Below are 224691 nucleotides of genomic sequence, written 5' to 3' on the forward strand. Positions count from 1 at the left end.
CGGTCCGGTGACGATCCCCGATCCTTCAGGAATGACGACGTTGCATGTGGAAACGGCGAGCGAAATGCTTGAGGCCGTCACGTCGCAGCTCCCTACGGATATCGCCGTGATGGTCGCGGCCGTTGCCGATTGGCGCGTGGTGACCTCGGCGGACCAGAAGATCAAGAAGCAGCCGGGCGAAGCGCCGGCGGCGCTGCAGCTGACGGAAAACCCGGATATCCTGAAGACGATCGGCCACCACGCCCAGCGGCCGCAACTGGTCGTCGGTTTTGCGGCCGAGACGCAGAATGTCGAGGCCTACGGCCGCGCCAAGCTTGAGCGGAAAGGCGCCGACATGATCGTCGCCAACGACGTTTCGCCGGAAACCGGCGTGATGGGCGGCAACCGCAACCGGGTGAAGATCATCTCCGCCCAGGGCATCGACGAATGGCCGGATCTTTCCAAGGAAGAGGTGGCCGAACGGCTGGCTGCGCTGATCGCCTCCAAGCTTTCGGGCTGAAACGGGAGCCGGGAACAATGAGCCTGTTCACGAAAAAGGGTTTCGATGCCTTTGTGAAGAAATTGCCGGGGACATCCTTCGTCGATCAGTGGGGTTCCCATGTCGCCAAGGTGGGCGACAAGGTGTTCACCCTTCTCGGCGAGGGAGGCGAGGCACGCGTCGTCGTGAAATGCACCGAGGAAAGCTTCGAGATCCTGACGGCACTCGACGGGATCGGCCAGGCACCCTATTTCGCCAAACGCAAATGGGTGGAGATCCGCGCCGGTTCACCGCTTTCGGAAGACGAAGTCGCACATTATCTGACCCGCTCCTACGAACTGGTCGCGGCAGGGCTGACGAAAAAGCTGCGGCTGGAGCTCGGGATCGTACTTCCCGGCAAATAACGATCGAGGACCGTGAGCGGTCAAGCGGCTTCGGCCAGAAGCCTGGGCTGAAACAGCGACGCCTGCATGCCATCCGGGCAAACGCGCACGGCGCTGCCATCCGGAATTTCCACCCAGGTATCAGCTTCGTCGTTCAACGGCTCGGATACGAGGCAATAACCGCTCTTGGCACCGGCGCTGCCGCCCATCGGGGCTGCGTAGAGGGTCGGCGGTTTGTGGTCGGTCGCGTAGCGGACGGCGTAAAGCTGCTGGCCGTTGGAGAAACAGGCGGTGAATCGTACCAGAGCCTCGCCGGATTTTTTCATCGACAGCGACTCGACCATGGCGATCGCCTTTTCCATCGCACCGAGCGGATCGGCATCGAGCCCGAACTGCAGGGCCAGAAGAAAGATCATTTCACTGTCGGTCGTGCCGGTGCGCGCGGCAAACAGGTCGTCCGACAACAGGCTTTCCATCGGGCGGCGGATACGATCGAAGTTCGCAATCTGGCCGTTATGCATGAAGGACCAGTGACCGTGAACGAAGGGATGACAGTTGTCGCGTCGGGTTGCCCCCGATGTTGCCGCACGGACATGGGCTAGAAAAAGCGACGAGCGGATCTGGCGGGCGAGACTTCTCAGGTTGCAGTCCGACCAGGCGGGCAGGACATCCCGGTAGCGGCCGGGTTCTGGCCTTTCACCATACCAGGCGATGCCAAAACCATCTCCATTGGTCGCCGTCTTGGCGCGGGTTGCACAATGGGATTGCTCGATGAGGGAATGCGCCGGCGATGAAACAAGCTCTTCCAGATAAAGCGGTTCGCCTCGATAGGCAGCCCAGCGGCACATAGGTTTTGTCACTCCGAAGGATACCGCGGCCAATCGCGGCGTATTAAGAGGAGGGTCGAGTTATTCGCCTAATGAAAAGTTAAGCTAACAGTATTCGTGACGGAATTGCGACGGCCAAGACTTCACGTTTTGCAACGCATATTAAAACTGTGGTGCGTCGGCCACTGTCTGAACCGTGACCGGACTCGATCGCAGAGACTGCCCCATTTGCGGCCATTCCGTGGCGATGAGGGTTGCCTAAGCCCGATGCTGGCCTAGATAAAGAGCTATGTCGCAGCAAGCAAAGTCACGTGAAGCCCAGCTCACTTCTGGTCTCACGCCACCCGGAACAGCGGTTTCGGACCTTCTCAGGGATCTCGATCGCTGGGCACTGTTTCTCGATATCGACGGCACGCTGATCGATCTGGCTGACACTCCCGACGGGATCGTCGTGCCTGCGGACCTGCCGGCCAATCTCGATGCGGTGTCGAAAAAGCTCGGCGGCGCATTGGCGCTGGTTACCGGCCGTGCCCTGCCCTATGCCGACAGACTGTTTCAACCCTACCAGTTTCCGATCGCAGGTCTGCATGGTGCAGAGCGGCGCATGTCCGATGGCGCGATCGATTGCGTGACGTCAACGCCGGAATTCGAACTGCTGAAGGCGGGTCTTTTCAGCGACACCGCCGGTTGGGACGGCGTGCTGATCGAGGACAAGGGCGCGGCTGTCGGTGCGCATTACCGGCAGGCGCCGGAGCGGCAGACTGATCTGGAAGCGCTGATGGAACGTGCGGCGGCAGATGCCGGCAGCGATTTCACATTGCAGCGTGGCAAGATGGTGATCGAAATTCGCCCGGCGCGCGCCAGCAAGGGCGAAGCCTTGCGCAGCTTTCTCGACGAACCACCATTTGCCGGCCGATTGCCGGTCGCGATCGGCGATGACCTGACCGACGAAGCCATGTTCAAGACCGCCAATGCGCTTGGCGGTCTCTCTATCCGGATCGGTGAAGCAACCCTGCCTGATGGCAACGCCACGCAGGCGACGATGCTGCTCTCTTCCGCAGCCGAGCTTCGCGACATTCTGGCCGGTTTCGCGCGATAATGCGTCGGCCGCCTATATTCATAGTTAGAAGGAATTTGCCTTGAGCCGCCTTGTGGTCGTTTCAAACCGTGTCACCGTTCCGAAAAAAGCAGGCGATGCGCCTGCCGGAGGCCTGGCCGTCGCCCTGCAGGCAGCGCTTGAAGAGCGCGGCGGCATCTGGATGGGATGGTCGGGAAATTCCAGCGGCGACCGCGAACCGGAAAAGATGGATATCCGCGAACATGGCAACATCACCTATGCGCTGACGGATCTCACCGATACCGATGTCGAGGAATATTACCACGGCTTTGCCAATCGGGTGCTCTGGCCGATCTGCCATTACCGGCTGGACCTGGCGGAATATGGCCGCAAGGAAATGGCGGGCTATTTCCGCGTCAACCGGTTTTTCGCCCACAAGCTGGCGCCTCTTTTGAAAGAGGACGATATCATCTGGGTGCATGACTATCACCTGATCCCGCTTGCGGCCGAGCTCCGACAGATGGGCTTCAAGAACAAGATCGGCTTCTTCCTGCACATCCCCTGGCCGCCGGCGGACGTGCTGTTTGCCATGCCGGTGCACGAACAGATCATGCGCGGGCTTTCGCAATACGATCTCGTCGGCTTCCATACCGATTTCGACCTCGACAATTTCGGCGGCGGACTGGTGCGCGAAGGTATCGGCGAGCGGCTGGAGGGCGGCAAGAAATTCTCGACCTATGGCCGAACCTTCAAGGGCGGGGCTTATCCGATCTCGATCGAAACCGAAGCTTTTTCCAAGTATGCGGTGAAGGCCTCGCGCAACGTGATGGTGAAGAAGGCGCGGCAGAGCATCGAGGGCCGCGCACTGATCATAGGCGTCGATCGGCTGGACTATTCCAAGGGCATCACCCAGCGTATCGACGCTTTCGAGCAGTTTATTAGGCTCAACCCCGCCTACCAAAACCAGGTGACGTATCTGCAGGTCACCCCGAAATCCCGTTCGGAAGTGCCGGAATACGAACAGATGCAGCGCACGGTCGCCGAACAGGCGGGGCGCGTGAACGGCGCTCTGGGTCAGGTGGACTGGACACCGATCCGTTACGTCAACCGTTCAATCGCCAGACCGCTTCTGGCGGGGCTCTACCGGTTGGCGAAGATAGGTCTGGTGACGCCATTGCGCGACGGCATGAACCTCGTTGCCAAGGAATATGTGGCGGCGCAGGATCCGGAAGATCCGGGCGTGTTGGTTCTCTCCCGCTTTGCCGGTGCAGCGCGAGAACTGAGCGGTGCACTGCTCGTCAATCCCTATGATATCGAGGGCACAGCGCATGCAATTGCGCGCGGGCTCACCATGTCACTGGATGAGCGCAAGCAGCGTTGGGAGAAGATGATGGACCACCTTCTCGAATACGACATCAATCGCTGGTGCGACGATTTCCTCAGGGATCTCACGGCGGAATAAAGCAGGAATCGACGTTGACATGTGTCGCGGTGCGTATTTTTCTAAACACGACAAAAGATCATAATTTGAGGGAATATTATGAAAATCAGTGCACGTAACCGTTTCAAAGGCAAGGTTATCGAGGTCACGAAGGGTGCGACCACGGCACATGTCCGTATCGATCTGGGCAATGGCCTGATCGTCACCTCATCGATCACCAACGAGGCCGTGGACGAACTTGCGTTGGCCGTCGGCGCCGACGCCTATGCTGTGATCAAGGCCTCGGACGTGATGGTCGCGACCGATTGACCCATTCGGTGAGGCGGACGATGCTCCGCCCATCCGAAAATTTTCTGCTCTGATGCATAAACCTTGAGTTTATAGTCCCGTTGAGCGGCTCGACTTGCCCGGTTTGGCGCGAAAGGCAAAAACTGCTTGGATCACATGATTGCTCTTCAAGCCTTTCCGCCATTCTTCGAAACACGAAACAGAAGCCTTCTGGCAATGTGATTCACGGCAGCAGGTTCGCATCCGTGTCGAAATCACCCTTTTGCGGCGGCGCGATCGGATTGAACAGGCTACGATCCGGCTTGACGTCCAGAAGCGGCGTGCCATCGAGACAATCGAGACCGCGCACCAGCAGCACGTTGCCTTCAATACCCTCGAGTTTGACGATCGAAGTCCCTATCGGGTTCGGCCGCACGGGCGAGCGCAGAGAAAATGTACCGTGTACCTTACCGTTGCTGGCAGGACTCTGCAGCACGAGATCCCTGCGGGACTGATGCAGCCAGTAGAGAATTTCGAGCCGTTCGAAGACCTCGGCACCTTTCAGCGCCGATACCCACGGCTCGTAGATTTCGATACGGCAGACCGGACCATCATGGCGGCCCTGTCGCGGCGTCTCCATGCGCGAAGTCCACGGCGTTGAAATAATACCTATGAAAACAAGGCCGGCATCGGTCGGTTCAGGCGGTATTACGCGCACCTCGTTTTGACGGATTTCGTTCTCACGAACCATTCTTCATCTCCTGACGGAAATTCAATCGACATAGTTATCTGGATATATCGCTTGGCCGCAAAGCGCCATAAAGTTGCGGCTCGGTTGGAATTTTGGCCACTTCCATTCAGCCAGCCACAGGGATAATGCTCTGAAATGTTCCAGCTAGAGCAAGCGGCCACATTCGAGCAGCTAATCAAGAAAAGCCGTTTTCTGGCGATCGCGCTCCCGGTTGCGACCGAGGAGGAAGCGAAGGCAGCAGTTGCCGCGCACGCTCAGTCTGGCGCCAATCACAATTGCTGGGCATGGCGGATCGGAGCGACCTATCGCTTTTCCGATGACGGCGAGCCGAGCGGTACGGCGGGCAAGCCGATCCTTGCCGCAATCGACGGACAATCCCTGGACAAGGCAGTGGTGATCGTAACCCGCTGGTTCGGCGGCATATTGCTCGGCAGCGGCGGCCTCGTGCGTGCCTATGGCGGCACGGCTGCGGCCTGTATCAAGGCAGCAGCGCTCGTGGAGGTGAAGCCTTCGGTGCAGGGCAAGCTTAGCCTCGACTTTGCAGATCTCGCCCGCGTCAAGGCAAGGCTGCAATCCGTGACCGACCTGTCAATTGCGGAAGAGCATTTCAACGAGACCGGCGCCGACATCCTGCTTCGGGTGCCGGAGGCCGAGACGGAAACAGTTTCCCGTCTGGTTTCCGATCTGACCAGCGGACGTGCCGAACTGAAGCTCGATTAGTAAAGGCTGATATTACGCCGCCTTGGCGACGTGATATTCCTTAATCGCAACCATCTTGATCGCCGGATAACGTTCCGATTCATAACGCAGCGAAAACGCATCCTGCGCCAGGAAAACCGGATCACCGTCGAGATCGCGGGCGATATCGCCACGCTTGACGGTGAGGAATTTATCCATTTCCGCCGGCTGGTCCGAAGAGATCCAGCGGCAAACGGAAAAACGCGACATTTCGAACGAGACCGGCAGCGTATATTCCGCCGACAGCCGCTCCTTCAGGACGTCGAGCTGCAGCGCTCCGACCACGCCGACGATAGCCGGTGAGCCGTCTTCCGGCGAAAACAACTGTACGACGCCCTCTTCCGCCATCTGCTGCAGGGCTTCCTTCAGCTTTTTCGCCTTCATCGCATCTTCCAGCCGCACGCGGCGGAGGATTTCAGGCGAGAAGTTCGGCACGCCCTGGAAGACCAGATTTTCACCCTCGGTCAGCGTATCGCCGATCCTGAGCGTTCCGTGGTTCGGAATGCCGACGACATCGCCGGCGAAGGCCGTATCGGCGATGTGGCGCTGTGAAGCGAAGAAGAATTGCGGCGCGGTGAGGCCAAGCTGCTTGCCGGTGCGGGCCAGCCGCGCCTTCATGCCACGCTCCAGCTTGCCGGAGCAGATGCGGGCAAAGGCGATGCGGTCTCGGTGGTTCGGATCCATGTTCGCCTGAATCTTGAAGACGAAGGCCGTCATCTTTTCCTCAGCGGCATGCACCGTGCGGATATCGGCCACCTGATCGCGCGGTGGAGGCGCAAAGTCGGCCAGAGCGTTGATCAGATCGCGCACTCCGAAATTGCGCAGCGCCGAGCCGAAGAAGACCGGCGTCATATGTCCTTCGAGGAAGGCCTGCCTGTCGAAGGGACGGCAAGCCTCTCTGGCCAGTTCCACTTCTTCGACGAAGGCTGCGCGTTCGTTTTCCGGCAGGCGATCGGCCACGGCCTGAGGGCCGTTGACGACCACCGCCTCCTCGCTGTCTGGACCACGCACCTTGTTTGTGGCCAGCTGATAAGACCCGCAAAAACTCTTGGATCGGCCGATCGGCCAGGTGATCGGGGCGGTATCCAGCGCCAGCTTTTCCTCGACCTCATCGAGAATTTCGAAAATGTCGCGGCTTTCGCGGTCCATCTTATTGATGAAGGTGATGATCGGGATGTCGCGCATGCGGCAGACTTCGAACAGCTTCAGCGTCCGCGGCTCGATACCCTTGGCGGCATCTATGACCATGATGGCGGCATCGACCGCCGTCAGCGTACGGTAGGTATCGTCAGCAAAGTCTTCGTGACCGGGCGTATCGAGGATGTTGAAGACCTTGTCGGCATATTCGAAGGTCATCACCGAGGTGACGACCGAGATGCCGCGCTCACGCTCGATCTTCATCCAGTCGGACCGCGTCTGGATGCGATCCTTCTTCGCCTTGACCTCGCCGGCAAGCTGGATGGCGCCGCCGAACAGAAGCAGTTTTTCAGTCAGCGTCGTTTTGCCCGCGTCCGGGTGGGCGATGATCGCAAATGTACGGCGGCGGGAAACCGCTTCTGCCAGTGTTTCGGCCATGTCAGCAACAATCCTTCGAGTTGCCGCGTATCTAGCGACTTAGTGGATAAGTTTCAATTCGTGTTTGACCTCGACGGCCGCCACCGGGCTAATGGAGCGATGAACGTTAACACCCCTTCTTCACCCACGCTCAATCTTCTCCGCCTGCCGAATGGCGATGGACTGGATCTCCCGACCTATGAAACCACCGGTGCGGCCGGCATGGATCTTCGCGCGGCGGTGGCCGAGGCCGAGCCCATGACGCTTGCACCGGGAAAACGGGCACTGGTGCCAACCGGCTTCATTTTCGAGATCCCGGCGGGTTATGAGGCGCAGATCCGTCCCCGCTCCGGCCTCGCCTTCAAGAACGGTATCACCTGCCTCAACACGCCCGGCACGATCGACAGCGATTACCGCGGCGAAGTCAAGGTTCTGCTCGTCAATCTCGGCGACGAGGATTTCACCATTACCCGCGGCATGCGCATCGCCCAGATGGTCGTGGCACCGGTGACGCAGTTGAGCGTGGCTGAAATCACCGAGACAAGCTCGACCCAGCGCGGTGCCGGCGGATTTGGTTCGACCGGCGTCTGAGGCGCTTGATGCAGGAGCGTGACGCTCCTCAGCTTTGATAGCTATCAATAACCTCTCCCATGCAGCATGGCATTGCGCCGAAACCTGCATCGGGAGCAGGATATTTCGCGTATTTTTGACGTGATAAGACAAAATCGGCCTCGCCTGTTGCTCCATCGAACACTATTTTTCGTTCAACCTTTCAAGTGGAGAAACGACAATGTCGGTGAACAAGCCGGGCCGCGGCCGTATCTATTCCTCGATCACCGAAACGATCGGTGACACGCCGCTCGTCCGGCTGGACAAGCTGGCAAAAGAAAAGGGCGTGAAGGCCACCATCCTCGCCAAGCTCGAATTTTTCAATCCGATTTCGTCGGTCAAGGACCGTATCGGGGTGGCCATGATCGAAAGCCTGGAAGCACAGGGCAAGATCACACCCGGCAAAACCACGCTCATCGAACCCACCTCGGGCAACACCGGAATCGCGCTCGCCTTTGCCGCTGCCGCAAAAGGTTACAAGCTGATCCTGACCATGCCGGAAACCATGTCGGTCGAGCGCCGCAAGATGCTGGCACTGCTCGGCGCCGAACTCGTTCTGACCGAAGGCCCGAAGGGCATGAAAGGCGCGATCGCCAAGGCAGAAGAGCTTGCCGCCACGCTTCCCGATGCGATCATTCCGCAGCAGTTCGAAAACCCTGCCAATCCGGAAATCCACCGTAAGACCACAGCCGAGGAAATCTGGAACGATACCGATGGCAAAGTCGATATTTTCGTTGCCGGCATCGGCACAGGCGGAACGATCACCGGCGTCGGCCAGGTGCTCAAGAGCCGCAATCCGGACGTGAAGGTCATCGCCGTCGAGCCGAAGGAATCTCCGGTTCTTTCGGGCGGCGAACCCGGTCCCCACAAGATCCAGGGCATCGGCGCCGGTTTTGCGCCAAAGGTTCTCGATACGGAAATCTATGACGAGATCGTCACGGTCGCCAGCAGCGACGCCTTGGAAACCGCGCGCCACGTGGCGCAGCTGGAAGGCGTGCCGGTGGGCATCTCGTCCGGTGCAGCTCTGAAGGCGGCAATTGAAGTCGGTAGCCGGCCGGAAAATGCCGGCAAGACCATTGTCGTGATCATCCCCTCCTTCGCGGAACGTTATCTCTCCACCGCTCTATTCGACGGACTGGGCGGCTAAAAGCCAGTCACGCCGCCGCGATGGCCAGCCGCTCGCTGGCCATGCGGTAGGAAATCGCTTCGGCAAGGTGAAGTCGGCCGACCGTCGGCTTGCCGTCGAGATCAGCCAATGTGCGCGCCACCTTCAGGACACGGTGATAGCCGCGAGCGGAGAATTTCAGTTTCTCCGCCGCATCCCGCAGCAATTGCAGACCGGATGCATCAGGCTCGGCAACTTTTTCGATCAGTGACGTCGAGCAACGCGCATTGGTGAGCGGCCCCGACAGACCCGCGGCCAGATAGCGATCCTGTTGTAGTTCCCTCGCTGCATGAACCCGTTTCGCCACGTCGGCGCTGCTTTCCGCAGCCGCCGGACGGATGAGATCCGATGCCGAAACCGCCGGCACATCGATGCGGATATCGATACGATCCATCAGCGGCGCGGAAATGCGTCCCTGATAATCGGCGGCGCAACGGGGACCACGGGCGCATGAATGGCCGGGCTCCCCCGCCATGCCGCAACGGCAGGGGTTCATCGCAGCGACGAGCTGCATGCTCGCCGGATAGGAAACGCGATGGTTGGCCCGGGCGATGACGCATTCACCGGTTTCCAAAGGCTGGCGCAGCGCGTCCAGCACCTGCGGCGAAAATTCCGGAAACTCGTCGAGAAACAGAACGCCGTGATGAGCAAGCGATGCCTCACCCGGCTTTGCCCTGAGCCCTCCGCCGATCAGCGCTGCCATGGTCGCCGAATGATGCGGGGTGCGATAGGGCCGCCGGTCCGACAGCTTGCCGCCCGACAATTGCCCGGCGATCGAATGGATCATCGAGACTTCCAGAAGTTCGGCTGCCGATAGCGGCGGGAGGATGGAGGGCAGTCTCGCCGCCAGCATGGATTTTCCAGAACCTGGCGGTCCGACAAAAAGCAGGTTATGGCCGCCGGCCGCTGCGACCTCCAAAGCTCGCTTGGCGCTTTCCTGGCCCTTGATCTCTGCCAGATCCGGCAGGTTTGCGGGAAGCGCGCGGATCGCCGGCTGCGGCCTCGATATGACCTGCGTTCCGCGAAAATGGTTGGCAAGCGCGATCAGGCTACGCGGCGCAAGGATATCAACATCCGGTCCAGCCCAGGCGGCTTCCGGGCCGCTGTCAGCCGGGCAGATCAGGCCCTTGCCGAGCGCATTGGCACTGATTGCCGCCGGAAGCGCGCCGGCAACCGCCGCAAGCGTACCATCCAAATTCAGCTCGCCGATTACCACATGATCGGCAATGGCATCGCCCGGAATGGCGCCGAGTGCTGCCATCAGGCCAAGTGCGATGGCAAGGTCGAAATGGGAGCCTTCCTTGGGAAGATCCGCCGGAGCGAGATTGATCGTCACCTTTTTGGGCGGCATGGCAAGCCCGGAGGCATGCAGTGCCGCCTGGACCCGCTCGCGGCTTTCTGCAACCGCCTTGTCCGGCAGGCCGACGATATGAACACCCATCTTGCCCGGCCCGACCATGACTTGAACATCGACAGGCACGCCCTCTATGCCCTGGAATGCAATGGTACTGACGCGTGAAACCATGCCATTCGCTCCCCGATACACGTCCGGAACGACGGCCCTACCCTGTGGCCCACCCTTCGCACCAGCACAACCATAAGCTGACACGCTACAGAATTTTAAACAAGAACAAAAATCGAACATTCAAACAAAAAAGGACACCCGATCGGATGTCCTTTTACTCGCACACGAATGAGAAAGATCAGTTCTTCGCTTCGATCGCGTCCCACATCAGGCTCGCGACATCGGCACCGCCGAATTTTTTCACTTCGCGGATGCCGGTCGGCGAAGTGACGTTGATTTCGGTCATATAGTCACCGATGACATCGATGCCGACGAAGATGAAGCCGCGTTCGCGCAGCGCCGGCCCGATCCGTGCGCAGATTTCCCTTTCGCGCGTCGTCAGTTCGGTCGGCTCGGCACGGCCGCCGACATGCATGTTGGAGCGGCTGTCGGTTTCCGCCGGCACGCGGTTGATCGCTCCGACCGGCTCGCCATCGACGAGAAGGATGCGCTTGTCCCCCTTGCGGACCTCTTTCAGATAGCCTTGAGCGATATAGGGCTCGCCGCGGTACATCTGGCCGAACATTTCCAGAAGCGAAGTGAAGTTGCGGTCGTCGCGAGCCGAATGGAAGACGCCGGCGCCGCCATTGCCATAAAGCGGCTTCAGGATGATATCGCCCAACTCCTGACGGAAAGCGGCGATTTCGGCCGGATCACGCGAGATCAGTGTCGGCGGCATCAGATCGGCGAATTCCGTGACGAAGATCTTTTCAGGCGAATTCCGTACCCACGCCGGATCGTTGACGACGAGCGTCTTCGGGTGGATGCGTTCCAGCAAATGGGTCGAGGTGATGTAGCCCATGTCGAAGGGCGGATCCTGGCGCAGAAGCACGACGTCCATCTGCGAAAGATCCACGCGTTGCTTCTCTCCGAGCGTAAAATGATCGCCCTTGATGTCGCGGACCTGCAGTGGTTCGACGGCGGCAAAGATCTTGCCGTCGCGCATGGTCAGGCGATCGGGCGTATAATGGAAAAGCTCGTAGCCGCGCGATTGGGCCTCCAAGGTCATTGCGAAGGTGGAATCGCCAGCAATGTTGATGGTGGAGATGTGGTCCATCTGGATTGCGACCTTGCGAACATGCGCCATGAGTTCTGTCCCCGAAAAATGTGCCGCCTATTTGGGCTTGCCTGATTTAGGATGGCAGTGGCCCGAAAGCAATGCGGCCGGGAACAATCCCGGCCGCACATTGTCAATACGCTTCTGACCCTTCGTTTCAGCCGACCGGCTCAGCCACAGCAGCGACCGCCTTGGCAGGCGCACGCGCATCCAGGCGCTTGCCAGTCTCGGCATCGAAGAAATGCAGTTTGGAGGGGTCGATCGTGATCCGCATACCATCGGTGATTTCGGCTTCGCCAGACAGTGCGATCGTCACGGCTTGATCGCCGACAACACCGTGGGCAAGGCGCTGAGAACCGAGTTCCTCGACATATTCGACGGTAAAAGGCATGCCCTCGTCACCCGAAACAACGCGCAGATCCTCGGCGCGCAGGCCGACTGTGACCGCGCCGGAAGTCGGCGCGTAACCGTTGAGCGAAATCAGCGAGGGGCCGATCGCCAGCTTGTCGCCTTGAAGCTCAGCCTTCATGAGGTTCATGGCCGGAGAGCCGATGAAGCTCGCGACGAAGGTCGAGGCCGGGGTGTGATAGACATCCAGCGGCGAACCGACCTGCTCGATCTGTCCGCCGCTCAACACGACGAGGCGGTCAGCAAGCGTCATCGCTTCGAGCTGGTCGTGGGTGACGTAGATCGAGGTCGTGCCGAGACGGCGCTGCAGGCGCTTGATCTCGCCACGCATGGAAACGCGCAGCTTGGCGTCGAGGTTCGACAACGGCTCGTCGAAGAGGAAGGCGGCCGGCTTGCGGACGATGGCGCGGCCCATGGCGACGCGCTGACGCTGACCGCCGGACAATGCACGCGGCTTGCGGTCGAGATACTGGGTGATTTCCAACATGCGGGCCGCTTCATTGACGCGCGCGTCGATTTCCGCCCTCGGCGTCTTGCGGTTCTTCAGACCGTATTCGAGATTCTGGCGCACCGTCATATGCGGGTAGAGCGCATAATTCTGGAACACCATGGCGATGTCGCGGTCGGCCGGCTCCACCTCGTTGACCACGCGGTCTCCGATCTTCACGGTGCCTTCAGAAATCGCCTCAAGCCCTGCGACCATGCGCAGAAGCGTGGACTTGCCGCAGCCGGAGGGGCCGACGAGGACGATGAACTCGCCGTCCTTAATGTCGAGGTTGATGTCGGAGACGGCGCGCACGCCGCCGGTATAAATCTTGCCAACGCTGCTGATGTCGATCGCGGCCATTTTTGTCGTTCCTTACTTGTCGCTTTCGGTCAGGCCCTTGATGAACCAGCTCTGGAAAATCACCACTATTGCCACGGGCGGGAGCATGGCGAGAACCGCCAGCGCAAATGCCTCGTTGTAATCAGGGATGTTCGAGCCGACCCAGACCTGCAGGATGGATTTGATGCCGCGCATCAGGGTGAAGAAGCTTTCGTCGGTCGTCATCATCATCGGCCAGAGATACTGGTTCCAGCCATAAACAAACATGATGATGAAGATCGCCGCGATCATGGTGCGCGAGATTGGCACCAGGATGTCGATGAAGAACTTGAACGGGCCTGCACCATCGATGCGGGCAGCTTCCAGCAGTTCCTCCGGCACGGACTTGAAGAACTGGCGGAAATAGAAGGTTCCGGTGGCAGAGGCCAAAAGCGGCACGATCAGGCCCGTATAGGTGTTCAGCAGACCGAGATCCGACATGACCTGATAGGAGGGCATGATGCGCACTTCGAGCGGCAGAAGCAGGGTGGTGAAGATCACCCAGAAGGAAAGTGTCGCCATGGGAAAGCGGAAATAGACGATGGCATAAGCTGCCATCATCGACAGCACGATCTTGCCGACCGCAAAGCCGATGCCGAGGATCAGCGAGTTCATCACCATGCGGGCGCCGGTAATATCGCCGGTGAAGCCACCCTTTTGCGTCAGCACCTTTTCGTAGGTGGCGATGAAATTGTCACCCCAGGCAAGCGACAGACCATTGCTGTGAATGTCTGCCGCCGTGTGGGTGGAGGTCATGAAGGCGACCACGACCGGCATGCAGAGAAACAGCGAGCCGAGGATCAGGATGAGGTGATCGGAAAACTTTGCGCGATACATCGTCTTATCCTCTCAATTGTAGTGGACGCGCCGCTCGATGAAGCGGAACTGGAAGATGGTGAGGACGAAGACGACGATCATCAGAATGACGGACTGGGCCGACGAGCCGCCGATATCATTGCCACGGAAGCCATCGGCATAGACCTTGTAGACCAGCGTGACCGGGTTGTTTGCCGGCTTGTCCTTGACCATCACGTCGATGATGCCGAACGTGTCGAACAGCGCGTAGGTGACGTTGATGGTCAAAAGGAAGAAGGCCGTCGGCGCCAGAAGCGGCAGGATGACGGTCCAGAAACGGCGCAAGCCCGAGCGGCAATCGATCATCGCCGCCTCGCGGACCGAGACCGGCACGTTCTGCAGGCCGGACAGGAAGAAGATGAAATTGTACGGGATCTGCTTCCAGACGGCGACCACGGTCATGGCGAAGGCGGTGTCGTAATAGTTCAGGCCGACCTGCATATGCCAGCCGAAGAAAGACATCATCTTGACGAAGGGGCCGACATGCTGGTCGAAGATCATCATGCCGATCAGGCCCGAGACGGGCGCGGCAATGGCGTAGATGGCGATCAGCAGCGTCTTGTAGGTCGAGGCGCCGCGGATGATGCGATCGGCCTTGACGGCGAGCAGCAGTCCTATCGAGAGCGACAGGAAGGTGACGAGCAGTGTGAAGACGGCCGTGAACAGCGCAATCGACTGGTATTCGGAGCTGAAGATCACATCGGTGTAATTGCTCAAGCCGACGAAGGTCGAGCCGAAGCCGAACGGGTCCTCGATATAGAAGGACGAGCTCAGTGCCTGGACCGAGGGCCAGTAGAAAAAGATGATGATCACCGCGAGTTGCGGGAACAGAAACAGATAGGGAAGTACGGGCGAAGTGAACTGCACACGCTTCATCTCTTCCGCGGCAGCAGGCTTTTTGCGCGCTTTATTCCCGAAACCAAGGCGGGACAGGAAACCACCGGCTTGCGGCTGTAACGTCGTATAGGCCACGCGTTCTCCCCTTTCTTTCAAATTACAAAAGAGCCCGCCTGCCCCTTTGATAGGGCAGACGGACCATGATGGGAGGTTGTTATCAGCCAGCGGTCTTGGCGAAACGGGCGAGGAGGTCGTTGCCTTCCTTCTCGATGGTTTCGAAGGCCTTCTGTACGGTCGTTTCACCCGAGAAGATCTTGTTGTATTCGCGTTCCATCACGGAGCGGATCTGCGGGTAGAAGCCGAGGCGGTAACCCTTGGACCATTCGCCCGACGGCAGCATCAGCTGCTTGATGCCGACTTCGGCAACCGGGGACTTCTCATAGTAGCCTTCCTTCTTGGCCAGCTCGTAAGCAGCCTTGGTGATGGCAACATAACCGGTAGCCTGATGGTAGAACTTCTGGATTTCCGGCGAGGTCAGGAACTGGAAGAAGTCGGCAACGCACTTGTTTTCGGCTTCCGGCTTGCCGGCCATTGCAAAGAGTGCTGCACCACCGATGAAGGTGTTGGTACCGGCGCCCTTGATGCTCGACCAGTAAGGCAGGAAGTCAGCCGAGAACGGCATGGTAGCGGTCTTCTGCAGGCCGCCGAACGAACCGGAAGAACCGATCCACATGGCAACCTTGCCTTCTTCGAAAGGCTTCTGGTTGTCGTTCCAGCTGGCGCCGTAGAAGCGGTAATAACCGGCATCCGACCAGGCCTTCAGCTTTTCGAACATCATGACAAGGTTCTTGTCTGTGAGGTTCATCTTGGTGTCGGCAACGCTGTCGTAACCGTTGTTGTTGGTGGCGAACTGGATGTTCTGGCGCGAGAAGAAGTTCTCGGTGAACTGCCAGGTCAGCTGCGAAGCGGTCATCGCGATGTAACCGGCTTCCTTCAGCTTCGGAGCAACGGCTTCGAACTCTTCCCAGGTCTTGGGAACAGCAACGCCGGCCTTTTCGAAAGCCTGCGGGTTGACGTACATGATCGGAGCCGAAGAGTTGAACGGCATGCCGATGAACTTGCCCTTCGAGTCGGCGTAGAAATAACGAACGCCTTCGATGAACGCTTCGCGGTCGAACTTGTAACCTGCGTTGTTGATCAGGTCTTCGGCCGGAACGGTTGCGCCCTTGGCGTTGATGATGGTTGCTGCACCAGCATCGAATACCTGCAGGATGTTCGGCTGTTCGCCCGAACGGAAGGCCGCGATGCCGGTTGCCAGAGCTTCCTCGTAGGTGCCCTTGGAGATCGGTGTCAGAGCGCAAGCCGTCTGCGAGGCGTTGAACTTCTGCGACACTTCGTTGATGACTTCACCGTTGCGGCCGCCCATGCCGTGCCACCAGGTGATGTTCGTTGCTGCAAGCGAGGATGTTGCAGACATTGCAACTGCCATCGCGGCCATCGAAAGCTTCTTAATCATGGTTTCGTCCTCTCCGCCTTGGTTGGATCGAGGATCGAAATAGGGCTTGCCCGTGACAGGCTCTTAACAGTTCTGTTTCAGATTTGTGACGTTTGCACAGCTTTGCAAAAACTTCACAACACCGTCAAAAAGCATCCGGGAAATGGCGGGGCAGCCGCCAGGGAAGAACGGCGATAATGTCGTATCGACAGGATAGACGATGCGTATCACGGGGGCGCGACAGCCAGATATCGCTCGCGGACCTGATCCGTCTTTGCGTCTCATAACCCACAGCGTCGATGGCAGCACCTTCGCTGGCCCTCGCCTTGACCTCGACAAACAAGACAAGTGTCTTCTTGCGGGCGACGATATCGATCTCGCCCAGTTTGGTGCGATAGCGGAATGCCAGGATCCGGTAGCCCTTGAGCAGGAGAAAGAGGGCCGCGAGATATTCGGAGACGTGGCCACGGCGCTCGGCGCGCTGGCGTCTCTGCCGCTTATCCCCGGCTCCTCGGACCATCAGCCCCCATCCTTGCACTTCATGGCGACGAGACGCTGGTAGAGATCCCTTTTCGACAGCCCCGTCAGACGCGCCGCCTCGGCCGCAGCCTTTGCCGCAGGCATGGTGGATGACAGCTCCTCCAGCAAGATATCTACGTCGACTGCCGCCGGCACGTCGTCATAAGCGGGCGGACCGACGAGCAGCACGATCTCGCCTTTGACATTGCGTCCATCGAAAGCTTCCGCAAGCTCTCCAAGCGAAGCGCGGCTGATCTCCTCGAAGGCCTTTGTCAGTTCACGCCCGACACAGGCCGCGCGGCCAGGCCCCAGAACGTCGGCAGCGGACACAAGCGTTGCCGCAATTCGATGCGGAGACTCGAAGAATATCAATGTCGCCGGAATTTTCGACAATTCCGCCAACCGGTCGCGCCGTCCTTTCTCCTTGGTCGGCAGAAACCCTGCAAACAGGAAGGCATCGTTCGGAAGGCCGGAGGCGACCAGCGCCGCAAGCGGCGCCGAGGCGCCGGGGATGGGCACGACCTTGTGGCCGGCTTCGATTACCAGTTGCCCGAGCCTGTAACCCGGATCGGACACGAGCGGCGTACCGGCGTCGGAAACCAGCGCCACGGACTTGCCCTCTTCCAAGGCCGCCAGCAGTCTCGGCCCCATCTGGTCGGCATTATATTCATGATAGGCATAGGGTTTGTTGGCAATGCCGTAGCGATCGAGAAGCACGCGGGTAACGCGCGTATCCTCGCAGGCCAGCACGTCCGCACCCGACAGGGTTTCCAGCGCGCGCAGCGTGATATCGCCGAGATTGCCGATCGGCGTCGCAACGAGATAAAGTGCCGGCTCGAGCGGGCGCGAGGGCACGAAAGTATTGGCGACACGATAGCCGCGGGTCGCTTCAGCAGGTCCAGCCACGAGCTTCGCAATTCAGTTGGATGATCATAAGCCCTTTATGGTCAAGGCGATGGCAGGCCGCAAGCGGCAGTGCGCCAAGTTTTCTGTGTGCAGGCCTGCCGCGAGTGCCGAAATGAAGCAGACACCCCGCTTATCCTCTTGCCTTCAAAGGTCGATCTCTGCCATTTTGCGCCTCCACATCGTCCGGCTTATGAAAGCCGAAGAATATCAGGCGCCCCACCTTACGGGACGCCCATGTCGAAAGCGGTTGAGTCCATGCGTATTACTCTCGAGCGGTCCAATCTTCTGAAATCGTTGAGCCACGTGCATCGCGTGGTCGAGCGCCGCAACACAATCCCGATCCTCTCCAACGTCCTGATGCGCGCTTCCGAAGCGAGCGTCGAACTGAAGGCGACGGACCTCGATCTGGAAATCACCGAATCCGTGCCGGCGATGGTCGAGCAGGCTGGCGCCACCACGGTTCCCGCCCATCTTCTCTACGAAATCGTCCGCAAGCTGCCAGACGGTTCGGAAGTCCTGCTTGCCACCAATCCGGATGGCGGCTCGATGACGGTTCAGTCCGGACGCTCGAAATTTTCGCTGCAATGCCTGCCGGAAACCGATTTCCCGGATCTGACTGCCGGCTCGTTCAGCCATACGTTCAAGCTGAAGGCAACCGATCTGAAGATGCTGATCGATCGCACCCAGTTTGCGATCTCGACGGAAGAGACCCGCTATTACCTGAACGGTATCTTTTTCCATACGATCGAGGCCGGCGGCGACCTGAAGCTGCGCGCCGTTGCCACCGACGGACACCGCCTTGCCCGCGCCGATGTGCAGGCTCCTTCCGGTTCGGAAGGCATGCCGGGCATCATCATTCCCCGCAAGACCGTGGGCGAGTTGCAGAAGCTGGTAGACAATCCGGAAGCGCAGGTGACCGTCGAAGTTTCCGACGCGAAGATCCGCCTGACGATTGCCGACATCATCATGACGTCGAAGCTGATCGACGGCACATTTCCGGACTACCAGCGCGTTATTCCGACCGGTAACGACAAGGAAATGCGGGTCGATTGCCAGTCCTTCACCAAGGCTGTCGATCGCGTCTCGACCATTTCGTCGGAACGTGGCCGCGCGGTGAAGCTGGCGCTGACCGGAGGCCAGCTGATGCTGACAGTCAATAATCCGGATTCAGGCAGTGCGACCGAAGAAGTCGCAGTCGGATACGACAACGACCCGATGGAAATCGGCTTCAATGCAAAATACCTTCTCGACATCACGGCCCAGCTTTCCGGTGACGACGCCATCTTCATGCTGGCCGATGCGGGTTCCCCGACACTGGTCAGAGATACGGCCGGAGACGATGCTCTCTATGTATTGATGCCAATGCGCGTTTAGCCAAAAAGGCGGCCGGAAATTCCGAGCCGCCTTTTTTGTGCCATTATCTGCTTGCGACATTTTTGCTTGCTTTTGCGTCGCCGAAGCCCAGATTGCCTGAAGAGCAGGAGAGGAAGAATTGATGGAATTGCGCCTGAAGGAACGGCTCGGCCGGAAATTTGACGAGGAAATCCGTTTCTTCAAGGGCTGGATCGACGGACCGAAACAGGTCGGCGCGATCATTCCAACCTCCTCCGTTACCGCCAAACGGATGGCGAGCGTCATAGATACCGCCTCCGGGCTGCCGGTGCTTGAGCTCGGTCCCGGCACCGGCGTCATCACCAAGGCTATCCTGAAAGCGGGAACCGCGCCGCAGGATCTGGTGTCGATCGAATATTCGACGGATTTCTACCAGCACCTGACTCAGACGTTCCACGGCGTCAACTTCATCAACGGTGACGCCTTCGATCTCGGCCGCACGCTCGGTGCTTTCAAGGACAGCAAATTCGACAGCGTCATTTCCGCGATTCCAATGCTGAGCTTTCCGATGGAACGGCGCATCGCACTTCTGGAAGACCTGCTCGACCGCATGCCCGCCGGACGTCCGGTGATGCAGATCACCTATGGCCCGGTCTCCCCGATCATCGCCAATCCGGATCGCTACAAGATCAAGCATTATGATTTTGTCGTGCGGAACATCCCGCCGGCACAGCTCTGGACCTATACCCGGGGCTAGAGCGGTTTCGCGCAATTCCGGACGCAAAACCGGTTCCCACTTTTGCTGGAATTGCTCTGGTTCACACGCGCGTCAATCGTCCGATGTAAGCGGGATCGATTTCGACCCGCTGTGGAGCTGTGACACGACATGACCTTCGGCCTTTACATCACCCATCCGCAAGTGCGCATCGACCCTGACGTACCGGTGCCACGCTGGGGCCTGTCGGAGATCGGCCGGCAACGCACCGAAAAGGCTGCATTGCTGCCTTGGGTGCAACAGCTCGGCCGCATCATTGCGAGCGACGAGACCAAGGCGATCGAGACGGCCGAAATCCTGGCCGCGTCTGCCGACGTCTCGTTGATGATTGCCCCGGACACGCATGAAAACGACCGCTCGGCCACCGGCTTTCTCGCACCACCGGAATTCGAGGCCGCAGCCGACTGGTTCTTCGCCAACCCAATCGAAAGCTTCAAGGGCTGGGAAACGGCCAAGGATGCGCAGGCCCGCGTCGTTTCGGCTGTAGACCGCATTCTTTCCGATCACAATCCGGATATGCCAATCGCCTTTATCGGACATGGTGGCGTCGGCACATTATTGAAATGCCACCTGCGGCAGATCCCGATCTCCAGAAGCCAGGATCAACCGGGCGGCGGCGGAAATCTCTTCTGCTTCTCCCTTGCGGATCGTGTCGTCTCGTGCGACTGGACCGCAATGGAAACATGGCAAGGGGATTGAACAACATGCAAGCGCGTGACCGGCTGATCGTAGGCCTCGACATCCCGACCATTTCCGAAGCCGAAAAGATGGTCGCCGCGCTCGGCGACACCGTCTCCTTCTACAAGATCGGTTACCAGCTGGTGTTTGCCGGCGGGCTGGAATTTGCCCGCGATCTGGCAAAGGACGGCAAGAAGATCTTCCTCGACATGAAGCTGCTCGACATCGACAACACGGTGGCGAAGGGCGTCGAGAACATTGCCAAAATGGGCATGACCATGCTGACCCTGCATGCCTATCCGAAGGCGATGCGGGCCGCCGTCGAAGCGGCCAGAGGCTCGGATCTCTGCCTGCTCGGCGTGACTGTCCTGACCTCGATGGATGCGGCCGATGTGACGGAAGCCGGTTATGCGCAGTCGCCCGAAGAACTCGTCCGTACCCGTGCGGCACAGGCCCGCGCCGCCGGAATGGGCGGCATCGTCTGCTCGGCCGAAGAATCCGCCGCTGTGCGCGAAATCGTCGGCGCCGACATGGCGATCGTTACCCCCGGCATTCGCCCGAAAGGCGCCGACGCTGGCGACCAGAAGCGTGTCGTAACACCATTCGACGCGCTGAAAGCCGGCTCGACGCATCTCGTCGTCGGCCGTCCGATCGTCAAGGCTGACGATCCGAAGGCGGCCGCGGAGGCAATCCTTGCCGAAATGCGCGAGGCTCTCTGGCCCGCCAACGACGCCTGACAGTACACCGATCTAGCGATTATTGGCGACACGGTTACGGGCGCCTTCATCGACAATCAGGCCCGGGTTTCCGCCCGGGAGACGGTTGTCGGTGACCGTATTGTTATTGGCTCCGTCGTTGTGATCCAGCCCGCCAAGCAGCATCTTGGGCTGGACCAGGCAATAGCTGTTGAACATGCTGAGCCCCTGCCGGCTGCCGATCCACACGGCCGGGCGCGCAACCGGCATCTGATACTGGAATGTATTGCCGCGGATGAGATTGCCCTGTGGCGACTGATGGCGGAACGTGCCGCCCTCGCCGCAATTGCGGTAGAGATAGACACCACCGCTGAGCGGATTGACGAAGGTGTTGTTTTCGATACGATTATCAGCCGAGCCATCGATCGCGATGACCTCCCGCCATTCGGGGCGAGCAGCAAACGTATTGCCGACAAGCACGTTTCCTGCCGATTCCGCATCGAGATAAACGACCGTCGAACTTGCCTTGCCGGTAAAGCTGGAGTTTTGCAGCGTGACTTTTGTGACGCCCGGCGCGAGATAGAGCGGCACTCCGACGCTGCCGGAAAATGTGAGATTGTCGAGCAGGATACCGGTTGGCGCAGCGGCCTGCGCTCGCTGCGTATGCCCGTCCCGGTTCGAGGAGGCCTTCACTTCCTTCGCCTGGCCGTTATTGCCAAGCCCCTGGATGCGCAGATCGCCCTTGATCTGGCAGTTGCGGATGGTGATGTCGGTCGGCACATCCCATTTGCCGTCGCTTCCCCTGCGCGACTGGATCAGCACCGTCCTCGCCTTCGTTCCGCTGCCGTCGATCATTGCACCGTTGCAATCGAAAACCACGCCGGACGCACGACTGCCCGAAAAAGAGATGCGCTGGGTGATTCTGTCTCCCTTGTTCAGGGTGACGTCACAGCGGATATCGACCGGCTTTGCATCCTTCTGGGCCGGCGCGCGCAGTGCGTCCATGACGTTTGCCGGGCAGGCGTCGGCCCGCGCATCAGATGAGACGGGAAGGATTGGCGAGCCAGCCGCCAGAATTACTCCCGCGATGACAGGGAATGCGTATCGCACCATATTGACTTGCCTCCTGATTCGCCCGATTTCGAATAAGCCTAAACGGGAGAGGAGGATATTTCATGACCAAGGGATATTGGATCGCGCGGATGGATGTGCACGATTCCGAGCGCTACAAGGATTATGTGGCGGCGGCAAAACCGGCATTCGAGAAATACGGCGCCCATTTTCTGGCTCGCGGTGGCATCACCGAAGAGCTCGAAGGCACGGCGCGCCATCGCAATGTGGTGATTGAGTTCCCCTCGATGCAGGCCGCCATCGATTGCTACAACTCGGCGGAATACCAGATCGCAGCAAAAATCCGGCAGGATGTTGCCGATGGCGAAATGGTGGTGGTCGAAGGGATCTGAGATCTCCAGAGGCTTGCGACATCTACGGCCTGCAAGCCTCTTCCACCGCGTTGAGGATTCAGCTAAAGACCAATGAGTAAAAGACAGATTTCGGGGCAGACCATGACCGTGAACAATCTTCCGCCGCTTGTTACCGTTTTCGGAGGATCGGGTTTCGTAGGTCGTCATGTCGTCCGCACGCTCGTCAAACGCGGTTATCGCGTCCGCGTCGCAGTGCGTCGCCCCGATCTCGCAGGCTTCCTGCTTCCGGCCGGATATGTCGGACAAATCTCACTGGTTCAGGCCAATCTTCGCTACCGTCAGTCGATCGACCGCGCCGTCGAAGGTGCTGCGCATGTGATCAACTGCGTCGGCATTCTGTTCGAGAGCGGCCGCAATACATTCGATTCCATCCAGGACGCCGGTGCACGTGCGGTCGCCGAGGCTGCAGCCAAGGCTGGCGCGAAGTTCACCCATATCTCGGCGATCGGCGCCGACGTCAATTCCGGTTCTTCCTACGCCCGCAGCAAGGGCCGTGCCGAAGCCAACATCCTGTCTCTCATTCCCGATGCGGTCATCCTGCGTCCGTCGATCGTTTTCGGACCGGAAGACAGTTTCTTCAACAAGTTCGCCGCAATGGCTCGCCGGCTTCCGGCCCTGCCGCTGATCGGCGGCGGCAAGACCAAGCTGCAGCCCGTTTATGTGGAAGACTTGGCAGAAGTGGTCGGCCGGTCGGTCGATGGCACGCTCAAGCCCGGCACGATCTATGAACTCGGCGGCGCCGAAATCATGACCTTCCGCGACTGTCTCGAGACCGTGCTGCGCGTGACCAACCGTGACCGCGCGCTGATTTCGCTGCCTTTCGGTATCGCTTCGATGATCGGCAGCATCGCCTCGCTGATCCCGTTCGTGCAGCCGCCGGTCACGGCCGACCAAGTGGAGATGCTGAAGAGCGACAACGTCGTATCGGAAACCGCCGTCAAGGAAGGCCGCACGCTTTGCGGCCTGGGCATCCACCCAGTTGTCCCGGGATCAATCCTGGCGTCCTACCTCGTCCACTTCCGTCCGCAGGGCCAGTTTACCGGCAGCGGCAAGGCGGCCTGAGCTTCTCTTTTGTCATTTTTCTTCAAGCATGCTTGCGGTGCTTGCCCGTCGGGCAGGCAATCCTAAAGCCCTGGAATTGTGCAGATTGAAGCCTGTCGATGTGGCATAAAGTCCTCACACGTCAATGAGTGTGCGTTAACCGCAGGTTTAGCAAAAACCTATATTGAATTTGGAAGCGGTGACCAATAGATCGGTCGCACGAAATAAGTTCACTGCAATATCATCTTTTGAAAGGCGTCTTTCATGGGCAAGCCTATCGCCCTTTTCTTTGCATGCGCGGCACTTGTCATTCTCGCGGGCTCGTTCATGGCGCCCCAGACCGCCGCAAGCGGCAAAGAGGGTTGCGCTCCGGCATACGGCGTCGATCCCTGCGCCACGGCATCCATTCCGCGTTAAGCGACTAAAGAGCGGCCAACAGCCGCTCTTTCCATGAGGGGACAGGCGCATCCATCGCTGCCTTGCGCGAGATCGTTACAGCGCATCCCAGATGGTTGGGGAAAACCCGATCAAGATGCCCCGTAATCAGGGCCGTGACACTCAGATGCAATCGTTATTAATTCTTTGCTGACGAAATGCAGGCAGTTTGCAACGTGTTCGCGAATTTATGACGCTTGCTTGTTTTGGCCCTATCAAGTCCATATAGCTGACCTATGTCAGGCGGGCACGATATCAGCCATGCCACCCACACCCCTTACACGATAGCCGAAGCTCAAATCCCGATGCCCACCCTTTACCATCACCCCATGTCGTCTGCCTCTCGATTTGTCCGCCTGATCCTGGCGGAATACGGATTTCAGGCGGATCTGGTCGAGGAACAGCCCTGGGAGAAGCGCCGGGAGTTCCTGAGCCTCAACCCGGCAGCGACGCTTCCCGTTTATGTCGACGACAGCATGCGCGTGTTGTGCGGCGCTTCGGTGCTGATGGAGTTTCTCGACGAAACCCATGGCGTGCTGAAACGCGAGCGCCGGCTTCTGGCGGAAGATCCGTGGCATCGCGCGGAAATCCGCCGCCTGACGGAATGGTTTCTGCTGAAGATGGAGCAGGACGTGACCCGGCCGCTCACCCGCGAACGAGTCTACAAGCTGCAGATGACTGCGGCTCAGGGCGGTGGCGCACCGGACAGCAAGGCGCTGCGCACCTCGCGCGCCAATATCCGCCAGCATATGAAATATCTCTCCTGGCTTGCAGGATCGCGACAGTGGCTTGCCGGCGAGCGGCTGAGCTATGCGGATCTTGCCGCCGCCGCCTCGATATCCGTCCTCGACTATCTCGGTGAAATCGAATGGTCGGAATTCCCCATCGCCAAGGACTGGTACCAGCGGCTGAAGTCGCGGCCATCCTTCCGCCCGATGCTTGCCGAGCGCATTCGTGGCCTGACTCCGGTCTCCCATTATGCGGACCTCGATTTCTAGCGCCGAAACCACCGGAGACGACAAGGCGCTTCGGCGGCGGGAGAAGCTGACTGCGTTCATTCGCCAGGAAGCGACCGCTCAGGGCTTCGACCTCTGTCGCATCACCTTGCCGACAAGCATTCCGCGCGCACCGGAACGGCTCTCTACATTCCTCGAAGACAGCCATCACGGCACGATGGACTGGATGGCGGAAACAAAAGAACGCCGCGCCGACCCCACGACGCTTTGGAGCGAGGTGCGGTCGATCGTGATGTTCGGGCTGAATTACGGCCCCGAGGAAGATCCCCGCTATCTTCTGTCGATGAAGGATAAAGCGGCGATCTCGGTCTATGCGCGCAATCGCGACTATCACGACATCATCAAGGGACGGCTGAAAGAGATCGCCACCCGGTTTGCGGCCCGCGCCGGCGAAGACGTGAAAGTGTTCGTCGATACAGCGCCGGTGATGGAGAAGCCACTGGCGGAAGCCGCCGGGCTTGGCTGGCAGGGCAAACATACCAATCTCGTCAGCCGCAGCCATGGCTCATGGCTGTTTCTCGGCAGTCTGTTCACCACTGCGGAACTTACGATCGACGGTGCGGAAAAAGATCATTGCGGTTCCTGCCGCGCCTGTCTCGACGCCTGCCCGACCGCCGCTTTCCCTGCCCCTTACCGGCTGGATGCGCGACGCTGCATTTCCTATCTGACGATCGAGCACAAGGGATCGATCGATGCGGGATTGCGCCCACTGATCGGCAATCGCATCTATGGCTGCGACGATTGCCTTGCCGCCTGTCCGTGGAACAAGTTCGCCGCCAGTTCCTCGGAGATGAAGCTGCAGGCACGCGAGGATCTGAAGGAACCGTCAATCGCATTTCTGCTGACGCTGGACGATCCGACATTCCGCAGCTTCTTCAGCGGTTCGCCAGTCAAGCGCATCGGGCGCGACCGTTTTGTCCGTAACGTTCTGATCGCCGCCGGCAATTCGGGTGATCCGCAATTCATCCCCCAATGCCGGCAGCTCGCCGACGATGCGTCACCAACGGTCCGTGGCATGGCCGTGTGGACCTTGAGGCGACTGATGGACGATGACGCGTTTGCCGCATTCGCTCGGCCACGCGTTCCCGATAATGATCCCGAGGTGCGCCGGGAATGGCAGATGGCAGGAGTGGATTGATGACGGTGATGATCTTCGGATGCGGTTTTTCGGGCAAGGCGATTGCAAAGGCCTTTGCGGCAAAGGGCTATTCCGTTGCCGGCACCGTCCGCACGGCCGAAGGTGCCGAAGCACTATCGTCACATAATATAGAGCCATTCATCTTCGACGGCAGCGGGTTCAGCGTGGAATTGCTGGCGGCGCTGAAAGATGTCACCCATCTCGTCCAGTCGATCCCGCCGGGCAAGGACCATGATCCGCTGCTGAAACTCGTCTCCGGCCGGCTCGCCACGCTTTGCCCGAAGCTGAAATGGATCGGCTATCTGTCCACCGTCGGTGTCTATGGCGATCACGGTGGCGGCTGGGTGACGGAAGAGACGCCGGGAAGCCCGATCCTCGGCCGATCGATCGAGCGGGTCGACACGGAAGAGGCCTGGGCCGCGGAAGGTCGAGGTGCAGGCGTGGCGGTTGCAGCGTTGCGTCTCTCCGGCATCTACGGGCCGGGGCGCAACGCCTTCGTCAATCTCGACCGCGGCACCGCGCGCCGTATCATAAAGAAGGATCAGGTGTTCAACCGGATCCGCGTCGAGGATATCGGCGATGCGACCCTGTTCCTCGCGGAACGCAATCTTGTTGGCATATATAATGTCACCGACAATGAGCCCTGCCCGCCCCAGGACGTGATCGTCGAGGCTGCCCGACTGATGGGCATCGAGCCGCCGCCGGAAGTGGATTTCGACACTGCTGACATGTCGCCGATGGCACGCTCTTTTTATGGGGCCAACAAGCGTGTCTCGAATGAAAAAATCCGCGCGCTAGGCTTCAAATTCACCTTCCCCAACTACCGGATTTCGCTTTCCCAAATGTGGTCGACGGATACCTGGCGGTGATATTTTCTTCATCCTCAAACGGTTGAAATATCCATCCTGAGGCTCTTCTCAGGTTAATATTTCTTAAGTCTTACGGCAAAGCGCCACAAAATCTGTCCAATTTGGGCAGAAAACACCCTGCGACAACAAATTTTTTTCATGCATTTTCGTGATCAGAGTTAATCGTCGACTCTTGCAGAAACGTGGTTTCTCTTAATGACTGATTCATAAGGTTTTATTCCAACATCTATTAGCCGGCTCGTTAAAAACATCGATAGCAATGTAATCACGAATGTTACGACCATTAACATTCCGTGATATCAAATCCCACGTTTTCGCCATTTTTCGCCTCGCCTTAGCCAATTGCACGCAACGTGCAGGGACTAAACGACGGGGACGACCGACTTGAAAATAGTTCGACGCCTAACTGCCGCCACGGCCGCCATTGCTGCTTTTGCACTACTCGGCCAGGCGCAGGCGAATGCTGCGCCCGGATGCGGACACGCTTCCTGGTATGCTCTGACTTCCAAGACCGCATCCGGTGAACGGATGAATGCGGCCAAACTCACCGCCGCGCATCGCTCGCTGCCTTTCGGCACCAAGGTGCTTGTGACCAACAAGCGCAACGGCAAAAGCGTGATCGTGCGCATCAATGATCGTGGCCCGTTCATTCGTGGCCGGGTTATCGATGTGTCCAAGGCTGCGGCCCAGAACATCGGCATGGTTTCATCCGGCACCGCACAGGTCTGTTATCAGATCGTTGCCAACGACCAGAAGGTTGCAGGCAAGGGCTTGAAGGTCGACGGCTGAGACCGGACACGGTCTTTGCAACCAGGGACAGGCCTTGCCACTGCAGGCCTCCCCCTTGCCCTTCTACCCGATCGCGGTTACGACCGGCTCCATACGGGTTCATCCGATACGGAGTTAAGACATGCGACTGGGCGGCCGAGTAACCGGAGCTATCGAAGTTCTGGCTGATATCGAAGCACGCAAACGCCCGGTGGCGGATGCATTGAAAGACTGGGGCCTCGCCCATCGTTTCGCCGGCTCCGGCGACCGGGCAGCCATCGGCAATATCGTCTACGACGCATTGCGCATGCGGCTTTCCCACGCCTGGCTTATGGACGACGACAGCCCGACGGCGCTGGCCTATGCCGTGCTCCTGCGCCAGTGGGGTTTTTCGAAAGACGCGCTGGACGCCGATTTCGCCGAAGACAAATTCGCCCCCCCGGCCCTTACCGACGCCAATATCTCCGCATTTTCCAGCCGCAAGCTCGATGACGCGCCGCTGCATGTTCAGGGTGACATCCCGGATTGGGTGCAACCGTCGTTCGAAGCCAATTTCGGCGACGGCTGGCTGAAAGAGGCAAAGGCACTTGCCGGCCGCCCGACGCTGGACCTGCGCGCCAATACGCTGAAAGCCAATCGCGACAAGGTGGTGAAGGCGTTGGAACGTTCCGGCGCAAAGGCTGCCGCGATCGCCCGCAACGGTATTCGCATCGCAGCCGGCGAAGGCGCTTCGCGCCTGCCGAACGTCACCGCCGAGCTTTCCTTCCAGAAAGGCTGGTTCGAGGTTCAGGACGAAGGCTCGCAGATCGTCGCCGATCTGGTGCAGCCGGGCGAACACGACCAGGTGCTGGATTATTGCGCCGGCGGTGGCGGCAAGACGCTCGCCATGTCGGCCGCGATGAACAACAAGGGGCAGGTCCATGCCTATGACGCCGACCGCAAGCGCCTGGCACCGATCGTCGAGCGTCTGCGCCGTGCGGGCACGCGTAACGTCCAGGTTCATGACGACCCACGCCAGCTCGAGACGCTGAAAGAAAAGCTCGATGCCGTTCTCGTCGATGCGCCCTGCACCGGCACCGGCACATGGCGCCGCCGCCCGGACACGAAATGGCGGCTGACGCAGAAGAACCTCGACGAACGGATCGCTCAGCAGCAGGACGCGCTCAGCGAGGCTGCCCGCTTCGTCAAGCCGGGCGGATCGCTGCTTTACGTCACCTGTTCGGTGCTGCCGGAAGAGAATGATCGTCAGGTCGAGCGCTTCTGCGCCGACAATCCGGCCTTCTCGATCACCCCGGTATCCGATGATTGGGCGAAAATCTTCGGTTCGGGCGTTGCACGACCGCGCGCCACGGATGCAGGCACAATAACGCTGACGCCCGCAAGTACCGATACGGACGGCTTCTTTTTCTGCCGCATGCAACGCAAGGTTTGACTTTCATCAAGTCCAAGGCGAAATCGCAACCATAACTTCAAAACGTTCTAAACTAGAAAGTTTGACACCACTTTTAATTCGCGCCAAGAACTCTCTTTGGCGACGTCGTGGGATCGGCGCCGCAAAGGAGAGGGACATGACCCGCAAAACCTTGCTCGGCGCCGCTATGGTGCTTTTTGCCGCATCGACGGTGTTCACGTCGCTGCCGGCTCGTGCAGAAACTACGCCGGCTGCCGTGCTAAAGCACTATGCCGAATTGGCGCAGGCGAAATATTCGGACTCGCTATCGACGGCGCAGGCTCTCGACAAGGCAATCGACGCCTTGATCGCCAAGCCCAGCGAAGCGACGCTGAAGGCGGCCAAGGCGGCCTGGATCGCCGCTCGCGTGCCTTACCAGCAGTCGGAAGTCTATCGTTTCGGCAATCCGATCGTCGACGAGTGGGAAGGCAAGGTGAACGCCTGGCCGCTCGACGAGGGCCTGATCGATTATGTCGATCCGTCCTATGGCACCGAGAGCGATGAAAACGCGCTTTACACCGCCAACGTGATCGCCAACCCCAAGCTCAAGATCAATGGCGAAGAGGTCGATTTTACCGAGATCACGCCGGAGAAGATCCGCGGCCTGCACGAGGCGGGCGAGATCGAGGCCAATGTCGCGACCGGTTATCACGCGATCGAATTCCTGCTCTGGGGCCAGGATCTGAACGGCACCGGAGCCGGGGCCGGCAACCGCACCTATACCGATTACGACAAGGCGAACTGCACCGGTGGCAATTGCGATCGACGCGCCGCCTACCTGAAGGCCGCATCGACGCTTCTGGTCGCCGACCTGAAAGACATGGTAACGGCCTGGGCTCCGGATGGCGAAGCGACGAAAAACGTCGAAGCCGACGGCAATGCCGGGCTGACCGCGATCCTGACCGGCATGGGCTCACTCTCTTATGGCGAGCTTGCCGGCGAGCGCATGAAGCTCGGCCTGTTGCTGCACGATCCGGAAGAAGAGCATGATTGCTTCTCCGACAACACTTATGCCTCGCATCTCAACGACGCGATCGGCATCAAGTCCGCCTATACGGGCCAATACACCCGTGTCGACGGCACCAAGATGACCGGTCCCTCGCTTTCCGATCTCGTTGCCGCCAAGAACAAGGCGCTCGACAAGGAAATCAAGGGTAAGCTCGACGCGACGCTCGCCGCGATGAACGTCATGAAGGACCGGGCCCAGAAGGTCGAGGCCTATGACCAGATGATCGGCGAGAACAACACCAAGGGCAACGCCGTCGTCCAGAAGGCTATCGATGGCCTGATCGACCAGACCAAGAGCATCGAACGCGTCATCGCGTCGCTGGATCTTGGCAAGATCGAGCTTGAAGGCTCAGACAGCCTCGATAATCCTGACGCCGTATTTAAATAATCGAAGAAAAGGCGGGTCTCACCTTCGGGTGGGGCCCGATCATTCATGGGCGCATTCAGAGCCTTCCCATACTTGCTGCCTCTGCTTTCCGGCGCACTCGTTCTGGTGCCGCTGATTGCGACCGGCAGCGACAGCCAATTGCCCAAAGCACGGACCGACCTCAATCCGAAGGATCTGAAGCGGGTCACGAGCGTGACGAAGCCGACCGCGGATTTTTCCAAGGCCGAGCAATTCGAGACCATGTCCGGCGGTGCGGCGACGACGAAGGCAATCGTCAATGGCGATGCGTTTTCACATTTTTCGCCCAATATCACCTTTGAGGAGGAGCAGGATTTCAAGCTTGGGAACGCGCTATTCACCAAGCTGTGGGTATCTGCCCCCTCCTCCACCCAGGCTTCCGACGGGCTCGGGCCGCTGTTCAATGCACGCGCCTGCCAGAGCTGTCATCTGAAGGATGGTCGCGGCCATCCACCCGAAGGTTCCGCAGACTCAACCTCGATGTTCCTTCGTCTGGCGCGGCCTGCCCGCACCGACGAGGAACGCGAGGCGATTGCCGATTTCCGAAAGATCAATTTTCCTGACGCGGTTTATGGCGAACAGTTTCAGGACCTCGCCGTTCCGGGCCTTCAATCCGAAGGCAAGATGCAGATTGCCTACGAGGATGTTCCGGTCACACTGGGAGACGGCGAGGTGGTCAGCCTGCGCAAGCCGACCTATTCCGTCACCAATCTCGGATACGGTCCGCTGGAAGGCGACGTGACGCTGTCGCCCCGCATCGCACCACCGATGATCGGCATGGGGCTGATCCAGGCGATCCACGAGGCCGATATTCTGGCGAAGGCGGATCCCGACGACAAGGATGGCGACGGCATATCCGGCAAGGCGGCGCTGGTGCGTGATCACCGCAGCGGCGAGGTGAAGCTCGGCCGTTTCGGCTTCAAGGCACAGAATGCCTCGGTCCGCGAGCAGTCCTCGGGTGCCTTTGCCGGAGACATCGGCATATCGACGCCCGACGATCCCTTTTCGCACGGCGACTGCACGAAGGCGCAAGATGACTGTCTCGCCATGCCGACAGGCGTTCAGGAACGGCTGGGGCCGGTCGAGGCACCCGATCCGGTGCTGCCGCTCGTCACTTTCTATTCGGAAAACCTGGCCGTGCCGGCCCGCCGGAATATCGACGACCCGATCGTGCTGAAGGGCAAGGAGATGTTCTACTCGGCCGGCTGCACCGCCTGCCACACGCCGAAATTCGTTACCCGCCGCGATGCCGGCAACAAGGCGCATGCCTTCCAGCTGATCTGGCCCTATTCCGATTTTCTGTTGCATGACATGGGCGAAGGTCTGGCCGATGGCCAGCAGGTGGGCGTGGCCAACGGGCAGGAATGGCGCACCCAGCCTCTGTGGGGCGTCGGGCTGACCAAAACCGTCAACAATCACACATTCTTCCTGCATGACGGGCGTGCCCGCAATCTGACCGAAGCGATCCTCTGGCATGGTGGCGAGGCGGAAGCCGCGCGCGGCGCATTTGCAGCCATGCAGAAACAGGATCGCACGGCCCTTCTCACCTTTTTGGAGTCGCTCTGATGCGCAAGACCGTTGCCGCCAGCCTGATCGCACTGCTTCCCGCAGCATTCGCTCCTGCCGCCTTTGCGCAGGAGGCCGATGTGGCCCCGGCTGTCGAACTACCCGCAGCAACCGTGACGAAGGTGATGGCGGCCGCCGTCGACGGTTTCATCCGTCCGGGTTACGACGCGTTCCAGACATCCGCCGAAGAGATGACGGCGACGATGAAGACGCTTTGCGCGGCGCCCTCACCGGCCAATTACGATGTGGCGAAGACCGGCTTCGGCAAACTCGCCACCAGTTGGGCGCATATCGAAATCGTACGCACAGGCCCGGTGATCGAGCAGAACCGTTTCGAGCGCATATTGTTTTATCCCGACCGCAAGAGTACGGGACTGAAACAGGTGCAGGCGGCTCTCTCCAAATCCGACGAGACGGCAACCGATGCCAAAACGCTTGCCACCAAGAGTGTCGCGACGCAGGGTTTGGGCGCGCTGGAATATCTTCTGTTCGGCACGGGCTCAGATACGCTTAGCTCCGGAAATGACTTCCGTTGCCGTTACGGGGCAGCCGTTGCCGAAAACGTCGGGAATGTTGCGGCAGAAATCGCAGGCATTTGGGAAGCGCCGGACGGCATTCAGAAAGCCTGGGAGCAGCCCGGCGCCGACAACCCCATCTTCCGCACCGGCGGCGAGGCGATCACCGGCCTGCTCGGCATTCTCGTGCATGGCGCGGAAGCGGTGCGCGACCAGCGGATCGAGACTTTTTACAAGGGCGCGGACAAGGCAAAATTTCCCAAACAGGCACTGTTCTGGCGTTCGCGAAACACCTGGCCGATGGTCAAGGCCAATCTCGACGGGCTGTCGGAACTGTTGACGACATCCGGCATGGTCGAACTGCTGCCGGAAAAGGACCGGGGGATCGTGGCCGCGACTCAAGAGAAGCTGAAGGCGATGTCCGCATTGGCGGGTGACGTGAAGCCGGATCTCGAAAAGGCGGTGGAGGACGCGGGCGAGCGCAAGAAGCTCGACACGCTGCTGGCCGACGGCAAGGACGTGATCGCCAAGCTCAACGACGGATATGGCGGGGCGATCGGCCTCTCCTCCGGCTTCTCCTTCGCCGACGGAGACTGAGATGGCCTGGAACGGCGAGATCATCGGCCGTCGGGCGTTTCTGAAAGCTACCGGCATTGGTTTTGCGGCCACCCTCTCGCCCGGGTCGCTGCATGCGCTGGAGCGGGCCGATGCGGTCTATGCCTCCGGTTATCGCGCACCGGACGGGTCGTTCGGCATTGCCACGGTTTCCGAAGGCGGCGAGATCATCGACCGGGTGGCCCTGCCCGCCCGTGCGCATGGCATGGCCTTCAGTTCCGCCAGCGGCCGCGCCGTCGCCTTTGCCCGCAGGCCGGGCACGTTCGCGATGGTATTCGATCCGTCGCGACAGGCGGAGCCAATCGTCATAACCGCGCCGGAAGGCCGGCATTTCTATGGGCACGGGCATTTTTCGCCGGATGGCACAGTGCTTTATGCCAGCGAGAACGATTTCGACGGCAATCGCGGCATGATCGGGCTTTACGACGGCCGGTACGGCTTCCGGCGGATCGGCGAATTCGACGCCCACGGCATCGGCACCCACGACATGACCGTCTCGGATGACGGCACTATGCTCGTGATTGCCAATGGCGGCATCGAGACCCATCCGGATTTCGGCCGCACCAAGCTCAATATCGACCGCATGGAACCGTCGCTGGTGGTGCTGGACGTAAAAAATGGCGCGCTGATCCAGAAGCACAGGATGCCCTCGTCTCTCAGCCAGCTTTCGACCCGGCATCTGGACATAACCGAGAGCGGTCGCATCTGGTTTGCCTGTCAGTGGGAAGGGGCTCGCAACGAAAACCCGCCGCTGGCTGGCTGGTTCTCGAAGGGCGAAGATATCGCGCTGCTTTCGCTGCCGGATGAAACAACCGCGCGGCTTGCCAACTATGTCGGCGCAATTGCCGTCAACCGCCGCCAAAACATCGTCGGCCTCACCTCGCCGATCAACGGTGCCTCTGTCACCCTAGATGCAAAAACGGGTCTCGTGCTTTCGGAAGATACCATACGGGAGGCAGCCGGCGTTGCGCCGGCTGCGCATGGCATAGCCGTGTCTTCCTATGACGGCCATTTCAACCAGACCCGCAGCGACGTGGCCTGGGATCAGCACATCATCCGAATAAAATGATCTTTACTCAGGTTGCGGCAGCCCTAGATCACTCGCCATGCGTAAAATACTGACGTTTGCTTTCTTCATTTTCGCCTGCGTTGCCATAGGTGCGCTCAGCAGTTATGCGAATACTCCGGGCGAATGGTACCAGTCGCTGCAAAAGCCGTTCTTCAATCCGCCCGACTGGATTTTCGCACCCGTCTGGGCGGGGCTTTACGTGATGATCGGGGTTGCGCTTTCCACGACATGGTTTGATGAAAACAATACGGCCCGGCTGGTGGTTTTCGCCATACAGGGTTTTCTCAACGTCATCTGGTCGCCGGCCTTTTTCGGGCTCCAGAGCCCGCTTCTCGGCCTCGTCATCATAGTGCCGATGCTGGCCTTCATCCTTCTGTTCATCATCATGAGTTGGCGGCCCAACCGGCAAGCGGCGCTGCTTTTCGTGCCCTACGCACTCTGGGTCGCATTTGCCACGGCGCTCAACCTGTCGATCGTCATCCTGAATTGACAAAAGTCATTTTGTCACGCTTGCCCATAACCTCTCCACATGCCAATTTCCGCCTTCGGACAAGGGCAGACCATGAAGATTACCGATCCAGGCGACTTTCACGAACGCATCCGGCGCAGTTTCCGGAACCAGAACGCCATGGGAATGCTCGGGGCCGAATTGACGCGCATCCAGCAGGGCATGGTGGAGATCGAGCTCCCCTTCGATCCGAAGCTCACCCAGCAGCACGGTTTTCTGCATGGCGGTGTGATTTCCGCGCCGCTTGAAACAGCCTGTACCTATGCCGCTTATACGGCGATCGCACCCGACGTCTCGCTTCTGACGATCGAGTTCAAGGTCAATCTGCTCTCCCCCGGCCGCGGCGAACGTTTCCTTTTCCGCGGTGAAGTCACCAAGCCGGGCTCGACGATCATCGTCGCGGACGGTCGCGCCTATGCGATCAGTGACGGGCCGGCAAAACTGATCGCCTCGATGACCGCATCGATGATGGTGATCCGCGACCGGCTGGACGTCGTCGAATGAGTTTCAAGTTGAAGCGGATCGGACAGCACGCGGTGCTGTTCGTAATGGCGGTGGACGCCGAATATGGCCCTCACCTCAAATCCCGCATCAAACCGCTGATGACCGGCGTCGGGCCTGTCGAGGCTGCGATCGTGCTCTCCCACACGCTGACCAGGCTGCAGGGCGCAAATGAGCTTCCCGATCTGATCGTCTCCCTTGGCTCGGCCGGATCGCGCATGCTCGAACAAACCGAGGTCTATCAGGCCTCCTCTGTCGCCTATCGCGATATGGACGCTTCTCCGCTCGGCTTCGAGAAAGGCCGTACGCCTTTCCTCGACCATCCGGCGATCATACCGCTGCCGCTCAAAATCCCCGGCGTTCCCGAGGCGTCGCTTTCCACCGGCGGCAACATTGTCTCCGGCTCCGCCTATGATCTGATCGCAGCCGACATGGTCGATATGGAGACTTTCGCGGTGATGCGCTGCTGCCAGCTTTTCGATATTCCGCTGATCGGCCTTCGCGGCATTTCCGACGGCAAGGCCGAGCTGAAACACGTCGATAACTGGACCAAATATCTGCACGTGATCGACGAGAGGCTGGCGCAGGTGGTCGAAAGACTCGAAAACGCCCTTGAAAGCGGCGATTTGGTGTTGTGAGCTGTTGCGGAAATCGCAACATTTCTCTAAATGCTCGCCATGACCCAGATAGCTCATCCCGACAGCATCCTCATCATCGATTTCGGCAGCCAGGTGACGCAGCTGATTGCGCGCCGCATCCGCGAAGCGGGTGTCTATTGCGAAATCCATCCCTTCCAGAACGCTTCTGAAGCCTTCGACAGGCTCGCCCCCAAGGGCGTGATCTTCTCCGGCGGCCCGGCCTCGGTCACGACCGAAGGCAGCCCACGTGCGCCGCAGGCGGTGTTCGACAGCGGCGTGCCGATCCTAGGGATCTGCTACGGCCAGCAGACGCTCTGCACCCAGCTCGGCGGTGTCGTCGAAGGCGGCCATGCTGCCGAATTCGGCCGCGCCGACGTGGAGGTCAAAAAATCGAGCCCGCTGTTCGACGGTTTCTGGGAACAGGGCGGACGTTATCCCGTCTGGATGAGCCATGGCGACCGCGTCACGCAGTTGCCGGACGGTTTCGAAGTCATTGCGACGTCGGAAAACGCTCCGTTCGCCATCGCAGCCGACGAAAGCCGTCACTACTACACGACGATGTTCCACCCGGAAGTGGTGCACACGCCGGATGGCGCCAAGCTGCTCTCCAACTTCGTGCACAAGATCGTCGGCCTGAAGTCGGATTGGACCATGGCTGCCTACCGCGCGGAGATGATCCGCAAGATCAAGGATCAGGTCGGTTCTGAACGCGTCATCTGCGGCCTTTCGGGCGGTGTCGATAGTTCCGTTGCGGCGGTTCTGATCCATGAGGCGATCGGCGACCAGCTGACCTGCATCTATGTCGATCACGGCCTGATGCGTCAGGGCGAGACCGAACAGGTCGTCGGCATGTTCCGCGATCATTACAACATCCCGCTCGTCCATGTGGATGCTGCCGACCTGTTCCTCGGACAGCTCGAAGGCGTTACCGACCCGGAAGTGAAGCGCAAGACGATCGGCCGGCTGTTCATCGAAGTGTTCGAGGCGGAAGCTGCCAAGATCGCAGCCGACGGCAAGGGCTCGCCGCGCTTCCTCGCACAGGGCACGCTCTACCCGGACGTGATCGAAAGCGTCTCCTTCTCCGGCGGTCCTTCCGTCACGATCAAGAGCCACCACAATGTCGGCGGTCTTCCCGAGCGGATGAACATGCAGCTCGTCGAGCCGCTGCGCGAACTGTTCAAGGACGAAGTCCGCGCACTTGGCCGCGAGCTCGGCCTGCCGGAAAGCTTTATCGGCCGCCACCCGTTCCCGGGTCCGGGCCTCGCGATCCGCTGCCCCGGCGGCGTGACCCGCGAAAAGCTCGATATCCTGCGCAAGGCGGATGCGATCTACCTCGATGAAATCCGCAAGGCCGGTCTTTACGACACGATCTGGCAGGCCTTTGCCGTGTTACTGCCGGTGCAGACCGTCGGCGTCATGGGTGATTACCGTACCTATGATTTCGTCTGCGCGCTTCGCGCCGTGACCTCGGTCGACGGCATGACGGCGGATTTCTATCCCTACGACATGAACTTCCTCGGCCGTGCGGCAACCCGCATCATCAACGAAGTGCGCGGCATCAACCGCGTCGTCTACGACGTGACCTCGAAGCCGCCCGGCACGATCGAATGGGAATAAGAGACTGATGAGACTGTCGGTGCGCTTTTACGATAGGCGCGCCGACACTGTCTTGCTGTCAGGATCTTCACATTTCAGACGAAATTTTAGGGAATTGGATGCTGAGGCTAGCTTGGCCTGTCAGAGATTCCGAAAGAGAAATACCGTTCAGCTAACTATCAGCTTCGGGATCTAAGGTTGCGGTTCAACCTCATCTGTGGACGGATAGGGCAGACAGATAATCGAGCCGCCTCCACGGTACCTTTCATCACCTTAGGATTTTCTCCCAAGTTCCGGATCCCCTACCATGCTCCAACGCCTATATGACTGGACGATGGCGCTCAGTGCCCGCAAATCCGCGGAAATCTGGCTTGCCGTTATCGCGTTTGTCGAAAGCTCTGTCTTTCTCGTGCCCGCCGACGTGCTTTTCCTGCCGATGGCTCTGGCCCGGCCGGAACGCGCCTGGCGCTACGCGCTGGTCGCCACGATCTTTTCAGTTCTCGGCGGTATTGCGGGCTGGTGGATCGGCTCGTTTGCCTTCGATGCTATCGCCGTTCCGATCCTGGATTTCTGGGGTAAGCTCGACACGTTCAACGAACTGAAATCGGGCATAACCTTCGAGACGATCCTGCTGATGCTGGTAACCTCGGGTTTCGCGCATCTGCCGCCGATCAAGGTGGTGACGATCCTCTCGGGCGCCGTGCATGTGAATATCTGGCTGTTTATCGTCGCGGCGCTGATCACACGCGGGGCCCGCTTTTTCCTGCTGGCATGGCTGTTGCGACGTTACGGCGAGAGTATTCGCCACTTCATCGAGAAGCAGCTCGGAAAGATCGCCATGATCGGTGCAGTCGTGTTGATCGCCCTTTTTGCAGGCTACAAGCTTCTATTGGCGCACTGACCGCGCACCCGCGCTCAAAACCCCAGCGATTGCTGCGCCGGCTCGGGCGGCGTCAGGCGTACGCCTTCAAGCTCGAGCATGCGCTGCTTCGAACCCGATCCGCCGGGTGCCGAGAAGCCGCCGATCTTGCCGCCGGCAGCCAAAACCCGATGGCAGGGAATGATCAGTGCTACCGGGTTCTTCGCCATGGCCTGCCCGACATCGCGGGCCACTTCCGGGCCCAAGCCCAGTTCCCTGGCGATCGTGCCGTATGTGGTCGTGTGACCCCAGCCGATGCGGCGGGCCGCCGCATAGATGCTTCTGAACACGTCGTCCTGACCTGCAAGATCTAGGCGAATATCGGAAAAATCGATCCGTTCGCCGGCAAAATACCGTCTTACCAGCGCGATCGTATTCTCGATCTCGGCAGGCGGATGCGATTTGTGCGCATCGGTTATCCGGCGCTGGAGAAGCTTTTCAGTAGATAGTTCACTGCCGGTTGGTAGCTGGAAACGGGTGATCCCGACGTCATTCCAGGCAATGCCGCAGAAGCCGCTTGCGGTTTCGAAGACCGTATAGCGATGTCCAGCCATGATCTCACCTCAGTTTACGTGATTTCTGTTGCAGAATCGCCTTTTGTGGACAGGCAATCAACCCGTTTCTTGCGCGGGACGTTCGGCAGAGCATAACTCAGCTGATATTCCTATGTTCACTTTTTGTTCTTTATTGTCAATTCAATCACGCTATACTGGCTCAACCGCATGATCCCGCACTAACGAAGAATGGGAGGTGCAGAGTTGCTGTACGGCCAGTCCTCGATGCCACTGACAGGAAATGCCCCTAAGGAAAGCGGTTTACGGAACCCACGCTCCGCGCTTTCGCGACGAAGCAAGCTCTTCTTCGTGCTAAAACCTCCGCCATCGATGAGCGAGGAGATTTACGAGACGGCTTGCAAACACGCGCATGGCCGTACCAACCGCCAGCCTCACCCGGCAGACTTGCTGCATGTGAGCCTGCTTTTGGTGGACGAATTCGACAAACCACCCTACGAACTCAAGCCCCGGATAGAGGCTGCAGTCGGATCGATTTCGGCGCGCCCGCTGAAGGTTAGGCTCGACGGGTGTGATCTTTATGGAGGTGAGCGGCATCTGGCGCTGACGGGCGGCGGCAACAGCGTCGACATTCAAGCTTTCGCGCGAATGCTCCACCGCGCGCTGACCAAGCATAACCTGCCGAGGCAGGCCTTTAGACTACCCTCGCCTCACGTCACCATCATCTATGGCTACGGGCGCAGGGAACTTCTGATTGTCGGAAAACCGTATGTCTGGCTGGCCAGCGAATTCGCGCTTGTCTAAAGCCACAATGGCGACCGGCGCCACGAAGAATTCGGGTCCTGGCGTTTCGATGCCAAAGCCCCGCCATATCCCAAACCACCAACCCAGTTAAGTCTTTTAACTGAGCCAATGGTCTGAAGCGGCTGATGCCTCGCTCTCACAATTCAGGCCGCCATTTTACATGACGGCCCGCGGGAGACGAGAAAAATTCCGGGTAATCAGCCGATGCGGTCGAAGGCGCGCGGGTCGATGCCGAGAATGGTCAAGTCGCTGTTCTTCGGACGGCGATGGTTTTCAACGGCAGCCGAAGCAGAAACTGCAGCGCCGAAAATTGCGAAGGCGCGACCAAGACGGCTACCACGGTTTTTGTTCTGGGCGGACATGACATCTACTCCTTTTCTGATGCCTAATATATGCGCTCAAGACCCTTGCTGCACAACGCATACGCGCACAGGTCAGCCATGCAGACTTGGCATGCCGCTATTTGATCTGCCTCATTGGCTTGCATTCCCCGACGTGCTCTTGTTATCGCTTCGCTGACCAAACTGGTTCGCCCGGGCTGGGCAAACGAGATAAAGGACGGCGAAATGGCGACCATCATCTACGGCATCAAGAACTGCGACACGATGAAGAAGGCGCGGACCTGGCTGGACCAGCGCGGCGTGAGCTATGCATTCCATGACTACAAGGCCTCGGGCATCGATCGTGGTCATCTGCAAGCATGGGTCGAGAAAGCCGGATGGGAAACGGTGCTGAACCGCGCCGGCACGACCTTCAAGAAACTCGACGAGGCCGATCGTCAGACTATCGATCAGGCAAAGGCGATCGAGCTGATGCTGGCGCAGCCATCGATGATCAAACGGCCTGTGCTGGAAGCGGATGGAAAGCTGCTGATCGGCTTCAAGCCGGAAATCTACGAAGACGCTTTCCGGGACGCTTGAACATGTCGAAAACCACCCGCGCGACACAAACCCTCGATCGGCTGAAAATAACCTTCACCACCGTTACCTACGAATACGATCCCAATGCGGACCGGATCGGGCTTCAGGCGGCAGAAGCGATCGGCGAAGAACCGCGAAAGGTTCTCAAGACATTGATGGCCGAGGTCGATGGCAAGCCGGTTTGCGTCGTGGTCCCGTCCGATCATGAAGTCTCGATGAAAAAGCTCGCCTCGGCCTTTGGCGGAAAATCGGCGCATATGATGAAGCCGGCCGATGCCGAGCGGGCGACGGGATACCATGTCGGCGGCATCAGCCCGCTCGGCCAGAAGAAGCTGGTGCCGACGGCGATCGAAATCACTGCGCTCGAAGAACCCTATATCTTCATCAATGGCGGCCAGCGCGGGCTGCAGATACGCCTCGCGCCCAAGGATGCGAAAGACGCACTGAAGGCGATTGCCGCACCGCTGATTGCCTGAGAACTTGCCGCAAAGACTTCAATTTTGCCCCAAAGCTCTCTAAGTCTTGCCTGACAGGAAAACTCGAGAGGCTGTGCCATGACCATCGTCCCCAACTTCCAGACCGCCATAGACCCCAAGAAGCTGGAGAAGCTTGCCGAAGTCGCGGTGAAGGTGGGGCTGGGGCTCGAAAAGGGGCAGGACCTCGTCATCACGGCGCCTGTGGCGGCGCTGCCTCTGGTGCGGTTCATCACCAAACATGCCTATATGGCGGGTGCCGGCATCGTCTCGGCCTTCTATTCCGACGAGGAAACGACGCTGGCGCGTTATCAGCATGCGCCCGACGCCAGCTTCGACAAGGCCGCCGGCTGGCTATACGAGGGCATGGCCAAGGCCTATGAGAATGGTGCTGCTCGGCTTGCTATCGCCGGCGACAATCCGATGCTGCTGTCCGAACAGGATCCGTCGAAAGTTGCGCGCGCCAACAAGGCGAATTCCATGGCCTACAAGCCGGCGCTGGAAAAGATCGCCAATTTCGACATCAACTGGAACATCGTCTCTTACCCAAACCCCTCCTGGGCCAAACAGGTCTTTCCTGATCTGCCGGAAGAGGCGGCCGTCGCAAAGCTGGCCGAAGCGATCTTCGCCGCCTCGCGTGTCGATGTGGCAGATCCGATCGCGGCATGGGCTGAACACAACGCCAATCTGAAGAAGCGTTCGACCTGGCTGAACGGCGAGCGTTTTTCGGCCCTGCATTTTACCGGCCCAGGCACGGATCTTTCCGTCGGGCTGGCAGATGGCCATGAATGGCATGGCGGTGCCTCAAAGGCCAAGAACGGCATTATCTGCAACCCCAACATCCCGACAGAAGAAGTGTTCACCACGCCGCATGCGCTGAAGGTTGAGGGGCATGTGTCGAGCACCAAGCCGCTTTCGCATCAGGGCACGCTGATCGACGATATCCAGGTGCGGTTCGAAGGTGGCCGCATCGTCGAGGCGAAGGCTTCCAGGGGCGAAGAGGTGCTGAACAAGGTGCTGGATACCGACGAGGGCGCACGCCGGCTCGGCGAAGTGGCGCTGGTGCCGCATTCGTCACCGATCTCGGCAAGCGGCATCCTGTTCTACAACACGCTGTTCGACGAAAACGCCTCGTGTCACATCGCGCTCGGCCAGTGCTATTCGAAATGCTTCCTCGACGGCGCTTCGCTTTCGCCCGAACAGATCAAGGCACAGGGCGGCAATTCTTCGCTGATCCATATCGACTGGATGATCGGCTCCAACAAGGTCGATATCGACGGCATCAAGCCGGATGGTTCGAAAGTGCCGGTGATGCGCACGGGCGAGTGGGCCTGATTTGGATTGGCGCAATTCCGGACGCAAAACCGGTTTCCACTTTTGCTGGAATTGCGCGCCCCTTTCTCAGATATCCAGATCGACCCAGATCGCGGCATGATCCGATGCCGCGTGTTCGGGGCTGGTGACCTGCGGATAAGTCTCCCAGCGCTTCGGCCGTGATCCCGGCCACGCGCCTTTGCGAAATACCCCGCCGCGCGTGACCTTTCCAAAAAGCTTGGGTGACAGAAGCAGATAGTCGATCTTGTTGCCTTCGTTGCCGAGCCCGAAAGTGCCGGGAAACCCGCCATCATCGAATTGCGGGTGTCTGAAGGCGTCCTTGAGCGAGCTTTCGATCAGCGGCTTCAGAGGCTCGCTGTCCGGTGTGTCGTTGAGATCTCCGATGACGGCAACATAATCGATCCCGTCCGCGAGCAGCGCCTCGCAGATCTCCTTTACCCGTACCGCCTGCGCGCGGCGGCGCGCATTGGAAGACTGTGCGCTGCCGAAACCCTTGCTCTTGAAATGATTGACCAGCACGACGAGCGTCGAGCCCTTTGGCGTGGCGATATAATATTCCGGGCAGTCGCGGGAAAAGATCACGTCGCCGCCAGCGGTGCGATCATCCACATGGCTGCGCATCATGCCGATCGAAAAGTTCTCGCGGGTCATGATGCCGACGTCTATCCCACGGTCGTCATTGCCGTCGATGACCATAACCTGGCGATAGGGGGTGCCGCCGACCGCCGGCAGAAGTAATGAATTGAAGGCCGAGAGAACCGGACGACTTTCCGCCTCGACGACGCCCAGAACGTCTGCCTCCAGATCGCTCATGACACGGGCCGTGTTGCGCATGGCCTCCTCGTCGACCGGTTCCTCGCGCAATTCGAGCGAACCGACCCAATCAGCCCGCCCATTCGCAATGACGATGACGCCACCATCCGTCGGGCGCTTCAAGAGCTTGCCCCGGTTTCGACGAAGGATGACGAACGGGCCGGTGTCGCTTTTTTCCATGCCGAGCTTGACGACGAGTTCGGCCATGCGCCGTTTGTCGGCATCGCTATAGATGATCTGGCCCAGCAGCCGGTTCAATTCCGCGAATTGCTCCAGCACCTCTCGTCCTTCGCTCCAGGTATCGAGATTCATCGCCTTAGCGCGATCGAAAAGGTTTTCGACGTTGAATGCAGCCAATCTCATCCGCCCCTCCCGCGTTTGGATGGGAATATTACAACTTATATGTTGCATATCCATGTCGCGACGACGCGCGGCAAGCGCGGCGCAAGCTTGTTCATCAAACATTCGCAAATCATCACGACGGAAGCGGATAAGAACAGGCCAAGAAACATGGCTTCTCTCCGTGGTGTTCATGGAAACCGGAGGGTTGTGAATGCCAGTGATTACATTTGCGAATACGAAGGGCGGCGCAGGCAAGACCACGATGGCGCTTGTCACGGCGGGGGAGTTGGCCAGGAAGGGTTTTCGCGTCGCCATGCTCGATGCCGATCCGCAGCAGTGGGTCTCCCGCTGGATGACGCGGATGGCCAAGACGTCGAAATTCTCGATCGTCGCCGATATCGATGCCGACAATATCGAACAGAACATCAAGGACCTGAAGAAGCGCAACGACTATGTCGTGGTGGATCTACCCGGCGGCGTCACGCCACTGCTCGCCAAGGGTCTCGGCCTGTCCGATCATGTCTTCGTACCGGTCCAGGGCTGCGCACTGGATGCGGCTGGCGGCGCGCAGGTGCTCGACATCCTGAAGAAGCTGCAAAGCGAGTGCGGTATTCACATCGCGCATTCCGTAGCGCTTACCCGCGTCAGCTCGATCATCACCACACGGGCGCTGCTTGCCGTCAAGGGTATGCTGGCGCAACAGGGCGTCCATGTTCTGGCGACGCCACTGATCGAACGCGCCGCCTATCGCGACATGTTCGATGCCGGCACGCTGATCGATGCGCTCGATCCGGAAGCCGTCAGCAATCTTGCCAAGGCTCAGGACAATGCACGACTGCTGGTCGAAGAGATCACCCAGCTTGTCCCCGTCCCGGTCAAGGTTCCGAAAGCAGCCAAAACCAGCGCAAAAACGCCGGCACCCCGCAAGACGACGGCCGCCAAGAAGGCTGCCTGATCCCATCTACACCGGCTGGAATTCACTCCTTCCAGCCAACCATTTCAGAAAAGACTGCCCTGCTTCGGCGGCACGGATGTCACGTCGGGCTTCGGCGCCTTTCGCTTCGGCGGAATTGCTGCCGGAGCCGCCTGTCCGGGATCTGTCGATTCTCCGGCAATCGCCGAGATGCGACCATCGGCGAACTCGATCGAAATCGCGCTGCCTTCCGCAACATTTGCGGCGCGCGTCAATGGGCGATCTTCGCCATCTCTCACCACCGCATAACCGCGCTTCAGCACGTTCTTGTATGACAGCGACTGCAGAACGCGATCCTGCCCCGCCAGCGCCGCGCGGCCGCGCGACAGCGTGTGACTGACCGCCGTATCGGCATGCCGTATCAAGGACGCGAGGTTCTGTCGTTCTCGCTGCAGATGCGCTTCGAGCCGGGCCGGCAAAGATTTCAGCGATGCATCGAGACGCGCGATCCGTCCCTTTTCGCTCAGGATCTGCCGCTCCACGCAGCGATCTGCCCGCAACAGGCGGTCTGCAAGGATTTGTCGTTGCTGCACGAGCCTGCCGGTCAGGAGTTCGAACCGCAGACCCGAGGCGGCGCGCTCGAAGGTGCGGCGCTTGGCGATCGTCGTGCGTTCCAGACCGCGACCGAGACCCGCCGCCGCCTCGTCGAAACGGCGGCGTGGAAGCGCCAGCAACTGATCGAGCGAGGGAAGCGCGCGCACCAGCGCACGCAGCGACTGCCGCCGGTGATCCATCTGCCGCGATGCACTGCCACGCAGACGCGCGGAAAGGTTTGCCAGCTGGGCATCGAGATCGGCTTTCACCGGCACCGCCATTTCCGCGGCTCCCGTTGGCGTCGGCGCACGCACGTCCGCTGCATGATCGATCAGCGTCCAGTCGGTCTCGTGGCCGACGGCGGAAATCAGCGGAATGGTGCTTTCGGCTGCCGCCCGCACGACGATTTCGTCGTTAAAACTCCAGAGATCCTCGAGGCTGCCGCCGCCACGGGCGACGATCAGCACATCCGGCCGTGGCATCGGATCACTGGGACCAACCGCATTGAAGCCACGGATCGCGGCTGCAACCTCTTCCCCTGACCCTTCGCCCTGAACCTTCACCGGCCAGACTACGACATGGACGGGAAAACGGTCGGTGATGCGATGCAGGATATCGCGGATGACAGCCCCCGTTGGAGACGTAACGACACCGATGACACGCGGCATATAGGGCAGCGGCCGCTTGCGCTCCCGGTCGAAAAGGCCTTCGGCCGCAAGCTTGCGGCGGCGCTCTTCCAGAAGCGCCATCAGCGCACCGGCGCCTGCAGGTTCCAGGTTCTCGATGACGATCTGGTATTTGGACGACCCGGGGAAGGTGGTGACCTTGCCGGTCGCGATCACTTCCATCCCCTCTTCGGGGCGGAACTTCAGTTTGGAAAACGTGCCTTTCCAGACCACGGCATCGATACGCGACCTGTCGTCCTTGAGGCTGAAATAAGCGTGACCCGACGAATGCGGCCCGCGATAGCCGGAAATCTCGCCCCTCACCCGCACATGGTCAAAGGCGTTTTCGACGGTCCGTTTGATCGAGCCGGAAAGCTCCGACACCGAAAATTCCGTCAGATTGCTGGATGCGTCGGGTGCAAACGTGCTGCTCATGCTCCCGTTCTAACCGATCGGCAGGAGGATTTCACCCGCCGACGCGCGGATTGATGTGGACGAGATAAGGAGCGCCATCGATCATTTTGCGCCATTTTCATCCCCGCAGCCTGGAGCTGTGAGAAAATCCACGCAGATCAACCAGGAGAACTCATAATGCCCGACCCTTTTGCCAATACCCAGCCCTCCCTTTCGAGCCCCGCATCCGCCGGAATGGCCGTCACTCCGAGCGATACCACCGCCTTGTCCGTTTCCAGCCGTGCGATTTACATCGGCAGCGGCGGCACATTGGCGATCCGGATGATATCCGGTGATGACCTCACATTCATCGGCGTGCCTTCCGGCAGTTTCCTGCCGATCCGGGTCAGCCAGGTCCACGCTACGGGCACGACAGCGAGCGCAATCGTCGCATTGTTCTAATATGCGAACCGGACAATAATGGAACCCGGCCAATGCTTCGGCGTTTGGTCCTAAGTGGAGGAGAGGACTTAGGTCCGGAAACACCCGACCTAAGTCTTAACAGTGTTCGGAAAATCGTAGCTAAAAAACTGACCCGCCGTTAGGCATGATGCGAAAGCATTTTTTAGAGGGTAGTAAGATATACGATCTCCAACACCAAGGAAGGAGATCGGCCGTGTTATTCCTGACGGCAACAACCATTGGCCTCTTGGCCGGCATGACACGCAACCTCGCGTCGATAATCGCGGCTGCATTGCTTATTCCCCTGGTCTTTCTTGTTGCAGCCGTCTTCGGCGCCACAAGCATGCTCGGATTGCTTATCGCTATTCTTGGTTTCAACTTTGGCCTCGTCAACCTTATCGTTGCCGCCGCCTTCATCGAGACGTTCCGTCACGCCTGAATCATTTCGGGCCAGCTTCGTTAACGACGAAAAGCTGGAATTTTCCGTTCGAGCGGACCGGCGACAGATAGACCGGGACTTCGCCTCTCGCCAGTGAAGCGTAGAGACCCTCACGATTTAGCTCGATCAGGTTTTCGGTCTGCGGATCGTTTTTGCAGAATGCAACAGCCGTCACGCCTGACTGCTTGAGAAGTCCGAAGGCATCTGCCGAGCTTGCCATTCCGATGTGAAGCTCCGCCAGCATGCCTGCCTGATTGCGATGGTAGGGCGCAGTCAGGACCCGATGCCGGGTGAACCTCAATATACCTGCGCCCCGGTTTGACGGAGCGGCAATCGTTCCCGCCGGCAGGCTGTGAAGTGCCGCCATATCTTCCGCATCGCCGCATGAATCCTCTTCATTTGCATTTTCCATCGACAGCACATTCATGCTGGCGGATGCTATGCCCTGTTTCCACACGACTCCGGCCAGCCCCCAGACGACGGGAACGGATGCGAGCGTTACCGCGACAAATCCGAGATTGATCAGAAGACTCTTGGGATTTTCACGCGCCTTCATCTGAAGATCGGCAATCAGCAGCGCGAGCGGCGGGATGCTGAGGAGGTTGGCGAACAGGCTGCCGCGAATCTGGACCAGAGACACTGCCCAGGTCACGGCGATCAGCACCAGAAACAGGAGATGCAGTCCGCGCTCATTACCGCGCCAGATTTGAATGAGGCAAACGAAGATAGAGACCAGCCCGACGGCGTAAAAACCCGCAATGGTTTCCGGAAACTGCTTCATCTGCGCGGTAATCGATTGCGCTTCCGTCACATGGTTCAGCCATAGGTCCACCAGCATCGGATCGAGATTGGCGAGCGGACTGCCAAGGCATTGCGGCGCGATGATCATGGCGGCAGCGCCGAGACCTGCACCGAGCACGACGGACGCAGCAATCCTGACACTCATCGTGATGCGCGCGGGAAGGCAGGCAAGCGCGAAAAGCCCAACACCACCCAGTGCGGAGAGCGAATAGAAACCGAGCGAGAGGTTGTCGCAAGTGACGGCGGTGTAGGCGCTCGGCGGAACCGTGCCGAAAAATGCAGCAGAGATTGCCAGCGCCAATGACAGACCAAAAGCGCGCGCGCCGGAAGCAGAGGCCGCTCCCTGCCAGATCCAGCGCGCGCCGACGCAGAGGCAGACTGCGGCAACGAAAGGTACGGTTTCGGCTCCGATAGCAATTGCCAAAGCTGCGGCAATGCCGGCTGCGGCGTGGCCCAGCGCGCCCCCGCGGCGATCCGCAAGAAGCGCTGCGATCCAGATCGCCAGAACCAGCTGGACATTATGATGATCGAGCGCACCGGGACGGAATTTCACGCAGGTGAAAGCAAAGATCGCACCGAGGCCGAGCGCGATATGCATTGCCCGTGCGCCGTCGACCTGCTCCCCCATACGCCGGCCTGCAAACCCGAAGGCGAGCAGAAGCGGACCGATGAGCAGAAGCGGCCAGACACTTGCCGCCACGCCTTCCGCCATCTCCGCAGGCATGAACAGAGAGAACAGTTTTATCAGCCCGGCAATCGGCGCGTCGATGAAACGGGACCAGTGCATCAAAGTCCCGCCGGAAAGTCCAAGGCGGTATTGCATCAGGTCGAACCAGCCCTGCCCGCCGAGCCAGTCGCGTATTTCGACAAGCCGCATGACATCGTCGTTATCGGGGCCGATCAGGTCTTTGGCCTTGGGTAGAGAGATGAGCGCGATGGCGCCTGCGGTGACCAGCCAATAAAGCATGGCGGCAGGAAAAAGCCGGGACAGAACGGAACCGGCAGCAGGTGCAGCATCCTGCCGGGAGATCTTATCCGTCATCGTGTTCATCATTCACACTTGTTTTGAGCGCTTAAGGAAGTGCCGCAACCTAAACTTAACCTTCCCAAGAAATAGTAAAGCAGACAGGGCAGACCTTATCTGCACTGGATTTTCCACGTACAGAGTGAAAATCATGAGTGATACTTCTGCCGGCGCTTTGAACGGCTCCGCTTCCGCCATCCAGACAGGTTCCATCGCCGGCGATCTGTCGGTTGCGGTGTTGATCCCCTGCTATAACGAGGCATCGACGATCGGCGCCGTAGTGCAAGAATTCCGCGAGGCGCTGCCCGGTGCGCGCGTCTATGTCTATGACAACAATTCCACCGACGGCACGGCGCTGAAAGCGATGCTGGCCGGTGCCGAGGTGATGCGCGAACGCCGCCAGGGCAAGGGTCATGTGGTGCGCCGCATGTTTGCCGATATCGAGGCCGACATCTACATCATGGCCGATGGCGACGGCACCTATTCGCCGAAGGATGCCGAGGAACTGATCCGCATTCTGCTTACCGAACGGGCGGACATGGTTGTCGGCACCCGCCGCGGCGTGCATGACGATGCGGGCCGCCAGGGCCATGCCGCCGGCAACCGGCTGTTCAACATCCTCTACCGCGCCATCTTCGGCCGGGATTTCACCGATATCTTTTCCGGCTACCGCGCCTTTTCCCGCCGTTTCGTCAAAAGTTTCCCGGCTGTTTCGGGCGGCTTCGAGATCGAGACGGAAATGTCGGTCCATGGATCGCGGCTGAAACTGCCGGTCACCGAGATCGAACTGGATTACGGCCGGCGCCCTGAGGGCTCGCATTCCAAGCTCTCGACATATCGCGATGGCGGAAAAATCCTCTGGATGTTCGCCATGCTGATGAAGGAAACACGACCCTTCGCGTTTTTCAGCGCTATCAGCATGGCGTTCATGGCAACGAGCCTGATTTTCATGACGCCCGTGCTGATCTCCTATTTCCAGACAGGCCTTGTCGAGCGTATGCCGACCTGGGTCTTTTCGCTGGTGCTGATGGTCCTGTCGTCTCTGATGTTCACCGCCGGCCTGATCCTCGATTCCGTCTCGCGGGCACGGGCCGAACAATTGCGCATCCACTACATGAGCCTGCCGCTGCAGACCCGGACCACGGCGTCCGCAACGAGCGCCGCCACCCTGGAGGCTGGCGCTAATCGGCTTAACAAGAGCGCGGCATGAAGCGGATTTTCTGGTTCCTGTTCGCCGGCGGCATCGGTTTTCTGATCGATGTCGGCGTCAACCATCTGCTTTTGACCTATACGCCGGTCGGGCCGTTTCTCTCCCGCATCCCGGCGATCATGGCGGCGATGAGCTTCACCTGGTTCATCAATCGAAACCGTACCTTCGAACCCTCACCGCATTCGCTTGCGGTGGAAGGGCTTCGATACTGGACGGTCGGGATCACCTCGTCGCTGATCAACTACGCGATCTATTCCGCCCTGATCGCCCGCGCACCGATCCAGCCGGCGGTCGCGATCGTCTTCGCGTCCGCGGCTGCAACGGTCTACAGCTTCTTCGGTTATTCCCGCTTCGTCTTCCGCCACAAGACCTAGATCAGACGGTCTCCCATCCATCGTGCTCACCGGCACGGTAGACGGCATCGATGAAGCGCTGGTTTTTGACCGAGCTTTCCAGTGTCACGATCTGCCCCTCTTTACCGTCCACGGCACGCGCGAAGGCTTCGATCTGCTTGCGATACTGGCGGCTGTCGGGGAAACGGAAGATCTGCGAGACATTGTGCTTCTGGTTGGTGAGCTCGACTTCCTCGGCGCCGTAACGATCGGCGTTGAACGGCGATTTCAGCTCAATAAAACCTTCGGTGCCGTGGAAGACCATGATCTGCCGGTTCGCCATCTGGGTGGCGATGTAGAAGCTGAGTTCGAAACTGCCGAAATCGGCCTTCACGCTCGCATAGATGTCGGTGCCGAAATCAGGATCACGGCGCACCACCGCCTGGACCCGCTGCGGCTCCTGATCGGTCGCAAACCGGGTTGCGATCGTCGGGTAGACGCCGATATCCGGCAGGGCGCCGCCGCCGAGTTCGGGAATGTTGCGCATATTGCCGGCGTCGCGGTTGAAATAGCTGAAAGCGCCCTGGACGTGCTTCAGCTCGCCGATTGCGCCGTCCTTCAGAAGCTCCCGCACCTTCAGCCAGACCGGCGCGTAAGTGACCATGAAAGCTTCCGATACGACCACCTTGTTGCGGTCGCGGGCCTCAATCAGCGCATCCAGCTCTGACGCCTTCAGCGCCAGCGGCTTTTCGACGAGAACATGCTTGCCGGCGTTGGCCGCCTTGATCGACCATTCGACATGCTGGCTGGTCGGCAATGGAATATAGACGGCGTCGATCACGTCCGAGGACAGCATTTCCTCATAGGAGCCGAAGGCACGCGGTGCGCCAAACCGGTCGGCCAGCGCCCGTGCCTTTGTCACATCGCGGCTTGCAACTGCCGTGATGACCGCATTTTCGGCATCCTGGATCGCCGGCATCACGGCATCTTTTGCAATCTTGGCCGTCGACAGAATTCCGAAACGCAGCATGACACTCTCCCTTTGCATTTGTTCCCGCAAGCTTAGGGTGGTCATCGGGCGGGTTCAATGCGCGCTTTTGGCTTTCTTGAAAAATGAACCTCAAGCACAAATTAATCGATTGCGGCCCTCCCGTTTGCGGGTCTAACCTTCGCCCTCCCGCCACAGACGATCTCAAAATCAGAATATCTGGAGAATTCCCATGGAGTTGCGCAAACTCGGCCGGACCGGTCTTTCCATTTCCCCTGTCGTATTCGGCGGCAATGTGTTCGGCTGGACGGCCGACGAAAACACCTCCTTCGACCTGCTCGACCGCTTCTTCGAAGCCGGCTTCAACACGATCGACACCGCCGACGTCTATTCGAAGTGGATCGACGGCCATATCGGCGGCGAAAGCGAGACGGTGATCGGCAAATGGCTGAAACGTGGCACTGTTGCCCGCGACAAGGCGATCATCGTTACCAAGGTCGGCCATCCCTCGATGGATGACAGGAAGCTCAAGGCCGGCTGGATCGTCGAGGCCGTCGAGAACTCGCTGAAGCGCCTGCAGACCGATTATATCGACCTCTACCTGTCGCATTTCCCGGATGACGACACACCGCATGAAGAAACGCTCGGCGCCTATGCGAAGCTGAAGGAACAGGGCAAGATCCGCGCCATCGGCTGCTCCAACTACAGCGCCGAACAGTTGAAAGCCTCGCTGGAGGCCGCCGCGAAAAACGGTCTGCCGCGTTACGACGTGCTGCAGCCGGAATATAATCTCTACACCCGTGAAAAATTCGAAGGCCCGCTTGCCGATCTCTGCATCGCCGAGGATATCGGCGTGATCAGCTATTACGCGCTCGCCGCCGGCTTCCTGACCGGCAAATATCGCAGGCCGGAAGATGCTACGGGCAGCGCCCGCGGTTACCGCATTCCGGATTACCTCAACGACAAGGGCACAAAGGTGCTTGCCGCACTCGATCAGGTCGCAGCGGAAACCGGCGAGAGCCTTGCCACGATCGCAATCGCCTGGGTCGCAGCCCGGCCCGGCATCACTGCACCGATCGCCAGCGCCACCAGCCTGAAGCAGCTTGATGCGATCATCGCGGCCGGCAAGCTTAAGCTGACCGACCCCCAGATGAAGCTGCTCAACGACGCCGCTTGAGGAAACTGGCTAACATCATCGTGACCGGTGAAGCGGTGTGAACAGCGCATCGCTTCTCCTAGATCAAAAGGAGCCGGCGCTCGTCGGCTTCTTCCTGCAATAGACATTGGAGACTATCATGGATCTGCGCGTACTTGGCCGGACAGGCCTTTCCATTTCGCCCGTCGTTTTCGGCGGTAACGTCTTCGGATGGACGGCAGACGAGAAAACCTCCTTCGATCTGCTCGACAAATTCTTCGATGCCGGTTTCGACACGATCGATACCGCCGATTGTTATTCCGGCTGGGTTCCTGGCAATGTCGGCGGTGAATCCGAAACGATCATCGGCAAATGGCTGAAACAATCCGGCCGCAGCAGAGACAAGTCCGTCGTCATCACCAAGGTCGGCTCGACACCACAGGGCAGCGCCATGGAAAAGGGCCTCGCCGGCGCACGTGTCGTCGATGCGGTCGAAAGCTCGCTGAAGCGCCTGCAGACCGACTATATCGACCTTTATCTCTCCCATTGGCCTGACCCGCAGACGCCGCACGAGGAAACGCTGGCCGCTTTCGCCAAGCTGAAGGAACAGGGCAAGATACGCGCCATCGGCTGCTCGAATTTCGATGTAGGCCAGCTTAAGGCATCACTCGAAGCCGCCGACAAGGCCGGCCTGCCGCGTTATGACGTGCTGGAGCCGGAATATAATCTCTATGACCGCTCAGGCTTCGACGGGCCGCTGGCGGAACTCTGCAATGCGCAGGATATCGGCGTGATCACCTATTTCAGCCTCGCGTCCGGCTTCCTTACCGGCAAATACAAGAGCAAGGCGGAAGCCGAGGCCAACAAGAACCGTGGCGGCATGGTGGCAAAATATTTCGACGACCGCGGGATCCGCATTCTCGCGGCCATCGACGAGGTTGCGGCAGAAACCCATTCGCAGCCTGCCTCCGTGGCACTCGCGTGGATTTCCCAGCGGCCCGGCGTAACGGCGCCAATCGCCAGCGCCACCAGCGCCCGTCAGCTCGAGACACTGATTGCCGCGGGCAATCTCAAGCTCACCACCAACCAGATGGCGCTGCTCAACGACGCCAGCGCCTGAGCAACAATAGGGCGGGCCGCCAAGCGGTCCGTTCTTCGCTTTCAAAGATCGGAGATTTCCATGCAGACGCGCAAACTCGGAAAAGACCTCACCGTTTCCGCCATCGGCCTCGGTTGCATGGGGATGAGCCATGCCTATGGCGGCCAGGACGAGGCGACTTCGATCAGGACGTTGCAGCGTGCCGTCGAGATCGGCGTCACCTTCTTCGATACGGCCGAGGTCTACGGCCCCTTCGTCAACGAGGAACTGGTCGGCAAGGCGCTGAAGCCTTTTCGCGATCAAGTCGTCATAGCCACCAAGTTCGGCTTCAGGATCGATCCGACAAAGACCGATTCCGCTGCCATGTCCGGTCTCGACAGCCGGCCGGAACATGTGCGCGAGGTGGCGGAAGCGTCGCTGAAACGGCTCGGCGTCGATGTCATCGACCTGTTCTACCAGCACCGCGTCGATCCCGAGGTACCGATCGAGGATACGGTCGGCGCCATGGCGGAGCTGGTGAAGCAAGGCAAGGTGAAGGCGCTCGGTCTTTCCGAAGCCAGTGCCGATATCATCCGCCGGGCGCATGCCGTGCATCCGATCTCTGCACTGCAGAGCGAATATTCGCTCTGGACCCGCGATCCGGAGGGCGACATCCTCGACACATGCCGGAAGCTCGGTATTGGTTTCGTGCCGTTCAGCCCACTCGGCCGCGGGTTTCTGACCGGTAAGATCAAGAGCACGTCCGACTTCGGCGAAAGCGACCTTCGCGCCAAGATGCCGCGTTTCGAAGCCGACAATATGGCGGCCAATCTAGCGCTGGTAAAACTGGTCGAAGAGATGGCGGCACAGAAAGGCGTGACGGCAGCACAGCTGGCACTGGCCTGGGTTCTCGCCAAGGGCGATTTCATCGTGCCCATTCCGGGCGCGCGAAAGATCCCCAACATGGAGCAGAATGCGGCCGCCGCGGACGTGACGCTAACCGCTGACGAGGTGAGCAAACTCGACGACATGCTGTCGCCGGACAAGATTGCCGGCGCACGTTATGGCGCTGGTGCGGCATGGACGCCGAAACGCTGACCCATTGCAACGCGACGTTGCTCCCGCTTCCGGCTTTGCTATAGTCGGGGCGGGAGGATTTCAGCGATGTCGGAAGAACAATCAGTCGAAGCCGTCGTGCATCTCTATGTCGATGGCATGGCGCTTGCCCATGCAGGCGCGCTCAGAAAAGCCTTTCATCCCAACGCCTCGATCATCGGCAATTACGACGGCAAGGTCGAGTGGCTGTCACTCAACGAGTTCATCGATGCGGTGGCCTCGGAAGGCCCGACGGTCGCCGGCTCGCAGCCGCTTATCCAGATCGAGGCGATCGACGTGACCGGCGATGCCGCGACGGTAAAGGTGGTCGACGAGTTCGCCGGAATGCGGTTTTCCGACTATCTCTCCCTGCTGAAGGTCGAGGGTCGATGGCTGATCGTCAACAAGGTCTACCACCTGCATTCGTGATCGGCGCCTGCAGTCGTGGAACCCCCTCATACCATTCGGAATGGTTGCCTTCATGGTTGGCCATGCCCGGCTTCGTCAGGACACCGCGCGGCGCGACATAACTCATGATCCGCCGCACGGGTCGTTCGTGCCACTGGATGTTGAAGGCCCATAGTTTTGGGAAGAAGCACAGGGAGGCATAAGGCAGCTGGTCGTGGATCCACCAGGCAAGACGCTGCCAGTCTCCTTCGTGACCGTAATTGTCGACCAGCCATGGCACGACGATACAGGCGGTTGCGCCCATGCAGCCATCGGCATCGCGCATATCCCATATATGGTCTGCGGCGGTGTGTTCGTTGGTCGAGCAGTTGAGATTGTTGCTGTTGCCGAATTCGTTGACCTGTCGCGACCGATAACCCGAGCGGACATGCAGCCGGCCGAATATTGCCTGCAGCGGCTCTAGCAATTCCTCGCAGAGATGCCTTCCAGCCTCGATCGCGAGATCTAGATCATCCGGGATATTCGGGATGCGGTAAAAATCGGCGATCTCGGAATGGAGGAAATCGCGGAAGAAGAAGTTCTTCGACAAACGAACGCGACCGAGATCTTCAAGGGTTTTCATTGAATTCGGCTTACGCATTCGCGTCCTCCTCTATCGCAGCGCTCAATTCTTGCCAGCCGGCGAACGCCCTCTCAAGTCCCCCATTCCTGTGCTCGTCACAGGAATCCAGCCAGCCCAAGTCCTTGGGCTGAATAGACTCTTTCGCCGCGCAGACGCGCGTCGGCTGGATCCCTGTGACGAGCACAGGGATGAGGGAGGAGATGTTACCACCAAACAAAAAAGCCTGCCCCGTGAGGAGCAGGCTAATGTTGTAAGCAAGGTTACGCCACCCGAAATCAGGCGCGAAGAACACCGCCCGTGGTCTTTTCGACATTGGCGACGATCTTGCCTGTCAGTGCTTCGAAATCCTCGTCCGTCAGGGTCTTGTCGACCGGCTGGATCAGCACTTCGATGGCGATCGACTTCTTGCCCTCGCCGAGCGAAGCGCCTTCGAAGACGTCGAAGACATTGACGCCGGTGATCAGCTTGCGGTCGGCGGTTGTCGCCGCCTTGACGATCGCGCCGGCCTCGACCTCGGAGCCGACGACGAAGGCGAAGTCGCGCTTGACCACCTGGAATGGCGAAAGCTCGAGGCCCGGCTTGGTGCGGGTCGCCTTCTTCTTCGGTTCCGGCATGGCGTCGAGATAAACTTCGAAACCGCACAGGGCGCCGGAGACATCGAGGGCGCCGAGCGTCTTCGGGTGAAACTCACCGAAATACCCGAGAATGACCTTGGGACCCATCTTGATCGTGCCGGAGCGGCCCGGGTGATACCAGGCGGGACCGCCCTGCTCGATCTGCACATTGCCCATGGGCAGGCCGCAGGCTTCGAGGACGGAAAGTGCATCCGCCTTGGCGTCATAGACGTCGACCGGCTTGCCGCCGCCCTTCGTCGCATTCGACCACATGCGGCCTGCGCCATTGATCGAGGCCGTACCGCGACGGATACCACCGGCCACGCGGCGCTGACCTTCCGGCGTGTCGGTTTCATAGGTACCGGACACTTCGAAGATCGCAACGTCGCCAAAACCCTTGTCGGCATTGCGCTGGGCAGCCGTCAGCAGGCCCGGCAGAAGCGACGGGCGCATGTCGGACATGTCGGCAGCGATCGGGTTTGCGAGCTTCAGAGAAGCCGCACCGCCGCCGAACAGCTTTGCCTGATCTTCCGGAATGAAGGACCAGGTGACGGCTTCCAGCATGTCGCGCGAAGCAAGCGCCCGCTTGGCCGTGCGGGTGCGGATCTGCAAGGTCGTCAGGATGCGGCCGTTGACGGAAGACAGCTTTTCGATCGGCTCCGGTTTGATCTGGTCGACGCCATGGATGCGCATGACCTCTTCGACGAGATCGGCCTTGCCATCCACGTCGGGGCGCCAGGACGGAACCTTGACGGAAACCTTTTCACTTGAACCTTCGACGGTGAAACCGAGGCGGGTGAGGATTTCGCGGCTTTCTTCGGTCGAGACGTCAAGTCCGGTCAGCCGCTTCACTTCCGAGAAGGGGAAGTCGACGGTTTTGACTTCGTAGCCCTTGTAACCGACGACCTTTTCCCTGGCCGGCGTGCCACCGCAAAGATCCAGCACCAGCTGCGTCGTGCGATCAAGGCCCGGAACCATATATTCCGGATCGATGCCGCGCTCGAAGCGGTACCGCGCATCGGTGATGATGCCGAGCGTACGGCCGGATTTGGCGATGTTGATCGGGTCCCACAGGGCGCTCTCGATCAGCACGTCAACCGTGTTTTCATCGCAGCCAGAATGTTCGCCGCCCATGATGCCGCCGATGGACTCGACGCCGTTGTCGTCAGCGATGACGACGTTGTTGGGGCCGAGCTTGTATTCGCGGGTATCGAGCGCCAGAACCGTCTCGCCTTCGTTCGCACGGCGGACGACGAGATCGCCCTTCACCTTGGCAGCGTCGAAGACATGCATCGGGCGACCCTGGTCGAAGGTCATGTAGTTGGTGATGTCGACCAGCGCGTTGATCGGGCGAAGGCCGATCGCCTTGAGACGCGTCTGCATCCAGGCCGGGCTCGGGCCGTTTTTCACGCCGCGCACGAGGCGCAGGCCGAAACCGGGGCAGAGCTTTTCGTCGTCGAGATCGATCGTCAGGCCGATCGAGGTCTCGCCTTCGAGTTTTAGCGCGGGCGCGGCCGGTGCCTTCAGCGTGCCGAGGCCGGAGGCGGCGAGATCGCGGGCGATGCCGTAGATCGAGGTGCAGTCCGGACGGTTCGGCGTCAGGTTGATCTCAATGATCGGATCGTCGAGGCCGGCGTAGGTTGCGAAGGATGTGCCGACCGGCGCATTTTCGGGCAGGTCGATAATGCCGTTATGCTCGTCCGACATGTTGAGTTCCTTTTCGGAACACATCATGCCGTGGCTTTCGACGCCGCGGATCTTGCCGATGGCAAGCGTCACGTCGAGGCCGGGAACATAGTCGCCCGGACGGGCCAGCGCGCCGACGAGGCCGGCGCGTGCATTCGGTGCGCCACAGACGATCTGCAGCGGCTTGCCGCCATTCACGTCAGGACCGGCATCGACAGAGAGAACCTTGAGACGATCGGCTTCCGGGTGCTTTTCGGCCGACAGGATTTTCGCGATGACAAAGGGCTTGTAGGCCGCCTTGTCATCGACATCCTCGACCTCGAGGCCGATCGCCGTCAGGCGCTCGCAGATCTGGTCGAGAGTGGCGTCGGTCTCAAGATGATCCTTGAGCCAGGAAAGTGTGAATTTCATTGTCCTATCCCTCCCTTACTGGCTCAAACCGCCGAAAAGCGTCGGCATGTCGAGCGGGCGGAAACCGTAATGGTTCATCCAGCGAACATCGGCGTTGAAGAAGTCGCGCAGGTCCGGCATGCCGTATTTCAGCATGGCGATGCGGTCCAGCCCCATGCCCCAGGCAAAGCCCTGGTATTCGTCAGGATCGAGACCGCCGGAACGCAGCACGTTCGGGTGGACCATGCCGCAGCCGAGGATTTCCATCCAGTCGGTGCCTTCGCCGAATTTTACGATCGGGCCGGAGCGGTCGCACTGGATGTCGACTTCGAAGGACGGTTCCGTGAACGGGAAAAACGACGGACGGAAGCGCATCGTCACCGACGGCACTTCGAAGAAGGTCTTGCAGAATTCTTCCAGAATCCAGCGCATGTTGCCGACATGGGACTTTTTGTCGATGACGAGACCTTCGACCTGATGGAACATCGGCGAATGGGTGGCGTCAGAATCCTGGCGATAGGTCTTGCCCGGAATGACAATGCGGATCGGCGGGTCCTGCGCCTCCATGGTGCGGATCTGGACCGGCGAGGTGTGGGTGCGCAGAACCTTACGCTCGCCCTTTTCATCCGGCTGGAAGAAGAACGTGTCGTGCATTTCGCGAGCCGGGTGACCCTCGGGGAAATTCAGCGCAGTGAAATTGTAATAGTCGGTCTCGACATCCGGGCCTTCGGCGATGGAAAAACCCATGTCGGCGAAAACGGCGGTGATCTCGTCGATGATCTGGCTGATCGGGTGGATACGTCCACGCTCTGCCGGAGACGAGCGGACCGGCAGCGACACATCGAGCGTCTCAGCCTTCAGGCGCGCGTCGATCGCTGCGTCCTTGAGCACGGTCTTGCGCTCGGTGATCGCCTCGGTGATCTCGTTCTTCAGCGCGTTGATTGCCGCGCCGCGGGTCTGGCGCTCTTCCGGCGTCATCAAGCCCAGCGTTTTCAGGAGTTCGGAGACGGACCCCTTCTTGCCGAGAGCCGAGACGCGCACAGCCTCGATTGCCGCTTCGTCTCCTGTGCCGGCGATCTCAGCCAGCAGCGCGCTCTTCAATGTTTCGAGTTCGGTCATCTTTTCCTGCTTTGCGGCTACTTCAGCCGTTGAACATCGTTGTCAGATAGGTGGTAGCCAGGATGAATTGCCGCAAATCTCTACCCATGTGAATTCGGCCAATCAACCGGGCAAGCCATAAAAAGCGGCCCATGGAATGCGTGAGTTTGCGCAGTTCGCCGATCGCGGCCTGCGGTGCGGCGGCAACCCATGCGCCATAGGCTAAATCTTGAGTCTTCCTTCGATCGGCTGCCCTGTCGCTCAACTGCAGAAAGAACAGCCAGAGATCGCGGGCCTGCGCGGTTTCCATCGGCATGACAGCCTCGGGCTCCTCCTCGAAATCGATGAAGCCAAGCCGTTCATTCTTGATGAACATATCGCGTGGATACGGTCGTCCGTGACAGAGGCCGACCGCATGAAGCCGTCCAAGCTCGCCACAGCAGTATACGAGAAGCTGATCATGCGCCGCCGGGTCAGTCGGGCGAAGAGATCGCAACTGCCCATGCACGGTCGGGGCGATATCGCTCAGAACGATTGCGCGACCGGAAGAGTAAATGACCGAGGCAGTAGGCACCCCTGCCTGCGAAAACTTTGCAATCCGGCGGAGGTCGCGCTCCACCATTCCCTCTGCCGTCTGGGCAGGGGAAGCCCGCATGAAGGGAAGCCGCAACAGGCGCGCTGTTGCATTCTGAACGGCAACGATCATGCGCCGGCCCTTGTCGCCATGGCGCTTGATCCACACGGTGCCGCAAGTGAGCGACACCGACTGCACGCGTGCGGCATCGGAAACCAGGGCAGCCAGCAAGGTGGCTACGTCTTCCGATGGCAGCTGTGGTCCATTTTTCATGTCAACGACATCATTCGGCACCATGGCGCTCCTGAATACCGTGATTGATCCGCTCCCGCAGGACGCGAAACATAGAAAACAAAAGACCCGCGCCAGCAGAGCCGCGCGGGTCTTTTACTAAAGTAGAGACGTGCGCCGGCTTACTTGACCGCGCTTTCGAACTCGTTCTTCGTGCCGGCGTCCTTGAGATAGGCCAGAGCCTTCTTGGAAGCTTCGACGAGAGCGCCGAAGGTTGCCGGCTCATGGATTGCCATGTCGGACAGAACCTTGCGGTCAACTTCGATGCCAGCCTTGTTGAGGCCGTCGATGAAGCGGCCGTAGGTCAGGCCGGATTCGCGGACGGCAGCGTTGATACGCTGGATCCACAGAGCGCGAAAGTTGCGCTTCTTGACGCGACGGTCGCGGGTTGCAAACTGACGCGAACGGTCAACAGCAGCCTTTGCGGCGCGGATGGTATTCTTGCGGCGGCCGTAGAAGCCCTTGGCTGCCTTGAGTGTCTTGGTGTGCTTGGCGCGGGAAGTTACGCCACGTTTTACGCGTGCCATGTCATGATCTCCTTAAACGTTTCCAGATAACCGATCAGTCTCAGAGACCGTTGGGCAGGTAGTTCTTGATAACCTTCTTGCCATCAGGCTCAGCGAGGATCATCGTACCGCGTGCATCGCGGATGAACTTGTTGGAACGCTTGATCATGCCGTGGCGCTTGCCGGCGGCAGCTGCAACGACCTTGCCGGTGGCGGTGATCTTGAACCGCTTCTTGGCAGACGATTTCGTCTTCATCTTGGGCATTTTGCTACTCCATGTATCTTGTATCGAAGCCGACTGATGAGGTCAGCTTCAAGCATTTAGAACGGCCACGGCATGCCCTGCCGGACCGTTCGGACGCGCGCTTATAACCGCAGTCGGTCAAAAGCGCAATGGGGGAAGTCCTCCTCAGAAACCGGCGCTAAACCGGCATGCCCGCCGCCATATGGCTTCCTCGAGGCGGGAGAGTACGGCGCTTATCTCGGCGCCAGCACCATCATCATCTGGCGACCTTCAAGCTTCGGCTCAGCCTCAACCTTGGCGATTTCCAGCGTATCTTCCTTGACCTGCAGCAGAAGCTTCATGCCGAGTTCCTGGTGAGCCATTTCGCGGCCGCGGAACTTCAGCGTCACTTTTACCTTGTCGCCTTCTTCGAAGAAGCGGTTCATGGCCTTCATCTTCACGTCATAATCATGCGTGTCGATGTTCGGGCGCATCTTGATTTCTTTGACTTCGACGACCTTCTGCTTCTTGCGCGCTTCAGCCGCCTTCTTCTGGTTCGCGTATTTCAGCTTGCCGAGGTCGAGGATCTTGCACACCGGCGGATCATTGTTCGGCGAGATTTCTACGAGGTCCAGTCCCGCTTCCTCGGCCATCCGAAGAGCCTCGTCAGTGTTCACTGTACCGAGATTCGTGCCTTCGGCGTCGATAAGCTGGACCTTGGGAATGCGAATTTCCCGATTGGAGCGCGGGCCTTCCTTTACGGGGGCATCGGCTTTGAATGGTCTGCGAATGGTCGTATTCTCCTAGATCGTTTTCGGGCACAGGCAACGACGAAATTCGCGCGCGGCCGGGAGCCGAGCGGAATGTCGTGATTACCCGATGGATGTCAATAGCATGGCGGCGCGAAAAAATCACCTCCTGACAACCGGTTTAAATCTGTTTTATAGCTGCCGTCATTCGCAGGAGTAAGACTATGGGCAAGATTACCGCCACCGGAACCGCCAGTATTACCGTTGGAACGGGAGCAGATGCCCGCGAGATCGCGATCATCACCCGTGCCGCAGCGAAGGGACCGGACAGGCCGGCACTTATATGGCTCGGCGGTTATCGCTCCGACATGACAGGCACAAAGGCGGTGGTGCTCGACGCGCTGGCGGAACGGCTTGGCTCGGCATACATCCGCTTCGACTATTCCGGCCACGGCGCGTCAGGCGGCGAATTCCGCGACGGCACTATCTCGCGCTGGCTTGAAGAAACGATCGCGGTAATCGATGCCACGACACCGAAGAGCGTCATCCTCGTCGGCTCGTCGATGGGCGGATGGATTGCGCTGCGGCTGGTTCAGGAGCTTGGAAAACGAGCGGCAGGTCCGAAAATTGCCGGCCTGGTACTGATCGCGCCTGCGCCGGATTTCACCAGCGAATTGATAGAACCCGAACTGACAGACAAAGAACGACAGTCATTGGCAGAGCGCGGCTATTTCGAGGAACACTCCGAATACAGCCCGGAGCCGAATATCTACACGCGCGCCCTGATGGAAGACGGAAAGGACAACAGGGTCCTTTCCGGGATCATCGAAACAGGCTGCCCGGTTCATATTCTGCAGGGAATGGCAGATCCCGATGTACCTTACAGCCACGCGCTGAAACTGATGGAATTCCTGCCCTCCGACGACGTCGTCCTGACGCTGATCCGCGACGGAGACCACAGGCTGTCACGCCCGCAGGACCTGGAAAAAATGGAAGCGGCGGTGGCCAGCTTATTAATCGATGATGAAAAATTGGGCTGAGACACAAAAGCCGCAGTCTTAACCATATTCGTAAAGAGCTCCACCTTAACAAAAGCTGAACAATTGACTCTGGACCCCATACGCTCTTAACTTTTTGTTAGGAATTTAAGGGACGGGTCAATGAATTTAGCCCTGAAGATGCGGCATGTAGCCGTAATCCTCGCGACTGTGCTTGCATCTGCGGGCGTTGCAATACCGGCGCCGCAGCCTTCGATGGTAATGGTAACGGGTGCGGTAACGTCGCAACCGATCGGCCATTACGAATTCTGCCAGCGCCTGCCGGCCGAGTGCAATGTCAAAAGCCGCTCCGCACCGGCTGCACGGATGGATGATCATGCCTGGAACGTCGTTCGCGACGTCAACAGCGCGGTCAACGCCCGTTACATTGCCCGCACGGACCTGGATGCCTACGGTGTCGAGGAATACTGGACATACCCGACAGTATTTGCCGATTGCGAAGACTACGCCCTGCAGAAACGCAAAGAACTGGCGCAGCTCGGTTTCGCGCTTTCCGATCTGCTGATCACCGTCGTGCGCAAGCCGGATGGCGAAGGCCATGCCGTGCTGACCCTGCGCACCACCGATGGCGATTTCATCCTCGATAATCTCGACAGCGACGTTCTCGCCTGGAACCAGGCGCCTTACACATTCCTGAAGCGTCAGGCGACCTTCAATACCGGACGCTGGGTGACAATCGAGAACGGCCGCGACCTACTCGTCGGCGCGCTTCGCTAACATAAGTCGTTAAGCATATAACCCGCTCTGCTTGCAGTAGCGGGTTGTTCTCTCTACTCTTTCGAGAATCGGAAAGCTGCCCGCCCTGCTTCTCAAAGCGGCGCGGATCTTTCTGCGATGGAGAGGCCTGTAGTGCGTAACGATCGATTGACCGGCCTGATACGCCCCCACGGGTCCGCTCGCCCAACTTTGCCGCTGTGGCTCGCAGGTGTGCTCACCGCGGTCGTTCTGGGCTTCGGCGCCCTCACCGTCTATGAAAACTACAACAATGCGCTTCGCGAGGGCGAAGCACGTGCAGTCTCATCCGCACATGTTGTCGCCGCCCATATGGAATGGATGATGGAGGCGAGCGACTTGGCTCTTCGCCGCGTCGAGGCGGCGATCAGCGGCCGACCGATCGATAGTTCCGCCGAACTGATCCTCGATCTGGAGCGGGCCGTGGGCGAACTTCCGGCCGGTTTCGAATATGCCATTCTCGACCAGGACGGGCAGACGCGCTTTTCCAGCGCCGCCGACGACACGCTTCCAAACCATGCCGAACGCGCCTATTTCATGCGGTTGAAGGAAGGCGAGACACTAACCTTCAGCCGGCTGCTCGACAGCGAGCGGGCAGGAAAACCAGCCTTCATCATCGCGAGACGGATCGGCAGCGGCAGCGATTTCCGCGGCGTCGCCTCGATCACCATCCCCAACGACAATCTCGACCGGTTCTGGTCCTCGATGAATCTCGGGGCGAATTCGACGATCTCGGTCATCCGGGACGACGGCTGGCTGGTTGCGCGGCGTCCCTCGGCACTCAAGCCGATCGATCTGAGCACGACGGAATGGTTTCCGCTGACACGTGAAAAAGCGAGCGGCTTCTACCACAATCCGGTCTCCCAGATCGACGGCCTTTCCCGCATTGTGGCTTTCTGGAAAGTGCAGGACTGGCCCCTGATCGCGCTTGCGGCAATCGAACGGCAGGAGGTTCTCGACCAGTTCTGGCGCAACCTGTTCGGTGACGCGCTGCTTGTCGTGCCGCTGATGGCAATCCTCGTCGCCGCCTCGTTCTGGATCTATGCGCTTCTCTATCGTACGGCGATGCGCAATGAAGAGCTGGAACAGGCGGCCGAGCGCAATCGTTTTCTGCTGCGGGAGATCCACCACCGCGTGAAGAACAACCTGCAGGCCGTTCTGGCGCTCGTGAGGCTGCAGCGACTGCCGCCGGAAGTGCGCGACGACATGGGGCGACGGATCGGTGCGATGATCGCCGTGCATGAGCAGATCTACAATACCGACCAGTTCGAGGAAGTCGAAGTCGCGCCTTATGCGACCCGGCTGATCTCCGACATCGCCTCCGGCTACGACATGCCGGTTAAGCTGGACCTCGATCTGGCGCCGATCGCGCTCGACCGCGATCAGGCCCTGCCGCTAGGGATGATTATCAACGAGGTCGTCTCCAATGCCTTCAAATATGCCTTTGCCGGGCGCAGCGAGGGAACGCTTACCGTCCGCCTGCTTCAGGACGGTGATGATCTCACCATGACGATCCGCGACGACGGACCGGGGATTGCGGAAGACGGTCGCACCACCGGCATGGGGACGAAACTTATCTCAAGCTTCGTCCGCCAGCTCGGCGGAAAGTCGGAGCTCCGCAATGACAACGGTGCCGTGTTTACGCTGACGGCGCCGCTCGAAAGCGACGCGAGGGAAGCGGCCTGAGAGCTTTACCCAGCATTTCCGATGAAGATACCCGCGGCCAGGACCAGCGAACCACCGAGCACGACCTGAAAGACGGCACGCATGAATGGGGTTTCCATATAGCGGTTCTGGATGAAGGCGATCGCCCAGAGCTCGAAGAAAACGATGATGGCAGCGACGATCGTTGCGGTCCAGAAATGCGGAATGAGATAGGGCAGCGTGTGGCCGAGTCCGCCGAGCGCGGTCATAATGCCGGATGCCAGGCCTCGCTTGACCGGCGATCCGCGGCCGGAAATCTTGCCGTCGTCATGCGCCGCTTCGGTGAAGCCCATCGAGATACCGGCGCCGACCGAGGCCGAAAGGCCGATTAGGAAAGTGGACCAGGTATCGCCGGTGGCAAAGGCGGCGGCGAAGATCGGGGCCAGCGTCGAGACCGATCCGTCCATCAGGCCGGCAAGGCCAGGTTGAACGTAGGTGAGAATGAACTTGCGACGCGCGGTCTCATCCTCTTCGCCACGGGCATCTTCCGAAACATGTTTTTCGGTCAGCATGCGGGCGATATCTTCATGCCCTTCTTCCGCCAGTGCCAGATCGCCAAGCAGCTGGCGTGTCGAGGCATCTGAAACGCGCTTCGCCGCCTCGCGATAAAAGCGCGCCGCCTGCTGTTCCATCGCTTCGGATTCCGCCCGCGCCGTTTCCAGCGGCAGGTTCTTTCTCAGCCAGTCCGGCTTGCGGGTGTAAAAACCCTGGACATGTTCGCGGCGGATCAGCGGAATGCGTTCGCCGAACCGCGACCGGAATATCTCGATCAGCGAATTCTTGTGGGTCTGCTCGACTTCCGCCATATCCTCGAAGACTTTTGCGGATGCCGGGTACTGATCTCTCAGGCCATCTGCATAACCCAGATAGATACGGGCATCCTCTTCTTCCGAGGCTATCGCCAATGCGAGAATTTCCTCTTCGGACAGGGACGAAAAAGGCCGGCGGGACGACGGCAGAAGGCGGATCAACATCGAAAGCTCCACTTAGAATAATTCTAAACTAAATCTTGACGTCATGAAATGCAAGCACGCCGCATCCGCTCCGAAGAACAGAGCCATCGACTTGTCGCGGGCTACCCGGCAACTTCCGGAAAGCAATGCTGCGCTGCAGCGTAATATCTGAAAAATACTTCTTGCCCGTCGCGAAACAAACAGCTTAAGAGCGACCTTAGGACGCATGGGAATCCGGGCGCGTCAGAGCAATTTGGGAGGCTTACTTTTCATGAATCGCAGACATTTCTTTCGTCAGGCCGCCACTGCCGGTGCCGTTGCAGCGACAGCACTGGCTGCTCCTGCCATCGCGCAGGAAAGCCCGAAGATCACCTGGCGCATGACCTCTTCCTTCACCAAGAACACCGATATTCTCTGGGCCGCCAGCACCGATATCGCCGCCAGCGTCAAGGAAGCATCGGACGGCGCCTTCACCATCAACACGTTTGCGGCAGGCGAAATCGTGCCCGGCCTGCAGGCAGCCGATGCGGTCTCCAACGGCACTGTCGAGATGGCGCATACATGCAGCTATTATTACATCGGCAAGGATCCGACTTTCGCGCTCGGCACCGCGGTACCCTTCGGGCTGAATGCCCGCCAGACCAATTCCTGGTTTACGATCGGCGGCGGCAACGAGCTGCTCAACGAGTTCCTCGCAGGCCACGGGCTTTATGCGCTTCCGGCCGGCAATACCGGCGCCCAGATGGGCGGCTGGTACCGCAAGGAAATCAACACAGTCGCGGACCTCAACGGGTTGAAGATGCGTATCGCCGGTCTTGCCGGCCAGGTGATGCAGAAGCTGGGCGTCACGCCGCAGCAGATCGCCGGCGGCGACGTTTATGCGGCATTGGAAAAAGGCACGATCGATGCCACCGAATTCGTCGGCCCTTACGACGATCAGAAGCTCGGCTTCGTCAAGGTCGCCAAGTATTACTATTACCCGGCATGGTGGGAAGGCGGCCCGGCCGTGCACGCTTTCTTCAATCTTGAAAAATTCAACGCCCTACCGAAGAGCTATCAGCGTATCCTGAAAGATGCCTGCGCCAACGCCAATCAGAACATGCTCGCCCGTTACGACGCGCATAACGCAAAGGCGCTGCGCCAGCTGGTATCGGAAGGCGCGGTACTGAAGCCGTTCACCCAAGAAATCCTCGAGGCAAGCTACAAGGCTTCGCAGGAAGTCTATGCGGACCTGAACGGCAAAAACGCCGCCTTCAAGAAGATCTACGACAGCCAGCAGGCGTTCAAGAAGGACGGCTATCTGTGGAACCAGATCGCCGAATACAGCTACGACACATTCATGATGACGCAGCAGCGCAAGGGAACGCTCTAAGTCCTCAAGAGCATGATGGAAACGAAAAGCCCGGACACGTACCGGGCTTTTCGCATTTACGAAAAACAAGAAATCATCGGTTATGAGAAGCTCGGCTTGTTCTCGCCAAATCAATGCGGTTAACACGAGCCCTGTAACCACAAGCGCGTCCTGACGCGGGAGGATGAATTCAATGGATCGCAGGCATTTCTTCAAGAGGGCGACGACCGCCGGCATCGGCGCGGCGGCAGCAACTGCGCTGGCGGCCCCGGCAATCGCCCAGGAACAGCCGAAGATCACCTGGCGGATGACCTCGTCCTTCCCGAAAAGCCTCGACATCATCTTCGGCGCCGGTAACGAGCTTGCCCAAATCGTCAGAGACGCGACCGACGGCAATTTCAATATCCAGACCTATGCCGCCGGCGAACTGGTGCCCGGCCTGCAGGCTGCCGATGCGGTGGCCAATGGCACCGTCGAGATGGCTCATACCTGCTCCTATTATTATATCGGCCAGGATCCGGCCTTCGCGCTCGGCACCGCAATTCCGTTCGGCCTCAATGCCCGGATGACGAATGCCTGGTTCGCCAATGGCGGCAACGACCTGATCAACGAATTTCTGGCGCCCCGAGGTCTCTATGCTTTGCCCGCCGGCAATAGCGGCACGCAGATGGGCGGCTGGTTCCGCAAGGAGATCGTCACCATCGACGACCTCAAGGGCCTGAAGATGCGCATTGCCGGGCTTGCCGGCCAGGTAATGACGAAGGTCGGGGTGACACCGCAGCAGATCGCCGGCGGCGACGTTTATGCGGCGCTCGAAAAGGGCACGATCGATGCCACCGAATTCGTCGGCCCTTACGACGACCAGAAGCTCGGCTTCGTCAAGGTGGCCAAATATTACTACTACCCGGCATGGTGGGAAGGCGGTCCGGCCATGCATGCCTTCTTCAACTTGGAAAAGTTCAACGCCCTGCCGAAGAGCTATCAGGCAATCCTGAAAACCGCCTGCGCTTCGGCCAATACCAGCATGCTCGCCAATTACGACGCGAACAATGCAGTCGCGCTGCGCAAGCTGGTGGCCGAAGGTGCCGTTCTGAAGCCGTTCAGCAAGGAAATCATGGAAACCTGCTACAAGGCGGCGATGGAGGTCTATGCCGGCCTTTCCGAAAAAAGCCCGGCCTTCAAGAAGATCTACGATCACCAGCAGGCGTTCAAGAAAGATTCCTATCTGTGGGCACAGGTGGCCGAATACAGCTACGACACGTTCATGATGATGCAGCAGCGAAACGGCGCTCTCTAAATCTTTTCCGACAAAAACCAGGCCCGGAGCGCACCTCCGGGCTTTTTGCGTTCGTGCGGATTTAATTGCCCGATTTCATTGATTTTCCAGCGTAGAACCCCATATAGATCACATCGAAATCGGGTTCACGCAGCGCCGTTCGGTGTTCGCGCAGGCGCGCGAATGCAGATTAATGTCACCTACCTCCCCCGGCCATGGATGTACCGGCAGCGAGAATTGGTTTATGGTCCTGGTAAGGTCGGGTAAACCCGACCTTTTTTGTTTTGCCGCCCAAAGGATTGGGCAGGGCATCGGTTAAACCGGAAGGATATAGTTTGCAGGTTCTTGTCAGAGATAATAACGTCGATCAGGCATTGCGCGTCTTGAAGAAAAAGATGCAGCGCGAAGGTCTCTTTCGCGAAATGAAGGCCCGTAGCGCTTACGAAAAGCCTTCGGAAAAGCGCGTCCGCGAAAAGGCTGAGGCCGTTCGTCGTGTTCGCAAGCTGGCGCGCAAGAAGATGCAGCGCGAAGGACTGCTTCCGATGCCGAAGAAGGTCGTGCGTCCGCGCTGATTTTCTGCTTCCAAATTTCCCGAGACTTCACGCCCTAGACTTCAGGAAGGATGACCTCATGACCGCGATCAAGGAAGAAACGTCGACCCCTACCAAGCTTTCAGCTCGGGAAAAGGCTGCCGTAACCAACGAGGCAGCGCGTGCGATCATTGCCGCCGAAGTGACTTCACGGGAAGAAAAAACCGAGAGGTTGCGTCTGCTTCGCCTTCAGCGCGAGGCGGGCGAGACAAAAGCCGCACCCGCCAAGCGAAAGGCGCGCAGCTCGAAGGATCACTGATCCCCATTCAAGAGGCCCGGAAATTTCCGGGCCTTTGCTTTTTCCGGTCATGCCGGTTGCAGTTTTTCGTCGTCGCGCGCCGGCAGGGGCGGGAAAGCCAGCGCAATCAGCACCGCCGCAAGCCCCACCAGAGCAGATCCGAAGAACAGCCAGTTGTAGCTGTCGAACGCGTCGAAGGCCCAACCGCCGGCCAGCGGCCCGAACGCCATGCCGATGCTCGACAGCATAGAGGCCGCACCCAGCACGGTGCCGAGAATCCTCGCGCCGAAATAATCACGTGCCAGCACCGCATAAAGCGGCATGACACCGCCGTAAGTGCCGCCGAAAATGATCGCCAGAACGTAGAAATGCGCAAGATCGGTTGCCATCGTATAGGCGGCGATCACCAAAGCCTGGATCAATAAACCGGTCATCAGCACCGGCTTGACACCAAATCGATCCGCCGCGAGGCCATAAATTACGCGCCCGCCGAGCCCTGCTGCACCCTCGACGCTGTAGATCGAGACGGCCGCCATCGGCGCCACGCCGCAATACATCGCATAACTGACCATATGAAAGATCGGTCCCGAATGGGCCGCGCAGCAGGCGAAGAAGGTGAAGGCCAGCACGAGGAACTGTGGCGAGCGAAAGACTTTCGCAAGCGGCAGCGCAGCGCCTTCCGCCTGCGGGCCATCAGCCACCGCCTGCTCGTCGAGCGGATTGCGGACCAGAAGCACTGTCGGCAGAAGGATCACCCAGGCACCGATGCCGATCGTCAACATCGCCATGCGCCAGTCGCCATATTCGTCGATCAGAAACCGGGCGAGCGGCGAGACCGTCATCGGTGCCATGCCCATTCCGGCCGATACGAGCGATACGGCGAGACTGCGGTGGTCGTCGAACCAGCGCATGGTGAGCGAAATCATCGGCGCCATGAAGGCGCTGGCGGAGAGGCCGACAAGGCAGCCATAAAGGATCTGGAACGAAAAAAGGCTCTGCGCACGGCTGGCCAGCACCAACGCCAGGCCGGCAAAGACGGAGCCGATCAGCACCACGATCCGCGTGCCGAACCGGTCGCTGGCTGCGCCCCACATGAAGCTGCCCAGTCCCATGACGATGAAATTGAGTGTCATGGCGCTCGAAATCGCAGCATGCGACCAGCCGGTCTGGCGCGCGATCGGTTCGAGAAACACGGCGAGCGAAAACATCACACCCATTGCCACGCAGCCCATCAGGCCGCCGGCGAAAACGATGGCCCAGCGATAATGACTGCTTTTCATCCTGCCCTCCTCCAATCGTCAGTTCCGATGGCACGGCTCTCCTTCGCCATCATCATACGTCAAGGACGGCCGGGCGGCAGGCATTCCGACAGGCACGCGGATCATTTTATCTGAAAGTGTCGAGCAGGGGTGATCTGCGAAAAACGAAAGAGCCCCGCACGTGGCGGGGCTCTTCAAACTTTCATCCGGTGCATCATGCTCCGGACCTTAAAGCGATGTGACGTCAGCTACCGCTATTGGTACGGTTGCTACCGACATTCGTGTTCATCGACGATGTCTTTCCATCCGGGCCTTGCCCGTAATAGGTACCGCCGAGGTGGCCGCCCGAACTGGTGTTTTCGACCTGCCGTTTGGCACGCTTGATGGCCTGTTCTACGTCACTTTTGCTCATGTCTGTCCTCCAGCTTTCAAGGTTGGTGACAGGGTTCCAACCCATGGAATCTGAAACGGTTCCGAAATTCTTTCGCCGCTTGCAATCGCGCCGCTTGACTGAACCAGATCATGCGCCTATTTGGAAACAATCATTTCCTAATTGGATTTTGTCATGAGCATCGACATCAGCCCTACCAGCGCGCGAGCCGCAGGCCGGCCGCGCGAATTCGATATCGACGAGGCGCTCGACAAGGCGATCACCGTGTTCAGCGAACAGGGTTATCACGGCACCTCGATCTCGGACCTGCGCGAGGCGATGGGGCTGACGGCCGGAAGTTTGTACAAGGCATTCAAGGACAAGCATGCGATCTTCCTTGCGTCCTTCGATCGATACAAGCAGGTGCGCAACGCGCTTCTGGACGAGGAACTGGCCAAGGCGACCGACGGACGCGACGGTGTGCGGCGCATGCTCGCCTTTTATGCCGAAGGCGCTCATGGCGACGGAGGTCGCCGTGGCTGCCTGGCGGTCGGGACCGCCGTCGAGCTTGCGATCTTCGACGACGAGGCGGCGCGCCGGGTCGAACGTTCCATGGACCGTTTCGAGACCACGTTCGAGGCGCTGATCCGAAGGGGCCAAGAGGATGGCACCGTCAATCGCTCGATCGAGCCCAATGCGACGGCGCGTCTGCTTTTGTCCGTCGTTCAGGGCCTTCGCGTTCTGGGCAAGACCAGCCCCAGCCGCGCACAAACCTTTTCCGTGGTCGATGTGGCGATGACGCTGCTCGACTGAGCAATACAAGAGACTTTTCAAGGATACCCCGATGACCAATACGTCCGCGGCGATCGAAGCGCCGGCAAGCCATGGCCGGATGACCGCCGGCCTCACCTTCGTCATGGCCGCAGCATGCGGCCTGATCGTCGCCAACCTTTATTACGCCCAGCCGCTCGCCGGCCCGATCGCAGCGGCGATCGGCCTTCCGCCCCACCTGACCGGCCTGATCGTAACCCTGACCCAGATCGGTTACGGCCTCGGCCTGCTGTTCATCGTGCCGTTGGGCGATCTTCTCGAAAATCGACGGCTGATCCTGATCATGATCGCGGCAACGGCGCTCTCGCTGGTTGCGGCGGGGCTCTCAAGCACCGCCCTTCCCTTCCTGCTTGCCTCGCTCGCCATCGGGCTGACTTCGTCGGCGGTGCAGATGATCGTGCCCTTCGCCGCCAGCCTGACGCCGGAGGAACATCGTGGCAAGGTCGTCGGCAATGTGGTCAGCGGCCTGATGATCGGCATCATGATGGCGCGCCCGGTCGCAAGTTTCGTCACCGGCCTGTCCAACTGGCATGTCATCTTCCTGGCTTCGGCCGCCGTCATGGTCGCGCTCGGCTTCATCCTCGCCGTTCGCCTGCCGAAGCGGACGCCGCGCACACAGCTTTCCTATGCCGGCCTGCTCGCCTCGCTGGTCACGCTTTATGCCACCCAACCAATCCTGCGCCGTCGCGCCTTCTACCAGTTCTGCCAGTTTGCCGCCTTCAGCCTGTTCTGGACGGTAACGCCGCTGGTTCTGGCAAGCCCTGCATTCAACCTCAGCCAGAACGGCATCGCTCTCTTTGCACTCGTCGGCGTTGCCGGCGCCATCGCCTCGCCGATCGCCGGACGTCTTGCGGACCGTAACCTCGGCAAGCCGGCAACCGGACTTGGCATCCTCTCGGTCGGCGTCGCCTTCCTGATCACCCATCTGTTTGACGAGGGATCAACGGCAGCACTGGCCCTGTTGACGATTGCAGCGGTTCTGCTCGATTTCGGCGTGGCAATGACGCTCGTCATTAGCCAGCGGGCGATCTACACGCTCGGCGCCGATCTCCGTTCGCGCCTGAACGGCCTGTTCATGGCAACCTTCTTCGTCGGCGGCGCACTCGGTTCCGCCATCGGTGCCTGGGCTTTTGCCGAGGGCGGCTGGATGCTCGCCTCAACGATTGGCGTGGCCTTGTCGGCTGTCGGTTTCGTCTATTTCCTGACGGAACGGACGCCACGCCACCACAAGGCCTGAGGCCGCAAGCCGGCTCTCCTTTGCGGGCCGGCAGAAACGGCGGATGACAATAAACGACCTCGATCGTGTTCGAGGTCGAGTGTCCGCCATTCATCTCGCATCACTGACCCCGTTTCCAACAAACGAGGTCACCCATGAAACTGACTGCACTATTCCTCCCCCTCCTATTCTGCACGGTCGCCACAACGGCTAGCGCCGCCGAACCCGTCGGCGTCCGAAAGATCAGCGTCGTCACACAGGATTATCCGCGGCCGCTCGCCGTCATCGTCTGGTACCCGTCGAAAGGTGACGGGCAGACGACCGAGCATGATGACGACAGGATTTTCGAAGCCAACTCCGCCTCAACCAATGCGACTATCCGCGAGAGTCGTTTTCCACTGGTGCTGCTCTCGCATGGTTCCGGCTCACGTGTAGACGGTATGGGCTGGATTGCCACCGAACTGGCCAAGGCCGGTTATATCGTCGCCGGACCCAACCATCCCGGCACCACCAGCGGCGATTCCACACCTGCCGCCACACCGAAAATATGGGAACGCACGCAGGATATCTCGGTCCTGATCACCGCACTCGCCGCAGATCCAGACTGGCAGGGTTCCATCGATCAGAAGCGCATCGGCATGCTCGGCTTTTCTCTCGGCGGGGCCACGGCGATGGAACTGGCCGGTGCCCGACCGGACCTCGATGCCTTCGTCAACTATTGCGATGACGAACAGCCCGGCATGCTGGATTGCACCTGGTTTCGCGGTGGCCGCGGCTATGCCGGCGGAGATTTCGTCAAGGTCGAGCCATTCGACCTGCGCAATATCAATCGGAAGCTCTTCGAACAATCCAACCGCGACCCGCGCATAAGCTCGGTCGTGGCAATCGATCCGGGGCTTGGTACCGTGATGAAGCCGGATAGCGTCAAAACGATCGATATACCGGTCACGCTCGTCAATCTCGGCAACGAAGGTGAGGTGCCGCGTGCTGTTCTCGCGGATCAACTCGCAAAAGACATCCCCGGCTCGAGCTACATCCGGATCGACGATGCCGACCACTACAGTTTCCTGCCGATCTGCAAGCCGGGTGCATCGGATTTCCTCAAATCCGTCGGCGAAAGCGACCCGATCTGCGAGGAAACCGCCCGCCCGCGTGGCGACATCCATGCACAGCTCAGTCGTCTCATCGTCGAAGCCTTTGGCAGAACGCTGCAGGCCGGCAATTGATAGGGCACCGGAAGGCCGGCCGCGACCCGGCCTTCCGTCAGCCGATCCGCTTGTAGAAGATCGTCGTGTCGCAAAAACCGCCCTGCGGCCATAACGCATAATCGGGAATGACGCCGACGCGTTGCCAGCCGAAACGCGGATAGATCTTTTCCGCTTCGCTGCCCGTCGCCGTGTCGAGAACCAGAAGCGTGCGGCCGCGGCTGGCGGCTTCCTCCTCCACCGCCGCCATCAGCTTTCGCGACAGGCCGAGCCCGCGGGCAGATCGATGCACGAGAAGCTTCATAAGGTCGCCGCGATGCGGCTGGTTCGGCCTTGCGACGAGGCCCACCTGCGCCGTGCCGACCACCCGCCCCTCCACTTCCGCCACGCCGAGGATGATGCCGCCCTTTTCCACCTGATCGGCTATGTCACCCCAATAGGCTTCTCCATCCTTCGGCGCGAAGGGCAGCATGAAGCCCAGCGATGCGCCGCCGTTGATGCAGTCGGACAGGGTCTCGCAAAGGTCCGGGATGGCGGTGCGCGCCTGTGCGGCGTCGAGGATGCGGATCGTCGTGGTCATGTCTGTTGCCTTTGTCATGTCAGCGTCCACGGTTCAAAATCACGGCGTAACGGGCCGGTTTGCCGGACGGATTGTGAAAGTCGAAAGCGTCGCCGATATCCATGAACAGGCAGTCGCCCGGCTGCAGCCGATAGGTCACATCCGGCAGCACCATGTCGAGCACCCCTTCGAACAGCCAGACATGCTGGGTCATCACCCGGCTTTCCTCGCGCGGCGGAAAACTGACCCGAGCGCCCGCCGGAAAATCGATCTCGACGATATCGACAGGACTCGGCATGCCCGGCGGAGACACGGAACGGCGCAGATATCCGGTCGTCTGATCGCGCCACAGCCGCTGTTCGGGACGTTTCGACAAAGGCGAGGAAGAAGGCTCGTCCGGGGCGAAAAAGGCCGACAGCGTCAGGCCAAGCCCCTCGCAAAGCCGCGCCAGAAGCGCCGCCGTCGGGCTTGCCTCGGCGCGCTCGATGCGGGAGATCATCGCCCGGCTGACACCGGAGCGATCCGCCAGCTGTTCGAGCGTCAGTCCGCCCGCCGCCCGCAGGGTTCTTAACCGCTCGCCGATTGCCAATTCGAGTTCACTGTCCGAATTTTCCATTATCAGAGATTTTCATTCTCTCATCGTGGAGTCAATCATTTTGACGATCCCGTCGGAAAATTCGCCGCGGTGGCGTTTGTGCGATAGCGGACCCACCGTCGGATAGGATAAGCAGGCCGGACAGATGATGTGAGACATAGCGGCTTTCGGAGATTTTGCATGACGGCTCAGGCTCAGGTCAGAGTTTCGCCCCTCTCCATCGCGAGCATCATCATCTCGATGACGATCGCCGCCATCGGCAGCGGCATCATGGCAACCTACGTTCCCTTCGTGCTGACCCAGAGCGGCGAGACATGGGCTGCACGCCTTGCCGTGCCCGCGCTTGCCTTCGGCGGCTTGCTCGGCTGCGTCCTCGCCGGACCGCTGATCCGCCGCGTCGGCCATGCGCGGCTGTTCGCCTGCTCGATGGCGATGGTCATCATCGGTGCGGTGCTGATCGCCGCCGACCTGCCGGCCGCCTGGTGGATTCTGGCACGCGCGATCTATGGTGCCGCGTCGAACGTCAACTTCATCATCGCCCAGAGCTGGCTCAACCACGCGGCCTCCAACGAATGGCGCGGACGGGCGATGTCGTTCTTCTACATGTCCTTCGTTCTGGCGCTCGGCGGCGGCGCATGGCTGTTCGGACAGGTGCCGGCCGATACCAATCTGGCGCCGCTGATCGTCGTTTTCGTCACCGCGCTCGCCATCCTGCCGATCGGGCTGACACGCCTGCCGAACCCGCCGGCGCCGGCCAGCGTCAGCGTCAACGTCAAGATGGCATGGAAGATCTCGCCGGTCGGCCTCGTCGGCGTTCTGGCCTCCGGCGGGCTTTCGATGGTGGTGCAGGGCTTTACCCCGATCTATGCGACACTGAACGGCGTGACGCAGGGCGAGGTGGCGCTGCTCATGCTGGTAATGCAGACGGGGCTCCTGTTCATCCAGTATCCGCTCGGGATCATTTCCGACAGGCTCGATCGCCGCGTCGTGCTGCTGTTCACCTGCGGGCTGATCGTGGTTGCCGGCATTGCGGCGCTTATGGTGTCGTTCACCACCTTCGTGCTGCTGATGATCGTCTTCCTCGTCTTCGGCGGTGCCGTCGAGACCGTCTATTCGGTCGCCAACGCGCATGCCAACGACCGCGCCGATCCGGGCGATTTCGTGCCGCTCTCCTCGACGCTGCTCGTCGCATGGTCGACGGCTGCCACGATCGTGCCGCTTGCCATCACCTTCCTGGCCCCGGAATTCGGCCAGCAGACCTTCATCTATGCGATCATCCTCGTGGCCATCGCCTATGGCGCCTATATCGTCTTCCGTCTGAAGGAACGCGGCCCGGCGCCGGAAGACGAGCGCGAAAGCCACGAGATGCGCAGCGCGCAGATGCCGAACGCCGCGACCATGACGGAACCGGGGGCTGCAGAGGCGCAGGCGGAAGCCAAGGCGCAGGCCCTGGAGGGCTGATAGTCAACAAACGGTTATCTTCCCCCTTTGCGGCGGGGATTGTCACTGATATATGCGCGAACCATGAGCACCAATTCCCGCACGCCGCTTGACCATATCCGCAACTTCTCGATCGTGGCCCATATCGACCACGGCAAGTCGACGCTGGCCGACCGTCTGATCCAGACGACCGGCGGCCTTGCCGAACGCGACATGTCGGAACAGGTTCTCGACTCGATGGATATCGAGCGCGAGCGCGGCATCACCATCAAGGCCCAGACCGTCCGCCTGCATTACAAGGCGAACAACGGCGAGACCTATATCCTCAACCTGATCGACACACCCGGCCATGTCGACTTCGCTTATGAAGTCTCGCGTTCGCTCAGCGCCTGCGAAGGTTCGCTGCTGGTCGTCGATGCCTCCCAGGGGGTCGAAGCGCAGACGCTGGCCAACGTCTATCAGGCGATCGACAACAATCACGAGATCGTCACCGTCCTCAACAAGATCGACCTTCCCGCCGCCGAACCGGAGCGGATCAAGGAACAGATCGAGGAAGTGATCGGTATCGATGCCTCGCAGGCCGTGCTGATCTCGGCCAAGACCGGCCTCGGCATTCCCGACGTTCTCGAAGCCATCGTCCACCAGCTGCCGCCGCCGAAGAGCGAAGCCGGGGACAAGGGCCCGCTGAAGGCCTTGCTGGTCGATAGCTGGTACGACACCTATCTCGGCGTCATGGTTCTGGTGCGCATTCTCGACGGCGTCCTCTCCAAGGGCATGACCATCCGGATGATGGGCACGGACGCAAAATACCAGGTCGAACGCGTCGGCGTACTGACGCCGAAGATGCTGGCCGTCGATTCACTCGGTCCGGGCGAAATCGGTTTCTTCACCGGCTCGATCAAGGAAGTTGCCGATACACGCGTCGGCGACACGATCACCGAAGACAAGAAGCCGACGGCGAAAGCGCTGCCGGGCTTCAAGCCGGCCCAGCCTGTTGTGTTCTGCGGTCTCTTCCCTGTCGATGCGGCCGATTTCGAAGACCTGCGCGCCGCGATGGGCAAGCTGCGTCTCAACGACGCCTCGTTCTCGTTCGAAATGGAATCGTCTGCCGCTCTCGGCTTCGGTTTCCGCTGCGGCTTCCTCGGCCTGCTGCATCTCGAAATCATTCAGGAGCGCCTCGAGCGCGAGTTCGACCTCGACCTGATCGCCACCGCCCCGTCAGTGGTCTACCAGCTGACCATGAGCGACGGTTCCGAGCGGGAGCTGCACAACCCTGCCGACATGCCGGATGTGGTGCGCATCGCCGAAATCCGCGAACCCTGGATCAAGGCCACCATCCTGACGCCCGACGATTATCTCGGCGGCATTCTAAAACTCTGCCAGGACCGTCGCGGCATCCAGACGGAACTCACCTATGTCGGCAAGCGTGCCATGCTCACCTATGAGCTGCCGCTCAACGAAGTGGTGTTCGATTTCTACGATCGCCTGAAGTCGATCTCCAAGGGTTACGCCTCGTTCGACTACCATCTCGACACCTATCGCGAGGGCAACCTCGTAAAAATGTCGATCATGGTCAATGGCGAGCCAGTCGATGCGCTGTCCATGCTGGTTCACCGTTCCGCTGCCGAAAAGCGCGGCCGCGACATGGTGGAAAAGCTGAAGGACCTGATCCCGCGGCACATGTTCAAGATCCCGATCCAGGCCGCGATCGGCGGCAACGTGATTGCCCGCGAAACCATCTCGGCGATGCGCAAGGACGTGACCGCCAAGTGTTACGGCGGCGACGCCTCCCGCAAGCGCAAACTGCTCGACAAGCAGAAGGAAGGCAAAAAGCGCATGCGCCAGTTCGGCAAGGTCGACATTCCGCAGGAAGCGTTCATTGCGGCGTTGAAGATGAAGGACGATTGAGGGTAACGCCAAGCGTTTCAGCCGGTCCGAAGTGACCACCTCAGTGATTTTATGGCAAACGCCGCCCCGAAGGGCGGCGTTTTACGTTCTGCTAAAGGCAGACTTTACTCGGCCGCCATCCTGGCAGCCGCCTTGGCGCGCGCCTTCCGGGCAATACTCTCCGCAAAAAGCGGGGTCTCACGGTGATTATGGTCGCCGCCGGCGGCCTGACGGGCGGCGGCGGCCTGTTCGAATGTCTGGCCGTGCTGCTCGATGAAGCTCATGAAGGCGTCCGTCGGATGGCAGGTGACACGGTTCGTATAACGCGTGCGGTTGCCGTCGATGGGTTCGGCGATCAATTCCCAGATGACGTTGACCTGCGTGCGTTCGCCAGTCGGCGTGAACACGTCGGAGATCGAGTTCATCCGGCAATAGGACGGCGTGGCTTCGTCCGCGACATAATGTTGAACGACCAGGCCCGTGCCGATCATTTCGACGTTGATCGACATGCGGCGTCCGTCATCGGCCGTGGTCGATCCGGCGGCGATATGGTCCGGCGGGCAGCAGCGCTGATATTCGGCCTCGGCCAGATTGAACAGCCAGTCGGCGATATCGACCGCCTCAAAAGACACATCGATCTCGTGCGAATAGGCGGATTGGGACAGAAGCTTGTCGGTTAGAACGTTCATGGTCATGTCCTTCGAACTGGGTTTCTCCCCGGCTTTGGTTCCGATCCCGCATCCTGCGCGGGACTTAAAGCCGGGCGCTTGGCAGAACCCCTGTTCTGCCCGCTCAGCACGTTCTCATCCGGCCGTTCGAACCTCAATCATACATGGGGCTTCGGGCATCATCCCTGAGTTTAACCCCTGCCCTCCTCGGTATTACGATCCACCGCGGAGACGGGATTTATTCCGCGCGCCACCCGCAATTTACGGCGGATAGACCGGACCATTACCCGCTGCACGCGATTACCGTCACCAACGCACACTGTGCCGCTTTACGTTCTTGATCGCCCCCGTTTGACTGGATACGACTTGGTACAGCAACCTCCCACCAGTCAGGACGCACCCGTGCCAATCTTTCCCTTTTCCGAAGCAGACCCCATCCAGTTTCCCGGCCCGACGCCGAAACGTTCGGATGTGGTGATCATCGGCGGGGGCGTGATCGGCGTTACCACCGCGCTTTATCTTGCGGAAAAAGATGTGCAGGTCACGCTGGTGGAAAAGGGGCGGATCGCGGCGGAGCAGTCATCGCGAAACTGGGGATGGATCCGCAAACAGGGGCGCGACGCCGACGAGTTGCCGATCGTCATCGAGGCGTGCCGGCTCTGGAGACAGCTGGCAGGGGAATGCGGCGAGGATATCGGGCTTGCCCAGACCGGTGTCACCTATCTTGGCAATTCGGCCAGCGACATGCGCCGTTTCGAAGACTTCATCAAGATCGCCAGGGTCCACGACGTCGATACGCGGCTGATGAGTTCGGCGGAAACTGCAGGCTTCATAGCCGGGATGGCGTGCAAATTCCATGGCGCTATGACGACGCCTTCGGACATGCGGGCGGAGCCTTGGCTGGCCGTGCCGGCGCTTGCCCGGCTGGCGGCGCGCAAGGGTGTCACGATCGTCGAGAACTGCGCCGCCCGAACCCTCGATATATCCGCCGGACGGGTCAGCGGCGTGTGGACAGAGGCTGGCCTGATCGAGGCCTCCAACGTGCTGGTGGCCGGCGGCGCGTGGTCGTCGCTGCTTTTGCGCAAGCACGACATTTCCATCCCGCAGCTCAGCGTCCGGTCGACGGTCGCCGCCACCGAGCCGATGCCAGAGGTGCATGCGGGCGCGGGCGTCGACGATCATGTCGCCTTCCGGCGCCGGCAGGACGGCGGTTATACGCTGGCGCCCGGTGGCGGCAGTGCGCTTTACATCGGGCCGGATGCCTTTCGCCATGCGATCAAATATCTGCCGGCCCTTTTCGACAATCCTTTCGGGCTGCGTTACCTGCCAGCGGCCCCCTCCGGTTATCCCGATGCATGGTCAACGCCGAGGGACTGGACCGCGGAGACGATCAGCCCGTTCGAACGGATGCGCGTTCTCAATCCGGCACCCTCGCAAACGGGGCTTCGCTCGGTTGTCCGGGAATTCCAGCGGCTGTTCCCGAGCGCCGGACCGGTTCGCCTGAAGACCAGCTGGGCCGGCATGATCGATGCGATGCCGGATGTCGTGCCGGTTGTCGATCGCGCCCGGTCGATCGATGGCCTGTTCATCGCCACCGGCATGAGCGGCCACGGTTTCGGCATCGGACCGGGCATTGGACGGATCGTCGCCGATCTTATTCAGGGCAATGCTGTCGGGCATAACCTCAGCCGTTTCCGGCTGTCGCGGTTTTCCGATGGAAGCCCGATCCGGCTCGGTCCTGCGCTTTAGGAAGTCAGGCACCGAAAACGGCCCCGACTTGGGGATGGATCCGCCTTCGGGGCCAATCAAATCAGCCTCTTGAATAAAATTTCATCCCCGCCCTCTCGACCTGTGCCTACAATTACCCCGTTCCGCTTCGGCTACACCGGTCCGCATAACCGGCGAAGGGGAGCCGGTGATCGCAGGAACCGCCCTTATGCAGGCGAGACATGCGGGGCCGCGCAGAAAATGGTCTGCCTCCCTGAACAAGGGGCGTGCGTGTGTCGCACACATCCCGGGTCGCTTGCCGAAAGGCATCCGATCCGCAGCAGACGGACCGGCGTTGCGTGGAAAAACACACCGAACGGGACACGCCGAGTGTCACTATTAAAAACTCAATTCGAGGCACCCGACGTGTCCCGGCCGAAATTCGAAGTCGAGAACGCCAAGAGACGAGTCTGTCTTCAGCAACCCACCCATAATCTTGCGGCTTGCACCGGAATACAAAGCGCAATTATGCTTCAAGCACTTGGAAGATCGGCACCCTACGCCATATAGTGCCGGCTCAATCCATCCTCATATGCTTGGTGAATTCATGAACTATCAGGTCGTATCCGCCCATTGGCCGATTGGCGGAGGCGAAGCGGGCGAACTCGTACGCGGCTATGACTGGTCGAAGACCTCGCTTGGCCCGATCGCCGAATGGCCGTCGCATCTGAGGATCAAGGTCAATTCGATCGTCAACTCGCCCATCCCGCAGGTGCTGATGTGGGGCGACGATCATGTGATGATCTACAATGACGGCTATATCGAGATCGCCGGCAACTATCACCCCCGTGCGCTCGGACAGACCGTGCCCGGCATCTGGCCGGAAATATGGGAGTGGAACAGGAAGATACTCGAAGCCGGCTTCCGCGGTGAAGTGCAGTCCTTCCGCGATCAGGTGATGGTGCTTCACCGCCACGGCGTGCCGGAAAACGTGGTCTTCGACCTGTTCTACACGCCGATCTATGCCGAAAGCGGCAAGGTCGACGGCGTGCTCTGCACCGTGCTTGAAAACACCGACAAGGTGAAGGCGCTCAACGCGCTGGCGGAAAGCCGTGAGGAACTTTCCCGACTCACCAATGCGCTGCCGATCCTGGTCGGTTTCATCGACCGCGACAACACCTATCGTTTTGCCAATGAAGGCTACCGGGAATGGTTCGGCCTTCCCGCTGCCGATGTGATCGGCAAACATGTGGCGGATATCGTTGGCCAGGATTATTACAAGACTCGCGTCCCCTTCATCAACAAGGCGTTTTCCGGCGAGGCCATCATCAACGACACGGTGATCCGCAGGCCGGACGGCGAAAGCCGGGCAGCGGAAGTGCGTTATGTGCCACGTCGCACTGTCACGGGTGAGATTGACGGCATTTATGTGCTGATCATCGATATCGAAAGCCGAAAACGCTCCGAGAACGCGCTTCGTCGCAGCAATGACCGGTTCCGCGCGGCCGTCAACGCCATCCACGGCGTGCTGTGGACCAATACGGCCGATGGTCGGATGGTCGGCGAGCAGCCGGGCTGGGCGGCACTGACCGGCCAGTCTCCCGAGCAATACCAGGGATATGGCTGGTCGAACGCCGTGCATCCGGACGACCGGGCCGGATCCGTCGCCAGCTGGCAGACTGCCGTCGCCACCAAGTCCACCTATATCTGGGAACACCGGGTGATGCGGCATGATGGCGTCTACCGTACTTTCTCGATCCGTGGCGTGCCGATCATCGACGCTTCAGGCGAGATTGATGAATGGGTCGGCGTCCATACCGACATCACCGAGCAGCGCGCGGCGGAAGCCAGCCTGCAGGAACATGCGAGCAATCTGGAGCGGCAGGTCCGCCACCGGATGCGCGCGGAAGAACAGCTCAAACAGCTCAACGAGGGACTGGAAGCGCGGGTCGAGGCGGAGATCGCCGAGCGCCGGCTGGCAGAGCGGGCGCTGCAACAAGCGCAGAAGATGGAATCGATCGGCCAGCTGACCGGCGGAGTGGCGCATGATTTCAACAACCTGCTGCAGGTCGTGGCGGGCAATCTGCAGCTTCTCGCCAAGGACATCGCCGGCAACGACACCGCCGAGCGGCGCGTCTCAAACGCGCTTGCAGGCGTCAACCGCGGCGCCAAGCTGGCCAGCCAGCTGCTTGCCTTTGGCCGTCGCCAGGCGCTGGAGCCGCGGGTTATCAATATCAGCCGCTTCATCTCCGGCATGGACGATCTCCTGCGCCGCTCGCTGGGCGAGGCGGTCGAAGTCGAGGTGATTGCCGGCGGCGGGCTTTGGAACACCTATGCCGATCCGACGCAGGTCGAAAATGCGCTGTTGAACCTTGCGATCAATGCCCGTGACGCGATGGAAGGATCCGGCAAGCTGACGATCGAGGTGGGCAATGCCTTCCTCGACCAGGATTATGCCCGCGCCCATGCAGAAGTGGCAGCCGGTCAATATGTGCTGCTCGCCGTTACCGATACCGGGTCCGGCATGACGCCAGATGTACTGGAAAAGGTGTTCGAACCGTTCTTCTCGACCAAGCCGGAAGGCAAGGGAACAGGGCTTGGCCTCTCCATGGTCTATGGCTTCGTCAAACAGTCCGGCGGGCATGTGAAGATTTATAGCGAGGTCGGCCAGGGTACGACGGTCAAGGTCTACCTGCCCCGCTCGGTTGCCGACGAGGACCGCGAGGTCGTCATCCAGGGCGGTCCGGTCGTCGGTGGCACGGAGACGGTGCTTGTCGTCGAGGATGACGAGCAGGTCCGCAACACCGTGATCGAGACGCTGACCGATCTCGGTTATCGGGTCCTGTCGGCCAAGGATGCCCAGGCGGGTCTCAACGTGGTCGATAGCGGCATTCCGATCGACGTGATCTTCACCGACGTCGTCATGCCCGGTCCGATGAAAAGCCGCGAAATGGCGCGCCGCGCCAAGGAGCGTCTGCCCAATCTCGCGGTGCTCTTCACATCAGGCTATACGGAAAACTCGATCGTCCATGGCGGCATTCTCGATGTCGGCGTCGAACTTCTGTCCAAACCCTATACCCGCGAGGCATTGGCCCGGCGCATCCGCCACGTGATCGCCAACCAGAAGCAGCTTGAACAGGCGACTGCACCGAGAACCGAAGCCTTGGCGCCGGCAACTGACGGCTCACCAACGGCGCTCAAAATACTGCTGGTCGAAGACGACTTTCTCATCCGCAGCAACACCGCTGAAATACTGATGGAATTCGGTCACGAGGTGATCGAGGCCTCGAACGGGCAGGAAGCCCTGGCGGAGCTCGCAGGTACCGAGATCGATCTGCTGCTGACCGATATCGGCCTGCCGGATATCAGCGGCGGAGAACTGGTGCAGCGCGCGATCGCCATGAAGCCGGGACTTGCCGTCGTTTTTGCCACCGGCGAAAACCACAAGCCCGAGGGCGCGCCCTTGGAAGCCGGCCTGCTGCGAAAGCCCTATAATGAGCAGGATATCGCCAGGGCGATCGAAAGCGTTACGGCCCGACGCTGACGCCCGGTACGATATCCCGGCCCAAGATCCCGGCCTAGTGGCCGGGATGCGGCAGGTCAGAGGGGGTGATCCACACCCGGCCGTCGAAAGCCACCTCGCCCTGGTGAAGCTTGCGGCTTGCAATGGTTTCGATGAGGCCCAGTTTCGAGCGGACATTTCCGATGCGGCTGTCATTGACCACGCAGATTGCGTGGCACGCTGCGTCCTCGTGCATCAGAAGCAGCGTATGATGCGCATTGTCGAGGATCTTTCCGGGCAGTGTCTGGAGCGTCATGCTCTTCTCCTTGCCGATGGTTTCAACCGACCGTCATGACGACGACCTTCGGCCAAACTCCTCCAACAGGGTTAACGAAAGGTTAACATCCGGAGGCAAAGACAGCCAATGCGTGCATCACAACAATTCAGTCAACACCTTGCGTAGCAAGGAATAAACTCCGAGTTATCAGTAAGTTAACTCGATTATTATATTTAGACTAAAATTCCGTAGTAACCTTCCCTCTCATATTGAGGATCATCAAATATGTTTTTGTTCCAATCCAGTTCAGACCAAGTTCTCAATGCCCTCGATCTTTCGATGGCGATCATCGAATTCGATCTGGAAGGGCGCATTCTCAAGGCCAACAAGAATTTCTGCGATCTGATGGGCTATCAGCCGCAGGAAATCATCGGCAAGCATCACAGCCTTTTTGTCGAATCCAGTTATGTAAAGTCTCAGGACTATACAGCGTTCTGGAACGCGTTGCGAAAAGGCCAGTTCTTCTCCAATGATTTCAAGCGGATCGCCAAAGGCGGGCGGGAAGTCTTCATCCGCGGCAACTATAACCCGGTCAAGAACAGCAGCGGCAAGGTCATCAAGGTCGTCAAATTCGCAAATGACATTACCGAATCCAAATTACACGCGCTCGACAGCGCGGCAAAGATAGACGCCATCTCCCGCGCCCAGGCGACGATCGAATTCAATACGGATGGCACGATCATCGGCGCCAACGAAAATTTCCTGTCGACGCTGGGTTATGGTCTGAGCGAAATCGTCGGCCGGCATCACCGCATGTTCGTCGACCAGGCCTATGCCGCTTCTCCGGATTATGCGCGCTTCTGGGAACGCCTTCTTTCCGGCGAGTTCGTCGCCGGCGAATTCACCCGCATCGGCAAAGGCGGACGCAACGTCTTCATCCAGGCCTCCTACAACCCGGTATTCGACGACACCGGCCGGGTCATCAAGGTCGTCAAGTTCGCGACTGACGTGACGCAACGGGTGGAAAACGTCGAACGTCTGGCTTCCTGTCTGACCAAAATGGCGGATGGCGATCTTTCCCAGACGATCGAAACACCGTTCATCGCGTCGCTGGAAAAACTACGCATCGATTTCAACACCGCTTCCGCAAAGCTGCGTGAGGCCATGGCAATGGTTTCGGACAATGCCCGGGCGATCGCCTCAAGCTCCAGCGAAGTCCGCGTTGCGGCCGACGACCTTGCCCATCGGACCGAACGGCAGGCAGCGTCTGTCGAGGAAACCGCTGCCGCTCTCGAAGAAATCACCACGACCGTCAAGGATTCCAGCAAACGTGCAGAGGAATCCGGATCGCTCGTCAATCGCGCCAAGGCGGATGCCGAACGCTCGGGCGAGATCGTTCGCCAGGCGATCACGGCGATGGATTCGATCGACAATTCGTCCCGCGAGATTTCCAACATCATCGGCGTCATCGACGAGATCGCCTTCCAGACCAATCTTCTGGCGCTCAATGCCGGCGTCGAAGCCGCTCGTGCCGGTGAAGCCGGCAAGGGTTTTGCCGTCGTGGCGCAGGAAGTGCGTGAACTGGCACAACGCTCCGCCAGTGCCGCCAAGGAAATCAAGGCGCTGATCACCACGTCGGGCAATCACGTGGCAAACGGCGTCGATCTCGTCAGCAAGGCCGGTGCCGCGCTGCAGGAAATCGGCGGACACGTACACCAGATCAATTCGGACATCATCGCCATCATCGATGCCTCCCGCGAACAGTCGCTTGCGCTCGGCAACATTAACCACGCGATCAACGAAGTGGATCAGGGCACGCAGCAGAATGCCGCGATGGTGGAGCAGCAGACCGCCGCAAGCCGCAGCCTGGCCAATGAATCGCAGGCGCTGTTCGCATTGCTCGAGCAGTTCCGTTTCGGCCAGACAAGCGGACATGCTGCGGCTTCGGTACCGACAAAAGCCATGAGATCCGCACCGAAACCCGGCCGCGATCAGGCACAGTTCCGTACGGCAGGATCATCAGCGCTTGCCGTCGATCCGGGCTGGGAAGATTTCTGAACCGCTGATCAGGCTGCAAGACCGGCGACCACATATTAACCCGAAAAGCCGCCCGCTCGATGAGCGGACGGCTTTTTTAGTCTGACCGGTTAAGCTGCGGCTGCTGTTAGCCACCATTCGCCGGCGCTGCCGGAGCAGGCGTGGCCGGAGCCGGAGTAGCGGGAGCAGGCGTTGCCGGAGCCGCGGGGGCTGCCGGGGCCGGGGTTACCGGCGTTGCAGGCTGCATGGTCGAGGACGTCGTTGTTGCATCTGTGGGCGCGCCACCCATCTGAGACCAGACGAATGCACCCACGACGATTACCGCGAGGACTGCAACCCAGCCCATCCAGGATGAGCCACTACGAGGCGGCGGTGCCGGCGTGCGCAGATCGGGACGGTTGTCATTCGGATTGGGATCATAAGCCATTTCGTTTCCTCCTTTTCCAGCCAATAAAATGCGCGTTACCGGATTTTGTTCCGTAGCGGGGCATTTCCGTCGCAGCAGGCAACCGATGAAGCTTCTCATGGAGACTCCATAACCCTGGCGTCGCTTGTGCCCGCCTCAAAAAGACGCGCTATAATGGCGGCTTCGATTCTTACGGAAGACGGGACGTTCTGCATGACCAAATCTCGCATCGGCATTATCGGGCTCGGGCGCATGGGGCGCGCCATGGCGGCAAGGCTGACGTCCTGCGGCTTTCCCGTCACAGCGTGGAGCCGTAGCGGCGTGCCAGAGGATTTGCGCGAAACCGTCACGACCGCAGCGGATGTACCAAGCCTCGCCGAAACATCCGACATCATCGTTCTCGCACTTCTGGACGACGCCGCCGTGCATGCGGTCGTCGCGACCCTCGAGACGCTTGATCTTTCCGGCAAGCTGATCGTCGATACCAGCACGGTCAGCCCGCTCACCCTTGCCAGCCACCAGGCCGCGATAGAGCTAAAGGGCGGCAGGTTGGTGGATGCGCCGATATCCGGCGGGCCTGAGACGCTGCTGGCCGGAAAGGCCGGCTTTTATATCGGTGGACGAGAAGAGGATTTTCGCCGCCTTATGCCGGTGGTGGAAGTGCTTTCCGATCGCATCCACCATGTCGGCGCACTGGGCCACGGGGCGGCTTCGAAACTGATCAACAACATGATGCTCACCGGGCTTTGGGAAAGCCTGAAAGAGGCGCTGCAGCTCGGCGCCAGAGCCGGCCTTGCGCGCGACAAGATGATCGAGGTTCTGTCCGGCAGTCCGGCTGCCAGCCCTGCCCTGAAGGGCCGCCTGCCCGTCGTGCTGGGCGAGACGGATCATGTCGGCTTCCCCGTTTCCGGCGTGGTCAAGGATGTCAGCGTGGTGCGCGACTATGCCGCTCATCTGGATGTGGCCATTCCTGCGATGAAAGCTGCGCTGGCGAGCTTCGAGAACGCGTCGAAGGCCGGCTTCGCCGATGCGGATCTCGCGACGATGGTGAAGCTCGCCCTCGACGAGGCGACAGCCGGAAACAACGCGAGCCCGGCCACGACGTCCCCCGGCAAGCCCCACATCACCATTCTCTATTGCACCCAGTGCAACTGGCTGCTGCGGGCGGGATGGATGGCGCAGGAGCTGTTGCAGACTTTCGGCGATTCGCTCGCACAGGTCGGCCTCATTCCCGGCACCGGCGGCATATTCGAAATTAGGCTGGATGGCGCTCTTATCTGGGAGCGCAAGCGGGACGGCGGCTTCCCCGGCCCGAAGGAGCTGAAGCAGCGGGTTCGCGACGTGATCGACCCCGACCGGGACCTCGGCCACCTGGATCGGCATGCCGCCAAAACGGGGGCACAAAACCCGGCTTGAGACCCTTCCTGAAAAGTTTTTCGGTAACTGACACAGAAACTTCAAAAAGCCGGTTGACAGGGAGAGGCCACCCCCGTACATCGCTCTCCGTTGCCCAGATGGCGGAATTGGTAGACGCGCCAGCTTCAGGTGCTGGTACCCGAAAGGGTGTGGAGGTTCGAGTCCTCTTCTGGGCACCATTCCATTTTGAGAAACGTAGATTTCTCAACGTATTCAATACTTAGCAGGTCCTTGCGGTACACTTTCCGGTCCACCGGAGGTCCACATGAGACTTGTCTTGAGATACGCAAAGCGCCTCGCTAACGGCACTTGGGAATACCGCCGACGCATCCCCAAATCGGTGAAGGAACTGCTCCAAAAAGGAGAGTTCAAACGGGTCCTCGGGACGTCCGAGAAGGACGCCCTCAAGAACTATCCGAGGGTCAATGGGGTCTTCGAACAACTAATCGCCCGCTCAGCACAAGAGATCGCTATTCAGGCTCGTCTGACGGGACCAGAGACCGACGCAGAGGCGGCGCGGGCAGCGCGGAAGCGACTTAGAGAACTCCAGCAGGACATCGTTTTCGTTGGTGGTCGCCAGTTTCCTGCAACGGACCCGGAGGCAGCGGACCTGTATGTCGACAGCATACTGGCCGGTTATCCAGAAGACCCGGAGACAGGAAACCCCACTGCCGTTCCAAAATCGGAAGCAATGGCACTCCATGCCCTTGTGAGTGGCACCAAGGTAGCGGAGGCCTCTCCCACAGTCGAGGACGCGAAGCGGCTCTACATTCGGGAGAAGCTGAACGGCGGCCTCAAGGGTGACGAAAAGAAGGCTGCGGATCGTGTTATCCGGCTTGTTGGTGTCGTCCATGAAGTTCTTGGCTCCCCGCTCCGGCTTTCCGACATTGGTCGAGAAGGGGCCAAGGAGGTTCGGGATACCCTCGCTGACAGCGTGAAATCAAATGGCTCAAGCGTCGCCCCGGCAACCGTCAAGAGGAACCTCAACACGCTCAAGGCTATGATCAATCATGCGATCACGGAACTGGAGCTTGAAGGCAAGGTGTCGAACCCATTCAACAAGCTTCCTGTTCGAGGGCTGAATGAAGAAGATACGGAGGCAGACAAGCGCGACCCCTTCCCCATGCAGATGTTGATTGAGCTTCGTGAGCGCATACTTTCTTCATGCAACCCGGAGCTTTGCCTAGTCTGGCGGCTTCTGGAGGGGACGGGGTGCCGGGGTGCCGAGATTACCGGCCTCCGCGTCGCTGACGTCGTAGTGGACGGGGAGACGCCCCATATCGTGGTGACATGGCACGAGGACCGCCGCGTGAAGACCAAGTCATCGAGAAGACATGTACCCCTGAGCGGTGATGCCCGTGCTGCCGCCAAAGAAGCCCTGTCGCTCGACCGAGAGGGTTCCATGTTGTTTCCTAGATACGGCCGTGAAGGCGGCGCTGACGCTGTGTCACAAGCCCTCATGAAACATATAAGGCGCGTGACGGAAAACGAACGACTGGTAGTCTACTCGCTTCGCCACAATATGAAGGACTGGCTTCGTCTTGCCGAGGTTGGCACCCTAGACCAAAATCTCATTCTCGGCCATTCGCTCGGCGGGGTCGGGGATCGGGTATATGGCGGGACCCCCGTCAAGCTCCGGATCACCTCCGCAGCTATGCGCAAAGCTTATGGCGTCCGCATCGAAGAGGAGAAACGAGCGAGGGCCGCAGCGGCGGAATAACGCCTCTTTGAGGCCGAGGCGATGTGAAAGCATACTAACGCGGGATCGCGCTTCCAAGGATGTGCGGCAGGGCAGCGATAACCTGGCCGCTGCATACCAGCCCCTCCGTCATATCAGCGCCGAGAACTCATTCAGCTTGGTGACGGGTAAAACTTCCACCTTGGTCGCATAGCGGTGGTCGAAATAGGCCCGAACGGGCGACGTCTTCACCTTGTCAGCCGGGGCCTCGTAGGCGACCAGTAGTCCCCCGGCCCTTTCGATGGCTTGGCACCCTGCGGTGGACGGCAACCAGCGGCGTAGTGTTTGCAGGTCAGCGCATCCGAACCTGTCATGCTCCGCAACGTGATCGGTCAAGCCATCAGCACCTGCGATATATCGGATGTGCGGAACGCCCGGACGTGCTTCCGGTTCATCGAACTTCTGTATGGCTCGGGCCGCGGCGAAGAAGTGGAGCTTAGCGAAGCCGGTCACCCCCACACCCCTGCCATGCTCATCCTCGACACGCCAAATTCTTACGCGCTGCGTTGCGTCTGTTTTCTCGTCCAAGTTTTGGTCACTCCTTCTCGATTACAATGATGCGCCCCTGACGCCTGACGCGGGGACTGATCGGTGCATTGGTTTATGGGGTGGATCGGGACAGTTCATCCCGCAAAGGCGCTGGTGGGCCGACCTGTAGGCGTAGGGGCCGATTTGCCGTTGGCCGTGTCAGAGGGAACTGAAACAGATACCCGTGGCAAAAGACACAGATAGCATTATTGGCTACTCTGTTCCTTCGGACCTCCGTCCTCCGTCGTCGCTATTGCAGGACCCACTACAGAAGCAGGAGGAACCGTGAAGGTGGTCGCTATGAACCTTCCTATACCAATAGGTATATGCACAGGGAGGCCCATCCTAGTGTGCGGGGTAACTGGCCGGTGGCTATCGGGGTACCGCTTGGGGTCAGTACCGACGACGGAGGACGAAGGTCCGAAGTGATATTGTGCGGTAGGGACCCTGTCTTTATGGGCTGCACGAGGGAGTGGAGCGCCGGGACACGCCCCAAGGTCCAACCACCATGGGGCGCCTCTCAGAACCACTCCTGCGTCCCTTACGGCGACCCCTGACGACTAACGCGCTAGACCCTCTTGTGCCTTCTCCCGCCGTCGCTTCGGCTTCTGCGATCCGCCCTCAAGGACGTGAAGGATATCCTCCAGCCCTCGCGGCTTCATCTGCATGTAGCGCATGGTGGTCACGATGGCCGAGTGGCCCATCCATTCCATGACGCGCTTGATATCGACACCGGCCAGCACCAGACGAGTGCAGCACGTATGGCGGAGGACGTGAGGCGTGACGTCGTGGAACGACAGCACTTCCCGCATGGTGTCCCACCGGCTGCGCATGGTGTGTTCGTTCTGGTGGGTGAACGGTCCCTTGTTCCTGCCGAACTCTGCCTTCTGGCGTCTGGCGAGGATATCCCTCACGCGCTTCGTCAGGGGGACCGTGCGGGGCTTCTTGGTCTTGGTCTTCCAGAAGGTCACGGTCGAGAACTGCGGGCCGAAATCGTCCCATCCCGCCTTCATCATTTCCGAGAAGCAACGCGCTCCGGTGTCGATGAGGCAAGCCGTCAGGTCGTAGTTGTCCTGATCGTTGTTCGCGGACCAGTAGGCCAGCAAGACCTTCTCCTCGCTGTCGTCAAGGAACCGGAAGCGCGTCTTCTCGACGGAGTTCCACTTGATCGACGGCATCTTGTCGATTGCCCCGGCATCGTGTGCCGTCTTGAGGATTTTGGAGAGCGCCGCGATCTTCTTGTTGACGTAGGACGGCGCGAGGCCAGCGTCAGCGAGTTCGACCTTCCATTCCGCGATATCAGCCGACGTGATCTCGTTCAGCGGCTTGTTGCGGCCCAATAGTCCACGGCGGTCTGTCCGTTGCGGATTTGGGCGACAACTCCACGGGCCTGAGAGGACCAGACAGTGCGCTTCACGAAGTCGAAGCACGGGCCGAGGAGTGACAGGTCGCGGGTCTTGCTCCCCTCCAGATGATAGTTGTTCAGTGGCGGCACCGGCTTGCCGAGCGACACAGCGGCCCGTGCAGCCTCCTCCCAAGCGATTGCGCGATCCTCTGTTGGGAATGACGGGCGGAAGCGGGAACCGTCCTCAAGGGCAACGTCGGCTTGCCAGCGGCCTCCTCTTTGACGTGCCATTCAGCCCTCCCGACCAGAGAGAGCAATGACGGAGGAGGCAGCGGTGTCCGTTTGTGCCAAGACCTCATCAATCTTGGTTCGCGCCCAAGTGAGCGGACGCACGACGTCGGTGCTTATTGCCGGATGCCCGTTCGCCACCGCCCTCATAGCTGTCATGATGAACTCGGCGGCAATTGTCATATCCGACATGCAAACGTCTATCGTTGCTGCGGATGTCGGCTGTCTGTTGGTTCGCATTGAAGGCCCCCTGTTGAGAAAAGAGGCCCCCTTAATAGCCAGGAAAACAACCGGCACAACAAGGGCTAAAGTCAGCGCAGGGTGACGATTTGCGATGGACACTCAGGGGTGACGACGGGCTTCCCGTGGCGATTGGGGATAAAGCGCATTTTGTGCCGAGGCGGTCACTCAAAGGCGACCACATGACAAATTGTCGCACCATGCCGCGTTCATGCCCGTGCAGGACCTACCGGCCAAAGAGGCCGTTCAAGACGGAAAGGATGCCGCCCAAAGCTAAAGCACCGAGCGCGCTCCAGCAAACTATGAGGATCATAAGCTCCATGGTCATGCCTCACCTGGCGCATCGCTGTCGCCGCCAAGCGCACGATAGACACTGGCCTTGCTCAATCCCACCTTCGCCATGATTTCGCGGATCATCAGCCCATCAGCCCGCATACGGCGAATGTCAGCAACGACGTCGGCTGTGGCTTGAGCCTTCCGGCCAAACTTGGTTCCGTTCTCCTTCGCCTTGGCAATGCCATCCATCTGCCGTTCTGCCCTGATGGCAGTTTCGAACTCGGCAAAGACAGCGAGCATCTGGAGCATGGCGCGTCCTGCCGGGGTGCTAGTGTCGATGCTCTGATCCAACACCATGAGCGCCACGCCCTTGTCCTGTAGTTCTTTCACGATGGAAAGCAGGTCGGTTGCGGAGCGGGCCAACCGGTCAATCTTGGTGATAACGAAGGTGTCCCCCTTACGGACGAACCGAAGGGCATCCTTGAGGGCAGGACGATTGCTATCTACGCCGGAACGCTTCTCCTCAAATATGTGGTCGGGCTGGATGCCGAGTGCCACCATCTTATCACGCTGGACTTCAAGGCTTTGCCCTACCGACGAGACGCGAATGTACGCGACGTGGGTCATGTCTCATATCCTCTTAGACGTTTCAGTCCGTCACTTATGAGACACGTATTGAGACACGTCAAGAGACATTCTCACAATGTACACTTTTTGAGACTACAGGTGGCGTCACCGCTGGCGGCAAGAACGTCTGCCAAAAATGGGAACCGCGTCTGTGAGGCAATAGGTCCGCGACCGTATGGGGGTCACGCGCTTCCACGAATGTCTAGTTTGGGTGTCTCGGAAATTTCTGCCATTTTTGGGTGGCTCAATCTACTCTGATACCCGTACCGCACTAGACATCGGCTAGGTACTTGGCTTCTTGAGATCGCGTAAGGGAACCTCCATCATAATACACTCGTCGCTATCAGACCCGCCCTCCCTGCGGAATAGCTCGTCGTCGGCATCAAGCTCACCGACTGGAACGGGCTTGCCTGTCCACCCACAGTCCTCGCAGGTGGGACGCTCCCAAACCACCTCTGGAAGCTCCTCATTGTAGCCTTCCCGTGGAGACAGGTGCGGCGAGCCACATTCTGGGCATTCTTCGGGGACCATACGGATGTGTCGCAGTACCAAAGAGGTCGCTAAGCCAAGCCCATGTTCGACAGTCGATAGAGCGGCTTCTGCGTCATGCCATGTCGCCGAGTGTGCGTGTGTCAACCAGTTGGCGAACACCCATGCGTCGCTGAGGAGAGACTTGAACAGGTGTCTGCGGTCCTTCTGGGAGCCTCCAGAGAGGATCGTGTCGCAGATCACATCATTCCACCCCCGAAAGTCTGCCCGTTTTGGCGGCTGCTCTATGGGCCACTCAGAGGCATCTTGTGCCGCAGCGACGTAGGCAAGAAGGGCTTCTCGGCTTCGCACACCAATGGCCTGATAATCCGACACATTCTGCGCTTGATGGAGGGCGTCGTTCGCCTCGCGTAACTTATTGAACACTTCCCCAAAGGGTAGCACACGACGGCCTTCGATGCGCTGTTGCTGCGTACGTGGGATACGGAGGCACAATCCCATATGGAAAGTGACAGCTAGGTCCATGTTCGGGAATTGGTCTTGGGAGTACAGGTTTGTCGGATTGGTGATTACCCACCAACGACCGTCGCTCGTATGCAAGTCCCAAACATCGTGACGATGGCCCATCAGCGTTTCGGCATAGACCTTCTGGAGGAAGTCAACGCGGGCATTTGCCGATGATTGCGAAAGGAAGTAACGAACGATGTCAGCCTTCTCGTCTTCTGAGGCATGTAACATTCTGGCTCCCCTCGCGGGTTCTACGGATAGTGATTACCAATGGGACGCCATCCGCTGGCAGCGCGGTGTATCCATTCGGATGACAACAAGAAATTTGGGTCGAACACCCGCAGCAAAGGGGCCAGAAGGTCAGAGACAATCTCCGGCCAGCGTGAAGACAGCGCAGTGACGGGCCATTGACCAAACGAAACTACCGACGCCGACCTTGCCACCCTGCCAGGAGACCAATCTGAGTTCGGATCGGCAATCATTCTACCTTCAAGGCCACGCCATTCGCATCGAAATGAGACCGTTTGCGGCTCCCTGAAACGAGATGATAGGCCCTCTGCGTGCCTGACAAGCTCGCCTAGTTCTCGGGCAGCATTGTTGGGACTAAAAAGCTTACCATCGCGCCATCCGTCCAAATCAAGAAAGTCGGACCTGATGGGCCGAATTGTCGTGGCTCGCCCGTCATCAGCAACCCTCCAGAAATCCCCATTCGCGCCGCCGCCGTACTCTCGGAGCAAATTCTCCTCAAGGAACTGGTTGGCGTCCCCCGTGGCACTATCGGTGACGAAGTAGGGATCAATGGGGACCCGATCAAAGGGAAAGAACAAGCTCCAGCCGGTGTTCACTCGATCGCGCATCTCAGCATTCACTTCTCGCAGAACGCTTTTCAAGTTCTGCTTTGGCAATGCCTCGCCGTCTGCCGTCTCTATCAGGTAACTCAGATGGACCGATCTGGCGTAGAGATGATCCGGTTGCCCGTGATCAAGCACATACTGTTTGTACGCCGCGAACGACGCATTGTGCCATCGGATTAAGCGGTCCTCGGTATTGGCCGACTGCTTGGGCGATGCAAGCGCCGCACCGAGTGCGCCCAACAGGGCCGCACGGTCGTGGGTAACGCAACGTCTTATTACCTCTACCCAATCCATGGAGCTGACAATCGGCGCGCTCTCTGGTCCAGCTTTGCGGATGTAATAGGTGCCAGCCTTGATGCCTTTCACCTTGCCGTTAACTACGGGGCCATCAGACTTCGCACATATCGGAGTCGCGCCATGCGACGGCACAACGATGACACTATGCTGGTACTCACCATTCAGGACATCTCGAACATCACAGTGCGGAACTGGGTCGAGATATTTTCGCGTGATCGCAGCAATGCCGTCGTGTGAGTAATGGCTAGTGTCGTACGGGTTTGACCCTGTGGGCGACAACGTCTCATCGTCAAAGCCGAAGATGATGAAGCCTCCGCCATGGTTCGCTAGCGCCGCGATGTGTCTCGCCACGTTGGCTCGGTTCTCATGTAACGATAGGTCCAGCCAGCGCTTGTACTCCGCGTGAAGGTTCTCGTTTGGATGATCAATGTACTCCTGTATCTCCGTCACCGGCACACTCCCTAGCTTCGCCGTAGAGTAGCATTGGGTAACTGACAATCAATCCGCGTGGGCCGTTTCATTTCCTTCCCGGTTGCATAAGAACTGACTGTGGAATATGCTAACCAGAAGGTCCACAATCCACACTCGCTGGGTACACACGGCCGGGATGAGCCTCAATCGAAGATCAACGCTAACGCATTGATTACGCTTGTGAATGACGCCAATAGCCTCGGTTCGATTTGAACCGGGAACACCTCTTCTGGGCACCATTCCCATTGTTTATGTTTAGTAATTGGCCCGCTTGCGGGCCTTTACTATTTTTGGATTCAGCTGCCGTGCAGGTCTTGCCGCGTGTCGGATCAGGCCGCTTTTGCGGGTAGGTGACCCGGTATTTGCCGGCGGATATTACTCTGGAAGATGACGCGGATTGAGGCCGGGGACCCATTGGGTGTTCGGCAGATTTGTGCCCGTGTATGTGATGCCGTTCGGGGTTTCGCAGCGATAGACCTGAACGGGAAGATCATCCAGAATGCTGCCGCGGAACCTGCGGCGGGGCTCCGACGTGTAACCGACGCCGGTGGTGCAGCGATAACCGTCCGCGATCTCGGCCTTGACCCGCTCCTCCTCCGGAACGACACCGGGAAGATCCTTGAAATAGGTTTTCATCGACGGGCCGAATGCGTTCCCATCGGCGGCGAAAACCACCGATGGCACCGCCGCGAGGATGAGCACGACCAGCATCGTGGCGGGCAATATCCATGCACCTTTGAGCATCGGGCTAAACTCCATACCTCGGCTTGCTGTTCCACCTAGAGATAAGTGCAAGCGACCTGCGATACCATGCAGTGCTGGCCAACATTCTCGTGATAGTGGAGCCATGACCATGGAAGCACTGCCCACCCGCTTCAGACGATACGGCGATAGCCGGTGGGCTGCTCGTAGAGCCAGCCGATACGCTTCACCGCCGCTTCGAAATTTTCTCTCGCTACGGTCATCGTGTGGCCGTTTGCGTGCAACAGCGTCTCTTCGTCTTCCATGATGCCGACATGGCCCTTCCAGAAGACGAGATCGCCGCGGCGCAGTTCATCGCGCCCGATCTCATCGCCGATGGACGCCTGCATGTCGGAATCGCGCGGGGCCTTTTTGCCAACCATCATCAGCGCCAGTTGGGCAAGGCCGGAACAATCGATGCCGAAGCCCGAACGTCCGCCCCAGAGATACGGCGTTTCGATAAATCTGGTCGCAACGGAGACGTAGTCGTCCGCGATCGTCTCGCCGATAGGAAGGCAGTGGGCGGCAATGACGGCCTCGCCGTTCTCCAGCAGAAAATACCGTGTACCGCGCGTCTCGGCATCGCCGATGACGGTCACGAGGCTGCCCATGGAGAGGGCGCCGAGCGGCGGCTTGCGCAGTTCCGCGCCCGGATAGAGAAAGGTGCGCGCAGCCGTAATCCGATGCGTCGGCTCGACCGCCGGGCCGATCATTTCTTCCGGCAGATAACCGACGTAACCGTCTCCGTCGGCCTGCACCCAGGCGAAACCGTTGGCACGATCGAAGACCCGCACGTTCTCGCCGCGCAGAAGTTCCGTGTCTATGCCACGCCCGAGATCCGGGAACGGTCGCAGGGCGGCAACGGAGGCCACGACGGAGGCTGGTTCGCCCTTGACGAAGCGGGCGGCCTCCACCTGGCCTTTCAGCACCTCTGCTGCGAGGTCAGGGCGGAAGGCATTGAGACGTCTGTCGAGTTCCATGGTTTTGTCCTTTAGGAGGCGGCACGCCCTGCTTCCCGAATGATCAGGTCGCCGAGCTTTTCCAGATAAACTGCGCCACCGACGGTTCGTTTTATCACGACATTGCGCCGATCGCGATCATCCCTTACGCGATCGACGAGACCGAGTTCGCCCATCCTGTCGAGCGCACGGGTGATGACAGGTTTGGTGACATCAAGCGTTTCGGCAAGGCCGCGCACCGTATGCGGCGGAGGGACCAGATAGATCTGCAGCAGGATCGCCATCTGCCGCAATGTCAGATCGGGTGCTTCGCCCCTCACCTCTTCCAGCGATACGCGATGCCACAGGCCCAGCGCATCCGTCGCAGTCAACTCGATCGGCATCCGATTTCTCCAAACGGATGCCGATCCTAGCGACAAACCGTTACCGGTCTGTTTGTCAGCTAGAGACTGCGGCTCTCTCGCGGATGACACGGTAGAGCGCCCGGATGGCGAAGGCCTCGCCGCCCACCGGGGCATGCGGTTTTTCGGACGGGTTCCAGCCGTAGATGTCGAAGTGAATCCAGCTCGGCGAGGCCGTGACAAAACGCTTGAGGAACAAGGCTGCGTTGATCGAGCCGGCCATGCCGCCGGAGGGCGAATTGGTGATGTCGGCGGCGCGGGTGCGCAGATCCTTGTCGTAGCCCATCCAGAGCGGCAGGCGCCAGACGGGATCGGCAGCCTGTTTCGCCGCAAGCTGCAGCTTGGACGCAAGCGCCTCGTCATCGGTGAAGAAAGGCGCCAGTTCCGGGCCCAGCGCCACGCGGGCGGCACCGGTGAGCGTTGCCATGTCGATCAGCAGATCCGGCGGCGTTTCGTCGGCATAGGCCAAGGCATCGGCAAGGACCAGACGACCTTCGGCATCGGTATTGTCGATCTGGACGGTGATGCCCTTGCGGCTTTTGTAGATGTCGCCCGGACGGAAGGCATTTCCGGCGACGGAATTCTCGACGGCCGGGACCAGGACCGTCAGGTCTACGGAGAGGCCTGCATCCATGATCATCAGCGCAAGACCCATGACATTGGCGGCACCGCCCATGTCCTTTTTCATCAGCGCCATGCCGGTGGCGGTCTTGAGATCCAGACCGCCGGTATCAAAGCAGACGCCCTTGCCGACCAGTGTGATCCGCGGATCGCCCTTTTTGCCCCAGCGCATTTCGAGCAGGCGGGGTGCAACAGCACTCGCCCGGCCGACCGTGTGGATCAGCGGGAAATTCCTGTCCAGAAGGTCGTCGCCGATGATCGAGGTGACGGTTGCACCATAATGTTCGCCAAGCGCGCGGAAGGCCGCTTCCAGATCATCCGGCCCCATGTCGTTGGTCGGCGTGTTGATCAGATCGCGGGCGAGCAGGATGCCGGCAAGCTGCCGTTCGATATCGTCCGCATCGGCGCTGTCGGGAACCGCAAGCCGTGCGTCCCTCGCCTTTTCCGATTTGTACTTGGCGAAGGAATAGTTGCCGAGGCCGAAACCGAGGGCGAGGTGATCAGCGGCGATACCTTCCGCCTCGATCGACCAGTCGCCAGGCGGCAAAAGCTTCGGGAGCTTGCCTGTCAGGAACGGCGTATCCGCAGGATCGCTGCCGAGGCCGAAAAGCACGCGGGATACGGACCCGCCCTCGCCGGGCACGACAAGAACGGAGCCTGCATCGGCCCTGAAACCTGCAGCCTTCGCCCAGGCGGCGGCATCGGCGGGAAGGGTCGCAGCGTCCAGATCAGCGGGCGTGACTGCCGTCACCGGCTTGGTGACGGCACCGGCAGGGGCAAAATACGACGGGCGGGAGATATGCTGGAAAGGCGTCATGGCGGCGTTCATAACCTTCGGGAATCATTGGTCTTAACAATTCGTTAGGGTTAACAGTTTATTGCTGAACGGGAAATGCGCCACTTCTCATTGCCTTGGCAGACCACAAGGCAGCGGATCGACGAGACCCCGATGACTGCAGCAAAGACATATTCCCGGCTTTCATCCATCGCGCGCCCTCATCTTTTGCGCTCGTCCGTAGCCCGCGCCACGATCCTGATCTGCCTTGCCATGGCCGTGACCGGCTGCAACACGACGAAAAGCGACACGATCACCACCGGCTCGATCCCGAAAACCTCTTCGGCACCATTGGACGGCATGGACGCGGCGCAACTGGCCGAGACCGAGCGGGCCATCGGCGGCGCCTATGTGAAGAACCCGAAGAACAAGGATATCGGGCTACGTTATGCCACAGTGCTCGGCATGACCGGCAAGCATGCCCAGGCGCTTGCCGTGATGCAGCAGGTGGCAATCGCAAACCCCACCGACCGGCAGGTGCTTGCCGCATATGGCAAGGCCCAGGCGGCAGCCGGCGAGCTCGAACAGGCACTCGGCACGATCGGCCGCGCGCAGACACCCGATCATCCGGACTGGCGGCTGATGTCGGCCGAAGGCGCCGTACTCGACCAGCTCGGACGCTCGAACGAGGCCCGGCAGAAATATCGCATGGCGCTGCAGACGCAGCCTAACGAACCGACCATCATGTCCAACCTCGGCATGTCATACGTTCTTTCGGGCGACTTGAAGACGGCGGAAACCTATATGCGCAACGCCGCCCAGCAACCGGCGGCCGACAGCCGCGTGCGGCAGAACCTGGCGCTGGTGGTCGGGTTGCAGGGACGTTTCTCCGAGGCCGAAACGATTGCCCGCAAGGAGCTTTCGCAGAGCCAGGCCGACACCAACGTCACCTATCTGCGCTCGATGCTTTCCCAGCAGAACTCATGGGCGAAGCTTGCCGACAAGGACAAGCCGGCAAAACTGGCCGCAAACTGATTTCCCAGACAACGCGTTGAAGCGACGACGACCGGTGTTTCAGCCGGTCGATCTGCATTTGCGGGAATTATTCTCTCATTGCTCCGGAATGAATTTCAGCACGCCGGCGCGGCCGGACTTGCCGGCAACTGCGCCATCGGATGGATGCGATACGCCATCATTGACGATCACGGACGGGAAGTCGAACGGGCTGATGCCTTCGAGGCATGCGACGTTCACTCCATATTGCTGCGGGTTCGAGCGCCGTTGGTGATGGGTGTAGATGCCGCAGACCGAGCAGAAATAGTGCTTCGCCGTCTTCGTGTTGAATTGGTAGAGCGTCAGTGCCTCTTCACCTGACACGATCCGGATATCGTCGAGATTTGCCGTTACCGCGATCGCGCCGCGCATTCTGCAATAGGAGCAGGTGCAACGTCTTGCGCTGCGCAGGCCGTTCGCCAGCCGCACGTGAAAGCGAACCGTGCCGCAGTGGCAGGCACCGTCGAGCGCGTCAATGTTTTCGTCCAGCATCACTCATCCTCCGGTTGGCGCAGAACAATCCATAACCGAATGCGACGGAGTTTAGAACTTGTCGGAGACCGTAATGCCCGCCGGGCCAAGGATGACGGCAACCAAAACCGGCAGGAAGAACAGGATCATCGGAACGGTCAACTTCGGCGGCAGGGCCGCAGCCTTCTTTTCCGCTTCGTTCATACGCTCATCGCGGCTTTCCTGGGCCAGAACACGCAGCGCCTGGGACACCGGCGTGCCGTAACGATCCGCCTGAATGAGGGCTTGGACGACCGAGCGGACAATATCGAGCTGCGTACGGTGTCCGAGATTTTCGAGCGCCACCCTGCGATCCTGCAGAAAAGACAGTTCCGCCGTCGTCAGCGCCAATTCTTCGGCCAGTTCGGGCGAGGACGTGCCGATTTCCTCGGCGGCGCGGCGCATGGCCGCCTCGATCGAATTTCCGGATTCGACGCAGATCAGCATCAGGTCGAGCGCGTCAGGCCAGGCGCGCTTGATCGATTTCTGGCGCTTGCCGACCTTGTTGGAGATGTAGATGTTCGGCGCATAAAAACCGAGATAGGCGAAGCCGACAACCGCCAGGATCCGGATGCCCATCGGCCTGGATTCGAGATTGCCCAGAACGAACACCCAGACGGCCGCGAGCATGAGGAACAGGAACGGCAGAAGAAAACGCGCCACCAGGAACATGTTCAGTGCGTTTTGCGACCTCAGGCCGGCGGCGCGGAGCTTGTTCACCGTGCCTTCGTCGACCAGTGCCTCACGCAGGTTGAAACGCTCGACGATCTGGCGGACCGACTGGTTGTTCTGCGTGCGCAGGCTCGCCTTGCCATCGGCATTCATGCGTGCTCGCTCGCGGGCCCGCATCTCCTCCCGTTCGGTGGACACCGCCTTCATGCGCTTGTCCAGATCGCCACGCTCCATGAAGGGTGCGGCCAGCGAATAAAGCGTTGCGAAAACGGCGAGCGCCACCAGGATAGCGAAGATCATGGTGGGCTCGGTGATGGCTGCGGCAAGATCTTTCACTGTCCGCTCCTCATATGTCGAAGTTGATCATATTGCGCATCACGACGATGCCGATCGTCATCCACACTCCCGACAGAAGCATGATGATATGCCCGCGCGGGTCGGTGAACAGGACCATCATGTATTGTGGCGAGGTCAGATAGACGAGCGTGGCGACGATGAACGGCAGAGCACCGATGATGACTGCGGATGCCTTGGCCTCCATAGACAGGGCGCTGACCTTCATCTTCATCTTGCGGCGTTCACGCAGCACCTTGCCGAGATTGCCAAGCGCCTCGGACAGATTGCCGCCGGCCTGGCTCTGGATGGCGATAACGATCGAAAAGAAGCTGACTTCGGACAGCGGCATGGTCTGCATCATGCGTGCGCAGGCTTCGGGAATGCTCAAGCCGATCTTCTGGGCTTCGATAACGCGCTGGAATTCCCGTTTGACGGGCTCACGGCCGTCGGACGCGATCAGCCGGATCGCATCGTTGAGCGGCAGGCCCGACTTGATCGAGCGAACCATGATGTCCAGCGCGTTGGGAAATTCCTCGAGAAACTTGTTGCGGCGGCGCTTGATCAGGAAGCCGACGATCCATCGCGGCACACCGAGAGCAAAAACGAAACCCGCACCGAGCGAGCCGAGCAAGGGCATGCCGATGATCAGCGTCGCGATGAAGGCGAGCATGCCGAGACCGGCAGACATCACGTAGAAACGCCCCATCGTCAGCGACAGGCCGGTCTGGCCAATACGCGATTTCAGGCTCTTGTCGCCAATATATTTGTTTTTCTCTTCCTGCTTTTTCTCCATATCCTTGAGAGAATCCTGCAGGGATTTTCGACGCTTGGACAATTCCTGGACACGATCGCGGGCGGCCTTGGCCTTGCCCAGATCGCTTTCGGCAGCCTTCACCCGTGTGAGCCGGGCGCCGGCCTTCTTTTCGGTCTCCATGCGCGAAAACAATAGGGCATAGGCAACCGAGGCCGCCGATACGGCAGCCAGAAGGATGATCAACAGCATGGTCAAATCAAGCCCGAACATGCGAACTGCCCCTTAAGCTTCTCAATCCTTGGCCGTTTCCATGGCGTCGAGTGCTGCCGAAAGGCGGCGCTCCTCGCCGAAATAACGTACACGGTCCCAGAAATGCGGTTTGACGATGCCGGTGGAGACGTGCCGGCCGATGATCCGTCCGTTGGCATCCTCGCCATCCATCTCGTAGCGCATCAGATCCTGCGTGATGATGACGTCGCCTTCCATGCCGATCACCTCGGTGATCTGTGTAATGCGGCGCGAACCATCGCGCAGACGGGCGGCCTGGATGATGATATCTACCGATCCGCTGACAATTTCGCGCACCGTCTTGGCCGGCAGCGTATAGCCGCCCATGGCGATCATCGATTCCATACGGCTCAGGCATTCGCGCGGCGTATTGGAGTGGATCGTGCCCATGGAGCCGTCGTGGCCGGTATTCATCGCCTGTAGAAGGTCAAACACTTCCGGTCCGCGCACTTCGCCGACGATGATGCGTTCGGGGCGCATACGCAGGCAGTTCTTGACCAGATCGCGCATGGTGATCTCGCCTTCGCCTTCGATATTCGGCGGGCGGGTTTCGAGGCGCACGACATGCGGCTGCTGCAGCTGAAGTTCGGCGGTGTCTTCGCAGGTAATCACCCGCTCGTCGAGATCGATGTAGCGCGTCAGGCAGTTCAGCAGTGTCGTCTTGCCCGAACCGGTACCGCCGGAGATGACGACGTTGCAGCGGACACGGCCGATGATCTGGAGCAGGACGGCGCCTTCCGGCGTGATCGCGCCGAACTTGACCAGCTGGTCGAGCGTCAGCTTGTCCTTCTTGAACTTACGAATGGTAAGAGCCGGGCCATCGAGCGAAAGAGGCGGCGCAATGACGTTGACACGCGAACCATCGGGAAGGCGCGCGTCGCAGATCGGCGACGATTCATCGACACGCCGGCCGACCTGGCTGACGATGCGCTGGCAGATGGACAGGAGCTGGGCATTGTCGCGGAAACGGATTTCCGATTCGATCGTCTTGCCGGCGACTTCGATGAAAGTCTGACCGGCGCCGTTGACCATGATGTCGGAGATGTCGTCTCGGGCAAGCAACGGTTCCAGCGGGCCATATCCCAGAACGTCGTTGCAGATATCGTCGAGCAGCTCTTCCTGCTCGGAGATCGACATCGCGAAATTCTTGATGGTGATGATATCGTTGACGATATCGCGAATTTCCTCGCGAGCGCTCTCGTTATCCAGCTTGGCAAGCTGCGACAGGTCGATCGTGTCGATAAGCGCGGAGAAAACCTGGCTCTTGGTATCGTAATACTGGTCGTTACGCGCCGGACGCTTGCGCGCGGGCGCTCCCGGTGCGAGCGGAGGCGGTGTCATGGGTTGACGCGCGGGTGCGTTTTCAGCCGGAGCATCTGCCCTGACGCTGGTTTCCGGCCGGACCGATGCGGCAGGCGCGGGCGTAAATTGAGGTGCAGGCGGTGCCGCGACTGCACCTGCCTTTCCGAACCCGTCGTTTCCGCGCTTTCCAAACATGCTTCTTAAGACCTAACTCTCAGGTGGCGTGGTTTTACTTGCGTCCCAGCATGCCGAGCATCTTGCCGAGACCGCCCTTTTTCGCCTTCTTGACCGCGATCCTGCCGGTGACGACATGGGCGATCTGCGAGAATGTTTCGGCAATCGGAGACTTGGCATCGATTTCCGAGATCATCCGGCCGCTGTTGGCGGCATTGCCGAAAAGCGCTGAATCGAAAGGCAGAATGGCGATCGGCTCGATCTCCAACGGCTCGGTAAAGTCGGATGGAGCGATTTCGGGGCGTTTCGGCATTCCGACCTGGTTGAGGATGAGGTGCGGCGCGCGGTCATTCGGTCTCAGCTTCTTCAAAGCGTCGAGAATGTTCTTGGTGTTTCGAAGATTGGCAAGATCGGGGGCGGCGCAGATGACCACCTCGTCAGCATCTGCGAGAACCGAAGTCGTCCACTCGTTCCATGCATGCGGGATATCGAGAACCGCGATCGGCGCGCTGCGCTGCAGGATTTCGATCACCGGCTGAAATGCGCGACCTTCGAAGTCGTAGGAACGATCGAGCAGCGAAGGGGATGCGAGAAGCGATAGATGATCGGAGCATTTTGTCAGCAGGCGGTCGAGAAACACTTCGTCGAGACGCTCGGGCGCAAAAACCGCCTCGGAAATCCCCTGCATCGGATCCTGGTCGAAATCGATGTTTGCAGTGCCGAACGGCAGGTCGAGATCAGCAAGGATGGTTTCAGTCGAGAACAGGCTGGATATGCCGAAGGCGCAGTTATGGGCGATCGTGGATGCGCCGACGCCACCCTTGGCGCCGATGAAAGCGATCGACCTGCCCAATGGCTCCGCATCCGGATCGACGAAGATGGCGGAGATCGCCGCCATCATGTCGACCATCGGGACGGGCGCCACCAGATATTCGGAAATGCCGTTGCGCACCAATTCGCGGTAGAGCGCGATATCGTTGTAGCGACCGATGACGATGACACGGGTCGACGAATCGCAGACTTCGGCCAGTGGCGCGAGGTCTGCCAGGAGGTTGCGCGACTCGGCCGCCGTCTCGAGAATGATCAGGTTCGGGGTCGGCGCGGACGTGTACATATTGGCGGCTGCCGTGGTGCCGCCGCTCGTGACACGCAGGTTGACCTTCGCCATACGGCGATCACGCGACATCTTGTCGATCATGCGCTGCACGCCTTCGCTTTCGCAGAAGGCGTGGATGGAGATACGCGGCAGCGGCCGAACGGCCTCGAGATCGAGGCCTGACGGATGCTCTTCGGCGGCATCGGCATGCGACGGCTGGCCGTTCACATCGTATTGGACAGTGCTTATCATCGCGTCACGCTCCGAAGCCGTTGAGCTTGCTCATTCGTCCATGTCCTTCAGTTCAACGACAGCTCCGCGATAACGCTCCATCACCTGACCACGCTGTTCGCCATCGGGCGGCGTCATGCGGCGCGGCCCGAGAAGATCGTTCGGGTTGGCGATCTGGGCTGCGAGGTTGCTCTGGTTGGCACAACCGAAGTTGTAATAGTTCTTGTTGGAGAACGTGTTCAGCGTCATGTCTTCCGGCCACTGGCCACATGGCTGGGTCCTGGCGGCGATTGCGACATAGCTCAACCGGATGGGAGCTGATTGACCGAACTCAGACGGGAAATGTCCCTGAAGGATTTTCTGTGCAGGCACGCCCATCCTCACCATCAGCCGACGCACGGACGAAGCGGCGGATACAGCCGCACCTTCATTCGCCGATCCCCGCGGGGTGATGATCTGGATGATGCCGGTCGAGGAACGGCGGTATTCGGCAACGAAGCCGGCAATGACTTCCGACTGGCCATTTGTGAGGCCGGTATCGCCGGCAGCGACCGGAATGTCGATCGTCTTTTCCGCTTCGCCGACGACGATCGGGTGGCGCGTGCGGTAATCATCCGGCAGCGATCCGGTCGTCATGCTGTCCTTGCCCGCGCAGGAAGACAGCAGCGCCGCGGCGCCGATTACGAGCGCTGCCGAAAGGCGGCCCGTCGAATATCGCGTTGTCTTTCTCGGATCCATGGCTGGACGCCTTTCCTGCGAGCGGCTGCCGCCGAAGTTTGGGAGCTGTGCTTGCTTGGTCATTTGTAGATGAACCCGACATTGCCCTGATACGGTGCCGGCGGCGGAGACGCCTCCTTGCGGCCGTAGATCTTGTTGACCCGACCCAGGAAGACGCTTTCGGCATCGCTGGCGGGCTGGAAATTGTCATCCGGACGGGAGAGTTCGTTGCGGGCGACGGGCCGGACCAGATAGGGCGTTGCGATGATGACCAGTTCGGTCTCGTTGCGTTCGTAGCGCTTCTGCCGGAACAGGGCACCAAGCACCGGAACCTTCGAGGCGACCGGCGTGCCGCTCATATTCTGCTGGATTTCGTCCTGAAGCAGGCCCGCCAGGGCGATGGAGCCGCCCGAGGGCAGTTCGACAACGGTCTCTGCGTCGCGCTTACGGAATTCGGCGCCGCCGGTGCTGTTTGCAACCGGCTCGGAGACCCGCGTCTGGATACGCAGGCTGATGCGCCCGGAAGACAGAACGGTGGGCGTGAAGCCCAGGGACACACCGTAATTATAGGGAGTGAGTGTCGACACTCCGTCCGTGCCAAGGGTGGAATACAAACGCTCGCCGCCGGAATTGAACGTTGCTGACTGGCCTGAAATGGCCGTCAAAGTCGGCTCTGCCAGGGTCTTGATCGCGTTCGCCTGTTCCAGGGCGCTCATCACCATGTCGAAGCTGAACTTGCCCACATTGCCGGCCACCTGACCCACGAGACCGTCCGTCGCGTTGGTTGCAGCACCCAAAACCGACAGAGCCGATCCCGAAGCCGCCGCATTGCGCTGGAAGACGTTGTCGAAGCCGAGCTGTTTGATGACTTCGCGGCGGACTTCTGCCACGGTCACCTTGACCGTTACCTGATCTTCTCCTTCGATCGTCAGAAGATTGACGACCGATGAAGTCTGCCGGCCTTCGGCGAAGATTGCGGAATCACCACCGTTATTACCGCTCGTCGCGGTGATTTCGCGCGTCGTCGCTTCACCGCCCTTGAGGAAGGCCGTCGCCAGCTGTGCCGCCTTTGCCGCATCCTGCGGCGTACGCACGCTTCCGGAGAGCACGATGTTGTCCGAAACGATTTCGACCTTGATGTTCGACTCAGGCAGGAAACGGCGAAGATTTGCCTCGAGGCCGGAAATATCGCGTTCGATCTCGACGTCGAGCGTGACGATTTCCTCGCCGCCCGGACCGAAGACAAAGATGTTGGTCTGACCGACCGTCTTGCCGAAGAGATAGATACGCCTCGACGTGCGGGTGACGGCGTCGGCCATGGACGGGTCGGCCACCAGGATATCATGGGCATCGGACGGCAGGTCGATGACGAGAGCCTTGTTCAGACCGATCGTCAGCCGCCGTTTGGTACCGACACCGCCCTGCGCGATGCGGATCACGCCGCTATCGGCCGCAGCAGCATTCGGAACGCCGAAGAAAGATGGAGCGAAGCTTCCCGGAATGCCGGCAACGGCCAGGCATAAAGCCAGGCCGGTCGATACGGTTGCGCGGGTCTTGCGTTTCAAAGTCATAAACCTCATCGCTCCGTTCAATTGGCCTGCGTCGAGCCGGTGATGATCGACCCCGACTTGATGACCTGGATATCCGCCTTGCCGCCACCATGCAGAAGGTATTCGGCTGCCTGCGTGTCCGCTTCCTGCGCATCCGCAACCGACCGAAGGGCGAGCGTCAAACGCTCTGCCATCTGCTGAGCCACCGCGATGACCTTTGCCTGATCGGGCGTGAGTTCGAGGGTCGCGGTCGTGCCGACAACGGATTTGCTACCGTCGGGCGCTTCCTGGATGTTCTGGTCGATGGCCAGCACGCGAACGTTGTTAAGGACGTTTTCGGTGACATACCCGCCACCGGTATCCTTGTTCTGGCGAACCATGATGACATCGACGCGGTCATTCGGCAGCACGAAACCGCCGGCGCCTGTCGCAACCGAGATTTCGGTTGCAACCGCACGCTTGCCGGAAGGAAGAAGCGAAGACATGATGCGGCTGGAGGAATCCGCCACCTTTTCGGCTCTCAAAGGCTCACCCTTGAAAATCGGAAGGCGGACGACGGAACCTTCAAGCTCCTTGACGGCATCCGGACGGGCTTCATTGGTGATAAAGCCTTCGGCAATACCGCTGCGCGGCCAGTCCAGCCATTCGACCGACTTGTCGTTCAGCCGGCTGCCAACGGGCAGGTTATCGGCCGAAACCAGAACGCGGACCGTCGGTTCCTTGATGACCGTTTCCACCAGCTGCGGCGCCTGGGGGCCAGACATGCGCATGGCCAGCAAGCCGGCCAGGCCTGCAGCCACAACGGCCACCGTCAGGATGATGATGCGAGCGGGCTTCATTGCCGTTCCCTAAGAGAATCCTTGATCTTCCCGACAGGATGGGCGGCAATGGTGTAATTATGGTTAATGAGAAGCTTATAATGCTGGTTAACGCAGTATTGCGACAGACGTCAGCGGCTTCAGAACGCCTTGAGCGCCAGCATTGCGACGGGCGATGCTCCAAACGCCATCAACCCGCCCATGGCGATTGCGATACCATAGGGAATCTTGCTGGTGCCGACGACAGACACGGGCAGCGGGATGCCGATCGACATCACAAGATCTGCACGAGCACGAAGAAGGAGGAAAAGCAGCGTTACTCCGCCCCCGGCATAGGCAACCAGGACAAGAAAGGTTGCGAGCGAAGGAGTAAAGCCGAACCACAGACTTGCCGCGGTCAGGAGCTTGGCGTCGCCGCCGCCCATGACATTGGCGGCGAAGAGGGCAAAGCAGACGGCAAAGACGACCAGCGCTGCACCGAGACTGAAGCCCAGGTCGATCAGCGGCAACCCCGCAAGCGGTGCGAGAATGAAGAATGACACCGCCAAGCCGAGCGACAGGCGGTTGGATATTTTCATCGTCAGGAAATCGCTCATCGCAGCGGCAGCAAGGGCCGCGGGAAAGACCGCAAGCACAGATACGGCGACGATATCATCCAGCATGGAGCTTTTCCCGATAACGCTGAAAAAGGCTTGAAGCCGCCCGGAACGGGACGGCTTCAACCATTGTCTTCGGTGCCGAACGACGGCGGATTGTTACGTCTTGCTGGATACCTTGGCCGCGATGTTATTGAACGCGTTGCCAAGGTTATTGCCGAGGGTGCTGGCACCAGCGATGATAGCAACCGAAATAAGGGCGGCGATCAGGCCATATTCAATGGCAGTTGCACCGGATTCATCTTCACGGAAACGAGCGAAAATCTTGGACATTGAATTCTCCTATTCCACACAATTGTTGTTCAGCACTTACCGACAACTGTTTTTCCGTTGCTCGGTTGATGTGGAAGCTACAGGCGGACGATTGCCAACCGCTTAAAAAGGAACGTTACCGGATCGTTAATCGGGGCAGTTATGAGCACTGTGGTAAATAGATCCTGACAGAAATGCAGTGCTTTTTTCAGTATCCGCAAGATGCTGATACAGCCCGTCGAAGTACATATAATTCAGTTAGTTAATTGCGATAAAGAGGGTCGCGAATCGCTGTTTTGGTAACAAATGGCCAAGTTACAGAAAGATAGGGCCGGCCTGCCCCCGCCGCTTAAGCCTTCATTCACCAATCAAGGTCATCTTCCATTCATATCGAAATCCGCCCAAGGACCCTTAAAATGGCGCTGCGTCTTGTATTGGCCGCCTTCACGCTTGCCTCCAGCGTCCTCGCCGGCGAAGCTGCTGCCGATGATCGCCAGGACGTGCTGCGCGTGTTCATGAATCAGGCGCGCGTGCTGAAACTCGACCGGCCGGTGGCAAAGGTCATCGTCGGCAATTCGGAAGTGGCGGATGCGACGGTGGCGGATGCAACGACGATCGTTCTAACCGGTCGCAGCTTCGGCACCACCAATCTCGTGCTTCTCGATCAGGACGGCAATGCGATTGCCGACGAGCGGGTACTGGTATCCATCGACGAGGGAAATACCGTGCGTGTCTTCAAGCAGACCGAGCGCACCGTATTGTCCTGCACCCCGAACTGCGAGCAGCATGCCGAGTTCGACACAACCACGAAGACGCCCTGATCGTTGCGACTGCACCAATTTGCATCAGTTGGGAAACGGTTTTTCAATGATCGTTGATTATGGTCCGTCCTGCTTTCACCGCTCCGCGGATAGGAAGAGATGCATCAGGATCATTCGCCAATGGCCGGCTCGACTTCGCCGAACGCTCCAAAATCCGGATTGAAGAGGCTTTTCCGCTCAAAAGACGGCGCGGCGGCGATCGAATTCGCATTGCTCGCCATCCCCTATTTCCTGATCGTCTTCGCCATCATCGAGACGTTCGTCGCCTATACGGCCGAGCAACTGGTCGCCAACGCCGTCGATACGATGGGCCGCAAGCTGCGCACCGGGAACATTACCTACAGCACTACGAATACTACTGCACCCACCTACATGGATGAGACCAAATTCCGCCGTGCTTTCTGTGGCGAGATCTCGATCCTGATCAAGTGCAGCGAAGCCGAAATCACTGCGGTCACGAAGACCAACAAGCTGTTTCTGGACGCCAAACCTTATACGAACTTCTCAGACATGCCGACGACCATACCGGTCGGCAGCGACGGTGACCTCAATACGACCGGCCTCACCTTCGCGCCCGGCGGGGCGGGCACGAAGAACATGCTGCGCGCCTATTACAGGTGGGACATCATGACCGACCTGCTTCGTCCGTATATTTCCAACATCCGCCCGACCACCGGATCCAACTATTTCCTGATCGTGGAAACCTCTGCCTTCAAGAACGAGGACTACCCATGATGCGGGCGACGTTGCGCAAACTTCTTTCGGGATTGCCGCTGGTCAACCAGATGCGGCGCTTTGGCGCGGATATCCGGGGCGTCGGCGGTGTGGAATTTGCACTGATCGCGCCTCTTCTCCTCGCCCTCTATATCACTTCGTTCGAACTGACGATCGGGCTCAGCGTATCCAAAAGGGTGACCCGCACGGCCAGCACGATCGCAGATCTGGTGACGCAGCAATCGAAGGTCTCGACGACCGATCTGCAGCAGATGGTCAATGTCGCGAACGCCATCTTCACGCCCTACACCCCTCAAAACCTGAAGATAAAGGTTACCGGCATCACGCTCGACGCGTCAGGCAACCCGACAGTCACATGGTCATGGGCGCAGGATGGAAGCCGGCCTTATGCCAACGGTTCAACAGTCAACGTACCGACCGATATGCGTTCGGCCAGCACATTCCTGGTTCGGGCCGAAGTATCCACGACACATCAACTGCTGATGTTCATGCCGGGGATCATGCCGAACAGCCTGCAGACCCTCACGCTGAACCGGGAGTTCTTCTACCGCCAGCGTGTCGGGACCAGTATTACCTGCGACGGGTGCTGAGACTTCGAGGCCAGCCCACTCGTCCGTTCCCGAACGGCCTCTCGGGACCTTTGCCAATAGCACCGGCGAACTATATGAATGGCGATTCAGTTCGATCACGGGATCGGACGAGATGACATTCAGATCACCGGTGACAGATGGCGCGAGCCTTTCTCTTCGTACTTGATTCCTTCGGCGTCGGCGGCGCGCGTGATGCAGCCGATTACGGCGACCTGGGATCCAACACGCTTGGCCATATCGCGGAATTCTGCGCCGCCGGAGCCGCCGACCGAGCTGGCTTGAGGCAAGGACCGCTGAAGCTTCCCAACATGACGTCGCTTGGACTGATGGATATCGCCAAGATGGCAAGCGGCAATTATCCCGCTGGAATGCCCCTCCCCGAAAGGCTATTCGGCCTCTATGGCGCTGCCAGCGAATTGTCGAGCGGCAAGGACACCCCCTCCGGCCACTGGGAGATCGCCGGCACGCCTGTCATGTTCAAGTGGGGATATTTTCCGACAGAGGGCGATGCATTCTCCCCTGAGTTGGTGGAGGCAATCTGTAGGGAAGGCAACGTTCCCGGCATTCTCGGCAACTGCCATGCTTCGGGCACCGATATCATCCAAAGACTTGGCGAGGAACATGTCAGAACGGGCAAGCCGATCTGCTACACGTCGAGCGACAGCGTTTTTCAGATCGCCGCACATGAGACTTATTTCGGCCTGGACCGGCTGATCGCCCTTTGCCAGGTGGTGCGCGGCCTGCTCGATCCGCTGAATATCGGACGGGTGATCGCACGGCCCTTTACCGGCGAGACCCCGGAAAGTTTCGAGCGGACCGGCAACCGGCGCGATTTTTCCGTCCCGCCGCCTGAGCCGACATTGCTGGACCGGTTGGTAGAAGCCGGCCGCGGTGTTCATGCCGTCGGCAAGGTAGGCGATATCTTCGCGCATCAGGGCGTTTCGCGCGTCATCAAGGCAAACGGCAATGCGGCGCTGGCTGCAGCCACGCTGACCGCCATGGACGAGGCCGCCGACGGCGATCTGGTGTTCACCAATTTCGTCGATTTCGACATGGTCTATGGCCATCGGCGCGACGTGCCCGGTTATGCAGCGGCACTCGAAGCCTTCGATCTCGGGCTACCGGATATCCATCGTCGGCTGAAGCCGGGCGACCTCGTGATATTGACCGCCGATCACGGCTGCGACCCGACCTGGCGCGGCACCGACCATACCCGCGAACGCGTGCCGATCATGGCATTCGGCCCCGGTATCCGCACCCGCTCGATCGGGGTTCGGTCTTCCTATGCCGATATCGGCGAGACGGTGGCTGCGCATCTCGGCATTCCCGCCGGCCGGCACGGATGGAGTTTCCTGTGACACGACAGCTGCTGAAGGCCGAGATCCACTGCCATATCGAGGGTGCCGCACCGCCGGCGGTGACGGAAGCGCAGGCGCGCAAGTACGGCGTCGATACAGCAGCGTTTCTTCGTGATGGCGCCTATCAATGGCGCGACTTTTCGGAGTTTCTTATCGCCTATGATGCGGTCGCCGCGCTGTTTCGAACGGAAGAGGACTATGCGCTTCTGACCGAGGCCTATCTTGCCGAACTTGCCTCGATCAATACGATCTACAGCGAAATCATCGTCTCGCCAGACCATGGCGACCGGATCGGTCTTGGTGCCGATGCCTATCTTGCCGGCATATGCGACGGGATATATTCCGCGAAGGAGAAGACCGGCATCGAGGCACGGATCATCGTGACCGGCGAGCGGCATTTCGGGCCTGACCGGGTTGTTTCTGCTGCCGAATATGCCGCGCGGGCGAAAAACCCTCTGGTCACCGGCTTCAACATGGCGGGCGAAGAGCGAATGGGACTGGTGGCGGATTATGCCCGTGCCTTCGATATCGCCCGTGATGCGGGTCTTGGCCTTACCATTCATGCCGGCGAGGTCTGCGGACCGTTCAGCGTGACGGATGCGCTGGATCTGGTGAAACCCGCCCGCATCGGGCATGGCGTGAGGGCCATCGAGGACGAAGCCCTGGTGGCGCGGCTGGCAGAACTTGGCACCGTGCTGGAAGTCTGCCCCGGCTCCAATATTGCGCTCGGCGTGTTTGCCGATTTCGACAGTCATCCGCTGAAAAAGCTGAAAGATGCCGGCGTGAGGGTCTGCATCAATTCCGACGACCCGCCCTTCTTCGGCACGTCGCTTGCCCGCGAATACGAGATTGCATCGCAGACAATGGGGATGAGCAATACGGAGATCAACGACATGACCCGGACGGCGCTTGAAGCCGCCTTCGTCGATGAGGGGACGAAAGCGACGTTGCTGAAGCGCTTCGACACACAAAGCTGAGGTTCAGGCTGGGGATCATGCTTCGACCATGATCTCACCACTTGCAGAACGGGTCGTTTTTCGAAAAAGAAGAGACAAGCAACGAAAAGGAAGAAGGCCATGGACGGCGTCACAGTCATCAATCATCCGCTGGTGCAGCACAAGCTGACGATCATGCGCAAGAAGGAGACCTCGACCGCCGGTTTCAGAAGGCTGCTGCGCGAGATCTCGATGTTGCTCTGCTACGAGGTGACCCGCGATCTCGAACTGACGCTCGAAACGATCGAGACGCCGATCACGCAGATGCAGTCGCCTGTCGTAGAAGGCAAGAAGCTGGTTTTCGTCTCGATCCTGCGCGCCGGCAATGGTCTTCTGGAAGGCATGCTGGAACTGGTGCCGTCCGCCCGCGTCTCGCATATCGGTCTCTACCGCGATCATGATACGCTGCAGCCGGTCGAATATTACTTCAAGGCACCCGACGATCTGGACGAGCGCCTGTTGATCGTGGTCGATCCGATGCTGGCCACCGGCAATTCCGCGATCGCCGCGATCCAGAAGCTGAAGGAACGCGGCGCGAAGAACATTCGCTTCCTTTGCCTGCTGGCAGCGCCGGAAGGCATCAAGAATTTCCAGGAAGCCCATCCGGACGTGAAGGTCTATACCGCATCGATCGACAGCCATCTCAACGAGAAGGGCTATATCGTGCCCGGCCTCGGTGATGCCGGCGACCGTATGTACGGGACGAAGTGATAGCTTTAGAATTTCCTTACCAAGGATGAAGAAGGCGGCCGGCTCCCAGAGCTGGGCCGCTTTTTCGTAAACCATTGCGGCCTAGAATATCTGTCCTGAACCCAAGGGACCGACCATGCTTCTTCGCACCGCCATGTTCGCAGCCGTTGCCATATTGCTGGCGACACAGATCCCTGCGTTGATCGAGCGGACGGATGATCCGGCACAGCAGCAGCCGGCGGTACGGTCACCCTCCTCTGCCCCTTCAAGCAATTCCGCCCCGCAGGCGGCATCGCTTACGCCGGGGACGATGGTGCTGAACGCTGATGGACGCGGCCATTTCATCGGTACTTTCCGCCTCAACGGAAAGTCCGTCACCGGTCTCGTCGATACCGGAGCGTCCGTGGTCGCGATCAATGAACGCACTGCGCGTATGCTGGGCTACAGCGCAAACAGCCTGGAATTCCGTTACCCTATGCAGACGGCAAACGGACAAACGCAGGCTGCGCATATCGTGCTTGACCGTGTCGAGATCGGCAATGTGCGGGTCCGCAATGTTGATGCCATGGTACTGCGGGACGAAGCCTTGAGCGACACTCTGGTCGGCATGAGTTTTCTGACGAAGCTGAAATCCTATCAGGTCAAGGGCGGCAGCCTGACGCTGGCCAACTGATCCCAGGGGAATATCTCAGGCGATCCGTTCGATGACGACCGGCGAGCTTTTCAGCGCGTCCAGAGCGATCTCATAACTTCCCAAAACTGCCCCAACCGCCTGCCTGGACGCCTTTTCCGAAGCCGCATGGACGATCGCGATCGGCTCTCCTTTCGCGACCTTCGACCCAAGCGGAAGCAGCCGGCTCAAACCGACGCGATGATCGATCGCATCCGAGACCTGTCTTCGTCCGCCGCCGAGATCGATCACGGCTATCCCAAGAGCGCGGGCATCGCAGGCGGAAAGATAGCCATTGTGCGGGGCCGGTACTTCGACAGAAACCGGCGCCTGCGGCAGATAGGCCGCCGGACGCTCGCAGAAATCGGCCGGCCCACCAAGGGCATGCACCATGCGGGCGAAGGTCTCCATCGCCCGGCCCGAGGCGAGAGCGGCGCGCGCCATACGCTCTCCGTCGGCGGGATCGGATGCAAACCTGGCCTGAACCAGCATTTCTGCGGCTTCTGCCATAACAAGCTTTTCCAGCCGGGTGCCCGCCTTTTGGCCGGCGAGGAAATCCACGCAGTTTGCCATTTCCAGCGCATTGCCTGCAGCATCGGCGAGCGGTTCGTTCATGTCGGTGATCAGCGCTGTCGTCGGCACCCCTGCCCCGTTTGCGACATCGACAAGTGCGCGCGCAAGGATCCGTGCTTCCCCGATATCCTGCATGAAGGCGCCGGTGCCGACCTTGACGTCCATCAGCAGCGCCTGAAGGCCGGCTGCCAGCTTTTTCGACAGGATGGAGGCGGCGATCAGCGGCACCGATTCCACTGTCGCAGTGACGTCGCGGATGGCATAAAGGCGTTTGTCTGCGGGCGCGAGATCAGAGGTTTGGCCGACGATGGCGCAGCCGATATCTCTGACCGTTCGCACAAACCGTGCTTCATCGGGAGCGATATCGTAACCGGGGATCGACTGCAGCTTGTCGAGCGTGCCGCCGGTATGGCCAAGGCCTCGGCCGGAAATCATCGGTATGGCCAAGCCGCAGGCCGCAGCTAAGGGTGCCAGCATCAGCGAGACATTGTCGCCGACGCCGCCAGTCGAATGTTTGTCGGCGATCGGGCGGTCGACACTGCTCCATTTCAGCACAGACCCGGAGTCGCGCATGGCGAGCGTCAGTGCAATTGTCTCATTGCGGGACATGTTCCGAAAAAAGACAGCCATGGCAAAGGCCGCGACCTGAGCGTCCGATACGGTTCCATCCGTTACGCCGCCGATGAAAGCCGCGATCTCATCCTTTGAAAGGTTTTGGCCGTCGCGCTTTCGACGGATGATTTCCTGCGGCAGCATGCCGTGCAGTCAGTAGCCGGCAGCCGCGCGCGGCGCGGTGGTTCCACCGAGAACCGCCAGAATGTCGTCGAGCAGGCTCGATGCACCGAAACGGAAGGTCGAGGGCATGACCCAGTTCGGTCCCAGTATGCTTTCGGCAAGCCGGAGATGAAGGTCGGCATCAGCCACCGTGGAAATCCCGCCGGCCGGCTTGAAGCCGACCCTGGCTTTGGATTCGCGGATCGCCCGCAGCATGATGTCTGCCGCTTCCAGCGTCGCGTTGACCTGCACTTTGCCGGTCGAAGTCTTGATGAAATCGGCGCCTGCGGCAATCGCCAGCTCGGAGGCGCGACGCACCAGAGCCATATCCTTCAATTCGCCGGTTTCCAGAATGACCTTGAGGGTTGATTGCGGGCATGCGGCACGGACGGCCTCGACCATCGCGGTCACGGCCGCTTCATTGCCGGCGATAAAGGCCTTGTAGGGAATGACGAGATCGATCTCGTCGGCACCGTCCTCGACAGCCTCGCGCGTTTCCTCGACGACTTCGGCCACCGAAAGATCACCGGAGGGGAAGTTGACGACGGTAGCGATCCTTACCGGATGGCCGGAACCCAGGATCTGGCGGGCATGAGCGACAAAGCGCGGCCAGATGCAGATCGCAGCCGTATTGCCATAGGGGGTCTGCGCACGCAGGCACAGGTTTTCGATCGCAGCATTGTCGCAATCGTCACGCAGGTTCGTCAGGTCGAGAAGAGACAGGGCAAAAGCCGCCGCCTCGCGCGGGCTCTGGAGTTCCATGGTGTACCTCCGCTGATGGATTGAAGTGCAAGTTGTAGCGTTCAATCGATTTGATTCAACCCGCATATACCGCGAAATGTGGCATGTTGCCGCTATGACGTTGATAAGTCAGGTATTGCCGGCAAGCATTTCGCGCAGCACCGCTGCCAGACGGACGCCGCCGACGGGTGCCATGTCCTTGGTTTCCTCGTGGCTGAGCTCTCCGCCGGTCATGCCGGCACCGTAATTGGTGACCACCGAGGCTGCAGCAACCCGCAGTCCGAAATAACGGGCGAGGATGACTTCCGGCACGGTGGACATGCCGACCGCATCGGCGCCCAGCGTGCGCGCCATGCGGATTTCAGCCGGGGTTTCGAAGCTCGGACCGGAGAACCACATATAGACGCCCTGGAACAGCGTCACGCCGGCGCGGATCGCGGCATTGCGCATCTTCAGCGCCAGATCGGCATCATAGGCATTGGTCATGCCGACGAAGCGTTGATCGCCATGTTCGCCGATCAGCGGGTTCATTCCGGAATAGTTGATGTGATCGGTGATCTGCATCACCGATCCGGGCGGCATATCCTCGCGCACCGACCCCGCTGCATTGGTGAGGATCAGCGACTGGACGCCGATGCCCTTCAACACCTGAAGCGGGAAACGCATGGCCCGTGCATCACCCTTTTCATAATAATGGGCGCGGCCGGACAGCATGATCACCGGCTGGCTGCCGAGATAACCGGCTACCAGTTCGCCTGCATGGCCGGTGACGCCGCTGACCGGAAACCCTTCAAGTTCGGCATAGGGAACACGGATAGGGTCGGTGACACCATCGACCAGCGAGCCGAGGCCGGAGCCCAGCACGATCGCAAGACGCGGGACGAGACCATCCAGTCGTTCGACGAGCAGATCCGTGACCGTATTCATCCGATGACATCCGTCTCGAAGGCGTAGGGGAGCAGTTCCGCCATGGTGACGGTCTTCTGTACACCGACATCATCGCAGAGATAGATGCGGGTGTCGGCGGAGGCGAATTCCGAGATCTTTTGCCGGCAACCACCGCAAGGCGTGCAGAGCGCCAGCTTTTCGGCGATCACGGCGAGTTCGACGATCTTCTTTCCGCCACCCATGACCATGGCGCCAATCGCCGTCGGTTCGGCGCACCAGCCTTGAGGGAAGGACAGGTTCTCGATATTGGCCCCGAGATAGACCTTGCCGTCATCGGCCCTCAGAGCCACGCCGACCGGAAATTTCGAATAGGGCGCGTGAGCCTTGCTCATCGCCTCGCGGGCGGCCTCGAACAGTTCGTGAGACATTTCTCAACGCTCCTTGGTATAGGCCACACCGCCGGCTTTCGGCGGGCGTGCCACGCCGATGAAGCCTGCGAGCAGCACGCAGGTGAGGATGTAGGGCAGAGCCTGGAAGATCTGCACCGGCACTTCGCCGATCAGCGGCATCGACTTGCCCTGCATGAAATTGGCGAATGCATCGAGGAAACCGAACAGAAGGCAGGCGAACATGACCGGAACCGGCTTCCACTTGGCGAAGATGAGTGCGGCAAGCGCGATATACCCCTTGCCAGCCGACATATTGTTGATGAAGGCCGCGGACTGGGCAATCGACAGATAGGTGCCGGCAAAGCCTGCAAGAAAACCGGTGACGATCAGCGCCCGGTAGCGCAGCCAGACGACAGAAACACCCGCCGTATCGACGGCACCCGGATTTTCACCCACGGCCCGCAGGCGCAGGCCGAAGCGGGTGCGGTAGAGAACCCACCAGGAGATCGGCACCATGAGGAAGGCGATATAGGTGAGGATATTGTTGCCGGAGATGACATTGGCATAAAGCGGGCCGATGATCGGCACTTCGCGCATCATGTCGGCGCCGGGGAGAATGATACCGGAGAAACGGCCTTCCGGTGGCACCTGCCCCGTGCGGCCGCCCTGGTTGAACCAGGCCTGGCCCAATACGATAGTGAGGCCTGCCGCGACGAAATTGAGCGCTACGCCGGAGACGATCTGGTTGCCGCGGTTGGTGATCGACGCGAAGCCATGCAGCAGCGAGAAGATGATCGAGATGAGAATACCGGCACCAAGCCCCGCCCAGGCATTGCCGGTCCAATAGGCGACGCAGGCGGCGGCGAAGGCCGAGGCCAGCATCTTGCCCTCGAGCCCGATATCGAAAATGCCGGCCCGCTCTGAGAAAAGCCCGGCGAGCGCGGTGAACAGGAGCGGAATTGATAGGCGGATCGCCGAGCCGAGGATGCTGACGAAAGTGTCGAAATATTCCATGGCCTATTTCCCCCTCGCCGTCTGGTATAGCCGCACCATGGCCGGGCGCAGCATGTATTCCAGCGCGCCGGCAAAAAAGATCACCAGACCCTGGATAACAACGATCATGTCGCGGGTGATATTCGGCATCTCGAAGGAAAGGTCCGCGCCGCCCTGATACAGGATGCCGAAGAGGATGGCCGCGAAAATGATGCCGACCGGGTGACTTCGACCCATCAGCGAGACGGCGATGCCGACGAACCCCGCACCGGCAACGAATTCCACCTGGAGGCGTGCCGATGCGCCCATGACGGCATTGAGCGACATCATGCCGGCGAGCCCGCCGGAGATCAGCATGGCGATGATGACCGTGCGGACATAAGGGATGCCGGCATAAACGGCAGCCGTCGGGCTGATTCCGAGCGTGCGCATCTCGTAACCCAGTTTTGTGCGCCAGATCAGCAACCAGACGAGGTAACACATCACCAGCGCGATGATGAACGAGACGTTGAAGGGGGCGGGGCCAAGCTTCAAGCCGAACAAAGCCATAAGCCAGTCGAGCTTTGGAAGCTGCCCGCCGGCCAGAAACGTGCGGGTTTCCGGCGCCATCTTGCCTGGGACGATAAAGACATTCACCAGCAGATAGACCATCAGGGCCGCGCCGATGAAGTTGAACATGATGGTGGTGATGACGATGTGGCTGCCGCGCTTGGCCTGCAGCCAGGCGGGAATAAAGGCCCAGGCCGCGCCGAATATCGCGGCGCCGATAACGGCAAATGGCATGGTGACATACCACGGCACGTAATGATCGAGCGACAGGGCGACCAGGGCCGCACCAAGGCCGCCGACATAGGCCTGGCCTTCCGAACCGATATTGAACAGGCCGGCATGAAAGGCGACGGCGACGGAAAGGCCGGTGAAGATGAAGCTGGTGGCATAGAAAAGGGTAAAGCCGATCGCATCGCCACGACCGAGCGCGCCCTCGATCAGGAATTTCAACGCTTCGAACGGGTTTTCACCGATCGCCCAGACGACCAGCCCGGAAAAGAAAAAGGCCAGAATCAGGTTCAGTAACGGAATGACCCCGTAGGAAATCCATCCGGGAAGGGGAACGGAAGCCGTGCTCATACGCTACACTCCATCGGCCCGGTCTTGATCCCAGCATCACCCATTCCATACTCCAAAACTCTGTCGCGGGCAGGCATCATCAGGCTGCGATCCCCGCCATCATCAGGCCCAGCGATTGCTCGTCGGCATCCGACGATTTTTCACCAACCACCTTGCCGGCGAACATGACGAGGATACGGTCCGAAAGCGACCGGATCTCGTCGAGTTCGACCGAGACGAGAAGCACGGCCTTGCCGGCATCGCGCATCTCGATGATCCGGCGGTGAATGAATTCGATTGCGCCGATATCGACGCCGCGGGTCGGCTGACCGATCAGCAGCATTTTCGGATCACGTTCGATCTCACGTGCCACCACGATCTTCTGCTGGTTGCCGCCGGAAAAATTCGCCGTCTTCAGCCGCGCATTTGGCGGGCGGATGTCGTATTTGGCGATTTTCTCCTCGGCGTCCTTGCGCACGGCATCGAGATCCAGCATCGCGCCGCGGCCATAACGCGGGTCGCGGTGGTAACCGAGAATGGAATTTTCGTATTCCTCGAACTTCAGGACAAGGCCCATGTGATGCCGGTCTTCCGGGATATGAGCGAGGCCGAGCTGCCTGAGGCGCGCCGGGTCGACGGAATCGACGGGCTGTCCATCGATCAGGATTTCGCCGGATACCGGCTTGCGAATACCGGCTATTGCCTCCAGCAGTTCAGACTGGCCATTGCCCGCCACACCGGCGATGCCGACGATCTCTCCGGCTCGTACGTCGAAGGATACGTCATCGACCATGGTGACGCCGCGGCCATCCTTGACCGTCAGGTTGCGGACAGACAACAGGACCGGGCCGGGATTGGCATCCCCCTTTTCGACACGCAGAAGCACGCGGCGGCCGACCATCAGTTCGGCGAGTTCGGCAACCGTCGTCTCCGACGTCTTGCGCGTGGCCACCATTTCGCCGCGGCGCATGACCGATACCGTATCGGTGATCGCCATAATTTCGCGCAGCTTGTGGGTGATCAGGATGATCGTCTTGCCCTGGTCGCGAAGGACCCGGAGAATGCGGAAAAGGTGATCGGCCTCGGCCGGCGTCAAAACACCCGTCGGCTCGTCCAGGATAAGGATATCGGCACCGCGATAAAGCGCCTTCAATATCTCGACGCGCTGCTGGCGACCCACCGGCAGTTCCTCGATCAGTGCATCGGGATCGACATCGAGGCCGTATTCCGTCTCGAGACGCTTCAATTCCTTGCGCGCACCGGCAACACCCTTGGCCAGCAATTGCCCGCCTTCGGCGCCAAGCATGACGTTTTCCAGAACCGTGAAATTTTCCACCAGCATGAAGTGCTGATGCACCATGCCGATGCCGACCGCGATCGCCGCCTGGCTGTCGCGGATCGTCACCGGAGTGCCCTGGATACGGATCTCGCCCGCGTCGGCATGGTAAAAGCCGTAAAGAATCGACATCAGCGTCGATTTTCCGGCACCGTTCTCGCCGATGATGCCATGGATCGATCCTTTCGCGACGGAAAGGTTGATATCCTTGTTGGCGTGGACGGTTCCGAACTTCTTGTCGATGCCGACAAGCTCGATAGCGGGCTCGTTTGCAGAAGAATGAGGGCTCAATGGCTGGACCTTACTCTCGATATACAAAAAGGGCGCATGGAGGAATCCGCCACGCGCCCCTTCGACAACTGACTTACATCGGGCAGGAATTGTCCGTCATGTAGTCATGCACCTTGACGGTTCCAGCGATGATATCCGCCTTCGCCTTATCGACAGCAGTCTGCATTTCCGGCGTGATCAGCGATTTGTTGTTTTCGTCGATTGCAGCGACAACACCACCGTCCTTGATGCCGTTCGACTGAACGCCGGCCGTGAACTTGTCGGCAGCGGTATCCTTATAGGCATTGTATACGGCCAGATCGACGCGCTTGACCATCGAGGTCAGGACCGAACCCGGATGAACGTGGTTCTGGTTGCTGTCGACGCCGATCGACAGCTTCTTGTTGTCTGCAGCGGTCTGCAGAACACCGAGGCCGGATGCGCCGGCTGCCGCGTAAACCACGTCGGCGCCCTGGTCGATCTGGTTCTTGGTCAGTTCACCGGCGCGAACCGGGTCGTTCCAGGCGGCACCGGTCGTGCCGACCATGTTCTGGAAGACCTGCATGTCAGCCTTCACCGACTTGGCGCCCTGGACATAACCACAGCCAAACTTGCGGATCAGCGGAATATCCATGCCACCGACGAAGCCGACCTTGCCGGTCTTGGAGGCCATGCCAGCGAGAAGGCCGACGAGATAGGAGCCTTCCGCCTCGTTATAAACCACCGAGCGAACGTTCGGCAGATCGACGACGGAATCGACGATAACGAATTTGGTTTCGGGAAATTCGGCAGCAACCTTTTCCATGGCCGAGGTCCAGGCGAAGGACACCGCGATGACCGGGTTGTAACCGCGGCTGGCAAAGTTGCGGATTGCCTGCTCGCCCTGGGTATCGCTGGTCGGTTCGAAATCGCGATATTCGGTGCCGGTTTCCTTCTTGTACGCTTCAGCGCCGGTATAAGCCGCCTCGTTGAAGGATTTGTCGAATTTGCCGCCGGTGCCATAGACCAGCGCCGGCTTGATCTCGGCGGCCAGCGCGGTCGTCGACATCGCAGCCACGGCAAGAAGGCTCAAAAGGGTTTTCTTCATCGTGCAGCCCTGTTTTTTTACTGTTCGGTCCTCCCGCGGGTCCGGCCAGCGGACGCCATGCGGTCACCTGCCCCTCTTGGAAGGCTTGGCTATACCTACTCTTGCATGTGCGCCAGAAAAATTCACCAGATTTTTTTCATCCGGTAAAAACGCCTATCCCTTTGGCAGCCTGCATGAATTTGCCGCGGACCTGCACAAATCCGCGGCGGCTGAACCATATTATCGCAGGCTTAGGCCGCCTGGCCGACCGGGCAGGAAACGCCGGTCCCCTTGAGGCCGCAATAACCGCCCGGATTCTTGGCGAGATACTGCTGGTGGTAGTCTTCCGCATAATAGAATGTCGGTACCGGAGCGAGTTCGGTGGTGATCGGCGTATCGCGGCCGGCTTTGTTGAGCGCGTCCTGGAAAACGTTCAGCGCCTCGCGCGCCTGCTCGGCCTGGTTCTCACTCGTCGTATAGATAACGGAACGATAGGTCGTACCGATATCGTTGCCCTGCCGCATACCTTGCGTCGGATCGTGCTCTTCGAAGAACAGCTTCAGCAGCTGGCCGTAGGACACGAGCTTTGGATCGAAGACGACCTTGACTATCTCGGCATGGCCGGTGAGCCCGGTCGTGGTCTCGTGATAGGTCGGGTTCGGTGTTACGCCGCCTGCATAACCAACGGAAGTCACGTAGACACCGGGTATTTTCCAGAACAGACGCTCGGCGCCCCAGAAGCAACCCATGCCGAAATAAGCAACCTCCAGTCCATCCGGGTAGGGCTCGGCAAGAGCTTGTCCATTGACGAAATGGGTCTTGGAAGTCGGGATCGCTTCCGGCCTTCCGGGCAGAGCCGTCTCAGCCGAGGGCATCACAGTTTTCTTGTTGAAGATCTCATTCAGGAACATTTTTGCCTCCACATCCGGCGACATTCATTTTCAAGCTTTTACTGGCGTCGATTGCCTGCTCAGGCCGAGAACCGTCCGGCAAAGGACTTTCCCTTGTAGCCTATCATCCAGAAAATCAGCGCCAATATCAGAAATACCGCACCGGCCGGCTGCGCCAGGACCGGCGCCACATAGGGTCGCCATATATCTGCACTGATATAGTCATCGGCCGACAGTTCTGCCAGTGTCAGGCTTTCCGGATCCAGATTAAGCCAGGCATTGCCGAGACTGGTTAGGATCACATCGTCCGATGAAACGGACTGGATCGAATCGAGCGTGCCGACGAGAATTGCCGCGGCAAGCGCCACGAAACTCAGAAAATGGAAACCTGTCCGCAATAAGCGCATCGCGCAGATCCCTCATCCGTCAGCCACCAAAATGTCTCGGCCACAGGATAGCTCCGCAGCCGGTACTTGGCAACGACGGACAACAACAGGCCGGCGTCGGGCAGTTCCGTCAAGCGACTGTGATTTAATGAAGAAATGGTGCTGCTAGAGGGCATCCGATTGGTTTTGCAGCATAATTCGAAATGTTTCAGCCCGTATCCGATCCTCTAAGTCATCGCTTGTTTCTTGTTTCGTTCTCGTTCATGGTGTTTCGGAACAAATCGAACTGTGGCGCCCGATAAGGTGGATACAGAGGGGGACAGAAATTGGCCCGTACACTGAATAAACTCTCAGCAATCACAGCCAAAAACGCCGGCGCCGGAAAATACTCCGATGGCGGCGGCCTCTGGCTAGTCAAACGAGAAGATGGCGGCGGGCAATGGGTGCTTCGCGTAACAATTCATGGCCGGCGCCGCGAAATGGGCCTTGGATCATTCTCCGAAGTTTCTTTGAAAGAAGCTCGCGAGGCCGCCGATAGGTGGAGAGCCGTCACCCGCAGCAATGTCGATCCTATCAAAGAGCGCGAGCGTCAGCGCCGGGAAGCCGCGAAAAAGCTGCATATCCTGAAAGACGTGGCAGCCGACGCGTTTGAGAGCCGTAAAGCGGAATTGAAGGGCGACGGGAAGGCCGGCCGGTGGTTCACACCGCTCGAACTGCACGTTTTGCCAAAGCTGGGTAAGTTGCCGGTGGGCGAGATCGATCAGACAGACATTCGCGACACCTTGGCGCCCATCTGGCACACCAAGGCTGATACGGCAAAGAAGGCGTTAAACCGCCTCTCGATCGTCATGAGGCACGCCGCAGCACTTGGCTTGGAGGTCGATATCCAAGCTACGGAGAAAGCACGCGCGCTTTTGGGTAAACAGCGGCACAAGATAACCAATATCCCTGCGATGCCATGGAAAGAGGTGCCCACCTTCTACGCAAGCCTTTCAGATCCAACGATAACGCACCTCGCGCTCAAATTGCTTATGCTCACCGGTGTCAGATCGGCGCCTTTGCGTTTCATCCGCGAGGAACAAATCGAAGGCGACGTGTGGATCATTCCCGGTTCCATCCAAAAGGGCCGCCGGGATAGGACGCCCGATTTCCGCGTGCCTCTGACGCCGGAAGCGCTTGATGTGATCGACGCTGCACGGCAGCACGCCCGCGGCGGCTTCCTGTTCCCGAATATTCGGAAGGGGGTAATCAGCGATGCCACGATGTCACGACTTATGGAGCGCGCGAAGCTCGACTATCGGCCTCACGGCTTTCGTTCAAGCCTACGCGACTGGATCTCCGAAGCGACAGACACTCCGCATGACGTTGCGGAAACTACCTTGGGCCACGTAGTCGGCGGCGCCGTCGAGCGCGCATACCGGCGCACCGATTTTCTTGAGCAGCGCCGAAAAGTTCTTGAACGGTGGGCTAAGCATGTGACCGGGCAGGGAGCGCAAGTCCTGCAGCTCGTGAGGGCGGAAGCGTGATTTCCGATGCTGTTTTAAATCGGTCTTGGTGGTCAATGCCCATGGCTCTTGCTTGGGTAATATGGCGAGACGAGGAAAGCGTGAGCGCATTTTCGCAGGCTGACGCCTTATCGCTCCATGGGCTGGATGCCGGACTTAGGTGGGAAGAATGCGCCGGAAAGTTGTCTGCTATGCCTCGTATCGAGGATGTGTTTGCGGACATCGCGGAAAAAGCCGCCGCCGGCACACTGACCTTTCACGCCGTCAACATCGCGACTGGCGAAATCGAAGGTATTCCGCGTCACGCCTGGTCATATCTGCGGCTGGGTCTCGATGACGCGAATGTCCTCATCCGAAGTGATAGTATGTCGGACCAATATCGCGACATCATCTGTGACGCGATGCAGTTGATTGGGATTTGGCCTGCTGCAGCTCATCAGAGCGACAAGCCTCCGACTGATCGCCCGGATGCCGGTAAGGAAGCAACGCGTTCCAAGATAACGAGGCCAGCAGTTTCTAAGGCGTCGGTGTGTTTGTGGTGGCTGGATGAGTTTCTCCCGAAATGCTCCGCGCAGGCTACCGTAGACACCATCTGGAAAGCCGCGAAGGTTGCATTGCCGGATGTTTCTCGATCCATGGTTCGCGAAGTCGTCGAAGAGAACTATCCGTCAGATTGGTCTAAAACGACCGGCCCCAAAGGGCCTCGGAAAACCACTTCGTAATTGCGCCGCGTAATCGTGCCGCTTTTTTCGATGGCACAATTGCATAATTAGCCCGCCCAATTTTGGCGCTGCATGGTCTTCTCGTCACAACATGTTTCGAGGTGAACCAATGACCGAAACCACCAGCCGTATAACAGACACCGACCCGCTTCTAGATTGCCACGAGGTCGGAAAACTAGCGGGCGGTGAAGCTCGCCCTTTGAGCCGGACCACAGTGTGGCGCCGCATCAAGGATGGCACCCTGCCCCCTCCAATTGAGATTGGCGGCCTTCGACGTTGGCCCAAGTCCGAAATCCTTGCCTGCATCGAGCGCGCCAAGAGTGCTCGTCCGGCAGCGGCATAGGAGGTTGCCCTGATGCGGAAAGCAGAAAACCCGGCGGCGCGGGTAAGCGCCAACCGGGTTCTGGATATTTTAGCAATCGCCAAACCGCTAGAATGCCAGAACCCTACCGAAACCAACCCTGAAATTCAATCCGAAATGCTGGCGGTCGCTTCCGTCATGCGTCGTTGCCGTGTGTCGTTCTGGCATGCGCAGACGATCTGCCGGCTGTATGGCCTTGGAGGGCAGCACGCATGACGCAGCGTCTCGAAATTATCGCTCGTATTCTCCCCGATGGTATGGCTTTCCGAGTGCTGGGGCGTGATGCCTGGGCACTTCGCAATCTGGTCAACGCCGGTTCCGCCGGTTGCACCCCGATCGACCATCCCGGACCACGGTGGAGCCACTACGTCTTCAAGCTGCGCAAACGCGGGCTGATCATCGAAACAATCGATGAGAAGCATGGCGGTCAGTTTTCGGGTTCACATGCGCGGTACGTCCTCCAATCCAAGGTTTTGATCCTTCGAGACAGTGATAGGAGGGCGGCATGATCTGCGATATTCCTGGCGTCGATGAGATCATAAAAGCGGCCGAATGGCTGGCTGAACAGAAGGAGCCACCCGCGCTGGTGGCTCCTGCCCTCAAACAGCAGTTTGGTCTCAACCCATCTGAGGCCGGTCAGGCTGCATTGATCGCGCGCGGAATTCGCACGGCCAGAAAGGGGGCGTCACGATGAGCAGCCCTTGGATGAAATTTTACCCATCCGACTGGCGCGCAGATCCTTGCCTCCGAATGTGCTCGATCGGAGCAAGGGGGCTTTGGATGGAAATGCTTTGCATAATGCATGAGGCGTCACCCAGAGGGACACTGCGTATCAACGGCAAACAAGTCAGCGATGCGCAGCTTGCTATTTTGACGGGGTGCCCAGACCTCTCCGTTTTCCTGGCGGAGTTGGAGGAAGCGGGGGTATTCAGCCGCGAGGGCGACGGCGCAATCTGCAGCCGCCGTATGATGCGCGACACAGAGAAGGCTGATGCCGATCGGGCAAATGGCAGCAGAGGCGGAAATCCTCGTTTGGTTAAAGCCGGGGTTAACCCCCGGGATAACGGTGAGGATAAAGCCCAGAAGCCAGAAGCCAGATACCAGATACCAGATACGAGAGATAAGAACCTTTCCGTACCAAGTACGGAAAGAGCCGTCCGCGTCTTCTGCGAGCACGCCTCGAAAGCTGGAATTCCGGTGCCGAGAAAGATTGGGCTCACCCGAAAAAGAAAGATCGAAGCCCGGCTTCGTGAGCATGGCGATGATGACTGGGAAAAAGCATGCAGTCGTATGGCGGCAAGCGCATTCTGCCGCGGCCAAAACGATCGAGGATGGCAAGCAGACATCGATTTTCTTTGCCAGCCAGACACCATCAACAGGTTGCTTGAGGGAAAATACGATGATCGGCCTATTTCGATTGGCCGGGGCCGGCCCAGAGAACGAACTATGAGCGACGCGATGGACGATTTCCAGCGGAGATTGGGCCAGGAGATAGAGGCCGGCCCGACGATCGAACATGATGAGTTCGTGAGGCCCATAGCCCCACTCGGCAATGGCTTGGAGGATGCGGCGTGATGAGCACGTGTATTCCTGTCCCGATGCTGCCGGCCGAAATAATTACGATCAAAGAGGCGGCCTATCGCGCCCATGTCGCGGAAAAGAAGATCCGCCAATGGGTTCGCGAAGATGGCATAGGCCGACAGTCGGGGCCTGGGTCATCCATTCAGGTTTCGGCGGTTGCGCTTGAGATGAAGGTTTGCGGGGCCACCGCCGCGCTCGAACTGCTTCGACAGAACCAGAGGGAGAGCGAGGATGTCCGCTTTTACATTGATCGTGTCGGTGCGAGCCTCTGAAAGGGCACAGATGGGCAAATCCGACCACATTCAGCCAATTGCCAGCGGCGGCATTGTGCGCTGGACTGGTGGCCTCGAACATGGAGGCCATCATGCAAGCCGAGACGATCAACAGCACACCGAGGGAACGCTCCGTTGCGGTGATGCTCCGCGGTGCGAGAGTTACGGAAAGTTTCAGGGATAATCTTTTCGATGCCGCAAACCGGGCAGGCATCACCCCGAATGAATTTGTTCTGCAGGCTGCTGCCGAGAAGCTCCATCGCGCCGGCCGCGAGTTTTCCGGCATCTTTCGCAAGGGTGACCTCTCGGAGCTTAACGGAGGTATCGGCGCCCAGGGAGGCCGCGCATGACAAGCTTTATCTTCGGCGGCGATGGGCAGGAAACACCAGAGGATGCTGCTCGTCGCAAACGTCAAGCGGTAGCGAGAGCACTGGCCCAATCTTCCCAGGCTCAGAGCGTAGGCGATGCCATCGGGCAAGGCATGTCGGGCTTCGGCGATGCGCTCGCTTACAGGCAACAGCAGCCGCAGAACCAATTCCCCGATGCGCCTGGCGGCGGCGCCCCGAGTTTCATGCAGGCGATAAAAAACATGATGGGATTTAGGTCTGGGGGGCTTTTCTGATGGTCTCTTTCATCTTTGGGGGCGATACGCAGGAAACTCCCGAATCCATCAAGCGCAAGCGGGCTATCGCACAGGCTTTGCTGCGCGGTTCGACCCGTCAGCCGGAAAGTGTTGGAGAGGCGATCGGCCAGGGTCTTTCCGGACTTGGTGATGCGCTGATCTACCGTCAGTTGAATGGTGATGCTGATAAGGCAGAAAAGGCCGGCAAAGCCTCTCTGGAAGCCGACCGGGCATCGTTCTATGGTGACGGGGCAACCCTTCCGTCTCCGGGCGCCGCTGCCGAGCTTTCGAGCACAAGCCCCGCTGCCGACGTTTCCAGCAACGGCGACACATTCCGCCCGTTCATAGACGAGGTAAAATCGGGCGGTTTGTCGAACCCGTATGCTCTGGCGGCCGTCGCTTCGACCGGGCGAGCCGAAAGCGGCTGGTCACCAGCCAATGCTGCGCGCACCTGGGACGATCCGAGCGAAAGCGGCAAGCCTGGCCGGGCGGGCGGCATCATGTCGTGGCGCGGGCCGAGGTATGACGCACTCGCGGCAGCGGGCGACCTTTCGCCACAAGGGCAGGCACGGTTCTTCCTGAAGGAGAACCTCCAGCTTATCGAAAAGCTGCAGGCCGCAAAAAGTGTCGAAGAAGCGCAGAGCCTGATGAATTCGGCCTGGGCGTTTGCGGGTCATGATCGGCCGGGCGGCGAGTCCGCGCGCAGGCTTGGCTATGCAAAAGGCTATCTGCCGCAGTTTCAGGGCAGCGGCACACAGGTTGCCAGCCTCGATCCGTCTGCCGGCATGCCGACGGTCGCCGGTGCGATTGCCCTGCAATCTGGTCAGCCATTACAGCTCCCTTACCGTGACCCGACAGTTTCGGCGCCGAACTATCGGCCGTCTACGCCGGTTGCGGAAGCACTGGCCGGAAGTGCGCAGGCACCGCAGGCTGCTCGCTCACCTTCGCCAGTTGCCGCCGCACTGGCAGGGAACGCGGCACCGGCCGCGCCACTTCCGAGCGAAACACAGGTTGCCTCCGGTGCCGCGGTTCCGCGTGGTGGCTTGGTTGCCCAGGCATTGGCAGGAGAGCGGTATTATCCGCCAGCGCCAACGGCACCGGGCAGTTCCGGCCCTTCAGTGCAGCAGGCAACACGTCTGCTCAATAACCCGTATGCCACCGAGGCCGATCGAGCGATGGCGATGGATGCGATAGAGCGGGACCGGAAGACGAGAGATCCAGTTTACCAGATGCAGTTGCGCAAAGGCCAACTCGACCTTGAGGCCACGGAATCTGGAAGCTGGTCAAAGCTCGACGACGGCAGGCTGTTCAATCAGCGGACTGGCGAAGTTCGCAACGCTCCGACTGCACCCGGTGCTGCGCCGTCTGATCTTGGCCTGAACCCGCAATATGGCACCGATGCCAATGGTAACCCGGTTCTGCTCCAACTTGGCAAAAATGGTCAAGTCGTGCAGTCAAAGATGCCTGACGGTGTGACACTGGCAAAGGAGCCGATTAAGCTCGACGCCGGGACGCACTTCGTGCTTCTCGACCCGATTACACGGCAACCGGTCGGGCAGATCCCGAAAGAGAACTTCAAGGAGGCGTCTGAAAAAGCTGCCGGCACGGAATCAGGCAAATCCGGGATACAGGAAGCCGCGGCAGCCCCGCAGGCAATTGCGGATGCTGATTATTCGATATCTCTCATTGATGAGATGCTCACGCACCCGGGCCGCGCCACTGCAACAGGCATGAGCAGCATCATTGATCCGCGGAACTACATCGCCGGCACCGACGCCACCGATTTCAACACGCGGAAGCGGCAGCTTGAGGGAAGAGCATTTCTTCAGGCATTCAATAGCCTACGCGGCGGCGGTCAAATCACCGAAGTTGAGGGCAAAAAGGCGACCGAGGCTATTACTCGCCTGAATGCTGCACAGTCAGATGATGCGTTCGTAGGGGCGCTGACGGAACTTAAGGGCATATTGGAGGTCGGGCGCGACCGGTTCCGCCAAAAGGCCGCTGGCGCCAGATCTGCCGCACCTGCAGCCGGTGCCGTCACAGCCCCGGCAATGCCCGATGTTTCTGCGCCAGGCACTTTTGATCCACTGGGGCTACGATAATGCCGACAATCAAAGAAATTCGCGAGAAATACCCGCAGTATGAAGACTGGAACGATGCGCAGCTTGCAACGGCCCTGCATCGAAAATTCTATGCTGATATGCCGCGGGCCGACTTCAATAAGGCAATCGGCTTCGATGCATCCGAAAACAAACCGATCTCGTTCGAAGAAGGGCAGGCCCTGCTTGACCAAGAAAACCAGTCAGGAGCATCCGGTGCCGCCGGTGCCGGTCTCTCTGGCTTTGTTGACGGAATACCGGTAGCCGGCCCTATGCTACTAGGCGGCGCCCAGCGCGCGGCAGCGGGCATTTCATCGCTCATTGATGGGGAGAGCTATGACGAGAACCTGAAGCAGGCCCAAGGGGTGACCAAGGCCGCACAGGGTGCACATCCATACGTCACGACCGGCGCGAATGTGGCCGGTGCCGTTGCTGGCACGCTGCCTCTTGTCGCGGCAGCACCGGCGGCGTTCGGTGCAGGCACTGCCGGTTTAACGGCGCGCTCTGCTGCATCAGCGTTTTCCGGTGCAGGCTTGGGTGGTGCGGATGCAGCGGTGCGATCTGGCGGAGATATCGAAAAATCCGCGCTTGGTGCCGGCATCGGCTTCGGTCTTGGCGCTATTGCTCCCGGTGTCGGCGGCCTTATCGGTGTCGGCGCACAAAAGATCTGGAATGCCGCAACCAATCGTGCCGCTGCCGCTGCCGCAGGTGTAACGCCTCGCGCAGTGAAGGATGTTGCCAATCTCGCGGCACGGGATGGTCTCGACGCCAGCGCAATGCGCAGCGCTCTGGATAATCTGGGGCCTGAGGCGATGATAATGGATGTCGGGCCGGGACTGCAGGGCCGTGCAGGCGGTATAGCGGCAACGCCGGGTGAAGGACAGGCAATCATTCGCGATGCGCTTGCTGCACGCCAGGCAGGCGCAAACGGCAGGATAGGGCAAGCTGTCGACGATTCGCTTGGGCCGAATGTTATTCCGTCCCAGATCGATCAAGGCATCGAAGCGGGTCAGCGCTCCCTCTCCCCGCTTTACGGGGAAGCGTTCAACGGTGCCAGGGCCGTCAACACACAGCCGATCGCTGAAGGCTTGGAGGCGCAGGCCGTCAATCTTCGCGGCGATGCCCAGGCCGCCGTGCAGCGTGTTCGCCGGATGCTGAATATCACCGGCACCGACCAGCTTGACCCCAATCCCGGCACGCTCTTCCAGACCCGCCAGGCGATCGACGGCTTGATGGCGACAGAGGCCAATCCGCAGGTTACCCGGGTTCTAACCGGTGTCCGTTCTCAGATCGACGACGAGCTGGCACGCACGGTGCCGAACTTGAAAGAGGTGGATGCAAGCTTTGCCGAGCTTGCGCGGCAGCGCGAGGCACTGAAGCGCGGTCAAACAGTCCTTGAAGGCAAACGGAGTTCACCTCGCCCCACTGAGCTTGTTGACGAGGTAACGGCCGGCGCATTGCCGCAAGGCATGCAGATTGGCCCATCGGCTGTCCCGTTGCGACTTTCGCAAGGTGCGCGAGCTGAAGTCGATCGCATTCTCGGTAACCACGCCAACGATGTCGTCAAGCTCAACAACCTGATCAAAACAGAGGGGGATTGGAACAGGTCTCGGTTGGCAACTCTCTTCGGACAGGAGAAAGCGGATCGGCTGTTTAAGGTGCTCGAAGCCGAGCGCATTTATGCTGATACGAACCAAGTTGTTACCCGCAACAGCGAAACCACACGGCGCCTGGCGGCCAAGGGAGAGGCATCACCCTCTGAACCGGATCTGGTGAAAAGCTCATTTGCTGCCGGCGGCGTCAAAGCCATTCCTCGCGCTATGGCCGTCAAAGCGTCCGACAAGGTGATAAACGCGCTGTTGAGTGGGCGCCGCGCTGCCGCCGAAACGGATATGTCCCGCGTTCTGAGTTCGCGGAATCGCGCCATTCTCGATGCGCTGCAATCGCGTGAGATGTTACCTCGGATCGATCGACGCGCGGATTCCGTCGCAAAGGCCCTATTGCTGGGGTCCGGTGCCGCGTCCTCTCGATGATCCGTCCAACTTCTCTCCGAGCCACCACACCCCGAAGACGAGCGCGCCGCCGCAGATGAAGCCAATCGGGAAACCCGGGCCGTCAAAAAGCCCGGCCACTGCCTTGAAGCCTACGCCAAAGCCGTAAAGCACAGCCACAAGCGTCAGAACGCATCCGATCTGCAAAATTCGTAGCAACAACATTGCGGGCAGCCTAAAAAGGAAAGTCGCTCACCATGCGCATAACTGGCCTCGATTTTCAATCCATCGCTGAAGCGGCGGAATATCTGCAACTGCTTCAGATGGAGGCGCGGCATGGAGAGCGCAACGTGTCGGCCGTCGGGGCGGTTCTGGATGCGATCGACATGATGGAATGTCGGTCGATTGCCGACGCAATGGCCCTGATCGATCTTTCACAGCAGATATCAGCGGCGTTGTTTTTCGAACTGCGGGGCAATGTCGATGGACCTGGCGAAGGAGAGGACCAGACGGCGCAGCTCGCGGGAATTATGCGCTACCTTAGCCGGTGCCGTGAGGGTTTAACCGAGCTGGGTGACCAGGCGCCGCCACATAGTGTCACGATAAATTAGCCTTCGCGCGCCTTCACTTCTTGAGGCGGAGCCGTGCACCTGTGTATTCTCCGTTCGTGATTTCTACATCATACGCAGCGTACGCGGCCTTGATCTTATCCTTGGTAGTATCGGTCGCTATGCCGGTCGTTTCGAACCGGTGGACCGTTGTGAAGGCGATCCCGGCATGTTCTGCCAGCTCTCGCACAGACCACTTCAAGATAGCCCGCGCCGCGCGGTTTGCTTCAGGCGTCAGTTCAGCCATATGTGCTCCAAATTGTTACAGGTGTATGCTTTCTGGATTGACGCATACGGTTGTATGCTATACATACACTTGTAACAACGAAACAGCAATGGATAAACACCCGATGTCGAACAGCCCTGTTCCGGCCGCTGCCGAAGGCATGCCGAAATTCGACCTCCGCCAGATCATGCGGGATGCATGGTCAATCTATCGTCGCATCTGGGGTGGCTCATGCCGGCCGGCCAATGAGCAGGTCCGCCGCAAAGAACTGGCGAAGGCTTTGCGCAACGCTTGGGCACTGGCAAGGCAGGCCCGCGCCGCAGCGGCGAAGACGCTGGCGGAAAAGGCGGCCGATCGGGTGCGCGAACTCACTGCCGAGCTGATGCGGCTCGATGCCCGCCCATGGGGCATGCGCAGCCATCGCAGCGCCACCGCACGCGATGTAATCCAACTCGAGCTGGCGAGCGCCCAGGCGGTGCTGCAATGAGCAAGCGTTCTCAAATCTCCGATGTAAGCCTCTCGATATCTGAGCTGCGCCGGGCGGCAATGGTCGCAGACGAATACATCAATTTCGAACTCAGCGCCGGCAACGGCGGGAATTTCTCGGATGCTTGCACTCTGACGAGCGAGCAGGCCGACGGCATCGTCTACATGCTTCGCCATCTCCGAAACCTCGCCGAGCAATTGGGGAAAGAGGTCGAGAACATGTGTCAGGGGAAAGGGATGAACCGGCGCATGGTGCGAGACGGCGGCCTGGTGGCCGCAGTTACGAGCCACACTACGGTTTCTACCGCTGACATCGCAGATCCATTGCTTGAAATGATCCAGAATTACAGGCGCAGCCTGAAGGATTTCAACGAAAATGCTCCTCACGATGATGAAGGCGCCGATGCATATGGCAAACGATCCTGGTTTCCCGTTTTAGTTCAATTGAACCAGTGGAGCGAACCCGCTGCCAGCCTGCAAGGCGCAACCGAAGCGCTCCGGATCGCTATCTCGGATGAAAATGGCGTCTACGGATCGGAGGCCGCAGATCGAATGGTGAAGGCTGCATTGGGTTATTTGGAGGCGCAGTTATGACCGGCGAATGCAACAGAACGCCATCGATCTATCGCCTCATGGCGACGTACTGGGATCGGTATGACATTCTCGCAGAAGCGATGTGGCTCTCCAATCGGGCGTCAGATGAATCTGCCGAACACGCCGCCGCTCTGGACGCTCAATGGCAGGCCGGCAACGATATGGATGAAGCCATAGTACAAATCTGCGCTTTCGTGCCTCAGAAGATGGAGGATGCACGGATTAAGGCGAAATTTGTAGCGGCTATCGCCGAAGACAAAGGCGGGACGCTGGAAGCCCCGGAATTGGCGGCGCTTATTCAGTCCCTCCCGAACCTCATTCTTTGCGAATACGCGCGCCTTGAAGGAGTGCGGTCATGAGGGCGCGGGCCAAAATTCATCGAATGCGGATCCAGCGCCGGTGCCGAGGCGCGGGCGATAAGGCGCATGCCGAGATTTACCGGCTGCGGCGGGCCACATTGGAAACTTATATCGAGGAGCTGATAGCTCTGCTCGATGCGATCGACGGCGATACGGATCTTGAAGACGACGAGATCGAGGATATCGACGAGCGGGAGCTGCCGTTTGCCACTGTCAAATCAGAGGCTAGGCTATGACGGCACGGAGCATAATCCGGCTTATGGTCGCGCGAAGGATGTTCAAACTGTCTCGCTGGCTCCTGAAGGCCGGCGAGGCGATGCTTGAGAAGGAATGTCGATCAAGGCCGGAAACATCCCGAACTCGCGGCCGATGAACCACTGAACCTGTTAAAAATTGTTATTCCACCGGCTGAACGCTCCCGGTGAAGGATGTTGGTAGATGTTGGTATTTCGGCAGAAACCACTTTCCGGTGCAAACCTGAAAAAACCTGAGATTTAACCGACTATGAGCGCCAGGTGTCACGCCGGGCCGCCTGTTAGTAAATGTTAGTGTTCAGGCCGAAATCGCTTTCCGGTCGGCTTTGTTGTTAAAGGTTGTGGTTCAGGTCGAAATTTCTTCCCGGTGTCGATATCGACAGACCTTAGAAGAATTCTAGAACAGCGATAAACGGCGCACCCCTGCATGTTCACTTTTGTGAACCTTTTCACTGTTTTTGTTTCCCGGTGAGCAATCATAAAAACCTTACAAAACCTTACTTTTTGAGCGCTGCGCGCGCCCGGTGTGGCATGGCCGCGCTCGTCCTGCTACTTCAGAAAACTTCAGTCGCACCCGTCGGGTTGGTCGATTCAAGGAGGCTGTGATGCTGCTAATCGATTTTCTGTCCTACTTTAACTTGTTCCTTGTTTTCGCCGGCGCCCTTATAGGCGTCTTTCTAAACCGGGTTGTACAGGCCTTAGTAGATAGGGGGCTTCGCCAACAGACGATCAAACTGGAGTGGGAGCAGAAGAAGCGAGAGCAAGCGGCCAGAGTGGCGGAATACATGTCATACGCTTGGCAACTGCGCAGCGATGATACCATGGATATTTATCGGAAAACTAACCAGCTCGGTTGGGAACTGGCGATGTACTTACCAGCCGAACTGTACACCCATGTCCGTGACGGCGTTATGGATGCCAATGATAAAAATCCATTGAGCGCTATCCTTGCAGCGCGGAAGCATCTTTTAAAAGATGAGCGGGATGCGTTAACGTTGGATGATATCGCATTTCACTTTCCCAACGCGAAGGTAATCTCAAAAGCTGTCGAAAACTAAACAGGCTCGAGATTCAGTTCACTCACCCCAAGCATATCGAAGCAAATCTACGACGGCCATAGAAACCGTTGACGCGGCGACTAAAACGGCGAGTACACGCTCTCGTTTGCCAAGTCGAAGTGTCGTTTCCACTCGATGACCGTCCCAGTAAAGATCCCCTGTCCTTCTGTGGACGCCGAGTAGGGTTACACCTTGAATTGAGATAGGTCGAATTTCACTATCCCAATCGTCGGGCGGATCGGCCGTGCTGATCGCAAGCCGGCGGATTTCTTCCCAATCTATTTGTTCGCCCATGGTCACGCATGATGTTGGTAAACGTTGGTCTTTTTACAGAAACAGGTTTTTCGGTTACGTAACAACCTTAAAAATCTGAAATCTCAGGTACTATGTCGTCCACCACAGAGCGCGCACACATTTATTGTTCCTAGCCGGTGGAATTAACGCAATCTGACAATACCAGACTTTTTTGCAGCTATTCCTGCCCGGTTGAAATGCCCGATCTATCCGGCCCCTGTAGACTGTACAGGCCGTGAAAGCTTCAGTTTATGTTGATGGACGTACGTTTGCGCACAGCCGCGTTCGGCAAGCTTAGAACCGAGCGTTTAACCTTGATTGGCTAAGGTTAGCCAAGGTTTCGGTCGGTCTCGCTTCCCGGTAGAACCCAACCAGGCATACTGCTTACCACTGGCCGCATCGCCTCATTTGGCCGCGACTGAGGTGCTCCGTGCGCGTCCTTCGAATATCTTGAGGTAATTCATAGTGGTGATGTCCTGAGCATACATGCAGTGTAGCAGCCAGACGCGCTTCCAGAGTTCATCATGCTCAGGAAGGTAATTCACCGCCAACCCGAGTGTTTTCGCTTCGCGATGGTCTACGACAGAGCCATGAGAATGGAAAACGTTTTTGGTAGACAAGGCCTCAACGACCGCCGACACTTCTTGAGGCTGTTTTCCCGCAAGCATCCCTGTCTGCAGAAGCGATGTCGCGAGCTTCTTCGTCTGCATAATGGCATATGCAGCGAGGCGATGCAGGGGATAGTTTTGCTGGGCGATAGGGGCCTCGATCAGTATCGACGCCGGAACTCCATTTAGATGGGGATCGATCGGCCCGAGTTCAGAGGTTGGCCCCATAATGATTTCGCGTGCAGCAAGGCAGATCATTGTGCCGTTGCTCTTCGCGGCATTCACGACAATCACTCGCAGGTCCGGAACCATGCTTTGAAGCAAAGATACAATTGCTTCAGTGGCATCCGTTTCGCCGCCATTGGTTTCGAGAAGAAGATCCGTAGGCGCGCCACCTATGTCGCCAAGCAGCTCGGCAACATAGGGGATGTCACCGGCGTTGATCATCGATTCATTTCTGAAGCGATTTGCAAAATAAACCACAAGTCGCCTGCCGGTCATTTCCTCGATATCGGAAATAATGAGCTGGCGGAGATATCTGTCTTTTTGCTGGACCCAGAATAGTGGCGACTGCGAAGGAAGCGATTTGCCTCTGGGAAATTTGGCCTGCTCGGCCGGACTAGCCTTGTCCTCGGTCCCGCTCATATTCCCCCGGTGTCTTCGTCTCTGCCGCATCGCCGTGAACCATGCGCCTCATCTTGTCATAGTCCGGTCGCGGTTCGGCGGGAGCATGAACGACGCGAGTATCTACCATGCGGCCGGAAGACTTTGGCCGAGTGATATCGGAAATATCTGCCATCGCGACAGATTGAAAAAGGTTCATGATGCTCTCCATCGAGCGAGTGGTTCCGCTTCGGTCATAGAAGCCTATCGTTGTGCGTGGCTGTCCGCGCATCTGGCATTAAGAGAATCAGTCACGCTGATAGCCGTCAAGGCATTTGTCGGAAGGGATAACGCTCTCGCCGTTATTTTATCCGGTCAGCCTTAAAAATATATGAGGCCCGCCGATCGATGCGTTTTACTAATAGTGTTTGGTATCAGAAGATAAGCATCGATCTAGCCCGCGCGCCAACGTCCATTCCCACGCCATCGAGGCCTGGGAATAAATTGCGCCTATCAACTCCTATGCTCAGTAACGTATGCCGAAGGTGGCGCCTCCTCCGGGCAGGGATGACGATTTTGGTGAAACCACGAACCAGCCCGTCACCCGAAGTTATCTGATTACCCATGTCCGGCCGCTGATCAAGCGGGACAAAGGGAGCGTCGCTAGGGCCGAAAGGGTGAAATGTAAACACTGATTTCTGAGCGGGGATGCGCCTGTCGATTGCGGGCGGAGTTAGCGCAATCGCCTTGTGCGACCCGAGGCTTCTGACATGCTCGGGTAGGTATTGTGCGTCAGGCAATATCATGAAGACAGCAGCGTCGATGTCGACGTCCTGTTCAACTGCGAAGAAGAGAGCAACGAGAGGATCTCGCGTCCAATCAAGGAAACGAGTGGGCACGCCAAAATGCTGTGCAAGAATTCGGTCGTTGGAATAACCTCTCTGGATAGAAGGGAGGTACGGAAGGCCCTCGTTAAAAAAGACTTCTAGGCACCGCGCTTCATACGCGTCGTAGCTAGCCTCCAACGTGCCGTTGAATATGTTCGGGTTCTGTATCCGATACAAGCCCGGAACGAGACCCCAACACGAATCATGATGCCCGCGAAATATATGCCGATAGTCACCTGGCTGTGATTCTATCAGCGATAGATATTCAGACAGGGAACTTGTCTGCATTTCTAAAATGTTCAAAGGTCGCAGCTTCCGATTAATTTTGACGTTCGCCAAAGGTACGTGCGCGGTTCTGATTTTTGCATCATCGCTCGCTCCCACCGGATCGCATTAGGGGGATACGCAGGGGGATCGGTGCTTTGACCGGAACCTAATTATACAATTAATTCAAGATATTAGGTATAATAAATGGTGCTGCTAGAGAGATTTGAACTCTCGGCCTCTCCCTTACCAAGGGAGTGCTCTACCCCTGAGCTATAGCAGCATCTGAGCGGCGCGGTTGCTCCCGCGTCGTTGGTGAGCGGCCTATTGCCATAGGTTCAGGATGAGCGCAAGCGGCAAATCAACTATTTGTCGAGAACTTACAAGAGTTACGACCAAGCTTCGGCAACAGGCTCTGTTGTCGAGCCGTCATTGAGGAAATGCATCAGATCGCCGGTGATCGCCATGTGGAGACGACGGACGGCGGGGCCAAATGGCAGCCCCGCCGTGTGTTCAGCTATCATTTCGCCGGAACATCGACAGTATCCAGCGTACTGCTCAGCAGCAGTGCCAGGATCGTGCAGATCGCACCCGAGATCAGGTAACCGCCGATGAAGATAATGCCGAAATTGCTGGCAAGGCCGAGTGCGACCAGAGGCGCAAAGCCTGCACCGATCAACCAGGCAAGGTCGGAGGTCAAAGCGGAGCCGGTATATCTGTAGCCCTTACTGAAACGCGAAGACACGGAGCCGGAGGCCTGACCGAACGACAGGCCGAGGATGGCAAAGCCGAGGATGATGAAGGCCGCCTGCCCTGCGCCACCTGCATTGAGCAGGAAAGGAGCAGTGAAGCTGAACACGGCGATGATGAATGCGCCGATCAGCAACTGGCGCCGGCGCCCGATGCGGTCTGCCAGGAAACCCGACAGCATGATGGTTGCAAAGCCACAGAGCGCGCCCAGCACCTGCACGAACAGGAAGGGGCCGGCCGATTGTCCGCCGTGCAAGGTTACCCAGCTCAAGGGGAAAATCGTCACCAGATGGAACATGGCGAAGCTCGCCAGCGGTGCAAAGGCGCCGATCACGATATCAAAACCATGGACCCGCAACACGTCCGTGATCGGCTTGGCTTCGAGTTCGTGATTTTCCATCGCCGTGCCGAATTCATGCGAGGCGACGATGCGCAGCCTTGCAAACAAAGCCACGACGTTGATCGCAAACGCGACGAAGAAGGGAAAACGCCAACCCCATTCAAGGAAATCCGCATCGGAAAGATTAACGACGAAATATCCGAACAGTATGCTGGCCAGAGCGAAGCCGACAGGCGCTCCGAGCTGCGGGATCATCGCGTAAAAACCACGGCGATTCGGCGGCGCGTTCATTGCCAGCAGGGAGGCCAGACCATCCCACGCTCCCCCCAGCGCAAAACCCTGGCCGAGACGGAACAGGGCCAGAAGCGCCACGGACCACATGCCGATCGTCTCATAGCCCGGCAGGAAGGCGATGGACGCGGTCGAGCCACCAAGAATGAGCAGCGCCGTCGTCAGCTTCGTGCCACGGCCGAAGGTTCGGTCGATCCACATGAAAACGAAGGATCCGACCGGTCTTGCCAGGAAGGCAAGCGAGAAGATGGCGAAAGAATAGAGTGTCGCGGTGATCGGGTCCGGCGCGAATGGGAAAACCAGCCGGGGAAAGACCAGCACACAGCCCAGACCAAAAACGAAGAAGTCGAAAAATTCGGACGTCCGGCCAATCACCACGCCGATGGCGATGTTACCCGCCGAAATCGGCTTGTCATCGTGGATGTGCCTTGCGTCTCGCTCCAGTGCCGAGGACGACGGTCCAGTCGTCAAGATTGTTGCCTCTGCCATGACTAACGTTCCTCCTTCGCGTCATTGCAACAATGAGTATGTTGGCCGGACTTGCTGTCAATCAAGATTTCAACCGAGAATTTGTGAAAATTCGAAAATTAGCAAATTTTGCCACAATCGTCAGGTTCGGCGCCATAAGCTCTGTCTTCTGTCAACTTTATGAGCTAGATTGCGCGCCGCAGGGCCGCCCTCCATTCAGATGGAGCAGGTGGTGGTCGGTGGTGCGAAAAATTGTAGCACTGCGACGAAACACCTCATGGAGATCGGGGCCACGCTCCGATAGGCGAACTAGATAAAAAGCAAATTTGAGCAGACCTATGTCCCCAATCGTACGGCGTCTTTGCCAGCTTTCCCTCTTCCTTATCCTCCCCTTGATGTCGGGCTGTGACCTCGTGGTCATGTCGCCGTCGGGCGATATCGCCCAACAGCAGGCCGATCTCATCGTCGTCTCGACGGTGCTGATGCTGCTGATCATCGTCCCGGTATTGTTCCTGACCTTGTATTTCGCCTGGCACTATCGCCATTCGAACACCAAGGCCAAGTATGATCCCGAATGGCATCACTCGACCCGCCTCGAAGTGGTGATCTGGGCCGCACCGCTTGCGATCATCATCGCACTCGGCGCGATCACCTGGATCAGCACCCACAAGCTCGACCCTTTCCGTCCGCTCGACCGGATCGACGCGGAAAGAACGATCCCGGAGGGCACCAAGCCGCTGGAAGTCGAGGTCGTGGCATTAGACTGGAAGTGGCTGTTCTTCTATCCGGAATACGGCATTGCCACCGTCAACGAGATGGCGGCCCCGATCGATCGTCCAATCACTTTCAAGATCACCTCCTCTTCAGTGATGAACTCTTTTTACGTTCCCGCGCTTGCCGGCATGATCTATGCGATGCCGGGCATGGAGACGAAGCTTCACGCCGTGATCAACAAAGAAGGCGTGTTTGACGGGTTTTCCTCCAATTACAGTGGCGCCGGCTTCTCGCACATGCGCTTCAAGTTCCACAGCGTGAACCAGGAAGGCTTCGACGGCTGGATTGCACGCGTGAAGCAGAACGGCACCGCGCTCAACCAGGACACATATTTGAAGCTGGAAAAGCCCAGCGAACGTGAGCCAGTGCGCTACTACGCCACCGTGCAGCAGGACCTCTACCAGCGGGTCCTCAACATGTGCGCCGAAACGGGCCGGATGTGCATGAGTGAAATGATGCATATCGACATGATGGGCGGCGGCGGCGTCGAGAGCCACGAAAACCGCGACAAGCTGCGGTACGACAATCGCCACATGGAGCATTATTCAGCCGGCCATGGCCCCGTACCCGCCCTCGGCGCCACGGTGCCGGCATCAGGCGAGCCGGCAAAGAGCGACGCAGCTCCGCATGAAGGCGGTCACTCAATGTCTGGCATGAACCACGACAGCGAAGGGCCGGCGCCGGCCCAGCTCAACAAGAATTAAACCTGGCGCTTTGCGTCGCACGACATACACGACATAAATGAACGGGTTGTCCCATGTTTTCTGATCCTGACCTCCTGAAGTTCATCTTCGGTCGGTTGACACTCGAATCGATCCCCTATCACGAGCCTATCCTCGTCGCGACCTTCTGTGGTGTCGCCCTCGGGGGCATCGCGCTTATGTGTCTTCTCACCTACATGAAATGGTGGGGGCCACTGTGGCACGACTGGATCACCAGTATCGATCACAAGAAAATCGGCATCATGTACATCATCCTTGCGATCGTGATGCTGCTTCGCGGCTTCTCGGACGCAATCATGATGCGTATCCAGCAGGCCATCGCCTTCAACGGTTCGGAAGGGTATCTTCCGCCGCATCACTACGACCAGGTCTTCACCGCCCATGGCGTGATCATGATCTTCTTCGTTGCGATGCCTTTCGTGACCGGTTTCATGAACTTCGTCGTGCCGCTGCAGATCGGCGCACGCGACGTTTCCTTCCCGTTCCTCAACAACTTCTCGTTCTGGATGACCACAGCAGGCGCGATCATCGTGATGATCTCGCTGTTCGTCGGTGAATTCGCACGGACGGGCTGGTTGGCCTATCCGCCGCTTTCGGGCGCGGATTACAGTCCTGGTGTCGGTGTCGATTATTACATCTGGGGACTTCAGGTCGCGGGCGTGGGAACGACGCTTTCAGGCATCAACTTGATTGCCACGATCGTCAAGATGCGCGCTCCCGGCATGTCCTTCATGAAGATGCCTGTCTTCACCTGGACTTCGCTCTGCACCAACATCCTGATCGTCGCCACCTTCCCGATCCTCACCGCAACGCTCGTTCTTCTGTCGCTCGACCGCTATGTCGGCACGAACTTCTTCACGAACGATCTTGGCGGCAACCCGATGATGTATATCAACCTCATCTGGATCTGGGGTCATCCGGAAGTGTACATCCTGGTGCTGCCGGCCTTCGGTATCTTCTCCGAAGTCGTCGCAACCTTCTCCGGCAAGCGCCTGTTCGGTTATGCCTCGATGGTATACGCCACCTGCGCGATCATGATCCTGTCCTACCTCGTGTGGCTGCACCACTTCTTCACGATGGGTTCGGGCGCTTCGGTCAACGCCTTCTTCGGCATTACCACGATGATCATTTCGATCCCGACAGGGGCGAAGATCTTCAACTGGCTGTTCACGATCTATCGTGGTCGCGTCCGTTATGAAGTTCCGATGCTCTGGACGATCGGCTTCATGATCACCTTCGTCATCGGCGGTATGACCGGCGTCATGCTGGCAGTTCCGCCGGCCGACTTCGTGTTGCACAACTCGCTGTTCCTGGTCGCCCACTTCCATAACGTGATCATCGGCGGCGTGCTGTTCGGCCTGATGGCCGGCGTCACCTACTGGTTCCCGAAGGCATTCGGCTACAAGCTCGATCCCTTCTGGGGCAAGATGAGCTTCTGGTTCTGGTTCATCGGCTTCTACTTCGCCTTCATGCCGCTCTACGTGCTCGGCCTGATGGGCGTTACCCGCCGCATGTCCCAGTTCGAAGACCCTTCGCTGCAGATCTGGTTCATCATCGCTGCAGTCGGCGCCGGCATGATCGCCATCGGCATCCTGTCGTTCATCATCCAGCTCGTCGTCAGCTACATCAAGCGCGAGGAACTGAAGGATGAGACGGGCGATCCGTGGCATGGCCGTACTCTGGAATGGTCGACGTCTTCGCCGCCGCCGGACTACAACTTCGCCTTCACGCCGGTCGTTCACGATCACGACAGCTGGTACGACATGAAGAACCGCGGTTATGCGCGTCCGCTTCAGGGTTTCAAGCCGATCCACATGCCGAAGAACACCGGCACGGGTGCAATCCTGGCAGCGCTCAACGTTGTCCTCGCATTCGGCCTGATCTGGTACATTTGGTGGCTGGTCGCCGTATCCTTCATCGCCATCATCGCGGTCGCCATCGGCCATACCTTCAACTACAAGCGTGACTTCTATATTCCGGTGGAAACCGTTTCCGCGGAAGAAGCCAAGCGGACAGAACTGCTGGCTAAGCAGGTGTGACAATGAGCAATATTCAGAGCCAATCTGCGGAAAAGCCGCAATTCTATCTCGAGGAAGACCATCATCCGGAAGGCAGCACGAACCTCGGGTTCTGGCTGTACCTGATGAGCGACTGCCTCATCTTCGCGACGCTGTTCGCGACCTATGCCGTGCTCGGCCGCAATTATGCGGCCGGCCCCTCGCCGGCCGACCTGTTCGACCTGAAGCTCGTGGCAATCAACACCGCCATGCTGCTGTTCTCGTCGATCACCTACGGCTTCGCGATGCTGCAGATGGAACGCGGCGCCAAGCAGGAAACCCTGTTCTGGCTCGGCATTACTGGCCTGTTCGGCCTCGCCTTCCTGGGTATCGAACTCTATGAGTTCCATCACATGATCCTTGAAGGTGCTACCCCGCAGCGTTCGGCCTTCCTCTCGGCCTTCTTCACCCTGGTCGGCACGCACGGTCTGCACGTGACGTTCGGCCTCATCTGGCTGGTCACGCTGATGGTGCAGGTATCCAAGCACGGCCTGATTGCTGAAAACCGCCGCCGCCTGATGTGCCTTTCGATGTTCTGGCACTTCCTGGACGTCGTCTGGATCGGTGTCTTCTCTGTCGTCTATCTCATGGGAGTAGTCGGATGACCACCAACTCCACCTCGCACGAAGATGCGCACGAAGCCCACCACGGCCATAGCCATGGCCACGAAGCCGGGCATGGAAGCCTCAAGAGCTATGTGACAGGCTTCGTGCTGTCGGTGATCCTGACCGCCATTCCATTCTGGCTGGTCATGGGTGACGTTCTCGACAGCAAGGTTGCCACCGTCGCAGCTATCATGATCATCGGCGCGATCCAGATCGTCGTCCATATGGTCTACTTCCTGCACATGAACACCAAGTCCGAGGGCGGCTGGACGGTGATGGCGCTGATCTTCACGATCATCATCGTGGCGATCGCACTGATAGGCTCGCTCTGGGTCATGCATCATCTCAACACGAACATGATGGTCATGTCGCCCGAGATGATGAAGAACCTGCCTTAAGGCACATCAAGGTAGCCCGCTCCAGGGCTACCTTCACCAGACCGCACGGACTGGCACGAACACTTCTGAAGAAATGGAAACGCCCGTGAAATCATCTCTTGGCTTTCGGGCGTTTCTGCTTTTTGCGGCTCTTGTCTTCACCGCTCTCGGCCTTTGGCAGGTCCAGCGGCTTTTCTGGAAGCTTGACCTGATCGCCCGCGTGGATTCCCGCGTCCATGCCGAAGCGATAGCTCCGCCAGCAAATGCCGAATGGCTGACCATCGACGGCGATGCCGAATATCGGCATGTGACGCTGGCCGGAACCTTCGACCATTCACGCGAAACTCTGGTTCAGGCGGTGACGGAAAGAGGCCCCGGCTTCTGGGTCGTCACGCCGCTCACCTCGGAAGACGGCAGAACCGTACTCGTCAATCGCGGATTCGTACCTCTGGAACGGCGTGATCCCGCATCCCGCACGGAGGGTCAGCCGCAAGGCGAAGTGAACGTTAGCGGGCTACTGCGCCTTACCGAACCCGGAGGGGCATTCCTTCGCAGTAACAACCCTGTTGCCGGCAACTGGTATTCCCGCGACGTGCAGGCTATCGGCGCAAACAAGGGGCTTGCCAATCTTGCGCCCTATTTCATCGATGCCGATGCAACTGCCAATCCGGGCGGTTATCCGGTGGGAGGCCTGACGGTCATTCAATTCAGGAACAGCCACCTTGTCTACGCGCTGACGTGGTTCACGCTTGCGATCATGTCTTTTGCAGCCCTGGTTCTGATCCCGCGCTTCCTGCGCAAGGAGACCTGACAAGGGCTCTCGCGGGCGGCTGCAAAGCCGAGTTGCAACAGCACAAGAATAATTTCAACTCCATCTTGAACCACCCGCCTGCCGACACGAGATGCCAATTTGTCGCGATAGGCACCGATCGCGTATTTCTCTCTACTGGAAACCGTCTTTGTTCTTGTAGTGAGAGCGTATTTTAGAGCACTCGTTAAAACCCGGAAGACGCGCTATACAATGGCGGATCAGCTGATCCGACACTGGAGTCGGTAACGCTGTCGCGTTGGTGAAGGCATATGCAGAAAACGCTGCTACGTTACATATGGGAGCATACAAAACCGCAGCAGGTCTTCATCCTGCTGATCGTCGCCTTGTCGATGATCCCGTATTTCCTTGCCTTCGACCTTCCAAAGCAAATCATCAACGGCCCGATCCAGGGCCAGGGCTTCGAGGACCTGAGCGCTACCCAGACGTTCATGGATTTTTCGTTCACCATTCCGCTGCTGGGCTACACGTTCGGCTTCGACGGTTTTCCGCTTGATCGCATGCAAACCCTGGTCGCGCTCAGCCTCGTATTCCTGCTTCTGGTGGTCATCAACGGCGCATTCAAATATTACATCAACACCTATAAGGGCCGGCTCGGCGAACGCCTGCTGCGCCGCATCCGTTTCGAGCTCGTCGATCGCGTCCTGCGCTTTCCGCCCCGTCACGCCAAAAGCCTGAATGGCGCCGAAATTGCCAGCATGATCAAAGACGAAGTGGAACCGTTCGGCGGTTTCACCGGAGATGCCTTCGTCCAACCCGCCCTTCTCGGCGGTCAGGCGCTTGCCGCACTCTTCTTCATCATCCTGCAGAACTTCTGGCTCGGCATGGTCGCGGCATTCATGGTGGCGATCCAGGTGATCATCATCCCGAAAATGCGCCGCAGGCTGATCGAACTTGGCCGGCAAAGGCAGATCACAGCCCGGCGGCTGGCGGGTAAAGTGAACGAGGTGGTCGAGGGCCTGGGTACGATCCATGCCTACGATACGTCGAATTTCGAACGCGCAGACGTGGCAAGCCGGCTCGGTGAAATATACCGGATTCGCTACGACCTTTATCAGTGGAAGTTTCTGGTCAAATTCCTCAACAACTTCCTCTCGCAGGTGACGCCGTTCCTGTTCTACCTTATCGGCGGCTATCTCACCTTGCGCGGCACGCTCGACGTCGGTCAGCTTGTGGCCGTCATCAATGCCTACAAGGATCTGCCAGGGCCTCTGAAGGAACTGATCGACTGGGATCAGGCACGACAGGACGTGCAGGTGAAATACGAGCAGATCTTCGAGAACTTCGAAGTCGAAGATTTGATCAATCCTGCCCTTCATGCTCTCACACCCGCGGCGGCCCAACCACGCAGCGAAACGCTTCAGGCCGTTTCAGTCTCCATCAGCGATGACAGTGGCGCCAAGGTTGTCGATCACGTGACGCTGAAGATCGATCGTGGTGAAACAGTCGCCATGGTGGATCATGCCGGCAGAGGCGCCGAAGCGATGGCGGAGGCCTTCGGCCGAATGGCATGGCCATCAAGCGGCCGGATCTGCCTCGGTGACAACGACATCAGGGAGCTTCCCGAATCGGTCACCGGGCGCCACATTTCCTATGTTTCCACCGACAGCTATTTCTTCCACGGCAGCCTCAAGGACAACCTCCTTTACGGCCTGAAGCACGCTCCGGTGAAAAAATATGAGTATGAAGGCCTGAAAGCCCGGCAGCGGCTTTGGGAGATCCGCGAAGCCAGAAAAGCTGGCAATCCACATCTCGATATCCGGGCTGGCTGGGTCGATTACAGCTACGCGGCGCTTGGCAATGGCGCCAAGGAGGATTTGCGCAAGTCGCTTCTGGCGGCACTCGACGCGGTACAGTTGACCGACGACGTGCTTGAGCTCGCACTTCATTCGATAATCAATCCGGAGGAGGATCCGGATTTTGCCGCGCGCGTGGTCGAAATGCGGCGCGCTTTGCGTACACGGATGAACGAACTCGGGATGGATTCTCTTGTTATTCCGTTCGAACCGGATGGATATAATGCTCAGGCAACCGTTGCAGAGAACCTGCTGTTTGGGGCGACACTGGCGCCGCTGACGCCGGATAACGAGCTGCTCTCCAGCGAGCATTTCTACACGGCGCTCAACAAGGTTGGGCTGCAGCGTCCGTTCGCCGAAATAGGAAGAACAGTCGCCAGGAACCTCGTTGAAATCTTCGGAGGCCTTCCGGCAGACCACCCATTCTTCCGGCAGGTCACGTCGCTGTCGGCGGAAGACATCAGCTATTATCAAAGCCTGCTGCAGCGGAAGAACGAGCCTAAGCCGGTCAATTTCCGGCTGTCCGAGGCAGACAAGGCGTTCATCCGTCTTACGCTGGAATATATCGAGCCCCGTTATCGCCTGGGTATCCTGACAGACGAGCTGAAGGACAAGATCGTCGGTTCGCGCGAACTTTTCTATACCGAGTTGCCGGCGCACCTGCGTGAACTTGTCGAGCGCTACGACCCGGACAAATATGTTTCCGTCGCGACATTGCGTGAAAATATCGTGTTCGGAAAGCTGAGCAACAGCAATGCCGATGGGGTCGCCGAACTTCGCACGCTGGCGGGCACCGTTTCCCGTGAACTAGGCTTTGCCGACCAGCTTCTAAATGCCGGTCTTGATTACGATATCGGTGCCGGCGGACGGCGTCTGACACCGATCCAGAGGCGAAAACTTAATCTCGCACGCGCATTGATTAGGCGGTCTGATTATTACGTGTTCAACAAACCTCTTCCGGGTCTCGAAAGACACACCCAGGAGGAAATTGTTCAAAACGTGCTTGCATTTCTGGGTCAACAGGAGAATGATCCAGCTGTAATATGGGTCCTGTCAAATATCTCTTTGTCACGTTTGTTTGACAAAGTCGTTATGTTCGATGGAGGCGCAATTCTCGAAGAGGGCTCCTACGAGACCCTTGAACAGGAGAGTGGAACCTTCAAGGCTCTGGTGGCTTAGCCATCGATCCGACACGAAAGGCGGAAGAGCGATGTTGCTATGTGATGAAGTTCAACTGCTGCGGAAGCTTCCGTATTTTGCGGAAGTAGATACGTGCAAGCTCAAGCTGCTCGCATTCGCATCCGAGCGCGTGACATTCAAGGCTGGCCAGCGTCTCTTCACTCAGGGCGATAGCGGGGACTCCGCCTACTTCATTCTTAGCGGAACCGTCGATTTCCTCGTGACCACACCCGATGGCCCGGTAAAGGTCAGCGAACGGGGTGCAAACTCGATCGTCGGCGACATATCGCTTCTTTGCGATGGGCCGCGCAGCTCTACCGTTCAGGCCGCAGGTGTTGTCGAAGCGTTGAAGATCAACAAGGATTACCTCTTCCGGATCATGGACGATTGCCCCGGCATGACCATGAAGATGACGCGCGCCCTTGCTGAGCGGCTGCGTCTCACCTCTTCGGAACTGGATAAGGTTCGGGCCCTGCAGAAGGCCTGATCAGCCTTAATCACTCACAGCTTGCGATAGACGTAATACCTGCCTTCGTTGACCGATGGTAGGCGTGGGATCTCGCCGAGCTGCGGATGGGCCAGCGGAAGGCCGCTGACGGCATAACCGCCTGAACCAAGCATATCGACAATCATCTGCGGCAGCCATGACAGCGTGATGGCATCCTTGTCCGGATAACCGGTGCCGATATCGGCGTGGACCAGAGCGGCGCCGCTTCCTGCAAATTTCTGTCCCGTCTCGTTGATCTCACCGATGATGAAATCGTCTTCATGCGGTGCAGCCGAGCGATGCGCATTCATTGCCCGGTCGAATGCAATCACCCGTCGATCGGCAAACAGTTCGCGCAGATGGCTGTAGGTTCGTCCGTTACCCAGTCCGACTTCCAGCACGTCACCTTCCGGCGGCAGGCCCAGATCACGGGCGACATGATTGAGGATATCACGCTGGGCGGACATGCGATTGATAAACGCGTCGAGACGGCTCATGAGCGTTCAGTACCTCAGGCTTTGACGATAACGTCAGCGGAAATTCCCTTGCGGGCGAAAACGTTGCGCGTATCGACGATCAAAGGTGCCAGGCGGGATATAGCGTCATAATCGACATTGTCATGGTCGGTGGCGATGACCACCGCATCGAAAGACTTCAGCGCGGCCTCGTCCCATTCAATCGATCTGCGGCCTTTGAGTTCGGCATATTCGCGGGTCGAGGGAATTTCCGGCACATAGGGGTCGAAATAGGCCGCCGATCCGCCGCGACGCTCGATCAGTTCCATCAGACGCAGTGACGGGCTTTCGCGGATGTCGGGTACGTTCTTCTTGTAGGCAAGGCCGATCAGCAACACCTTGGACCGGCTGAGCGCCTTGCCGCTGCGGATATCCAGTGCCTCCGCCAGCCGTGTCACAATATGGTGCGGCATAGCTGTGTTGATCTCGCCAGCAAGCTCGATGAAACGGGTCGGCGTCTCGAATTCACGCGACTTCCAGGTCAGGTAAAACGGATCGATCGGGATGCAGTGACCGCCGAGGCCGGGGCCGGGATAAAAGGGCATATAACCGAACGGCTTGGATTTGGCCGCATCGATGACCTCCCAGACGTCGATGCCCATGGCGTCGTAGACGAGCTTCAACTCGTTAACGAGGGCGATGTTAACGGCGCGGAAGATGTTTTCGGTGAGCTTGACGGCTTCGGCGGTGGCGGTGGTCGAGACCGGCACGATGGTCGATACCGTTGCACCATAAAAGGCCTGCATCAAACCGGCAGCAGCTTCGCCATCACCGGCGACCACTTTCGGAATGCTGGCGGTGTGGAACTGCCGGTTGCCCGGATCCTCCCGCTCGGGCGAATAACCGAGGAAGAAGTCGGCACCGGACTTCAGACCCGTCTTTTCGAGGATCGGTTTCACCACCTCGTCGGTCGTGCCGGGATAGGTGGTCGATTCGAGCACGATCAACTGCCCCGGACGCAGGGTCGCGGCAATCGCCTCGGCCGTTTTCGCCACATAGGAGAGGTCCGGATCGCGATGCGCCGTTAGCGGCGTCGGTACGCAAATCGCCACGATATCGCATTCGGCCAGACGGGTGAAATCGGAGGTCGCGGCAAAACGGCCAGCCTCGCATTCCGCCTTCAACACCTCGGTCGGAACGGCCTCGATATAGCTTTCACGGCGATCGATGAATTCGATCTTGGACGGGTCGATATCGAAACCGACGACCGTGAAACCCGCCCGCGCAAACGCCATCGCCAGTGGCAATCCGACATAGCCAAGCCCCACAACGCCGGCTTTGGCCGTGCGTGCGGTGATCTTCGCGTGAAGCGTCGAGGAAAGGGATGTATCGGTCATGACGGGAGAAATCCTAGCGATGAGGCAGTGGCTGACAGTTGTGAGAGATGCGCCGACGTGTCAAGAGTGGTCACGGGGAGATGATCAAACCCGCATGATGCCAGGCCTATGAAAATCCTGTTCTATTCGCCGCTGAAGTCGCCCAATCATCCGGTTCCGTCCGGAGACAGGTTGATGGCGCGACTTATCGTCAGTGCGCTGACCCGCCTGGGACATGAGGTTACGATCGCTTCCGAGATGCGCAGCTTCATGCGCTCGTCCGAAATGCAGGATGCCTTTGAAGCACATATGGCGGACGCTGCCCGGGAGATCGAACACATCAAGGCGGAGCATTCCGGTTCGTCCGCACCGGACCTCTGGTTCACCTATCATCCCTATTACAAGGCACCCGATCTTCTCGGCCCGGCACTTGCCCGGCATTTCGGCATTCCATTGATCAATGCCGAAGCCTCCTATTCATCACGCCGGAATATCGGGGTGTGGAAGGCATCGCAGGAGATGCTGCTCGACAGCCTTAAAAGCGCTGCGGTCAATCTCTGTTTCACGCGCCGCGACCTTGACGGTTTGCAGGCGGCCATGCCCGATGCAAGGCTGGAACTCATAGCCCCCTTCATCGACAGCGAGCCCTATCTGAAACGTGCACCGAGGCCGGAACCGGGACGGCTCGTGACCGTGGCGATGATGCGGCCGGGCGACAAGCTTTCAAGCTACACGGCGCTGGTCGAAAGCTTGCGCCTCATTCAACATCCGCCATGGACGCTTTCCATCGCCGGCGATGGAGAATGCCGACAGGAGGTGGAGCAGGCTTTTGCAGCATTCGACTCCAAGCGGATAGAATGGCTGGGAGCCTTGTCGGAGCCAGAGATCGCCGACCTGCTTTCACGCGGCTCCATGTTCGTCTGGCCGGGCCACGGGGAGGCCTACGGGCTTGCCTATCTCGAGGCACAGGCTGCCGGTCTTCCGATCGTCGCCGAGGCGATCGCAGGCGTTCCCGAAGTCGTCGAACACGATCGCACAGGGCTGCTGACACCAGCCGGCGACCGAATTGCCTATGCAGAGGCGATCAGCCGTCTTCTATCCGACGATGCGTTCAGGGCTCGGCTGGGGAGAGAAGCAAGGATTTTTGCGACCGAAGACCGGTCGATCGGCGGCGCGGCGGAAAGCCTGCGCCGGATACTTGAAACCCATGTGAGATGACCGGATGAGCCGCAGCCAATTTATCGGCATGCTCGATGCCTATGCCAGAACAGACCGGACTGTGCAGCTGTGGCTGCGTGACGACGATGCCATCGAGCCGACAGAAGCTCTGTCGCGGCTGCTCGGCCTGTCGGAGGGCTGGGATGCGCCGCTGACGATCGCAGCCATTCCCGCCCACGCGACAGCAGCACTGGCCGGGCTTCTGCGACAATTGCCGCTGATATCCGTCGCGGTGCATGGCTGGGATCACCTGAACCACGCACCGACATCGGAAAAGAAACAGGAGCTCGGGCTTCATCGTGGAGAAGCCGTCGTGCTTTCCCGATTGGCGGAGGGGCTGGAGCGGATCAGGGCGCTGTTCGGTGATCGCGCCGTGCCATTGCTGGTGCCGCCATGGAACCGTATCGCGCCTGCGCTTGTCGGCCACCTGACGTCTCTGGGATACGAAGCGCTGTCGGTCTTCGGCCCTGAACGGAAAGAGGCGCCGCTTCGCCTGGTGAACACACATGTCGATATCATCGACTGGAAGGGCACCCGCGGCGGCCGTGCAATGGATATCCTTTACGCTGAAGCCGCAGCACGGCTGGAGGCCAGTGAAACGCTGAAAACGAGCCTCGGGATACTCACGCATCATCTCGTACACGACGAGGCCGCCTGGGATTTTCTGGACGACTTCTTCGACCTGACCGCTAACCATCCGGCCTGCCGATGGGTAGCCGTCCGTGAGCTGATGAATATCCCTTAAAACCTACCAAGGCTTCCAGGCGATAAGCAGCCCGTCCGCATCGGCGGCCAGCGCCTGCACATCGGAAAGCGGTACTCCAGCAGGCACCGACGTCGCGACAAAGCCTGTGCCTGCAAGGTTGACCGGGCCGGACCGGGCGACGACGGTGAAGATCAGCGGGCCGGTCGACCACCATGCAGGCGCATCGCCAAGATCCTCGATCACGGACGACAGCACATCGGATAATCGCGAGAAGACCGGATTGCCTACAGGCGTCGCAATGAACGAATTGGCGAACAGGGTGCTTCCGGCGCCGGTCTTGCGCGGGATCTCTTCGGCAAAAACGGACAAACCCGTCAACGGTAGGAAATCATGAAAGCTGCCCCGGTTACCGGCGGGGAACCAGTCGCAGTCGAGATAGATGCCACCAAGATCGCGCAGGATTATGTAGCGGGCCACATCGACGGCACCAGGAAAGTCGCCTTCATCCAGCATGTGCCGCAATGCCATGTGCCGATCATAACCATTTTCGGCAAGATCGGCTTCGCGCCACAATCTATGCTGATAGCCGTGCGCCACGGCATGTGCTGCCCAGGCGTCAACGGTCGGAGGGACGGGTTTTGAACCAAGCCAGATCTGGTGGATGCAGCGCGGAACGGGCGTACGTGACAGTTCGACCATCACTGCCCGGTCTTCCGGCGAAAAAGTACCGTAATCCGCAAGTCTCTGGGGTGGTGGAACGAGGTGAAACTGGTAACCGATCCTGGCGATCGCATCGCCTTCCGCTTTTGCCAGTTTCAGCATTGCCGACTGCAGCCGCCGCGGCAGGCCGAGCGCCGTCAGTGCATCGGTTTCACCCAGCCCTTCCGAAAGAATATCCTGCAGCAGATCACGAGCCTCCTCGAAGCGACCAGACCCGATCAGCTTCTTCGCCTCGCCAAGCATCCTTTTGTAATCTGGTTCGTTTATCATCGGTAGCGATCCAGCAACCTTCATATGCCATGGACTAAAGTCATCGCTCTGCGCTACGCTGAATTTTGCTCCAGCGTCAATCCGATCAGGTATCCCGACATGAAATCCGACAAAACTAATTTTGCCGTCATGGGAAAAACCGCGATTTTATGGGAGATGACCAAACGAGATTTCCGCATGAGGACAATTGCCTGATGACGACATTGGTGCCCGATCTGTTGCGGATTGAAAATCTCAGCGTCAGCTTCCCCGTCTTCGGCAGCAAAATACAGGCCGTCAGCAATCTGAGCATGCGGATCAGGCCCGGCAAGGTTACCGCGCTGGTCGGGGAGTCAGGGTCGGGGAAATCCGTCATCGGCCGCACGATCATCGGGATCGAAAGCCCGCTCGCGTCGATACAGGGGCGCGTCCTGTTCAACGATCCTGCAACGTCGGAAGGGCCGGTCGATCTGCTGAAGCTGCCGCAGGATGGGCGGCAGATTCGTGCCATTCGCGGCAACAGGATCGGGATGATCTTTCAGGAGCCGATGACGTCGCTGTCGCCGCTTCATACGATCGGCAACCAGATCGATGAAGCGCTGAGAATCCACGACGCATCTTCACCGGCAGAGCAGCGGGAGCGGATTAACGACACGCTGTCTCTCGTCGGGTTCAAGGACCCGGCAAAAGTCCATGGCATGTATCCGTTCGAACTGTCCGGCGGGATGCGCCAACGTGCGATGATCGCCATGGCGCTGGTCTGTCGCCCTGCCCTGCTGATCGCCGACGAGCCGACGACGGCACTCGACGTGACGATCCAGGCTCAAATCCTCAAGCTGCTACGTGATCTGCAATCGCAATTCAACATGGCAATGCTGCTGATCACTCATGACCTCGGCATAGTCACCAACCTTGCCGACGAAGTCGTCGTCGCCTATCGCGGCGAGGTCATGGAAGCCGGCACCGTGGACGATATCTTCCGCCGGCCCATCCACCCCTATCCGAAAGGCCTGATCTCGGCGATCCCGACTTTCGAGATGGAGCGCGGCCAGCGCCTGAAGCCGCTGCGCGAAATCGCCGTCGACACGGCCAGCATGATGGAAACCGGTTATCTCAATTCCGGTGGTTCACGAACCATTCTTTCGGTCAATCACATCAGCAAGACATTCAGAGCCAAAAAGAGAAAACTCGGTAGCCACGAGAGCAATGTGACGCTTGCCGTCGATGACGTGAGTTTCGACATCCGGCGCGGCGAAAGCCTCGGGCTCGTTGGCGAAAGCGGCTGTGGCAAGACCACTCTGAGCAAGATCCTGATGCGCGGGCTCACCGCAGACACGGGGGCCGTCGTCTTCGAAAGCGAAAAGGGTCCGATCGACGTCCTTTCCGCCCAAGGCGAAGAACTGGACATGCTGCGCCAGCGTATTCAGATGGTCTTCCAGGATCCCATCTCGTCGCTGTCACCACGCATGACGATAAGGGAAATCATTGGCGAAGGCCTGGAGATCCATGGCCGCGGGTCGCGCAGTACGCGGCTGGACGCGGTACGGCGGCTGTTGCGGACGATCGGTCTCGACGACAGTGCGCTCAGCCGTTATCCGCATAGTTTTTCGGGAGGTCAGCGGCAGCGCATCGGCATCGCGCGCGCTTTAGCGCTCGGTCCCGAACTGATGATCTGCGACGAGCCGGTATCGGCGCTCGATGTGTCGATCCAGGCGCAGATCCTCAACCTCCTCAAGGATCTCAAGCAGGATCTTGGGCTGACCTACCTGTTCATCTCACATAACCTTGCGGTGGTGAATTACATGGCCGACCGTGTCGCCGTCATGTATGCGGGCCGGATCGTCGAGATCGGCCCCTGCGAGATCATCATGCGCAACCCGACACATCCTTATACGCGGCGGCTGATCGCGGCCGTGCCGATCCCCGATCTCGACCGTCCGCTCAATCTCGATACGCTCGACATTCCGAAAAAGGCGACCCAGAACTGGAACCCGGCCTTCATTCAGGACACGGGCGAGCGGCTGACGCAGGTCGATCTCGGCGGCGGCCATTTCGTTCTGGCCAAACCCCAGTCGACCATCAGGGAACTGCAGCCATGATCAAACGCAGGACCGTACTTGGGTTGATCGCGACCGCACTTGCACCCTTCAACGCGAAGGCTGCGTTTACCGGTTCGGATTACCTGAAGGACGACATCAAGGCCGGCAAATTGCCCGATGTTGCGGAGCGGTTGCCGCGCAATCCGCGCGTCGTCAATCTTGCAGCGAAAAACCGCAAGCCCGGACGTCATGGCGGCGTGGTACGCATGTTGATCGGCGGTCAACGTGACATTCGCCTCATGCCAATCAACAGCTATTCCCGGCTGGTCGGTTACGACGAGCACCTGAACCTTCAGGCAGACATTCTGGAAAGCTTTGCGTCGGAGGGAGACCGCGTCTTCACTTTCACGCTGCGACAGGGCCACAAATGGTCCGACGGTTCACCGCTGACGACGGAGGATTTCCGTTACAGCTGGGACGACGTGATGAACAACAAGGAGCTTCATCGCGGCGGCATTCCCGTCGATCTGAGGGTCAACGGCAAGGGGCCAAGTTTCGAGGTTATAGACGAGCGCACTGTGCGGTACATCTGGGACGAGCCCAATCCGGATTTTCTGGCGCAGCTGGCAAAACCCTCGCCGCTCGTGATCTATATGCCTTCGACCTATCTGAAGCAGTTTCATCCTCGGTATCAGAACCAGGATACGATTGCCGAGCTGTTGAAGAAATACAAGGCGCAGGACTGGACCGATCTGCATCAGCGGATGTCGCGTACCGTGCGGCCCGAAAACCCCGCGCTGCCGACACTCGATCCCTGGTATAACAGCACCAAGCCGCCGGCCGGACAGTTTGTCTTCCTGCGCAATCCTTATTTCCACCGCGTGGACGAGAACGGGCTGCAGCTGCCCTATATCGACAAGATGGTGCTGAATATCAGCTCACCGGATCTTATCGGCGCCAAGGCGGGCTCGGGAGACAGCGACCTGCAATTCGCCAACGTCGATTTCACCGACTACACGTTCCTGAAAGCGGCCGAAAAGCGGTTTCCGATGAAGGTGGACCTGTGGAAGCGGACACAGGGGTCACGCGTGGCACTGGTTCCCAATCTCAACTGCAAGGATGACGGCTGGCGCGCGCTGTTTCAGGATGTGCGGGTCAGGCGGGCGCTGTCGCTGGCGATCGACCGCCAGGAAATCAACAAGGCAGTGTTCTTCGGTCTGGCTCATGAGGCCGGCAACTCGATCCTGCCCGACAGTCCACTGTTCAAACGCGAATACGAGCAGGCCTGGGCAAGCCACGATATCGACATGGCCAACAGGCTTCTGGATGAGGCGGGCCTGACGAAGCGCAACGAGGATGGCGTGCGGCTTCTGCCGGACGGGCGCCCGGCCAAGATCATCATCGAAAGCGCTGGCGAAAGCACGTTTGAGAGCGACGTGCTGGAACTGATCACAGATCACTGGTCGAAGATCGGCATCGCGATTTTCACCCGTGTGTCGCAACGGGAAATATTCCGCAAGCGGGTGATCGGCGGCGAGACGCTGATGTGTGTCTGGATGGGCCTCGACAACGGCGTGCCAACGGCAGAGATGTCACCCAACGAACTGGCCCCGACCTTCGACGACCAGATGCAGTGGCCGGTCTGGGGACTTCACTATCTTTCCGGCGGACGCGACGGCCATCCGCCGGATCTGCCGGAGGCCATCCGGCTTCTGGAGCTGATGAAGCAATGGAAGACAGCCGGGACGCACGACGAACGCGAGGCAATCTGGCATTCCATGCTCACCATTTTTACCCAGAGCGTCTTCACCATCGGCATCATCAACCAGGCGCTCCAGCCGGTCGTCTATTCAACCAAGCTGCGCAACATTCCGGAAAAAGCCCTGTTCGGCTACGACCCGACTTCTTTCCTCGGCGTCTATATGCCCGACACCTTCTGGTACGAGGAGGATCACGTATGATCCGCTACATTCTCTGGCGGATCCTTGTGATGATCCCGACGCTCGTGATGATCTCGATGCTGGTCTTCACCATCATCGAGCTGCCGCCGGGCGATTATTTCGAAAGCTATGTCGCGGAAATGCGGGCGATCGGCGAGCCGGCCGACCTGCAGGAGATCGAGGAACTCAGAGCCCGCTACGGGTTCGACCAGCCGCTGCCGATCCGCTACCTGCATTGGGTCGGCGGCATGATGGTCGGCAACTTCGGCTATTCCTTCGAATACCGCCTGCCCGTCTCGGACGTTGTCGGCGATCGTCTGTGGCTGACCATTCTGGTTTCCGTCGTGACGATCATACTCACCTGGCTGCTTGCCTTCCCGATCGGCATCTATTCCGCGACGCATCAGTACAGCTGGGGCGATTACGGGCTGACCTTGCTTGGCCTGATCGGCCTCGCCGTGCCGAATTTCGTGCTGGCGCTGATCCTGATGTATTTCGCCAATGTGTGGTTCGGCACCTCGATCGGCCATCTGATGGACCAGGAATATCTGAACCAGCCGATGAGCTGGGACAAGGCGAAGTCGATTCTCGAACATCTGTGGATCCCGGTGATCATCATCGGCACCGCGGGTACGGCCGGAATGGTTCGGCGACTGCGTGCAAACCTTCTCGATGAGTTGCGCAAGCAATATGTGATGACGGCGCGGGCGAAGGGCCTTCATCCGTTGAAGGTACTGATGAAATATCCGCTGCGCATGTCGCTGAACTTCTTCATTTCCGACATCGGCTCGATCCTGCCGCAGATCATTTCCGGTGCGGAAATCACGGCCGTCGTGCTGTCGCTGGAGACGACCGGACCGATGCTGATCAAAGCATTGCAGACACAGGACATGTATCTTGCAGGCTCTTTCCTGATGTTTCTCGCCATCCTGACCGTTGTCGGCGTGCTGATTTCCGACATCGCGCTGGCGCTCTTCGACCCCCGCATCCGCCTCTATGGAGGACGGACACGATGAGCATGCAACTGCCACCCGACGGCCAGCCTCTGCCGCATTATGTCTCGCAAGCACCTTTCGACCCTTATGCCTTCGACAAGGTGATCGAGGGCGCGCCGGTCGCCAAACAGGCCTCACAGCTTCGGCTGATGTGGTGGCGTTTCCGGCGACATAAGCTGGCGCTCTTTTCCGGCATATTTCTGCTGATCGCCTATCTGTCGATCATCATCGCAGAATTTCTGGCACCCTATAACCTGCATACGCGCAACATGGATCATATCTATGCACCGCCGCAATCGGTGCATCTGTTCCATGAGGGTCGGTTCGTCGGTCCTTTCGTCTATGGGCAGAGGATGACCCTCGACATGGAAAACCTGCGGCGGGTCTATAGTGACGACCCCAACCAGATCCAGCAGCTGCGCTTCTTCTGCAAGGGCGATTCCTACCAGTTCTGGGGCTTTATCGCCGCTAACCGCCATCTCGTCTGCCCTTCCGAAGGCGGGCAGATGTTTCTGCTCGGAACCGACCGGCTCGGCCGCGACGTGCTTTCGCGCATCGTCTACGGAGCGCGTATTTCTCTCACGATCGGCCTTCTTGGCATCACCACCAGCTTCATCCTCGGTATCCTGATCGGCGGCCTTGCGGGCTATTGGGGCGGCAAATTCGACCTGGTGGTGCAGCGTATCATCGAGGTGCTGCAGTCGATCCCGAGCATTCCGCTCTGGCTTGCACTCGCCGCTGTCATGCCGGTCGACTGGAGCCCTTTCGTCATCTATCTCGGCATAACCTTCATTCTGGGGCTCTTGGACTGGACCGGGCTTGCGCGCGCCGTGCGGTCAAAGCTGCTTTCCTTGCGAGAGGAAGACTATGTGATGGCAGCTCAAATGATGGGCGCCAATCACTGGCGCGTCATCGGCCGGCATCTCATTCCCGGCTTCATGTCGCATCTGATCGCCAGCGCGACGCTGACGATTCCCGGTATGATCCTCGGTGAGACGACACTGAGCTTTCTCGGCCTGGGCCTGAGGCCACCGGTGACGAGCTGGGGCGTACTGCTGACGGAGGCACGTACGGTCAACGTGGTGGCGCTTTATCCATGGCTGCTGATCCCGGTCATTCCGGTCATTCTCGTCATTCTCGCGTTCAACTTTCTTGGAGACGGTCTGCGCGACGCGGCCGACCCCTATCACTGATCTTGCGCGTGCAGGGACAGGCGGATAGTGGTTTTGCCGGTCGATCATCACACAAGGCATCGGCCGGCAAAGACCGCATAGGATCGACTTTGAACATACCGAAAAAGATGGTCGTGCTCTTGAAGGGCTATCCGCGCCTGTCGGAGACCTTCATCGCCCAGGAATTGCGCGGCCTTGAACTCGCCGGCTTCAAACTCGAATTGATGTCGATGCGCCGGCCGACCGACAAGAAACGGCATCCGGTGCATGACGAGATCGAAGCACCCGTCCACTACTTGCCGGAATATCTGCACGAAGAGCCGCTCAGGGTCGCCAAGGCGTTTTTCCATTGGCTCGGCAAGCCATCCTTTCGTGCAACTGCCAGAGCATTTCTGAAAGACCTGCCACGCGACATCAGCCGCAACCGTTTCCGCCGCTTCGGGCAGGCGCTGGTGCTTGCCTGCGAATGGCCGGACGGTGCGGACTGGCTGCACGTGCATTTCATCCACACACCCGCATCGGTGGGCCGGTATGCGGCACAGCTGCTCGGCATACCCTTTACTGTGTCCGCCCACGCCAAGGACATCTGGACAAGCCCGGACTGGGAACTCTCCGACAAGCTCGACGACGCCCGCTGGACGGTGACCTGTACCCGCGGCGGAGCAGACCACCTGCGCACGCTTTCCGGCCATCCGGACAAGGTGCATCTGAGCTATCATGGTCTGAATCTGAGCCGTTTTCCCTCTCCGGCCAGGGCCCCTGCAACCCGTGACGGTTCCGACCCGAACGACCCGATCGCCATTCTCGCCGTCGGACGCGCCGTGCCGAAGAAGGGTTTCGATATCCTTCTGAGGGCATTGGCACTGCTTCCCGCCAATCTTCACTGGACATTCGATCATGTCGGCGGTGGTGACGAACTCCAGACCCTGAAGCCCCTTGCGGAAGAGCTTGGGCTTGCCGGTCGCGTCAGCTGGCACGGTGCCATGTCGCAACAGGAAGTGCTGCAGCGTTATGGCAAGGCGGATATCTTCGCCCTGCCCTGTCGCATCGGCAAGGATGGCGACCGCGACGGATTGCCGAACGTTCTGGTCGAGGCTGCCAGCCAGCGCATTCTCTGCATCTCCACGACAATCTCCGGCATTCCGGAACTGTTCGTCGATCGGGAGAACGGCCTGCTTGTCGAGCCGGAAGATCCACGGGCTCTGGCTGCGGCAATCGAAAGCGCGATCCGTAATCCATGGGAGCGCGACCGGATGGCCGGAAATGCCGAAGCCAAGGTCCGCGGTCACTTCGACCACAAGACCAGCATTTCGGATCTCGAAAGATTGTTCTCATCAGCCTATTCGACAGCCGCAATCGAGGAGCGTTCGCAGTCATGAGTTCACCGCGCGCGCTCTTCTATGTCCAGCATCTGCTCGGGATCGGCCATATCGCCCGGGCAAGCCTGGTTGCCTCCGCTCTTGCGGAAGATGGTTTCGATGTGACGATGGTCACCGGCGGGCTACCCGTGCCCGGTTTTCCCGGCCCCGGTATAAGGCATGTCCGTCTCATGCCCGAAGTCACATCCCGCGAGGGCTTTTCGGGGTTGCAGGATATCAACGGAACGGTGCTCGATGCGGACGGCGAGCGTCAGCGCATGGAACAGTTGCTGACGGTGCTCGGCGAAACCAGACCGGATATCGTCATCACCGAAGCATTCCCGTTCGGTCGCCGGCAGATGCGCTTCGAGCTATTGCCCTTTCTCGATGCGATCAAGGCAATGCGGCCGAAGCCACTGCTCTTCGCCTCTATCCGCGACATCCTGCAGGTGAACAAGAAGCTGGGCCGCGACGAGGAAACCGTGGCGCTGGTAAGGGAGCATTTCCACCGGGTTCTCGTGCATGGCGACCGCAGCCTGACGCGGATCGAAGACACGTTTCCGCTTGCGGGCGAGATCGAGGATAAGATCCTCTATACCGGCCTCGTCGCACCCGATGCGCCGGTTCCCTCGCCCGAAAAATACAGGGTGGTCGTGTCGGCCGGCGGCGGAGCGGTGGGACAGAAGCTGCTGAATGCCGCCGTTGATGCCCGCAAGCTGCTCGGGACGCCCGGCCGCTGGTGCGTGATCACCGGCCCGAACCTCGATGCAGCCAGCTTCGACGCTCTCGCGTCGCAGGGTGGCGCAGACATGGATGTCTTCCGCTTCAGGAGCGATTTCCGGCAATTGCTCGGCAGTGCCGATCTGTCGATCTCACAGGCCGGCTACAATACCGTGTGCGACGTTCTGAGGGCTGGCTGTGCGTCGCTTCTCGTTCCCTTCGCTGCTGGCGGCGAGACGGAACAGACCGCGCGTGCCGTGAAGCTCCAGGAACTTGGGCTGGCGCAGTATATCGAAGAGGCTGCTATCACACCGGAAGCGGTGGCCGCCGGCATCGAGACCGCACTTGCGCAACGTGGCAGGGCTCATCCTGACTTGAACATGGATGGTGCGCATGAAACGGCGCGGCTGCTTCGCGAAGAACTCAGCCACGCAGGCTGAAATCAGCTCTCGACGATAGAAAGATAATCGGTGCGCTGCCCTTCCAGCCATTCCTGTACGATGGCGGAAAGATTGGGCAGACCCTCGAGGCGATAGTCCGGCGCCGTGACGGAGGGAGGATCGCGAAGCAGCAGCTCCTTGATTGCTGCTGACAGCCTCAAGCCGTCTGACGACTGGTCGGGATGCAGCATTGCGACAAGCCCCAGCTCGGTCGCCCGCATTGCGCGGATCAACTGCTCCTGCCGCGGCACCGTACGCGGAATAATCAGCGCTGGCTTGTCGAAAGACAGGATCTCGCAATAGGTGTTGTAGCCGCCCATGGCGACGATCGCCCGCGCATTGGCGATCAGGTCTTCCATGCGGTTGTCGAACTCGATGACCTCGAGACAGTCATGCGATGCAGCCGCCTGTTTGAGCATATCGCGCTGCTCACCGGGCATGTAAGGTCCAAGCACGATCAACGCTTTTTCGGTCAGGCTCGGATCGGACTGATAGGCGTTGACCACATCCCGGACGAGTTCATACCCATCACCGCCGCCGCCGGTCGTCACCAGAATATAGTCGCCTCTCTGTTTCGGAAGAGACGTTGCACGGCTGGTCCATGCCTTGCGCTGCAGGAAGCCGACAAAGGTCATCTTGCGACGGAGCGATGGCGGCACGTCCAGACCGGTGAGGGGATCGTGGAAATCGGGAGGACCGTAGACCCAGACGTGATCGTAAAGCTGGTCGATCTTGGCCATCACGTCGTTACGACGCCATTCGGCATCCAGGAGATGCGGCGCATCCATGACGTCGCGCAAGCCGAGCACCAGCAGTGTGCCGCGGCTCTTCAGATAGACAAGCGTATCTTCCACTTCGCGTCGGAGCCCCAGTGGCTCCTTATCGACGATAAAAATGTCCGGCTGGAAGGATTCCGCCGTCTGGCGAATGATCGCCTGGCGCATTTCCAACGTCTCTTCCAGATTGATGTGTTCGTCCATCGACGTGTAATCGCCGTTGCGCAACTTGATGACGCTCGGGATCTTCACATAATCGACGCGCGACCGGTAATCGAAGGCCCCGGCGATGGTCGCGCCGGAAATGATCAAAACATGCGCACCCTGGAAGGTTTCAACCAGATGGTTGGCGATCGTCATGCAGCGGCGAATATGGCCAAGCCCGAACGTGTCGTGGCTATACATGAGGATGCGGGCATCCTTAAAACCCTGTGACATGCCCTTGACCTTCGGTAACATCTGATCTGTGTTTCGCGGCAACATAAAGTCTTTCAAAAGCGAATCCAAGTCGGACAAAATAGCAGCTGACCTGATCTCTCCGGTCCTGTCCTGGATGATATGCGCTTCGAATTGGGGTGCGAACGCATGGCGCGCAAGCCTCTTCCTGGAGACGTGATGACATCGTTATCCGGGAACGCACTTTCCGTCTGCGCTCAATCGATTTCGGATCGGTGCTCCACATACCAGCGGACAAAGGCGCCGACACCTTCTTCAAGTCCCGTTTCGGGCTTGCGTCCCGTCAGCGCCAGCAGCAGATCCGGGCTGGCGAAGGTGCGCGGCACATCGCCCTTCTGCATCGGAAGCATCTTGCGCCTTGCCGGCTTGCCCATGGTCTTTTCAATGACCTCGACGAAATCGAGCAGGCCGACCGGCTGGCCGCCGCCGAGGTTAACGGTGCGGAATGGACCCTCGGCCGACAGTGTATCGACATCCGCGACGCGGTTCGATTCAGCGGGAGGGACCTTCGACAGATCGATAATCGAATCGACAAGATCATCGATATACGTGAAGTCCCGGCTCATCCTGCCTTCGCCGTAGATCTCGATTTCCTGATCGTCGAGCATTGCCTTGACGAATTTGAAGAGCGCCATATCCGGCCGGCCCCAAGGCCCATAGACCGTGAAGAAGCGGAAGGCCGTCGTCGGAACCTTGTAGAGATGGGCATAGCTGTGCGCCATCACTTCCATGGCCTTCTTGCTGGCCGCGTAGAAAGTCAGCGGCTCGTCGGCCTTGTCGGTCTCCCGGAAAGGAATGCCCGGATTGGCTCCGTAGACGGACGAAGTCGACGCCAGCATCAGATGCCCGACGCCGATCTCTCGTGCGATTTCGAGGATATTCCACGAGCCGATGAGGTTGGAGTCGAGATAGGCTTTCGGATTTTCGAGGCTGTAGCGCACGCCTGCCTGTGCCGCCAGATGAACGATGACGTCCGGCTTGAAGCTTTTGACCGTCTCCTGAAGCAGAGACTTGTCCTCCAGCATGCCCTGGACGAAACGGAAGTACGGGAACTGCGTGAGCCCGGCATTGCGGGCCTCTTTCAGGCGAAGGCTGTAATAGGGCGTCATGCCATCGAAACCGACAACCTCATGGCCATCCTGCAGCAGCTTGCGCGCCAGATGAAATCCGATGAAACCCGCCGTACCCGTAATGAAAAACCGCATGTCCGCTTCCGCCGTTGATGGGGATCACTTACCCAATCGGAGGCGTTGAAGCAACGAGCCGCTAGTGGAAAAGCCTCAGTCGAGCCGGCGGAATGCCGGGCTTGCCGTTCTTGCGGTCAACGGCAAACTGGATGAGATCCATCGAAGCCTGGTCGGTCAGCGGCTTGGCCATGACGCCGACGACGCCGTTGACGCCAGAAGCCACGACACCCGGATTTCCGGTGATCATGATGACGACGATGCCGTATTCCGCCAGTACCCTTGCGATCTCGGGTCCGGTCTCGCCATCTGCAAGTCGGACGTCGACGAAGGCAATATCCGTGTCTCTGGTGTAATTGAGCGCCACCTTCATATCCGGGGCGATGCCGACGACATCATGACCACTGCGCTGAACGGCTTCCTCGATATCCATGGCGACGAGTAGGCTGTCTTCGACAATCAGAAAGCGATATTCCACAGGCATTTCTCCGATCACTCAACCGGCAAATAGTCGGCGATCGCCGCTTGGCAATAGGCGTTGTACCGATCGCGACCATTTTTCCGCCTGTGGTTAAGTCTTTGAACGTCGCTGATTTTGCGCTCGAAGGCCGTGATCGAAGATCGAACGGGAACCGGCGAAGGAGCCCTTAAACGCTCCCTAAATATTTCACTGCAGGCGTAAAGGTGAGGAGGAGAGCGGAACAGTTTGATCGATCCAGGTGTTCTTGGCCGGAAATCAAATGAGGAGAAGAACCATGAAAAAGATCATTCTTGCTTCCTGCGCAATCTTCGCAGCGACACTTACGGGCCAAGCCTATGCACAACAGGGCACGGTTACCGGCGCCGCCGGCGGTGCCGTAACCGGAGCGGTCGTCGGCGGCCCGGTCGGTGCGGTCGTCGGTGGTGTGGTAGGCGCAATCGCAGGCACGGCAATCGACCCGCCACCACGCGAAGTCGTCACCTATGTCCAGCAGCAGCCTGCACCGGCTACCGCGGTAATCGTGGAACAGCCGATCGTCGTCGGCAAGCCGGTTCCCGATACCGTTGTGCTGACGCCCGTGCCGAGCAACACCAAATATTCCTACACGGTCGTCAACAATCAGCGTGTGATCGTTGATCCGCAGACCCACACGGTGGTGCAGGTCATCGAGTAATATCCCAACCGGGAGTATGAGCCCCGCCGTCGTGGCGGGGCTTATCATTCATGACGGACAACCGAAAACTCAGACCACCAGTGTCTGGTCGATGCGATCTTCCTCGCCAAAAAGGCGAATGTAGCGCTGCACTTCCTTTGCATCACCGGTCGCCTTCTGGGGATTGTCGGAAAGCTTGACGGCCGGGCGGCCATTGGCTTCGGTGACCTTGCAGACGACCGAAATCGGCTTCAGCCCATCGTTTTCCGTCGGCGCACAACCGGCGAAATCGTTGGTAAGGTTGGTGCCCCAGCCGAAGCTCATCCTTACCTGTCCTTCGAAATGCTTGTAGGTGTCGATAATGGCCCCGACATCGAGGCCGTCGGAAAAGATCAGCAGCTTTTCCTTGGGATCGCGGCCCATCTTCCGCCACCAGTCGATAATCTTCTGGCCACCTTCGATCGGCGGAGCGCTGTCGGGGCGGAAACCGGTCCAGTCCGCCACCCAGTCCGGCGCGTCCCGCAGGAACGAAGCCGTGCCGAAGGCATCCGGCAGAACAATCAACAGGTTGCCGTGATAAAGCCGGTTCCAGTCCTTCAGGACCTGATAGGGGGCGTTGCGCAACTCGTCATCGTTCTGCGCCAGCGCGGCGGCGACCATTGGAAGCTCGTGCGCATTGGTGCCAACGGCTTCGAGATCGCTGTCCATAGCCAGCAATACGTTGCTGGTGCCGGTAAAGCCGCTGCCGATCCCTTCCTTCAACGCCTCGACGCACCAGCGCTGCCAGAGGAAGCTGTGGCGGCGACGGGTGCCGAAATCCGAAATCCTCAAACCCGGCAAGGCCCGAAGTCGTTCGACCTTTTCCCACATCCGGGCCTTGGCGCGGGCATACAGTATATCGAGCGTGAAATAGCCGAACGAGCGCATAACCGAGCGGGAGCGCATCTCGTTGATGATCGCGAGCGCCGGAATCTCCCACATCGTGGTGTCCATCCACTTGCCGTGGAAATTCAGCTCGTATTGCCCATCACGCTTGGACAATTCGTATTCCGGCAGTTTGTAGGTGGAAAGCCAGGTCAGGAATTCGGGCTCGAAAATCTGATTGCGGCCATAAAAAGTATTACCCGCCAACCAGATCATCTCCTTTTTGGAGAGTCCTACGGTGCGGGCATGATCGAGCTGTTCACGCAAAGCCCCTTCATCTATCTCCTCGGCCAGCTTGACGCTGGTCGTGCGATTGATGACGGAGAAGGTTGCATCGACATCTGGATAGAGTTTCCAGATCATCTGCAGCATCAGCAGCTTATAAAAGTCGGTGTCGATCAGACTGCGGATGATCGGATCGAGTTTCCAGGTGTGGTTATAAACCCTGGTCGCGATATCGGTCTTGGTCATTCCTGCCCCTGTCCCGGTCGCATGTGACTGGTCGGCCTAAGTCGCTCAAGAGGCAAGCCATCCCCACCTCCCGGCAGCTTTATCGGGAAAAAAATCGATTAAGTCCAGACACAGTTGGTCTGTCGCGGTACGGCGGCCGGCATGTGGTCCTGCCGGTCCGTGCAGAAAACGAGGGTCCGGCAGATCTTGTTCCCCCGGAACCGCTCGTGGCTGTCAGTAACCCGTCGCCCTGTCTACGACGTGCTGCAATGGCTCGCCCTTTTCGAAACGCTCCATCTGGACTTCCGCGTTGCGCAACAGCGCCCGGACATCCGACGCGGAGGCCGCATGCGGTGTGACGATGACATTGTCCATGGACCAGAAAGGGCTGTCGGACGACAAAGGCTCACGTTCGAAGACATCGAGCGATGCTCCGCCGAGGGTACCACTTTCAAGAGCGGAAATCAGATCCTTTTCCACCTGACTGCCGCCTCGCCCGGCATTGATGAAAACGGGTGTTCCAAGCGCACCGCCCTGACGAAGCTTCGAGAAAAGCGAGGCATTGAAGATGCCGCGGGTCTCATCCGTGAGTGGCAGCAGCCCGACAAGGATATCGGTGCGTGCCAGAAAGGCATCAAGTTCGGTGGCATCGTAGGTCTCGATGCTCTCAACGGTCTTGGCGGTCCGCGACCAGCCGATGACGTTGAAGCCCATGATCTTCAGCTTGCGGGCGGAGTCCTGCCCGAGCACGCCAAGTCCCATCACGCCGACCGTCAGCTCTCTTGCTTCCGGCTGGGAAATCTCGCGCCACGTGCGCGATCGTTGCTGGACGAGATAGGCCGGTACCTGGCGCAGATGGCTGAGGCACTGGAGCACGACCCATTCGCTCATGCGGGTGGTCAGGCTCTGATCGACAAAACGAACGATCGGGATATCCGGCAAGCCGGGAGTGGCGAGGATCGAATCGACACCGGCCCCACCCGAAAACAGTATCTTCAGGTTCGGGGCGCGTTGGAATAGGTCCGGGTCGGGCTTCCAGAGAAATGCATAGCTTGCACTAGAAAGATCGGTCGATTTGTCGGAGGCATGCAGGACCTGACGTCCGGCAAGAGATCCGGCCAACGCCTGATCCACGTCACGACGTTCGAATTTCAGGTCAATGATGACCGCACCCTTATCCGACAATTGCATTTTTCCTTTTTTGGTTATTGACCGACGGCATCGTTTTCGACGGCTTCCATCTTGAAGGCGGCCGCCATCAGAGCCTTCGTATAATCCTCTTTCGGCGCCCGAAAGATTTCTTCCGATGGTCCTTCTTCGACAACCTTGCCCATGCGCATGACAATGACGTGGTTGGCGAGCGCCTTCACCACCTTCAGGTCATGGCTGATGAAGAGGTAGGCGAGATCGTGCCTGGCCTGCAGATCACGCAGGAGATCGACGACCTGCGCCTGCACGGTCATGTCGAGTGCCGATGTCGGCTCGTCGAGCATGACGAAACGTGGCTTCAGCACCATGGCGCGGGCGATCGCGATACGCTGCCGCTGGCCGCCGGAAAATTCGTGCGGATACCGCCAGCGGGTTTCGGGATCGAGGCCCACTTCCTCCAAGGCCCAGGCAACACGCTGATCGCGCTCGTCGGCGGAAAGGGAGCGCTCGTGAACCTTCAAGCCTTCTGCGATGATTTCACCTACCGGCATGCGGGGGCTGAGCGAACCGAAGGGATCCTGGAACACCACCTGCAGGCGGCTGCGGTAAGGCAACATCTGCTTGAAGGAGTGACCGTTGATGGCATCACCGATAAAGACGATGCGCCCCTCCGATGCAATCAGGCGCGCCAGCGCGAGGCCGAGCGTGGTTTTGCCCGAGCCGGATTCTCCGACGATGCCGAGTGTTTCGCCCGCCCGAAGCGTCAGATCCACGCCATCGACCGCCTTCACGTGATCGACCACCTTGCGCATGAAACCGGCCTTGATCGGGAACCAGACGCGCAGATCCTTCGCTTCCATCACGACCGGACGCGCCGGATCGGCAACCGGCGGTTCGCCCCTTGGTTCGGAGGCGAGGAGGTGCTGCGTATAGGGATGCTGCGGTCGCTTGAAAACCTCGGCGACCGTGCCCTCCTCGACAATTTTGCCCTTGGTCATGACGCAGACCCGGTCGGCAAATTTGCGGACGATGCCGAGATCATGGGTGATGAACAGCATGGACATGCCGTGATCGCCCTTCAGCGAGCGCAGCAATTCGAGGATCTGCGCCTGCACCGTCACATCGAGCGCCGTGGTCGGCTCGTCGGCGATCAGAAGTTTCGGTCGGTTGGCAAGCGCCATCGCAATCATCACGCGCTGGCGCTGGCCGCCGGACAGCTCGTGCGGATATGCCGTCAGGCGCTTTTCCGGCTCGCGGATACCGACCTGATTGAGCAGTTCCAGTATGCGGATGCGGGCGGCGCTGCCGGTTAACGCCTGGTGCATTTCGAGGATCTCACCGATCTGCCTCTCGATCGAGTGAAGCGGATTGAGCGAGGTCATCGGCTCTTGGAAGATCATCGTGATGTCGTTACCGCGGACACGCCGCAACTCCGGCTCGGATGTTTTCAGCAGATCCTTGCCGTCAAAGAGGATCTCACCCGATGGATGACTTGCGGCCGGATAGGGCAGAAGTTTCAGCACCGAATTCGCCGTAACCGATTTGCCCGAACCGGATTCGCCGACCAGGGCGACCACTTCGCCCGGCCGGATATCGAAGGAGACATGATCGACGGCAAGCGTTTCCGCATCCCCCTGATGGAAGGCGACGGACAGGTTCCGGACGGAGAGAAGAGCATCTGTCATCATATCACCGGAACGTCTTGCGGGGGTCAAAGGCATCGCGCACCGCCTCGCCGACGAAGATCAGCAGCGACAACATGATCGACATGGTGAAGAAGGCCGTCAGCCCGAGCCAGGGCGCCTGAAGGTTGTTCTTGCCCTGTGCGATCATTTCACCCAGCGACGGCGAGCCGGGCGGCATGCCGAAACCGAGGAAATCGAGTGAAGTCAGGGTCGCAATCGAGCCTGACAGGATGAAGGGCAGGAAGGTGAGCGTTGCGACCATCGCATTGGGCAGAAGGTGGCGATACATGATCGTCCAGTTGCCGACGCCGAGCGCACGCGCCGCTCTCACATATTCGAAGTTTCGGGCGCGCAAAAATTCCGCCCGAACCACACCGACGAGGCTGACCCAGGAGAAAAGCAGCAATATGCCGAGCAGGATGAAGAAACCGGGCGGCAGAATAGAAGCGATAATCAGCAGGATGTAGAGGACCGGCATGGCCGACCAGATCTCGATGAAACGCTGCATTAGAAGATCGGTCCAGCCGCCGAAATACCCCTGTACCGCACCGGCACCGACACCGATGACGGCCGAGCAGATGGTCAGGACGAGGCCGAAGAGGATGGATATGCGGAAACCGTAAATCATCCGCGCCATGACATCGCGCGCCTGATCGTCGGTGCCTAGCCAATTCAGGTTGCCAAGACGGCAATTCGGGTCCTGATCCCCTTGTGGATAGGCCGTGCAGCGGTCGGCTTTCGCCATCAGCCAAAAGGGTTCGGTCGGCGCCGAATGAGGGATTTGCGAGTTGACTGTCTGATAGGAGTAGCGGATCGGCGGCCAGACCATCCAGCCATTGGCGTCGATCTCCTGCTGAATGAAATCGGAGCGGTAATCGGTCGTCGCCAGAAAGCCGCCGAACTTTTCTTCCGGATAATCGATGAGAACCGGATAGAGGATCTCGCCCTTGTAGGAGGCGACGATCGGCCGATCGTTGGCGATGAATTCGGCAAACAGGCTTGCCACGAACAGGACCATGAAGATCCAGAAGGACCAGTAGCCGCGCTTGTTTGCCTTGAAATTGGCGAGCCGGCGCTTGCTGGTGGGCGACAGGAACGGGCGTTTTGCCGGCGCTGTCACGCCGGCTGCAACTGTTGAAGCGGGCGCGTTCATCAGACGTCCCTCCGCTCGAAATCGATGCGCGGGTCGATCCAGGTATAGATCAGATCCGAGATGAGGTTCACCACAAGGCCCATCAGCGAGAAGATGTAGAGCGTACCGAAGACGATTGGGTAGTCACGATTGACGATCGAAAGGTAACCGAGCCTTCCCAGTCCATCGAGCGAGAATATGTATTCGATTAGCAGCGAACCGGTGAAAAAAGCCGAGATGAAAGCGCCCGGAAAACCGGCGATGACGATCAGCATCGCATTGCGGAAGACATGGCCGTAAAGCACCTGGCGTTCGTTGAGACCCTTGGCGCGTGCGGTCGTCACATACTGCTTCTTGATCTCGTCGATGAAGGAGTTTTTCGTCAGCAGCGTCGTGGTTGCAAAGGCGGAGACCGCCATGGCGATCAGCGGCAATGTCAGATGCCAGAAATAATCGCCGATCTTCTGCCACCAGGTGAGATCGTCGAAATTGTCCGAAACCAGACCGCGCAACGGGAACCAGTCGAGGAAAGATCCGCCAGCGAACATGACGATCAGCAGAATACCGAAAAGGAAGCTCGGTACGGCATAACCGACGATAATGACGCCGGAGGTCCAGATATCAAAGGTCGAGCCGTCCTTGACCGCCTTGCGAATGCCGAGCGGTATGGAGATGAGGTAGGAAACGATCAGAATCCAAAAGCCGAGCGACATGGAAACCGGCAACTTGTCGATGATCAGGTCGATCACCGATGTATTGCGGAAGAAGCTCTCGCCGAAATCGAAGCGTATATAATTCCACATCATGTCGAGGAAACGGGTGAGCGGCGGCTTGTCGAAGCCGAACTGCTTTTCGAGTTTCTTGATCAAATCGGGATCCAGCCCCTGGGCACCGCGATAACTCGAATCGCCGCCGCCCTGTTGGCCGAACAAATCACCACCCGATCCGCTCAGACGATCGGACGCGCTCTCCCCTTGACCTTGAAGCTGAGCCACGACCTGTTCGACCGGGCCACCCGGCGCGAACTGAACGACAACAAAGGAAATCGCCATGATGCCGACGATGGTCGGAATCATCAGCAGCAGGCGGCGAAGGATGTAGGCGCCCATCAGAATTCCCTACCTGAAGGCTCAGGCTTCATTTCACCGCGGGTCTGCGCAAGGAGCAAACGATTTTCCCTTGTTTTGTGGCATTCAGGCGAATCAATCGCGCCTTCATATGGACCAGTTCGAACCAGGCTTCGCAAGCCTTCCTCTTATTCGGCAGCTTTGGTCGACCACCATGTCGATGGAAGACCTATCGAATATTCCGGCAAGGGATCGGGATGGGCAACCGTGTCCCAATAGGCGATGCGCGACGTCTTGGAGCTGTAGCTTGGCACGATGATGTGATTGGCAAGCAGAACGCGATCCAACGCCTTGATCGCAGCGACCTGTTCGTCCCGATTTGCGGCAAAGATGACCTTGCGAACCAGCGCGTCTACAGCGGGATCGCTTATGCCACTGTAATTGGGCGAACCTTCCGTGCCGGCAGATTGCGAACCCCAGAATGCGCTCTGCTCATTGCCAGGATTGAGCGTTTCGCCCCAGCCATTATACATGACATCGAAATCTCTCGATCGCCAGCGGTTTGCAAATTGCGCCTGCTCGACGCTTCTTACCGTCGCTTCCACCCCGATCAGCTTGAGATTGCGAACAAAGGAAAGCGCGACAGGCTCGATCGTCGGTCCGCCAAGCATGATCTCGAATGAAAGCGGCTGACCGGTCTTGGCGTTGACCATGCGGTTGCCCTTCAACTCATAACCGGCCTCCCGAAGCATGCCGACGGCCTTGCGCAAATTTTCCCGCAACTTTGCAGGATCGCCGTTCACCGGATTGGCGTAAGGCTTGGCGAGAACCTCGGCCGGGACCTTGTCCTTCAACTCGTTGAGGATTTCCAGTTCCCTTCCTTGCGGAAGCCCTGACGACGCGAGTTCCGTGCCGAAAAAGAAGCTGTCGATCCTGTCATAGGAATTATAAAAAATCGTCCGCCTCAGTTCCTCGAAGTCGAACGCGTAGTTGAGAGCTTCCCGCACTTTGGGATCGGCAAACTTGTCCCGGCGGAGATTGAAGATGAAGCCGACCATCACGCCTTGTTTGCGATTCTCATTGGCGATTTCTTCACGTTTGACCCGCCCTTGCTGGACAGCCGGGAAATTATAAGCGGTCGCCCAACGCTGCGCGCGGTTCTCCCACCAGTAGTCTTCGTTACCCGACCGGAAGGATTCGAACATGACTTCTCGATCGGCGTAATAACGGTAGATCAGATTACGGAAGTTGTGCCGGCCGATGTTGACGTTGACTTGCTTGCCCCAATAATCGTCACGCAACTGATATGCGATCGACGAACCGGCGGTCATCGCGGAGATTCGATAGGGACCGGAGCCCATGGGGATTTCCAGCGTGGTGCGAGAAATATCTCTCTGCCGCCCCTGCGCATCGTTTCCCTCCCACCAATGCTTCGGAACGATCACAAGCTGGCCCATGATTTGCGGCAGCTCCCGATTGCCGGGTTCGTCGAAAGCGAATGTGACCTCTCGTTCGCCCGTCTTCGATGCACCGGTGACGTGCTTGTAATATTCCCCCTGTTGAGGACTTCCGGCTTTTGCCTTCTCGAAACTGAAGATCACGTCTTCAGGGGTGACGGGCTTTCCGTCTGCCCATTTTGCCTCGGCTCGCAGGCGAAATGTGACCGAGGAGTAATCGGATGGATACTTCATTGCCTCTGCGAGAAGACCATACATGGCCGATATCTCGTCTTCCGATGCGACCATCAGCGGTTCAAAAACCTGGCTCAGTCCGCTGGCAGCCTCGCCGCGTTCCAGCAAAGGGTTCAAAGTATCGAAATTGCCTTCCACGGAAAGCCGAAACGTCCCGCCTTTTGGAGCTTCGGGATTGACGTATGCGAAATGAGGGAAATTAGCGGGATATTTCAGATCCCCGATTGTCGCCATGCCATTTTTCCATTGGCTGTCGTCCTGGGAAAAAGCCTCTGGCGCAACCGAGAAGGTGACGCCGGCAAACACGAGAAGCGTTGCCGCGAACCGGTGAGCCAAATCCATGCAATATCCCTTTTCGTTATCCTTGTTGCAGCGAAGCATAGAGCAAAAGCAGGCAAAAAACAGGAGAGGCCGGTCACAAGCGATTTATCGCACGCGTTCGTTGAAGGGAGATCTCCATTTCACCAAAATCGCAATTCAGACTAAGCTTGCAGTACAAGTGATTTGCGGCGGATGTTCATGAAATCGATTTCGAAGATGGTCCTCGGACTGGCAGCAACGGCCCTGTTGTGCGGTTCCCTGGCGGATCCGTCGATTGCGCAGGACGGCACACCGGCCAAGCAGCTCTTCGGTGCCGTCCAGTTGCCCAATGCAGCATCTCCCGCACCTCTCGGCTTTTATGCCAAGGGCTGCATGTCCGGCGCCGTCGCGCTGCCGACGGACGGGCCGACCTGGCAGGCCATGCGCCTTTCGCGCAACCGGCGCTGGGGCAACCCGGCGATGATCGACCTGCTCGAACAGTTTTCCCGCGATGCCGCGCGTCTCGGCTGGGGCAGCGGCATCCTGGTGGGCGATATTTCCCAACCGCGCGGCGGGCCGATGATCAACGGCCACGCGTCGCACCAGATCGGCCTCGATGCCGACGTCTGGTTTACACCGAAACCCGTGCAGGCGATGACGGTCCAGCAGCGGGAAGACATGCCGTTTACCTCCATGCTCGACAAGAGCAAGTTCCTTACAGTCGATTCACGCAAGTGGACGGGTACACATGCCCGTCTCGTGATGCAGGCGGCAAGCTATCCCCAGGTCCAGCGCGTTTTCGTCAATCCCGCAATCAAGAAGAAGCTCTGCCAGACTTGGACCGGCGACCGGAGCCTGCTCGGCAAGGTGCGGCCCGTCTACGGCCATGACGAGCATTTCCATATCCGCATGAACTGCCCGCCGGGCGCCGCAGGTTGCGAGCGGCAGGCGGCAACGCCGGTCACAGATGATTGCGACAGCAAGGCACTTGCCTGGTGGTTCACCAAGGAGCCCTGGGCTCCGCCGAAGCCGGCCGATCCCAATAAAAAGCCGGTGAAGCCGCGTCAGGTCATGCTGTCCGACCTTCCGAAAGCATGCTCTGCCGTTCTTGCCGGGCCATCCCGCTCGGAGGCTGAGGCGACCTATGGCGGCGAACCGGTCGCCTATTCGAGCCAGCCGGCTGCACCTGCGGCCGTGGGGCAGATCGATGCAATCACGTCCAACCCTGCCAATGTCCCTGCGGACGTGCCGGTGCCACGGGAACGCCCTTTCCGTTAATCCCGTTCGGCAAGTGAGCTTTGCAGCGACAACGCCGAGACTTCCCTTATCGATAACAGCAGGATAGAACGCCAAGGCAAATCGAGGTGGTCCGCCAGGACCGGATGGAGGAATGCCTTGGAACCGGCCAAGCCGTGCATAGCGCTGATCGCTCATGATCTGAAAAAAGACGATATGGCGGATTTTGCCCGTCAGCGTCAGACGGCATTATCGAAATTCCGCATCGTCGCGACAGGCACGACCGGTGGTCGTGTGCTGGAGGCCGCCCCCGACCTTGATGTCACGCGGCTGAAAAGCGGACCGCTCGGTGGTGACCAGCAGATCGGTGCGATGATCGCTACCGGCGAAGTCAGCATGCTGGTCTTCTTCATCGATCCTCTCTCTGCGCTGCCTCACGATGTAGACGTCAAGGCGCTGACACGACTTGCAACCGTCTATGACATTCCGATGGCGCTCAATCGCGCCACTGCAGAACATCTCATCGACTTTCAGTAATCCGCGAGATCCGCTCATCATGGCCAATGTTCCTTCCGAAGCACTGCCCTTTCCTATCCTGATCGGAGATATCGGCGGCACCAATGCCCGCTTCTCCATTCTCGTCGATGCCGAGAGCAAGGCGACGGATTTCGTTCATGTGCAGACGGCAGATTACGAAACGATCGATGATGCGATCATCGACAAGGTTTTCAACAATCCCGACCTTCCCAAGCCGCGTTCGACAATCCTTGCCATTGCAGGTCCGATCGACGGCGACGAGATCGACCTGACCAATTGCGACTGGGTCGTACGGCCGAAAAAAATGATCGGCGAGCTCGGCTTCGACGCCGTACTCGTGCTCAATGACTTCGAGGCACAGGCGCTTGCCGTGGCGACCTTGACGGACAACGACCGCGAGCCGATAGGTCCAACTGTGCCTGCCATCGATGCAACGCGCGTTGTCCTCGGGCCAGGCACCGGCCTTGGTGTTGCAGGCGTACTTCATGCCCACGACACATGGTTCCCGGTGCCAGGAGAGGGCGGCCACGTCGATATCGGGCCGCGCACGCCGCGCGATCTCGAAATCTTTCCGCATCTCGCTACCATCGAGGGGCGGGTTTCGGCCGAGGAAGTCATTTCCGGGCGCGGGCTTCTGCATATCTACAATGCTGTCTGCGCGGCCGATGGCGTCGCGCCGAGCATCAAGCTTCCAGCCGAAGTGACCGAAGAAGGATTAGGCGGGAAGAATGCCCAGGCCGCTGAAGCGCTCGAACTGTTCGTGACTTATCTCGGTCGGCTTGCCGGCGATCTTGCCCTTATCTTCATGGCACGCGGCGGTGTTTTCCTCGGCGGCGGCATCTCACCGAAGATCCTGCCAGAGCTGAAGAAACCGTTGTTCCGCGCAGCCTTCGAGGACAAGGCACCGCATAAGGAACTGATGAAGACGATCCCGACTTTTGTCGTCACGCATCCGCAGGCGGCACTTGCCGGTCTTGCCAGCTATGCCCGCACACCAGCTTCTTACGGTATTGCGACGGAAGGTCGGTGCTGGCGCCGATGAATGCCGGAAAGTCACACCGTTAACGAATCCGGCAGGGTTGACTGGCAAAACCAAAGCCAAGGGGTTAACAAGCCCCTTCTAAATACTGTGCAGTGACCCTGCCGAATTGGGACTTTCCATTGAAGGCTGAAAAAGAAAAAAAACGCCACGTTGATTCCGGCACCGTCGTCAGCGTGCTGAAGCGCATCATCTCGGAAAACGGCCGCGACCATATCCGAGGCTACGCGTTTGCGATCGGCTGTCTCATTGCCGTGGCGCTGTCGACGGCCTTTACGGCGTGGATCATGGAAAAGGTAGTCAACGAGGCCTTTGCCAACCGTCGGGCCGATATCGTCTGGCTGATCTGCGGCTCGATCCTCGCTGCCTTTGTGCTGCGCGGCTTCGCCACCTATGGCCAAGCGGTCGCGTTATCGAAGATCAGCAACAACATCGTGGCGCGCTACCAGCGCCGGCTCTACAGCCATATGATGACGCTGTCGGTCGGCTTCTTTGCCGAAGCCCGATCATCGCATCTGGCAGCTCAGGTCAGCCAGAACATTTCCGGCATCCGCGACGTTATGAACCTGACGGTCACCTCGACCGCCCGAGATCTTCTGACGCTGGTGGCGCTTATCGGCGTCATGGTGTCGAAGGACTGGGTGCTGTCTTTGATCGTCTTCGCGGTCGCGCCGCCGCTTCTTTATGCGCTGCGCTACGTGTCGCGCCGGCTACGGCTGGCGACCCGGGAATCGGTCGAGATCAATAGCCGCGTTCTTGGCGCCATGCAGGAAACGGTCCAGGGCATTGCCGTGGTCAAGGCCTTCACCATGGAGCAGGAGCTCGAGAATAAGGTCAACAAGATCATTGTGACGGCCGAAGCCCGCTCCAATCGCATCGCACGGCTTTCCGAGCGCACCTCACCGCTGACGGAAACCTTTGCCGGTTTTGCCATATCGAGCGTACTTGCCTATGCCGCGTTCCGTTCGATCTACGACAACGTGCCGCCCGGAGCTTTCTTCGCCTTCGTCACGGCGCTGCTGATGGCCTATGATCCGGCCCGCAGGCTTGCCAAGCTGCAGGTGCAGATGGATCGCGCGGTGGTCAATGCCCAGATGATCTACGCACTTCTCGATCTTCAGCCGGCGCAGCGGGAAAAGCCCGATGCCGCCGACCTTGCGATCACCGAGGCGAAGGTCGAGCTGAAGGACGTCGTCTTCTCCTACGCCGCGGGCGCGCCTATCCTGCGGGGTGTCAATCTCGTTGCCGAAGGCGGCAAGACAACTGCCCTTGTCGGTCCATCCGGCGCCGGCAAGTCGACCATCATCAATCTCATTCCGCGCTTCTACGATCCGGCCGAGGGGCAGATCCTGATCGACGGGCAGGACATAGCCCTCGTGACCAAATCCTCGCTGCGCCACCAGCTCGCCTATGTATCCCAGCAGCCCTATATGTTTGAAGGTTCGATCCGCGACAACATCCGCTACGGACGTCCGGATGCGACCGATGCGGAAGTCGAGGACGCCGCCAAGCTGGCTTATGCGCATGATTTCATCATCGCTCAGCCGCAAGGTTACGAGACGCCGGTGGGCGAGAATGGCGTGACCCTTTCCGGCGGACAGAGGCAGCGGCTTTCTATCGCCCGCGCCCTGGTGCGCAACGCACCGATCCTGCTGCTCGACGAAGCGACCTCCGCGCTCGACAACGAGTCGGAAGCTGCGGTGCAGAAGGCGCTCGATTCGGCCATGCGCGGCCGCACCGTGATCGTCATCGCCCACCGCCTTTCGACGGTCGTCAATGCCGACAAGATCGTCGTCATGCAGGACGGACGCGTTGTCGAAGAAGGCTCCCATGAGGAGCTTGCGCAGCGCAAACAGGGTCTCTACGCTCGCCTCAACAATCTGCAGGCACCGGAACACAGTCAGGCAGGAACAGACCAATTATGAGTGAAAGTGACATGAAACTCGTCGTGGTGGGCGCGGGCGGACGGATGGGCCAGACGCTGATCCGCGTGATCCACGAAACGCCCGGCGTCACTCTTCATGCAGCGATCGAGCGCGAGGGTTCCCCCTTCCTCGGCAAGGATGCCGGCGAACTTTCGGGCGTCGGACCTATCGGCATCGCGGTAACCAGCGATCCGCTCGAAGCCTTCCTCAATGCGGAAGGCGTGGTCGATTTCACCGCACCGGCCGCAAGCGTTACCTTTGCCGGCCTCGCCGCTCAGGCGCGGATCGTGCACGTGATCGGCACGACCGGTTGCTCGACTGCGGACGAGGAAAAATTCGCAGCCGCCGGCCGTCATGCGCGCGTCGTCAAATCGGGCAATATGAGCCTCGGCGTCAATCTTCTCAGCGTATTGGCCAAACAGGCCGCCCGCGCGCTTCCCGCGGATGGCTGGGATATCGAAATCATCGAGATGCATCACAAACATAAGGTCGATGCGCCATCCGGCACCGCACTTCTGCTGGGTGAGGCTGCGGCCGAAGGGCGTGGTATCGATCTGGAAAGCCAGTCCGTGCGCGTTCGCGATGGCCATACCGGCCCGCGACCCGCGGGTACGATCGGCTTTGCGACACTGCGCGGCGGTTCGGTCGTCGGCGATCATTCGGTCATTCTGGCCGGCGAAGGTGAGCTGGTTACATTGTCGCACAGTGCCCGTGATCGCTCGATTTTCGCACGCGGGGCAGTTGCAGCGGCGCTTTGGGCGCGCGATAAGAAGCCCGGTCAATATTCGATGCTCGACGTGCTCGGGCTCTCAAATCAATAATATCGGAGGTCATTCATGAGCGGTACCCTCGTCCTCGTTCGCCACGGCCAGAGCGACTGGAATCTCAAAAACCTTTTCACCGGCTGGAAGGACCCAGACCTCACCCCGCTCGGCATTCAGGAAGCCGAAACCGGTGGTCAGGCCCTGGCCGACACAGGCATCAAATTCGATATCGCCTTCACCTCCGACCTGAAGCGCGCGCAGAACACGTTGAAGATCGTGCTCGGCAAACTCGGCCAGCCCGATCTCGAAACGATCCGCGACCAAGCACTCAACGAGCGCGACTATGGCGATCTTTCCGGCCTCAACAAGGACGATGCCCGCGCCAAGTGGGGCGAGGAGCAGGTTCATATCTGGCGCCGTTCCTATGACGTGCCGCCTCCGGGTGGCGAAAGCCTGCGTGATACCGGTGCCCGCGTTTGGCCCTATTATCTGACGGAAATCCTGCCACGCGTGCTGCGCGGCGAAAAGGTGCTGGTTGCCGCCCACGGCAATTCGCTGCGCTCGCTGGTCATGGTGCTCGACAAGCTGACCAAGGAAGAGATCCTAGGCGTCAACCTCGCAACCGGCGTACCGATGGTCTACGTCCTCAACGCTGACTCGACGGTTGCTTCCAAGGATGTGCTCGGCGACATGTCCGGTGCGCACTAAGCTTTAAAACGAACTGATCGGTTTGACGCCAGCCGGCAGGATACTGCGGCTGGCGTTTTGCGTTTCCGCCTCGTTAGTTCTCAATGGTGAACTGCACCGCATCGGCCGGAAAGCGACTGACGGCGTATTGGACGGGGACCCCATCCGCATCCGCGTTCAGCGCGCGCGTCACCAGCACGATTGCGCCGGGTGACAATTCGAGCGCCGACAGATCGTCGTTGTCGGCATGGACGGCGGTAATCTCTGTCGAAACGCGAATATAATCCGGCAATCCGACAGTGCCGAATGCGGTCGTGATCGAGCCGCTGTCACGATAGGCATCGGCAATTCCTGCAAAACGATCGGCCGGGAACCATGCGGTTGCCCGTGAGACGGGACGGCGGTCGGCCTTTCTCAGCGTCTCCAGACGGATGAGCGGCGCACCGACAGACAGTTTCAACCGGCTAGCCAGATCCGCAGTCGCGGCCTCTTCGGCCGAAGCCAGAAGCAGGCCTTCCTTTTCGCGCGCCTGATCGCCGATGCCCTGATTGAAGCGCGTGCGTCGCGAAATCGGAAAATTCAGCCTTTCCTTGCGCAGAATGAGAGTGCCCCGCCCCTGCACGGCCTGAACGATGCCTTCCTGTGCAAGGGCCGCGAGCGCGCTGCGAACCGTATGCCGGTTAACGCCGAACTGCTCCGCAAGAACCATTTCGGGCGGCACCTTGCCGATCGCATCATAATCACCGCCGGCGATGGCCGAGCGTATCCGATCGGCGATCTGTCGCCACAAGGCCACCCCGTTTTGCCGGCGAACCGCTGCTTCCTGCATATCCATGTCACACGCTTGTTATATCCAAAAGTTATGGCTAAGTTATCTTGTATAGTTGTCTATATCAATAGACATTTTGGAGACTGGCCATGGATCTTGCAGCGCATACCGTGCCGGACACGGAAACATCCGGACGCCGCCGTTGTGCCGGACTTCTCGCCGGTTCGACGCTTATCGAACTTCACTCCGCGTGGGATGCCTTGACGGATAAACCGGAAACAAAGCCGGTTCGCGGGCCTGAAACCGGGCTCGTTATGGTGCGTGGACGGATCGGCGGCGGCGGAAGTCCGTTCAACCTGGGAGAAGCGACGGTGACGCGGGCGACGATCGCACTTGCGTCCGGCACGATCGGCCATGCGCAGGCACTTGGCACGGACAAGAAAAAAGTTCGGCTTGCCGCGATCTTCGATGCGCTGTGGCAGGAAGAAACTACACGCGACGCCGTCGAACGCACCCTGCTCTCCCCCGTCGAAATGCGCATCGCGACACAGGACAAGGCGAGGGCCGAGGAGACCGCTGCAACCCGCGTCGACTTCTTTACCATGGTACGGGGAGACGACTGATGGCGACCAATACAGAAGCTTTCTCCGGTGGTTTTTCCAACCCGGTCTTCGAATCCCAGAGCATTTTCCGCATGCTGATGGACGGCATGGCACGGCCGGGCACGGTTCGCGACGTGGAACATGACGCCGGTCAGCCCGAGCCGCTCGGCCAGGCTGCCGGCGCGATCGCGCTGACCTTGTGCGACCACGACACACCGGTCTGGCTGAGCGCAGGTTACGCCAAATCGTCCGTGGCGGACTGGATCGGTTTCCATTCCGGCGCCCCGATGACACGCGAGAAGGCCGAAGCGCGTTTCGCCTTTGTCGAAGCCGGAGCAGCCCTGTCCTCCTTCGGTCTCTTCTCCGCCGGAACCCAGGAATATCCCGATCGTTCGACCACGCTTGTCATCGAAGTGGCCGGGCTGGACGAAGGCCAGAGTTTTACGCTTTCCGGACCGGGTATCCTTCAAACCAGATCGGTGGAAATCAGCGGGCTTCCTGAAGCCTTCCTGCGTCTCTGGGCCGACAATCGTCCGCTTTTCCCACGCGGCATTGACGTGATCCTGACCGCAGGCCGGCGCTTCATCTGCCTGCCGCGCACCACGCGGATCACGGCTTAAGCCTGAAGGAGATCAAACCATGTATGTTGCCGTCAAGGGTGGCGAAGCTGCCATCACCAACGCTCACAGGCTTCTCGCGGATCGCCGCCGAGGCGATCGCACGCTTCCTTCCATCACCATCGAACAGGTTGCCGAACAGCTGGGCCTGGCCGTCGACCGGGTGATGGCCGAGGCCTCGCTTCATGATCGCTCGCTTGCAGCACTTGCCGTGCGCCAGTCGCGCGGTGACCTGATCGAGGCGATCTTCCTGCTGCGCGCCTATCGCACCACCCTGCCCCGCTTCGGCAGTTCTGTTCCGCTCGACACGGCAACGATGCAGGTCGAGCGCCGCGTCTCGGCGACTTACAAGGATCTTCCGGGCGGCCAGCTGCTTGGTCCGACCTTCGATTATACGCACCGTCTGCTCGACCCATCCCTGCTTGCCGACGAGGCCGTTGACGAACCTGCCAGCAGGGAAGCCGGCGGTGAGGAGGTCATGCGGGTCTCCGACATCCTCGCCCATGAGGGCCTGATCGAACCGGACGGAGACCTGCCGCAGGATCATGAAGCCGGCGACCTGACACGCGAACCGATGGAATTTCCGATGGGTCGCGACCTGCGCCTGCAGGCGCTTGCCCGCGGCGACGAAGGCTTTCTGCTGGCACTCGGTTACTCCACCCAGCGCGGTTATGGCCGTAACCACCCGTTCGTCGGCGAGATCCGTATCGGCGAGGTCGAGGTAGAGATGGACATTCCCGAACTTGGCTTTGCCGTCTCGCTCGGCCGCATCCGCGTCACCGAATGCCAGATGGTCAACCAGTTCAAGGGCTCATCCAAGGCACCGCCGCAGTTTACCCGCGGTTACGGCCTCGTCTTCGGCCAGAGCGAACGCAAGGCGATGTCGATGTCACTGGTCGACCGGGCGCTGCGTGCGGAAGAGCTTGGCGAGGACATCACCGCGCCGGCTCAGGACGAGGAATTCGTCATTTCCCATTCCGACAATGTGCAGGCGACAGGCTTCGTCGAACACCTGAAGCTTCCCCATTACGTCGACTTCCAGGCGGAACTTGCGATGGTGCGCAGGATGCGTGCCGATATCGAGGCCGCCCGTAACGGCGAAACCGAGATGAAGGATGCTGCCGAATGAGTGCCGATCTCGCCACCTACAATTTCGCCTATCTGGACGAACAGACGAAACGGATGATCCGCCGGGCTATCCTGAAGGCAATCGCCATTCCGGGTTATCAGGTGCCTTTTGCCTCCAGAGAGATGCCGATGCCCTATGGCTGGGGCACAGGCGGCGTGCAGGTCACCGCCTCGATCATCGGCCCGGACGACGTGCTGAAGGTCATCGATCAGGGTGCCGACGACACAACCAATGCGGTCTCGATCCGCGCCTTCTTCCAGAAGGTCGCCGATGTCGCGGTGACGACGCATACCAAGGACGCGACAATCATCCAGACGCGCCATCGCATTCCGGAACAGAAGCTCACCGAGGGCCAGGTCCTCGTCTATCAGGTGCCGATCCCGGAACCTTTGCGCTTCCTCGAGCCGCGCGAAACCGAAACGCGAAAAATGCATGCGCTGGAAGAATACGGCCTCATGCATGTGAAGCTTTACGAGGACATCGCCATCAACGGCCGCATCTCGAAGACCTATGCCTATCCGGTGAAGGTCGATGGCCGCTACGTGATGGACCCGTCACCGACGCCGAAATTCGACAATCCGAAAATGCACATGTCGGATGCGCTGCAGCTGTTCGGCGCGGGCCGCGAAAAACGCATCTATGCGGTACCGCCGCACACTGAAGTCGTCAGCCTCGATTTCGAGGATTATCCGTTCGAGATCCAGACATTCGAGCAGGATTGCGCGCTCTGCGGCGCGCATGGCGTCTATCTCGACGAGGTGGTGCTCGACGACAAGGGCGGACGGATGTTCGTCTGCTCCGATACCGATCATTGCGAGGATCGCCGCGAACACGGCCATGTCGGCGCGATGCTGGCCCAGGATTCAGTTAAGGGCCAGGAGGCTGCGGAATGACCGATACCCCTCTTCTCAAAGTCAGCGGCGTCTCGAAATTCTACGGCAGCCGGATCGGCTGCAAGGATGTCAATTTCGAGCTGTGGCCGGGCGAAGTGCTCGCCATCGTCGGTGAATCCGGCTCAGGCAAGACCACGCTCCTGAACTGCCTTTCGACCCGGCTTATGCCGACGGCCGGCAGCGTCGAATACCGGATGCGCGATGGCAATTTCCGCGACCTCTATCACATGAGTGAGGCGGAGCGGCGGTTCCTGATGCGCACCGACTGGGGTTTCGTTCACCAGAATCCGGCAGACGGTTTGCGCATGACGGTTTCGGCCGGTGCCAATGTCGGCGAACGACTGATGGCGGTCGGCGACCGGCATTACGGAAAGATCCGCGAGACGGCGACCGACTGGCTGGGCCGGGTGGAAATTTCCGCAGACCGGATCGACGACCAGCCCCGCGCGTTTTCCGGCGGCATGCGCCAGCGCTTGCAGATCGCCCGCAATCTCGTCACCGGCCCACGCCTCGTCTTCATGGACGAGCCGACCGGGGGTCTCGACGTCTCGGTTCAGGCGCGCCTGCTCGATCTGGTGCGCGGCCTCGTCAACGATCTGGGCTTGGCCGCCATTGTGGTGACCCATGACCTCGCAGTTGCCCGGCTTCTTTCGCACCGGATGATAGTGATGAAGGACGGTCACGTGATCGAACACGGGCTTACCGACCGGGTGCTCGACGATCCGCGCGAGCCTTACACCCAGCTTCTCGTTTCCTCGATCCTGCAAGTATAGGAGATCCAGATGGCCACTCCTCTCGTCGTCTCGGAAGTTTTCAAGAGCTTCACCATGCACCTGCGCGACGGCATCAAGCTGCCGGTCGTCAAGGATGTGAATTTTTCCGTTGCCAGCGGCGAATGCGTCGTGCTGGGCGGGCCGTCGGGCATCGGCAAGAGCTCGATCCTGAAAATGCTGTACGGCAATTATGCCGTCGATGCCGGCCAGATCCTGGTGGATCACAAAGAGCGGATCGTCGATATCGCCAGTACCGATCCGCGCACGATCATCGACGTGCGCCGTCACACGATGGGTTATGTCAGCCAGTTCCTGCGCACCGTGCCGCGCGTGGCGGCCATCGACGTTGTCGCCGAACCGCTGGTCGCGCGTGGGATCGAGGCAACCGAGGCCAAGGAAAAGGCTGCAGGACTGCTGGCGAAGCTCAACCTGCCGCGCGAACTCTGGTCGTTGCCGCCCGCCACCTTCTCCGGCGGCGAGCAACAGCGCGTCAATATCGCCCGCGGTTTCATCACCAGCCATCGCATCCTGCTTCTCGACGAGCCTACGGCCTCGCTGGACGCCACCAATCGTCGCGTCGTCGTCGAGATGATTGCGGCGAAGAAGCAAGAGGGCGTCGCAATGCTCGGCATCTTCCATGACGAGGAAGTGCGCGAAGCGGTGGCCGATCGAATTCTCGACGTCAGTGCATTTTCTCCCCGAAAGGCCATCGCAGCATGAATGCCAAGGTAGGGCTCGAGCCCGTTATCCACTCGACGGCCAGCGTCAGCAACTCGACGATCGGCCGCTATACCGAAGTCGCCGAGCGCTGCCGCATCGACGAAGCCGAGATCGGCGACTATTCCTACATCATGCAGGATGGCTCCATCTGGTGCGCGACGATCGGCAAGTTCGTCAACATGGCGGCGTCGGTGCGTATCAATGCGACCAACCATCCGACATGGCGCGCGACGCTGCATCACTTCACCTATCGTGCCGCCAACTACTGGGACGATGCCGAAAACGAGCAGGATTTTTTCGAATGGCGTCGCGACAACCGCGTCACGATCGGCCATGACGTGTGGATCGGCCATGGCGCGACCGTGTTGCCCGGCGTGACCGTCGGCAATGGTGCGGTGATCGGAGCAGGTGCGGTCGTCTCCAAGGATGTCGCGCCTTACACGATCGTCGGCGGCGTTCCCGCCAAGCTGATCCGCGAACGGTTCACCAGGGAGGTCGGCGAAGGAATGGACCGGCTCGCCTGGTGGGATTGGGATCATCTGAAGCTGCGCCATGCGCTGGATGACTTCAGGGCGCTTTCGGCCGAGGATTTCCTCTCGCGCTATGCGTTGTAACGAAAGCGTTACAGAAGCGTCATGCATGTAACAAAACTGACATCGAATCGACATTCAGGCTTCATCAACCACGTCTAATCCCATCGGCACCAGGGGATTGGACGGGTTGAAAACATGAAGTTTGAACTGAGGAACATTACCCGGCGTTTCGGCGATCGCATCGCGGTCAATGCCGTCAACGTGGAAATTCCCCAGGGCCAGATGGTCGGCATCATTGGCCGTTCCGGCGCCGGCAAGTCCACTCTCCTTCGCATGATCAACCGCCTGCAGGAACCGAGCTCAGGCTCGATCCACTTCAACGGCGCCGAGGTCTCGTCGCTGAAGGGTGCGGGCCTGCGAAACTGGCAGCGCGACTGCGCGATGATCTTCCAGCAGTTCAATCTCGTGCCCCGCCTCGACGTTTTGACCAATGTCATGCTCGGCCGGCTGAACCATCGCTCGACGCTGATGAGCCTGTTCAGCATCTTTTCCGACGATGAGCGTCTGGCGGCTCTTGCAGCCCTTGAGCGTCTCGGCATCGAACAGACCGCGATGCAGCGCGCCGGCACGCTTTCGGGCGGCCAGCAACAGCGTGTCGCCATCGCCCGCGCATTGATGCAATCACCGAAGATGCTGCTTGCCGACGAGCCGATCGCCTCGCTCGATCCGCTGAACGCCAAGATCGTGATGGACGCGCTGCGTGACATCAACGAGCGCGAAGGCATCACCGTCGTCACCAACCTGCACACGCTCGATACCGCCCGCAGCTATTGCGAACGGATAATCGGCATGGCGCATGGCAGCGTCGTCTTCGACGGTCCGCCGTCCGAACTCACCGCTGCGGCTGTTCAGGAGATCTACGGCTCCGACAGGGATGGCGCAGGCATAGACGAGACGATGACCTCGACCAGCATCAACATTCCCGCTGCTCAGACGAGCACGGAAAAGCAATCGGGCGGTATCGGCACGCTGGCAAGCGCCAGGGCGTGACACCCGCACTTGACGATCGTCTGCCCGCGTAAAGGGCACCATTTTTCATGACCCAACTCCGGATAATCCGGAAACAGGAGATCACCATGCTGAAGAAAGTTCTTCTTGCTGCCGTCGCCATGAGCGTCGTTGCAGGTTCCGCAATGGCACAGGACGTCAAGGTCCTGCGCATCGGTCTCGACGGCTCGGAAAACGAAGCCGACCAGATCCGCAACACCCAGTGTGTCGCCGATGGCCTGAAGGCTGCGACCGGCGTTCCGGAAGTTCAGATTTTCCCGTCGCCTGACTATAACGGCGTCATCCAGGGCCTGCTTGGCGGCACGATCGACATCGCTTCGATGGGCGCTTCTTCCTACGCTGCTATCGCGATCAAGGACCCGAAGGCCGTCGACCCGATCCTGACCTACACGCAGTCGGACGGCTCCAGCGGTTATTACTCGATCATGGTCGCCCGCAAGGATTCGGGCATCAAGACGCTTGCCGACCTCAAGGGCAAGAAGCTCGGCTTCGCCGACCCGGACTCGACGTCCGGCTACCTCGTCCCGAACGTCGCGCTGCCTAAGGAAATCGGCTCTTCGGTCAAGGAATATTTCTCTGAAACCGGCTTCGGCGGCGGCCACGAGAACCTCGTTCTCGCCGTTCTCGACAAGAAGTTCGATGCCGGCACGACATTCGGTTCGGGCGTCGGCAAGTGGGAAGAAGGCTATACCGGTGGCAACCTGCACCAGATGGTCAACAAGGGCATCCTCGACATGGACGATATCGTCGAAGTCTGGAAGTCGCCGCTGATCCCGAACGGCCCGTTGATGGTCAACAACAAGCTGCCGGCCGAGATGCGCGCCAAGGTCGAAGCCTACTTCATGGACCTTCCCAAGAAGGACCACGATTGCTTCAAGTCCTACACCCAGGGCGACAACAAGGACTACATCAAGGTCGATCCGTCTTTCTACCAGACGATTGTCGACGCTCGTAAGTCCGTCATCGGCGGCTGATCTTTCTCACCATAATCTGACGGCGGCGTCGAAAGATGCCGCCGTTTTGTCAACCGAGAGTGCGGATCATGGCGACCATCAGCGAACAGAATAATGGCAGCCGAAGAGGCGAACTCGGCCCTGCAGCATCGATGATGATGCAGCACTACCGGCAGCAACTTCGCACACGCCGGATCTATACCGCGATCTCGATCGGCATTTTCCTCGTCGTGCTTTTCTATTCGCTGCAATTCGCCAATGATGCGAATGCCGGCAAATTCTTCGAACGCTTGCCGTATTTCTTCGATTTCATCCGCAGCTTCGTGCCGGACAGCCCGATGGAAATCTTCCGGGCGATGTTCGACCTGCCTTCGCCTTATGCCGACGGCTCGCTCAAATACAATTATACTGCCGACCGCCATTACATCACCGACACGCTGTATATCCCGAACTTCATCTACCAGCTGGTGATCACCATCAACATCGCGCTGGTTTCGACGATTATCGGTTCGGCCTTAGCCTTCCTGCTCTGTTTCTTCGCTTCGACCAATCTCGTCGGGGCCGGCATCACCCGTTTCGTCGTGCGCCGCATCATGGAAGTGCTGCGCGCCTTTCCGGAAATCGTCATTGCCGGCCTTCTGACTGCCATTCTCTCTATTGGCCCGATTGCGGCAATCATCGCGATCACCGTCCATACGATCGGCGCGCTCGGAAAACTGTTCTTCGAAGTGGTCGAAAATTCCGACATGAAGCCGGACGAAGGCCTGCGTGCCGCGGGTGCAAGCTGGGTCGAGCGGGTGCGTTTCGCCATCGTTCCCCAGGTCCTGCCGAATTTCGTCTCCTACACGCTGCTGCGCGCCGAGATCAATGTGCGCGCCTCGACCATCATCGGCGCGGTCGGCGGTGGCGGCATCGGCGAAGTATTCCGCCTGGCGATCGGCCGTGACCACGCCGCCAAGACCTATGCGATCATCATCCTTTTGCTCGTCAGCATCATCATCATCGACCAGTTTTCCGCCTGGCTTCGCCGCCGGCTGATCGGCCAACAGTCCTTCGAATTCGGCAGGGGAGCAGCCTGATGACGTCTTCGGTTCCAACCATCAACGCGTCCGATCGCGAACGCCTACGGGAAGCTCATCCAGAGGTTTTCCATCGTTCCATCATGAAGCGCTACGGGCTGCTCGTCGGGTCGGGCATCGTGACGCTCTACCTCGTGATCTGTTTCTTCGCCTTCAATGTCGGCCCCGCTTTCATGAACGGGCAATGGGACCGTGCTTCGCTCTACATTCAGGACTGGTATTCCTGGCGCGCCCAGCCACGTCTGCGTTTCGAGGACAACGGAACTGTCAAGGCACAATGGTCGAGCCGCGGGCAATATGCGCAGGGTGCGGATATCTTCTGGCTCAAGCCCACCGAAACCGGTGGCTATACGGTTACATATGGCAGCGACGCCGATCGTCTCGACGTCACGACCAGCCGCGTCGATGTATATCTGAATGGCACGGCCTATCCGGTAACGATCTCCGAGGATGCCGCGACAGCGCCGGCTGATGCACCTGCCGCCATTCGGCAGGACGGCAACAAGGTGCTGGTGAACTACGGCTATGAGGGCCAGGCCGAGATCCGCACAAGCCAGGTCTATGTACAGCGCCGCTTCCTCGGCTGGGCCAATTTTCTGTTCGACACCAAGTCCGATTTCTGGGGCAAGAGCTGGGGCCAACTCGCAGCACTTGCGACCATCGGCGAGCGGCTCGATCCGGCCCGCTCGAATATCGGCCACATGGTCGATGATTTCCTCGGCAACAATGTCTGGCAGCATGCAGACATTCTGTCGAAGCTGTTGCAGACGCTGGTTATGGCTTTTGTCGGCACGCTGCTCGGCACGCTCTTCGCCTTTCCGCTCGCCTTCATCGCCGCGCGCAACATCACCCGGAGCCGTGCTGCCAACTGGGGCATGAAGCGACTGTTCGATTTTCTGCGCTCGGTCGACATGCTGATCTGGGCCCTGTTCTTCACCCGCTCCTTCGGCCCCGGACCGATCCCCGGTATCGCGGCGATCTTCTTCACCGATGCCGGTGCGCTCGGAAAGGTCTATGCGGAAGCGGTCGAGAATGTCGACGACAAGCAGCGCGAGGGCGTCAAATCGGTCGGTGCGCCTCCGGTCATCGTCAACCGCTTCGGCGTCGTGCCGCAGGTCCTGCCAGTGTTCATCTCGCAGTCGCTGTATTTCTGGGAATCCAACACCCGTTCGGCCACCGTCATCGGCGCCGTCGGTGCAGGCGGCATCGGTCTCAAGCTCTTGGAAGCGATGGGCACGAATGCCGATTGGGACAAGGTCGCCTATATGGTGTTGCTCATCCTTCTCGTCGTCTTCCTGTTCGACGCGATATCAAACGCGATCCGTTCGCGGCTGATCGGCGGGCCGACGCACTAATCGGCGTCGGCATCATCATTCTGTCATGGAAATCTTTTAGGCGCAGGGCCTGTCTTCGGACGCGGCGGATGTCTACACTTCCGTCTCCGCCCCTTCCTCATTCCGGAATGATGCCTTGCGTTACGCCCTTTATTTTTCGCCCGCCGCGGACCATTCGCTGACGAAGACCGCATCCCGCTGGCTCGGCCGCGACGCCTTTACCGGCGAGACGTTTCCGACGCCTAGTGCAGAGGGTCTTTCGAGCGAAGAAATTCATGCGCTAACCGCTGATCCGCGCCGCTACGCCTTCCATGCGACGCTGAAAGCGCCATTCGAACTGGCGGAAGGACGAAGCGAAGAGGAACTGATCGAGGCTTTCGAGCGATTGGCTGCATCGACGACTGGCTTCGACATCCCGAACCTCGTGATCGGCCAGCTTGGCCGTTTCTTCGCGCTGGTGCCGGATCAGGTCTACCCCGAACTGCAGGCCTTTGCCGCCCGCATCGTCGAAGAATTTGAACCGTTCCGGGCGCCGCTTTCCGAACCGGACATCGCCCGCCGCAAGCCCGAGACGCTTTCACCCGAACACCGCGCCAATCTGATGCGCTGGGGTTATCCGCATGTGATGGACGAGTTCCGTTTCCACATGACGCTCTCCGGTCCCGTGCCGCCCGAACAGGCCCCTGCGATGCGCGCTGCGATCGAACCGCGATTTTCCGATTTCACCAACAAGCCGCTTTCCATCGACGGGCTCGCGCTTTTCGTCGAGCCCACCCGCGGCGCAGATTTCATCGCCCATCGCTGGCTCCCCCTGAAGCCGGCCTCCGAGACCAGAAAGACCGGCACATGACCACCGAGACCGTATTCACCAATGCCCGTATCGTGCTGGAAGACAGCATGATCTCCGGCTCCGTCCAGATCCGCGACGGCAAGATCGCCGACATTTCCGAAGGCAATGTCCATGTCGGCGAGGATTTCGAGGGCGACTACCTGATCCCCGGCCTGGTTGAGCTTCATACCGACCATCTCGAACAGCATTATTCTCCGCGTCCCGGCGTGCGTTGGAATGCAACAGCTGCAATCCAGGCGCATGACGCCCAGATCGCATCTTCCGGGATCACCACCGTTTTCGACTGCCTACGCATGGGATCCGACGAGGATGGCGGCTTCGAACATGGCGAGATGCGCGACATGGCCGACGCCATACAAGCCGCCGAACGCGACGGGCGCCTGCGCTCCGAGCATCTCATCCACCTGCGCTGCGAGGTTTCGGCCGACAACGTGCTGGAGCACTTTGCCGATTTCGAAAACGACAGCCATGTGCGGCTGGTCTCCTTGATGGACCATGCGCCGGGCCAGCGGCAGTTCCAGACGATGGACCAATACATATTCTATTACCAGAAGAAGCGCGGCCTTTCCGACGAGGTATTCAAAGCCTTCATCGACAAGCGGGTGGCGGAATCACAGCGCAATTCGACGCCGCACCGGCTTGCGATCGCAAAACACTGCGCCGAGCGTGGCATCACGGTCGCGAGCCACGACGATGCAACGCTTGCGCATGTGGACGAGGCGATCGAGAACGGCGTGAAGCTTGCCGAATTCCCGACCAGCTTCGAGGCCGCAGCGGCTTCGCACAAGGCCGGCATGAGCGTCCTGATGGGCGCGCCGAACGTGGTGCGGGGCAAGTCGCATTCCGGCAATATCGCTGCCCGCGATCTTGCCGCCAATGGCGTTCTCGACGTTCTTTCCTCCGACTACGTGCCGCTCAGCCTGCTTTATGCGCCCTTCATTCTTGCAGACGACGTTGACGGCATCTCTCTTCCCAAGGCGATCTCGATGGTGACTGCCACGCCTGCCCGCACTGCCGGTCTTGCCGATCGCGGCCGGATCGCAACGGGGCTGCGCGCCGATCTCGTGCGGGTTCACCGGGAGGCCGGAGTACCCGTATCGCGCGCCGTGTGGCGGCAGGGGCGTCGGGTGGCGTAATGGACGGATCATCCGAACCTCGCAGAGATGTCGGTGAAGGCTGCATGGTCGCGGTCGTCGGCCCAAGCGGCGCCGGCAAGGACACGCTGATGGCCTATGCCGCCCGTGCCTTCTCCAACCGTTCCGACGTGGTTTTCGCCCGCCGTGTGATCACCCGTGACGCCAATGCGGGTGGTGAGGATCATGACGGCGTCTGCGAGGCCGAGTTTGAAAAGCTTGAGGCAGATGGCCGCTTTGCCGTCTGCTGGAAGGCTCACGGCTTGCACTACGCCATACCCATCGAGACGAAGGATGCCGTTTCCAAGGGAGCAATCGTGATTGCAAACGGATCGCGCTCGGCGCTCGGTCTGTTCAGGGACGCATACCCCAACCTTGTCGTCGTCAATGTGACGGCGCGACCGGAGGTACTTGCTGCACGGCTTGAGGCGCGCGGGCGAGAAAGCAGGGAAGATATTCTGCGCAGGCTGGAGCGGAGTTCGCTTGGCGTGATCGGCGACTACAAGGTCGTTACGATCGACAACAGCGGCGAAATAGAAATTTCGGGCCGCGCCATTGTCGATGCCGTTTCGACTTTATTATCCCAGTCTTTTATCCCCAAGGAAAAATAAAACCTGACACGCTTTAAAGTTCCAACGGTTCCCCTACCTGATCTATTCGGTATACCTAATAGAGGTAGGGCCGAATGGAGCTGGGGCTTTGATTGAAACACGAACAAAGGATGGAGCAGACCCTGACCGCAGTACGGATGCGGATCTCGAGGCACGGATTGTCGTGCTGGAGATCGTGGCTATGACTGCGTTGGCGTTGACGCTCGATACGTCCGACAATGGCAATGCCGATCAGGCCCGCGGTATAGCGGCATTGATCCAGGACACCGTGCGACAACGATCGCGAGAGGTTGGCCTGACCAAAGCTGCACAGGAAACTGCCGATACCTATGCCGAGGAGCTGCTCTCCACGGCACTGGTCTCCCTTTACCCGGATAGCGGGACTGCCTGACCGAAAGTTTTGCGGTCAAATCGAAATACGGGATCGGGCGCGCGTCAGTGCGCCTCGTCCCAGTTTGCGGCCGCGCGCGCATCCACCTTGAGCGGTACTTTCATCGAAATGGCGGGCATGGCTGCCTGTTCCATGGTCGAGACGATGATCGGCATCGCTTTTTCGACGTCCGCGTCTTCCACCTCGAAGATCAGTTCGTCATGGACCTGAAGCAGCATGCGAACGCGCTCGCCCAGCCCGGCATCGCCAAGCACCTTTTCCATCTTCACCATAGCCCGGCGAATGATATCCGCAGCCGAGCCCTGGATGGGGGCGTTGATCGCGGCGCGTTCGTTGAAGGCGCGCATCGAGGGGTTGGAGGACTTGATCTCCGGATAATGCGCCCGACGACCGAAGATCGTTTCCACATAGCCATGTTCGCGGGCAAAGGCCTTGGTTGAATCCATGTAGTCGCGGATGCCGGGGAAACGTTCGAAATACTTCTTGATGTAATCGCCTGCCTCCGACCGCTCGATCGACAGCTGGTTAGCAAGACCGAAGGCCGAAATGCCGTAGATGATGCCGAAATTGATCGCCTTCGCACGACGGCGGATATCGCTCGGCATGCCTTCCACCGGCACGCCGAACATTTCGGATGCCGTCATCGCATGAATGTCGATCCCGTCGGCAAAGGCCTGGCGAAGCTGCGGGATGTCCGCGACATGGGCCAGAACACGCAATTCGATCTGGCTGTAGTCGGCGGACAGAAGCTTGTGGCCGGGAGACGCGATGAAGGCGGTGCGGATCTTGCGACCTTCCGCCGTTCTTACCGGAATGTTCTGCAGGTTCGGTTCGGAGGACGACAGGCGGCCGGTCGTGGTCGAGGCCAGCGAATAGGACGTGTGGACCCGCTTCGTTTCGGGATGGACATAACCCGGCAGCGCATCGGTATAGGTGGACTTCAGCTTGGTCAGCTGGCGCCAGTCGACGATCTTGCGCGGCAGCGCGGCACCTTCGGCCGCGAGGTCTTCCAGAACCTGCGCCGATGTAGACCACTGCCCGGTCTTGGTCTTGGAGCCGCCCGGCAGGCCCATCTTGCCGAACAGGATATCGCCGAGCTGTTTGGGCGAACCGATGGTGAACTTCTCGCCGGCGAGTTCGTAGATCTCGTCCTCGAAGGCGGCGGCCTTCTGCGCCAGTTCGCCGGAAAGGCGCGAAAGAATCTGTCGGTCGATGGAGATGCCACGTTCTTCCATGCGCGCCAGGACTTCAACGAGAGGCCGCTCCAGCCGCTCGTAGATCCGGGTCAGGCCCATTGCCGCCAGCTGCGGCTTCAGCACCATCCACAGCCTGAGCGTCACATCCGCATCTTCTGCCGCGTAAGTCGCGGCGCGATCGATATCGACGAAATCAAACGTGACGCCGCTCTTGCCCGAGCCCGCAACATCCTTGAAGGCGATCGGCTTATGGTTCAGCCAGCGTTCGGACAATGTGTCCATGCCATGCGTCGTCTTGCCGGCGTCCAGAACATAGGACATCAGCATGGTATCGTCATAACTCTTCACGGTGATGCCGTGGCGCTTCATGACGAGGTAATCGAATTTCAGGTTCTGCGCGACCTTCAGCACCGACGGGTCTTCCAGTAGCGGCTTCAAGCGATCCAACGCCTGCCTGGGCGAAAGCTGATTTTCAGCCAGTCCGCCGCCGAGAAGATCGCCGACGCCCGTCTTGTGCGTGAGCGGCACGTAGGCGGCACGCACTTCAAGCCCGGACGGATTACCGGTGTTATCTGCAATAGCCAGCGAGAAACCGACCAGTTCCGCCTGCATCGGATCGAGCGAATTGGTTTCGGTGTCGAAACCGACAAGTCCCGTCTCGCGGGCTGCCTTGATCCAATCGTCGAGGACTTCGATATCGCGGATCGTCACATAACTCGTCGTATCGATCTTCGCATTGGCGAAAGATGCGATGCGCGTGTCGGCAAGTTCTGCCGGCGTCGCTCCATCGGTGCTTTTGGCGACAACCGCCTTGGCGGGGTTTGCCGGTGCGTCTGCAGCAGCTTCTCCGGTATCTGCGGACGATGCGGCATCCAGATCAGGACCTCGCGCCTCGGCACCCCATTCGACTTCGATGGTGACCGGCTCGATGGCATTTGCATCGCAATCGCAGGCAGCTGCAACACGGCGCATCAAGGTGCCGAATTCCATTGCCTTGAGGAAGCCGATCAGCTTCGGCCCGTCCTGTGGCTCCAGAAGCAATGCTCCGAGGTCGAGTTCCAAGGGAACGTCGGTCCTCAGCTCCACCAGCTGGCGGGAAAGGCGGGCCTGTTCGGCAAAGGCCTGGATATTTTCGCGGCGCTTGACCTGCTTGATCTCGCCGGCACGCGCGAGAAGCGATTCGAGATCGCCGAATTCCTCCAGCAACTGGGCAGCCGTCTTCGGCCCAATTCCCGGAATACCGGGCACGTTATCGACGGAATCGCCGACCAGCGCCTGCAGGTCGATCATCTTTTCCGGCGACACGCCCCATTTTTCGATGACATCGGGAACCCCGATCTGCTTGTCCTTCATGCTGTCATACATGTGGACCATCGGCGTCACGAGCTGCATCAGGTCCTTGTCGGACGACACGATGGTGACATCGGCACCCACGGCCTCGGCCTGGCGGGCATAGGTGGCGATGATATCGTCGGCCTCGAAACCTTCCGTCTCGATGCAGGGCAGGTTGAAGGCACGCGTCGCCTGGCGGATCAGGCCGAATTGCGGAACGAGTTCTTCCGGAGGGGCCGAACGGTTCGCCTTGTAGGCGTCGTAGATTTCCTTGCGGAAGGTTTTCGACGAATAGTCGAAGATGACCGCGAAATGGGTCGGCGTCACACCGACGGATGTATCACGCGCATCGGTCAGCAGCTTCCAGAGCATATTGCAGAAACCGGACACGGCACCGATCGGCAGGCCATCCGATTTGCGCGTCAACGGCGGCAATGCGTGGAAGGCGCGGAAGATGAATCCGGACCCGTCGATGAGGAAGAGGTGATCGCCTTTTTTCATGCGAATGGAATAACGTGGCACATGCGCGGCGTCCACGAAAACTTGTCGGGAACCAAGCCTGCAGCAGTGCAGCACCTTACCGAATTGTAATCTGCCTTTCCCTTGAAAAGCCGCAATCCGCCCCTCATTTCAAGCTTACCGGCGATTGATAACGCCGCAGTCTGGCAGTAGGCCCGTCCCCCGCCTCACCAGACCGGGCAAAGACCCATCCCCCTCTCCGGGTCTTTGTCCTTCTATAAGAAACGTCACGGCCGTCCCCTCCCGGCCGTGGCGTTTTTGTTTGCAGCTGGCTCAATTATCGGCAGGCACCTTGCCAATCTTACGCCTGTGCCCCAATCTCATAAACACATCGCCTGATATCGATTATCGTCTGCCAGTTAAGCTGGCTCCCCGGGAAAGTGGTGGCGGAGGCCATGGGATTCGATCGCTCGCAGTCGGCTACCTATCTGGCCGGTCAGCTCGCCAGGGTGTTTTCACGATCGCTGCAGAAGCGGGCGGCTTCGCTCGGCTTTTCTCCCGGCCAGTTTCCCGTCCTACTTGAGCTCTGGCAGGAAGATGGCCTGACCCAGAAACAGCTTCTGGACAAGCTCGAGGTCGAGCAGGCAACGCTTGCCAATACGCTTTCGCGGATGGAGCGTGACGGACTGATCGCACGGACACCGCACCCAAGCGACAGACGTGCGCAGATCATCAACCTGACGGAACTCGGCAGGTCCCTGGAAACGCGCGCGGTCGACGCGGCGGCCGAGGCCGACAGCGCACTCTTTTTCGGCTTCCGTTCATTCGAGCGGGAGCTGATGATGGAATATATGCGCCTCATCATCGGCAACAGCCGGAAGGTGTGAACGACACGCCCAGCGTGCTGCCCACGCGAAGTAAACGACTTGAAGCGCGTGCAGCATTTGCCATTGTGCCGCCCTCCTCTTGCTTGCTAACAGTTCAAGGCAAGTTGGCCGCCCGCGTGTGCGACCGCTCAAAGACAAGGTGATTTCCATGACCGATATTTCCGCCGTTCTCGATCGCGCCGACCAGAACCTTCAAGACAGCATCGACCGCCTCTTTTCGCTCGTCCGCATACAGTCCATCTCTACCGATCCGGCTTACAAGGCTGAATGCCGCAAGGCTGCCGAATGGCTGGTGGTGGAATTGAAGGGCATCGGCTTCGATGCTTCCGTGCGCGATACCGCCGGCCATCCGATGGTCGTTGCCCATCACGACGGCGCCAGCCCTGACGCCCCGCATGTGCTTTTCTACGGCCATTACGACGTGCAGCCGGTCGATCCGATCGAGCTGTGGGAGGACTCGCCGTTCGAGCCGAAGATCAAGGAGATCTCGCCCGGCCGCAAGGTTCTGACCGGCCGCGGCACGGCCGACGACAAGGGCCAGCTGATGACCTTCGTCGAAGCCTGCCGCGCCTATAAGGAGATCAACGGTTCGCTGCCGATCCGCGTCACCATCCTGTTCGAAGGCGAAGAGGAATCCGGTTCGCCGTCACTGAAACCCTTCCTCGATGCCAATGCCGCCGAGCTGAAGGCCGAATATGCGCTGGTCTGCGATACCGGCATGTGGGACGGCGATACGCCGGCAATCGCTGCTGCCCTGCGTGGTCTCGTCGGCGAGGAGATCGTCGTCAAGGCGGCCGACCGTGACCTGCATTCGGGCCTGTTCGGCGGCGCCGCCGCCAATCCGATCCATATCCTCACCGACATTCTTGCCGGCCTGCATGACGAGACCGGCCGGGTGACGCTCGAAGGTTTCTATGAGGGCGTCGAGGAAACCCCGACGAATATCAAGGAAGGCTGGGAAGCGCTCGGCCGCAATTCCGAAAGTTTCCTTGGTGGAGTCGGCCTTTCCATCCCGTCCGGCGAAAAGGGCCGCTCGGTGCTCGAACTCACCTGGGCTCGCCCGACAGCCGAAATCAACGGCATCACCGGTGGCTATACGGGTGAAGGTTTTAAAACCGTGATTGCCGCGCAGGCTTCCGCCAAGATCTCGTTCCGTCTGGTGGGAGATCAGAACCCGGCGAAGATCCGCGAAGCATTTCGCGCTTATGTGCGTTCAAAAATCCCTGCTGATTGCACCGTGGAATTCCACGAGCACGGCGCATCGCCTGCGATCCAGCTTTCGTATGATTCTCCTGAGCTGACAAAGGCAAAGGGTGCGCTTTCGGAAGAATGGAAGAACCCGGCCGTGATCATCGGCATGGGCGGCTCGATCCCGATCGTCGGCGATTTCCAGAAACAGCTCGGCATGGATTCGCTGCTGGTCGGCTTCGGCCTCGTCGATGACCGCATTCATTCTCCGAACGAGAAATACGACCTGAAGTCGTACCACAAGGGCATCCGCTCCTGGGCGCGGATCATGACGGCGCTGGCTACGAAGTAAGCTGGACACATACAAACGCAAAACGCCGGCTTTTCAGCCGGCGTTTTAATTTCGAGATCGGAAATCGATCAGTTGTCGAAAAATTCCTTCATCCGGGCAAAGAAACCGGTCGATTCCGGGTTGTTCTCCTTGGACGAGCTTTCCTCGAATTCCTGCAGCAGTTCGCGCTGACGTTTGGTCAGTTTCTGCGGCGTTTCGATGCCGATCTGGATGTAGAGATCACCCGTCTGCGACGAGCGCAGAACCGGCATGCCCTTGCCCTTGAGGCGGAACTGCTTGCCGGCCTGGGTGCCTTCCGGCACCGAGACGCGCGACTTCGATCCATCGAGCGTGCCGACATCGAACGTGCCGCCAAGCGCTGCCGTCGTCATCGAGATCGGCACGGCGCAATAAAGATCGGCGCCATCACGCTGGAAGAATTCGTGCGGCGTCACCGACAGGAAGATGTAGAGATCACCGGCCGGGCCGCCACGGGCTCCGGCTTCGCCCTCGCCCTGCAGGCGGATACGGGTGCCATCTTCAATGCCGGCCGGGATGTTGACCGAGAGCGAACGCTCTTCGGTGACGCGGCCCTGGCCGTGGCACTTGTCGCAGGGATCGGAAATCGTCTGGCCGCGGCCATGGCAGGTCGGGCAGGTGCGTTCGACGGAAAAGAACCCCTGAGAGGCGCGCACGCGGCCCGAGCCCTGGCAGGTGCCACAGGTTTTCGGCTGCGTGCCGGGCTTGGCGCCCGAACCGGAACAGACGTCGCAGGTGATCGACGTCGGAACCCGGATCTGCGCCGTCTTGCCGTTATAGGCCTCTTCCAGCGAAATTTCCATGTTGTAGCGAAGATCGGCGCCGCGTTCGCGGCCGCCTGCGGAACGGCGCGCACGACCGCCCCCCATCATCTCGCCGAAAATATCTTCGAAAATGTCGGAGAAACCGCCTTGGGCTCCACCGAAACCACCGCCGCCGCCCATGCCGCCCTGTTCGAAGGCCGCATGGCCGTAACGATCATAGGCCGCGCGCTTCTGCGGATCCTTGAGGGTTTCGTAGGCCTCGTTCAGTTCCTTGAACTTCTTTTCGGCTTCCGCATCACCAGGATTTTTGTCCGGATGATATTTCATTGCCATCTTACGGAAGGCGCTCTTCAGCTCCTTCTCGTCAGCCGACTTGGCGACACCGAGGATTTCGTAAAAGTCTGCTTTGGCCATTCAGGTATCCGGCTCCGGAAACGTAGTCCGGCTGCACGAGGCAGCCGGATTCTTAGTCGACTATCTTGAGGCTCGCGTCAACGAACCGATCAGGCCGACTTCTTGTCGTCCTTGATTTCCTCGTAGTCGGCATCGACGACACCGTCGTCCTTGCCGCCTTCGGCTCCACCTTCAGCCTGCTGGGCCTCATAGATGGCCTGACCGAGCTTCATCGATGCTTCCATCAGAGTCTGCGTCTTGGCCTGGATGTCATCGGCATCCGGCTCGGAAGCTTCGACCGAGGTCTTCAGCGCTGCGATGGCATCCTCGATCGCCTTGCGGTCGGCCTCGGTCACCTTGTCGCCAAATTCAGCCAGCGACTTCTCGCTGGAATGAATGAGGCTCTCGGCCTGGTTTTTGGCTTCAACGCCGGCACGACGCTTCTTGTCGGCCTCGGCATTGGCTTCGGCGTCCTTGACCATCTTTTCGATGTCGGCGTCGGAAAGACCACCAGACGCCTGGATGCGGATCTGCTGTTCCTTGCCGGTGCCCTTATCCTTGGCCGAAACCTGGACGATGCCGTTGGCGTCGATATCGAAGGTGACTTCGATCTGCGGCATGCCACGCGGTGCCGGCGGCAGGCCGACGAGGTCGAACTGGCCGAGCAGCTTGTTATCCTGGGCCATTTCGCGCTCGCCCTGGGAAACGCGGATCGTCACGGCCTGCTGGTTGTCGTCAGCGGTCGAGAAGGTCTGCGACTTTTTGGTCGGGATCGTCGTGTTACGGTCGATCAGGCGGGTGAAGACACCACCGAGCGTTTCGATGCCGAGCGACAGCGGGGTCACGTCGAGCAACAGAACGTCCTTGACGTCGCCCTGCAGAACGCCGCCCTGGATCGCTGCACCAAGTGCCACGACTTCATCCGGGTTGACGCCCTTGTGCGGTTCCTTGCCGAACAGCTGCTTGACGATTTCCTGTACCTTCGGCATGCGGCTCATGCCGCCTACTAGAACGACTTCGTCGATCTCGGCAGCAGTGACGCCGGCATCCTTGAGGGCTGCCTTGCACGGTGCGATCGTGCGCTGGACGAGATCGTCGACCAGGCTTTCGAACTTCGAGCGGGTCAGCTTCATCGTCAGGTGCTTCGGACCGGAAGCATCGGCCGTGATGAACGGCAGGTTGATTTCGGTCTGCTGCGACGACGAGAGTTCGATCTTGGCCTTTTCGGCAGCTTCCTTGAGGCGTTGCAGAGCAAGCTTGTCGTTCTTCAGGTCGATGCCCTGGTCCTTCTTGAACTCGTTGGCAAGATATTCGACGAGACGCATGTCGAAGTCTTCACCGCCGAGGAAGGTGTCGCCATTGGTCGACTTCACTTCGAAGACGCCGTCGCCGATTTCCAGAACCGACACGTCGAACGTGCCGCCGCCCAAGTCGTAAACGGCGATCGTCTTGCCGTCCTTCTTGTCCATGCCGTAGGCAAGGGCTGCAGCGGTCGGCTCGTTGATGATGCGGAGAACTTCGAGACCTGCAATGCGGCCGGCATCCTTGGTTGCCTGGCGCTGCGCGTCGTTGAAATAGGCCGGAACGGTGATGACGGCCTTGTCGACCTTTTCACCGAGGTAGGATTCAGCGGTTTCCTTCATCTTCTGAAGGATCATCGCGGAGACCTGCGCCGGCGAATAATTCTTGTCGTGAGCCTTCACCCATGCGTCGCCATTGTCGCCCTTGACGATATCGAAGGGAACGAGGCCCTTGTCCTTCTCGACGGTCGGGTCTTCGTAACGGCGGCCGATGAGGCGCTTTACGGCAAACAGGGTGTTGGTCGGGTTGGTCACTGCCTGGCGCTTGGCCGGCTGACCGACGAGGCGCTCGCCATCTTCGGTGAATGCGACCATGGAGGGCGTGGTGCGCGCGCCTTCGGCGTTCTCGATCACCTTCGCGTCCTTGCCATCCATGATGGCGACGCAGGAGTTGGTGGTGCCGAGGTCGATGCCTATTACTTTAGCCATTTCTTCTCTCTCCTTTAAGCGAACCGTCCGGACCCCGAGAGGCATTCCGCTGACAGTTCCTCGACTGGGATGGTCTTTGAATTTTTCGCAGCATCGGCTGCGGTCATGCGGCGTATATAAGGACGGCTTTTTCCGACTGCAAGGCAGGAAATCGCCTGCCTTCCGGCAAAAAACGCGTTTCGTGGTCTGGTGCGTCAAGCCATGCGGCTCAAGGTGCTATTGACCCATGATAACATCGAGCAAGGTCGTCCTGCGCGCCTGCTGCGGCTGATAGACCTGCCCCCCATCGGCGCCGACCTCTCCGGGAGGCAAAGGCCCGCCACCGACGCTGCCCGGCGGGACCGGACCTTGCGAATCATAGGGACCGCGATATTGACGATAATCGCGATATCCACCCGCTTGTTCGGCTTCCGGATTGCCCCGGTTCTGGCGCGCAGGCCGGTTGTCATAGGCCGTGCCGCCATTGCCGTTATTGCAGATCGCATTGTCTCCATAAGCGCACGGGATGGCGCCGGGAGGTTGCGGGCCTGGCTGCTGCGCACGACCGCGACCCGGCTGCAACGCGGCCTCTCCCTGGGACGGCACAGGCTGCAGCGGACGGGAGCGAACGATATCCGAACCTGTCGGGGCCTGCGGCGCCGGCGGAAAGCTGTCCTGCCCCAACGAGCCCGATTGCTCCGCGCCCGTTCCCGGCAATATTCCGGAAATAATGTCGCCGATCGAGGTGGAGGGCGATTGCGGCTGATCCGCAGCAGGCGGCGGCTGGACGCCATTGCTGAAGCCGAACAGCGGCGTCGGCGTATAACCCTTCATCGCCGCGGTCATATATTCCTTCCAGGCCTTGGCCGGCAGCGTACCGCCAGTGACCTTCTTCATGTAACTGCCGTCATCGTTGCCGAACCAAACACCGGTCGTCAGGATGCTGGTGAAACCGACAAACAGCGCATCGCGGGAATTCTGCGTCGTTCCGGACTTGCCAGCCGCCTGCCAGCCATCGAGACGGGCAGCCTTACCGGTGCCTTCGCGGATCACGCCCGACATCATGCTGTTCATCGTGGCGGCGATCGGCTCACTCAGGACACGCGGCGGATTGCTGTAATCCGCCTCATAAAGAACCTTGCCATCCGGATCGACGATCCTTTTGACGATATGCGGGGTCGCCTTGTAGCCGCCGTTCATGAAAGCTGCGTAGGACGAGGTGAGCTCCACAAGGGAAACTTCGGACGTGCCGAGCGCAATCGAGGCATTCGGCTGGATATCCGAATCAATCCCAAGCCGATGCGCCATAGCGACCACCTTGTCCGGCCCGACGGCCACGACCAACTGGGCTGCAACCGTGTTCAGGGAGCGTGACAGTGCGTAGGAGAGCGGAACCGGCCCCTTGTATTCCTTCTCGTAGTTTTCCGGCGTCCAGTTGCCGATCCTCACCGGCGCATCGTTGACGATCGTATCGGGACCATAACCTGCCTCGAGCGCCGAGGCATAAACGAACGGCTTGAATGCCGAACCCGGCTGGCGTTTGGCCTTGAAGGCCCGGTTGAACTGGCTCTGCGCATAATCGCGCCCGCCGACCACAGCACGGATCGCCCCCGTCGCATCGACGGAGACGAGTGCCGCCTGCGAGGCGTTCAACTTGCCGCCTTCCTTTTTCAGGATGTCGTTCAGCGACTTGTCGGCCGCGTCCTCAAGCTTGACGTCGATCGTCGTTTCGACGGTAACATCGACCTTCGGCTCGCCGATCAGGCTTTTCACCTCGTCGACCACCATGTCGGCGGCATAATGCTGCGGGCCGGACCAATAGCTTTTCGCATTCGACGGCGGCTGTGCCATCGCCTTGTTGAAGTCGCTATCGGTAATGTAGCCTTCTTCACGCATCGTGCCGAGGACGACCTGAGCACGCTCTTCGGCCGCTTTCGGATCGCGGGCGGGAGACAGACGTGATGGCGCTTTCAGGAGGCCGGCGAGTGTTGCCGCTTCGCCGAGATTAACATCGCGGGCGGACTTGTTGAAATAACGCCGGGATGCGGCTTCTACACCATAGGCGTTCGAGCCGAAAAACACCCGGTTCAGATACATGGCAAGGATCTGGTCCTTGGTGAACTTGTGTTCCAGCCAGAAAGACAGGAGCACTTCCTGGATTTTTCGCTCGAAAGTGCGATCCGGCGACAGGAACAGGTTTTTTGCCAGCTGTTGGGTAATCGTCGAGCCGCCCTGAATCGGCTGGCCTGTGAGATTGTTGACGAAGGCGCGCGCCAGACCGAGCGGGTCGACGCCGAAATGCGAATAAAAACGACGGTCTTCGATCGAAATCACAGCCTGGGGCAGATAGGGGGACATATCCTCCAGCGCCAGCGCTTCACCACCGGTCGTGCCGCGATTGGCAATCACCGAACCGTCGATCGCGGTGATCTTCATATTTGGCGGACGAGCAGGGATCGACCAGCTGCTGGCCGCCGGCATCTGCGCGCCGTAATAAAGGACAAGCCCGCCGATGCCGATCACGCCCCATATGCCGAGGACGATGCACCAGTAGATCAGTCTGCGCAACGGGGCGAACAAGCCGCCACCCGAGGTGTCGCGCCCTTTGCGGGAAGCGGATTTCGCGGATCCTTTTTTCCCACGGCGACCAGTGTCGACGTTCGCGCCAGCCTTCGACGCACGTTTGGACGCCTTGCGATGACCGACAATACGATCGTCGGCCTCAAGGCGAAACTCTTCTTCATCGTCATCGTGCGATGCTTCGAAGGAAGGTTCAACGCGCTTATCTGATTTGCCTCTGGCTGCCATGCGAGCAGGCGGTCCCCCGTCTTGTGCCTGCTCAAACAGCGGGCCTTTTGCCATCAGGTTTCCGCTGGACTTTAAATACGGCGATTTAAGGAGGGGTAAAAGGCAAACAGAACATGAAGAAGATAGCTAGATGTTCGGCAATTTGTTTCGTGATGTGGCTCTTTAGCCTGAAAACCATGGGTTTCCAGGTTATTCCGGATTTGGTAATATGAGTAGATACTAAAGTTATAGATCCGGCAGACAAAAAGGGGGAATTCCCCACTGCCGGGTTCAGCGCTCGGGGAGGGAGCCATGAACAAGATCTTCGAAGCGGTCGTCCGTAATGGCGACCAGCGGGTACCGGTCGGCCTCGTCAACCTGAAGCAGGCGCTGGAGATGTCCGAGAAACTTTTCTTCGAGTTCAGCCATCCGGAGCATGAGGCTGGCAGGACGGACATCTTCGTCGGTCGCGAGGTTCTGCAGAAACTGATGTGAGCAACTCGTCACCGAAACACAAGTCTTACGCGTATTCGTGATTTGGGCGGATACGCATTGCTTGTTATCCTCCTTGGCGCAACAAGCGAAAGGAGAATGACATGAAGACATTTCTCGTCGTAGCTGCCGTCATCGGCCTTACGTCATCCGCTGCTCTTGCGGATTGCGCCGGCCACAAGGTGACGGCCTCGAATGAGGTGGACAAGGAATTCACCACTGCGAGCATCGCGGCACCTCCTGTCCAAGAGGAGTTGAAGCAAGCAGGCAAGCCGAGCGAGCCTTTTGCGGAAAGCCGGGCTGCCACTCCATAAACGAACCGACTCCGCGTCGGGCATTCGTTTGGCGCGGAGTTGCGACCGATCGAGGTTGGAACCTCTCGGGCCTGGCCGGATTTTCCTCTCGCAACTGAGGAGACAGATATGGCCAAAAAATCCCTGAGTGCCGGCTTTACCGGCGATATTGAAGAGGGTCAGCGCGTATCAACGAAGGCAAAAAGCGCGCTTGCCACCGCAAAAGATGAGGCTGGAATGGTCGCAGCACATGCGTTCGACCATCCGACAGCGACGGGATCCGCCGCTTTGGTCTTTGGGGCACTGGGGCTTGCGGTCGGATATCTGCTCGGATCCGCCTCGGCTTCCCGCACCCGCCGCTTCTGATCCCTGGATAGAGGCCGTGGAACCTAGCAAGCCGATCTCCGTTGGGTCTTCAGGAACCCGAAAAGGAGACCATGATGCCGAATAGAGACCCGATCCCTACTCCGACATCCGATACGCCGCGCGGGCCGATCGCGACTGACGGCGTGCCGGACAGGACCCAGGAAAAGCCGCCACTGACGCCGGCGCAGGACAAGGGTGACAGCAAGAACCCGCAGGACCCGACGCTTGATCCGGCACTGTTGCCGACAGGCGATCCGGCGGGCATGGCCTGAACCTGTCGCAAATGGCGGTAAAGCGAGGCGGGACTAACCATTGCCTCGCCTCGTAACGCGATCATATATCGCGATAGGGAGTAGACGACGGTTTTGAACCCTCAAATTACACCCGCGTTAACTTGTTGTTGCCATTTCATTAACCGGATTCCAGATTGCCGCTTGGGTAAGGACACTTGAACAACACGGGCCTGTGCAGGATTGCGCAGGTTTCGTGCTTTTTGACCTGCCCGGGCAAAGTCGGAAACGGACTGTCTGCCATTGGGTCCCAACCGTGACGTGAGGGTTTGATGCCGACGCAGTTGATCCGAAATCCAGTCAATCCGGAACAGCTTATGCTGCTTCAGCAGGTCTTCGACGAGACATGCACCGAGCATGGCATCGACAAGGCCAGTCCGGACGGCGAGGCGCTCGCTTTCATTCTGGTAAATTCGCTCCAGAAAGGGTCCGCCGACAAGGAACAGTTGGAAGCGCTGGCAGGAGCCCTGATACAGACGCGGTGATTTGCGTCTTTCACCCTTTCTCGACATCTTTGACTGACGGCGGAACCTAATTACCTCTTCGAAAGTTGAACGGGCTCCAAGATCAACATGATGGAGGCCGGCATGGCAGAATCAGTGAAAAGCTTTACCCCAGGCAACGCGGTTGCGTCCTTCGATCATCAACCGAGCGACAGCGCGATCGCCAACGAGATCCAGGTCCTGCGCTCTGAGATTTCGCGACTGAGTTCCCTGATGTCGGAAAAGACCGGCGAAGTGTACGAGCGGGTTGCAGATCGCGCCAGCAGTGCTGCCAGCTACGTTTCGTCGGAAGCCAGCACGGTTGCCGGTACAATCAAGGAACACCCGGCAGCCACAACCACCCTATTTACCCTCATCGGCGCAGTGGGCTTTGCTATTGGATACGCCGTTGCTACAGCGACCGCTGATAGCAAGCAGGCATGGTACCAGCGGTATCTCGGCGATCGCTTCTGATCGTATCTATGACGACGCGGCTGCATCAGCCCCGACGACATTCTGGGCGACGTCTATCCAGACGGCGCCCGTCAATCTCGCCATATGCATCGGATTGATTCGTACAGCTGCATTGGTATCGCCGGCGGCCGGGACCACTTCATCAAAGCGCTGCAGCGACACGTCGCAATAGACCGGCAAATCAGAGGTCAGACCGAACGGGCAGACGCCTCCCACCGGATGGCTCGTGATCTCAACCACATCCTCACCGCCCAGCATGCGTGGCTTGGTACCGAATCGAGACCGGAATTTCTTGTTATCAAGACGAGCGGTGCCGGCCATGACGACGATCATCGTTTCGTCGCCGGCGCGTAAACATATGCTTTTGGCGATCTGATCGGGTTCGACCCCATGGGCGGCAGCGGCCAACGGCACCGTCGCGGAACTGGCTTCGGTGACGATCACCTCAATATCGGGGGCGTGTTCGGCGAAAAATGCCTGGACGGAAGAAAGACTCATTTCGCAAAGATCGCGCATGTGTCGTTTTTAGGCAAGCCCACTCAAAGCCATGCGCCGAACGCATCACTGCGCTGCAAAACCGTGGCTGTTTTTTAGGCTCGCCTCCTGTATAGTCAAATCATCGACGGACGCACTCCTCCTCCCAGTGTCCTCGATGGGACCAGCAACACCTCCTCCTCCCGGTTGTTGGTCAGTTTCAGAAGCCCGGCGCACCTCCTCCCGCGCCGGGTTTTCTGTATTTTAATCCCTCACGCATGAAAATCTAAAGCCTCAGGCAGCATTAACAGTGGCTGCCATCTCAACCTATGGCGTTGATATTGCTTTATCTTTTGAAATTACCCTTTAAGATTGCATAGCTCACGCGGATCGCACCCGAAGCGTAGCAGCAATCTTGACGAACATTGGGCCAAGCCCTAAGTGCGTATGGATCGAAATTTGTCTGATGGCCAGCACCGGGCTATTGCCACGCTTGCGACGTTCTACTCTGCAAAGTTCGAAGTTCAATCTGTTCCTTCCGGACTTCCGGGAGGAGCTGTCGGTCATTGCAAAGAAAGGCATCGATATGGCGACGGGTACAGTTAAGTGGTTCAATGCGACCAAGGGTTACGGCTTCATTTCGCCTGACGATGGCGGTGCGGACGTTTTCGTTCACATCTCCGCTGTTGAGCGCGCAGGCCTAGGCCAGCTTCAGGACGGCCAGAAGCTCTCCTTCGAGCTGGTAACGGATCGCCGTTCCGGCAAGGTTGCAGCTGACCAGCTGCAGGCCGCTTAATAAAATTCAGCTCGCGGCGGCCTCTGCCGCCGCGAGCTTCCAGATGACCGTCACTTATCGGTCCCGGCGACAGTCTTGAAACGACCGGAACGCCTCCCCATATCAAGCTCAACAGCATTTCCGGCGAACATCTGTCACACACCGTTATCGTGTAACGGCGAATGATGAGGCGAATACGGGAAACCGTGCCATTTCGACACAGACAGCAAGTCCTTTTAACGGTCTGTTAACCTGCCTGAGAGATGATGAATGCCACAGAGTTGCATGGATCATATCGATCCTTAACGCAGCCGCGACGGAATGCTTGACCCGTTTGTAGTGACCACGGATGTACTGGCACAGTGAGCGGGATTGGAAAGGTCGGGCTTGCCCGGCCTTTTTGTTTTCCAGCACATGTCTGCGCCCACATCAAATATTCCCGGCCATCCGCTCCTTTTATCATCCCGCGCCCTAAATCCGTCCTCCAGTTTGCCGGACACGGCCAAAGCACAGGAAATATGGAATGGCCGAAGGCAAACATCACTGGCTACGCAAGGAAGACACCGAATCAACCAAGGCGAGCTTTCCCGAACTGTTTTTCGATCTCGTCTTCGTCTTCGCGCTGATCCAGCTTTCGGAAACCCTGGCGTCCGATTTTTCCCTAGGAATCGCCTTCGACGCGCTGATTTTCATCCTCGCGCTCTGGTGGGTGTGGATCCATACGACCTGGGTGACAAACCTGCTCGATGCCGAAGTCGTTGCAGTCAGATTGCTGCTGTTCGGGCTGATGTTTCTCGGTATCGTGCTGGCAATTGCTCTTCCCAAGGCCTTTGACGAGGCAGGGCTCGTTTTTGCATTGGCCTATGCGGCGATGCAGCTCAGCCGTTCGCTGTTTGCACTCTATGCCTTCAGAGGAGTCGACACCGAATCGTTCATGACTTTCGCGCGGATCACGGTGTGGCTGCTTGTCTCCAGCGCGTTCTGGGTCGCCGGCGGGCTTGTCAGTCCGGAAAGCCGCGCCCTGTTCTGGCTTGTGGCGCTGGCGATCGAATATGTCGCGCCGCTGCTGCGCTACTGGACACCGGGCGTGGGTGCCTCACCTGCCGAGACGCTCGACGTCAACGGCGAACATCTTGCCGAACGATGCGCCTTGTTCGTCATCATCGCACTCGGCGAAACGATCATCACAACAGGCAAGACCGCCTCTGATCACGCCGACGAAGGCGGCATCATATTCCTCGTCCTCGTCGCTGCCTTCCTGTCGACGGTGCTGATGTGGTGGATCTATTTCCACGACGGGCAGGAACGCGCCGCCGATACCGCAGAAGACACGACCGAGCCGCAAAGCACGGCGGATCATCTTTTCACCTATGGGCATCTGCCGATCGTCGCCGGCATCATTCTGACCGCAGTCGGCGAGGATTTCACGCTCACCCATCCCCATGACGAAGGCGGCTACGCCAACGCGTTGGCTATTCTCGGCGGTCCCATCCTGTTTCTCGCAGGAACCTTGTGGATGAAGACAGTATCATCACGCATGGTGCCGTGGTCGCATTGCCTCGGCGTTGCTGCCGCTCTAGCAGGCTTCCTTCTCGTCCCCCATGTGGAGAATGTCCTGATCCAGCTCATGGCCGTGACCATTCTTCTGGCCGTCGCTCTCTGGGAATATATCGCGCTCAGGCTTTTCCGCCGCGCCGCCGCCTGATCAATAGTGCGGAGGCCGGGTGACCGGTACGGCCTCGCCTGTCGATTCCTCAAGCGTCAGAAACCGTTCGGTCAGCCGGTCGAGCTTGGCGCGGGTCTGTTCGACCACCTTCCATTGTTCGGCGAGCTGGTCGGACAGTTCATCGATCACCTTGGCCTGATGGGCCGCGAGCTCTTCCAGCTGCACCAGTCTCGACTCGTCACTCACGGCGGCATCCTCTCGATGATCTTGCAAACCTGCATATAGGTCGGGATTTAGAGGATGCCCGTGATCCGGTCCAGCCTTCGATCAGGCGCTGAGCCTTGGGCGGTCCTGATAGGCGCTTGCGGAACCGCTCGTCCTGAAACGTGCCACGGATGTTGCAAGGCTGTGGCTGATGCCGACAAGGCTCTGCGCTGCGGCATTCGTTTCCTCCATCAGCGCGGCATTCTGCTGGGTGATCTGATCCATGCTGCGGACGGAGGCGTTGATTTCGTCGATGCCGGAAGCCTGCTCCTGCGCCGAATGCGCGATCGATGTTATATGCGTGTCGATTGCCTTCACCCGCGTGCCGATGCCGGTCAGCGCTTCACCAGCGCGGTTGACGAGACTGACGCCGCGCTGCACGTCGCCGGCGGAACGGTCAATCAGTTCCTTGATTTCCTTGGCGGCTGCGGCCGATCGTTGTGCCAGTTCGCGCACTTCCTGGGCGACGACGGCAAACCCCTTGCCCTGCTCGCCCGCACGCGCCGCCTCGACACCGGCGTTCAGTGCCAGCAGATTGGTCTGAAAGGCTATCTCGTCGATGGCACCGATGATCTGGGTCATCTTCTGGGACGATTCGGCTATATCACCCATGGCAGAGATCGCCTGATCGACAACCTCGCCGTTCTTCTTTGTCTCTGCAGCCGATTCCCGGATGATGCTCTGTACTTCCTGCGTTCGCCGTGCCGCCTGGCCGGAGAGCACGGTGATCTGCTCAAGCGCTGCCGCAGTCTGTTCGAGCGATGCCGCCTGCTGCTCGGTGCGCTTCGCCATATTGTCGGCCGCAGACGAAATATCGCCGACTTCCGCGCGCACCCGACCAACAGACTGATTGATCTCTCCGAGTGCCGCATCGAGCGCCGCGACGGAGGAATTGTAATTCGCCTTCAGGCCATGGAAATTCGGCGCCAGTTCCTGACGCAGATCTGCCGTCAGATCACCATCCGCAAGATTCTTCAGCGCCTGACCCAGAGCCTCAAGAGCCTCGTCCTGCTCCTGCTTGGCAGCGACACGCTCGGCCTCCACTTTTTTGCGGCCGTCTTCCAGGGCTTCCAGATAGACGGAGATGGCGTAATCCATATCGACCATCGCCGCCTTGAGCACAGCCGAAAGGTGATCGGCCAGCACACCGGCCTTCTTTTCCAGGAAAAAGCCCTTCATTTCCCCGGCGATAACAGCGCGGATGATGCCATCGAGAATGAGAACATAGCCACCGATATACCAGCGCGGCTCCAGACCAAGCCGGGCATGGGTCTTGCCGATGGCTGAAACCGCATCGACATAACCGCCATCGTAACGGCCCGACGAGATGACGTCCCAATGGCTGGCCTGACGTTCCTTTGCATGGGTGACATGCGCTTCGCTGGCGAAGAACTTTGCGGTGTGAGGATGCGCTTTCGCCTTGCGATAGAAGGCATCGAGCGCCGGGCCAACGGCATCCTTGACGATCGGCCGCACGTCCGCGAGATGGTTGCGCTCGGTTTCGCCCAGCCCGACGAAATTCAGGCGATCGGCGAGTGCGGCCTTCTGATCTTGGCTTGTCATAGTTTCCCCCTGTCCGGTGTTGAGCCGCCCTGCAGGAGGACGGAATCATTCTCGACAAGGTCTACACGCTAAAATTTAACGCCTCATTAGCCACCCACCCTAGGTTTTCATTAATCATAACTTGTTGTCGATGTTCTAAATGATGGTCGCCTCCAGTTCGTGTGACGGACTGCTACTTCGAGCCCGGCGCTTGCGTTCTGCAATGCAACTCCTTAGCTCCTGTGCAACGACAAACCGCGATTCCCTATGGCGCAAAAGACCTCAATCTCCCGGCTCAAGCTTACCGACTTCCGCAACTATGCGGCGGCTTCGCTTGTGCTCGACAGCAGGCATGTGGTGCTGACGGGAGAAAACGGTGCCGGCAAAACCAATCTGATGGAGGCCATATCCTTCCTTTCGCCGGGACGCGGCTTCAGGCGGGCGGTCCTGACCGATGTAACGCGGGTCGGCGCGGACGGTGGCTTTACGATATTCGCCGATCTCGACGGCATGGAGGGCGAGGTTGCGATCGGCACCGGCATAGAACCCGGCGACGGCGAGAGTGTCAGCCGCAAGGTCAGGATCAACAGTACCCCCGCCAAATCCACCGAGGAGCTTTCCGACCATTTGAACGTATTGTGGCTGACGCCGTCGATGGACGGGCTGTTTACCGGTTCCTCGTCGGACCGGCGGCGGTTTCTCGACCGGCTGGTCCTGTCGCTCGATCCTGCCCACGGTCGGAGGGCAAGCGATTTCGAGCGCGCCATGCGCAGTCGCAACAGGCTCCTCTCGGAAGGCCGGTTTGATCCTTCCTGGTTGACCGGCATCGAGACGCAGATGGCCGAGCTCGGGATTTCCATGGCCGCCGCAAGACATGAAATGCTGGGTCTCCTGCAATCCCTGTCGGTGAATTCGGCAGAGACCCCGTTTCCGACTCCCGCCCTGACACTCGAGGGTTTCATGGATGGCGGCATGGACCGCCCGGCCGCGGATCTCGAAGACGATTATCTCGAAGCTTTGCGCAACGGGCGCGGACGCGATGCCGCCGCCGGGCGCACGCTGGAAGGCCCGCACCGTGTCGATCTTCTCGTGCGCCATCACGAGAAGAATATCGAGGCTGCGCGATGCTCGACCGGAGAGCAGAAGGCATTGCTGATCGGCCTCATTCTCGCGCATGCAAGATTGACGGCCGACATGACAGGCTTTGCGCCGATCCTGCTGCTCGACGAAATCGCAGCGCATCTCGACGAGGGACGACGGGCGACCCTGTTCGATCTGGTGGATGGGCTCGGCGGCCAGGCATTCATGACCGGCACCGACCAATCGATGTTTGCCGCGCTCGGCGACCGCGCCCAGTTCTTCACGGTTACCCACGGAAGCGTGACACCGGGAACCGTGTGACGAACACGCTTAACTGCCGCAGGCAGTAATGATATGAAAACGGACATGGAAACCCAACCTTCGCAATCACTGACGCAGGAAGAAATCGAGCGTTATCGACGCCATATCCTGCTGCCGGAAATCGGCGGGACCGGCCAGCAGAAGCTGAAAAATGCGCGTGTGCTGGTGATCGGCGCCGGTGGGCTTGGTGCTCCGGTGCTCGAATATCTCGCGGCAGCCGGCATCGGCACGATCGGTATCGCCGACGATGACCGTGTCTCGCTCTCCAACCTGCAGCGTCAGGTGATCCACGATTCCGGCACGATCGGCGAGATGAAAACGAGAAGTGCGCGCGAAAAGATCGCCCGTCTCAATCCGCATGTCCGGGTCGTTGATTTCGAGGAGCGGTTTTCGGCCGAATGGGCAACACGGCATCTGCCGCGTTTCAGCCTTCTCGTCGATGGCTCCGATAATTCCGATACCCGTTATGCCGCCGCCGACGCGGCAGAGGCGGCGAAAATGCCACTCGTCACCGGCGCCGTGGGGCGCTTCGATGGCTCCGTCACCGTGCTCAAGCCCTACGAGGCCAGCGCAGATGGCATGCTCAATCCGGGTTATCGCGACCTGTTTCCGGAAAAGCCGCCGGAAGGCCTGATCCCAGCATGTGCGGAAACCGGTGTGGTCGGCGCGCTGACGGGTGTCATCGGCACCTTGATGGCGATGGAGGTGATCAAACTTGTCACCGGCATCGGCGAACCACTGGTCGGTCGCCTTATGCTCTATGACGCGCTGTCCGCCCGTTTCGACACCATCAAATACAAACGCAGAAAAAGGCCTGCCTCCGAATGATCGACATTGTCAGGATCAATGGCGGCTTCGGGAGTTGGGACGAATTGCTCGCCCTGATTCTTTCTTCCTTTTCCTACATGGACGACCTCATCGATCCGCCCTCCTCCGCGCATCGGCTGACTCCTGCGTCGCTTGCGCAAAAGGCATCCGACGAGATCGCCTTCGTCGCCGTCGAGGACGGCAGGCTTCTCGGTTGCGTTTTCCTGAGGCCCGAGGCTGAGTGCCTTTATGTCGGAAAACTGGCCGTGGCGCCCGGTCTGCAGGGGAAAGGCATCGGCCGCCGGCTGCTCGATGTCACGGAAAAGACCGCACAGGATCTCGGGTTATCAACGCTCAGGCTGGAGACGCGGATCGAGCTGGTCGGCAATCACACGACTTTTGGTCGCTGGGGATTTCGAAAGACTGCCGAAAAATCCCATCCGGGTTTCGAGCGGATCACCTACATCGAGATGTGCAAGGAGCTGGAACGCATTCCGGCCTGAAATCAGTTCCGGCCCGGCAGAACGCGGTTCGGCGGACGGTGCCCGTCGAAAAAAGCCCTGATATTGATGATCACCTTGTCGCCCATATCGATCCGGCCCTCGATCGTGGCCGATCCCATATGCGGCAACAGGACCACCTTGCCCTCATTGGCGAGCTTGACGAGCTTCGGATTGATCGTCGGCTCGTTCTGGTAGACGTCGAGACCGGCACCGGCAATCTTGTCTTCGCGCAGCAGCTTGATCATCGCCATCTCGTCGATGATGTCACCACGGGCAGTGTTGACGATGATCGCCGTCGGCTGCATCAACGCCAAGCGCCGGGCCGAAACCAGATGGAAGGTTCCGGGCGTTGACGGGCAATTGACCGAAACGATGTCGACGCGGGCCAGCATCTGATCGAGACTGTCCCAGTAAGTCGCTTCCAGTTCGCTCTCGGTTGCCTGATTTACCGGCTTGCGATTATGATAGTGGATCGCCAAACCGAAAGCCTTGGCGCGTCTCGCGACCGCCGTGCCGATCCGGCCCATTCCGATGATGCCGATCCGTTTGCCCCAAATCCGGCGCCCAAGCATCCAGGTCGGGCTCCAGCCACCCCATTCACCGGGATTGTCGGTGAGGATGCGCGAGCCTTCCGCAAGTCGTCGATTGACTGCGAGAATCAGCGCCATCGTCATGTCCGCCGTGTCCTCGGTCAGCACGTTCGGCGTATTGGTAACGGTGATGCCCTTTTCGGCGGCGGCATCGACATCGATATGATCCGTACCGTTGGAAAAACCGGCGATCAGTTTCATCTGCGGGCCTGCAGCGCTCAAAAGCTCCGCATCGATCTTGTCCGCGATTGTCGGCACAAGCACATCGACACTCGCCAGCGCTGCTGCAAGCTCTTCACGCGAACGCGGCCGGTCATCGATGTTCAGCTCGGCGTCGAAAAGTTCGCGCATCCGCGTCTCGACCGCATCCGGCAGCTTGCGCGTGATATAAACCCTGGGTCTTTTCTTCGCAGTCATCGCTCCGCCACCGCAATTTTAGCAGGTCATTAACCAAGTCGCGCGATAGTCGATCCTATCCTTGGGCGTTCTAGCAGACCCACCGGCGAAGACAAACAAAACCTCGCAAGTGAGCCTTGAAGCACCTCCGCGGATCGTCAGTCAGGATCCCTACAATGCGCCGCCTCATCATCGTCATCGTCGCCATCTTCTTTCCCCTGATCGCAACGCTTTCCGCTATCGTCCCCGTCTATGCACAGGGCGCTGCCAAGGGCGCAAGCGGCCTGCCTCTGCCGCGGTTTGCCAGCCTGAAATCCAAAAAGGTCAACATCCGCATCGGCCCGAGCACCGATTACGCAGTCTCCTGGATGTACATGAAGGCAGGTACGCCCATGGAGATTATCCAGGAATACGATAACTGGCGGCGGGTGCGTGATGCCGACGGTACGGAAGGCTGGGTAAACCAGGCGCTGCTTTCCGGCGAGCGCACCGCCGTTGCCGCACCGTGGATGCGCGGCAAGGGTCAGGACATTTACGTCAACATGCGCCGCGACCCGCAAAGCTCGGCCGCAATCACTGCCAAGCTTCAGCCCGGTGTCCAGCTTACAGTCAAGGAATGCAACGGGGACTGGTGCCAAGCGGAAACCGGTGGCGCCGAGGGCTGGGTAGCCCAGGGCGAGGTCTGGGGCGTCTATCCCGGCGAGGCCTTCAGATAAGGCCTGCCTCGACTGCCGCGTCTTTCAACGACACCAACGGGCGCGGGCCGAGCTGCTGGATCACCACGGCTGCCGCGAGGCAACCGAGTTTGCCGCAATCTTCCAGCGACCGGTCCTGGGTGTAGCCATAAAGGAAGCCGGAGGCGAAGAGGTCGCCAGCACCTGTCGTATCGACCAGTTCGTCGATCGCATAGGCATCGATCTTCATTCGCTCTTTGCCGCGGACGATGACAGCTCCCTCTCCACTCAAAGTAACCGCCGCCAGCTTGCAGTCCACCGCAATCTTGCCGAGAGCAAGTTCGAAATCTTCCGTTTCGTAGAGCGACAGCAGTTCATGCTTGTTGGCAAAAACGATGTCGACGGTGCCCGACCTCATCAGATCGAGGAATTCCGCGCGATAACGGCCGACACAGAAGGGATCGGAAAGCGTCATCGAGACTTCACGGCCGTTTGCATGGGCGATACGGGCTGCTGCGCGGATGGCATCCTTGGCGCGCGGCGGATCCCATAGATAACCTTCGAAATAGGTGACCCTGGCTTCGGCGACGACTTCTTCCTCGACATGCTCGGGACCAAGCTCGACGCAGGCGCCGAGATAGGTATTCATCGAACGCTCCCCATCGGGCGTGACGAAGATCATCGAGCGGGCAGTCGGCGGATGCAGGCCTTCCGGCGTGGTCTGGTAATGTACGCCCTGAGCGCGGATATCATGCTGGAAGATCTGCCCCAGCTGATCTTCGGCCACCTTGCCGAAATAGGCTGCCTTGCCGCCGAAACCGGCAATGCCGGCGGCGGTGTTGCCAGCCGAACCGCCTGAGGCTTCCACCGCAGGGCCCATCTTGGAATAGAGAAGTTCGGCGCGCTCGGCATCGATCAGGTTCATGGCGCCCTTGATGATCGCGTTTTCTTCGAGAAACGTATCCTCGCAGCGGGCAAGGATATCAACGATGGCATTGCCGATGGTCAGCACGTCGAACTTTGGCATTCACTCTTCATCCTGGTCTATTGGAAGCTGCGTCATGGGTAGTGACCTTTTCCGCCCAAGGAAAGAAGAAATATATGCCCGGCAAACCCGTTCTCGCCGCAGATCATCGAGATTATCATCTGTCATCCGGCCGTCACGGTTTCTGCCTATGTTGCCCATGTCCGGTACGGTTGGCTGCCACGGATGTACTGGCGGCTGGCTGCCGGATTTTTCTTTTTCCGGCATAGGACAGGACAAGAGCAGAGTTGCATATCTGCATTTGTTGCTCGCGGCCTTATGCGTTAGACGCATGGGATCAGAATATTCCAAGGTCCTCCCGTGTCACTCGTCCTCGCAAACGTTCTTCCCGTCTTCATTCTCATTCTGCTCGGCTGGCTGATTGCCAAATCCGGCCTTCTCAAAGCGGAAACGGGAGATGCGCTCGGCGAATTCGTCTTCAAGATCGCCGTTCCAATGTTGATCTTCCGGACATTGGCAACGGCGCATTTCGAAGGTGTTTCCCCCTTCAGATTGTGGACGGCCTATTTTATCGGCGTTGCGGTCACCTGGACCATAGGATCCCTTCTTGCCAGGCGCGCCTTCGGACGCGATGCCAAGGTTGCGGTGATTGCCGGCATGTCGGCGAGTTTCGCCAACAATGTCTTCATCGGCCTGCCGCTTGTCGATCATATCGTCGGGCAGGACGGTCTCGTGGCAATCTCCATCCTTCTCGCCATTCACCTGCCGATCATGATGATCGTCGGCACGATCCTGATGGAGAGCGCCTCGGCCAAAGTGGACGGCACGGCTGCCCGCGGCATACCCGCCGTGCTGAAACAGGTCGGATCGAACCTTGCACGCAATCCGCTCGTGATCGCGTTGACACTCGGGCTTGCCTTCAACCTTTCCGGCCTGTCGATGAACGCGCCCGTAGCTCTCGTCGTCGATCAGATCGCCGGCTCTGCCAGCCCGGCTGCGCTGATTTCGATCGGCATGGCGCTGACACGGTATCAGATCAAGGGCGATCTCGGGCTCTCCTCCACCGCAGCCGTCCTCAAGCTATTCCTTATGCCGGCGTCCGTGTTTGCGGCCTGCAGGCTGCTCGACCTGCGGCCGGACTGGACCGCCGCGCTGGTTTTGACCTCTTCGGTTCCGACAGGCATCAATGCCTGGTTGATTGCACAGCGTTTCCGCACCAGCCAAAGCCTCGCCGCCTCGGTTATCAGCATCACAACGGCCTTCGGCGTCATCTCCGTCAGCATGTGGGCCTGGTTGCTCTCCTGACAGACGCTCGAACGCATAACGCCCGGCAGAACCGGGCGTCATCGCTTTAACAATTCAAGCTTTGCAATTCGGCAGCACCGAATCAATTGGTCGCCGGCTCGGGTGCGTTCGGATCCGGTAGCGGTGCCGGGCTATCGGACTGTTCGCGGATATAGGCGAGCAGATTGGCGCGTTCCTTGTCGTTCTTGATACCGGCAAAGCCCATGGCGGTTCCCTTCACGTAAGCTTTCGGGCCGGACAGGAAGTGGTTCAGGTGATCGAAGGTCCAGGTTTCCTGGCCCCCCTTGGAAAAGTCCTTCATCCCGGCCGAATAAGAAAAGCCCTCATGCGTGGCAACCGGACGGTTCACCAGACCCCAGAGATCGGGGCCGACCTTGTTTGGCCCGCCCTTCTCGATCGAATGACAGCTTTGACACTTCTTGAAAACGGCAGCACCGGCGGTGGCATCCGCACTCGCCAGGAGTTGCCCAACCGGAACAGCTGCAGGCGCAGCCCCGGCGCCAGCCGCTTCACCACCAGCCGGCTCCTCAGCGGCGGCGATGGCGAAACCTGCCTTTTCGGGCACAGGCGAATGAAAAATACCTTCCGAGGCGATCGACACAGACATCATCACGAAAACCGTGGCGAGCAATGCACCGACCGACATATTGACATAGGGGTTCATCAAGAGCTCCTTCCCAACCCGTTGGCTTCCCTTTGACCCAACTTGCGGTACAAACGGCCATCTTGCAATCGCGCGGAAGCTATGTCTTTTGCCAAATCGTTGCAATTGGAAACAAAATGCGCGGCATGAGACTATTTGACACTCTTGACGCGGGAATAGAAGGCTTTCGATGACACAACTGGTCTCGACAAAAACACTGGTCCTTATCCCGGCCCGCATGGCCTCGACGCGCCTGCCGAACAAGCCGCTCGCCGATATCGCCGGGTTGCCGATGATCGTGCAGGTGGCAAAACGTGCGCAAGAAGCACAGGTCGGCCGCGTTGTCGTGGCCGTCGACGAGCAGGTCGTTTTCGATGTCGTCAAGGCCGCCGGTTTCGATGTCGTCATGACCCGCCAGGATCACCAGTCCGGTTCCGACCGCATTTACGAGGCGCTGCAGAAAGCCGATCCCGACGCGAGGGCGGAATTCGTCATCAACGTTCAGGGCGACCTGCCGACGGTCGAGCCGGACGTGGTTCGTGCGTCGCTGCGCCCGTTGCTCGAAAATGCCTCGACCGACATCGCGACACTGACCGTCGAGATTACCGACGAACATGAAAAGACCAATCCCAACGTAGTGAAGATCGTCGGCTCGCCGATCTCCGACACGCGGCTGAAAGCGCTCTACTTTACCCGCGCAACCGCCCCTTATGGCGATGGGCCGCTTTACCATCATATCGGCCTCTATACCTACCGGCGTGCGGCACTGGAAAAATTCGTGTCGCTCGGACCGTCGCCATTGGAAATGCGTGAGAAGCTGGAGCAGCTGAGAGCGCTCGAGGCCGGAATGCGCATCGATGCGGAAATCGTCCATTCGATCCCGCTCGGCGTCGATACGCAGGCCGATCTCGACAAAGCCCGCGCGATCCTGACGTCGCGCCAATCCTGAAGAGGCACCAGATGACGACCACGCCTACCAATCGCATCGCCTTCCAGGGTGACTACGGCGCCAATTCCGACATGGCCTGCCGCGACATGTTTCCGGATATGGAACCCCTGCCCTGCGCCACCTTCGAGGATGCATTCCAGGCGCTTGAAAGCGGCGAAGCGGATCTTGCGATGATCCCGATCGAGAACACGATCGCCGGGCGCGTGGCGGACATCCATACCCTGCTGCCGGAATCGCGCCTGCATATCATCGGCGAATATTTCATGCCAATCCGCTTCCAGCTGATGGTGATGCCTGGCGTCAAGCATGACGAAATCCGTACCGTACACAGCCATATCCATGCGCTCGGCCAGTGCCGCAAGATCATCCGCTCGAACGGCTGGAAGGCCGTCGTTGCCGGAGATACGGCGGGAGCCGCCAAGATGGTGGCGGAAAAGGGCGATCGGACAATGGCAGCGCTTGCCCCGCGGCTCGCTGCCGATCTCTACAAGCTCGAGATTCTGGCCG

Annotated in this window: 229 protein-coding genes, 2 tRNA genes and 1 pseudogene (2 of these 232 only partly in view); 139 read left to right on the forward strand and 93 right to left on the reverse strand. The window is 59.3% G+C overall.

The genetic code is table 11. From position 1 onward, the window contains the following. Together coaBC and FHP24_RS09140 are read left to right on the forward strand one after the other, a co-directional pair. Positions 1-499, forward strand: partial view of a bifunctional phosphopantothenoylcysteine decarboxylase/phosphopantothenate--cysteine ligase CoaBC gene (coaBC, locus tag FHP24_RS09135; RefSeq protein ID WP_139675689.1) — the 3' portion only. It extends 710 nt beyond the left edge of the window; the window shows 499 of its 1209 coding nt (coding positions 711-1209); its start codon lies off the left edge, out of view; the stop codon is at positions 497-499. Positions 500-516: 17 nt separating this feature from the next. Beyond that, positions 517-882, forward strand: coding sequence for an MmcQ/YjbR family DNA-binding protein (locus FHP24_RS09140; RefSeq protein ID WP_139675691.1), 366 nt, complete (start codon positions 517-519; stop codon positions 880-882). A 20-nt stretch (positions 883-902) separates the two neighbouring features. Here the strand turns inward: FHP24_RS09140 and FHP24_RS09145 are convergent, their stop codons facing one another. Continuing rightward, positions 903-1709, reverse strand: a complete 807-nt coding sequence (locus FHP24_RS09145; RefSeq protein WP_139675693.1) for a class II glutamine amidotransferase — start codon at positions 1707-1709, stop codon at positions 903-905. 268 nt (positions 1710-1977) lie between these two features. Between FHP24_RS09145 and otsB the strand changes: the two genes are divergently transcribed. The 3 genes from otsB to FHP24_RS09160 all read left to right on the forward strand — a co-directional run bounded on the left by otsB (position 1978) and on the right by FHP24_RS09160 (position 4495). After that, the gene (otsB, locus tag FHP24_RS09150) at positions 1978-2787 is read left to right on the forward strand and encodes a trehalose-phosphatase (protein ID WP_139675694.1); all 810 of its coding nucleotides are present in this window, start codon (positions 1978-1980) and stop codon (positions 2785-2787) included. 40 nt (positions 2788-2827) lie between these two features. Beyond that, positions 2828-4207 (forward strand): alpha,alpha-trehalose-phosphate synthase (UDP-forming), encoded by a 1380-nt coding sequence (gene otsA / locus FHP24_RS09155; protein ID WP_139675696.1) that lies wholly within the window; start codon positions 2828-2830, stop codon positions 4205-4207. 78 nt (positions 4208-4285) lie between these two features. After that, positions 4286-4495 (forward strand): TOBE domain-containing protein, encoded by a 210-nt coding sequence (locus tag FHP24_RS09160; RefSeq protein WP_139675698.1) that lies wholly within the window; start codon positions 4286-4288, stop codon positions 4493-4495. Between the two features lie 202 nt (positions 4496-4697). Here FHP24_RS09160 and tsaA read toward each other — a convergent pair whose 3' ends face one another. After that, positions 4698-5204 (reverse strand): tRNA (N6-threonylcarbamoyladenosine(37)-N6)-methyltransferase TrmO, encoded by a 507-nt coding sequence (gene tsaA, locus FHP24_RS09165; protein WP_139675700.1) that lies wholly within the window; start codon positions 5202-5204, stop codon positions 4698-4700. Positions 5205-5339: 135 nt separating this feature from the next. Between tsaA and FHP24_RS09170 the strand changes: the two genes are divergently transcribed. After that, the gene (locus FHP24_RS09170; RefSeq protein ID WP_139675702.1) at positions 5340-5924 is read left to right on the forward strand and encodes an IMPACT family protein; all 585 of its coding nucleotides are present in this window, start codon (positions 5340-5342) and stop codon (positions 5922-5924) included. 12 nt (positions 5925-5936) lie between these two features. On the opposite strand, the gene FHP24_RS09175 is transcribed toward FHP24_RS09170, so the two are convergent. Further along, on the reverse strand, positions 5937-7517 hold the full coding sequence (locus tag FHP24_RS09175) for a peptide chain release factor 3 (RefSeq protein ID WP_139675704.1): 1581 nt from the start codon (positions 7515-7517) through the stop codon (positions 5937-5939). Between the two features lie 99 nt (positions 7518-7616). Here FHP24_RS09175 and dut point away from each other — a divergent pair, with 99 nt between their 5' ends. Together dut and cysK are read left to right on the forward strand one after the other, a co-directional pair. Beyond that, positions 7617-8087 (forward strand): dUTP diphosphatase, encoded by a 471-nt coding sequence (gene dut, locus FHP24_RS09180; RefSeq protein ID WP_139675706.1) that lies wholly within the window; start codon positions 7617-7619, stop codon positions 8085-8087. Between the two features lie 199 nt (positions 8088-8286). Next, complete coding sequence (gene cysK, locus FHP24_RS09185; protein ID WP_139675708.1) at positions 8287-9252, forward strand: cysteine synthase A; 966 nt, start codon at positions 8287-8289, stop codon at positions 9250-9252. 7 nt (positions 9253-9259) lie between these two features. Here cysK and FHP24_RS09190 read toward each other — a convergent pair whose 3' ends face one another. The 8 genes from FHP24_RS09190 to rsmI form a co-directional block, all read right to left on the reverse strand. Then, on the reverse strand, positions 9260-10795 hold the full coding sequence (locus FHP24_RS09190) for a YifB family Mg chelatase-like AAA ATPase (protein ID WP_139675710.1): 1536 nt from the start codon (positions 10793-10795) through the stop codon (positions 9260-9262). A gap of 178 nt (positions 10796-10973) precedes the next feature. Further along, positions 10974-11921: a glutathione synthase gene (gene gshB / locus FHP24_RS09195; protein ID WP_139675712.1), complete on the reverse strand. Its 948-nt coding sequence runs from the start codon at positions 11919-11921 to the stop codon at positions 10974-10976. Positions 11922-12048: 127 nt separating this feature from the next. Continuing rightward, entirely contained in the window at positions 12049-13146 is a 1098-nt protein-coding gene (locus tag FHP24_RS09200; protein ID WP_139675715.1) for a sn-glycerol-3-phosphate import ATP-binding protein UgpC, read from the reverse strand. Positions 13147-13158: 12 nt separating this feature from the next. Next, positions 13159-14001 carry an ABC transporter permease subunit gene (locus FHP24_RS09205; RefSeq protein WP_139675717.1) on the reverse strand — a complete coding sequence of 281 codons (843 nt, stop codon included), beginning with the start codon at positions 13999-14001 and terminating at the stop codon, positions 13159-13161. A gap of 12 nt (positions 14002-14013) precedes the next feature. Then, positions 14014-14991 (reverse strand): ABC transporter permease subunit, encoded by a 978-nt coding sequence (locus FHP24_RS09210; RefSeq protein WP_246091641.1) that lies wholly within the window; start codon positions 14989-14991, stop codon positions 14014-14016. An 82-nt stretch (positions 14992-15073) separates the two neighbouring features. Continuing rightward, positions 15074-16372 (reverse strand): extracellular solute-binding protein, encoded by a 1299-nt coding sequence (locus FHP24_RS09215; protein ID WP_139675719.1) that lies wholly within the window; start codon positions 16370-16372, stop codon positions 15074-15076. A 124-nt stretch (positions 16373-16496) separates the two neighbouring features. Then, on the reverse strand, positions 16497-16871 hold the full coding sequence (locus FHP24_RS09220) for a YraN family protein (RefSeq protein WP_139675721.1): 375 nt from the start codon (positions 16869-16871) through the stop codon (positions 16497-16499). Next, positions 16871-17776 carry a 16S rRNA (cytidine(1402)-2'-O)-methyltransferase gene (gene rsmI, locus FHP24_RS09225; RefSeq protein WP_139675723.1) on the reverse strand — a complete coding sequence of 302 codons (906 nt, stop codon included), beginning with the start codon at positions 17774-17776 and terminating at the stop codon, positions 16871-16873. The genes FHP24_RS09220 and rsmI overlap by 1 nt, the downstream gene beginning before the upstream one ends. A gap of 255 nt (positions 17777-18031) precedes the next feature. Here rsmI and dnaN point away from each other — a divergent pair, with 255 nt between their 5' ends. The 4 genes from dnaN to pyrF all read left to right on the forward strand — a co-directional run bounded on the left by dnaN (position 18032) and on the right by pyrF (position 21298). After that, a complete protein-coding gene (gene dnaN, locus FHP24_RS09230) occupies positions 18032-19150 on the forward strand; it encodes a DNA polymerase III subunit beta (RefSeq protein ID WP_139675725.1) in 1119 nt (372 codons plus the stop codon). A 121-nt stretch (positions 19151-19271) separates the two neighbouring features. Next, positions 19272-19865 carry a phospholipid N-methyltransferase PmtA gene (gene pmtA, locus FHP24_RS09235; protein ID WP_139675727.1) on the forward strand — a complete coding sequence of 198 codons (594 nt, stop codon included), beginning with the start codon at positions 19272-19274 and terminating at the stop codon, positions 19863-19865. Between the two features lie 129 nt (positions 19866-19994). Further along, entirely contained in the window at positions 19995-20582 is a 588-nt protein-coding gene (locus tag FHP24_RS09240) for a histidine phosphatase family protein (protein ID WP_139675729.1), read from the forward strand. A 5-nt stretch (positions 20583-20587) separates the two neighbouring features. Next, complete coding sequence (pyrF, locus tag FHP24_RS09245; protein WP_139675731.1) at positions 20588-21298, forward strand: orotidine-5'-phosphate decarboxylase; 711 nt, start codon at positions 20588-20590, stop codon at positions 21296-21298. Positions 21299-21310: 12 nt separating this feature from the next. On the opposite strand, the gene FHP24_RS09250 is transcribed toward pyrF, so the two are convergent. After that, on the reverse strand, positions 21311-22369 hold the full coding sequence (locus FHP24_RS09250; RefSeq protein ID WP_139675733.1) for a right-handed parallel beta-helix repeat-containing protein: 1059 nt from the start codon (positions 22367-22369) through the stop codon (positions 21311-21313). 62 nt (positions 22370-22431) lie between these two features. On the opposite strand from FHP24_RS09250, the gene FHP24_RS09255 reads away from it, so the two are divergent. The 16 genes from FHP24_RS09255 (at position 22432) to FHP24_RS09335 (ending at position 38780) form a co-directional block, all read left to right on the forward strand. Continuing rightward, a complete protein-coding gene (locus tag FHP24_RS09255; RefSeq protein ID WP_139675735.1) occupies positions 22432-22719 on the forward strand; it encodes a DUF1330 domain-containing protein in 288 nt (95 codons plus the stop codon). A 102-nt stretch (positions 22720-22821) separates the two neighbouring features. Further along, positions 22822-23802, forward strand: coding sequence for a complex I NDUFA9 subunit family protein (locus FHP24_RS09260; protein ID WP_139675737.1), 981 nt, complete (start codon positions 22822-22824; stop codon positions 23800-23802). 719 nt (positions 23803-24521) lie between these two features. After that, complete coding sequence (locus FHP24_RS09270; protein WP_139675739.1) at positions 24522-25214, forward strand: glutathione S-transferase family protein; 693 nt, start codon at positions 24522-24524, stop codon at positions 25212-25214. After that, positions 25195-26370, forward strand: a complete 1176-nt coding sequence (queG, locus tag FHP24_RS09275; RefSeq protein ID WP_139675742.1) for a tRNA epoxyqueuosine(34) reductase QueG — start codon at positions 25195-25197, stop codon at positions 26368-26370. Before FHP24_RS09270 ends, queG begins: the two co-directional genes overlap by 20 nt. Continuing rightward, on the forward strand, positions 26370-27239 hold the full coding sequence (locus tag FHP24_RS09280; RefSeq protein ID WP_139675743.1) for an SDR family oxidoreductase: 870 nt from the start codon (positions 26370-26372) through the stop codon (positions 27237-27239). Before queG ends, FHP24_RS09280 begins: the two co-directional genes overlap by 1 nt. A 384-nt stretch (positions 27240-27623) precedes the next feature. Further along, entirely contained in the window at positions 27624-28028 is a 405-nt protein-coding gene (locus tag FHP24_RS09285; RefSeq protein WP_139675744.1) for a septal ring lytic transglycosylase RlpA family protein, read from the forward strand. A 121-nt stretch (positions 28029-28149) separates the two neighbouring features. Further along, positions 28150-29439, forward strand: coding sequence for an RsmB/NOP family class I SAM-dependent RNA methyltransferase (locus tag FHP24_RS09290; RefSeq protein WP_139675746.1), 1290 nt, complete (start codon positions 28150-28152; stop codon positions 29437-29439). Between the two features lie 136 nt (positions 29440-29575). After that, complete coding sequence (locus FHP24_RS09295; protein ID WP_139675748.1) at positions 29576-30853, forward strand: imelysin family protein; 1278 nt, start codon at positions 29576-29578, stop codon at positions 30851-30853. A gap of 45 nt (positions 30854-30898) precedes the next feature. Next, complete coding sequence (locus FHP24_RS09300) at positions 30899-32437, forward strand: di-heme oxidoreductase family protein (RefSeq protein WP_139675750.1); 1539 nt, start codon at positions 30899-30901, stop codon at positions 32435-32437. After that, positions 32437-33549, forward strand: coding sequence for an imelysin family protein (locus tag FHP24_RS09305; protein ID WP_139675752.1), 1113 nt, complete (start codon positions 32437-32439; stop codon positions 33547-33549). Before FHP24_RS09300 ends, FHP24_RS09305 begins: the two co-directional genes overlap by 1 nt. A gap of 1 nt (position 33550) precedes the next feature. Beyond that, positions 33551-34636, forward strand: coding sequence for a DUF1513 domain-containing protein (locus FHP24_RS09310; protein WP_139675754.1), 1086 nt, complete (start codon positions 33551-33553; stop codon positions 34634-34636). Between the two features lie 37 nt (positions 34637-34673). Beyond that, positions 34674-35126, forward strand: coding sequence for a TspO/MBR family protein (locus FHP24_RS09315; protein WP_139675757.1), 453 nt, complete (start codon positions 34674-34676; stop codon positions 35124-35126). A gap of 72 nt (positions 35127-35198) precedes the next feature. Next, complete coding sequence (locus FHP24_RS09320) at positions 35199-35648, forward strand: PaaI family thioesterase (protein WP_139675759.1); 450 nt, start codon at positions 35199-35201, stop codon at positions 35646-35648. Beyond that, positions 35645-36283 carry a 5'-methylthioadenosine/S-adenosylhomocysteine nucleosidase gene (locus FHP24_RS09325; protein WP_139675761.1) on the forward strand — a complete coding sequence of 213 codons (639 nt, stop codon included), beginning with the start codon at positions 35645-35647 and terminating at the stop codon, positions 36281-36283. The genes FHP24_RS09320 and FHP24_RS09325 overlap by 4 nt, the downstream gene beginning before the upstream one ends. A 39-nt stretch (positions 36284-36322) precedes the next feature. Then, positions 36323-37900 carry a glutamine-hydrolyzing GMP synthase gene (guaA, locus tag FHP24_RS09330; RefSeq protein WP_139675763.1) on the forward strand — a complete coding sequence of 526 codons (1578 nt, stop codon included), beginning with the start codon at positions 36323-36325 and terminating at the stop codon, positions 37898-37900. A 286-nt stretch (positions 37901-38186) separates the two neighbouring features. Next, positions 38187-38780, forward strand: coding sequence for a YqaA family protein (locus tag FHP24_RS09335; protein WP_139675765.1), 594 nt, complete (start codon positions 38187-38189; stop codon positions 38778-38780). Positions 38781-38794: 14 nt separating this feature from the next. Here FHP24_RS09335 and FHP24_RS09340 read toward each other — a convergent pair whose 3' ends face one another. Continuing rightward, positions 38795-39352 (reverse strand): methylated-DNA--[protein]-cysteine S-methyltransferase, encoded by a 558-nt coding sequence (locus FHP24_RS09340; RefSeq protein ID WP_139675767.1) that lies wholly within the window; start codon positions 39350-39352, stop codon positions 38795-38797. Between the two features lie 330 nt (positions 39353-39682). On the opposite strand from FHP24_RS09340, the gene FHP24_RS09345 reads away from it, so the two are divergent. Beyond that, the gene (locus FHP24_RS09345; RefSeq protein WP_180355935.1) at positions 39683-40114 is read left to right on the forward strand and encodes a 2'-5' RNA ligase family protein; all 432 of its coding nucleotides are present in this window, start codon (positions 39683-39685) and stop codon (positions 40112-40114) included. A gap of 197 nt (positions 40115-40311) precedes the next feature. Here the strand turns inward: FHP24_RS09345 and FHP24_RS28695 are convergent, their stop codons facing one another. Then, on the reverse strand, positions 40312-40476 hold the full coding sequence (locus tag FHP24_RS28695) for a hypothetical protein (protein ID WP_180355936.1): 165 nt from the start codon (positions 40474-40476) through the stop codon (positions 40312-40314). Between the two features lie 204 nt (positions 40477-40680). Here FHP24_RS28695 and FHP24_RS09350 point away from each other — a divergent pair, with 204 nt between their 5' ends. The 3 genes from FHP24_RS09350 to FHP24_RS09360 all read left to right on the forward strand — a co-directional run bounded on the left by FHP24_RS09350 (position 40681) and on the right by FHP24_RS09360 (position 42842). Then, positions 40681-41034 (forward strand): ArsC family reductase, encoded by a 354-nt coding sequence (locus FHP24_RS09350; RefSeq protein WP_139675770.1) that lies wholly within the window; start codon positions 40681-40683, stop codon positions 41032-41034. 2 nt (positions 41035-41036) lie between these two features. After that, on the forward strand, positions 41037-41510 hold the full coding sequence (gene ybaK / locus FHP24_RS09355; RefSeq protein ID WP_139675772.1) for a Cys-tRNA(Pro) deacylase: 474 nt from the start codon (positions 41037-41039) through the stop codon (positions 41508-41510). Between the two features lie 78 nt (positions 41511-41588). Then, on the forward strand, positions 41589-42842 hold the full coding sequence (locus FHP24_RS09360) for an aminopeptidase (protein ID WP_139675775.1): 1254 nt from the start codon (positions 41589-41591) through the stop codon (positions 42840-42842). A gap of 66 nt (positions 42843-42908) precedes the next feature. Here the strand turns inward: FHP24_RS09360 and FHP24_RS09365 are convergent, their stop codons facing one another. Further along, positions 42909-44018: an endonuclease/exonuclease/phosphatase family protein gene (locus FHP24_RS09365; RefSeq protein ID WP_139675777.1), complete on the reverse strand. Its 1110-nt coding sequence runs from the start codon at positions 44016-44018 to the stop codon at positions 42909-42911. A gap of 190 nt (positions 44019-44208) precedes the next feature. Here FHP24_RS09365 and FHP24_RS09370 point away from each other — a divergent pair, with 190 nt between their 5' ends. Continuing rightward, a complete protein-coding gene (locus tag FHP24_RS09370) occupies positions 44209-44952 on the forward strand; it encodes a ParA family protein (protein ID WP_139675779.1) in 744 nt (247 codons plus the stop codon). A 44-nt stretch (positions 44953-44996) separates the two neighbouring features. Here the strand turns inward: FHP24_RS09370 and xseA are convergent, their stop codons facing one another. Next, positions 44997-46604, reverse strand: coding sequence for an exodeoxyribonuclease VII large subunit (gene xseA, locus FHP24_RS09375; protein WP_139675781.1), 1608 nt, complete (start codon positions 46602-46604; stop codon positions 44997-44999). A 156-nt stretch (positions 46605-46760) separates the two neighbouring features. On the opposite strand from xseA, the gene FHP24_RS09380 reads away from it, so the two are divergent. Beyond that, the gene (locus FHP24_RS09380; protein ID WP_139675783.1) at positions 46761-47024 is read left to right on the forward strand and encodes a spike base protein, RCAP_Rcc01079 family; all 264 of its coding nucleotides are present in this window, start codon (positions 46761-46763) and stop codon (positions 47022-47024) included. A gap of 214 nt (positions 47025-47238) precedes the next feature. Next, entirely contained in the window at positions 47239-47463 is a 225-nt protein-coding gene (locus tag FHP24_RS09385; protein ID WP_139675785.1) for a hypothetical protein, read from the forward strand. Between the two features lies 1 nt (position 47464). On the opposite strand, the gene FHP24_RS09390 is transcribed toward FHP24_RS09385, so the two are convergent. Beyond that, positions 47465-49306, reverse strand: coding sequence for a hypothetical protein (locus tag FHP24_RS09390; protein ID WP_246091642.1), 1842 nt, complete (start codon positions 49304-49306; stop codon positions 47465-47467). A gap of 133 nt (positions 49307-49439) precedes the next feature. Here FHP24_RS09390 and FHP24_RS09395 point away from each other — a divergent pair, with 133 nt between their 5' ends. Together FHP24_RS09395 and FHP24_RS09400 are read left to right on the forward strand one after the other, a co-directional pair. Then, positions 49440-50498: a glycosyltransferase gene (locus tag FHP24_RS09395; protein ID WP_139675788.1), complete on the forward strand. Its 1059-nt coding sequence runs from the start codon at positions 49440-49442 to the stop codon at positions 50496-50498. After that, positions 50495-50872: a GtrA family protein gene (locus FHP24_RS09400; protein ID WP_139675790.1), complete on the forward strand. Its 378-nt coding sequence runs from the start codon at positions 50495-50497 to the stop codon at positions 50870-50872. Before FHP24_RS09395 ends, FHP24_RS09400 begins: the two co-directional genes overlap by 4 nt. A 1-nt stretch (position 50873) precedes the next feature. On the opposite strand, the gene FHP24_RS09405 is transcribed toward FHP24_RS09400, so the two are convergent. Next, positions 50874-51860 (reverse strand): Gfo/Idh/MocA family protein, encoded by a 987-nt coding sequence (locus FHP24_RS09405; RefSeq protein WP_139675792.1) that lies wholly within the window; start codon positions 51858-51860, stop codon positions 50874-50876. Between the two features lie 190 nt (positions 51861-52050). Here FHP24_RS09405 and FHP24_RS09410 point away from each other — a divergent pair, with 190 nt between their 5' ends. From FHP24_RS09410 to FHP24_RS09425, 4 genes are all read left to right on the forward strand, one after another. Next, positions 52051-52995 carry an aldo/keto reductase gene (locus FHP24_RS09410; protein WP_139675793.1) on the forward strand — a complete coding sequence of 315 codons (945 nt, stop codon included), beginning with the start codon at positions 52051-52053 and terminating at the stop codon, positions 52993-52995. A 118-nt stretch (positions 52996-53113) separates the two neighbouring features. Next, positions 53114-54073 carry an aldo/keto reductase gene (locus FHP24_RS09415; protein WP_139675794.1) on the forward strand — a complete coding sequence of 320 codons (960 nt, stop codon included), beginning with the start codon at positions 53114-53116 and terminating at the stop codon, positions 54071-54073. Positions 54074-54133: 60 nt separating this feature from the next. Beyond that, a complete protein-coding gene (locus tag FHP24_RS09420) occupies positions 54134-55129 on the forward strand; it encodes an aldo/keto reductase (RefSeq protein WP_139675795.1) in 996 nt (331 codons plus the stop codon). Between the two features lie 66 nt (positions 55130-55195). Beyond that, positions 55196-55555 (forward strand): nuclear transport factor 2 family protein, encoded by a 360-nt coding sequence (locus tag FHP24_RS09425; RefSeq protein WP_139675796.1) that lies wholly within the window; start codon positions 55196-55198, stop codon positions 55553-55555. Here FHP24_RS09425 and FHP24_RS09430 read toward each other — a convergent pair. The 7 genes from FHP24_RS09430 to infC form a co-directional block, all read right to left on the reverse strand. Then, entirely contained in the window at positions 55527-56174 is a 648-nt protein-coding gene (locus tag FHP24_RS09430) for a hypothetical protein (RefSeq protein ID WP_139675797.1), read from the reverse strand. The genes FHP24_RS09425 and FHP24_RS09430 overlap by 29 nt on opposite strands. 257 nt (positions 56175-56431) lie before the next feature. Further along, positions 56432-58867, reverse strand: coding sequence for a phenylalanine--tRNA ligase subunit beta (gene pheT, locus FHP24_RS09440; RefSeq protein ID WP_139675799.1), 2436 nt, complete (start codon positions 58865-58867; stop codon positions 56432-56434). A 15-nt stretch (positions 58868-58882) separates the two neighbouring features. Then, positions 58883-59965, reverse strand: coding sequence for a phenylalanine--tRNA ligase subunit alpha (gene pheS / locus FHP24_RS09445; RefSeq protein WP_139675800.1), 1083 nt, complete (start codon positions 59963-59965; stop codon positions 58883-58885). Positions 59966-59987: 22 nt separating this feature from the next. Continuing rightward, on the reverse strand, positions 59988-60791 hold the full coding sequence (locus tag FHP24_RS09450) for a serine/threonine protein phosphatase (RefSeq protein ID WP_139675801.1): 804 nt from the start codon (positions 60789-60791) through the stop codon (positions 59988-59990). Positions 60792-60931: 140 nt separating this feature from the next. Further along, entirely contained in the window at positions 60932-61336 is a 405-nt protein-coding gene (gene rplT / locus FHP24_RS09455) for a 50S ribosomal protein L20 (protein ID WP_139675802.1), read from the reverse strand. 40 nt (positions 61337-61376) lie between these two features. Beyond that, entirely contained in the window at positions 61377-61580 is a 204-nt protein-coding gene (rpmI, locus tag FHP24_RS09460) for a 50S ribosomal protein L35 (RefSeq protein ID WP_139675803.1), read from the reverse strand. A gap of 212 nt (positions 61581-61792) precedes the next feature. After that, on the reverse strand, positions 61793-62329 hold the full coding sequence (gene infC / locus FHP24_RS09465; protein WP_112454549.1) for a translation initiation factor IF-3: 537 nt from the start codon (positions 62327-62329) through the stop codon (positions 61793-61795). Between the two features lie 191 nt (positions 62330-62520). Between infC and FHP24_RS09470 the strand changes: the two genes are divergently transcribed. From FHP24_RS09470 to FHP24_RS09480, 3 genes are all read left to right on the forward strand, one after another. Next, positions 62521-63327 (forward strand): alpha/beta hydrolase, encoded by an 807-nt coding sequence (locus FHP24_RS09470; protein ID WP_394344612.1) that lies wholly within the window; start codon positions 62521-62523, stop codon positions 63325-63327. A gap of 120 nt (positions 63328-63447) precedes the next feature. Then, positions 63448-64062, forward strand: a complete 615-nt coding sequence (locus tag FHP24_RS09475) for a transglutaminase-like cysteine peptidase (RefSeq protein WP_139675805.1) — start codon at positions 63448-63450, stop codon at positions 64060-64062. A gap of 132 nt (positions 64063-64194) precedes the next feature. Then, positions 64195-65763, forward strand: coding sequence for a sensor histidine kinase (locus tag FHP24_RS09480; RefSeq protein ID WP_180355937.1), 1569 nt, complete (start codon positions 64195-64197; stop codon positions 65761-65763). Positions 65764-65768: 5 nt separating this feature from the next. On the opposite strand, the gene mbfA is transcribed toward FHP24_RS09480, so the two are convergent. After that, entirely contained in the window at positions 65769-66755 is a 987-nt protein-coding gene (mbfA, locus tag FHP24_RS09485; protein ID WP_139675807.1) for an iron exporter MbfA, read from the reverse strand. A 250-nt stretch (positions 66756-67005) separates the two neighbouring features. On the opposite strand from mbfA, the gene FHP24_RS09490 reads away from it, so the two are divergent. From FHP24_RS09490 to FHP24_RS09505, 4 genes are all read left to right on the forward strand, one after another. Beyond that, positions 67006-68106 carry a TRAP transporter substrate-binding protein gene (locus tag FHP24_RS09490; RefSeq protein WP_139675808.1) on the forward strand — a complete coding sequence of 367 codons (1101 nt, stop codon included), beginning with the start codon at positions 67006-67008 and terminating at the stop codon, positions 68104-68106. A gap of 172 nt (positions 68107-68278) precedes the next feature. Further along, entirely contained in the window at positions 68279-69382 is a 1104-nt protein-coding gene (locus FHP24_RS09495; protein ID WP_139675809.1) for a TRAP transporter substrate-binding protein, read from the forward strand. Positions 69383-69696: 314 nt separating this feature from the next. After that, a complete protein-coding gene (rpsU, locus tag FHP24_RS09500; protein WP_139675810.1) occupies positions 69697-69933 on the forward strand; it encodes a 30S ribosomal protein S21 in 237 nt (78 codons plus the stop codon). A 58-nt stretch (positions 69934-69991) separates the two neighbouring features. Next, on the forward strand, positions 69992-70210 hold the full coding sequence (locus tag FHP24_RS09505) for a hypothetical protein (protein WP_139675811.1): 219 nt from the start codon (positions 69992-69994) through the stop codon (positions 70208-70210). Between the two features lie 47 nt (positions 70211-70257). Here FHP24_RS09505 and FHP24_RS09510 read toward each other — a convergent pair whose 3' ends face one another. Together FHP24_RS09510 and FHP24_RS28700 are read right to left on the reverse strand one after the other, a co-directional pair. Continuing rightward, complete coding sequence (locus FHP24_RS09510; RefSeq protein WP_139675812.1) at positions 70258-71469, reverse strand: MFS transporter; 1212 nt, start codon at positions 71467-71469, stop codon at positions 70258-70260. 223 nt (positions 71470-71692) lie between these two features. Next, positions 71693-71860 carry a hypothetical protein gene (locus tag FHP24_RS28700; RefSeq protein WP_180355938.1) on the reverse strand — a complete coding sequence of 56 codons (168 nt, stop codon included), beginning with the start codon at positions 71858-71860 and terminating at the stop codon, positions 71693-71695. 153 nt (positions 71861-72013) lie between these two features. Here FHP24_RS28700 and FHP24_RS09515 point away from each other — a divergent pair, with 153 nt between their 5' ends. From FHP24_RS09515 to FHP24_RS09525, 3 genes are all read left to right on the forward strand, one after another. Beyond that, on the forward strand, positions 72014-72631 hold the full coding sequence (locus FHP24_RS09515; protein WP_139675813.1) for a TetR/AcrR family transcriptional regulator: 618 nt from the start codon (positions 72014-72016) through the stop codon (positions 72629-72631). A gap of 31 nt (positions 72632-72662) precedes the next feature. Next, positions 72663-73886: an MFS transporter gene (locus FHP24_RS09520; protein WP_139675814.1), complete on the forward strand. Its 1224-nt coding sequence runs from the start codon at positions 72663-72665 to the stop codon at positions 73884-73886. A gap of 134 nt (positions 73887-74020) precedes the next feature. Further along, positions 74021-75091 (forward strand): alpha/beta hydrolase family protein, encoded by a 1071-nt coding sequence (locus tag FHP24_RS09525; protein WP_139675815.1) that lies wholly within the window; start codon positions 74021-74023, stop codon positions 75089-75091. 37 nt (positions 75092-75128) lie between these two features. On the opposite strand, the gene FHP24_RS09530 is transcribed toward FHP24_RS09525, so the two are convergent. Both FHP24_RS09530 and FHP24_RS09535 read right to left on the reverse strand, forming a co-directional pair. Next, entirely contained in the window at positions 75129-75650 is a 522-nt protein-coding gene (locus FHP24_RS09530; RefSeq protein WP_139676204.1) for a GNAT family N-acetyltransferase, read from the reverse strand. A 19-nt stretch (positions 75651-75669) separates the two neighbouring features. Then, positions 75670-76245: a helix-turn-helix domain-containing protein gene (locus FHP24_RS09535; protein WP_139675816.1), complete on the reverse strand. Its 576-nt coding sequence runs from the start codon at positions 76243-76245 to the stop codon at positions 75670-75672. Between the two features lie 159 nt (positions 76246-76404). On the opposite strand from FHP24_RS09535, the gene FHP24_RS09540 reads away from it, so the two are divergent. After that, on the forward strand, positions 76405-77685 hold the full coding sequence (locus FHP24_RS09540) for an MFS transporter (protein ID WP_139675817.1): 1281 nt from the start codon (positions 76405-76407) through the stop codon (positions 77683-77685). Between the two features lie 63 nt (positions 77686-77748). After that, entirely contained in the window at positions 77749-79572 is a 1824-nt protein-coding gene (gene lepA / locus FHP24_RS09545) for a translation elongation factor 4 (RefSeq protein ID WP_139675818.1), read from the forward strand. 104 nt (positions 79573-79676) lie between these two features. Here lepA and FHP24_RS09550 read toward each other — a convergent pair whose 3' ends face one another. Beyond that, positions 79677-80240, reverse strand: a complete 564-nt coding sequence (locus tag FHP24_RS09550; RefSeq protein ID WP_139675819.1) for a hypothetical protein — start codon at positions 80238-80240, stop codon at positions 79677-79679. A gap of 381 nt (positions 80241-80621) precedes the next feature. Here FHP24_RS09550 and FHP24_RS09555 point away from each other — a divergent pair, with 381 nt between their 5' ends. Continuing rightward, entirely contained in the window at positions 80622-81968 is a 1347-nt protein-coding gene (locus FHP24_RS09555; protein ID WP_139675820.1) for an NAD(P)/FAD-dependent oxidoreductase, read from the forward strand. A 565-nt stretch (positions 81969-82533) separates the two neighbouring features. Beyond that, positions 82534-85470 (forward strand): hybrid sensor histidine kinase/response regulator, encoded by a 2937-nt coding sequence (locus tag FHP24_RS09560; RefSeq protein WP_139675821.1) that lies wholly within the window; start codon positions 82534-82536, stop codon positions 85468-85470. A 34-nt stretch (positions 85471-85504) separates the two neighbouring features. On the opposite strand, the gene FHP24_RS09565 is transcribed toward FHP24_RS09560, so the two are convergent. Beyond that, positions 85505-85744, reverse strand: a complete 240-nt coding sequence (locus FHP24_RS09565; RefSeq protein WP_139675822.1) for a hypothetical protein — start codon at positions 85742-85744, stop codon at positions 85505-85507. A gap of 246 nt (positions 85745-85990) precedes the next feature. Between FHP24_RS09565 and FHP24_RS09570 the strand changes: the two genes are divergently transcribed. Beyond that, positions 85991-87763 carry a methyl-accepting chemotaxis protein gene (locus tag FHP24_RS09570; RefSeq protein ID WP_139675823.1) on the forward strand — a complete coding sequence of 591 codons (1773 nt, stop codon included), beginning with the start codon at positions 85991-85993 and terminating at the stop codon, positions 87761-87763. 106 nt (positions 87764-87869) lie between these two features. Here the strand turns inward: FHP24_RS09570 and FHP24_RS09575 are convergent, their stop codons facing one another. After that, positions 87870-88169 carry a hypothetical protein gene (locus FHP24_RS09575; RefSeq protein WP_139675824.1) on the reverse strand — a complete coding sequence of 100 codons (300 nt, stop codon included), beginning with the start codon at positions 88167-88169 and terminating at the stop codon, positions 87870-87872. A 192-nt stretch (positions 88170-88361) separates the two neighbouring features. Between FHP24_RS09575 and FHP24_RS09580 the strand changes: the two are divergent. The 4 genes and pseudogenes from FHP24_RS09580 to FHP24_RS09590 form a co-directional block, all read left to right on the forward strand. Then, a pseudogene (locus tag FHP24_RS09580) lies at positions 88362-89192 on the forward strand (NAD(P)-dependent oxidoreductase); the annotation flags it as partial. Then, positions 89193-89564, forward strand: coding sequence for a SelT/SelW/SelH family protein (locus FHP24_RS28705; RefSeq protein WP_180355968.1), 372 nt, complete (start codon positions 89193-89195; stop codon positions 89562-89564). A 92-nt stretch (positions 89565-89656) separates the two neighbouring features. Continuing rightward, positions 89657-89743: transfer RNA gene (locus tag FHP24_RS09585), tRNA-Leu, on the forward strand. An 86-nt stretch (positions 89744-89829) separates the two neighbouring features. Then, positions 89830-91284, forward strand: a complete 1455-nt coding sequence (locus tag FHP24_RS09590) for a tyrosine-type recombinase/integrase (RefSeq protein ID WP_139675825.1) — start codon at positions 89830-89832, stop codon at positions 91282-91284. 108 nt (positions 91285-91392) lie between these two features. Here FHP24_RS09590 and FHP24_RS09595 read toward each other — a convergent pair whose 3' ends face one another. The 3 genes from FHP24_RS09595 to FHP24_RS09605 form a co-directional block, all read right to left on the reverse strand. Continuing rightward, a complete protein-coding gene (locus FHP24_RS09595; protein ID WP_139675826.1) occupies positions 91393-91830 on the reverse strand; it encodes a hypothetical protein in 438 nt (145 codons plus the stop codon). Positions 91831-92390: 560 nt separating this feature from the next. Further along, positions 92391-93170 (reverse strand): tyrosine-type recombinase/integrase, encoded by a 780-nt coding sequence (locus FHP24_RS09600; protein ID WP_139675827.1) that lies wholly within the window; start codon positions 93168-93170, stop codon positions 92391-92393. After that, positions 93149-93466: a hypothetical protein gene (locus tag FHP24_RS09605; RefSeq protein ID WP_139675828.1), complete on the reverse strand. Its 318-nt coding sequence runs from the start codon at positions 93464-93466 to the stop codon at positions 93149-93151. Before FHP24_RS09605 ends, FHP24_RS09600 begins: the two co-directional genes overlap by 22 nt. Before the next feature lie 25 nt (positions 93467-93491). On the opposite strand from FHP24_RS09605, the gene FHP24_RS09610 reads away from it, so the two are divergent. Continuing rightward, positions 93492-93788, forward strand: coding sequence for a hypothetical protein (locus FHP24_RS09610; protein ID WP_139675829.1), 297 nt, complete (start codon positions 93492-93494; stop codon positions 93786-93788). Positions 93789-94027: 239 nt separating this feature from the next. Here the strand turns inward: FHP24_RS09610 and FHP24_RS09615 are convergent, their stop codons facing one another. The 7 genes from FHP24_RS09615 to FHP24_RS09645 all read right to left on the reverse strand — a co-directional run bounded on the left by FHP24_RS09615 (position 94028) and on the right by FHP24_RS09645 (position 100763). Then, entirely contained in the window at positions 94028-94606 is a 579-nt protein-coding gene (locus FHP24_RS09615) for a recombinase family protein (protein ID WP_139675830.1), read from the reverse strand. Between the two features lie 282 nt (positions 94607-94888). Then, positions 94889-95833: a hypothetical protein gene (locus FHP24_RS09620; RefSeq protein ID WP_139675831.1), complete on the reverse strand. Its 945-nt coding sequence runs from the start codon at positions 95831-95833 to the stop codon at positions 94889-94891. Between the two features lie 20 nt (positions 95834-95853). After that, entirely contained in the window at positions 95854-97203 is a 1350-nt protein-coding gene (locus FHP24_RS09625) for an AlbA family DNA-binding domain-containing protein (RefSeq protein ID WP_180355939.1), read from the reverse strand. 396 nt (positions 97204-97599) lie between these two features. Further along, a complete protein-coding gene (locus FHP24_RS09630; protein ID WP_139675833.1) occupies positions 97600-97968 on the reverse strand; it encodes a hypothetical protein in 369 nt (122 codons plus the stop codon). A 131-nt stretch (positions 97969-98099) separates the two neighbouring features. Further along, positions 98100-98945 carry a C40 family peptidase gene (locus FHP24_RS09635; protein WP_139675834.1) on the reverse strand — a complete coding sequence of 282 codons (846 nt, stop codon included), beginning with the start codon at positions 98943-98945 and terminating at the stop codon, positions 98100-98102. 11 nt (positions 98946-98956) lie between these two features. After that, positions 98957-99307, reverse strand: coding sequence for a MarR family transcriptional regulator (locus tag FHP24_RS09640; protein WP_139675835.1), 351 nt, complete (start codon positions 99305-99307; stop codon positions 98957-98959). Between the two features lie 55 nt (positions 99308-99362). After that, positions 99363-100763 carry a leucyl aminopeptidase family protein gene (locus FHP24_RS09645; protein ID WP_139675836.1) on the reverse strand — a complete coding sequence of 467 codons (1401 nt, stop codon included), beginning with the start codon at positions 100761-100763 and terminating at the stop codon, positions 99363-99365. Positions 100764-100895: 132 nt separating this feature from the next. Here FHP24_RS09645 and FHP24_RS09650 point away from each other — a divergent pair, with 132 nt between their 5' ends. Beyond that, positions 100896-101756: a tetratricopeptide repeat protein gene (locus tag FHP24_RS09650; protein WP_246091643.1), complete on the forward strand. Its 861-nt coding sequence runs from the start codon at positions 100896-100898 to the stop codon at positions 101754-101756. Positions 101757-101831: 75 nt separating this feature from the next. Here FHP24_RS09650 and FHP24_RS09655 read toward each other — a convergent pair whose 3' ends face one another. From FHP24_RS09655 to FHP24_RS09700, 10 genes are all read right to left on the reverse strand, one after another. Continuing rightward, complete coding sequence (locus FHP24_RS09655; protein ID WP_210237814.1) at positions 101832-102266, reverse strand: GFA family protein; 435 nt, start codon at positions 102264-102266, stop codon at positions 101832-101834. Positions 102267-102317: 51 nt separating this feature from the next. Next, complete coding sequence (locus FHP24_RS09660; protein WP_139676207.1) at positions 102318-103256, reverse strand: type II secretion system F family protein; 939 nt, start codon at positions 103254-103256, stop codon at positions 102318-102320. A 46-nt stretch (positions 103257-103302) separates the two neighbouring features. Continuing rightward, positions 103303-104316: a type II secretion system F family protein gene (locus FHP24_RS09665; RefSeq protein ID WP_139675837.1), complete on the reverse strand. Its 1014-nt coding sequence runs from the start codon at positions 104314-104316 to the stop codon at positions 103303-103305. A 21-nt stretch (positions 104317-104337) separates the two neighbouring features. Then, on the reverse strand, positions 104338-105831 hold the full coding sequence (locus tag FHP24_RS09670) for a CpaF family protein (RefSeq protein ID WP_139675838.1): 1494 nt from the start codon (positions 105829-105831) through the stop codon (positions 104338-104340). A 34-nt stretch (positions 105832-105865) separates the two neighbouring features. Further along, positions 105866-107158, reverse strand: a complete 1293-nt coding sequence (locus tag FHP24_RS09675) for an AAA family ATPase (protein ID WP_394344603.1) — start codon at positions 107156-107158, stop codon at positions 105866-105868. A gap of 30 nt (positions 107159-107188) precedes the next feature. Continuing rightward, a complete protein-coding gene (locus FHP24_RS09680; protein ID WP_139675839.1) occupies positions 107189-107875 on the reverse strand; it encodes a CpaD family pilus assembly protein in 687 nt (228 codons plus the stop codon). Between the two features lie 59 nt (positions 107876-107934). Continuing rightward, positions 107935-109425, reverse strand: coding sequence for a type II and III secretion system protein family protein (locus FHP24_RS09685; protein ID WP_394344604.1), 1491 nt, complete (start codon positions 109423-109425; stop codon positions 107935-107937). A gap of 17 nt (positions 109426-109442) precedes the next feature. Beyond that, entirely contained in the window at positions 109443-110243 is an 801-nt protein-coding gene (cpaB, locus tag FHP24_RS09690; RefSeq protein ID WP_139675841.1) for a Flp pilus assembly protein CpaB, read from the reverse strand. A gap of 119 nt (positions 110244-110362) precedes the next feature. Next, a complete protein-coding gene (locus FHP24_RS09695) occupies positions 110363-110884 on the reverse strand; it encodes an A24 family peptidase (RefSeq protein WP_139675842.1) in 522 nt (173 codons plus the stop codon). A gap of 93 nt (positions 110885-110977) precedes the next feature. Then, positions 110978-111151, reverse strand: coding sequence for a Flp family type IVb pilin (locus FHP24_RS09700; RefSeq protein ID WP_139675843.1), 174 nt, complete (start codon positions 111149-111151; stop codon positions 110978-110980). Positions 111152-111546: 395 nt separating this feature from the next. Between FHP24_RS09700 and FHP24_RS09705 the strand changes: the two genes are divergently transcribed. From FHP24_RS09705 to FHP24_RS09735, 7 genes are all read left to right on the forward strand, one after another. After that, positions 111547-111951, forward strand: coding sequence for a pilus assembly protein N-terminal domain-containing protein (locus tag FHP24_RS09705; protein WP_139675844.1), 405 nt, complete (start codon positions 111547-111549; stop codon positions 111949-111951). Between the two features lie 120 nt (positions 111952-112071). After that, complete coding sequence (locus FHP24_RS09710) at positions 112072-112686, forward strand: TadE/TadG family type IV pilus assembly protein (protein ID WP_246091690.1); 615 nt, start codon at positions 112072-112074, stop codon at positions 112684-112686. Next, positions 112683-113276: a TadE/TadG family type IV pilus assembly protein gene (locus FHP24_RS09715; RefSeq protein WP_139675846.1), complete on the forward strand. Its 594-nt coding sequence runs from the start codon at positions 112683-112685 to the stop codon at positions 113274-113276. The genes FHP24_RS09710 and FHP24_RS09715 overlap by 4 nt, the downstream gene beginning before the upstream one ends. Before the next feature lie 137 nt (positions 113277-113413). Further along, positions 113414-114634 carry a phosphopentomutase gene (locus FHP24_RS09720; RefSeq protein WP_139675847.1) on the forward strand — a complete coding sequence of 407 codons (1221 nt, stop codon included), beginning with the start codon at positions 113414-113416 and terminating at the stop codon, positions 114632-114634. Continuing rightward, the gene (locus FHP24_RS09725; RefSeq protein WP_139675848.1) at positions 114631-115611 is read left to right on the forward strand and encodes an adenosine deaminase; all 981 of its coding nucleotides are present in this window, start codon (positions 114631-114633) and stop codon (positions 115609-115611) included. The genes FHP24_RS09720 and FHP24_RS09725 overlap by 4 nt, the downstream gene beginning before the upstream one ends. A gap of 99 nt (positions 115612-115710) precedes the next feature. Then, positions 115711-116340: a uracil phosphoribosyltransferase gene (gene upp, locus FHP24_RS09730; protein ID WP_139675849.1), complete on the forward strand. Its 630-nt coding sequence runs from the start codon at positions 115711-115713 to the stop codon at positions 116338-116340. Between the two features lie 115 nt (positions 116341-116455). Further along, positions 116456-116992, forward strand: coding sequence for a TIGR02281 family clan AA aspartic protease (locus FHP24_RS09735; protein WP_139675850.1), 537 nt, complete (start codon positions 116456-116458; stop codon positions 116990-116992). Between the two features lie 15 nt (positions 116993-117007). Here FHP24_RS09735 and deoA read toward each other — a convergent pair whose 3' ends face one another. From deoA to FHP24_RS09785, 10 genes are all read right to left on the reverse strand, one after another. Beyond that, the gene (gene deoA, locus FHP24_RS09740) at positions 117008-118318 is read right to left on the reverse strand and encodes a thymidine phosphorylase (protein ID WP_139675851.1); all 1311 of its coding nucleotides are present in this window, start codon (positions 118316-118318) and stop codon (positions 117008-117010) included. Positions 118319-118327: 9 nt separating this feature from the next. Further along, entirely contained in the window at positions 118328-119098 is a 771-nt protein-coding gene (gene deoC, locus FHP24_RS09745) for a deoxyribose-phosphate aldolase (protein WP_139675852.1), read from the reverse strand. 108 nt (positions 119099-119206) lie between these two features. After that, complete coding sequence (locus FHP24_RS09750) at positions 119207-120004, reverse strand: purine-nucleoside phosphorylase (RefSeq protein WP_139675853.1); 798 nt, start codon at positions 120002-120004, stop codon at positions 119207-119209. Then, a complete protein-coding gene (locus FHP24_RS09755) occupies positions 120001-120393 on the reverse strand; it encodes a cytidine deaminase (RefSeq protein WP_139675854.1) in 393 nt (130 codons plus the stop codon). Before FHP24_RS09755 ends, FHP24_RS09750 begins: the two co-directional genes overlap by 4 nt. A 3-nt stretch (positions 120394-120396) precedes the next feature. Then, the gene (locus FHP24_RS09760) at positions 120397-121368 is read right to left on the reverse strand and encodes an ABC transporter permease (RefSeq protein ID WP_139675855.1); all 972 of its coding nucleotides are present in this window, start codon (positions 121366-121368) and stop codon (positions 120397-120399) included. Positions 121369-121371: 3 nt separating this feature from the next. Continuing rightward, a complete protein-coding gene (locus FHP24_RS09765) occupies positions 121372-122475 on the reverse strand; it encodes an ABC transporter permease (protein WP_139675856.1) in 1104 nt (367 codons plus the stop codon). Between the two features lie 79 nt (positions 122476-122554). Further along, positions 122555-124081, reverse strand: a complete 1527-nt coding sequence (locus tag FHP24_RS09770; protein ID WP_139675857.1) for an ABC transporter ATP-binding protein — start codon at positions 124079-124081, stop codon at positions 122555-122557. Positions 124082-124154: 73 nt separating this feature from the next. After that, positions 124155-125147, reverse strand: a complete 993-nt coding sequence (locus tag FHP24_RS09775) for a BMP family lipoprotein (RefSeq protein ID WP_139675858.1) — start codon at positions 125145-125147, stop codon at positions 124155-124157. A 230-nt stretch (positions 125148-125377) separates the two neighbouring features. Further along, on the reverse strand, positions 125378-126037 hold the full coding sequence (gene msrA / locus FHP24_RS09780; protein WP_139675859.1) for a peptide-methionine (S)-S-oxide reductase MsrA: 660 nt from the start codon (positions 126035-126037) through the stop codon (positions 125378-125380). A gap of 59 nt (positions 126038-126096) precedes the next feature. Next, complete coding sequence (locus tag FHP24_RS09785; protein WP_139675860.1) at positions 126097-126423, reverse strand: hypothetical protein; 327 nt, start codon at positions 126421-126423, stop codon at positions 126097-126099. Between the two features lie 305 nt (positions 126424-126728). Here FHP24_RS09785 and FHP24_RS09790 point away from each other — a divergent pair, with 305 nt between their 5' ends. The 5 genes from FHP24_RS09790 (at position 126729) to FHP24_RS09815 (ending at position 129684) form a co-directional block, all read left to right on the forward strand. After that, positions 126729-127928 carry a tyrosine-type recombinase/integrase gene (locus FHP24_RS09790; RefSeq protein WP_139675861.1) on the forward strand — a complete coding sequence of 400 codons (1200 nt, stop codon included), beginning with the start codon at positions 126729-126731 and terminating at the stop codon, positions 127926-127928. 41 nt (positions 127929-127969) lie between these two features. Beyond that, complete coding sequence (locus FHP24_RS09795; protein ID WP_180355940.1) at positions 127970-128629, forward strand: hypothetical protein; 660 nt, start codon at positions 127970-127972, stop codon at positions 128627-128629. 355 nt (positions 128630-128984) lie between these two features. Beyond that, positions 128985-129206, forward strand: coding sequence for a hypothetical protein (locus FHP24_RS09805; protein ID WP_139675863.1), 222 nt, complete (start codon positions 128985-128987; stop codon positions 129204-129206). Continuing rightward, positions 129203-129499, forward strand: coding sequence for a winged helix domain-containing protein (locus FHP24_RS09810; RefSeq protein ID WP_139675864.1), 297 nt, complete (start codon positions 129203-129205; stop codon positions 129497-129499). The genes FHP24_RS09805 and FHP24_RS09810 overlap by 4 nt, the downstream gene beginning before the upstream one ends. Next, positions 129496-129684 (forward strand): hypothetical protein, encoded by a 189-nt coding sequence (locus FHP24_RS09815; RefSeq protein ID WP_139675865.1) that lies wholly within the window; start codon positions 129496-129498, stop codon positions 129682-129684. Before FHP24_RS09810 ends, FHP24_RS09815 begins: the two co-directional genes overlap by 4 nt. A gap of 116 nt (positions 129685-129800) precedes the next feature. On the opposite strand, the gene FHP24_RS09820 is transcribed toward FHP24_RS09815, so the two are convergent. After that, on the reverse strand, positions 129801-130508 hold the full coding sequence (locus FHP24_RS09820) for a hypothetical protein (protein WP_139675866.1): 708 nt from the start codon (positions 130506-130508) through the stop codon (positions 129801-129803). 56 nt (positions 130509-130564) lie between these two features. On the opposite strand from FHP24_RS09820, the gene FHP24_RS09825 reads away from it, so the two are divergent. From FHP24_RS09825 to FHP24_RS09850, 6 genes are all read left to right on the forward strand, one after another. After that, positions 130565-130843 carry a hypothetical protein gene (locus FHP24_RS09825; protein WP_139675867.1) on the forward strand — a complete coding sequence of 93 codons (279 nt, stop codon included), beginning with the start codon at positions 130565-130567 and terminating at the stop codon, positions 130841-130843. A gap of 92 nt (positions 130844-130935) precedes the next feature. Further along, the gene (locus FHP24_RS09830; protein WP_139675868.1) at positions 130936-131193 is read left to right on the forward strand and encodes a hypothetical protein; all 258 of its coding nucleotides are present in this window, start codon (positions 130936-130938) and stop codon (positions 131191-131193) included. Beyond that, a complete protein-coding gene (locus tag FHP24_RS09835) occupies positions 131190-131465 on the forward strand; it encodes a hypothetical protein (RefSeq protein ID WP_139675869.1) in 276 nt (91 codons plus the stop codon). Before FHP24_RS09830 ends, FHP24_RS09835 begins: the two co-directional genes overlap by 4 nt. After that, positions 131465-133567 carry a hypothetical protein gene (locus FHP24_RS09840; protein ID WP_139675870.1) on the forward strand — a complete coding sequence of 701 codons (2103 nt, stop codon included), beginning with the start codon at positions 131465-131467 and terminating at the stop codon, positions 133565-133567. The genes FHP24_RS09835 and FHP24_RS09840 overlap by 1 nt, the downstream gene beginning before the upstream one ends. Beyond that, complete coding sequence (locus FHP24_RS09845) at positions 133567-135597, forward strand: hypothetical protein (protein WP_139675871.1); 2031 nt, start codon at positions 133567-133569, stop codon at positions 135595-135597. Before FHP24_RS09840 ends, FHP24_RS09845 begins: the two co-directional genes overlap by 1 nt. A 215-nt stretch (positions 135598-135812) precedes the next feature. Next, a complete protein-coding gene (locus tag FHP24_RS09850) occupies positions 135813-136166 on the forward strand; it encodes a hypothetical protein (RefSeq protein WP_139675872.1) in 354 nt (117 codons plus the stop codon). Between the two features lie 13 nt (positions 136167-136179). On the opposite strand, the gene FHP24_RS09855 is transcribed toward FHP24_RS09850, so the two are convergent. Then, complete coding sequence (locus FHP24_RS09855) at positions 136180-136410, reverse strand: transcriptional regulator (protein WP_139675873.1); 231 nt, start codon at positions 136408-136410, stop codon at positions 136180-136182. A 103-nt stretch (positions 136411-136513) separates the two neighbouring features. On the opposite strand from FHP24_RS09855, the gene FHP24_RS09860 reads away from it, so the two are divergent. From FHP24_RS09860 to FHP24_RS09880, 5 genes are all read left to right on the forward strand, one after another. After that, positions 136514-136876, forward strand: a complete 363-nt coding sequence (locus FHP24_RS09860) for a hypothetical protein (protein ID WP_139675874.1) — start codon at positions 136514-136516, stop codon at positions 136874-136876. Then, positions 136873-137469 carry a hypothetical protein gene (locus FHP24_RS09865; RefSeq protein ID WP_139675875.1) on the forward strand — a complete coding sequence of 199 codons (597 nt, stop codon included), beginning with the start codon at positions 136873-136875 and terminating at the stop codon, positions 137467-137469. Before FHP24_RS09860 ends, FHP24_RS09865 begins: the two co-directional genes overlap by 4 nt. After that, positions 137466-137828 carry a hypothetical protein gene (locus FHP24_RS09870; RefSeq protein ID WP_139675876.1) on the forward strand — a complete coding sequence of 121 codons (363 nt, stop codon included), beginning with the start codon at positions 137466-137468 and terminating at the stop codon, positions 137826-137828. The genes FHP24_RS09865 and FHP24_RS09870 overlap by 4 nt, the downstream gene beginning before the upstream one ends. Beyond that, positions 137825-138064 (forward strand): hypothetical protein, encoded by a 240-nt coding sequence (locus tag FHP24_RS09875; protein WP_246091644.1) that lies wholly within the window; start codon positions 137825-137827, stop codon positions 138062-138064. Before FHP24_RS09870 ends, FHP24_RS09875 begins: the two co-directional genes overlap by 4 nt. 623 nt (positions 138065-138687) lie before the next feature. Next, positions 138688-139140 (forward strand): hypothetical protein, encoded by a 453-nt coding sequence (locus FHP24_RS09880; RefSeq protein WP_139675877.1) that lies wholly within the window; start codon positions 138688-138690, stop codon positions 139138-139140. A gap of 698 nt (positions 139141-139838) precedes the next feature. Here the strand turns inward: FHP24_RS09880 and FHP24_RS09885 are convergent. The 5 genes from FHP24_RS09885 to FHP24_RS09900 form a co-directional block, all read right to left on the reverse strand. Beyond that, complete coding sequence (locus tag FHP24_RS09885; protein ID WP_139675878.1) at positions 139839-140687, reverse strand: SDH family Clp fold serine proteinase; 849 nt, start codon at positions 140685-140687, stop codon at positions 139839-139841. After that, positions 140662-140865: a hypothetical protein gene (locus FHP24_RS28710; RefSeq protein ID WP_180355941.1), complete on the reverse strand. Its 204-nt coding sequence runs from the start codon at positions 140863-140865 to the stop codon at positions 140662-140664. Before FHP24_RS28710 ends, FHP24_RS09885 begins: the two co-directional genes overlap by 26 nt. A gap of 214 nt (positions 140866-141079) precedes the next feature. After that, a complete protein-coding gene (locus FHP24_RS29415; protein WP_394344613.1) occupies positions 141080-141820 on the reverse strand; it encodes an FRG domain-containing protein in 741 nt (246 codons plus the stop codon). Positions 141821-142004: 184 nt separating this feature from the next. Continuing rightward, positions 142005-142079 (reverse strand) — tRNA-Thr (locus FHP24_RS09895). Positions 142080-142316: 237 nt separating this feature from the next. Next, a complete protein-coding gene (locus FHP24_RS09900) occupies positions 142317-143666 on the reverse strand; it encodes an MFS transporter (protein ID WP_139675880.1) in 1350 nt (449 codons plus the stop codon). A gap of 317 nt (positions 143667-143983) precedes the next feature. Here FHP24_RS09900 and cyoA point away from each other — a divergent pair, with 317 nt between their 5' ends. From cyoA to FHP24_RS09935, 7 genes are all read left to right on the forward strand, one after another. Then, the gene (gene cyoA / locus FHP24_RS09905) at positions 143984-145123 is read left to right on the forward strand and encodes a ubiquinol oxidase subunit II (RefSeq protein ID WP_139675881.1); all 1140 of its coding nucleotides are present in this window, start codon (positions 143984-143986) and stop codon (positions 145121-145123) included. A gap of 53 nt (positions 145124-145176) precedes the next feature. Further along, complete coding sequence (gene cyoB / locus FHP24_RS09910) at positions 145177-147180, forward strand: cytochrome o ubiquinol oxidase subunit I (protein ID WP_139675882.1); 2004 nt, start codon at positions 145177-145179, stop codon at positions 147178-147180. A 2-nt stretch (positions 147181-147182) separates the two neighbouring features. Next, entirely contained in the window at positions 147183-147803 is a 621-nt protein-coding gene (gene cyoC, locus FHP24_RS09915) for a cytochrome o ubiquinol oxidase subunit III (protein WP_139675883.1), read from the forward strand. After that, a complete protein-coding gene (cyoD, locus tag FHP24_RS09920) occupies positions 147800-148201 on the forward strand; it encodes a cytochrome o ubiquinol oxidase subunit IV (protein ID WP_139675884.1) in 402 nt (133 codons plus the stop codon). The genes cyoC and cyoD overlap by 4 nt, the downstream gene beginning before the upstream one ends. Positions 148202-148274: 73 nt before the next feature. Then, positions 148275-148991, forward strand: a complete 717-nt coding sequence (locus FHP24_RS09925; protein WP_139675885.1) for an SURF1 family protein — start codon at positions 148275-148277, stop codon at positions 148989-148991. A 269-nt stretch (positions 148992-149260) separates the two neighbouring features. After that, positions 149261-151984 (forward strand): ABC transporter transmembrane domain-containing protein, encoded by a 2724-nt coding sequence (locus tag FHP24_RS09930; protein WP_139675886.1) that lies wholly within the window; start codon positions 149261-149263, stop codon positions 151982-151984. Positions 151985-152015: 31 nt separating this feature from the next. Further along, entirely contained in the window at positions 152016-152471 is a 456-nt protein-coding gene (locus FHP24_RS09935; RefSeq protein WP_139675887.1) for a cyclic nucleotide-binding domain-containing protein, read from the forward strand. Positions 152472-152485: 14 nt separating this feature from the next. On the opposite strand, the gene FHP24_RS09940 is transcribed toward FHP24_RS09935, so the two are convergent. Then, on the reverse strand, positions 152486-152968 hold the full coding sequence (locus FHP24_RS09940) for a class I SAM-dependent methyltransferase (RefSeq protein WP_139675888.1): 483 nt from the start codon (positions 152966-152968) through the stop codon (positions 152486-152488). Positions 152969-152982: 14 nt separating this feature from the next. Then, complete coding sequence (locus FHP24_RS09945) at positions 152983-154323, reverse strand: nucleotide sugar dehydrogenase (RefSeq protein WP_139675889.1); 1341 nt, start codon at positions 154321-154323, stop codon at positions 152983-152985. A gap of 108 nt (positions 154324-154431) precedes the next feature. On the opposite strand from FHP24_RS09945, the gene FHP24_RS09950 reads away from it, so the two are divergent. Next, entirely contained in the window at positions 154432-155520 is a 1089-nt protein-coding gene (locus FHP24_RS09950) for a glycosyltransferase family 4 protein (protein WP_139675890.1), read from the forward strand. Between the two features lie 4 nt (positions 155521-155524). Then, positions 155525-156265, forward strand: a complete 741-nt coding sequence (locus FHP24_RS09955) for a polysaccharide deacetylase family protein (RefSeq protein ID WP_139675891.1) — start codon at positions 155525-155527, stop codon at positions 156263-156265. Between the two features lie 3 nt (positions 156266-156268). Here the strand turns inward: FHP24_RS09955 and FHP24_RS09960 are convergent, their stop codons facing one another. Continuing rightward, positions 156269-157216 carry a glycosyltransferase gene (locus tag FHP24_RS09960; RefSeq protein ID WP_139675892.1) on the reverse strand — a complete coding sequence of 316 codons (948 nt, stop codon included), beginning with the start codon at positions 157214-157216 and terminating at the stop codon, positions 156269-156271. A gap of 194 nt (positions 157217-157410) precedes the next feature. On the opposite strand from FHP24_RS09960, the gene FHP24_RS09965 reads away from it, so the two are divergent. From FHP24_RS09965 to FHP24_RS09990, 6 genes are all read left to right on the forward strand, one after another. Continuing rightward, entirely contained in the window at positions 157411-159294 is a 1884-nt protein-coding gene (locus FHP24_RS09965; RefSeq protein WP_139675893.1) for an ABC transporter ATP-binding protein, read from the forward strand. Then, the gene (locus tag FHP24_RS09970) at positions 159291-161195 is read left to right on the forward strand and encodes an ABC transporter substrate-binding protein (protein WP_139675894.1); all 1905 of its coding nucleotides are present in this window, start codon (positions 159291-159293) and stop codon (positions 161193-161195) included. Before FHP24_RS09965 ends, FHP24_RS09970 begins: the two co-directional genes overlap by 4 nt. Next, on the forward strand, positions 161192-162190 hold the full coding sequence (locus FHP24_RS09975; RefSeq protein ID WP_139675895.1) for an ABC transporter permease: 999 nt from the start codon (positions 161192-161194) through the stop codon (positions 162188-162190). The genes FHP24_RS09970 and FHP24_RS09975 overlap by 4 nt, the downstream gene beginning before the upstream one ends. Further along, the gene (locus FHP24_RS09980; RefSeq protein ID WP_139675896.1) at positions 162187-163362 is read left to right on the forward strand and encodes an ABC transporter permease; all 1176 of its coding nucleotides are present in this window, start codon (positions 162187-162189) and stop codon (positions 163360-163362) included. Before FHP24_RS09975 ends, FHP24_RS09980 begins: the two co-directional genes overlap by 4 nt. A 107-nt stretch (positions 163363-163469) precedes the next feature. Beyond that, on the forward strand, positions 163470-164720 hold the full coding sequence (locus FHP24_RS09985) for a glycosyltransferase family 4 protein (protein ID WP_139676211.1): 1251 nt from the start codon (positions 163470-163472) through the stop codon (positions 164718-164720). Continuing rightward, entirely contained in the window at positions 164717-165859 is a 1143-nt protein-coding gene (locus FHP24_RS09990) for a glycosyltransferase family protein (RefSeq protein ID WP_139675897.1), read from the forward strand. Before FHP24_RS09985 ends, FHP24_RS09990 begins: the two co-directional genes overlap by 4 nt. 2 nt (positions 165860-165861) lie before the next feature. Here the strand turns inward: FHP24_RS09990 and FHP24_RS09995 are convergent, their stop codons facing one another. The 3 genes from FHP24_RS09995 to FHP24_RS10005 all read right to left on the reverse strand — a co-directional run bounded on the left by FHP24_RS09995 (position 165862) and on the right by FHP24_RS10005 (position 168753). Then, positions 165862-167073: a glycosyltransferase family protein gene (locus tag FHP24_RS09995; RefSeq protein WP_139675898.1), complete on the reverse strand. Its 1212-nt coding sequence runs from the start codon at positions 167071-167073 to the stop codon at positions 165862-165864. A 215-nt stretch (positions 167074-167288) separates the two neighbouring features. Continuing rightward, positions 167289-168296, reverse strand: a complete 1008-nt coding sequence (locus FHP24_RS10000) for an NAD-dependent epimerase/dehydratase family protein (RefSeq protein WP_139675899.1) — start codon at positions 168294-168296, stop codon at positions 167289-167291. A 61-nt stretch (positions 168297-168357) separates the two neighbouring features. Further along, positions 168358-168753, reverse strand: a complete 396-nt coding sequence (locus FHP24_RS10005) for a response regulator (RefSeq protein WP_162713748.1) — start codon at positions 168751-168753, stop codon at positions 168358-168360. A 277-nt stretch (positions 168754-169030) separates the two neighbouring features. On the opposite strand from FHP24_RS10005, the gene FHP24_RS10010 reads away from it, so the two are divergent. After that, positions 169031-169429 (forward strand): DUF1236 domain-containing protein, encoded by a 399-nt coding sequence (locus FHP24_RS10010; RefSeq protein ID WP_139675901.1) that lies wholly within the window; start codon positions 169031-169033, stop codon positions 169427-169429. A 69-nt stretch (positions 169430-169498) separates the two neighbouring features. Here FHP24_RS10010 and pncB read toward each other — a convergent pair whose 3' ends face one another. The 6 genes from pncB to FHP24_RS10040 form a co-directional block, all read right to left on the reverse strand. Beyond that, positions 169499-170803, reverse strand: a complete 1305-nt coding sequence (gene pncB / locus FHP24_RS10015; RefSeq protein WP_139675902.1) for a nicotinate phosphoribosyltransferase — start codon at positions 170801-170803, stop codon at positions 169499-169501. Positions 170804-171016: 213 nt separating this feature from the next. After that, entirely contained in the window at positions 171017-171967 is a 951-nt protein-coding gene (locus FHP24_RS10020; RefSeq protein ID WP_246091646.1) for a 2-hydroxyacid dehydrogenase, read from the reverse strand. 20 nt (positions 171968-171987) lie between these two features. After that, on the reverse strand, positions 171988-173616 hold the full coding sequence (locus FHP24_RS10025; RefSeq protein ID WP_139676212.1) for an ABC transporter ATP-binding protein: 1629 nt from the start codon (positions 173614-173616) through the stop codon (positions 171988-171990). Positions 173617-173620: 4 nt separating this feature from the next. Further along, positions 173621-174769 carry an ABC transporter permease gene (locus FHP24_RS10030; protein ID WP_139675904.1) on the reverse strand — a complete coding sequence of 383 codons (1149 nt, stop codon included), beginning with the start codon at positions 174767-174769 and terminating at the stop codon, positions 173621-173623. After that, positions 174769-175857 (reverse strand): microcin C ABC transporter permease YejB, encoded by a 1089-nt coding sequence (locus FHP24_RS10035; protein ID WP_139675905.1) that lies wholly within the window; start codon positions 175855-175857, stop codon positions 174769-174771. The genes FHP24_RS10030 and FHP24_RS10035 overlap by 1 nt, the downstream gene beginning before the upstream one ends. A gap of 146 nt (positions 175858-176003) precedes the next feature. Then, positions 176004-177848 (reverse strand): extracellular solute-binding protein, encoded by a 1845-nt coding sequence (locus tag FHP24_RS10040; protein ID WP_139675906.1) that lies wholly within the window; start codon positions 177846-177848, stop codon positions 176004-176006. Positions 177849-178025: 177 nt separating this feature from the next. Here FHP24_RS10040 and mepA point away from each other — a divergent pair, with 177 nt between their 5' ends. From mepA to FHP24_RS10070, 6 genes are all read left to right on the forward strand, one after another. Further along, positions 178026-179084, forward strand: a complete 1059-nt coding sequence (gene mepA, locus FHP24_RS10045; protein WP_139675907.1) for a penicillin-insensitive murein endopeptidase — start codon at positions 178026-178028, stop codon at positions 179082-179084. Positions 179085-179201: 117 nt separating this feature from the next. After that, on the forward strand, positions 179202-179579 hold the full coding sequence (locus FHP24_RS10050) for a methylglyoxal synthase (protein WP_139675908.1): 378 nt from the start codon (positions 179202-179204) through the stop codon (positions 179577-179579). A gap of 19 nt (positions 179580-179598) precedes the next feature. Next, positions 179599-180621, forward strand: a complete 1023-nt coding sequence (locus FHP24_RS10055) for a glucokinase (protein WP_139675909.1) — start codon at positions 179599-179601, stop codon at positions 180619-180621. Between the two features lie 119 nt (positions 180622-180740). Beyond that, positions 180741-182543 (forward strand): ABC transporter ATP-binding protein, encoded by a 1803-nt coding sequence (locus tag FHP24_RS10060; RefSeq protein WP_139675910.1) that lies wholly within the window; start codon positions 180741-180743, stop codon positions 182541-182543. Then, complete coding sequence (dapB, locus tag FHP24_RS10065; RefSeq protein ID WP_139675911.1) at positions 182540-183364, forward strand: 4-hydroxy-tetrahydrodipicolinate reductase; 825 nt, start codon at positions 182540-182542, stop codon at positions 183362-183364. Before FHP24_RS10060 ends, dapB begins: the two co-directional genes overlap by 4 nt. 15 nt (positions 183365-183379) lie before the next feature. Continuing rightward, entirely contained in the window at positions 183380-184015 is a 636-nt protein-coding gene (locus FHP24_RS10070) for a 2,3-bisphosphoglycerate-dependent phosphoglycerate mutase (protein WP_139675912.1), read from the forward strand. 73 nt (positions 184016-184088) lie between these two features. Here the strand turns inward: FHP24_RS10070 and phnF are convergent, their stop codons facing one another. Continuing rightward, positions 184089-184823, reverse strand: coding sequence for a phosphonate metabolism transcriptional regulator PhnF (gene phnF, locus FHP24_RS10075; protein WP_139676213.1), 735 nt, complete (start codon positions 184821-184823; stop codon positions 184089-184091). 89 nt (positions 184824-184912) lie between these two features. On the opposite strand from phnF, the gene phnG reads away from it, so the two are divergent. The 15 genes from phnG (at position 184913) to FHP24_RS10150 (ending at position 197449) form a co-directional block, all read left to right on the forward strand. Further along, a complete protein-coding gene (gene phnG, locus FHP24_RS10080; protein ID WP_139675913.1) occupies positions 184913-185386 on the forward strand; it encodes a phosphonate C-P lyase system protein PhnG in 474 nt (157 codons plus the stop codon). Continuing rightward, entirely contained in the window at positions 185386-185985 is a 600-nt protein-coding gene (gene phnH, locus FHP24_RS10085; protein WP_139675914.1) for a phosphonate C-P lyase system protein PhnH, read from the forward strand. The genes phnG and phnH overlap by 1 nt, the downstream gene beginning before the upstream one ends. Before the next feature lie 19 nt (positions 185986-186004). Next, positions 186005-187111, forward strand: coding sequence for a carbon-phosphorus lyase complex subunit PhnI (locus FHP24_RS10090; RefSeq protein ID WP_139675915.1), 1107 nt, complete (start codon positions 186005-186007; stop codon positions 187109-187111). Continuing rightward, positions 187108-188004: an alpha-D-ribose 1-methylphosphonate 5-phosphate C-P-lyase PhnJ gene (locus tag FHP24_RS10095; RefSeq protein WP_139675916.1), complete on the forward strand. Its 897-nt coding sequence runs from the start codon at positions 187108-187110 to the stop codon at positions 188002-188004. Before FHP24_RS10090 ends, FHP24_RS10095 begins: the two co-directional genes overlap by 4 nt. Further along, the gene (gene phnK / locus FHP24_RS10100) at positions 188001-188777 is read left to right on the forward strand and encodes a phosphonate C-P lyase system protein PhnK (protein ID WP_139675917.1); all 777 of its coding nucleotides are present in this window, start codon (positions 188001-188003) and stop codon (positions 188775-188777) included. Before FHP24_RS10095 ends, phnK begins: the two co-directional genes overlap by 4 nt. A gap of 9 nt (positions 188778-188786) precedes the next feature. Continuing rightward, positions 188787-189497, forward strand: coding sequence for a phosphonate C-P lyase system protein PhnL (gene phnL / locus FHP24_RS10105; protein ID WP_139675918.1), 711 nt, complete (start codon positions 188787-188789; stop codon positions 189495-189497). Further along, positions 189494-190111, forward strand: coding sequence for a DapH/DapD/GlmU-related protein (locus tag FHP24_RS10110; RefSeq protein ID WP_139675919.1), 618 nt, complete (start codon positions 189494-189496; stop codon positions 190109-190111). The genes phnL and FHP24_RS10110 overlap by 4 nt, the downstream gene beginning before the upstream one ends. Before the next feature lie 114 nt (positions 190112-190225). After that, positions 190226-191080, forward strand: coding sequence for a phosphonate ABC transporter ATP-binding protein (phnC, locus tag FHP24_RS10115; RefSeq protein ID WP_139675920.1), 855 nt, complete (start codon positions 190226-190228; stop codon positions 191078-191080). An 86-nt stretch (positions 191081-191166) separates the two neighbouring features. Continuing rightward, positions 191167-192072: a phosphonate ABC transporter substrate-binding protein gene (gene phnD, locus FHP24_RS10120; RefSeq protein WP_139675921.1), complete on the forward strand. Its 906-nt coding sequence runs from the start codon at positions 191167-191169 to the stop codon at positions 192070-192072. A gap of 137 nt (positions 192073-192209) precedes the next feature. Then, complete coding sequence (phnE, locus tag FHP24_RS10125; RefSeq protein ID WP_139676214.1) at positions 192210-193130, forward strand: phosphonate ABC transporter, permease protein PhnE; 921 nt, start codon at positions 192210-192212, stop codon at positions 193128-193130. Next, positions 193130-194485 (forward strand): phosphonate ABC transporter, permease protein PhnE, encoded by a 1356-nt coding sequence (gene phnE / locus FHP24_RS10130; protein WP_139675922.1) that lies wholly within the window; start codon positions 193130-193132, stop codon positions 194483-194485. The genes phnE (FHP24_RS10125) and phnE (FHP24_RS10130) overlap by 1 nt, the downstream gene beginning before the upstream one ends. Before the next feature lie 115 nt (positions 194486-194600). After that, positions 194601-195314 carry a DUF1045 domain-containing protein gene (locus FHP24_RS10135; protein WP_139675923.1) on the forward strand — a complete coding sequence of 238 codons (714 nt, stop codon included), beginning with the start codon at positions 194601-194603 and terminating at the stop codon, positions 195312-195314. Beyond that, entirely contained in the window at positions 195311-196450 is a 1140-nt protein-coding gene (locus FHP24_RS10140) for an alpha-D-ribose 1-methylphosphonate 5-triphosphate diphosphatase (RefSeq protein WP_139675924.1), read from the forward strand. The genes FHP24_RS10135 and FHP24_RS10140 overlap by 4 nt, the downstream gene beginning before the upstream one ends. Then, the gene (phnN, locus tag FHP24_RS10145) at positions 196450-197058 is read left to right on the forward strand and encodes a phosphonate metabolism protein/1,5-bisphosphokinase (PRPP-forming) PhnN (protein WP_246091647.1); all 609 of its coding nucleotides are present in this window, start codon (positions 196450-196452) and stop codon (positions 197056-197058) included. Before FHP24_RS10140 ends, phnN begins: the two co-directional genes overlap by 1 nt. Before the next feature lie 88 nt (positions 197059-197146). After that, the gene (locus FHP24_RS10150; RefSeq protein ID WP_139675925.1) at positions 197147-197449 is read left to right on the forward strand and encodes a hypothetical protein; all 303 of its coding nucleotides are present in this window, start codon (positions 197147-197149) and stop codon (positions 197447-197449) included. Between the two features lie 44 nt (positions 197450-197493). Here FHP24_RS10150 and polA read toward each other — a convergent pair whose 3' ends face one another. Further along, positions 197494-200478, reverse strand: coding sequence for a DNA polymerase I (polA, locus tag FHP24_RS10155; RefSeq protein WP_139676216.1), 2985 nt, complete (start codon positions 200476-200478; stop codon positions 197494-197496). 413 nt (positions 200479-200891) lie between these two features. Here polA and FHP24_RS10160 point away from each other — a divergent pair, with 413 nt between their 5' ends. Continuing rightward, positions 200892-201323: a MarR family winged helix-turn-helix transcriptional regulator gene (locus FHP24_RS10160; protein WP_139675926.1), complete on the forward strand. Its 432-nt coding sequence runs from the start codon at positions 200892-200894 to the stop codon at positions 201321-201323. A 148-nt stretch (positions 201324-201471) separates the two neighbouring features. Then, positions 201472-202863, forward strand: coding sequence for a M20/M25/M40 family metallo-hydrolase (locus FHP24_RS10165; RefSeq protein ID WP_139675927.1), 1392 nt, complete (start codon positions 201472-201474; stop codon positions 202861-202863). A 68-nt stretch (positions 202864-202931) separates the two neighbouring features. Here the strand turns inward: FHP24_RS10165 and dnaJ are convergent, their stop codons facing one another. The 3 genes from dnaJ to FHP24_RS10180 all read right to left on the reverse strand — a co-directional run bounded on the left by dnaJ (position 202932) and on the right by FHP24_RS10180 (position 208606). Beyond that, entirely contained in the window at positions 202932-204059 is a 1128-nt protein-coding gene (gene dnaJ, locus FHP24_RS10170; protein ID WP_139675928.1) for a molecular chaperone DnaJ, read from the reverse strand. A gap of 89 nt (positions 204060-204148) precedes the next feature. Beyond that, positions 204149-206047 carry a molecular chaperone DnaK gene (gene dnaK / locus FHP24_RS10175; RefSeq protein WP_139675929.1) on the reverse strand — a complete coding sequence of 633 codons (1899 nt, stop codon included), beginning with the start codon at positions 206045-206047 and terminating at the stop codon, positions 204149-204151. A 216-nt stretch (positions 206048-206263) separates the two neighbouring features. Then, positions 206264-208606 (reverse strand): transglycosylase domain-containing protein, encoded by a 2343-nt coding sequence (locus tag FHP24_RS10180; RefSeq protein WP_246091648.1) that lies wholly within the window; start codon positions 208604-208606, stop codon positions 206264-206266. Between the two features lie 519 nt (positions 208607-209125). Between FHP24_RS10180 and FHP24_RS10185 the strand changes: the two genes are divergently transcribed. The 6 genes from FHP24_RS10185 to FHP24_RS10210 all read left to right on the forward strand — a co-directional run bounded on the left by FHP24_RS10185 (position 209126) and on the right by FHP24_RS10210 (position 211210). Beyond that, positions 209126-209308, forward strand: coding sequence for a hypothetical protein (locus FHP24_RS10185; protein ID WP_139675930.1), 183 nt, complete (start codon positions 209126-209128; stop codon positions 209306-209308). A gap of 101 nt (positions 209309-209409) precedes the next feature. Further along, positions 209410-209619 carry a hypothetical protein gene (locus FHP24_RS10190; RefSeq protein WP_139675931.1) on the forward strand — a complete coding sequence of 70 codons (210 nt, stop codon included), beginning with the start codon at positions 209410-209412 and terminating at the stop codon, positions 209617-209619. Positions 209620-209727: 108 nt separating this feature from the next. Then, positions 209728-209964, forward strand: a complete 237-nt coding sequence (locus FHP24_RS10195) for a hypothetical protein (RefSeq protein WP_139675932.1) — start codon at positions 209728-209730, stop codon at positions 209962-209964. Between the two features lie 74 nt (positions 209965-210038). Further along, complete coding sequence (locus FHP24_RS10200) at positions 210039-210236, forward strand: hypothetical protein (protein WP_139676218.1); 198 nt, start codon at positions 210039-210041, stop codon at positions 210234-210236. Positions 210237-210526: 290 nt separating this feature from the next. Beyond that, entirely contained in the window at positions 210527-210739 is a 213-nt protein-coding gene (locus FHP24_RS10205) for a hypothetical protein (RefSeq protein WP_139675933.1), read from the forward strand. Positions 210740-210841: 102 nt separating this feature from the next. Continuing rightward, complete coding sequence (locus FHP24_RS10210; protein ID WP_139675934.1) at positions 210842-211210, forward strand: hypothetical protein; 369 nt, start codon at positions 210842-210844, stop codon at positions 211208-211210. Between the two features lie 6 nt (positions 211211-211216). Here the strand turns inward: FHP24_RS10210 and FHP24_RS10215 are convergent, their stop codons facing one another. Next, positions 211217-211708 (reverse strand): YbaK/EbsC family protein, encoded by a 492-nt coding sequence (locus tag FHP24_RS10215; RefSeq protein WP_139675935.1) that lies wholly within the window; start codon positions 211706-211708, stop codon positions 211217-211219. Between the two features lie 562 nt (positions 211709-212270). Between FHP24_RS10215 and FHP24_RS10220 the strand changes: the two genes are divergently transcribed. Both FHP24_RS10220 and FHP24_RS10225 read left to right on the forward strand, forming a co-directional pair. Further along, positions 212271-212480, forward strand: a complete 210-nt coding sequence (locus FHP24_RS10220) for a cold-shock protein (protein WP_112459391.1) — start codon at positions 212271-212273, stop codon at positions 212478-212480. A 502-nt stretch (positions 212481-212982) separates the two neighbouring features. Beyond that, complete coding sequence (locus FHP24_RS10225; protein WP_139675936.1) at positions 212983-214164, forward strand: low temperature requirement protein A; 1182 nt, start codon at positions 212983-212985, stop codon at positions 214162-214164. Here the strand turns inward: FHP24_RS10225 and FHP24_RS10230 are convergent, their stop codons facing one another. Both FHP24_RS10230 and FHP24_RS10235 read right to left on the reverse strand, forming a co-directional pair. Beyond that, positions 214165-214371, reverse strand: coding sequence for a SlyX family protein (locus FHP24_RS10230; protein WP_139675937.1), 207 nt, complete (start codon positions 214369-214371; stop codon positions 214165-214167). Positions 214372-214452: 81 nt separating this feature from the next. Continuing rightward, the gene (locus FHP24_RS10235) at positions 214453-215952 is read right to left on the reverse strand and encodes a methyl-accepting chemotaxis protein (protein WP_139675938.1); all 1500 of its coding nucleotides are present in this window, start codon (positions 215950-215952) and stop codon (positions 214453-214455) included. A gap of 246 nt (positions 215953-216198) precedes the next feature. On the opposite strand from FHP24_RS10235, the gene recF reads away from it, so the two are divergent. The 3 genes from recF to FHP24_RS10250 are packed head-to-tail and all read left to right on the forward strand — an operon-like array spanning position 216199 to position 218642. Further along, a complete protein-coding gene (gene recF / locus FHP24_RS10240) occupies positions 216199-217332 on the forward strand; it encodes a DNA replication/repair protein RecF (RefSeq protein ID WP_139675939.1) in 1134 nt (377 codons plus the stop codon). Positions 217333-217377: 45 nt separating this feature from the next. After that, entirely contained in the window at positions 217378-218160 is a 783-nt protein-coding gene (locus FHP24_RS10245; RefSeq protein ID WP_139675940.1) for a molybdopterin-synthase adenylyltransferase MoeB, read from the forward strand. Continuing rightward, entirely contained in the window at positions 218160-218642 is a 483-nt protein-coding gene (locus FHP24_RS10250) for a GNAT family N-acetyltransferase (protein WP_139676219.1), read from the forward strand. The genes FHP24_RS10245 and FHP24_RS10250 overlap by 1 nt, the downstream gene beginning before the upstream one ends. A 2-nt stretch (positions 218643-218644) precedes the next feature. On the opposite strand, the gene FHP24_RS10255 is transcribed toward FHP24_RS10250, so the two are convergent. Beyond that, the gene (locus tag FHP24_RS10255; RefSeq protein ID WP_139675941.1) at positions 218645-219649 is read right to left on the reverse strand and encodes a 2-hydroxyacid dehydrogenase; all 1005 of its coding nucleotides are present in this window, start codon (positions 219647-219649) and stop codon (positions 218645-218647) included. A gap of 155 nt (positions 219650-219804) precedes the next feature. Here FHP24_RS10255 and FHP24_RS10260 point away from each other — a divergent pair, with 155 nt between their 5' ends. Next, entirely contained in the window at positions 219805-220344 is a 540-nt protein-coding gene (locus FHP24_RS10260) for an SH3 domain-containing protein (RefSeq protein ID WP_139675942.1), read from the forward strand. Here FHP24_RS10260 and FHP24_RS10265 read toward each other — a convergent pair. Further along, entirely contained in the window at positions 220337-221329 is a 993-nt protein-coding gene (locus FHP24_RS10265) for an adenosine kinase (protein ID WP_139675943.1), read from the reverse strand. The genes FHP24_RS10260 and FHP24_RS10265 overlap by 8 nt on opposite strands. Positions 221330-221647: 318 nt before the next feature. On the opposite strand from FHP24_RS10265, the gene FHP24_RS10270 reads away from it, so the two are divergent. After that, on the forward strand, positions 221648-222592 hold the full coding sequence (locus FHP24_RS10270) for an AEC family transporter (protein WP_139675944.1): 945 nt from the start codon (positions 221648-221650) through the stop codon (positions 222590-222592). 82 nt (positions 222593-222674) lie between these two features. Here the strand turns inward: FHP24_RS10270 and FHP24_RS10275 are convergent, their stop codons facing one another. Further along, complete coding sequence (locus FHP24_RS10275) at positions 222675-223256, reverse strand: c-type cytochrome (protein WP_139675945.1); 582 nt, start codon at positions 223254-223256, stop codon at positions 222675-222677. A gap of 169 nt (positions 223257-223425) precedes the next feature. Here FHP24_RS10275 and FHP24_RS10280 point away from each other — a divergent pair, with 169 nt between their 5' ends. Continuing rightward, entirely contained in the window at positions 223426-224184 is a 759-nt protein-coding gene (locus FHP24_RS10280) for a 3-deoxy-manno-octulosonate cytidylyltransferase (protein WP_139675946.1), read from the forward strand. 11 nt (positions 224185-224195) lie between these two features. Continuing rightward, positions 224196-224691: the 5' portion of a prephenate dehydratase gene (locus tag FHP24_RS10285; RefSeq protein WP_139675947.1), read on the forward strand. Its footprint extends 371 nt past the window's final position; 496 of the gene's 867 nt are visible here — the first part of the coding sequence; its start codon is at positions 224196-224198; its stop codon lies beyond the right edge, outside the window.

The organism is Aliirhizobium smilacinae (genome assembly GCF_006335145.1).
Taxonomy (GTDB): domain Bacteria; phylum Pseudomonadota; class Alphaproteobacteria; order Rhizobiales; family Rhizobiaceae; genus Neorhizobium; species Neorhizobium smilacinae.

What these genes read in the sequence shown, in the direction of transcription:
- queG (WP_139675742.1), top strand. Translation starts at nt 25,195, where the DNA reads ATGCGGACCTCGATTTCTAGCGCCGAAACCACCGGAGACGACAAGGCG.
- FHP24_RS09670 (WP_139675838.1), bottom strand. Translation starts at nt 105,831, where the DNA reads ATGTTTGGAAAGCGCGGAAACGACGGGTTCGGAAAGGCAGGTGCAGTC.
- FHP24_RS09700 (WP_139675843.1), bottom strand. Translation starts at nt 111,151, where the DNA reads ATGTCCAAGATTTTCGCTCGTTTCCGTGAAGATGAATCCGGTGCAACT.
- FHP24_RS10190 (WP_139675931.1), top strand. Translation starts at nt 209,410, where the DNA reads ATGAAGACATTTCTCGTCGTAGCTGCCGTCATCGGCCTTACGTCATCC.
- FHP24_RS09755 (WP_139675854.1), bottom strand. Translation starts at nt 120,393, where the DNA reads ATGTCTCACGAACTGTTCGAGGCCGCCCGCGAGGCGATGAGCAAGGCT.
- FHP24_RS09425 (WP_139675796.1), top strand. Translation starts at nt 55,196, where the DNA reads ATGTCGGAAGAACAATCAGTCGAAGCCGTCGTGCATCTCTATGTCGAT.
- phnD (WP_139675921.1), top strand. Translation starts at nt 191,167, where the DNA reads ATGCTGAAGAAAGTTCTTCTTGCTGCCGTCGCCATGAGCGTCGTTGCA.
- FHP24_RS09650 (WP_246091643.1), top strand. Translation starts at nt 100,896, where the DNA reads ATGACTGCAGCAAAGACATATTCCCGGCTTTCATCCATCGCGCGCCCT.
- FHP24_RS09160 (WP_139675698.1), top strand. Translation starts at nt 4,286, where the DNA reads ATGAAAATCAGTGCACGTAACCGTTTCAAAGGCAAGGTTATCGAGGTC.
- FHP24_RS09665 (WP_139675837.1), bottom strand. Translation starts at nt 104,316, where the DNA reads ATGTTCGGGCTTGATTTGACCATGCTGTTGATCATCCTTCTGGCTGCC.
- FHP24_RS09255 (WP_139675735.1), top strand. Translation starts at nt 22,432, where the DNA reads ATGACCAAGGGATATTGGATCGCGCGGATGGATGTGCACGATTCCGAG.
- pncB (WP_139675902.1), bottom strand. Translation starts at nt 170,803, where the DNA reads ATGACCAAGACCGATATCGCGACCAGGGTTTATAACCACACCTGGAAA.
- FHP24_RS09535 (WP_139675816.1), bottom strand. Translation starts at nt 76,245, where the DNA reads ATGGAAAATTCGGACAGTGAACTCGAATTGGCAATCGGCGAGCGGTTA.
- FHP24_RS09750 (WP_139675853.1), bottom strand. Translation starts at nt 120,004, where the DNA reads ATGAATACGGTCACGGATCTGCTCGTCGAACGACTGGATGGTCTCGTC.
- dapB (WP_139675911.1), top strand. Translation starts at nt 182,540, where the DNA reads ATGAGTGAAAGTGACATGAAACTCGTCGTGGTGGGCGCGGGCGGACGG.
- FHP24_RS09575 (WP_139675824.1), bottom strand. Translation starts at nt 88,169, where the DNA reads ATGGCTTATGATCCCAATCCGAATGACAACCGTCCCGATCTGCGCACG.
- FHP24_RS09640 (WP_139675835.1), bottom strand. Translation starts at nt 99,307, where the DNA reads ATGCCGATCGAGTTGACTGCGACGGATGCGCTGGGCCTGTGGCATCGC.
- FHP24_RS28705 (WP_180355968.1), top strand. Translation starts at nt 89,193, where the DNA reads ATGGTGAAGCTCGCCCTCGACGAGGCGACAGCCGGAAACAACGCGAGC.
- FHP24_RS09340 (WP_139675767.1), bottom strand. Translation starts at nt 39,352, where the DNA reads ATGGCTGGACATCGCTATACGGTCTTCGAAACCGCAAGCGGCTTCTGC.
- FHP24_RS09525 (WP_139675815.1), top strand. Translation starts at nt 74,021, where the DNA reads ATGAAACTGACTGCACTATTCCTCCCCCTCCTATTCTGCACGGTCGCC.
- FHP24_RS09520 (WP_139675814.1), top strand. Translation starts at nt 72,663, where the DNA reads ATGACCAATACGTCCGCGGCGATCGAAGCGCCGGCAAGCCATGGCCGG.
- tsaA (WP_139675700.1), bottom strand. Translation starts at nt 5,204, where the DNA reads ATGGTTCGTGAGAACGAAATCCGTCAAAACGAGGTGCGCGTAATACCG.
- FHP24_RS09570 (WP_139675823.1), top strand. Translation starts at nt 85,991, where the DNA reads ATGTTTTTGTTCCAATCCAGTTCAGACCAAGTTCTCAATGCCCTCGAT.
- FHP24_RS09835 (WP_139675869.1), top strand. Translation starts at nt 131,190, where the DNA reads ATGACAAGCTTTATCTTCGGCGGCGATGGGCAGGAAACACCAGAGGAT.
- FHP24_RS09900 (WP_139675880.1), bottom strand. Translation starts at nt 143,666, where the DNA reads ATGGCAGAGGCAACAATCTTGACGACTGGACCGTCGTCCTCGGCACTG.
- FHP24_RS10215 (WP_139675935.1), bottom strand. Translation starts at nt 211,708, where the DNA reads ATGAGTCTTTCTTCCGTCCAGGCATTTTTCGCCGAACACGCCCCCGAT.
- FHP24_RS09850 (WP_139675872.1), top strand. Translation starts at nt 135,813, where the DNA reads ATGCGCATAACTGGCCTCGATTTTCAATCCATCGCTGAAGCGGCGGAA.
- FHP24_RS09295 (WP_139675748.1), top strand. Translation starts at nt 29,576, where the DNA reads ATGACCCGCAAAACCTTGCTCGGCGCCGCTATGGTGCTTTTTGCCGCA.
- dnaK (WP_139675929.1), bottom strand. Translation starts at nt 206,047, where the DNA reads ATGGCTAAAGTAATAGGCATCGACCTCGGCACCACCAACTCCTGCGTC.
- FHP24_RS09805 (WP_139675863.1), top strand. Translation starts at nt 128,985, where the DNA reads ATGCGGAAAGCAGAAAACCCGGCGGCGCGGGTAAGCGCCAACCGGGTT.
- FHP24_RS09300 (WP_139675750.1), top strand. Translation starts at nt 30,899, where the DNA reads ATGGGCGCATTCAGAGCCTTCCCATACTTGCTGCCTCTGCTTTCCGGC.
- dnaN (WP_139675725.1), top strand. Translation starts at nt 18,032, where the DNA reads ATGCGTATTACTCTCGAGCGGTCCAATCTTCTGAAATCGTTGAGCCAC.
- FHP24_RS09675 (WP_394344603.1), bottom strand. Translation starts at nt 107,158, where the DNA reads ATGATAAGCACTGTCCAATACGATGTGAACGGCCAGCCGTCGCATGCC.
- FHP24_RS09680 (WP_139675839.1), bottom strand. Translation starts at nt 107,875, where the DNA reads ATGGATCCGAGAAAGACAACGCGATATTCGACGGGCCGCCTTTCGGCA.
- FHP24_RS09970 (WP_139675894.1), top strand. Translation starts at nt 159,291, where the DNA reads ATGATCAAACGCAGGACCGTACTTGGGTTGATCGCGACCGCACTTGCA.
- FHP24_RS09475 (WP_139675805.1), top strand. Translation starts at nt 63,448, where the DNA reads ATGAATTTAGCCCTGAAGATGCGGCATGTAGCCGTAATCCTCGCGACT.
- FHP24_RS09975 (WP_139675895.1), top strand. Translation starts at nt 161,192, where the DNA reads ATGATCCGCTACATTCTCTGGCGGATCCTTGTGATGATCCCGACGCTC.
- FHP24_RS09885 (WP_139675878.1), bottom strand. Translation starts at nt 140,687, where the DNA reads ATGAGCGGGACCGAGGACAAGGCTAGTCCGGCCGAGCAGGCCAAATTT.
- FHP24_RS09335 (WP_139675765.1), top strand. Translation starts at nt 38,187, where the DNA reads ATGCTCCAACGCCTATATGACTGGACGATGGCGCTCAGTGCCCGCAAA.
- FHP24_RS10165 (WP_139675927.1), top strand. Translation starts at nt 201,472, where the DNA reads ATGACCGATATTTCCGCCGTTCTCGATCGCGCCGACCAGAACCTTCAA.
- deoC (WP_139675852.1), bottom strand. Translation starts at nt 119,098, where the DNA reads ATGGAACTCCAGAGCCCGCGCGAGGCGGCGGCTTTTGCCCTGTCTCTT.
- FHP24_RS09380 (WP_139675783.1), top strand. Translation starts at nt 46,761, where the DNA reads ATGCCCGACCCTTTTGCCAATACCCAGCCCTCCCTTTCGAGCCCCGCA.
- FHP24_RS09145 (WP_139675693.1), bottom strand. Translation starts at nt 1,709, where the DNA reads ATGTGCCGCTGGGCTGCCTATCGAGGCGAACCGCTTTATCTGGAAGAG.
- FHP24_RS09510 (WP_139675812.1), bottom strand. Translation starts at nt 71,469, where the DNA reads ATGAAAAGCAGTCATTATCGCTGGGCCATCGTTTTCGCCGGCGGCCTG.
- FHP24_RS09775 (WP_139675858.1), bottom strand. Translation starts at nt 125,147, where the DNA reads ATGAAGAAAACCCTTTTGAGCCTTCTTGCCGTGGCTGCGATGTCGACG.
- xseA (WP_139675781.1), bottom strand. Translation starts at nt 46,604, where the DNA reads ATGAGCAGCACGTTTGCACCCGACGCATCCAGCAATCTGACGGAATTT.
- FHP24_RS09565 (WP_139675822.1), bottom strand. Translation starts at nt 85,744, where the DNA reads ATGACGCTCCAGACACTGCCCGGAAAGATCCTCGACAATGCGCATCAT.
- FHP24_RS09960 (WP_139675892.1), bottom strand. Translation starts at nt 157,216, where the DNA reads ATGATAAACGAACCAGATTACAAAAGGATGCTTGGCGAGGCGAAGAAG.
- FHP24_RS09205 (WP_139675717.1), bottom strand. Translation starts at nt 14,001, where the DNA reads ATGTATCGCGCAAAGTTTTCCGATCACCTCATCCTGATCCTCGGCTCG.
- FHP24_RS09250 (WP_139675733.1), bottom strand. Translation starts at nt 22,369, where the DNA reads ATGGTGCGATACGCATTCCCTGTCATCGCGGGAGTAATTCTGGCGGCT.
- FHP24_RS10205 (WP_139675933.1), top strand. Translation starts at nt 210,527, where the DNA reads ATGCCGACGCAGTTGATCCGAAATCCAGTCAATCCGGAACAGCTTATG.
- FHP24_RS09945 (WP_139675889.1), bottom strand. Translation starts at nt 154,323, where the DNA reads ATGACCGATACATCCCTTTCCTCGACGCTTCACGCGAAGATCACCGCA.
- FHP24_RS10110 (WP_139675919.1), top strand. Translation starts at nt 189,494, where the DNA reads ATGAATGCCAAGGTAGGGCTCGAGCCCGTTATCCACTCGACGGCCAGC.
- rplT (WP_139675802.1), bottom strand. Translation starts at nt 61,336, where the DNA reads ATGGCACGCGTAAAACGTGGCGTAACTTCCCGCGCCAAGCACACCAAG.
- FHP24_RS09935 (WP_139675887.1), top strand. Translation starts at nt 152,016, where the DNA reads ATGTTGCTATGTGATGAAGTTCAACTGCTGCGGAAGCTTCCGTATTTT.
- FHP24_RS09370 (WP_139675779.1), top strand. Translation starts at nt 44,209, where the DNA reads ATGCCAGTGATTACATTTGCGAATACGAAGGGCGGCGCAGGCAAGACC.
- FHP24_RS09860 (WP_139675874.1), top strand. Translation starts at nt 136,514, where the DNA reads ATGTCGAACAGCCCTGTTCCGGCCGCTGCCGAAGGCATGCCGAAATTC.
- cyoD (WP_139675884.1), top strand. Translation starts at nt 147,800, where the DNA reads ATGACCACCAACTCCACCTCGCACGAAGATGCGCACGAAGCCCACCAC.
- upp (WP_139675849.1), top strand. Translation starts at nt 115,711, where the DNA reads ATGGACGGCGTCACAGTCATCAATCATCCGCTGGTGCAGCACAAGCTG.
- FHP24_RS09400 (WP_139675790.1), top strand. Translation starts at nt 50,495, where the DNA reads ATGAAGCGGATTTTCTGGTTCCTGTTCGCCGGCGGCATCGGTTTTCTG.
- cyoC (WP_139675883.1), top strand. Translation starts at nt 147,183, where the DNA reads ATGAGCAATATTCAGAGCCAATCTGCGGAAAAGCCGCAATTCTATCTC.
- FHP24_RS10070 (WP_139675912.1), top strand. Translation starts at nt 183,380, where the DNA reads ATGAGCGGTACCCTCGTCCTCGTTCGCCACGGCCAGAGCGACTGGAAT.
- FHP24_RS09630 (WP_139675833.1), bottom strand. Translation starts at nt 97,968, where the DNA reads ATGCTCAAAGGTGCATGGATATTGCCCGCCACGATGCTGGTCGTGCTC.
- FHP24_RS09390 (WP_246091642.1), bottom strand. Translation starts at nt 49,306, where the DNA reads ATGACGGATAAGATCTCCCGGCAGGATGCTGCACCTGCTGCCGGTTCC.
- FHP24_RS10210 (WP_139675934.1), top strand. Translation starts at nt 210,842, where the DNA reads ATGGCAGAATCAGTGAAAAGCTTTACCCCAGGCAACGCGGTTGCGTCC.
- FHP24_RS09950 (WP_139675890.1), top strand. Translation starts at nt 154,432, where the DNA reads ATGAAAATCCTGTTCTATTCGCCGCTGAAGTCGCCCAATCATCCGGTT.
- FHP24_RS09170 (WP_139675702.1), top strand. Translation starts at nt 5,340, where the DNA reads ATGTTCCAGCTAGAGCAAGCGGCCACATTCGAGCAGCTAATCAAGAAA.
- FHP24_RS09795 (WP_180355940.1), top strand. Translation starts at nt 127,970, where the DNA reads ATGGCTCTTGCTTGGGTAATATGGCGAGACGAGGAAAGCGTGAGCGCA.
- FHP24_RS09530 (WP_139676204.1), bottom strand. Translation starts at nt 75,650, where the DNA reads ATGACCACGACGATCCGCATCCTCGACGCCGCACAGGCGCGCACCGCC.
- FHP24_RS10000 (WP_139675899.1), bottom strand. Translation starts at nt 168,296, where the DNA reads ATGCGGTTTTTCATTACGGGTACGGCGGGTTTCATCGGATTTCATCTG.
- FHP24_RS09820 (WP_139675866.1), bottom strand. Translation starts at nt 130,508, where the DNA reads ATGTTCGATCGTCGGGCCGGCCTCTATCTCCTGGCCCAATCTCCGCTG.
- FHP24_RS10220 (WP_112459391.1), top strand. Translation starts at nt 212,271, where the DNA reads ATGGCGACGGGTACAGTTAAGTGGTTCAATGCGACCAAGGGTTACGGC.
- FHP24_RS09810 (WP_139675864.1), top strand. Translation starts at nt 129,203, where the DNA reads ATGACGCAGCGTCTCGAAATTATCGCTCGTATTCTCCCCGATGGTATG.
- FHP24_RS09980 (WP_139675896.1), top strand. Translation starts at nt 162,187, where the DNA reads ATGAGCATGCAACTGCCACCCGACGGCCAGCCTCTGCCGCATTATGTC.
- pheT (WP_139675799.1), bottom strand. Translation starts at nt 58,867, where the DNA reads ATGAAATTCACACTTTCCTGGCTCAAGGATCATCTTGAGACCGACGCC.
- FHP24_RS10095 (WP_139675916.1), top strand. Translation starts at nt 187,108, where the DNA reads ATGAGTGCCGATCTCGCCACCTACAATTTCGCCTATCTGGACGAACAG.
- FHP24_RS09240 (WP_139675729.1), top strand. Translation starts at nt 19,995, where the DNA reads ATGACCTTCGGCCTTTACATCACCCATCCGCAAGTGCGCATCGACCCT.
- cpaB (WP_139675841.1), bottom strand. Translation starts at nt 110,243, where the DNA reads ATGAAGCCCGCTCGCATCATCATCCTGACGGTGGCCGTTGTGGCTGCA.
- FHP24_RS10235 (WP_139675938.1), bottom strand. Translation starts at nt 215,952, where the DNA reads ATGACAAGCCAAGATCAGAAGGCCGCACTCGCCGATCGCCTGAATTTC.
- cysK (WP_139675708.1), top strand. Translation starts at nt 8,287, where the DNA reads ATGTCGGTGAACAAGCCGGGCCGCGGCCGTATCTATTCCTCGATCACC.
- FHP24_RS09695 (WP_139675842.1), bottom strand. Translation starts at nt 110,884, where the DNA reads ATGCTGGATGATATCGTCGCCGTATCTGTGCTTGCGGTCTTTCCCGCG.
- FHP24_RS09200 (WP_139675715.1), bottom strand. Translation starts at nt 13,146, where the DNA reads ATGGCCGCGATCGACATCAGCAGCGTTGGCAAGATTTATACCGGCGGC.
- phnE (WP_139675922.1), top strand. Translation starts at nt 193,130, where the DNA reads ATGACGTCTTCGGTTCCAACCATCAACGCGTCCGATCGCGAACGCCTA.
- lepA (WP_139675818.1), top strand. Translation starts at nt 77,749, where the DNA reads ATGAGCACCAATTCCCGCACGCCGCTTGACCATATCCGCAACTTCTCG.
- phnG (WP_139675913.1), top strand. Translation starts at nt 184,913, where the DNA reads ATGGATCTTGCAGCGCATACCGTGCCGGACACGGAAACATCCGGACGC.
- mbfA (WP_139675807.1), bottom strand. Translation starts at nt 66,755, where the DNA reads ATGTTGATCCGCCTTCTGCCGTCGTCCCGCCGGCCTTTTTCGTCCCTG.
- FHP24_RS09715 (WP_139675846.1), top strand. Translation starts at nt 112,683, where the DNA reads ATGATGCGGGCGACGTTGCGCAAACTTCTTTCGGGATTGCCGCTGGTC.
- FHP24_RS09490 (WP_139675808.1), top strand. Translation starts at nt 67,006, where the DNA reads ATGAATCGCAGACATTTCTTTCGTCAGGCCGCCACTGCCGGTGCCGTT.
- FHP24_RS09930 (WP_139675886.1), top strand. Translation starts at nt 149,261, where the DNA reads ATGCAGAAAACGCTGCTACGTTACATATGGGAGCATACAAAACCGCAG.
- FHP24_RS29415 (WP_394344613.1), bottom strand. Translation starts at nt 141,820, where the DNA reads ATGCAGACAAGTTCCCTGTCTGAATATCTATCGCTGATAGAATCACAG.
- FHP24_RS10040 (WP_139675906.1), bottom strand. Translation starts at nt 177,848, where the DNA reads ATGGATTTGGCTCACCGGTTCGCGGCAACGCTTCTCGTGTTTGCCGGC.
- FHP24_RS28695 (WP_180355936.1), bottom strand. Translation starts at nt 40,476, where the DNA reads ATGTCCGCCCAGAACAAAAACCGTGGTAGCCGTCTTGGTCGCGCCTTC.
- FHP24_RS09495 (WP_139675809.1), top strand. Translation starts at nt 68,279, where the DNA reads ATGGATCGCAGGCATTTCTTCAAGAGGGCGACGACCGCCGGCATCGGC.
- FHP24_RS09645 (WP_139675836.1), bottom strand. Translation starts at nt 100,763, where the DNA reads ATGACGCCTTTCCAGCATATCTCCCGCCCGTCGTATTTTGCCCCTGCC.
- FHP24_RS09965 (WP_139675893.1), top strand. Translation starts at nt 157,411, where the DNA reads ATGACGACATTGGTGCCCGATCTGTTGCGGATTGAAAATCTCAGCGTC.
- FHP24_RS09550 (WP_139675819.1), bottom strand. Translation starts at nt 80,240, where the DNA reads ATGAACGTTCTAACCGACAAGCTTCTGTCCCAATCCGCCTATTCGCAC.
- FHP24_RS09215 (WP_139675719.1), bottom strand. Translation starts at nt 16,372, where the DNA reads ATGATTAAGAAGCTTTCGATGGCCGCGATGGCAGTTGCAATGTCTGCA.
- deoA (WP_139675851.1), bottom strand. Translation starts at nt 118,318, where the DNA reads ATGCTGCCGCAGGAAATCATCCGTCGAAAGCGCGACGGCCAAAACCTT.
- FHP24_RS09345 (WP_180355935.1), top strand. Translation starts at nt 39,683, where the DNA reads ATGAGCGAGGAGATTTACGAGACGGCTTGCAAACACGCGCATGGCCGT.
- FHP24_RS10255 (WP_139675941.1), bottom strand. Translation starts at nt 219,649, where the DNA reads ATGACTGCGAAGAAAAGACCCAGGGTTTATATCACGCGCAAGCTGCCG.
- FHP24_RS09405 (WP_139675792.1), bottom strand. Translation starts at nt 51,860, where the DNA reads ATGCTGCGTTTCGGAATTCTGTCGACGGCCAAGATTGCAAAAGATGCC.
- FHP24_RS10030 (WP_139675904.1), bottom strand. Translation starts at nt 174,769, where the DNA reads ATGAACGCGCCCGCTTCAACAGTTGCAGCCGGCGTGACAGCGCCGGCA.
- FHP24_RS09990 (WP_139675897.1), top strand. Translation starts at nt 164,717, where the DNA reads ATGAGTTCACCGCGCGCGCTCTTCTATGTCCAGCATCTGCTCGGGATC.
- otsB (WP_139675694.1), top strand. Translation starts at nt 1,978, where the DNA reads ATGTCGCAGCAAGCAAAGTCACGTGAAGCCCAGCTCACTTCTGGTCTC.
- phnC (WP_139675920.1), top strand. Translation starts at nt 190,226, where the DNA reads ATGAAGTTTGAACTGAGGAACATTACCCGGCGTTTCGGCGATCGCATC.
- FHP24_RS09560 (WP_139675821.1), top strand. Translation starts at nt 82,534, where the DNA reads ATGAACTATCAGGTCGTATCCGCCCATTGGCCGATTGGCGGAGGCGAA.
- FHP24_RS09540 (WP_139675817.1), top strand. Translation starts at nt 76,405, where the DNA reads ATGACGGCTCAGGCTCAGGTCAGAGTTTCGCCCCTCTCCATCGCGAGC.
- FHP24_RS09450 (WP_139675801.1), bottom strand. Translation starts at nt 60,791, where the DNA reads ATGAAAAATGGACCACAGCTGCCATCGGAAGACGTAGCCACCTTGCTG.
- FHP24_RS09830 (WP_139675868.1), top strand. Translation starts at nt 130,936, where the DNA reads ATGCAAGCCGAGACGATCAACAGCACACCGAGGGAACGCTCCGTTGCG.
- phnH (WP_139675914.1), top strand. Translation starts at nt 185,386, where the DNA reads ATGGCGACCAATACAGAAGCTTTCTCCGGTGGTTTTTCCAACCCGGTC.
- FHP24_RS09855 (WP_139675873.1), bottom strand. Translation starts at nt 136,410, where the DNA reads ATGGCTGAACTGACGCCTGAAGCAAACCGCGCGGCGCGGGCTATCTTG.
- FHP24_RS09875 (WP_246091644.1), top strand. Translation starts at nt 137,825, where the DNA reads ATGAGGGCGCGGGCCAAAATTCATCGAATGCGGATCCAGCGCCGGTGC.
- FHP24_RS10275 (WP_139675945.1), bottom strand. Translation starts at nt 223,256, where the DNA reads ATGAACCCCTATGTCAATATGTCGGTCGGTGCATTGCTCGCCACGGTT.
- FHP24_RS09635 (WP_139675834.1), bottom strand. Translation starts at nt 98,945, where the DNA reads ATGGAACTCGACAGACGTCTCAATGCCTTCCGCCCTGACCTCGCAGCA.
- rpmI (WP_139675803.1), bottom strand. Translation starts at nt 61,580, where the DNA reads ATGCCCAAGATGAAGACGAAATCGTCTGCCAAGAAGCGGTTCAAGATC.
- FHP24_RS09865 (WP_139675875.1), top strand. Translation starts at nt 136,873, where the DNA reads ATGAGCAAGCGTTCTCAAATCTCCGATGTAAGCCTCTCGATATCTGAG.
- FHP24_RS10260 (WP_139675942.1), top strand. Translation starts at nt 219,805, where the DNA reads ATGCGCCGCCTCATCATCGTCATCGTCGCCATCTTCTTTCCCCTGATC.
- FHP24_RS09785 (WP_139675860.1), bottom strand. Translation starts at nt 126,423, where the DNA reads ATGCGCTTATTGCGGACAGGTTTCCATTTTCTGAGTTTCGTGGCGCTT.
- FHP24_RS10035 (WP_139675905.1), bottom strand. Translation starts at nt 175,857, where the DNA reads ATGGGCGCCTACATCCTTCGCCGCCTGCTGCTGATGATTCCGACCATC.
- FHP24_RS09505 (WP_139675811.1), top strand. Translation starts at nt 69,992, where the DNA reads ATGACCGCGATCAAGGAAGAAACGTCGACCCCTACCAAGCTTTCAGCT.
- FHP24_RS09720 (WP_139675847.1), top strand. Translation starts at nt 113,414, where the DNA reads ATGGCGCGAGCCTTTCTCTTCGTACTTGATTCCTTCGGCGTCGGCGGC.
- FHP24_RS09660 (WP_139676207.1), bottom strand. Translation starts at nt 103,256, where the DNA reads ATGATCTTCGCTATCCTGGTGGCGCTCGCCGTTTTCGCAACGCTTTAT.
- FHP24_RS09415 (WP_139675794.1), top strand. Translation starts at nt 53,114, where the DNA reads ATGGATCTGCGCGTACTTGGCCGGACAGGCCTTTCCATTTCGCCCGTC.
- FHP24_RS09430 (WP_139675797.1), bottom strand. Translation starts at nt 56,174, where the DNA reads ATGCGTAAGCCGAATTCAATGAAAACCCTTGAAGATCTCGGTCGCGTT.
- FHP24_RS28700 (WP_180355938.1), bottom strand. Translation starts at nt 71,860, where the DNA reads ATGAGCAAAAGTGACGTAGAACAGGCCATCAAGCGTGCCAAACGGCAG.
- dnaJ (WP_139675928.1), bottom strand. Translation starts at nt 204,059, where the DNA reads ATGGCCAAAGCAGACTTTTACGAAATCCTCGGTGTCGCCAAGTCGGCT.
- FHP24_RS09735 (WP_139675850.1), top strand. Translation starts at nt 116,456, where the DNA reads ATGCTTCTTCGCACCGCCATGTTCGCAGCCGTTGCCATATTGCTGGCG.
- pyrF (WP_139675731.1), top strand. Translation starts at nt 20,588, where the DNA reads ATGCAAGCGCGTGACCGGCTGATCGTAGGCCTCGACATCCCGACCATT.
- FHP24_RS09940 (WP_139675888.1), bottom strand. Translation starts at nt 152,968, where the DNA reads ATGAGCCGTCTCGACGCGTTTATCAATCGCATGTCCGCCCAGCGTGAT.
- ybaK (WP_139675772.1), top strand. Translation starts at nt 41,037, where the DNA reads ATGTCGAAAACCACCCGCGCGACACAAACCCTCGATCGGCTGAAAATA.
- FHP24_RS09420 (WP_139675795.1), top strand. Translation starts at nt 54,134, where the DNA reads ATGCAGACGCGCAAACTCGGAAAAGACCTCACCGTTTCCGCCATCGGC.
- FHP24_RS10055 (WP_139675909.1), top strand. Translation starts at nt 179,599, where the DNA reads ATGGCCAATGTTCCTTCCGAAGCACTGCCCTTTCCTATCCTGATCGGA.
- FHP24_RS28710 (WP_180355941.1), bottom strand. Translation starts at nt 140,865, where the DNA reads ATGAACCTTTTTCAATCTGTCGCGATGGCAGATATTTCCGATATCACT.
- FHP24_RS09925 (WP_139675885.1), top strand. Translation starts at nt 148,275, where the DNA reads ATGGAAACGCCCGTGAAATCATCTCTTGGCTTTCGGGCGTTTCTGCTT.
- phnK (WP_139675917.1), top strand. Translation starts at nt 188,001, where the DNA reads ATGACCGATACCCCTCTTCTCAAAGTCAGCGGCGTCTCGAAATTCTAC.
- FHP24_RS09220 (WP_139675721.1), bottom strand. Translation starts at nt 16,871, where the DNA reads ATGGTCCGAGGAGCCGGGGATAAGCGGCAGAGACGCCAGCGCGCCGAG.
- FHP24_RS09840 (WP_139675870.1), top strand. Translation starts at nt 131,465, where the DNA reads ATGGTCTCTTTCATCTTTGGGGGCGATACGCAGGAAACTCCCGAATCC.
- FHP24_RS10245 (WP_139675940.1), top strand. Translation starts at nt 217,378, where the DNA reads ATGGAAACCCAACCTTCGCAATCACTGACGCAGGAAGAAATCGAGCGT.
- FHP24_RS10160 (WP_139675926.1), top strand. Translation starts at nt 200,892, where the DNA reads ATGGGATTCGATCGCTCGCAGTCGGCTACCTATCTGGCCGGTCAGCTC.
- pheS (WP_139675800.1), bottom strand. Translation starts at nt 59,965, where the DNA reads ATGACCGAACTCGAAACATTGAAGAGCGCGCTGCTGGCTGAGATCGCC.
- FHP24_RS09605 (WP_139675828.1), bottom strand. Translation starts at nt 93,466, where the DNA reads ATGGCACGTCAAAGAGGAGGCCGCTGGCAAGCCGACGTTGCCCTTGAG.
- FHP24_RS09685 (WP_394344604.1), bottom strand. Translation starts at nt 109,425, where the DNA reads ATGACTTTGAAACGCAAGACCCGCGCAACCGTATCGACCGGCCTGGCT.
- FHP24_RS09880 (WP_139675877.1), top strand. Translation starts at nt 138,688, where the DNA reads ATGCTGCTAATCGATTTTCTGTCCTACTTTAACTTGTTCCTTGTTTTC.
- FHP24_RS09190 (WP_139675710.1), bottom strand. Translation starts at nt 10,795, where the DNA reads ATGGTTTCACGCGTCAGTACCATTGCATTCCAGGGCATAGAGGGCGTG.
- FHP24_RS09410 (WP_139675793.1), top strand. Translation starts at nt 52,051, where the DNA reads ATGGAGTTGCGCAAACTCGGCCGGACCGGTCTTTCCATTTCCCCTGTC.
- FHP24_RS09590 (WP_139675825.1), top strand. Translation starts at nt 89,830, where the DNA reads ATGAGACTTGTCTTGAGATACGCAAAGCGCCTCGCTAACGGCACTTGG.
- FHP24_RS09825 (WP_139675867.1), top strand. Translation starts at nt 130,565, where the DNA reads ATGAGCACGTGTATTCCTGTCCCGATGCTGCCGGCCGAAATAATTACG.
- guaA (WP_139675763.1), top strand. Translation starts at nt 36,323, where the DNA reads ATGACCCAGATAGCTCATCCCGACAGCATCCTCATCATCGATTTCGGC.
- FHP24_RS09955 (WP_139675891.1), top strand. Translation starts at nt 155,525, where the DNA reads ATGAGCCGCAGCCAATTTATCGGCATGCTCGATGCCTATGCCAGAACA.
- FHP24_RS09760 (WP_139675855.1), bottom strand. Translation starts at nt 121,368, where the DNA reads ATGGAATATTTCGACACTTTCGTCAGCATCCTCGGCTCGGCGATCCGC.
- FHP24_RS10025 (WP_139676212.1), bottom strand. Translation starts at nt 173,616, where the DNA reads ATGACAGATGCTCTTCTCTCCGTCCGGAACCTGTCCGTCGCCTTCCAT.
- FHP24_RS09995 (WP_139675898.1), bottom strand. Translation starts at nt 167,073, where the DNA reads ATGTCACAGGGTTTTAAGGATGCCCGCATCCTCATGTATAGCCACGAC.
- FHP24_RS10225 (WP_139675936.1), top strand. Translation starts at nt 212,983, where the DNA reads ATGGCCGAAGGCAAACATCACTGGCTACGCAAGGAAGACACCGAATCA.
- FHP24_RS09620 (WP_139675831.1), bottom strand. Translation starts at nt 95,833, where the DNA reads ATGTTACATGCCTCAGAAGACGAGAAGGCTGACATCGTTCGTTACTTC.
- phnN (WP_246091647.1), top strand. Translation starts at nt 196,450, where the DNA reads ATGGACGGATCATCCGAACCTCGCAGAGATGTCGGTGAAGGCTGCATG.
- gshB (WP_139675712.1), bottom strand. Translation starts at nt 11,921, where the DNA reads ATGGCGCATGTTCGCAAGGTCGCAATCCAGATGGACCACATCTCCACC.
- FHP24_RS09280 (WP_139675743.1), top strand. Translation starts at nt 26,370, where the DNA reads ATGACGGTGATGATCTTCGGATGCGGTTTTTCGGGCAAGGCGATTGCA.
- msrA (WP_139675859.1), bottom strand. Translation starts at nt 126,037, where the DNA reads ATGTTCCTGAATGAGATCTTCAACAAGAAAACTGTGATGCCCTCGGCT.
- FHP24_RS09815 (WP_139675865.1), top strand. Translation starts at nt 129,496, where the DNA reads ATGATCTGCGATATTCCTGGCGTCGATGAGATCATAAAAGCGGCCGAA.
- FHP24_RS09360 (WP_139675775.1), top strand. Translation starts at nt 41,589, where the DNA reads ATGACCATCGTCCCCAACTTCCAGACCGCCATAGACCCCAAGAAGCTG.
- FHP24_RS09325 (WP_139675761.1), top strand. Translation starts at nt 35,645, where the DNA reads ATGAGTTTCAAGTTGAAGCGGATCGGACAGCACGCGGTGCTGTTCGTA.
- FHP24_RS10200 (WP_139676218.1), top strand. Translation starts at nt 210,039, where the DNA reads ATGCCGAATAGAGACCCGATCCCTACTCCGACATCCGATACGCCGCGC.
- FHP24_RS09305 (WP_139675752.1), top strand. Translation starts at nt 32,437, where the DNA reads ATGCGCAAGACCGTTGCCGCCAGCCTGATCGCACTGCTTCCCGCAGCA.
- FHP24_RS09615 (WP_139675830.1), bottom strand. Translation starts at nt 94,606, where the DNA reads ATGACCCACGTCGCGTACATTCGCGTCTCGTCGGTAGGGCAAAGCCTT.
- FHP24_RS09870 (WP_139675876.1), top strand. Translation starts at nt 137,466, where the DNA reads ATGACCGGCGAATGCAACAGAACGCCATCGATCTATCGCCTCATGGCG.
- phnE (WP_139676214.1), top strand. Translation starts at nt 192,210, where the DNA reads ATGCAGCACTACCGGCAGCAACTTCGCACACGCCGGATCTATACCGCG.
- cyoA (WP_139675881.1), top strand. Translation starts at nt 143,984, where the DNA reads ATGTCCCCAATCGTACGGCGTCTTTGCCAGCTTTCCCTCTTCCTTATC.
- FHP24_RS09765 (WP_139675856.1), bottom strand. Translation starts at nt 122,475, where the DNA reads ATGAGCACGGCTTCCGTTCCCCTTCCCGGATGGATTTCCTACGGGGTC.
- FHP24_RS10185 (WP_139675930.1), top strand. Translation starts at nt 209,126, where the DNA reads ATGAACAAGATCTTCGAAGCGGTCGTCCGTAATGGCGACCAGCGGGTA.
- FHP24_RS10140 (WP_139675924.1), top strand. Translation starts at nt 195,311, where the DNA reads ATGACCACCGAGACCGTATTCACCAATGCCCGTATCGTGCTGGAAGAC.
- mepA (WP_139675907.1), top strand. Translation starts at nt 178,026, where the DNA reads ATGAAATCGATTTCGAAGATGGTCCTCGGACTGGCAGCAACGGCCCTG.
- FHP24_RS09290 (WP_139675746.1), top strand. Translation starts at nt 28,150, where the DNA reads ATGCGACTGGGCGGCCGAGTAACCGGAGCTATCGAAGTTCTGGCTGAT.
- FHP24_RS10265 (WP_139675943.1), bottom strand. Translation starts at nt 221,329, where the DNA reads ATGCCAAAGTTCGACGTGCTGACCATCGGCAATGCCATCGTTGATATC.
- FHP24_RS09315 (WP_139675757.1), top strand. Translation starts at nt 34,674, where the DNA reads ATGCGTAAAATACTGACGTTTGCTTTCTTCATTTTCGCCTGCGTTGCC.
- FHP24_RS09270 (WP_139675739.1), top strand. Translation starts at nt 24,522, where the DNA reads ATGCCCACCCTTTACCATCACCCCATGTCGTCTGCCTCTCGATTTGTC.
- FHP24_RS09320 (WP_139675759.1), top strand. Translation starts at nt 35,199, where the DNA reads ATGAAGATTACCGATCCAGGCGACTTTCACGAACGCATCCGGCGCAGT.
- FHP24_RS09140 (WP_139675691.1), top strand. Translation starts at nt 517, where the DNA reads ATGAGCCTGTTCACGAAAAAGGGTTTCGATGCCTTTGTGAAGAAATTG.
- FHP24_RS09395 (WP_139675788.1), top strand. Translation starts at nt 49,440, where the DNA reads ATGAGTGATACTTCTGCCGGCGCTTTGAACGGCTCCGCTTCCGCCATC.
- FHP24_RS09365 (WP_139675777.1), bottom strand. Translation starts at nt 44,018, where the DNA reads ATGAGATTGGCTGCATTCAACGTCGAAAACCTTTTCGATCGCGCTAAG.
- FHP24_RS09310 (WP_139675754.1), top strand. Translation starts at nt 33,551, where the DNA reads ATGGCCTGGAACGGCGAGATCATCGGCCGTCGGGCGTTTCTGAAAGCT.
- pmtA (WP_139675727.1), top strand. Translation starts at nt 19,272, where the DNA reads ATGGAATTGCGCCTGAAGGAACGGCTCGGCCGGAAATTTGACGAGGAA.
- phnF (WP_139676213.1), bottom strand. Translation starts at nt 184,823, where the DNA reads ATGCAGGAAGCAGCGGTTCGCCGGCAAAACGGGGTGGCCTTGTGGCGA.
- FHP24_RS09610 (WP_139675829.1), top strand. Translation starts at nt 93,492, where the DNA reads ATGACGGAGGAGGCAGCGGTGTCCGTTTGTGCCAAGACCTCATCAATC.
- FHP24_RS10280 (WP_139675946.1), top strand. Translation starts at nt 223,426, where the DNA reads ATGACACAACTGGTCTCGACAAAAACACTGGTCCTTATCCCGGCCCGC.
- FHP24_RS09655 (WP_210237814.1), bottom strand. Translation starts at nt 102,266, where the DNA reads ATGCTGGACGAAAACATTGACGCGCTCGACGGTGCCTGCCACTGCGGC.
- FHP24_RS09350 (WP_139675770.1), top strand. Translation starts at nt 40,681, where the DNA reads ATGGCGACCATCATCTACGGCATCAAGAACTGCGACACGATGAAGAAG.
- FHP24_RS09175 (WP_139675704.1), bottom strand. Translation starts at nt 7,517, where the DNA reads ATGGCCGAAACACTGGCAGAAGCGGTTTCCCGCCGCCGTACATTTGCG.
- FHP24_RS09705 (WP_139675844.1), top strand. Translation starts at nt 111,547, where the DNA reads ATGGCGCTGCGTCTTGTATTGGCCGCCTTCACGCTTGCCTCCAGCGTC.
- FHP24_RS09260 (WP_139675737.1), top strand. Translation starts at nt 22,822, where the DNA reads ATGACCGTGAACAATCTTCCGCCGCTTGTTACCGTTTTCGGAGGATCG.
- polA (WP_139676216.1), bottom strand. Translation starts at nt 200,478, where the DNA reads ATGAAAAAAGGCGATCACCTCTTCCTCATCGACGGGTCCGGATTCATC.
- FHP24_RS10090 (WP_139675915.1), top strand. Translation starts at nt 186,005, where the DNA reads ATGTATGTTGCCGTCAAGGGTGGCGAAGCTGCCATCACCAACGCTCAC.
- recF (WP_139675939.1), top strand. Translation starts at nt 216,199, where the DNA reads ATGGCGCAAAAGACCTCAATCTCCCGGCTCAAGCTTACCGACTTCCGC.
- FHP24_RS09710 (WP_246091690.1), top strand. Translation starts at nt 112,072, where the DNA reads ATGGCCGGCTCGACTTCGCCGAACGCTCCAAAATCCGGATTGAAGAGG.
- FHP24_RS09845 (WP_139675871.1), top strand. Translation starts at nt 133,567, where the DNA reads ATGCCGACAATCAAAGAAATTCGCGAGAAATACCCGCAGTATGAAGAC.
- dut (WP_139675706.1), top strand. Translation starts at nt 7,617, where the DNA reads ATGAACGTTAACACCCCTTCTTCACCCACGCTCAATCTTCTCCGCCTG.
- FHP24_RS10010 (WP_139675901.1), top strand. Translation starts at nt 169,031, where the DNA reads ATGAAAAAGATCATTCTTGCTTCCTGCGCAATCTTCGCAGCGACACTT.
- cyoB (WP_139675882.1), top strand. Translation starts at nt 145,177, where the DNA reads ATGTTTTCTGATCCTGACCTCCTGAAGTTCATCTTCGGTCGGTTGACA.
- FHP24_RS09515 (WP_139675813.1), top strand. Translation starts at nt 72,014, where the DNA reads ATGAGCATCGACATCAGCCCTACCAGCGCGCGAGCCGCAGGCCGGCCG.
- phnL (WP_139675918.1), top strand. Translation starts at nt 188,787, where the DNA reads ATGGCCACTCCTCTCGTCGTCTCGGAAGTTTTCAAGAGCTTCACCATG.
- FHP24_RS09985 (WP_139676211.1), top strand. Translation starts at nt 163,470, where the DNA reads ATGGTCGTGCTCTTGAAGGGCTATCCGCGCCTGTCGGAGACCTTCATC.
- FHP24_RS10195 (WP_139675932.1), top strand. Translation starts at nt 209,728, where the DNA reads ATGGCCAAAAAATCCCTGAGTGCCGGCTTTACCGGCGATATTGAAGAG.